This is a genomic window from Pseudomonas sp. FW305-3-2-15-E-TSA4 (genome assembly GCF_058787295.1).
Map to the genome: position 1 here is coordinate 111,602 of NZ_JBYSZP010000007.1, position 194,285 is coordinate 305,886.

Genomic DNA, 194,285 nt, shown 5'->3' on the forward strand with positions numbered 1-194,285 from the left:
AACCCACGCGTATGCGCGTTGCGATACTGGACGATGAACCCGCCGAACTGCGTCGGGTCGAGCAAACCCTGCAGCAGATGGCTGCGGAGGGAGACCAGCCTTGGTCGTTGCACAGCTTTGAACGGGGCGAGGACCTGTTGCGCCAATTGCGGCGGGACACCTTCGACCTGCTGATCCTCGACTGGCAACTACCCGACCTGTCCGGCCTGGCGCTGCTGCGCTGGACCCGCGAACACATGGAGGCGCCGCCCGCCGCGATCATGCTGACCAGCCGCGACGGCGAAAGCGATATCGTCCAGGCGCTGAACGCCGGTGCCGACGATTACGTCAGCAAACCGTTCCGCCCCAACGAGCTGAAAGCCCGAGTCGCCGCCGTACTGCGCCGGCACAGCCAGCAACGCAGTAACGCTGCCGAAGTCCTGAGCTTCAATGACCTGACCTTCGACGATGCCGAACTGAGCGTCACCCGCGAGGGCAAGGCAGTGGTCATGACGGAGCGTGAATACCGCCTGGCGCGCTGCCTGTTCAGTAACCTGGGTCGGCCATTGTCGCGGGAGTACCTGTACGAACGCTTCTGGCCCCACGAAGAAGTGGCGTCGTCACGGCCGCTGGATACGCACATCTATCGCCTGCGCAACAAGCTGGGGCTGACGGCGGATCGGGGTTGGCAGTTGCTGACGATTTATGGGTATGGGTATCGGTTGGAGAGTGTATCTGCGACACCTGCTGACAGCATGATGCAGTCGTAAGGTGAATCGACCAGTCAAACTGGTCGATATTTGACAGCCCGCGAGCGTCAGTTGACCAAAGGTGCACGCCAGTCATCTGAACCCGTCGTGCCGCAGATTTCATGCGTCCAGATGATTTTACGATACGTGAAATGTACGTCTTCCAACTGTGTGAAGTGCGCCATATTCATATCTTGGCAATTCGGCATTCTGGAATTCACTTCCACAATAACGGCGTCTACCAATTCAATACTGAAAAAATGTTCTTGTGTACCTGAAGCGGAAGTTCGATACCAGGCAATATGACAATTGTCCAAGACTTCGCCACTGGTCAAGGCGCTGAATATCAACGGGGATGCCTTGTCGAAAACCTTGGTAACCATGAGCGGCTTATGCACCCGCTGACCGGTGGGCTGGCCGGATTGAGGGTCACGTGGAATGATTATTTGATGGCTGAAAGCTTGTATCAAAATCTGATCTTCGTGCCCTTCCTGGTAGGTATTACCCACTGAATCTGCTGTAAAAGCTCCAGCACTGATTAAACCTTGTCGATTACCATTGATCGTCAAATACGCAGGTGTTGGCATAACTAAGTTCCCTGTTTGATTCTAGACACTGACAGTGCTTCACCTGTGCCGTAGGGCAGTTAGCGAAGCGGCTGTAAGATAAATAGAACCGATCCAGATATATGTAGGAAGAGTCTCTCCTATACGAAGGGATAGTCTTAAAATTTGCAGGATTTAATCCGACAAGAAAGAACCAAAAAAAAGCCAGCGCATAGCGCTGGCTTTTTTATTCGTGCGTTAGCGATGGGACGATGGATCAGAAATCCAGGTTCGAAACCGCCAGCGCATTGCTCTCGATGAAGTCACGGCGAGGTTCGACCGCATCACCCATCAGGGTGTTGAAGATCTGGTCTGCGCCAATGGCGTCTTCGATGGTGACTTTCAGCATGCGGCGCACGCTTGGGTCCATGGTGGTTTCCCACAGCTGATCCGGGTTCATTTCACCCAGACCTTTGTAGCGCTGGATGGTGTGGCGCTTGGTGCTTTCGGCCATCAGCCAGTCGAGGGCTTCCTTGAACTCGGTGACCGCTTTCTTGCGCTCGCCACGCTGGATGTACGCGCCTTCGTCGAGCAGAGTGCTCAGTTGAGCGCCGAGGGTGACGACGGTCTTGTAGTCGTTGCTGCCGAAGAAGTCGCGGTTGAAGGTGACGTAGTTCGACAGGCCGTGGGAGATCAGCTCGACCTCTGGCAACCAAACGCCACGTTCACGATCTTCACGCAGGCTGGCCTTGTAGACCAGGCCCGACTTCTCGACGGTGCGCAGACGCACTTCGTACTGAGCCAGCCAGTCCTGCATCTTGGCGTGGTCGCCGAGCATTTCCAGGCTCACGGCCGGCAGGTAGATGAAGTGTTCGGTCAGTTCCTGCGGGTACAGGCGCGACAGACGCTTGAGGGTCTTCATCACCATGCGGAAGTCGTTCACCAGACGCTCGAGTGCTTCACCGGAAATGCCCGGGGCCTCTTCGTTCAGGTGCAGGCTCGCATCTTCCAGGGCCGACTGCGTCATGTACTCTTCCATGGCGTCGTCGTCTTTGATGTATTGCTCTTGCTTGCCTTTCTTGACCTTGTACAGCGGCGGCTGGGCGATGTAGATGTAGCCGCGCTCGATCAGCTCCGGCAACTGACGGAAGAAGAAGGTCAGCAGCAGGGTACGGATGTGCGAACCGTCGACGTCAGCATCGGTCATGATGATGATGTTGTGATAGCGCAGCTTGTCGATGTTGTACTCTTCGCGACCGATACCGCAGCCGAGTGCAGTGATCAGCGTGCCCACTTCCTGGGACGAGATCATCTTGTCGAAGCGTGCTTTCTCGACGTTGAGGATCTTGCCCTTCAGCGGCAGGATCGCTTGGGTCTTGCGGTTACGTCCCTGCTTGGCAGAGCCGCCCGCGGAGTCACCTTCCACGAGGTACAGTTCGGACAGCGCAGGATCTTTTTCCTGGCAATCAGCGAGCTTGCCCGGCAGGCCGGCGATGTCCAGCGCGCCTTTGCGGCGGGTCATCTCACGGGCCTTGCGCGCCGCTTCACGGGCACGCGCCGCGTCGATCATCTTGCCGACGACCAGCTTGGCTTCGTTCGGGTTTTCCAGCAGGAAGTCGGAGAAGTACTTGCCCATCTCCTGCTCGACCGCGGTCTTCACTTCGGAAGACACCAGCTTGTCTTTGGTCTGCGAGCTGAACTTCGGATCCGGCACTTTTACCGAGATGATCGCGGTCAGGCCTTCACGGGCATCGTCACCGGTGGTCGCGACTTTGTGCTTCTTCGCCAGACCTTCCTGCTCGATATAGTTGTTCAGGTTACGCGTCAGTGCGGAACGGAAACCCACCAGGTGAGTACCGCCGTCGCGCTGCGGAATGTTGTTGGTGAAGCACAACAGGTTCTCGTTGAAGCTGTCGTTCCATTGCAGGGCGATTTCGACGCCGATGCCGTCTTCACGCTGGATGTTGAAGTGGAACACCTGGTTGACCGCAGTCTTGTTGGTGTTCAGATATTCAACGAACGCACGCAGGCCGCCTTCGTACTTGAACAGCTCTTCCTTGCCGCTGCGCTCATCCTTGAGGACGATGCCGACACCGGAGTTGAGGAACGATAGTTCACGAATGCGCTTGGCCAGAATGTCCCAGCTGAAGTGAATGTTCTTGAAGGTTTCGCTGGAAGCCTTGAAGTGGATCTGGGTACCGGTGGTTTCGCTGTCGCCAACGATCGCCATCGGCGCCTGAGGCACGCCGTGGACGTAGGTCTGTTCCCAGATCTTGCCGCTGCGGCGTACGGTCAATACCAGCTCTTCGGACAGGGCGTTTACGACCGACACACCTACACCGTGCAGACCGCCGGATACCTTGTAGGAGTTGTCGTCGAACTTACCGCCAGCGTGGAGGACGGTCATGATGACCTCGGCGGCGGAAACGCCTTCCTCTTTGTGCACGTCTACCGGGATGCCACGGCCGTTGTCTTTGACGGTGATGGACTCATCCGGGTGGATGATGATGCTGATGTCGTCGCAGTGGCCGGCGAGGGCTTCGTCGATCGAGTTGTCGACCACCTCGAACACCATGTGGTGCAGACCGCTGCCATCGTCGGTGTCACCAATGTACATACCGGGACGTTTGCGTACGGCATCCAGGCCTTTCAGCACTTTAATGCTCGTTGAGTCGTACGTATTTTCTTCGCTCAATGCCTTCACTCCCGATGGTCGTGGGTCTGGGTGATACGGCCCTGTTCCACGTGGAACAGAGCGACTGGCGTTTCCGTCTGCCAGCCTTCCCTCAATAATTCGTGATCTACACAGGTGATGAAAACCTGGCAGCGTAAGTCTTCCAGCAAGCGGCACAGCGCGCGACGGTGGCTCTCGTCCAGCTCGGACGGCAAGTCATCCACCAGATAAATACACTGGCCGCGTCGGGCCTGGCTCACCAGATGCCCCTGGGCAATTCGCAAGGCACAAACCACCAGCTTCTGCTGACCCCGGGACAAGATGTCCGCGGCATTGTGTGCGCCCAATCTAAGACGCAAGTCAGCCCTCTGTGGTCCGGCCTGGGTATGACCCATTTGCTGGTCCCGTTGCACGGAGCCAGCCAGTACGGCACTCAATTCCCGGTCCTTGTCCCAGCCTCGGTAATAGCTGAGCGTCAAACCTTCAAGCTCAACCAGTTCGCTCAAGGTTTGTTCAAAGACTGGTTTCAAGGCTTTGATGTAAGCGCGGCGGTATTCATCGATTTCAGCGCTGGCCTGGCACAGCTCCCTGTCCCAAACCGCTTGCGAAACGGCGTCAAGTGTACCATGCCGCAGCCAGGAGTTTCTCTGGCGCAAGGCCTTCTGCAAACGCTGCCAGGTCGCCATGAAACGCGGTTCGACGTGGAACACGCCCCAATCGAGAAACTGCCGGCGAATCTTCGGCGCACCTTCGAGCAGGCGGAAGCTGTCGGGGTTGATCAGTTGCAGCGGCAGGATCTCGGCCAGTTGCGCGGCACTGCGAGCGTTCTGCCCGTCGATGCGGATCTGGAACTCGCCCTGACGGTCGCGAGATATCCCCAACGCACTGTGGCCACCCTCGGCCAATTCGACCTGACCGAACACGGTGCAGGCGAGTTGCTCGTACTGGATGACCGGCAACAGCCGCGTGCTACGAAACGAACGGGCAAGCCCCAGCAGATGAATGGCTTCCAGAACACTGGTTTTGCCGCTGCCGTTGGCGCCGTAAAGAATGTTGATGCGGGGGGAGGGGGAGAAGGTCACCGGGTGCAAATTACGCACCGCGGTGACCGAAACACGACTTAAGGACATCCAGGATCAGCTGATTACAGACGCATCGGCATGACAACATAAGCCGAGTCGTCATTGTCGGACTCTTGCACCAGCGCACTGCTGTTGGAGTCGGACAGGATCAGGCGAACCTGTTCGGTGGTCATCACGCCCAGCACGTCGAGCAGGTAGCTCACGTTGAAGCCGATTTCCAGCGAACCGCCGTTGTATTCAACGCCCACTTCTTCTTCCGCTTCTTCCTGCTCCGGGTTGTTGGCCTGGATCTTCAACTGACCATTGGCCAGTTGCAGACGGATGCCGCGGTACTTCTCGTTGGACAGGATCGCAGTACGGCTGAACGCTTCACGCAGAGCCTGACGATCGCCCAGTACCAGCTTGTCGCCACCCTTCGGCAGAACGCGCTCATAGTCCGGGAACTTGCCGTCGACCAGCTTCGAGGTGAAGGTGAATTCGCCGGTGGTGGCGCGAATGTGGTGCTGACCCAGAACGATGCTGACGTTGCCATCCGGCTCGGTGAGCAGACGCGCCAGTTCCAGAATGCCTTTGCGTGGCACGATCACCTGGTGACGATCCGGCTGACCGATATCGGCCTGCATCGAGCACATGGCCAGACGGTGACCGTCGGTTGCCACGGCGCGGATCACACCGGCCGAGACTTCCAGCAGCATGCCGTTGAGGTAGTAGCGCACGTCCTGCTGGGCCATGGCGAAGCTGGTGCGTTCGATCAGGCGACGCAGTTTGCTCTGCTCAAGGCTGCAGGTCAGCGAACCCGGGCCTTCTTCAACCGTCGGGAAATCATTGGCGGGCAGGGTCGACAGGGTGAAACGGCTACGGCCGGCCTTCACGACCAGCTTCTGCTCGTCGACCTTGATGTCGATCAGCGCGTCGTTGGGCAGGCTCTTGCAGATGTCCATCAGCTTGCGCGCAGGCACGGTGATGGAGCCGGTTTCAGCCGGCTCTTCGAGTTGCACGCGACCGACCAGCTCGACTTCCAGATCGGTACCGGTCAGCGACAGTTGCTGGCCATCGACGACCAACAGCACGTTGGACAGTACCGGCAAGGTCTGTCGGCGCTCGACGACGCCTGCGACCAGTTGCAGGGGTTTCAACAGGGCTTCGCGTTGAATGGTGAAATGCATGGTCTAGTCCCTTGCCTTAATAAGCTGCGCTGGAGTTCATCAAGTGGTCAGTGTACGCAGCAGGTTCTTGTAGTCCTCGCGGATGTCCGCGTCGGATTCCTTAAGTTCGTTGATCTTGCGGCAGGCGTGCAACACCGTCGTGTGGTCGCGACCACCAAACACATCGCCGATTTCCGGCAGGCTGTGGTTGGTCAGCTCCTTGGACAGCGCCATGGCCACCTGACGCGGACGTGCCACCGAGCGCGAACGGCGCTTGGACAGCAGGTCGGAAATCTTGATCTTGTAGTACTCGGCGACAGTGCGCTGAATGTTATCCACAGAGACCAGTTTGTCCTGCAGTGCCAACAAGTCTTTCAGGGATTCGCGGATCAACTCGATGGTGATGTCGCGGCCCATGAAGTGCGAGTGGGCGATCACGCGTTTCAGCGCACCTTCCAGCTCACGGACGTTGGAACGAATTCGTTGGGCGATGAAGAAAGCCGCATCGTGAGGCAACTCGACTTTGGCCTGGTCGGCCTTCTTCATCAAGATCGCCACGCGGGTTTCCAGCTCCGGCGGTTCGACGGCAACCGTCAGGCCCCAACCGAAGCGGGATTTGAGGCGTTCTTCAAGGCCTTCGATTTCTTTCGGATAGCGGTCACTGGTAAGAATGACCTGCTGGCCACCTTCAAGCAGGGCGTTGAAGGTGTGGAAAAACTCTTCCTGGGAACGCTCTTTACGGGCGAAGAACTGAATATCGTCGATCAGCAGAGCGTCCACCGAACGGTAGAAACGCTTGAACTCGTTGATCGCGTTCAGTTGCAGCGCCTTGACCATGTCGGCGACGAAGCGCTCGGAATGCAGGTACACAACCTTGGCATTCGGGTTCTTCTTTAATAAATGGTTACCCACTGCGTGCATCAAGTGAGTTTTACCCAGGCCGACGCCGCCATAAAGGAACAGCGGGTTGTAACCGTGCTTGGGATTGTCCGCCACCTGCCAGGCGGCCGCGCGGGCGAGCTGGTTGGACTTGCCTTCGACGAAATTCTCGAAGGTGAAGGTGCGGTTCAGGTAACTGGTGTGCTTGAGCGCGCCTTCGACCTGAACGGTGCGCTGTTCGGCGCGAACCGGGGCCTGTTGCGAGGCCGCACCGGCCATCGGGTCAAAGCTGTCGCGGGACGGCTCTTCACTGACTTCCTCGGTTTTCTGCGTCGAGCGCTTGGCCGGAGCTGCACTTGGAGCGGGTGCTGGCGCACTGGCCGGCACGGTATTGGCCTGAGCCTGGGACACCTGCGCAGCGGCCAACGGTGCGTTCGGCGCGGCACGCGGTGCCGAGCTGCGTTTGCTGCCTATTAATAAGGAAAGCGCTGGCGCCATGCCGTTGCCGTGCTCATCCAGCAGTTCAAGGACGCGACCGAGGTACTTTTCGTTGACCCAGTCCAGCACAAAACGGTTCGGTGCGTAGACGCGCAACTCGTCGCCTTCGGCTTCGACCTGTAGTGGACGGATCCAGGTGTTGAATTGTTGGGCAGGCAGCTCCTCGCGCAAAAGCTCCACGCACTGCTGCCAAAGTTCCACTGACACGGATATCCCCTAAGTTGAAAGCCGGTGAGGCAAAAACAAGCGGCCATTGTAGCGGCGAGCCGTCCACTTATCCACATGCAGGTTGTGTGGTGACCATGATTAATCAATGCGATAAGCGGTAAAAAGGCGACCAACGGTGTGTGCATAAGCTCTGTGGATAACCGCCTCTGAGGGCACTGGACAACTGGGGGTGGAACTCGGTGGATAACCAGCCTGTGGATAACAGGCCATTCCACACACAGGTTATCCGACAGCGCAGCACAGGCTGAACACGGTTTTCCACTGTAGTTGTCATTCTCTGTACATTACGATTTACAAGGGCTGAAGATGGTTATCCACAGAAGACGGCTGCCCTAGCTTTTACAAGCTTTACAGAAAAGCTTTAAATAATTCCCTTCTTTATTTTTATGTCTGGCAAACAGGATTTCGCTTCCGGAAGCTCCAGAGATCTATTTATAAGGAAACGTTGGTTGGAAATTGACCTGAGGGCTTGCTTTCTCTAGAATCCCCGGTCTCTTAAAACGGGGGCCATTCCGGCCCGTTGTGGACGAACCAGGTAACACGACATGAAACGTACTTTCCAACCAAGCACTATCAAACGCGCTCGTACCCACGGTTTCCGTGCTCGCATGGCTACCAAGAACGGTCGCGCTGTCCTGTCGCGTCGTCGCGCCAAAGGTCGTGCGCGTCTGGCAGTTTGATAATCCGGTACTGGAGGTGAGTCAGGACTTCAGTCGGGAAAAGCGTCTGCTTACCCCCCGGCATTTCAAGGCAGTCTTTGACTCCCCTACCGGCAAGGTTCCGGGGAAAAATCTCCTGCTCCTTGCGCGCAACAACGATCTTGATCACCCCCGTCTCGGGCTGGTTATCGGGAAAAAGAGCGTAAAGCTCTCCGTTGAGCGCAATCGCCTCAAACGTCTGATGCGCGAATCGTTCCGTCTGCACCAGGATTCTCTGGTCGGCTGGGATATCGTTATCGTCGCGCGCAAAGGTTTGGGCGACGTAGAAAACCCCGAATTGATTCAGCATTTCGGCAAACTCTGGAAGCGTCTGGCCCGTAACAAGCCAGTTCCAGCAGTCAAAACCGAAACTGTAGGGGTAGACAGTCCAGATGCGTAAACTGGCACTCGTTCCGATCCAGTTTTATCGCTACGCCATTAGTCCTTTGATGGCCAGTCACTGTCGTTTCTACCCCAGTTGTTCTTGCTACGCGTATGAAGCCATCGAAAATCATGGCCTTCTGCGCGGTGGCTGGCTGGCCTTTCGTCGTTTAGGTCGCTGTCATCCGTGGAATTCCGGTGGTTATGACCCGGTTCCACCTATCCCTACCTCCCGTTCTTCTTCGATGGCCGAGTAATCATGGATATCAAACGCACGATCCTGATCGTCGCCCTGGCAATCGTGTCCTACGTTATGGTTCTTAAATGGAACCAGGACTATGGCCAGGCTGCCCTGCCGACTCAGAATGTTGCTTCCAGTACGACTGCATCCGGTTTGCCGGACACCGTTCCTGGCAATAACGCTTCCGCCAGTGACGATATTCCGCGTGCCGCAAGCGACACCAGCGCACCTGTGGAAACCCCGGTCGCTGCCAGCAAGGATCTGATCCAGGTCAAAACCGACGTGCTCGATCTGGCGATCGATCCCCAGGGCGGTGACGTTGCTCAACTGACTTTGCCACTGTATCCACGTCGTCAGGATCGTCCTGATGTACCGTTCCAGCTGTTCGACAACGGCGGCGAACGTACTTATCTGGCACAAAGCGGCCTGATCGGCACCAACGGTCCGGACGCAAGCCCGGCCGGTCGTCCGGTTTACGCCTCGGAGAAGAAAAGTTATCAACTGGCTGACGGTCAGGACCAATTGGTCGTCGACCTGAAGTTCAGCAAGGACGGCGTCAACTACATCAAGCGTTTCACCCTGAAACGCGGCCTGTATGACGTAACCGTGACCTACCTTGTGGATAACCAGAGCGCTCAGCCTTGGTCGGGTTCGATGTTCGCCCAACTGAAGCGCGACGCCAGTGCCGACCCTTCGTCGACCACTGCCACCGGCACCGCGACTTACCTGGGCGCTGCCCTGTGGACAAGTTCCGAGCCGTACAAGAAAGTGTCCATGAAAGACATGGACAAAGGTCAGCTCAAGGAAACCGTCACCGGTGGCTGGGTAGCCTGGCTGCAACACTACTTCGTGACTGCATGGGTTGCGCCGAAAGGCGAAAACAACATCGTTCAGACGCGTAAAGACAGCAAAGGCAACTACATCATCGGTTACACCGGTCCTTCGTTGACCGCCGCACCGGGTGCGAAAGTTGAAACCAGCGCCATTCTGTACGCCGGGCCGAAAAGCCAGGCCGTACTGAAACAGTTATCCCCAGGTCTGGAACTGACAGTCGACTACGGCATTCTGTGGTTCATCGCTCAGCCGATCTTCTGGTTGCTGCAACACATCCACGCGATCGTGGGTAACTGGGGCTGGTCGATCATCTTCCTGACCATGCTGATCAAAGGGATCTTCTTCCCGCTGTCGGCTGCCAGCTACAAATCCATGGCGCGCATGCGTGCCGTAGCACCGAAACTGGCTGCACTGAAAGAGCAACATGGCGATGACCGGCAGAAGATGTCGCAAGCCATGATGGAGCTGTACAAGAAAGAGAAGATCAATCCGCTGGGCGGTTGCTTGCCGATCCTCGTGCAGATGCCTGTTTTCCTTTCGCTGTACTGGGTTCTGCTGGAAAGCGTGGAAATGCGCCAGGCGCCGTTCATGCTTTGGATCACCGACCTGTCGATCAAGGATCCGTTCTTCATCCTGCCGATCATCATGGGTGCGACCATGTTCATTCAGCAGCGTCTGAACCCGACTCCACCGGATCCGATGCAGGCGAAGGTCATGAAAATGATGCCAATCATCTTCACCTTCTTCTTCCTGTGGTTCCCGGCTGGTCTGGTGCTGTACTGGGTTGTGAACAACTGCCTGTCGATTGCCCAACAGTGGTACATCACGCGTAAGATCGAAGCGGCGACGAAAAAAGCCGAGGCGTAACTTACTCTGTGGATAACACCACTCAAAACGCCCCCTAGTGGGGCGTTTTGCTATCTGCCACTTTTGTCTGGATTCCGGTTTATGAGCGTACCTCGTGAAACCATCGCTGCTGTCGCCACCGCTCAAGGTCGCGGCGGTGTCGGCATCGTCCGTATTTCCGGGCCGTTGGCCAGCGTTGCAGCCAAAGCCATCAGCGGCCGTGAACTGAAACCGCGTTACGCGCATTACGGTCCGTTTTTCAGTGCTGATCAGCAGGTGTTGGACGAAGGACTGGCCCTGTATTTCCCGGGACCAAACTCGTTCACTGGCGAAGATGTGCTGGAGTTGCAGGGGCACGGTGGCCCGATCGTCCTCGATATGCTGCTCAAGCGTTGCCTGGAACTGGGTTGCCGTCTGGCTCGTCCGGGTGAATTCAGCGAGCGCGCGTTCCTCAACGACAAACTCGACCTGGCTCAGGCCGAGGCGATCGCCGACCTGATCGAAGCCAGTTCGGCACAGGCTGCACGCAATGCCTTGCGCTCACTGCAAGGGGCGTTTTCCCAGCGTGTGCATAACCTCACCGAACAACTGATCGGCCTGCGCATCTACGTCGAAGCCGCCATCGACTTCCCGGAGGAGGAAATCGACTTCCTCGCCGATGGCCACGTGCTGAGCATGCTCGACAAGGTGCGTGAAGAGTTATCCACCGTGCTGCGTGAAGCCGGGCAGGGTGCCTTGTTGCGAGATGGCATGACGGTGGTGATCGCCGGTCGTCCAAATGCCGGCAAGTCCAGCCTGTTGAATGCCCTGGCTGGCCGCGAAGCCGCGATCGTGACCGAAATTGCCGGCACCACCCGGGATATCCTGCGCGAACATATCCACATCGACGGCATGCCGTTGCACGTGGTTGACACCGCAGGGCTGCGCGATACCGACGATCAGGTGGAAAAAATAGGCGTCGAGCGTGCGTTGAAAGCGATCACTGAAGCGGATCGGGTGTTGCTGGTAGTCGATGCCACCGCACCGGAAGCTGCAGATCCGTTTGCTCTGTGGCCGGAATTTCTCGAAACCCGTCCGGATCCGGCGAAAGTCACCTTGATTCGCAACAAGGCTGACCTGACGGGTGAAGCGATCTCTCTGGAAGTCAGCGACGATGGCCACGTGACCATCAGCCTCAGCGCCAAATCCGCTGGCGAAGGGCTGGAATTGCTGCGCGAACACCTCAAGGCCTGCATGGGCTATGAGCAAACCTCGGAAAGCAGCTTCAGTGCCCGTCGCCGTCATCTGGAGGCTCTGCGCCATGCCAGTGCAGCGCTGGAACATGGTCGCGCACAGCTGACGTTGGCCGGTGCCGGTGAGCTGCTGGCCGAGGATTTACGTCAGGCCCAGCACTCTCTGGGAGAAATCACCGGGGCATTCAGCTCCGATGACCTGCTTGGCCGGATCTTTTCCAGCTTCTGCATCGGTAAATGACCAAAGAGGCTGTGGACATATCCACAGCCTCTTTTCGTTTCACCAGTTGTAAGACACCGTACCGAGTAAGGTGCGATCTTCGCCCCAGTAGCAACGGCCAGCATCGTTGCATCCCGAGACATATTCCTTGTTGAACAGGTTCTTCGCATTCAGGTCGACGCTCCAGTGCGTGTCGATCTGATAACCGATGGCCGCATCCACCAATGTGACATCGCCGGCATCCAGCTTGCCGTATAGCGAAGGCGAGGTGTAGGCGAAGGCACTGTCGAAGTAACGCACGCCGCCACCCACGTACAAACCTTTCAAATCGCCATCAAGGAAACGGTACTTGGTCCAGGCCGACGCCTGATTACGTGGCACGCCGGTCATCTGGTGGCCTTTGACCAACGAGGTCGCCGCGTCTTTGGTAATCCGCGCGTCGGTGTAGGTGTACGCCGCAGTCACATTGAGGTTCTGGGTCAGATTGCTGTTGAGTTCCAGTTCCACGCCTTTGGAACGGCTTTCGCCGACCTGGCGGTAGGTCGACGTGGACGAGTCGAAGTAGGTGTCGTCCTTTTTACGCAGGTCATATACCGACGCGGTGAACGCGGTATCCCAGCCGATCGGTTCGTACTTGAGGCCCACTTCGTATTGGCTGCTGGTGATCGGATCGAGCGGTGTGCCGGCATTGGAAATCTGCTGTACCGGTACGAACGAGGTGGAATAGCTGACATACGGCGTCATGCCGTTATCGAACTGGTACATCACGCCGCCCTGGTAGGTGAACTTCTTGTCCTCGGAACTGATGTTACTGCCCTTGGCCACTTTGTCGCGGAAATCACTGTCGACCCAGTCCTGGCGCCCGCCGAGCAAGAACAACCAGTGGTCATATTTGCTCTGGATCTGGGCATAAACACCTTTCATCTGTTGTTCGAGCAGGGTGTTCTGCACCGCAATCGGTGTAGTCGGATCGCGCAAGTAAACCGGGTCGTAGATATCGATTGGCCCGACGATGCCAGCATTCCAGTCCTGATTGAACGAAGTGCGGTCGTAGCTGGCGCCGAACAGCACGGTGTTTTCCAGCTCGCCGACCTGGAATTTGCCTTCCAGTTGGTTATCCAGCGAATACACCATGGATTTGTTGAAGCGATCGTACGCGGTCATGTTCAGGCGCGTGCCGAAGCCTGCGTTATTGAGGTTGCCCGGCCACGTTTCATGGCGGGTGATCCGCGACTGCATGTAGCGCGAGTTCTGGCGGAACTGCCAGTCATCGTTGAAGGAATGGCTGAACTCATAACCGGTGCTCCAGGTTTCCCGTTCGAAGGTGTTCCAGTCCGGATCGCCAAGCATGGTGCCTTTGGATAGCTTGCCGTTGGGATTGCTCAGCAATGTGCCGGCCGCCGGCAGACCCAGTTCCATATTGGTGTGATCTTTCTGGTAGTTGGCCAGCAGGGTCAGGGTGTTGAAGTCGTCGAAATTCAGCGTCAGCGACGGGGCGATGTAAATGCGGTCATCCGGTACGTGATCGGTCTGGGTGTCGGACTTGCGTCCGAGCATCACCACTCGTCCCAACACATTGCCGCTGTCGTTGAGTGGCCCGGACACATCGATGCCAATCTGCCGGCGATTATTCGAGCCATAACCCAGTTGCACTTCGCCTCGTGGAGCTGCGGTCGGCCGCTTGCTCACCAGATTCACCAGGCCGCCCGGGGCGTTTTCCCCATAGAGCAAGGACGATGGTCCACGGAAAATTTCCACGCGCTCCAAACCGTAAGGTTCGGTGCTGGTGTCATAACGGTTGCCTTGCACGCGAAGTCCATCGCGCAACAGGCCGTAGCCGTAATCGGTGGCGTTGAAACCACGAATGAAAAACAGATCGCCGGCCAGGCTGTCGCCCGCTGCAAACGGTGGGGCGAAGATGCCGGGAACGTAGCCGAGTACCTCGGTGAGCGTCTGAGATTTCTGATCTTTCATGCGCTGTGCGGTGACGACTGACACAGAACGTGGTGTTTCCGACAACGGCGTGCTGGTTTTCGTACCGATCCGGCTGTTCTGCGCCCTATAGCCGACGTCGGCGGCGTAATCCAGATCCATCGGATTGGCCAATTGCCCGTTGATGTTGGTCGGGGCCAGCTCCAGCAAATCACCATTGGGCAGCGCCTGCAGAATGTAGCTACCCGGCGCTTGAGGTACGGCTTGCAAACCTGAGCCTTGCAGCAGTTGGGCGAATCCCTGTTCGACGGTGAAGTTGCCGTTCAGTCCGGTACTGCGTAAACGGTTGGTCTGCTGCGGCGAGAACGACAGAATCACGTTTGCAGTGGAGGCGAATTGGCTCAAAGCATTGTCCAGCGGGCCGGCAGCAATGGTGTAGCGCTGCGCGACCGTTGCCGCGAAGGCGTTATTGGTCATTGCCAGGCAGGACGCGGCACTGGTCATCAGTAGGCTGTAGGCAATGCAGTGGTGGGAAAAACGCTGACGGAACGTGGGAAGACGCATGTGTGGATAAGCCCTGAAGGTGGCGAAGAGCCGCGTTTATCGCGATTACCTGTAGGGCCGGGTCAGGACAAAAAAAGATAACCCTGCTTTCGATTTTTTTCCCCAGGAGATTTTCAATCAGACGCTATGGCTGATCGAGACCCAGTAACGGGTGAAGTAGCGGACGTTGATCGGTAACGAGGCCTGAAGATTGGCCAGCACGGCATCGGTGGAATCGAGCCGAAAGGTGCCGGATACGCGTAGATCCCGGGCACGACTATCGCAGTGCATAACACCGCTGCGATAACGCCCCAGCTCTTCGATTACCGCGCCCAGCCGCGCATCGAGCACAATCAGCTGGCCGTTGGTCCAGGCCACTGCCGAGGATTTAAAGGGGTAAAGGACCCCGATATGCCGACTATCGAAATCCGCACCTTCGCCTGCTTTCAGGATCATCGCGCTCGTTGATCGATCAGCGGGTTGCACGCTGACCCGATCTTCCAGTACGCCGACCCGCGTTGAGCCCGACAACTTATGCACAGAAAAACGGGTACCCAACGCTTGAATTCGGCCATCCGCGGTTTCGACCAAAAACGGCCGCTGATCGCCGAGCTTGCCGGTCTGAATGAGGATTTCACCCGAGCGCAAACGAATCAGCCGTTGCGTTGCGTCGAAAGATACATCGATGGCCGTATCGGTATTGAGCTGAATCTGGCTGCCATCGGCCAATGAGATGTTGCGACGCTGGCCAACGCCGGTTTTGTAATCAGCCCAGGCATTTCCAAGGGAGGTATGTTGTTGCGCGTTCCAGCCAAGGATCCCCGTCCCTGTCGCGAGCAGTAATAATTTCAGGATCTGGCGCCTTTGTTGGCCGGTATTCAGTGCGCGACGTTTCAAATCCAGAGGCAAAGTGCCGAGCTGACGCTGCAGTTGTTCCATCTGGTTCCAGGCCGCCAGATGCGCTGGATCGCTATCTATCCACAGCTGCCAGGCTTTTTGATCGGCGAGGGTCGGCGGATCGGCCTGAAACTGCACGTACCAACTGGCAGCCGCTTCGAAAACCTTGCGGTTCGGTGCAGTGGCCATCAACGCTGCGCCATGATCAGGGCACATTCGGTCAGGGCGCGGATCATGTGCTTCTTTACTGTGGTCAGGGAAACCTGCAACTGCGCAGCGATCTGTTGATAAGTCAAACCGTCGATCTGCGAAAGCATGAAGATCTTCTGGGTTCGCGCGCCCAGACCGGCCAAGGCTTTATCCACAGCGATCAGGGTTTCGATGATCAGCGCCTTGTCTTCTTCGCTGATGGCGGTGGCTTCTGGTCGAGCAGCCAAGGTCTGCAAGTAGGCAACTTCGATGGCCTGTCTTCGATAGCGATCAATGACGAGGCCGCGTGCAATGGTCGCCAGATAATCCCGCGGTTCGCGAATCTGCGACGCATTACGTGCCGCGAGGATCCGCACGAAAGTGTCATGCGCGACATCGGCAGCATCGCAGGCGTCGTGCAGTTTGCCCTTGAGCCATCCATACAGCCACGAATGATGTTGCTCGTAGATTTGCTCGATCGCAGCATGATGGGCGGGTAGGGACATGGGAGAAACTGACGAGTTAATGATAATGGCTATTATTAGCCTCTGTTACGTTCTCTCACAATAGCCCTGTCACATCCCACTATCGACTTCATGCTCGTCTCCGATCTCTCGGTGGCGTTTTACTGCGTCCTGAAAAAACCGTCTGGTTGAATTTCTGTGGATTAAGCCCTGTGAATAACTGCCACTGAGGTCAGTTGATAACAGGGCGTGAAAACTGGATATAACTGCCTCTGTGGATAACCACCCCATTCATCCACAGGCTTAAACCGGTTATCCAAGGGCCTCCTGAGGACCTGATAACAGGGTTTTGAAACTCTGTACACATTGAATAATAAGGCCTGTAGCAATCTATCCACAGAAAGGTCGGTCAGTAAGAATAAGCATTAAAACAAAGGTTTTATAAATTTCTCTCTTTTTTATTCTTTTAACCTCGAGTTCTCCACAGCTGGTTAAATTTTGTGCAAAGGGTTCTTTAGGGAGGGCGAAGTCCCTATACTTGTCGACCAGGTCCAGAAACCTGATCTCAAACTATTCCTGAATACCTACTTAAGCAGGCACGAGGTGCGTGGTGGATTTCCCTTCCCGTTTTGAAGTGATCGTCATCGGCGGCGGTCATGCCGGTACCGAGGCAGCACTGGCCTCAGCACGTATGGGGGCAAAAACCCTGTTGCTGACGCATAACGTGGAAACCCTCGGTGCCATGAGCTGCAACCCGGCCATCGGTGGCATTGGCAAAAGCCATTTGGTCAAGGAAATTGACGCCCTCGGCGGCGCGATGGCCATGGCTACCGATCTGGGCGGCATCCAGTTTCGCGTATTGAACAGCCGCAAAGGTCCGGCCGTACGAGCGACTCGTGCGCAAGCCGACCGTATTCTGTACAAGGCCGCTGTCCGCGAAATTCTGGAAAACCAACCGAACCTGTGGATATTTCAACAGGCCGCTGACGACCTGATCGTCGAGCAGGACCAGGTACGCGGTGTTGTCACGCAAATGGGTCTGCGGTTCTTCGCCGATTCCGTAGTGCTGACCACTGGTACGTTCCTCGGTGGACTTATCCACATCGGTTTGCAGAATTTCTCCGGCGGTCGTGCCGGTGACCCGCCGTCGATTGCCCTGGCACATCGTCTGCGTGAACTGCCGCTGCGTGTCGGTCGCCTGAAAACCGGTACGCCACCGCGCATCGATGGCAAATCTGTGGATTTCTCGGTCATGACCGAGCAACCGGGCGATACGCCGATCCCGGTCATGTCGTTCATGGGCAACAAGGAACAACATCCGCGCCAGGTCAGTTGCTGGATTACCCATACCAACGCCCGCACTCACGAAATCATCGCGGCGAACCTCGACCGTTCGCCGATGTATTCCGCTGCCGGCGAAATCGAGGGCATCGGTCCGCGCTACTGCCCGTCGATCGAAGACAAGATTCATCGCTTTGCCGACAAGGAAAGCCATCAGGTGTTCATCGAGCCGGAAGGCCTGACCACCCATGAGCTGTACCCGAACGGGATATCCACAAGCTTGCCGTTCGACGTGCAATTGCAGATCGTGCAATCGATCCGCGGCATGGAAAACGCGCACATCGTGCGTCCGGGTTATGCGATCGAGTACGACTACTTCGACCCGCGTGACCTGAAATACAGCCTGGAAACCAAAGTCATCGGCGGTCTGTTCTTCGCTGGTCAGATCAACGGCACCACCGGTTACGAAGAAGCTGGTGCGCAAGGTTTGCTCGCCGGGGCCAACGCCGCGCTGCGTGCCAAGGGCAAAGAAGCCTGGTGCCCGCGTCGCGATGAAGCGTACATCGGCGTGCTGGTCGACGACCTGATCACCCTCGGTACCCAAGAGCCGTACCGCATGTTCACTTCCCGTGCCGAGTACCGCCTGATTCTGCGCGAGGACAACGCCGACCTGCGTTTGACCGAAAAAGGTCGTGAACTGGGTCTGGTCGATGACGCGCGTTGGGCGGCCTTCTGCAAGAAACGCGAAAGCATCGAACTCGAAGAGCAGCGCCTGAAGAGCACCTGGGTTCGCCCGGGCACCCAGCAGGGCGATGCGATTGCGGAAAAATTCGGCACGCCGCTGACTCACGAATACAACTTGCTCAACCTCTTGAGCCGTCCGGAAATCGACTACGCTGGTCTGGTCGAAGTGACCGGGCAGGGCGCCGAAGATCCACAGGTCGCCGAACAGGTTGAAATCAAGACCAAATACGCCGGTTACATCGACCGTCAACAGGACGAAATCGCCCGTCTGCGCGCCAGTGAAGACACGAAACTGCCTGTGGATATCGATTACACCAACATTTCCGGTCTCTCCAAGGAGATTCAGAGCAAGCTCGGTGCGACGCGTCCGGAGACGCTCGGCCAGGCTTCGCGGATCCCGGGCGTGACCCCGGCAGCGATTTCGCTGTTGATGATTCATTTGAAAAAACGCGGCGCGGGCCGTCAGTTGGAGCAAAGCGCTTGAGTTCTAAGGTCACTTCGCAACACGCCGAAGAGTTATCCACAGGAGCCCGCGAGCTCGGTGTCAATCTCAACGCAGCCCAGCACGAATTGCTGCTGGGCTACCTGGCCCTGTTGATCAAATGGAACCAGGCCTACAACCTGACTGCAGTTCGCGATCCTGACGAAATGGTTTCGCGGCATTTGCTCGATAGCTTGAGCGTGATGTCGTTCATCGAAAACGGCCGCTGGCTCGATGTCGGCAGTGGCGGCGGCATGCCGGGGATCCCGTTGGCGATCCTGTATCCGCACTCGCAAGTGACCTGTCTGGACAGCAACGGCAAGAAAACCCGCTTCCTGACTCAGGTCAAACTCGAACTCAAACTGGATAACCTGCAAGTTATCCACAGTCGCGTCGAAGCCTTCCAGCCTGCCCAGCCATTCAACGGGATCATTTCCCGGGCTTTCAGCAGTATGGAGAACTTCACCAACTGGACTCGCCACCTCGGCGATGCCGACACGCGCTGGCTGGCAATGAAGGGCGTTCATCCGGCCGATGAGCTGGTAGCATTGCCGGCAGACTTCAAACTCGATAGCGAACACGCCCTGGCCGTACCCGGTTGCCAAGGCCAACGCCATCTGCTGATACTGCGCCGCACGGCATGATTGGGAACACAAGCAAGAATGGCTAAGGTATTCGCGATAGCGAACCAGAAGGGTGGTGTGGGCAAGACCACCACCTGCATCAACCTCGCAGCATCCCTGGTCGCGACCAAGCGCCGGGTGCTGTTGATCGATCTCGATCCACAGGGCAACGCCACCATGGGTAGCGGTGTGGATAAACATGGCCTGGAAAACTCGGTCTACGACCTGCTGATCGGCGAATGCGATCTGGCCCAGGCCATGCACTACTCCGAGCACGGCGGTTATCAACTGCTGCCGGCCAACCGCGACCTGACCGCGGCAGAAGTGGTGCTGCTGGAAATGCAGATGAAGGAAAGCCGTCTGCGCAGCGCGCTGGCGCCGATCCGTGAAAACTACGATTACATTTTGATCGACTGCCCGCCGTCGCTGTCGATGCTCACATTGAACGCACTGGTCGCCGCTGACGGGGTGATTATCCCCATGCAGTGCGAATACTTTGCGCTCGAAGGCTTGAGCGACCTTGTGGATAACATCAAGCGCATCGCCGAACTGCTGAACCCCAACCTCAAGGTCGAAGGTCTGCTGCGCACCATGTACGACCCGCGGCTGAGCCTGATGAACGATGTTTCGGCGCAGCTGAAGGAACACTTTGGCGAGCAGCTGTACGACACGGTGATCCCGCGCAACATCCGCCTGGCTGAAGCACCGAGCTACGGTATGCCGGCACTGGCCTACGACAAGCAATCGCGCGGCGCGCTGGCCTATTTGGCCCTGGCGGGCGAGATGGTTCGCCGTCAGCGCAAAAATTCACGCATCGCCGCTGCCCAGCCAACTTAAGGAATCCCCATGGCCGTCAAGAAACGAGGTCTCGGACGTGGACTGGATGCACTGCTGAGTGGTCCGACCGTCAGCGCGCTGGAAGAACAGGCGGCGCAGGCCGATACCCGTGAACTGCAACATCTGCCGCTGGACCTGCTGCAGCGTGGCAAATACCAGCCACGCCGCGACATGGACCCGCAGGCGCTGGAAGAGCTGGCGCAGTCGATCAAGGCGCAAGGCGTGATGCAGCCGATCGTGGTGCGCCCGATTGGCGGTGGCCGCTTCGAAATCATCGCCGGTGAACGCCGCTGGCGCGCCAGCCAGCAGGCCGGCCAGGAAACCATCCCGGCGATGGTCCGTGATGTGCCGGATGAAACCGCGATCGCCATTGCGCTGATCGAGAACATCCAGCGTGAAGACCTGAACCCGATTGAGGAAGCCGTCGCCTTGCAGCGTCTGCAGCAGGAATTCCAGCTCACTCAACAGCAGGTGGCCGAGGCTGTGGGTAAGTCCCGCGTGACTGTGGCTAACCTGTTGCGACTTATTGCACTGCCGGAAGTCATCAAGACCATGCTGTCCCACGGTGACCTGGAAATGGGTCATGCCCGTGCTTTGCTCGGTCTGCCGGACAATCAGCAGGTGGAAGGGGCGCGACATGTTGTCGCACGCGGCCTGACTGTGCGCCAAACCGAGGCACTGGTTCGCCAGTGGTTGAGTGGCAAACCGGAGCCTGTGGAAGCGGCCAAACCCGACCCGGATATCGCCCGGCTCGAACAGCGTCTGGCCGAGCGCCTAGGCTCTGCGGTGCAGATTCGCCACGGCAAGAAGGGAAAAGGTCAGCTGGTGATCGGTTACAACTCACTCGATGAGCTTCAAGGTGTGCTCGCACACATCCGCTGAAACATTTCCTCATGTAGCGCGCAGTCGGAAATCACTACCTGACAGTTGAATAGGGGCAGAACCGCCCCTATACTCTGCGCGCATTTTGTCGGCACAAATTATGCCAAGTTATTGAATTCTGGCAGCCGACCATTGGAGAGCAAATGTGATGGAAACCCGCAAGCCAAACCGCCTGCCGTTCCATCGCCTGGCGGTTTTTCCGGTGTTGATGGCTCAATTTGTCATTTTGCTCATTGCCGCTTTGGCGCTCTGGCAATGGCACGGAGTCGTTGCCGGATACTCGGGACTTTGCGGAGGCCTGATAGCCTTGCTGCCCAATGTTTATTTCGCTCACAAGGCATTTCGGTTTTCCGGCGCCCGAGCAGCCCAGTCCATCGTCCGGTCATTTTATGCCGGCGAGGCAGGCAAACTGATTTTGACGGCAGTGCTGTTTGCACTGGTGTTTGCAGGTGTGAAGCCATTGGCGCCGATCGCAGTATTCGGCGCTTTCGTGCTGACTCAGTCGGTCAGCTGGTTCGCTCCCCTGCTGATGAGAACAAGACTTTCGAGACCTTAGGGCGTTTGAGGCAACCATGGCAGAAACAACCGCTTCGGGCTATATCCAGCACCACTTGCAGAACCTGACCTTCGGTCAGCTACCTAACGGCGGCTGGGGCTTTGCCCATACCGCAGCAGAAGCCAAGGAAATGGGCTTCTGGGCTTTCCACGTCGATACCCTCGGCTGGTCGGTCGCGCTGGGTCTGATCTTCGTTTTCCTTTTCCGCATGGCGGCAAAGAAAGCAACATCGGGTCAGCCAGGTGCTTTGCAGAACTTCGTTGAAGTATTGGTCGAATTCGTCGATGGCAGCGTGAAAGACAGCTTCCATGGCCGTAGCCCGGTGATTGCACCGCTGGCACTGACCATATTCGTCTGGGTGTTCCTGATGAACGCCGTCGACCTGGTACCGGTCGACTGGATTCCTCAGCTGGCCATCCTGATCACCGGCGACCACCACATCCCGTTCCGTGCCGTGTCGACTACCGACCCGAACGCGACCCTGGGCATGGCGTTCTCGGTTTTCGCACTGATCATTTTCTATAGCATCAAGGTCAAGGGCATCGGCGGCTTCATCGGCGAACTGACCCTGCACCCGTTCGGCAGCAAGAACATCTTCGTTCAGGCCCTGCTGATCCCGGTGAACTTCCTGCTGGAATTCGTGACCCTGATCGCCAAGCCGATCTCTCTGGCCCTGCGTCTGTTCGGCAACATGTATGCCGGCGAGCTGGTGTTCATTCTGATCGCTGTGATGTTCGGCAGCGGCCTGCTCTGGCTGAGTGGCCTGGGCGTTGTTCTGCAGTGGGCGTGGGCTGTGTTCCACATCCTGATCATCACCCTGCAGGCGTTCATCTTCATGATGCTGACCATCGTCTACCTGTCGATGGCGCACGAAGAAAACCATTAAGAGCAGCCTCGGCTGATCTGATGTCCCTCCCGGTCAAACGGGAGGGGGCTCTTAACCGGGCCTCTGAAACGATTTGTTTTACCGCTTTAATCTAAAAAACCTAAACCATACGACGTAAAAGTCGGGAGGAAAGATGGAAACTGTAGTTGGTCTAACCGCTATCGCTGTTGCACTGTTGATCGGCCTGGGCGCACTGGGTACCGCAATTGGTTTCGGCCTGCTGGGCGGCAAGTTCCTGGAAGGCGCAGCGCGTCAGCCAGAAATGGTTCCAATGCTGCAAGTTAAAATGTTCATCGTTGCCGGTCTGCTCGACGCCGTAACCATGATCGGTGTTGGTATCGCTCTGTTCTTCACCTTTGCGAACCCGTTCGTTGGTCAGATCGCTGGCTAATTACCCGGATTCTTCCGAGTAATTTGGTGTGATGGACAACGTAACTGCGAGGTGTTGGCGTGAACATTAATGCGACCCTGATTGGCCAGTCCGTTGCGTTCCTGATTTTTGTACTGTTCTGCATGAAGTTCGTATGGCCTCCGGTCATCGCTGCTCTGCACGAACGTCAAAAGAAGATCGCTGATGGTCTGGACGCTGCCAGCCGTGCAGCTCGCGACCTGGAGTTGGCCCAAGAGAAAGCGGGTCAGCAACTGCGCGAAGCGAAAGCTCAGGCAGCTGAAATCATCGAGCAAGCCAAGAAACGCGGTAACCAGATCGTTGAAGAGGCTGTTGAAAAAGCCCGTATCGACGCTGACCGTGTGAAGGTTCAGGCTCAAGCCGAGATCGAACAGGAACTGAACAGTGTCAAAGACAAGCTGCGCGCCCAAGTGGGCTTGCTGGCTGTCGGCGGCGCCGAGAAGATCCTGGGTGCCACAATCGATCAAAACGCGCACGCAGAGCTGGTTAACCAACTGGCTGCTGAAATCTAAGCGAGGGCGATCATGGCAGAACTGACCACGTTGGCCCGACCTTACGCTAAGGCGGCCTTCGAGCACGCTCAGGCCCACCAGCAACTGGCCAATTGGTCAGCCATGCTCGGCCTGGCTGCAGCGGTGTCGCAAGACGACACCATGCAGCGCGTGCTCAAGGCCCCGCGACTGACGAGCGCAGAAAAGGCCGCCACGTTCATTGACGTGTGCGGCGACAAGTTTGATGCCAAGGCACAGAACTTCATCAATGTCGTTGCCGAAAACGACCGTCTCCCGCTTCTGCCGGAGATCGCCGCTCTGTTCGACCTGTACAAGGCCGAACAAGAGAAGTCGGTAGACGTTGAAGTGACCAGTGCTTTCGCATTGAACCAAGAACAGCAAGACAAACTCGCCAAGGTTCTCAGTGCACGACTCAACCGGGAAGTGCGCCTGCAAGTTGCGGAGGATGCTGCCCTTATAGGTGGTGTCGTTATCCGCGCCGGCGACCTGGTTATCGATGGCTCGATTCGCGGCAAAATCGCGAAACTTGCCGAAGCATTGAAATCTTGAGTTTGAAGGGGCAGCAGAGCAATGCAGCAACTCAATCCTTCCGAAATAAGTGAAATTATCAAGGGCCGCATCGACAAGCTCGATGTGACCTCCCAAGCCCGTAACGAAGGCACTGTCGTCAGCGTATCTGACGGCATCGTGCGGATTCACGGTCTGGCCGACGTCATGTACGGCGAGATGATCGAGTTTCCGGGCGGCGTCTACGGTATGGCCCTCAACCTGGAGCAAGACTCCGTAGGTGCCGTTGTACTGGGCGCATACACCAGTCTGGCTGAAGGCATGAGCGCCAAGTGCACCGGCCGCATCCTCGAAGTTCCGGTTGGTAAGGAACTGCTGGGTCGCGTAGTCGATGCACTGGGTAACCCTGTTGACGGCAAAGGTCCACTGGGCAACACCTTGACCGACGCGGTCGAGAAAGTTGCACCGGGCGTGATCTGGCGTAAGTCGGTAGACCAGCCTGTACAGACTGGCTACAAGGCTGTCGATGCCATGATCCCTGTCGGCCGTGGCCAGCGTGAGCTGATCATCGGTGACCGTCAGATCGGTAAAACCGCTCTGGCGATCGACGCGATCATCAACCAGAAAGACAGCGGCATTTTCTGCGTCTATGTAGCGATCGGTCAGAAGCAATCGACCATCGCCAACGTGGTTCGCAAGCTGGAAGAAAACGGCGCCCTGGCCAACACGATCATCGTGGCAGCCAGTGCTTCGGAATCTCCTGCGCTGCAATTCCTGGCACCGTACTCCGGTTGCACCATGGGTGAATTCTTCCGCGACCGCGGTGAAGACGCGCTGATCGTTTATGACGATCTGTCCAAACAAGCAGTGGCTTACCGCCAGATTTCCCTGCTGCTGCGCCGTCCACCAGGCCGTGAAGCTTACCCAGGCGACGTGTTCTATCTCCACTCCCGTCTGCTGGAGCGCGCATCCCGCGTTTCGGAAGAATACGTAGAGAAGTTCACCAACGGCGCAGTGACCGGCAAAACCGGTTCCCTGACCGCACTGCCGATCATCGAAACCCAGGCTGGCGACGTTTCCGCGTTCGTTCCGACCAACGTGATTTCCATCACCGACGGTCAGATCTTCCTGGAATCGGCCATGTTCAACTCGGGCATCCGCCCTGCAGTGAACGCCGGTGTTTCGGTATCCCGTGTGGGTGGTGCCGCTCAGACCAAGATCATCAAGAAGCTGTCCGGTGGTATCCGTACCGCTCTGGCTCAGTACCGTGAACTGGCGGCATTCGCCCAGTTCGCTTCTGACCTGGACGAAGCGACCCGTAAGCAACTTGAGCATGGTCAGCGCGTTACCGAGCTGATGAAGCAGAAGCAATACGCACCAATGTCGATCGCTGACATGGCGCTGTCGCTGTATGCCGCTGAGCGTGGGTTCCTGACTGACATTGAAATCGCCAAGATCGGCAGCTTCGAACAAGCGCTGATTGCTTTCTTCAACCGCGATCACGCCGATTTGATGGCCAAGATCAACGTTAAAGGTGACTTCAATGACGAAATCGACGCTGGCATGAAAGCCGGTATCGAGAAGTTCAAGGCCACCCAAACCTGGTAAGCCGCAGCGGGAGCCGCAAGGCTCCCGCTTGCTAACCTGATAGGTGTTACATGGCAGGCGCAAAAGAGATTCGCAGTAAGATTGCGAGCATCAAAAGCACGCAAAAAATTACCAGCGCCATGGAAAAAGTGGCGGTGAGCAAAATGCGCAAGGCACAAATGCGCATGGCAGCCAGCCGTCCTTATGCGGAGCGTATCCGCCAGGTAATTGGGCATCTGGCCAACGCCAACCCGGAATACCGCCACCCGTTCATGATCGACCGTGAAGTAAAGCGTGTTGGTTATGTCGTCGTGAGCAGTGACCGTGGTTTGTGCGGCGGCTTGAACACCAACCTGTTCAAGGCCCTGGTCAAGGACATGGCGGTAAACCGCGAAAACGGCGTCGAGATTGATCTGTGTGTAGTCGGTAGCAAGGGTGCGGCCTTTTTCCGCAACTTCGGCGGTAACGTCGTTGCAGCTATCAGCCACCTGGGTGAAGAGCCGTCGATCAATGATCTGATCGGCAGCGTCAAGGTGATGCTGGATGCCTACCTGGAGGGCCGTATCGATCGCCTGTCCGTGGTATCCAACAAGTTCATCAACACCATGACACAACAGCCTACCGTGGAGCAGTTGATTCCACTGGTGGCAACCCCGGATCAAGAACTCAAGCACCACTGGGACTACCTCTACGAACCAGACGCCAAAGAGCTGCTTGACGGCTTGATGGTGCGCTACGTGGAGTCGCAGGTGTACCAGGCGGTGGTCGAGAACAACGCAGCTGAACAAGCTGCGCGGATGATCGCGATGAAGAACGCTACCGACAACGCCGGTGATTTGATCAGCGATTTGCAGCTGATCTACAACAAGGCGCGTCAGGCTGCGATCACCCAAGAGATCTCGGAAATCGTCGGCGGCGCTGCCGCGGTTTAACGGTTCAAATATTCAGAGGATCCAGCTATGAGTAGCGGACGTATCGTTCAAATCATCGGCGCCGTTATCGACGTGGAATTTCCACGCGACAGCGTACCGAGCATCTACAACGCGCTGAAAGTAGTCAGCGCGGCCGAAACCACTCTGGAAGTTCAGCAACAGCTGGGCGACGGCGTGGTTCGTACCATTGCGATGGGTTCCACCGAGGGCTTGAAGCGCGGTCTGGAAGTTACCGATTCCGGCGCAGCCATCTCCGTACCGGTCGGTAAAGCGACTCTGGGCCGGATCATGGACGTTCTGGGTAACCCGATCGACGAAGCCGGTCCAATCGACACCGAAGAGCGCTGGGGCATTCACCGCGCAGCACCTTCGTTCGCTGAGCAAGCAGGCGGCAACGACCTGCTGGAAACCGGCATCAAGGTTATCGACCTGGTTTGCCCGTTCGCCAAAGGCGGTAAAGTCGGTCTGTTCGGTGGTGCCGGTGTAGGCAAAACCGTAAACATGATGGAACTGATCCGTAACATCGCCATCGAGCACAGCGGTTATTCCGTGTTCGCCGGTGTGGGTGAGCGTACTCGTGAGGGTAACGACTTCTACCACGAGATGAAGGACTCCAACGTTCTGGACAAAGTGGCACTGGTTTACGGTCAGATGAACGAGCCGCCGGGAAACCGTCTGCGCGTAGCCCTGACCGGCCTGACCATGGCCGAGAAGTTCCGTGACGAAGGTAACGACGTTCTGCTGTTCGTCGACAACATCTACCGTTACACCCTGGCCGGTACCGAAGTATCCGCACTGCTGGGCCGTATGCCTTCGGCAGTAGGTTACCAGCCGACCCTGGCTGAAGAGATGGGCGTTCTGCAAGAACGTATCACTTCGACCAAAGAAGGTTCGATCACCTCGATCCAGGCGGTATACGTACCTGCGGACGACTTGACCGACCCGTCGCCAGCGACCACCTTCGCCCACTTGGACGCCACCGTCGTTCTGTCCCGTGACATCGCTTCCCTGGGTATCTACCCAGCGGTAGATCCACTGGATTCGACTTCGCGCCAGCTGGATCCGAACGTAATCGGTCAGGACCACTACGACACCGCTCGCGGCGTTCAGTACGTTCTGCAACGTTACAAAGAGCTGAAAGACATCATCGCGATCCTGGGTATGGACGAGCTGTCGGAAGCCGACAAACAGTTGGTTAACCGTGCTCGTAAGATCCAACGCTTCTTGTCGCAGCCGTTCTTCGTGGCTGAAGTCTTCACCGGTGCTTCGGGTAAATACGTTTCCCTGAAAGACACCATTGCTGGCTTCAAAGGCATCCTCAACGGTGACTACGACCACCTGCCAGAACAAGCGTTCTACATGGTTGGCGGCATCGAAGAAGCGATCGAGAAAGCCAAGAAACTGTAATCCCGGCGCCCGGCAACGGGCGCTAATTTAGGTTGAGGCAATCAGATGGCTATGACAGTCCATTGCGATATCGTCAGCGCGGAAGGGGAAATCTTTTCCGGCCTGGTCGAGATGGTGATTGCGCACGGTGCACTGGGTGATCTTGGTATCGCTCTGGGTCACGCGCCGTTGATCACTAATCTGAAGCCAGGTCCGATCCGCCTGATCAAGCAAGGCGGGGAAGCCGAGGTGTTCTACATCTCCGGTGGTTTCCTCGAGGTTCAGCCGAACATGGTCAAGGTGCTTGCCGATACCGTGCAACGTGCCGCCGACCTGGATGAAGCTCAAGCCCAGGCAGCTCTCAAGGCTGCCGAAGCTGCTCTGCACGAGAAGAGCGCAGATTTCGACTACGGAGCTGCGTCCGCACGTCTGGCCGAGGCTGCAGCTCAGCTGCGCACCGTCCAGCAGATCCGCAAGAAGTTTGGCGGTTAATCCGTCAGCCACTTGTTGTGCGATTGATAAAAAAGGGTAGCCTCGGCTACCCTTTTTTATTTTCCGATTTTTACAACCCGGTCGCAGTTGCTGACCACCCAGGATTGGTAGCCAGTCATGTCTCTCGAAATCGTTATCCTCGCGGCCGGTCAAGGCACCCGTATGCGTTCGGCGTTGCCGAAAGTGCTGCACCCGGTAGCCGGCAATTCCATGCTTGGGCATGTTATCCACAGCGCACGGCAGCTCGATCCACAGCGCATTCATGTGGTGATCGGCCACGGTGCCGATGTGGTGCGTGAGCGTCTGGCGGCTGACGATTTGAATTTCGTGCTGCAGGACAAGCAATTGGGCACTGGTCATGCAACGGCTCAGGCTGTGCCGTTCATCAGCGCCGACACGGTGTTGATCCTCTATGGTGACGTGCCATTGATCGAGGTCGAAACCCTGCAGCGCCTGCTTAAACATGTCGTACCGGGGCAGATGGGCCTGTTGACCGTCGAGCTGGAAGATCCGACCGGTTACGGCCGCATCGTGCGTGATGCTGACGGCAAGGTCGCAGCCATCGTTGAGCACAAAGATGCCAGCGAAGCCCAGCGCGCAATCACCGAAGGCAACACCGGCATCCTCGCCGTCCCGGCCAATCGTCTGGCCGACTGGATGAGCCGCCTGTCGAACAACAATGCCCAGGGCGAGTACTACTTGACCGACGTGATCGAAATGGCGGTCAGCGATGGTTTGGTGGTGGCCACTGAACAACCGCACGACCCGATGGAAGTGCAGGGCGCCAATGATCGTAAGCAACTCTCCGAGCTGGAGCGGCATTACCAGTTGCGCGCCGGTCGCCGTCTGATGGCGCAAGGCGTGACCCTGCGTGACCCGGCGCGTTTCGATGTGCGTGGCGAAGTCACCGTCGGTCGTGATGTGCTGATCGACGTCAACGTGATTCTCGAAGGCAATGTTGTCATCGAAGACGACGTGGTGATCGGCCCGAACTGCGTGATCAAGGACAGCACCCTGCGCAAAGGCGTGGTGATCAAAGCCAACAGCCACATCGAAGGCGCGATTCTTGGCGAAAGCAGCGATGCCGGTCCGTTCGCCCGTCTGCGTCCAGGTACCGTTCTGGAAGCGCGCGCGCATGTGGGTAACTTTGTCGAACTGAAAAACGCGCGCATGGGCGAGGGCGCCAAGGCCGGGCATCTGACCTATCTGGGCGACGCGGAAATCGGCGCCCGCACCAACATTGGCGCGGGTACCATTACCTGCAATTACGATGGCGCCAACAAGTGGAAAACCGTGTTGGGCGAGGACGTGTTCATCGGCTCCAACAATTCGTTGGTGGCACCTGTGGATATCTCGTCCGGGGCAACCACCGCGGCTGGTTCGACCATCACCCAGAATGTGGATAACGCGCAGTTGGCCGTTGGTCGGGCGCGGCAGAAAAATATTGATGGCTGGAAGCGGCCGGAGAAGATCAAGAAAGGCTGAGTTATCCACAGCTGCACTTAATGCTTGAATCCAAATGTGGGAGCGGGCTTGCTCGCGAATGCGGTGTTTCAGTTTCACATTTCAGTGACTGACCTCCGCATTCGCGAGCAAGCCCGCTCCCATATTCGTCTGTGTCGTTTCTAAAATTTTCGATCTGTCGCTTGACGATTTATGGCCGATAGGTTTTGATTGCTTCCGTTATCTTTCGAATCGAAACTTAAACCGCCATGTCGAAACGCAACACACCCCAGCGCCGGCACAACATCCTCGCCTTGCTAAATGAGCAGGGCGAAGTCAGTGTGGATGAACTGGCCAAGCGCTTCGAAACTTCTGAAGTTACGATTCGCAAGGATCTGGCCGCACTGGAAAGCCATGGTCTGTTGCTGCGCCGTTACGGCGGGGCGATCACCATGCCGCAGGAACTGGTCGCGGAACCTGGCCAAAGCGTTTCGAAGTACAAACAGGCGATTGCCCGCGCCGCCGTCAAACGCATCCGCGAGCACGCCCGCATCATTATCGACAGCGGCAGCACCACTGCGGCGATGATTCCCGAGCTTGGCCAGCAGCCGGGTCTGGTGGTGATGACCAACTCCCTGCACGTGGCCAACGCCTTGAGCGAACTCGAACACGAGCCGGTGCTGCTGATGACCGGCGGCACCTGGGATCCGCATTCGGAGTCCTTCCAGGGCCAGGTCGCCGAGCAGGTACTACGCTCTTACGACTTCGACCAGTTGTTTATCGGCGCCGATGGCATCGATCTGGTGCGCGGTACCACCACATTCAACGAGTTGCTCGGTTTGAGCCGGGTGATGGCGGACGTGGCGCGGGAAGTGATCGTGATGGTCGAGGCCGACAAGATCGGTCGCAAGATTCCCAACCTGGAGCTGCCGTGGAGCAGCGTCCATACCCTCATTACCGATGATCGCCTGCCTGAAGATGCGCGCGATCAGATTCAGGCCCGCGGTATCAGCGTGATTTGCGCGGCTGTCAGTCAGGAGAAATAAGCATGTGTGGAATTGTCGGCGCAGTAGCTGAACGTAATATCACCGCCATCCTGCTTGAAGGCCTCAAGCGCCTTGAATACCGCGGCTATGACAGCGCCGGTGTGGCAGTTTTCACCAACGATGAAAAGCTCGAGCGCATGCGCCGTCCGGGCAAGGTCAGCGAGCTGGAAGCGGCGCTGGCCGCACAGCCGCTGGTCGGCCGTCTCGGTATCGCCCACACCCGTTGGGCGACCCACGGTGCACCGTGCGAGCGTAACGCGCACCCGCATTTCTCCGGTGATATCGCTGTGGTGCACAACGGCATCATCGAGAACCACGAAGCCCTGCGTGAGCAACTGAAAGCGCTGGGTTACGTGTTCACTTCGGACACCGACACCGAAGTCATCGCGCACCTGCTGAGCCACAAACTCAAGGATCAGCCTGACCTGACCGTCGCGCTCAAAGCCACCGTCAAGGAACTGCACGGCGCCTACGGTCTGGCGGTGATCAACGCACAACAGCCGGATCGTCTGGTTGCCGCACGCAGTGGCAGCCCGTTGGTGATCGGTCTGGGCCTGGGTGAGAACTTCCTCGCGTCCGACCAATTGGCCCTGCGTCAGGTCACTGACCGCTTCATGTACCTGGAAGAGGGCGATATCGCCGAAATTCGCCGCGATAACGTGCAGATCTGGGACGTCAACGGCAACGCCGTCGAGCGCCAGACCGTGCAGTACAGCGATGGTGCCGAAGCCGCTGACAAGGGCGAGTTCCGCCACTACATGCTCAAGGAAATCCATGAGCAACCATCCGTTGTCCAACGCACCCTCGAAGGCCGTCTGAGTCCGAATCAGGTGCTGGTGCAGGCCTTCGGTCCACAGGCTGCCGAACTGTTCGCCAAAGTGCGCAATGTGCAGATTGTCGCCTGCGGTACCAGCTACCACGCCGGTATGGTCGCGCGTTACTGGCTCGAAGAACTGGCCGGTATCCCGTGCCAGGTCGAAGTCGCCAGCGAATTCCGCTACCGCAAGGTGGTGGTGCAGCCGGATACCCTGTTCGTCACCATCTCGCAGTCCGGCGAAACCGCCGACACCCTGGCCGCGCTGCGCAACGCCAAAGAGCTGGGCTTCCTCGCCAGCCTGGCGATCTGCAACGTCGGCATCAGCTCGCTGGTGCGTGAATCCGACCTGACGCTGCTGACCCAGGCCGGTCGCGAAATCGGCGTAGCCTCGACCAAGGCGTTCACCACGCAACTGGTCGGCCTGTTGCTGCTGACCCTGTCGCTGGGTCAGGTACGCGGCACGCTCGGCAAAGGCGTTGAAGCCACGCTGGTGGAAGAGTTGCGTCGCCTGCCGACCCGTCTCGGCGAAGCGCTGGCGATGGACAGCACCGTGGAAAAAATCGCCGAACTGTTCGCCGAGAAGAATCACACCCTGTTCCTCGGCCGTGGCGCGCAGTTCCCGGTCGCAATGGAGGGCGCCTTGAAACTCAAGGAAATCTCCTACATCCACGCCGAAGCCTATCCGGCTGGGGAACTGAAGCACGGCCCTCTGGCGCTTGTGGATAACGACATGCCGGTGGTCACCGTGGCGCCGAACAACGAACTGCTGGAGAAGCTCAAGTCCAACCTGCAGGAAGTCCGTGCCCGTGGTGGTGAACTGATCGTATTCGCTGACGAGAAAGCCGGGATGACCAACGGCGAAGGCACCCACGTGGTGCAGATGCCGCACATCCACGACATCCTTTCGCCGATCTTGTACACCGTCCCGCTCCAGCTGCTGTCGTACTACGTCGCCGTGCTCAAGGGCACCGACGTCGACCAGCCGCGCAACCTGGCGAAGTCGGTGACGGTGGAATAAGTTATCCACAGCTGACATTGACCCGCAAAAATCGCAGCCTCGGCTGCGATTTTTGTATCTGAATCGAGGACATCCATGGACCGCTTCCAGGAAATGCAGATCTTCGCCACCGTGGCCCAGGAGCAGGGCTTCTCGGCGGCGGCGCGGCGTCTTGGCTTGTCCGCGGCCAGTGTCACCCGCGCCGTGGCGGCGCTGGAGCAGCGCATCGGTACACAGTTGCTGATTCGCACGACACGCACTGTGCACCTCAGCGAGGCCGGTCAGCGTTATCTGGAAGACTGTCGGAGAATTCTCGCCGAGGTGCAGGAAGCCGAGGATTCGGCGGCCGGCAGTCATGCCCAGCCGCGTGGGCAATTGACGGTGACCGCGCCGGTATTGTTCGGCGAGCTGTTTGTCACACCGCTGATGGCGGCTTATCTGACGCAATACCCGGATGTTTCGATCAATGCGCTGTTGGTCGATCGGGTGGTGAGCATGGTCGAGGAGGGCATCGATGTCGCGGTACGCATTGGTGAGTTACCGGACAGCAATCAGCACGCGATCCGGGTCGGCGAGGTGCGGCGGGTGATCTGTGGTTCGCCGGACTATCTGGCTCGACACGGCCGTCCCGCGCATCCGCATGCACTGGCCGGTGCACCGGTGGTGACGACGTCGGCCATCGGCCAGTTGCGCAACTGGCCGTTTGTGGATCAGGGCGAAGCGCTTAGCGTGCGACCCGAGCCTCGGCTGGTGGTCACCGCCAACCAGGCGGCGATTACTGCGGCCTGCCTGGGGTTGGGACTGACCCGGGTGTTGTCCTATCAGGTCGCCGGCAAGGTGGCCTGCGGTGAACTGGAAATTGTCCTCGCCGATTTCGAACTGCCGCCGCTGCCGATTCATGTGGTGTATCAGGGCGGGCGCAAGGCACCGGCTCGGGTGCGCAGTTTTGTCGACCACGCGGTGAAGGTGCTGCGAGAACATCCGGCGCTGCAGAACGCGGCGTTATTTCATCCAGTGAAATAATTGATTGTGATTGCTGGTGATTCTGTTGCTTTGAAGATGGGTGGAAGATGGCCTCCATCGGCGCTGCCATCCCGAACGGCGCCCTCTCCAGCGGAGTCGACCATGCAAGCGATCAAACTCTACAACTTCCCGCGTTCCGGCCACGCCCATCGGGTGGAGCTGATGTTGTCCCTGCTGCAACTGCCGACTGAACTGATCCTGGTCGATCTGGCCAAGGGCGAGCACAAGCAGGCGCCGTATCTGGCAATCAACAGTTTTGGCCAGGTGCCGGCGATTGACGACGGCGGTGTGGTGCTGGCCGACTCCAACGCGATTCTGGTGTATCTGGCGCTCAAGTACGGCAATGGCCGCTGGCTGCCGACCGATCCGGTCGCTGCAGCACGGGTGCAGCGCTGGTTGTCGGCCGCTGCAGGGCCGATTGCTTTCGGACCTGCTGCTGCACGATTGGTGACGGTGTTTGGCGCACAGTTGAATGCTGAAGAAGCGATTACCCGTGCGCACAACCTGCTCAAAGTGATGGAGGTGGAACTGGGCAAGACCACTTACCTGGCCGGCAGCGAACCCACCATCGCTGACGTGTCCGCCTACAGCTACATCGCCCATGCGCCGGAAGGCAACGTGTCGCTGGACGGCTACGCCAACGTGCGTGCCTGGCTGGCGCGTGTCGAAGCCTTGCCCGGTTTTGTCGGCATGCCGCGCACGGTCGCTGGTCTGCAAAAGACTGCCTGAGGTTCAGCCCTGATCTGATCGAGTTATCCACAATGCGCCGGCGGCGCGGGGAGAGGCGTGATGGAACGTTCACCGTGGCACGCTGGCGAGCAACAACTGCAGGCCCATGTCGGCGTTGCCGAGCGCATGGAGGCCTTCGGCCGAAAAGTGATTCGTGACTGGATGCCGGATCAGCACCGCGCATTTTATGAGCAGTTACCGTTCATGCTGTACGGCGCGGTCGATACCGACGGGCGTCCATGGGCCAGCGTGCTCGAAGGCGCGCCGGGGTTTGCTCATTCGCCTGATCCCGAGCACCTCCATTTCGCCAGCCAACCCGCTGCCGATGATCCGGCGCAATTGCGCAATGGCGAGCCGATCGGGTTGCTCGGCATTGAATTGCATACCCGCCGCCGCAATCGCCTCAACGGTCATGTCGACAATCTGACCGTGCAGGGTTTCGAGGTGAGCGTGGATCAGGCTTTCGGCAACTGTCCGCAATACATTCAACTGCGCCAGTTCCAGCGCGTGCCGCTGAGCGATCCGCAGACGCGGCCAGCGCAGCACGACGACGGTCTTGATGACGCAGCCAGAGCCATGATCGAAGGCGCCGATACCTTCTTTGTCGCCAGTTACGTCGATGTGGACGGACAACGTGCGGTGGATGTTTCCCATCGTGGCGGGCAGGCCGGGTTTGTCCGGGTTGAAGGTAATCGTCTGACCATCCCGGATTTTGCCGGCAACCTGCACTTCAACACGCTCGGCAACCTGCTGCTCAATCCCAAGGCCGGCCTGCTGTTCATCGACTTTTCCACAGGCGATGTGCTGCAACTGAGCGGGCGGACCGAAATCATCCTCGACGGGCCGCAGATCGAAGCGTTCCAAGGCGCCGAGCGCCTCTGGACATTCGAGGTAGAGAGACTGGTGCGGCGCCCGGCGGCACTGGCCCTGCGCTGGCGCTTCGACGGCATGTCGCCCACCAGTCTGCTGACCGGCACCTGGGCCCAGGCCGATGCACGCTTGCAGGCCAAAGCGCTGGGTGACCGCTGGCGGCCGCTGCGGGTGACCCGCATCGAAAGGGAGAGCCAGCACATCCGCTCGATCTATCTGCAACCAGACGATGGCGCAGGGATGCCGGTGTTTCAGGCTGGCCAGCATCTGCCGTTGCGTTTCACTCTGGATGGTGAAACGCATATTCGCACTTATAGCCTGTCGAGTGCGCCATCGGATGATTTCCTGCGCATCAGTGTGAAACGCGAGGGCCTGGTTTCAGGCCACTTGCACCAGCAGGTCCGGGTCGGCGATGTCCTTGAGGCACGGGCGCCACAGGGGCACTTCACGGTGGCGCCACTGGAACACCGGCCGCTGGTGCTGCTGGCGGCGGGGGTTGGCATCACGCCGTTGCTGTCGATGCTGCGTGAGGTGGTGTACCAAGGTCTGCGCACCCGGCGGATTCGGCCGACGTGGTTGCTGCAGAGTTCGCGCAGCCTGGCCGATCAGCCGTTTCGCGAGGAACTCGATCGCGTGCTGGAAAGTGCTGGCGATGCGGTACGGGTGATTCGCCTGCTCAGTCAGCCGGAGGCCGACGTGCATGAAGGCGAAGATTTCGACCGCCATGGGCGCATTGATCGGGCACTGCTGCGTGATCTGCTGGAGGTCGAGGATTACGACCAGATCGATTTTGCTGTCTGTGGGCCCGGCGCTTTTACCCAAAGTGTCTACGACAGTCTGCGCGAGCTGGACATTCGCGACGCGCGGATCCATGCCGAGACCTTCGGCCCGTCGACGCTCAAGCGCCAGCCGGACCCGGATGCGGTGGTCGTCGAGCAACCACCGGCCGCCATCACGTCAGTGCCGGTGATGTTCGAGCGTTCGGCCAAAGAGGCGCGCTGGCAGCCGGACGGCGGCAGTCTGCTGGAGCTCGCAGAAAGCCGTGGCCTGCGCCCCGAGTTCAGTTGCCGGGGAGGTTCGTGCGGCACCTGCAAGACACGTCTGGTCAGTGGCGCGGTGAATTATCCACAGCCCCCGGCAGACCTGCCGGAAGCGGGGCAGGTGCTGATTTGTTGCGCGGTGCCGGCGCAGAGCGAGCAATTGCTGGTGCTGGATCTCTAACGGCTCATTTGAAATCACTACACCCCCCCTGTGGGAGCGGGCTTGCTCGCGAAGGCGTCAGATCAGTCGACATCATTGTTTACTGAAAGACCGCTTTCGCGAGCAAGCCCGCTCCCACAGGGTGATGTGTTTCAGCAAAGGGTCAGGCGTAAGACAGGTCTTTCTCCTCCAGCAGCTCCTGATACAACTCGGTCCACTTGCGGCCCATCTCGTCGGCGGTAAACAACTGCCGGTAACGCGCCTCGGCCTTTATGCTCATGGCTGCTGCGCGCTCGGGGTTTTCCCAGAGGCTGCGCATTGCCTCGCGAAATGCCTGAGGGTTGCTCGGTGGCACCACCAGCCCGGTTTCGTTGTGGATGTTGATGTAGCTGGTGCCGGTACCGATTTCGCTGGAGATCATTGGTTTGCCGTACATCGCGCCTTCGAGCAGCGAAATGCCGAACGCTTCGGAACGCAGGTGCGACGGGAACACGATGGCGTAGCTCAGTTGCAGCAGGGCGACCTTGTCTTCATCGCCCAGGCGCCCGAGGAAGTGGATGTTACGCAGCCCCAGCGCAGCAGCCTGGGCGTGCAACTCCAGTTCCAGCGGCCCGGCACCGACGATCACCACGGGATAGTCCACGTCCTTCAAGGCGTCGAGCAGGATGTGCAGACCTTTGTAATAACGCATGACCCCGACGAACAGGAAAAACTTATCCCCAAGCTGCTGGCGCCAGCGATTCATCCGTTCGCTGTCGGCCTGTGGATAACCGGCCTTGTTCAAACCGTATGGAATCACCCGGGTCTTGTTCTGAAACTGCTGCAACACGTCGCTGGTGTGCAGGTAGTTCGGCGAGGCCGCGACAATCCGGTCGGCGCTGGCGAGGAAGCGGTTCATCAGCGGTCGGTAGAGTTTGAGCAGATGCTTCTGACGAATAATGTCCGAGTGGTAGGTCACCACGCTCGGTTTGTTCATGCCGCTGGCAAAGTGCACCAGGTCCATGAACGGCCACGGAAAGTGATAGTTGACCACATCGGCTTCGGCGGCCAGCTCGCGAAACTGTTTGAACACGCTCCAGGAAAACCCGGTGGAGGCGAACTGAATGTCGAGTCTGGCGCGATGCACTTCGTGTTGACCCAGTTGCACCACCGGCGGGGTCGGGTCGGCGCTGAGTGTCAGCACCTGGCCGTCGATACCGTGATGCGCACCGCTTTCGCACAGCTGAAATATCACCTGCTCGATACCGCCGACCGAGTCAGGCAAGTAGGTTTTGAAAAAATGAAGAACTCGCATTCAACCTCCCATGGCCTGGCGGTAAGCACCGGCCGTGGCCTGTGCGCAGCGCTGCCAGGAAAAAAGCCGCGCCCGCTGCAATCCGGCTTCTCGGCATGCTTGCCAATGCACCTGATCGTCGAGCAGACGGATCAGCGTGTCGCGCAAGCCGTCTGCATTGTCAGGTTCAATATAGTTGCCCGCGTCGCCCGCGACTTCCGGCATGGCCGAAGCGCGGGTGAGTAACACCGGCGTGCCGCTGGCCATCGCCTCCAACACCGGCAGGCCAAAGCCTTCGTATAACGAAGGAAAAATCAGCGCCCGGGCACCGGCCAACAGCTGGGCCAGGTGTTCATCGGGCAAGTAGCCGAGCAGGCACACATGCCCGCTTGCCAATGCCTGACGCAGTTCGGCGCTGAACTGTTCGCGCTGCCAGCCAGCCATGCCGACGATCAGCAGCGGAAAGCGTTGGCGCACGGCCTCCGGCAGCAAGGCATGGGCGCGCAGGGCCAGCCGCAGATTCTTGCGTGGCTCCAGCGTCCCGACACAGAGGAAATACTCCCGCGCCGTAACGGCATGGGCCTTGAGTACCGGGTCGATGGTGTGTGCGTCACGCGGATGAAAGCGCTCGGCTACGCCCAAGGGAGCGACCACGAAACGTTCAGCGGGCAGGCCGAAACAGCTTTGAGCTTCGTCGGCGATCGCTTGTGAATCGGTGAGGATCACTTGTGCCTGCCGTACGCCGGTAGCCAGTCGGCGCTCGATCTCTTGCAAACGTGCCGGCGGCTGAGTTTCGGGGTAATGCAGGTGCGTCAGGTCGTGCAGGGTAATCACGGTCGGGCCGTCGAAGGCCAGTGGCCACAGACTCGGTTCGTGATACAGATCGATGCCATGCGCGCGCGCCTGATCGAAACGCTTTTGTTCCAGCCAGCGCCGCGCCTGATAAGCCCCGGGGATCTGCCGCAGGAGTGGCGTCAGGCGCGAATAACCGGGCATCGCTGCCTCCGGCATGGCCGAACTCCAGCCCCAGCCGTGGAACAACTCAATTTCGATATCGGTATCGCTGCGCAACGCATTCACCAACTCGGCGACGTAGTGGCCGATGCCGGTGCGCGGTGCCTGCAGGATCCGGGCATTAAGGGCAATGCGCATGCGGCCTCGCTGGCGCCAATGGCGCTTGCACTGCATTGCGTACGGTGCGCTCGGCCAGTTGCGCACTCGCCTCGTGCCAGTCGATCCAGCGCCAGTCCGCCACATCGCGAGCAGCGGGGAATTGGCCACTCTGCAGGAACCGCATGATCAAGTCAGCGAGGCTTTGCGGATCCTGCAAATCGAAATAGGCCATGAATTCGCCGCCGATTTCGCGGAACACCGCAATGTCGCTGCCCATCGCCGGCAAGCCACGCTGCATGGCTTCCACCAGCGGCAGGCCAAAGCCTTCGACAAACGAAGGTAATACCAGCGCACTGGCGTGGGCGTAGGCATGTTCGAGGCTGGTGTCGCTCAAGTCGTTGAACATGAACAGGCGGCGATTCAGTTCGGGATGACTGCGCACCCGGGCGAGCAGGGCATCGCACTTCCAGCCGATGCGCCCGGCGATGCACAGACGCGCCGGGGAGCCGGCGGTCCAGGCCCGTTCGAAGGCATCGAGCAGGTATGCGTGGTTCTTGCGCGGCTCAATGGTACTGACCATCAGGAACAGCGGCTCCGGTGTATTGAACAGCTGTTGCAGGCGCGGTTCGACGGTTTCCCCGGCGCTGTGCAGATCCAGTTCGGAACCGAGGTGAAAATAATCGAACCAGCGTTTTTCGGCCTGTACCGTGCCGATCCGTTGCTGCAGTTCGGCGCGCACCTGATCGCGTACCGTGGCGGAAATGGCCAGGTAGCCGTCGGCCGTGCGGGTGATCCAGTCGAACCATTCACTGAAGACCTGCACCAGCCGCGTGTCGTAGAACTGCGGGTGGGTCAGCGGTATCAAGTCGTAGATGACCGCGACAATACCGACACCCTCGCGCTTGAGCTGTTCGGCGTGGGAGAAAAAGTCCGAGTGCCAGGACGAATCCAGCAGCACCAGTTGGTCTCCGGGCTGATGCTGCAAGGGGGCACAGCGTTTTGGCAGTTGCTGGCGGTTGATCCGCTCGATCAGCCGCAGGGGTACGCCAAATGCCGCGAAAGCGCTCAGCCGATAGCCGACGTACAACAGGCGTCGTGGGGTTTTTGCCTGCAGGCGGCTGTCGAGGCGCTGATGCCATTGCCAGAAACGGTGCGCAAGGCGTTCCAGTCGTTCGCCGAATGTCGCAATGGCGTTGAACAGCGGCGCGTCCAGCGGGGCCAGGCGCGTGACCCGATAGAGCCGGCCCCTCAGCGAAATGACCGGCAGGCACTCGACATCACCCACCCGCTCCGGCAATTGCTTGATGACGTTGCGCACCACGCGTTGAATACCGGAGTTGATCTTCGGGTGTTTGAAGACGTGGGTGCACTCGACCAAGAGGCGGGTCATGGCGCAGGCTCGGTCAGCGCTGCCTCGGTGTGAGGGGTGATCGTCGTCTTGGCATTGAGCCAGGAACAGCCGACGAAATCTTCCTGGCGGTTGTTGATCACGTGAAACACCAGACCGTAATCGCGCCATTCGAAGTTGCGGTCCAGATGCGAGTCCAGGCGCGACAGGCTCAACGATACCGAATAGTTGCCCTTGCCCAGCCCCATGACGAAGGCGAAGCGGTAAGTGAAGCGTTCGCCGGCGCGCAGATCGGTCAGGGCCTTGTTCAGGCGATGGGTGTTGATGCCATACATCATCTGGCCCAGACGATCCTTGAGGATGAAGCCGAGCACCAGCCGTTCAATGTCGCGGCGAACTTCGACCTGCACTTCCAGTACCACTGGCTGGCCGACCTCGGCAGCGTCGATGGCGCGATCGTGTTCGTCCAGCAGGCGCACACTCAGAATGCCTGCCTCGCCGGTGCCGGACACGGTCTGCACTTCGCCGCCGGCGAGCATTTCCTGACGCACGATCTGCCCTTCGCGTTCGGCCATCAGGGCGTTGTAATAGTCGAGCACCACTTCCGGCTTGTCGTACATGGCCATGTGGCCATCCTTGAGCAGGATCGCCGAATCGCAGATCGACTGGATGGCCGAGCGGTCGTGGGAGACGATCAGCAGGGTCGTGCCGGCCTTGCGGAAGCTGCGAATGCGTTCAAAGCTCTTGTGCTGAAAGTAGGCGTCGCCCACCGACAGGGCCTCGTCGACGATCAGAATGTCCGGACGCCGCGCGGTGGCGACGCTGAAGGCCAGGCGCATCTGCATGCCGCTGGAGTAGGTGCGCACGGGGTGGTCGATGGCTTCGCCGATTTCTGCGAAGTGTTCGATGTCAGGCATCAGCGCTTCGATTTCGCCAACCTGCAGGCCCAGCAACTGTCCGGCCATGATCGCGTTCTGGCGCCCGGTAAAGTCCGGGTGAAAACCCATGCCCAGCTCCAGCAATGCCGCTACGCGCCCTTCAATCTCGATTTTGCCGCAGGTGGGTTGAGTGGTACCGGTGATCATCTTCAGCAAAGTGCTTTTGCCCGCACCGTTGGCGCCGACGATACCCACGGCCTCGCCGGGGGCAATCTCGAAAGCGACATCCTGCAGCACCCAATGCTCGCGGTGGCGCACCGGGGAAAACGGGATCAGCCATTCCGCCAGACGGCTCCAGCGTGTCGGATACTGTTTATAAGCCTTGCCCAGGCCCGTTACGCGTATAAGTCCCATCAGAGTTCATCCACCATTTCACCGACGCGCTGGCGGAACAACCGCAGGGCGATCAGACACATCACCACCGCGACGATGAACACCGGTAAAAGCGAGTTCCAGACCGGCCATTGCCCATACAGGAACAGGTTCTGATAGCTGCCGATCAGGCTGGTCATCGGGTTGAGTTGCAGCAGCCGCTGGACCCACTCCGGGAGGATGGTGATCGGATACACGATCGGCGTCAGCCAGAACCAGAACTGCAGGCAAATGGCGAAGAGCTGGCCGACATCGCGAAAGAATACATTCAACACGCCGAGGATCATGCCCAGACCAGCGCAGAACAGCATCTGCAGCGCAATCAGGGGAATCAGCGCCAGGAGCGCCATACCGGGCCAACGCCCGCTGATCAATAGAAATCCAAGGAACAGTCCGATGATGATGGCGAAATTGATCGCCGCATTGCACAGCACGATCACCGGCAGGCAGATGCGGGGGAAGCTGATTTTCTTCAGCAGGTTGGCGTTATCCAGAAACATGGTCTGGCTGCGCAGGGTGATTTCCGAAAACATTCCCCAGGCGAGCAGCCCGGCGCAGAGATAGACACTGTAGGCCATGCTGTCATCCACACCCGGCAGGCGGGCGCGCATGATGTGAGAAAAGATCACGGTGTAGACGATGATCATCGACAGTGGATTGAACACGGGCCACAAGGCACCGAGCAGCGAATTGCGATAACGCGCTTGAAACTCTCGCTGTACGCTGCCGAGGATGAATCCTCGATAGCTGTAAAGCGAGCGGTACAGGGAAAGCAGCATCAAACCGTCCTGCCGTATTGGTCTTCGAAGCGCACGATATCGTCTTCACCCAGGTATTCGCCGCTTTGCACTTCGATGATCACCAGGTCGATCACGCCGGGGTTTTCCAGGCGATGGCGATGGCCGGCGGCAATGAACGTCGATTCGTTCTTGGCCACCAGGTGAGTGCCGGTACCGTTGTTGGTGACCTTGGCCATGCCTTCGACCACCACCCAGTGTTCGTTGCGGTGATGATGCATTTGCAGCGACAGCTTGCCGCCGGGCTTGACCACGATGCGCTTGATCTTGAAGCGCGGGCCTTCCTCGAGCACGGTGTAGGTGCCCCACGGACGGCTGACCGTGCGATGCAGGCGGTAGGCTTCGTGGGATTTGTCCTTGAGCTGTTTGGCAACGCGTCGCACATCCTGGGCGCGATCGGCATGGGCCACCAGCACCGCGTCGGCGGTGTCGACGATGATCAGGTTATCCACACCCACGGCGGCCACCAGCCGGCCTTCGCTCTGCACGAAGTTGTTGTGACTGTCGATGAACACCGCTTCGCCGCTGGCGCGATTGTTGTCGGCATCGGCCGGTACCAGCGCTGCCACGGCACCCCACGAACCGATGTCGCTCCAGTCGAAACCGGCGGGCACCACCACGACTTTCTCCGAGCGCTCCATCAAGGCGTAATCGATGGAGATGTCGGTGATTTCAGCAAACAGTGCCGGTGACAGTTCCTGTTGCAGGCAGCCGATGGTTTCCACCGCGGCGCTGGCCTGCATGCAGGCGCGGGTCTGTTCCAGCAGTTCTGGCGCGTGCAGTTGCAGCTCGTTGATCAGTGTCGCGGTGGTGAAGCAGAACATGCCCGAGTTCCACAGGAAGTTGCCGCTTTCCAGGTAATGGGTGGCGGTCTGCAGGTCAGGCTTTTCCACGAAACGCTGTACTTTCGCTGCGCCTTTGGCGTCCAGCGGTGCGCCGGTTTCGATGTAGCCGAAGCCGGTTTCCGGGGCGGTCGGCAGCACACCGAAGGTCACCAGATAACCGTCCTTCGCCAGATTGACCGCGTGTTCGACGGCGCTCTTGAGCGCTTGCTGATTAACGATCAAATGGTCGGCGGGCATCACCACCATGATTGCATCGTCGCCGTGCAGCGCCTGCAGCGACAGGGCGGCGGCGGCAATCGCCGGGGCGGTGTTGCGCCCGGTCGGCTCCAGCAGGAAGTGCCCGCGATGGCGCGACACATGGGCGGCGCAATAGTGATCCTTGCTCTGGAAGTAGTACTCGCGGTTGGTCACCGTGACGATGTCGCCCCAGCCGTCGAGCAGTGCTGCCGCCCGCTGGTAGGTCTTGCCGAGCAGCGACTGCCCGTCGGGCAGGGTCATGAACGGTTTGGGATGGCCCTCGCGGGACACCGGCCACAGACGCGTACCGGCACCGCCGGACAGAATCACGGGGATCAGCATGACCTACTCCTTGGCGACGCGTTTCATATCCGCATCCATCATCATGCGGATCAGGGTGTCCAGGTCGGTTTTCGGTTTCCAGCCCAGCACACGCTGCGCCTTGGCCGGGTTGCCGAGCAGCACTTCGACTTCGGCCGGGCGGAAGAACGCCGGGTCGATCTTCACGTAGTCGCGGTAGTTCAGGCCGACGTGATCGAAGGCGATGCGGCACATCTCGCGCACGGTGGTGGTGACGCCGGTGGCGACCACGAAATCGTCAGGCTTGTCCTGTTGCAGCATCAGCCACATGGCTTCGACGTAGTCACCGGCAAAACCCCAGTCGCGTTTGGCGTCGATGTTGCCCAGGGCCAGTTCCTGCTGCTTGCCCTGCTTGATGCGGGCCGCGGCGTCGGTGACCTTGCGGGTGACGAACTCGATGCCGCGCAGCGGCGACTCGTGGTTGAAGAGGATGCCGCTGCTGGCGTGCAGGTCGAAACTTTCGCGGTAGTTGACGGTGATCCAGTGACCGTAGAGTTTGGCCACGCCGTAGGGGCTGCGCGGGTAGAACGGGGTGTTCTCGTCCTGTTGTTCGGCCTGGATCAGACCGAACATTTCGCTGGTGGAGGCCTGATAGAAACGTGTGTGCGGGCTGAACTGGCGGATCGCTTCGAGCAAGTGGGTGACGCCCAGGCCATCGACGATGCCGGTGGTCACCGGCTGATTCCAGGAAGCGGCAACGAAGCTTTGTGCAGCGAGGTTGTAGACCTCGTCCGGCGCCGACTGAATGACTGCACGTTGTACCGAGCAGGCATCGGCCATGTCACCGTCCAGGTAGACGATGTCGCCTTCGACGCCCATCTCGCGCAAGCGCCAGCGCGAATCGCTGCTACGGCGTGCTACCAGGCCGTGAACCTTGTAACCCTTGTCGAGCAGCAACCTGGCCAGATATGCGCCGTCCTGGCCGGTGATCCCCGTGATCAGTGCACTTTTCATTGTTGTTTTACTCGCTGCTCCCAGTCGGACAGGATCGCCCGCAGGGATTGTTGTGTGGTGATTGCCGGTGCCCAGCCCGTGGTCTGGACCAGCTTTGCGTGACTGCCGCAAACGCGACGCTGATCGGCGCGCCGCATGCGTGCCGGATCCTGCACCAGTTGCACTTCGACCTGCGCCAGATCGCCCAACTGCTCGATCAGACTGCGGATGCTTTGTTCGCGGCCCGAGCAGATGTTGTAGACCTGCCCGGGTGTGCCTTTTTCCAGAAGGGCGAAATAAGCCGCGATCACATCGCCGACATCGAGGAAGTCGCGCGTGACGTCAATGTCGCCGACTTCCAGTCGTGCTGCCTGCAAGCCTTGCTTGATGCGGTTGATCTGGCGTGCGGCGCTGGCGATGACGAAGCTGTCTTTCTGTCCGGCGCCGATATGGTTGAACGGCCGCGCCACCAGCACCGGCCAGCCCTCACTCAGGCCCCATTGCAGGCTGAGAAACTCGGCCGAGAGCTTGCTCACCGCATAGGGGTTGCGCGGGCAGGGCGGTTGCAGTTCGGTGATGGGCAGGGCGCTCTCGTCGACTTGCCCATAGACGTCGCCGGAGCTGACATACAGGAAGGTCCCCCGAAATCCGCGGGCCTTGAGGGCCTGCAACAGATTGAGGGTACCCAGCAGATTGATCTCGAGCGTACGGGCCGGGTCACGGAAGGCTTCGGGAACGAAGGTCTGACCAGCGAGGTGAATCACCGCGTCGGGCAATTGTGGCCACAGGTCGACGAGGCTCGCCGCTGACGTGAGATCGTAGGGTGCGGTGGCAGGCAGCAGTTCCCACGTCGAGTCAGGCTGGGCCAGACGCGACTGGATATGTTGTCCCACGAACCCACTGAGGCCCGTGACAAACAGACGCTTTTTCAAACAGCGACCCCTTGGTCTTTAACATTCGCCACTTTCCCACAGGCTTTGAGGGGAAGTCTGTCAGGCCGCATGAAAAAGGCCGACAGGATGACAGGCGAAGTCGTTGTTGTAGTTGTTTGTTACCAATCTGTGCCAAATGCTTGGCAATTTCAACAGTGCAAACCGTGACTGGTCAGTTCTCGTCAGAGTAGACGGATTTATTCTCGCCGGGCGGTTCACGAATCCGCGACGGATGTGTTTAGAATGCCCCTCGTCGCGTTCAACAGGGGTTGTTCAGCCCCAGTCAGACCGACCACTAAAAACAAGAACAAAGACGGGCTGGAAGATGCAGGACGAGTGTCGGCATGCCGACCACGATTCAGCGCTTCGCCGTCATGGATTGAAGCAGCCGGGATGGCGGCTTCATCGTGGGATGCCATGAACTTCATTCTTTACTCGGACGTCAACGACCGTTCCATCAGCCAGAGTCTCGGACGTCCCGAATACAGTTACTACTTCGTGCTCAAGGCCTATCGCCCGGTGCTGGAAAGCCTTGGGCGGGTGCATGTGGTGTCCGCCATCACCGAGGTTGATCCGCTCTTTCGCCAATTGCGCGAGGTGGGCGAAGACAGCCTGTTTCTCTCCTTCACCCCGCCGCAAAATACGCCGACCGATCTTGAGTGTCCGACCCTGTGTGTGGTTGCCTGGGAGTTCGATTCGATCCCGGACGAGATCTGGGACAACGATCCGCGCCACGACTGGACGCAGATGCTGGCCCGACAAGGGCGGGTGATTACTCTGTCCAGCCATACTGCCCGGGCGATTCGCCGGGCGCTGGGCGAGGACTTTCCGGTACTGGTTTTGCCGACACCGTTGTGGGAGAACTTTGCGGCGATTCGTCAGCAGCAAGTTCCGGCGCCGGTCAATCCAGGCACGCCGCTGGCGATCAAGGGCTGCATTTTCGACAGCCGTACGCTGGCGCTCTCAGCCGATGACCTGCTGCCCAAACCACTGACCGCCGAGCAACTGGCCGCGATCGAGGCACAGCGACCTCCTCCGCTGACCTTCAAACGGCGCCTGGTCATCGCCCGGCACTACCTGCGCCAGTGGCGCCTGGATGCAGGCCGCGAACAGCAACAGCCGCGGGTGAAGTTTCTGCATCACTGGTATTGGGAGGGACTGCGTGATCTTTTCTCACGCAGGGCGCATGCCTGGCTGGAGCGACAGCTGCCGAGTATCGCCGGTCCACAGGCGGTGGCAGTGGTCGAACCGCCGCCGCTGGATCTGCCGGACACCACGTCGGTGGTCGACACCACGGTCGACGGTGTGGTCTACGTCACCGTGTTCAACCCCAAAGATGGCCGCAAGAACTGGCATCAACTGATCACCGCGTTTTGCTGGGCGTTTCGGGAAACGGCCGATGCGACGCTGGTGTTGAAAATCACCCAGAACGACCTCGCGTCTTACTACAGCGAATTAATGACGCTGTTGGCGCAGCTCTCACCCTTTGCCTGCAGGGTGGTGGTGTTGCACGGTTATCTGGATGACGCCCAGTACACCCGGCTTTACGCCGCTGCCAGTTACTACGTCAACGCCTCGCGCTGTGAGGGCCTGTGTCTGCCGTTGATGGAGTTCATGTCCAGTGGCAAACCGGTAATCGCCCCGGACCACACGGCCATGGAAGACTACATCGACGACAGCGTCGCCTTCGTGATCAAGTCCAGCGAAGAACCCGCCATCTGGCCGCAGGACTCACGGCTGATTTACCGCACCCTGCGCCACCGCCCGGATTGGGCTTCGCTGAAACAAGCCTACGAGGACAGCTACCGCATGGCCAAAGACCAGCCGGAGCGGTACCGGCAGATGTCGGCGGCAGCGGTCGAGCGCATGCATGACTACTGCGCTTTTGCCCCCGTGCAAACGCGCATGGCGGAATTTTTCGGGCTTGCACCGCATCCCGCCAATGCTGCGTCAGTGACGGAAAACGCCTCATGCTGATCATCATTCATTCGGAAACCAACCAGCACACCATTGCACAGAATCTGGGGCGCTCGGAGTACAGCTATTACTTCGTGCTCAAGGAATATCGCCCGGTACTCGAGCGTCTCGGACGCGTGGTGGAAGTGGCCGATCCGCTGACCGAAGTCGACGCGCTTTACGAGGAATGCCGGGCCAGTGGCGAGCCGTGCGTCTTCCTGTCGTTCTCGCCGCCCCATCGCACGCCGGTACACCTGATGTGTCCGACTTTGCCGGTGTTTGCGTGGGAGTTCAGCACCATCCCCAATGAGCCGTTTGCCGGTGAGCCGCGCAACGACTGGCGCACGGTGCTGCAGGCTTGCGGAGCGGCGATCACCCATTCCAGCTACACCGTCAACGCGGTGCGCGAGGCAATGGACAGCGATTACCCGATCGTCGCGGTGCCTGCGCCGGTATGGGATCGCTTTGCCGCCCGCGGTGCGCCGTTGCAGGGCCAGTCACCGAATGGACCGGTACGGTTGAAGATCAAGGGATTGGTGGCCGACAGTCGCAAACTTGACTTGAACGCATTCGCCCCCCGGCCTTTGCGCACGGGCAAGGGACTCGATTTCCATGCGCCGGTCAGGGAGCAGGAGTTGCTGCTCGACGGCGTGGTCTACACCTCAGTGTTCAATCCCGGCGATGGGCGCAAGAACTGGGAGGACATGCTCAGTGCATTCTGCGTCACGTTCCGCGAGGTCGAGGACGCAACGCTCGTGCTGAAACTGACGCACCACGATGTCGAAGAAGCGCTGAGCGACATCCTCCACCACCTGTACAAGAATCAGTCCTACCGCTGCCGGATCGTACTGATCTACGGCTACCTCGCGGACGCCGATTATGAGCGCCTGGTGCAGGCGACCCGTTATGTGGTCAACACGTCCTACGGCGAGGGCCAGTGCCTGCCGTTGATGGAATTCATGTCCTGCGGCAAACCGGCGGTGGCGCCGCGTACGACGGCAATGATCGATTACCTGAGTGCCGACAACGCCTTTCTGATCGACTCCACCGACGAGCTCACGGCCTGGCCGCATGACCCGCGCAAGGCCTTCCGCACCCTGCGTTATGTGACTAACTGGACGTCGTTGTGCACGGCCTATCGCGCCAGCTATGCGGTCGCCAAAGACGATCCGCAACGTTATGCACAGATGGCCGCTCAGGCGGTGAGCAGCCTGCAGGATTTCTGCAGTCAGGCAGTGGCCGAGCAGCGGTTGCAGGTGTTTCTGGGGCAGTTGTTCGAACGCCGGTTCGCCTCAGACCCCGAGATGCGCGGGGCATGAACAGCAAGCGGATCATGGACATCGAGGTACTGCGCGCGATCGCGGTGCTCGGTGTGCTGTTTCATCACCTGCAGGGCAGCCTGTTCACCGACACCGTGCCGCTGCTGCAAACAGTCCACCATTGGGCGCAGTCCTGGTGGGGCGTTGACCTGTTTTTTGCGATTTCCGGATTTGTCATCGCCCGCAGCCTGATCCCCGCTCTGCAAGGCTGCACGAGCCGTCGGCAGTGCTGGGAGCAGACACGCAATTTCTGGCTGCGCCGGGCCTTTCGTTTGTTGCCCTCGGCCTGGCTGTGGCTGGCGCTGATGTTGCTGGCCTGTGTCTTGCTCAATCGCTCAGGTGCGTTCGGCACGCTGCACGCCAATCTGCAGGCAACGCTGGCCGGGGTGTTGCAGTACGCCAATTTCCGTTTTGCCGACAGTTTCTTTCAGTACGAATACGGCAGCAGTTTCGTCTACTGGAGCCTGGCACTGGAGGAGCAGTTCTACTTGCTGTTCCCGCTGCTGATTGTCGTGTGTCGCCGACATCTGGGCTGGGTATTGCTGGCGCTGGTCGCGGTGCAACTGTTCACGTTGCGCACCCCCTTGCTGATGGTGGTGCGCACCGATGCCCTGGCCCTCGGCGTATTGCTGGCGATGTGGAGCGCGCAGCCGGGTTATTCCCGTTGGGAACCGAGGTTCCTGCGGCGGCCGTGGGCCGGCGTTTCGGTACTGATTGTGCTGGCGTTGCTGCTGAGTTACATGGCCACCGACCGCTTCACGTTCGCCTCTTACCGCATCGGCTCGATCGCCATGCTCAGCGCGCTGCTGGTGTGGATTGCCTCGTACAACCGCGATTACCTGCTGCCGCGCGGAAGGTTGCAACGGCTGATGGCGTGGATCGGCAGCCGTTCCTACGGCATCTACCTGATCCATATTCCGGCCTATCTGTTGGTCCGTGAATTGATCTTCCGCTTGCAGGACGCGGGGCTGCCCAGTCCGGCCGGGCACCCGATTCTCACGGTGCTGATCGCCGGCGGTCTGATCGCGCTGCTCAGCGAATTGAATTACCGATTCATCGAAATGCCGATGCGCAATCGCGGCGCCGCGCTGGTGCGCCGCCTCGGTACGTCGCGAACCGCCGTCCCATCCTCTGGAGCTACCTCATGCTGAGCCTTTTGAAGAAACTCACGGCAACGTCACCCGCACCGGTTGCTGTGCCATCTGCCGCCGACAAGGTTGATCCGTACATGCTCGGCCTGTACGACGCAAAGCTCAGTGGCTGGTTCAATCAAGAGACCGACGAGCTGTTCACAGGCTTTCGGGTGAGCGCCGATGACACGTTGCTCGATGTCGGCTGTGGCGACGGCGGTAATGTGCATTTCTGCGGCATGCGCGGGGCGAAGATCATCATTGCCGACATCGACGCGGCCAAAGTCGAGGCCACCCGCCAGCGTCTGAGCGATACCCCGGCACGCAGCGTCGAATGCCACGTGACCGACTGCAACCCGCTGCCGATTGCCGATGCCACCGCCACCCGCGTGGTTTCCACCGAAGTCATCGAGCATGTCGACGATCCGGCGCAATTTCTCGCCGAACTGGTACGGGTCGGCAAGCCGGGAGCGCTGTACCTGCTGAGCGTGCCGCATCCCAGCTCGGAAGATTTGCAGAAAGACATTGCCTCGCCGGATTATTTCCAGAAACCCAACCACATTCGCATCATCAGTGAAGAGCAGTTCAAGGCGATGGTCAGTGACGCCGGGCTGGAGATCATCAGCCACAGTCAGTACGGCTTTTACTGGTCGATGTGGATGCTGTTGTTCTGGGAAGCCAAGGTCGAATTCAGTAACCCCGATCACCCGTTGCTCGAGCATTGGGCCAATACCTGGCAAGCGGTGCTCGATTCGCCCCGTGGTGCACAGATCAAGCAGGCGCTGGACGCGGTGGTGGCGAAGAGTCAGGTGATCATTGCCCGCAAGCCCTGAGTGCTTTTGTGTAACCTTGCAGCCTGATGTCTCAGGGATCTGCAAGGTATGCGCGTTATCGTCGGGTTGTCGGCCATGCTGGCGGTGTTGTTGCTCTGTGCTTGTGAACGACAGGACGCAGCGCCACTCGATCAGCAACTCTACGTCTGGCAACGGCAATGGACGTCCGCCCATGAGCTCGCGCTGAAAGACAGCCGCAGCGACTTTTCGACCCTGCGCGTGTTGGCCTTGCAGGCATTCCCCAGTGACGGCTGGCATCGGGCGCGGATCGATGCGCCGTTGCTCAAGCACGATGGCCGGCTTCTGATCGCGGTGATTCGTCTCGACGGTCAGCTCAAAAGTCTGGATCAGTCGCAGGTCACGGCGCAGATTCTTCAGGTTGTCGCCGACTGGCAGGCGCAGGGGCTGACCCTGAGTGGCGTCGAGATCGATCATGATGCGGGTAATGCGCGTCTGCCGGAATACACCGAGTTCCTCACACATCTGCATTCCGCGTTGCCCGCATCGTTGCCGCTGAGCATCACCGCGCTGCCGGCGTGGCTCGGCAGTTCACAGCTGCCGGCGTTGTTGGCCACAGTCGACAGCAGCGTGCTGCAGGTGCACGCCGTCAGCGATCCGCGACGCGGCTTGTTCGACCCCGAGCAGGCTCGGCGCTGGGCCAGCGCCTGGGGCAAAATCAGCAGCAAATCGTTCTATCTGGCGCTGCCGGCCTATGGCGTGGCGCTGCTGCCGGATGCCGACGGTGCCCCGGTGGTGGAAAGCGAAGTACCGATCGAACGTGAAGGGCAACGCCGGGAACTGCTCGCCGATCCGTTGCAACTGAGCCGACTTGCAAAAGCGCTGCGCGAGGACCCGCCGGAACATCTGGCCGGGCTGATCTGGTTTCGCCTGCCGCTGGCCAATGATCGTCGGGCCTGGAGCCTGACCACGTTGCGCGCCGTGGCCCGCGGCGATGCGTTGAGCAGCCAACTCGGTCTGGCGTTCAGCGACCACGCTGGCCTGCAGGACATCGCCCTGCGCAATGTCGGAAACCTCGACAGTGCCTGGCCCGCACGGATCATCGTCAAGGCCAGCGCTTGCGAAGGCGCCGATGCGCTCGCCGGTTACTCGTTGCAACAGAGCGCGGATCTGCTTACCTTCACCCGCCTGCGCGACGGTCGTTTGCCGGCGGGTGGACAACGCGCCATCGGTTGGGCGCGCTGTGCATTTATTGATCAAGGAGGTTCGCATGTTGACCCGTAACTGGCCCCGCCATCTGCTCTGCCTGAGCCTCAGCCTGCCGCTGGGTTCGGCGTTGGCCTGCGGCCCGGACTTCCCGATGCGCCTGCTCGACAATCGCGGGCAAACCCTGGCCGATTTTCCGGAGGGCAACTTCAACTTCGAGATCAGCCGCCTCGGCAAGACCATTGCCGGGCTGAAGAACGTCACCGCTGCGACGCACAATCCCGACGACATGTACGGCGACGCAAGCGAGCCTGCTGCGCTGCGCGAAAAAGCCGAGCAGGTCGGTCTGAGCGCCGAACAACAGGCGCTGGTCAAGCAACTGCGTGGCCTGAGCGATGCGCGTCAGGTCGAGGCGCAGGGCGCCAGCCTGCCAGCGGAAATTCGCTTGTACGTGGCCGGCGCGGTGGCGTTTGCCACTGGCGATCATCCGCTGGCGATCGAATACTTCAACAAAGTGCTGGCACTGCCGGCCGATCAGCGCCCGCTGCGCAGCACCTGGGCGGCGTATTCCCTGGGCCGTGCCTGGTTTGCCACGAGTGCCGAGGCGGGCGATGTCATCGAAGTGCTGGAGGACGCACGTGGGGCCTTCCGTCAGGCTCGACAACTGAGCATCGATGGCTTCAGTGATCCGCTGGAACTCGGTGTGGCCAGCCTCGGTGAAGAGGCGCGGGTGCTGCGCAACGCCGGCGACTGGAACGGCGCCATCGAACTGTATGAAGCGCAGAACCTGCACGGTTCGGCCGTGGGTTACACCTCGCTGAAACAACTGATGAATGAGCTGGCCGAACTGCCCGAGCCGCAACTGGCCAAGTTGCTGGAGCGCAAAGCCGTGCAGCAACTGGTTACCGCTTCGTTGATCAGCCGCATGGGTTGGTCATTCGACGAGCAACCGCCGAATGAGAAGAAACTCATCAAGCTGCTGCAGGACAGCACCCGTGGCAGCCTGGAAAACGCCGATCGGCTGGCGGCGATGAACTATCAACAGGGTGATTACGCCAGCGCCAAGGCCTTCCTTGAAAACGCCGGTGACGGCGGATTGGCGTGGTGGCTGCGGGCCAAGCTGGCAGTGCGTGACGGCGATAAAAATGCCGCGGCTGCCGCCTATGCCAAAGCCGCGCAGGCGTTCCCGCAGAGCGAAGATTGGGGCTACCGGCGCACCCCTGACTGGGACTTCGAAACCGTCCAGCCGAAATGCCGGGTCGAGGGCGAAAGTGCGATTCTGGCGCTGCAACGTGGCGAATACCTGCAAGCGTTTGTGCAGTTGTATCGCAGCAACAGCATTTACTGGTTCGACGCGGCGACGGTGGCCGAGCGCGTGCTGACGGTCGATGAGCTCAAACGCTATGTCGATGACAACGTGCCGGCGCCCCCAGCGCTGACCCAGCAGCAGCGCGACAACTACGTGCCGCTGCCGGTCGCCGCCAGCCTGCGCAATCTGCTGGGGCGACGCTTGCTGCGTGAAGGGCATTACGAGGAAGCGGTCGGCTATTTCGACAATCCCGATCTGCAGCACAAGGCCCGTCTGTACGGCGAGCAACGGATGAAGGCTGACGCTGCGTGGTGGCCGAGCAAACGCGCCAGTGCCTTGTACAACGCGGCGTGGACCGCGCGTGAATGGGGCATGGACATTCTCGGCTACGAGATGGCGCCGGACTACGCCACGTTTGGCGGCAACTACAGCCTGGAAAACACCGAGCTGAAGGTCGGGCCGCTGGTGGCCGAGGCTGAAGTGCAGCGCCAGAAGGCTAGTGAAGCGCAGCCGGATGAGCGTTATCACTACCGTTTTGTCGCCACCGCGCTGGCCAGTCGGGCCGCGGATAATTTGCCGCACACCAGTCAGGCGTTTGCGGCGGTGTTGTGTAACGCTGCGGGTTTCAACAGCAGCCTGGAAGAGCAGAGCGCGCTGTATCGACGCTACGTCAATGAAGGCCCGTACGTGCCGTGGGCGGTGGACTTCGGTAATCAGTGCCCCTATCCGGATTTCGAAAACGCCGACAAGCGTTACGTCACCCAAGTGACCGACGCTGTGCGCAATTCGTTGCGTCCGTACAAGTGGCCGGTGGTCGGTGTCCTGCTGTTAATCAGTGCTGGCGTGCTGGTGTTGTTCAGTCGTCGGCGCAAGTCCCGCAAACCCTAGGCCTGCTGAATAAACGTCAGGCGTACGGCGAAGCCGATCAACAGGCTGCCGAACAGCCATTGCTGAACGCGTTGGGCGGTTGGACTGTGTTGCAGCCAACGGCCCAGCGCCGCGCCGGTCAGGGCATAGGCACTGTCGAACAGCAGCCCGATGCCCACCAGCAACCCGCCGAGGGTGGCAAACTGGGTCAGCACCGCTGCGCCGTCATTGACGATGAATTGCGGCAACAGCACCGAGCAGAACAGCAAGGCCTTGGGGTTGAGCAGATTGGTCAGCAGGCCACGGCGAATCGCCTCGCGCCATTGTCCTTGGGTGTCAGTTACGGCAGTCGTATTCAGGTTCGGCAGCAGGCTGCTGCGCAGGCATTGAATGCCGATCCACAGCAAGTACGCCGCACCGGCCAGGCGCACCAGATCAAACGTCCACGGCGCCGCCTTGAACAGCGCCGCCAGACCCAATGCCGCCAATGCCACGTGACAGCCCCGGGCGATCGCCAGGCCAACGGCGGTTGCCAGCGCCGCACCGCGACCCTGGCGGGCACCGGTTTGCAGCAACAGAATCATGTCCGGGCCGGGCAACAGGAAGACCACCGCCAATGCCAGAAAAAACAGCCAGAAACTCGTCATGTCGCAGCCCTTTCGTTATCGATTCGGTGAGCAAAGTCTATGGCGCAAGGGCGGGGCAGGTGCTTGCGAAGTCAGCTTCAAAAACCCTTGCGATTGGCATAACCTGCTTTCTTTTTGTGCCTTGACCAGCAGGATCTGCCAAACATGAAACTCGACGCTTTTGATCGCAAGATTCTCGCTGCCTTGCAGCGCAACGGACGGCTGAGCAATGTCGAGCTGGCGGACGAGATCGGCCTGTCGGCGTCACCTTGCTTGCGCCGGGTGCGGATGTTGGAGGAGGCTGGGGTGATTCGTGGCTACCAGGCCAACCTCGATCGCGATGAAGTGGGACTGGGGCTGACGGTGTTTGTCGGGGTCAAGGTCGAGCGCCACAACGATGAGCAGGCCGAAGCCTTTTACGCGGCAGTCACCGCCCTGCCGGAGGTGATCTCGGCGTTTCTGGTGTCGGGCGAATCGGACTTTCTGTTGCAGGTGGTGGTGCCGGACCTGCGCGCATACGACCGTTTTCTCAGCGGCTGCCTGCTGAAGCTGCCGGGGGTGAGTGACATTCGCAGCAACTTTGCGATTCACACGGTGAAGACGCCGGGGGCGTTGCCGTTGGGGCATCTGCCGCTGTAGAGCGGGTTGCTCCTTTCGCGAGCAGGCTCGCTTCCACATTGGAATGTGATCGAATGTGGGAGCGAGCCTGCTCGCGAAGAGGTTGGCGGTCGACGGTTACATCTGCGTCGCCATCCCCTCGACATTCATCGCCGCCTGACGCAGCGCCTCGGAGCGGGTCGGGTGCGGATGGCAAGTCAGCGCGATATCTTCGGCAGACGCACTGAACTCCATGGCCACGCAGTATTCACCGATCATTTCACTGACGCTCGGTCCGACCAGGTGCACGCCGAGGATCTCGTCCGTGCGTTCGTCGGCGAGGACTTTGGCGAAGCCTTCGGTCTCATGGTTGATCTTGGCCCGGCTGTTGGCGGTGAACGGGAATTTACCGACTTTATAGGTGCGCCCTTCAGCCTTGAGCTGCTCCTCGGTCTTGCCGACGCTGGCCAGCTCGGGCCGGGTGTAGATGACATTGGGGATCAGCCCGTAATTGACCTCGCCGGCCTTGCCGACGATCTGTTCCACGCAGGCCATCGCTTCGTCTTCGGCCTTGTGCGCAAGCATCGGGCCTGACGTCACGTCACCGATCACCCACACGCCGGTTGCCTCGGTGCGGTGCTGTCGGTTGGCGAGCATGCCGCGCTTGTCGGTGCTCAGGCCGACGTTCTCCAGGCCCAGGCCTTTGGTGTACGGGCGCCGGCCGATCGCGACCAGCACGTAGTCGGCTTCCAGCAATTCGGCGCTGCCACCGGCGGCGGGTTCGACGCTGAGCTGCACGCCATTGGCCGAAGTCGTGGCGCTGGTAACTTTGGAACTTAGCTTGAAGCTGATGCCTTGCTTGCTCAGCGCACGCTGCAGGGTTTTGCCGGCCTCGCCATCAACACCCGGGCAGATGCGGTCGAGGTATTCGACCACGGTCACCTGGGCGCCGAGGCGCCGCCAGACCGAACCCAGCTCCAGGCCGATCACCCCCGCGCCGATCACTACCAGATGCTTGGGCACTTCACTCAGCGACAGCGCGCCGGTGGAGTCGAGGATGCGCTTGTTGTCGATCTCGACGCCGGGCAGGGGCGTAGGCTCGGAGCCGGTGGCGATGATGATGTCCTTGGCGCTCAGCTCGGTCATGTTGCCTTGCTCGTCGGTCACCGTGACTTTGCCCGGGCCGTCGATGTGGCCCCAGCCCTTGATCCAGTCGACCTTGTTTCTGCGAAACAGAAACTCGATGCCTTTGGTCAGGCCGCTCACGCTTTCGTCTTTCTGTTTCATCATTTGCGCGAGGTTGAGCGCGGGTTTGACCTCGATGCCGAGGTTGGCGAATTCCGCACCCATGGCCGCGTCGTACAGCTCCGAAGCATGCAGCAAGGCCTTCGACGGCATACAACCGACGTTCAGGCAGGTGCCGCCGAGGGTGGCGCGGCCTTCCACGCAGGCTGCCTTCAGGCCCAGCTGGCCGGCGCGGATCGCTGCGTTATAACCACCGGGGCCGCCGCCCAGAATGACCACGTCGTAGTTGCTCATGCTGTTGCTCCTCGTTGGGGATGCGGATCGCTAAAAGTAGTCGGTCGATAAAATTACGAACGTAATATGTGCGTTTCCGGACATTTCGGTCAAGGCTTCAGGCAAGCGACAGGTTGCGCATCTTTAGATAAGCGAATTTGTGTACGAATATTTCACGCTTTTCGTTATATCGTAACGATAAGACCGGTGAATCAATGGCTTTGGGGTGATATGCAAGTCGATCTGAATGTCGATGGCACGCAAGTGACCGGGTTGCCGCGCTTTCAACAAGCGGCCGCGCAAGGGCGACGCTTGCGTCGTCTGGCCATCGGCCTCGGCGGATTGGCCGGGGCAGGGTGGCTGCTGGCGTTGTTTGTCGAGCTGTTTGCCGCGCAATCGATATGGCCGGTCTTGCTGGTGAATTTGGGTGCGGCGTTGCTGGTGCTGGTCGCCGGCCTGCAGTCGGCGTGGTGGTTGACGCAATGGCGTGCAGGGGTGATTGACCCGCCGATATCGGTGGCGCTGACCGAGGAGCTGGAGCCAGTAGCGCCAGATGGCTGGTACGAACGGCTGCTGGAGCGATTGAGTCAGCGTGGTCTGCACCTGCTCGGTCAGATTGGCGCGGCCACGTTGTGGCTGGGCGGCTGGTCAGTACTGGTGGTGCTCGCCGTCGGGCAGGTGTGGAATCTGGCATTGCCTGCCGCTGCGGTCGGGTTGTCGGCCACGGTGGGCGCGGCGCTGATGTTGTTGCTGGGTTTCGGCCTGCTGGTGCTGGAGCGGCAACTGGCTCAGGAGAGTCCGGCGCAATGGCCGGAAGCCGGGTCCCTCGCGCAACTGGCGCGAGTGGCGATCATCAGCCTGGTGCTGGGCGCGTTGTGCCTGCTGTTCGCCAGCGAGGCGTCGGTGTGGCCAGTACGGCTTGCGGTGTTGATCGGGATCTTGCCGGCATTCGTCGCGATCGAGTTGCTATTGCGCGCATTTCTATCGGTGTTCAGCCCTCGACGCGAGCAGCTCGAACCGACCCTGCTGGCGCGCAGTTTTGTTGCCGATATGCTGCGCTGGCCACCGCAGCCGTTGCTCGCCTTGCAGCATGAATTGCACAACCGGTTCGGCATCGATCTGCGCCAGATCTGGGCGTTCAGCTATATGCGCCGGGCCTTCCTGCCGGTGCTGGCGCTGGTCGCTGCGGTCGGCTGGTTACTGACCGGTATCCACGAAATCCCGCTGCAAGGGCGCGGTATCTACGAGCGCTTCGGCAAGCCGGTGCAAGTGTTCGGTCCGGGATTGCACGCCGGTCTGCCATGGCCATTGGGCCGTGTATTGAACGTCGAGAATGGCGTGGTGCATGAGTTGGCGACCAGCGTCGGCGACGCTCCCGCGCCAACCCAGGCTGAGCCTGCCGAAGGCCCGGCGCCGATGACCGCCAACCGCTTGTGGGATGCCAGCCACGTCAATGACAAATCCCAGGTGATCGCCAGCAGCCGTGGCGATCAGCAGAGCTTTCAGATCGTCAACATGGACGTGCGCTTCGTTTATCGCATTGGTCTGAGTGATCAGGATGCTTTGGCCGCGACTTACAACAATGCCGATGTGCCGACGCTGATTCGCAGCACCGCGAGCCGGATTCTGGTGCACGATTTTGCCTCGCGCACCCTCGACGGTTTGCTCGGCGCTGACCGGGTAGGGCTGGGCGAAGAAATCGGCCGCGCAGTGCAAGGTGATCTACAGAAACTCGACAGCGGTGTGGAGATTCTCGCCACCGTGGTCGAAGCGATTCACCCGCCAGCCGGTGCGGCTAATGCTTATCACAGCGTGCAAGCAGCACAGATCGGCGCGCAGGCGTTGATCTCCCGTGAACGCGGCGCTGCGGCAGAAGCCAGTAATCAGGCGCAGTTGCAGGCCAGCCTGGCCCGCGATCAGGCGAGTGCCAGCGCCCGTGAAATCAACGCCACCGCGCAGGCGGCGGATCTGAAATTCAAGGCTGAGCAGAAAGCCTATTCCAGCGCTGGCCAGGCGTTCGTGCTTGAGCAATATCTGAGTCAGCTCAGCCTGGGTCTGAACAAGGCCAAATTGTTGGTACTCGACCACCGTTTAGGCGGCAGCAGCAATGCGCCGACCATCGATTTGCGTACGTTTACGCTGCCGGCTGATCCGACGCCTACGCGCACCACCGCTCAACCAGGAGTTGCCCCTTGAGCCAGTCGCACACTCACGATTTGCATGACCACAGCGGCCACGATCATGGCCACGCCGGGCATCACCATCATCATGGGCATCATCACCATCACCACGGAGCGCCGGAAGAGGCGGGACCGTTCCCTTGGCGGCGCATGGGCTGGGCGGTGTTGCTGGTGGGGTTTGCCATCGCGGCGGCAAGCCTGGTTCAGGTGCGCTCGGGCGAGGCCACCGTCATCACCCGTTTCGGTAATCCGTCGCGGGTGCTGCTTGAGCCGGGTTTGAGCTGGCGCTGGCCGGGGCCGTTCGAAGCGGCGATCCCGGTGGATCTGCGCCTGCGTACCACCTCGAGTGGTTTGCAGGATGTCGGCACCCGCGACGGTTTGCGCATCATCGTTCAGGCCTACGTGGCGTGGCAGGTGCAGGGCGACCCGGACAATGTGCAGCGTTTCATGCGCGCGGTGCAGAACCAGCCGGACGAAGCGGCGCGGCAGATTCGCACCTTTGTCGGTTCGGCGCTGGAAACCACCGCCAGCAGTTTCGATCTGGCGGATCTGGTGAATACCGATGCCAGCAAAGTGCGTATCGCCGATTTCGAAGCGCAACTGCGTCAGCAGATCGACCAGCAACTGCTCGCCACCTACGGTGTGCGTGTGGTGCAGGTGGGCATCGAACGCCTGACCTTGCCTTCGGTCACGCTCACGGCCACGGTCGATCGGATGCGCGCCGAGCGTGAAACAATTGCCACCGAACGCACCGCCATCGGCAAGCGGGAAGCTGCACAAATTCGTTCTGCGGCCGAGCGCGATGCGCGAATTGTCCAGGCCGATGCCACGGTGAAAGCGGCAGAAATCGAAGCACAGTCGCGGGTCGAAGCCGCACAAATCTATGGTCGTGCGTACGCTGGCTCACCGCAGCTGTACAACCTGCTGCGCTCACTCGATACCCTTGGCACCATCGTTACGCCGGACACCAAGCTGATCCTGCGTACCGACGCCGCGCCATTCCGCGTTCTGGTAGACGGTCCGCCGAATGTTGAAAATAAATCCGGATCGCAGCCATGAGTGATGAAGTTCCACGTGGAACACATTCGTTGAGCAGTCCGTGGATCCAGGCCGGACGTCTGGCGTTTTTCGCCTTATATGCGGTGACGGTATTGGCAGCGTTGGCCTGGGCGTTTTCCAATGTGCGGCAGATTGATCCGCAAAATCGCGCGGTGGTCTTGCACTTTGGCGCACTGCAACGCGTCCAGAATGCCGGGCTGTTGCTGGCCTGGCCGCAGCCGTTCGAGCAGGTGGTTTTGCTGCCGGCGGCGGATCGGGTCATCGAGCGCCGAGTGGAAAACCTGCTGCGCAGCAGTGAGGCGATCAAGGCTAATCGTGTAGCAACCTTCGCCACGCCACTGAGCGATGCACTGGCCGGTTCCGGCTATCTGCTGACCGGCGACGCCGGCGTGGTGCAACTGGATGTGCGGGTGTTTTACAAAGTCAGCGATCCCTATGACTTCGTGCTGCAGGGTGATCATGTGCTGCCAGCACTGGATCGGCTGGTCACCCGCAGCGCTGTGGCCCTGACCGCTGCTCGGGATCTGGATACGATTCTGGTCGCTCGGCCGGAGTTGATCGGCGCCGACAATCAAGCGGCTGAACGTCGTGAGCGTCTGCGCGGTGATCTGGTGCAAGGCATCAACCAGCGTCTGGCTGAGTTGAAGGCGAGTGGGCAGGGCATCGGCATCGAAGTGGCGCGGGTCGACGTGCAGTCGAGTCTGCCGGATCCGGCCGTCAGCGCCTTCAATGCGGTATTGACCGCCAGTCAGCAAGCCGACAAAGCCGTCGCCAATGCACGCACCGAGGCGGAAAAACTCACCCAGACTGCGAACGAGCAAGCCGACCGCACGCTGCAAGTGGCCCATGCACAGGCAGGCGAACGCTTGGCCAAAGCCTCTGCCGACACTGCCACGGTCATGAGCCTGGCCAAGGCGCAACAACAAGGCACCGACCCGCAGATGCTCCTGCGGCTGTACCGCGAACGCATGCCGAAAATTCTTGGTCAGGCCGGTTCGGTGACCACGGTCGATCCGAAAGACGATTCCCGCCTGATCATTCAGGGAGCCAGTAAATGACTGCGACCACCGCTGCACCGAGCCTGTTGTCCTCGGCCGAACAGCGCCGCGCCGCGCGGCAATTGACCCTGGCGATGCTCGCCCTTGGCTTGCTCGGCCTCGGTCTGCTCTGGCGCTGGCTGTTACCGGAGCAAACCGGTGTCAGTCAGTTGCTGCTGGGTTTCGCTTCTCTATTGGTGGCGGTGCCGGTGATGCGCTCGGCGTGGTACAGCTTGCGTTATCCGAGCCTGCACGGCATCACCGATCAACTGATTGCTTTGGCGATGCTCGGTGCGTGGGCGACTGGCGATCTGCTGACCGCCGCGTTGCTGCCGATCATCATGATCTTCGGCCACGTGCTGGAAGAGCGCAGCGTGATCGGTTCGCAGGAAGCGATTCACGCTCTCGGCCAATTGACCCGCAGCCACGCCCGCAAGATTCAAGCGGACGGCTCGATCATTGAAGTCGACAACGGCACCCTCCAACCCGGTGACACGGTCGAGGTGCGCGCCGGGGATCGTGTGCCCGCGGATGGTCGGGTGTTGTTCGGCCAAGCCAGCCTCGACACGGCGTCGATTACCGGCGAGTCGGTGCCAGTGGAAACGGCAGTGGGCATGACGGTGTTTGGCGGCGCGATCAACCTCGATGGCTTGCTGCGCATTGAGGTGACCCGCACCGGTGATCAATCGACGCTGGGCAAAGTCATCGCGCTGATGCAGAACGCCGAGCGTTCGAAGCCGCCGATCACCCGTCTGCTTGAACGCTATGCTGGCAGCTACATGGTGCTGGTATTGCTGTTGGCGGCGGTGACGTGGTTTGTCACCCATGACGCGCAAGCGATGCTCGCGGTGCTGGTAGCCGCATGTCCTTGCGCCTTGGTGCTGTCGGCACCGGCCACAGCGATTGCCGGGGTTGCGGTGGCGGCGCGCCACGGCATTCTGATTCGCAGCTCGGCGTTCCTTGAGGAGTTGGCAGACCTCACATCACTGGTGGTCGACAAGACTGGCACGCTGACTTACGGCACCTTGCGTTTGCAATCGATCAGCAGCCCGCGTCTGGATCAGGCCTCGGTGATGGCGCTGGCCGCCAGTCTCGGTGCGGCCAGCAGTCATCCTGTCAGCCGGGCGTTGGCGGGGCTGGTGAGTCAAGAGCAGAGCCTGCCGCTAACAGAGATTCACGAGCGTCAGGGTCTTGGGGTGGTCGCCATGACCGCGCAGGGCGAGGCGGCGCTGGGGCGTCCCGAACTGTTCGCGCAACTGGGCATCGTCACTACCATCGTTCCCGAGCACGACGGGCCGATTGCCGGATTGGCACTGAACGGCGAATTTGTCGCCTGGCTGTTGCTGGCCGACAGCGTCAAACCAGAAGCGCGCTTTGCCCTCGCTGAATTGCGCGAACTGGGGCTGGGTCGCCAGTTGCTGTTGACCGGCGACCGCCAGAGTGTTGCGCAGACCCTGGCCCGCGAGGTCGGCCTGCCAGAGGTGGAAGCGCAGGCGCTGCCTGAGGACAAGCTCAACCGCGTGCTCAAGGAAATCGACAACGGTTTCCGGCCGATGGTGGTGGGTGACGGCATCAATGATTCGCTGGCGCTCAAGGCCGGGGTGGTGGGTGTGGCGATGGGCGCCGGCGGTGCCGACATCGCGCTGGCCTCGGCGGATATCGTGTTGATCGGCAGCGATCTGCGCCGTCTGGGCACCTGTGTGCGGTTGAGTCGTCAGTGCCGTCGAACCTTGCAGGTCAACGTGATCATCGGTCTGGGCTGGACCCTGGCGATCGTGGTGTTTGCGGCATTCGGCTGGCTCGGCGCGGCCGGAGCGATGATCGCCGCGCTGCTGCACAACCTCAGCACGCTGCTGGTGTTGGGCAATGCCGGACGGCTGCTGCGGTTTCAGGAGCCATTGCTCAAGCTCAAGGATGATCACTGAAGTGAGTTTCAGCGAACTGTGCGCCGAATAGGCAGTCATCTATGGAGAGGGCGCACACTTCACGCCGTTACCTGGGCTAAAGCAGTAGTGGGTGCATGACGGCATGCAGGAGCGCCTGGAACGATAGTCTCGGCTAATTAAATCGATAGCCTGCTATTTTTCAAGGATGGTCTACCCTCAGATCTGACGTCTGAAACAAGGGGGATTTTCCATGCTCGCGCAACTTCCACCGGCCTTACAGAATCTGCAGCTTCCGCTTCGCTTGCGACTCTGGGATGGCCATGAGTTCAACCTGGGGCCGACGCCCAGTGTCACCATTGTGGTCAAGGACCCGACGATGGTCACCCAGTTCACCCATCCGAGTCTCGACGCGCTGGGGGCGGCGTTTGTCGAAGGCAGGCTGGAACTGGAGGGCTCGATCAGCGAGGTCATCCGGGTCTGCGACGAATTGAGCAGCGCCTTGCTCGATGAAGACGAAAGCGCGCAGCCAGTGCGTGCGGTGCACGACAAGGAAACCGACGCCAAAGCCATTTCCTATCACTATGACCTGTCCAACGCGTTCTATCAGCTGTGGCTGGACAGCGACATGGCGTATTCCTGCGCGTATTTCGAAACCGGCAGCGAAACTCTGGAACAGGCACAGCAGGCCAAGTTCCGACATCTGTGTCGCAAACTGCGTTTGCAGCCCGGTGATTATCTGCTGGATGTCGGTTGCGGCTGGGGTGGTCTGGCGCGTTACGCCGCGCGTGAATTCGGCGCCAAAGTGTTCGGCATCACCTTGAGCAAGGAACAGCTGGAACTGGCCCGAGAGCGGGTCAAGGCCGAGGGCCTGGAAGATCAGGTTGAGCTGCAATTGCTCGACTACCGCGATCTGCCGCAGGACGGGCGTTTCGACAAGGTAGTCAGCGTCGGCATGTTCGAACACGTCGGTCACGCCAACCTCGCCGAGTACTGCAAGGTCCTGTTCGGTGCAGTGAAGGAGGGCGGTCTGGTGATGAATCACGGCATCACCGCCAAACACACCGATGGTCGTCCGGTAGGACGCGGCGCTGGCGACTTCATCGAGAAATACGTGTTCCCCAACGGCGAGCTGCCGCACCTGGCGATGATCTCGGCCGAGATCAGCGAAGCCGGACTGGAGATCGTCGACGTCGAAAGCCTGCGCCTGCATTACGCACGTACGCTGGATCACTGGAGCGAGCGTCTTGAGGACAACCTCGAAGCGGCCGGGAAACTGGTACCGGATCAGGCGTTGCGTATCTGGCGGCTGTATCTGGCTGGATGTGCCTACGCGTTCGCGCGTGGCTGGATCAACCTGCACCAGATTCTTGCGGTGAAGGCGCATCCGGATGGCAGCCATGAACTGCCCTGGACCCGCGACGACATTTATCACCCCTGAGGCCTGACGACCGTTCGCTCGTTCGAGCGAGCGGCCGGTTAAAGAATCGGTGAAATAAGCCGGGCGATCCGCATGCCGAGCTGTTGCAGGCGGTGGATCTCCCGGCTTTCTTCTTTGGCGACTTCATAAGCCTGCTCGAAGTCTTCGTTGAGCATCTGTTCCACGTGGGCGGCGAACTCGCTGTCGACGGTAAGCAGCATCACTTCGAAATTCAGCCGGAACGAGCGGTTGTCCAGATTGGCGCTGCCGATGGCGCTGATTTCGCTGTCGATCAACACCACTTTCTGATGCAGGAACCCCGGCTCGTAGCGGAATACCCGCACGCCGGCACGCACCGCTTCAAACGCATACAGGCTGGACGCGGCGTAGACGATGCGGTGATCAGGGCGTGAGGGCAGCAGCAGGCGCACGTCGACGCCGCGCAGCACCGCCAGGCGCAACGCGGCGAACACGGCTTCATCGGGAATGAAGTAGGGGCTGGTGATCCACACTCGTTCCGTCGCCGCGTGGATGGCTTCGACGAAGAACAGTGAACAGGTTTCGTAGGCATCCGCCGGGCCGCTCGCCAGCAATTGGCAGAGCACGCCATCTTCCGGGTAGACATCCGGCAGGATCAGCGGTGGCAACGTCCGTGCTGCCCAGAACCAGTCCTCGGCAAACGACTCCTGCATGCAGGCCACCACCGGCCCGCGCACCTGAACATGGGTATCGCGCCACGGCGCCAGGGGCGGTTTCGCGCCCATGTATTCATCGCCGACGTTATGCCCGCCGACGAAGCCGAGTACGCCATCGACCACGACGATTTTGCGGTGGTTGCGGAAATTCACCTGGAAGCGATTGAGCCAGCCGCTGCGTGTGGCGAAGGCTTTGACCTCGACACCGCCATCGCGCAGCGCCTGCACATAACTGTGGGGCAGGGCGTGGCTGCCGATCCGGTCGTAGAGCAGATGAATCGCCACGCCCTCAGCCGCTTTCTTCAGCAACAGATCGAGCAGGCGCTGACCGAGGCGGTCGTCATGGATGATGAAAAACTGTACCAGTACGGCTTCGCGCGCTTGATCGATGGCGTGGAAGATCGCCTCGAAGGTCGCGTGGCCATTCACCAGCAGTTGCACCTGGTTGTTCGCCAGGCACGGCATGCGTCCCAGTTTGGGCATGGCGCGCAGCGAGGCGTAGGCCTTCGAGGCGCGGGCGGTGAGGGCTTCTTCAACCCACGGGCGCCAGTTCAACTCGGAGATCGCCTGACGCATCTGTTCGTTGGCTTGACGCCGCGCCTTGATATAGCCGTCGAAGGTGCTGCGGCCGAAAACCAGATAAGGGATGAGGGTCAGGTAGGGAATGAAAATAAGCGACAATGCCCAGGCGATCGAGCCTTGGGCGGTGCGTACGGTCAGCACCGCATGGATGGCGGCGATCAAGCCGAGGCTATGTATCAGGGCGATCAGATAACCGAAAATGTGCGGTCCAAAATAATCCATGGGGCAGCCTTGCTCCTGAAGACTCAATGCGTAACAGACCATGTTCCGAGGCGAATGTCGCTATTTAATTGGTGCATGAACCGAAGCAATCGGCCGACGTCTAACGGCCACTACTGATCAGGAGTTTTTCGATGAACGTTCGTCTGCTGGGTTTGGCGCTGGGCCTGGGTTTGGCAATGCCGGTGGTTGCGCAGGCGCAAATGCTGCAGCCGGGGCTATGGGAAATGACCTCAAGCAACGTCAAGGTCGATGACCAGCCCATGGATGTGCAATCGATTCTTGGCCAGTTGCAAGGCCAGATGACCCCGCAACAGCGCGCGGCGCTGGAAAAGAACGGAATCAACATCGGCGGCAAGGGCATTCGTGCCTGCCTGACGCCGCAGCAAGTGGCGACCAACGATATTCCCTTGGCCGATCCGCAGTCGGGCTGCAAACAGCAGATCACCGAGCGCACCGGCAACCAGTGGAAATTCCGCTTCAGCTGCCCGAAAGCGCAAGGCACCGGGGTTGCCACGTTCCTCAGTGATCGTGAGTTCACCACGGTGGCCAACGGCACGTTCAACGCCATCGGGATCAACCAGAAGGGCAGCCTGGAAACCCGTGCGGTGTGGTTGGGTCAGGATTGCGGCACTGTGAAGCCAAGAGCTTAAAAGCTTCGCGAGCAAGCCCGCTCCCACAGGGGACAGCACAATCCTTGTGGGAGCGGGCTTGCTCGCGAAGGCGTCTTGGTTGTCACCGCATGAATCGCAGCGCCAGCCCCTGACATCCTTCGTTGATACGCTGCTCTCGCCAGGCAATCTGCCCCGACACCAACGTGGTATTCACCCGATAGCGAAAAGTCTTGTCAGCAAACGGCGTCCACCCGCATTGCGACAGAATCGGTTGCCGCGACACTTCAAGAGCCACAGGCTCAACCAGCACCAGATCCGCCCAATACCCCTCGCGCAAATAACCTCGATCCGGAATCGCAAACAGATCCGCCACCCGATGGCTGGTCTTCGCCACCAACGTGGTGATCGGCAGCACGCCATCGGCCACCAGCTCCAGCAGTGCCGGCAAAGCGTGTTGCACCAGCGGTAAACCGGACGGCGCATCGGCATACGGGCGCTGTTTTTCTGCCCAGGTATGTGGCGCGTGATCGCTGCCGATCACATCCAGTCGATTGCTCAACAAGGCCTGACGGAGCGCGTCTCGGTCGGCTTGTGTCTTGATCGCCGGGTTGCATTTGATCAGGTTGCCGAGGGCCGGATAGTCGCGGTCATCGAATAGCAGATGATGCAGGCAGACTTCGGCCGTGATGTGTTTCTGGGCGAGCGGCTTGTCCTCGAACAACTCGAGTTCGCGAGCGGTGGTCAGATGCAAAACGTGCAGGCGGGTGCCGTGACGTCTGGCCAGTTCCACTGCCAACGAAGAGGAGCGGTAGCAAGCCTCGGCATCGCGAATCAGTGCATGGATATTCGCGGGCAGGTGTTCGCCAAGACGTTCGCGCAGACGTGTTGCATTGGCCTCGATGCTCGGCGTGTGTTCGCAATGCGCCAGCAGTATCGTCGGCACTTCGGCGAATAAACGCTCAAGCGTTTTCGGATCGTCCACCAACATATTGCCGGTGGAGGCACCCATGAACACTTTGACCCCGGCCACTTCGCAGGGGTTGAGCGCGGCGACGGTGTCGAGGTTGTCCTGGCTCACGCCAAAGTGAAAGCCGTAGTTGGCCACGGAGTTAATTGCCGCCCGACGCTTTTTATCCGCCATCGCTTCGAGGGTGAGGGTGGGCGGCTGGGTGTTGGGCATGTCCATGAAACTGGTGATGCCGCCCGCCACCGCTGCGCGCGACTCGGTGTGGATGCAGCCCTTGGCCGGCGCCCCCGGCTCGCGAAAATGCACCTGGTCATCAATCATCCCCGGCAACAGCCATTGGCCATTGGCGTCGATTTCCACACGGGCATTTTCACCGTCGATGCTGCGCGCGATCTTGACGATGCGGCCATGGCTGACCAGCAGATCACCGTCGAACTCGCGTCCTTCATTGACCAGTCTGGCGTTGCGAATCAGCACGCTGCTCATGATTCAGAACTCGTTCTGCAAGGCTTTGTAGCCGCGTACCAGATCGACATTGGTGCGTGCCACGTCTTCGGAAAACTCCGAGGCGCTGACACTCACCGGCGGGAACTGCGAGAGGTCGGTATTGGGGCCGATGCGGGTGGTGGAGGGTACGTAGAACGCACCCGGCAAATCGCGGCCATCGACCACCGAGTTGTGCCGCACCACACAGCCGTCACCGACCACGCAATTGAACAGCACGCTGTTGAAGCCGATGAACACCCGGTCGCCGACTACGCACGGGCCGTGCACGATCGAGCGGTGAGCGATCGAGGTGAATTCGCCGATGGTCACCGCGGCGCCGGATTTGGAATGGATCACCACGCCGTCCTGGATGTTCGAATTGGCGCCGATGGTGATCGGCTCCATCGCACCTGAAGCGTCTACTTCATCGGCGCGGATCACTGCGTAGGGGCCGACGAAGACGTTCTCGCCAATGACCACCTTGCCGCAGATGATCGCGGTTTTGTCGACGTAGGCCGACTCGGCAATTTGCGGCAGATCGCCGGAAGGATTCTTGCGGATCATGGTTGGCTCAGCGCGTTGTAAAGAGTGTTGAGGTTGTATTCGAACAGTCCGGTAAAGGTGCTGGCCGGGCCACTGGCGGCGAGGGCATCGGAGTAAAGGGTGCCGCCGATGTGTGCGCCGCTTTCGTCGGCGATCTGCTTGAGCAGGCGCGCGTCCTTGATGTTTTCCATGAACACCGCTTTGACCTTGGCCTGACGGATTTGGGTAATCAGTGCGGCGACTTCGGCGGCTGACGGTTCACGCTCTGTGGACAGACCTTGCGGCGCCATGAAGTCGATGCCGTAGGCCTGCCCGAGATAACCGAAGGCATCGTGGCTGGTGACGATCTTGCGATTGCCCGGTGGCAGCGAGCCGAGCTTGGCCTTGGCTTCGGCGAGCAGGGCGTAGATCTGTTTCAGGTAGGTCTGGCTGTTGCGTTGGTAGTCGGCCTTGTTCGCCGGATCAGCGGCGATCAGCGCCTTGGTGATGTTGGCGATGTACAGTTCGGTATTGGCCAGGTTGTGCCAGGCGTGCGGGTCGGGAATGGTCTCGCCGTCTTCCACCAGCGAGCGTGGAATTACGCCATGACTGGCATTGATGACGGGGGCTTTGGTCTCGGTGCTGGTCACCAGGCGATCGAGCCATGGCTCGAAACCCAGGCCATTCTTGATAATCAGTTTGGCTTTGAGCAGCGCTTTGGCATCATCAGGCGTCGGTTCATAGGTGTGTGCGTCGGCGTCCGGGCCGACCATGTTGGTGATCTGGATATGCTCGCCACCCACCTGGTGAACCATGTCGGCGAGGATGCTGAAGCTGGTGACCACCGGCAATTTTTCCGCCGCCGATAACGACATCGACAGCAGCAAGCTGAACAACACGAGTAGAGCGCGCATCGGGAAACACCTCATTGGGATGTGAGCAAAGGCGGGCGGCGCAACAAGCCGTGCACCGGCCCGAACACCACGGACAGCAGATAACCGATACCCGCGACCAGCACGATCGCCGGACCGCTCGGCAGCGAGTAGTAGAACGAGATCAACAATCCGCACCACACCGAGAGGCAGCCGATAAGCGCCGAGATGGCAATCAGGCTCGGCAGGCGACGACTCCAGAACCGTGATGCGGCGGCGGGCAGCATCATCAGGCCGACCATCATCAAGGCGCCGATGGCCTGGAAACCGATTACCAGATTGAGCACCACCAAGGTCAGGAACACGCCGTGGGCGAGAGGGCCGAGGCGGCTGACGGTTTGCAGGAATAGAGGATCGAGGGTATCGAGCAGCAGCGGTTTGTAGATCAAGGCCATGGCGACCAGACTCAGTCCCGACACCCACAACATTCCATTGAGGGTCGGACCGTCGACGGCGAGCGCTGAGCCGAACAGCAAGTGCAGCAAGTCGAGGCGCTTGCCGGCGATGCCAAGAATCAGCACGCCGGTGGCGAGTGAGATCGGATAGATCGCCGCGAGGCTGGCGTCTTCGCGCAGACCGGTGCGACGGGTGATCCAGGCGGCGAGACCGGCCATGCCCAGGCCGGCGCCCAGACCACCGAAGGTCAACGCGGGCAGACTCAGACCGGCGAGCCAGAAGCCCAATGCCGCGCCGGGAAGGATACCGTGGGCAACGGCGTCACCGATCAGGCTCATGCGCCGCAGAATCAGGAACACACCGAGCGGCGCTGTGCTACAGGCCAATACCAGTCCGCCGAGCAGCGCTCGGCGCATGAACACGAACTCGCTGAACGGTTGCCAGAGGTGGGCGACGGTGAGCATCAGGCCACCTGCATATTGGGTGTTTGCTGGATCAGTTCGGCACTGGGTCCGAACAGGCATTCGCGGTTTTTGATCAGCAGTGTCTGCGGGATGTGTTGGCGGACGGCGGCGAGGTCATGGCAGACCATCAGCAGTGTTCGTCCTTCGGAGTGCCAGGCATGGATGTGTTGCCAGAGTAACTGCTGGCCCAGTTCATCGAGCGCGGCGTGGGGTTCGTCAAGGAGCAGCAATGGGGCGTCGGTCAGACTCAAGCGGGCGAGCAGGGCGCGCTGCAACTCGCCACCGGAAAGGGCCATCAGCGGACGTTTTTCCAATCCGCTCAAGTGCCAATTTTCCAGGGCGTTGACGAGTCGTTGTGCGCGCAGTTGCGTCGACAATCGACGCCCCCAGAAACCCGCGGCCACCAGCTCTTCGAGGCTGATGGGGAACTGTCGGTCGAGGTGTTGCTGTTGCGGCAGGAACGCCAAACCGCCCTGACGTGGAACACCCAGTGCGACCTTTCCCGATAACGGCTTTTGCAATCCGGCGATGACTTTCAACAGGCTGCTTTTACCGCAGCCGTTGGCGCCGATGATGGCGCTGAGGCTGCCGTGTTCCAGCGAGAGGGTCAGTGGCGAAGTCAGTGGTTGGCCGGGTGCGCCCCAACTCAGGGTGTGGCAACGGATCATTGGAATTCTCGATGCCAGTGGCTTTCGGCGACCGCGTCGTGGGCGTGCAGGCTTTCGGCGTGGATCACTCGCAGGTGGAATCCACTGACGCCGGGGGAGCGGCGCAGAGCCAGATTGAGTCGTCGCGCGGCGTCTTCGCAGAACATCAGGTTTTGCCCATTGGCCAACGCGAAGGCCTGCTCGTCGGCGCGTTTCACGGCGGTTTGCACGGCGGTGCCGAGCGCTGCTTCGGCGTCATTGATGATTGCGCTCAGCGGTAGCTCATCGATGAATCCGTCGAGATGCATATGCAATTGCGCGGTGCTGCGTTGGCTGTGCGGGGTGGCGACAATGCCTTGGCTTGATCCTAGCCAGGCCAAAACTTCGGCATGTTGCAGTGGCTTGTTGGCGAAATCATCGATGAATTGCTGCTGAATCAATTGTCGCGCCAGCGCTGCTGAGCAGGGGCAAGTTGAGGAGTAGGGCACCTCGATTTTCAGTTCCACGTGGAACACTTGGTTTTTCAGACTCGCTGAAATGCTCACTGGGTAGCTCTTCCAACCCGCTAGAGGGCTGACTAACGCGGGCCTTTTCAGCAGCACTTCGCAGTGGATTTTCAGGTAGGCGCTGTTGGATAAACCGTCATGGCTGACCAGAAATTCCTCGAGAACCTGGCGCAATAGGGAGGGAGAGAGGTCCTGCCGCTCAAGTGCCGCCAATGCGAGATATAGCCGCGACATGTGAATGCCGCGCGCCTCGCCATTATCGAGACTCACGCCTGCATCAGCTTTTGCGCTCAGACGTTGGCCTTGCAATAAAACAGGCAGAGCAATGCCGCACATTCCCACCCAATCAAGCGGTAACGCCTGCCGAGCGGCTTGAGTCGCAATATCCGGAAGTGTCAGCGAATTCATGTTCGGAACCATCGTGTTGATTGAATTAGATGTTACATTATAACAATTCAAATCACGATGCCTTTTTCATGAACAGGCTTTCATATGCACCGACGTCATCTGCTCAACCTGCTTGTGTCCAGCACGGCTTTGGCTTTTCCCTTCACCGTTTCGGCTACGCAAATTCGCAATGCACGCCTCTGGCGTTCGGATGACAAGCTCAGATTGGTGTTCGATCTGAGCGGTCCGGTGCGCTACAAAACCTTTTCGCTGAGCGCTCCAGAACGCTTGATCATCGACCTTTCCGGGGCGAGTTTGAGTAGCGATCTCAGTCAATTGAAGCTTGCCGATACTGCGATTCGTTCGATTCGAACAGGGCACTTTGGTCAAGGTGATACACGGATCGTTCTCGACCTGCACCATCCGGTGTTATTGAACAGCTTACTTTTGGCGCCTCAAGATGGCCAAGGGCACCGCTTGGTGCTTGATCTGGTAAACGCCAAACAGGCATCAAGTCCGGCAATGGTTCCACGTGAAACACCCTTGAATCAGGCTCACCCTAAGCGCGACATCATCGTTGTCGTTGATCCCGGGCACGGCGGGAAAGACCCAGGTGCGGTTGGCGCCAAGGGTGAGCGGGAAAAAGATGTGGTTCTTGCCATCGCTCAATTGCTCGCCAAACGCCTGAAAAGGGAGAAAGGCTTCGACGTCAAACTGGTGCGCAATGACGACTTCTTCGTGCCGCTGCGCAAGCGTGTGGACATCGCACGTCAGCACAAGGCCGACATGTTTATCTCAGTACATGCCGATGCGGCGCCACGTCTAACGGCGTCGGGAGCGTCGGTATATTGCCTGTCCGAAGGTGGTGCGACGTCAGCAACTGCACGCTTCATGGCACAGCGAGAGAACGGCGCGGATCTGCTGGGTGCGACCAGTCTGCTCAACCTCAAGGACAAGGATCCGATGCTTGCCGGCGTGATCCTCGACATGTCGATGAACGCCACCATCGCCGCCAGTCTGCAACTCGGCAGCACCGTTCTCGGCAGTCTGGCGGGCATCACCACGCTGCATCAGAAGCGCGTGGAACAGGCAGGATTTGCCGTCTTGAAGTCGCCGGATGTGCCGTCGATTCTGGTGGAAACCGGCTTCATTTCCAACGCCCGTGACAGCCAGCGCTTGGTCACGCCTCGACATCAGCAGGCCGTGGCGGATGGTTTATTCGAAGGGCTGCAGCGTTACTTCCAGAAGAATCCGCCAGTAGATAGCTACATCGCCTGGCAGCAGGAGCAGCAAGAAGCGCAGGTTTAGCAGCCGGTGATCCGACTGCAGGTGAACTTGGCGCTGCTGCCGCCAGAGCTGGAAAAGCGATTGATCGTCGTCCAGCCAACGCGACGGGTGTAGCCAACCCAGGCTTCGCCGTCAGAGGTGAGCCCGGTGAAGAACGTCAGCTGGCCGAAACGACTGTTGGTCTGTGCCCAGTAGCGATTGCCGTGCTTTTCAAAGCCACGCAGGTAAATCGTGCTGCCCACCGTGTTTACGCTGTAGGTATTGCCCTGCGCATCGATGCAGGCCAGCAGATTGGCGCTGCGTGTGCAGTTGGCGGGCGGGGGAATTTTCCCCCAGGCATTGGCCATCGACAGCAATACGAGACTCAGCAGCGAGCATTTCAGGGCAATTTTCATCTCGGTATCCGATGGGCAGTTTGCGTGCAGCTTCCAGCGCTTTATCGGTTTGGGCAAGAGCGGGGCTGGCTTATTTATATTGTTATACTATAACATAAATTTGAATTGAGCCTGAGCTCGCCAATTGCAAGCGTCTGCTTCTGCCAAAGCGCTGTTTTGAAGCCCAAGAACGCGGTGCGCTACGCCAAAACACGCCAAAACACGCCAAAACGCACATCGGCCACAACCTGATGAGGATTATCCAATGTCATCTCCACTTCCCGTGACCGTTCTATCGGGCTTTCTCGGCGCCGGAAAAAGTACACTTTTGAATTACGTACTACGTAATCGACAAGGCTTGCGCGTTGCGGTCATCGTTAACGATATGAGCGAAATCAACATTGATGGCAGCGAAGTCCAGCGCGATGTCAGCCTTAACCGTGCGGAAGAAAAACTGGTGGAGATGAGCAACGGTTGTATCTGCTGTACGTTACGCGAGGACCTGCTCGAAGAAGTCAGCAAACTCGCCCGCGAAGGTAGATTCGATTACTTGCTCATCGAATCTACCGGTATTTCCGAGCCGCTACCGGTCGCCGAAACGTTCACCTTTCGTGACGAGCAGGGCCAGAGCCTCGGCGATGTCGCGCGGCTCGACACCATGGTCACGGTAGTCGACGGTGTGAATTTCCTCCTCGACTATCAGGCTGCCGAAAGCCTCGCGTCCCGAGGCGAGACCCTGGGAGATGAAGATGAACGCTCGATCACCGATCTGCTGATCGAACAAATCGAGTTCGCCGATGTACTGCTGATCAGCAAGATCGACCTCATCAGCCGCCAGGAGCGGGAAGAGCTGATGGCCATCCTCAAACGCCTCAACGCCGAGGCGGAGATCATCCCGATGGTGATGGGCGAGGTGCAGCTGGAGAAGATCCTCAACACCGGGCGTTTCGATTTCGAGAAAGCCGCTCAGGCCCCAGGCTGGTTGCAGGAATTGCGCGGTGAGCACGTGCCGGAAACCACGGAATACGGCATCGCCTCGACAGCCTACCGCGCACGCCGTCCGTTCCATCCGCAGCGCTTTTTCGACTTCATCGATCGCCCATGGCCGAACGGCAAACTGCTGCGCTCCAAAGGCTTCTTCTGGCTCGCCAGCAAACCCAGCGACGCGGGCAGTTGGTCGCAGGCCGGTGGTTTGATGCGCCATGGTTTCGCCGGTCGCTGGTGGCGTTTCGTGCCGAAAAACCAATGGCCGCAGGATCAGGAAAGTACCGCAGCGATCATGGAGAACTGGACACCGAGCGTTGGAGATTGTCGTCAGGAGCTGGTATTCATCGGCCAGAACATCGACTTCGTACAGCTCAAGTCGGAGCTCGACGCCTGCCTGCTGACTGATGAAGAAATGGCCATTGGCGCAGATGGTTGGCGCAGGCTGCCGGACCCGTTCGGCCCTTGGCACGAAGAGGCCGCCTGATGCTTGCGCTCAAACTGCAGCAAAACCGGGCGCGCCATCAGCATCAGGGGGTAACGCCGAAAACGCTGACGCGAATCCTTGAAGACGACGTCAATCTCGCGGTCTGGCAGCGCCAACTGCCGCTGCACATCGCCGATTTCGCAGAGTTGCTGCTCTCGCTCAACGAGCCTTTGGCGGAATCGCTGTGCATCGAATTGCCGAATGAAGACGCCGACCCTGATCTGCAAGGACTGGCCGCCGGGTTCCGTGATCTGCAAGGCTACGAGGGCTTCATCGCGGACCTGCAATGGCTGGTGAGTGCCTTCGCCTGTCTGCTGGGCGCTCGCCGCATCGGTTTGCGCCTGCAGGTGTTGGACAAAGCCATGTGCCCACGCTTCCATGTCGATCATGTGCCGGTGCGCTTGATTACAACCTACGGCGGGATCGGCAGTCAGTGGCTCAAGGAAGGCGTGATGGATCGCGAGCAATTGGGCCAGGCAAACGCCGAACCACGGGACATCGCGAACATCCAGCAACTGCAGAGCGGTGACGTGGCGTTATTGAAAGGCGAGAAGTGGCACGGCAATGAAGGCTATGGCTTGATTCATCGCTCCCCGCAACCGGCGCCGGGTGAGCGACGTCTGCTGCTCACCCTCGACTGGCTCGGCTGACGGCTCAAGGCTTGAGCCACTTGCCCTGGCTCTGGCCTTCGCAGTACGGCTGCAAATACGCCGCGTCGGAGGCGACGCCGTAATAGTGGATATCCTGGCGATAGGGCATATTGGCGACTTGCGCGTTGCTGCACACGCCGAACGCGCCGCTCGGGCATTGATCGACGTACTGCACCTCGACTTTCTGCCCGGCCAGGGTCGGTTGGCAGAAGCCGTCGCTGAACAGCTTCTCGGGAATATTGCGGTTCTGCTGGCAGACTTTGACGTCGAGCCGCTCGCCCTGGCTGTGCACCACGCAAGCCTGGGCCCATGCTTCGCTCGACAGCAGCGTCAACAGCAACGACCATCCCATCCAACGCATGTCCAATCCCCTCAGAAAACGCCCAGTCATGTTGCAGAACATTCCTACCCATGTCATCGCCGGCCCTTTGGGCGCTGGCAAGACCAGCCTGATTCGCCAGCTCATGGCCCAACGGTCGGACGGTGAACGCTGGGCGGTGCTGATCAACGAGTTCGGTCAGATCGGCCTCGATGCCGCGTTGCTGACCCGCGACGCCGATGGTATCGCACTGGGCGAAGTCGCCGGAGGGTGTCTGTGTTGCGTGAATGGTGCGCCGTTTCAAATCGGCCTCGGCCGTTTGCTGCGCAAAGCCAGGCCGGATCGGCTGTTCATCGAGCCGTCCGGGCTGGGCCATCCGGCGCAGTTGCTCAAGCAGTTAAGCGAAGCGCCGTGGTTGGGTGTACTGGCGCTGCAGCCCTGTGTGTTAGTGCTGGATGCCCAGGCGCTGGCCGCCGGGAAAGCCTTGCCGACCGCTCAGCAGGAGGCTTTGGCCAGCGCCGGCCTGCTGTTGCTGAACAAGGCAGAAAGTCTGGATGAGGCTGCACGGCAGACCATCGTCGAGCGTTTGCCGGCAGTCAAAATGATCTGGACGCAGCAGGCGCAACTGCCGTTGAGCGAGTTGCCGGGTGTGGCTGCGCAAGCGGGGGCTGCGGTGGATAACCTTGTTGTGCCCGAGGGATCGGGACCGATTCCGGCGATCTGGAGCGACCCGGCATCGCCGATCTGCCTGAGTCAGGCACAGGAGGGCGGTTGGAGCATCGGCTGGCGTTGGCACCCTGGACAGACGTTCGATACGCAACGTCTGAGCCAATGGCTGCAGAGCCTGGACTGGCGGCGGGCCAAACTGGTTATCCACAGCGCCGGGGGCTGGGTATCGGCCAATGCCGTGGATAACGCCGAACTGGATTGGCAACCCAGCGAGTGGCGACGGGATTCACGTATAGAGCTGATCTTTGCCGATGCACAACGTATCGATGCTTTGCAGTCAGGCCTGACGCAATGCCGGGTGCAGGCGGGTTAGCTCAAGGCTTCCACTTGTTGTGTTCCTGACGCCACTGGCTCAGTTCGATCACTTCGGCCCGTGGACGAGTCACCTCGACCACCGGCGGAGTGTCGTCGAACGGTGCCGGGTAGGGCGCCAGTTCGATCTGTGCGCTGTGCGCGCCAAACTGGGTAATGGTGCCGTTGTGCCGGGTTTCGCCGGTCACGGTGAACTCGAAGTTATAGACCCGGGCCAGGCGCCGCCGCCCGCTGGCATCCTTGATCAAACCGATTTTTTTCAACGCGACGTTACCGTCCAGCAGTTCGACGCCGACGTTGATGCAATGCTGCTTGACCCGCTCCAGCGCCCGCTCGCGCAAGCCGTGGTTGTGCCATAGCCATGCGCCGGCTGCGGCGAACAGCATCAGCACGAAGATGTTTTCGAGGGTCAGCATCAACAGGAAACTCCAAAAGATAAGCTCAGCTTAACTGCGTCGCCGGTCTGTCGTACAGGCTGTGTTTCATCGCATACTGCGCGGCTTGAATTTCAATCGTTTTACGGAATAACCCGAATGAAACGTACGCCTCATCTGCTCGCCATTCAGTCCCATGTGGTCTTCGGCCACGCCGGCAACAGCGCCGCCGTGTTTCCGATGCAGCGGGTCGGGGTGAATGTCTGGCCGCTCAACACCGTGCAGTTTTCCAATCACACCCAGTACGGGCAGTGGGCCGGTGAAGTGCTGGCGCCGCACCAGATCCCCGAACTGGTCGAAGGCATTGCCGCCATTGGCGAGCTGGGCAACTGCGACGCCGTGCTTTCCGGTTATCTGGGCAGCGCGGCGCAGGGCCGGGCGATTCTCAGTGGCGTCGAGTGCATCAAGTCGGTCAATCCGAAGGCGTTGTACCTGTGCGACCCGGTGATGGGCCATCCGGAGAAGGGCTGCAGTGTGCCGGCCGAAGTCAGCGATTTCCTGCTGGAGGAAGCCGCTGCGGTGGCGGACATCATGTGCCCGAACCAACTGGAGCTGGACAGCTTCTCCGGGCGCAAGCCGCAGTCGCTGTTCGATTGTCTGGCGATGGCTCGGGCATTGCTGGCACGTGGGCCGAAAGCGGTGCTGGTCAAGCATCTGGATTATCCGGGCAAGCCGGCGGACGGTTTCGAGATGTTGTTGGTGACCGCAGACGAAAGCTGGCACCTGCGCCGTCCGCTGCTGGCGTTTCCGCGTCAGCCAGTGGGTGTCGGCGATCTGACGTCTGGGCTGTTCCTCGCGCGGGTACTGCTCGGCGACAGTCTGGTGGCGGCGTTTGAGTTCACCGCAGCGGCGGTGCATGAGGTGCTGCTGGAAACCCAGGCGTGTGCCAGTTACGAGCTGCAACTGGTGCGAGCGCAGGACCGGATTGCGCATCCGCGGGTGAAGTTCGAGGCGACGGCGATCAGTCTGTAAGACCGCATTACGTCCATTCGCGAGCAAGCCCGCTCCCACGTTCGACTGCATTCCCATGGGAGGACTGCGATTCAATGTGGGAGCGGGCTTGCTCGCGAAGGCGATCTGTAAAGCGACATCATTCCAAAGGGCTGATCAGGCGTCGCCCTTGATCTCCTGATAACGCTTTTCCAGCTCCTGGCGAATTTGCCGACGCTGCTGGGCCTGCATATAACGACGCTTGTCTTCGCTGTTCTGCGGTTGCAGCGGCGGCACGGCGGCCGGTTTGCGCTGGTCATCCACCGCAACCATGGTGAAGAAGCAGCTGTTGGTGTGGCGCACCGAGCGCTCGCGGATGTTCTCGGTCACCACTTTGATGCCGACTTCCATCGAGGTGTTGCCGGTGTAGTTGACCGACGCGAGGAAGGTCACCAGTTCGCCGACATGGATCGGCTCGCGGAAAATCACCTGATCCACCGACAGCGTTACCACGTAGCGGCCGGCATAGCGGCTCGCACAGGCGTAGGCCACTTCGTCGAGGTATTTGAGCAGGGTACCGCCGTGGACATTGCCAGAGAAGTTGGCCATGTCGGGGGTCATCAATACCGTCATCGACAGTTGGGCGTTTCCGGGTTCCATAACGTTCTCACGGATCAAGGCTGGATGGCTGGACGCACCTCTGCGGGTGCCTGGTGGCTTTTTCAAAAGCACCGTTATCGGGACGCCAGACGACTGGCTGCCGTCACGCCGCGACCGATCTGTTTCCTTATATTGCACCGCCTTCCAGCCGGAAGTCGCGGTGTTAACCTGCAAAAGGCCCTGCCCAAGGGCAATTCCTACACGAAAAGCGGATTTTTACCCAACTCGCTCAGACCTTTCTGAAGTCTGACGGCGGGTCACGTCATACAAGGAGCCCACACCATGCATGCCATCAGCTTTATTCAGGACCTGGCAGTGATCATGTTGGTCGCAGGTGTGGTCACCGTGCTGTTTCACCGCTTCAAGCAGCCGGTGGTGCTCGGCTACATCGTCGCCGGTTTCATCATCGGCCCGCACACACCGCCGTTCGGCCTGATCCACGACGAAGAAACCATCAAGACCCTCGCCGAGCTGGGGGTGATTTTCCTGATGTTCTGCCTCGGGCTGGAATTCAGCCTGCGCAAGTTGTTCAAGGTTGGCGCCACGGCGTTTATCGCGGCATTCCTCGAAATTGTCCTGATGATCTGGATCGGCTACGAGATCGGTCGCTGGTTCGACTGGAACACCATGGACTCGCTGTTCCTCGGCGCAATCCTCGCCATCTCCTCAACCACCATCATCGTCAAGGCGCTCAACGACCTGAAGATGAAGAACGAGCGCTTTGCGCAACTGATCTTCGGCGTACTGATCGTCGAGGACATCCTCGGCATTGGCATCATCGCCTTGCTGTCGAGCATCGCAGTCAGCGGCACGGTCAGCTCCGGCGAAGTGTTCTCCACGGTCGGCAAACTGTCGCTGTTCATGATCGTCGCGCTGGTGGTCGGCATTTTGCTGGTACCGCGTCTGCTGGCGTATGTCGCCAAATTCGAAAGCAACGAGATGCTGCTGATTACCGTGCTGGGTTTGTGTTTCGGTTTCTGCCTGCTGGTGGTCAAGCTTGAATACAGCATGGTGCTCGGCGCCTTCCTGATCGGCGCGATCATGGCCGAGTCGCGGCAGCTGCTGAAGATCGAACGGCTGATCGAGCCGGTTCGCGACCTGTTCAGTGCAATCTTCTTCGTCGCCATCGGCCTGATGCTCGATCCTATGATCCTGCTGCAATACGCGTGGCCGATTGCAGTCATTACCGTGGCGGTGGTGCTCGGCAAGATGTTGTCCTGTGGCCTCGGGGCATTTATCGCCGGCAATGACGGACGCACCTCACTGCGTGTGGGGATGGGGCTGTCACAGATTGGCGAATTTTCCTTCATCATCGCCGCGCTCGGGATGACGCTGCAGGTCACCAGCAACTTCCTTTATCCCGTTGCGGTGGCGGTGTCGGTGATCACCACGCTGCTGACGCCGTATCTGATCCGTGCGGCCGATCCGCTGTCGATCAAGCTCTCGGCGGCAGTGCCCAAGCGTCTGGGCCGGGTGTTCGGCATGTATGGCGAATGGCTGCGCAGCATTCAACCGCAAGGCGAGGGCGCGATGCTGGCGGCGATGATCCGGCGGATCCTGTTGCAGGTCGGGGTCAATCTGGCGCTGGTGATCGCGATTTTCTTCAGCGGCGCGTTCTTTGCCGGACGGCTGTCGGTGTGGATGCAGGACTGGATCGCTGATCCGAGCTGGCAGAAGGCGTTGATCTGGGGCGGGGCACTGTTGCTGTCGCTGCCGTTCCTGATTGCGGCGTATCGCAAGCTCAAGGCGCTGTCGATGCTGCTGGCGGAGATGGGCGTGAAGCCGGAGATGGCTGGGCGGCACACGCAGCGAGTGCGTCGGGTGATCTCCGAAGTGATCCCGATCCTCTCGCTGCTGGTGATCTTCCTGCTGTTGGCAGCCTTGTCGGCCAGTATTCTGCCGACCAACAAGTTGCTGGTGCTGGTCGCCGTAGTCGCGGCCGCCGTGGCGGCGCTGCTCTGGCGCTGGTTCATCCGCGTGCACACGCGGATGCAGGTGGCCCTGCTGGAAACCCTCGACAACCACAAGGAGTCGTCGGGGCACTGACCGACCCGGGCGTCTGGCGAATCAGCTTTCCAGCCAGACGTCCCGCGCCCAGTGCCACACCGATTCCCATGACTCTTCGGTGATCAGCTCTTCTTCGCCGGACCACAGCACCACGGTGCCGTCTTCTTCGACGCAGTAGTAGTTGTCGCCGTCCTGGCAGATCGGGATCAGGTCGCGCGGTACGCCAGCATCCCAGGCGTTGGCCGCGACATCCGGCAGGTAAGTGTGTGATTGCGGGTCGGTGACGGTCACCGGCTCGAGACTGCCGTACACCACGTCACTGACGGTCAGCAGAAACTCTTTGAAGACGAACGGGATGTTGATGAAGAGTTCTTCTTCGATTTCCACCAATTGGTCTTCGTCGGGCAACTCCAGGGGAACCGGTACGGGTTCGTTGGCTTCGCGCAGTTGTTCGATGATTTCTTCCACGTCCGGGATCCTCTTGCTTGAATGGCGCGGTTTATATGGGCCGGTTTATACAGTAGCTCGCTATAGATGCAACCGTGAAATAGAAAACCCCGGCCGAGGCCGGGGTTTTTATTACCACATGCGTAACGCGATGGGGATCAGCCGTTCTGGCGGATACCGGCCACCAGCCAAGGCTGGTTTTCGCCCTGTGGACGTTCCATGTTCCAGCTTTCGCTGAACACTTCGCCCTGGTCGAAACGCGAGGTCTTCGACACACCGCTGAAGGTCAGGGTGGCGATGGTCTTGTCGGCACGATCATCCACGCCGTCCAGCTGTACCTGCAAGTTGTCGATGTAGGTCGACTGGAAGCCGTCGCCCAGGTCCGCACGCTCACGCTTGAGGAAGTCGAGCATTTGCGGGGTCACGAACTCGGCGATCTTGTCCATTTCGTTGGCGTCCCAGTGCTGCTGCAGCGACTGGAAGTGGCTGCGCGCGGCGGCAAGGAAATTCTGCTCGTTGAACCAGGCCGGTGCGTTGATCACCGGACGAGCGGCAACCGGCGCGGCCGAACCACCGAAGATCGAACCCATGGCGGCAGGCTTCTGCTCGAACACTTCACGCTGCATCGGCGCGCCGGCCGGAGCCAGGTGCTCCTGCTGCTTGCGTCGACGAGCGGCGATGAAGCGGAAGATCACGAACGCGATCACGGCCATGATCAGGATGTCGAAGATCTGCATGCCCTGGAAGCCGCCGCCCATGAACATGGACGCCAGCAGGCCGCCGGCGGCGATACCGGCCAGAGGGCCGAGCCATTTCGAAGCGCCACCGGCCTTGGCCGCGGCACCGGCAGCGCCGGCTGCACCAGCGGTCGCTGCTGCGCCGCCCATGCCTGGGGAAGAAGGAGCCATCTGGCTGGTCTGGTGCGTCGGCGCAGCGCCGGCGCTTTTGCCACCACCAAAGCGCTTGGCGTTGGCGTCGAGGCTCATCGTCAGGCCGATGCACAACGCCATGGCGATGCTAAGAAAACGTTTCATAAAGGGAATTCCCGTTTGTGGAGACACGCGCGCCATGTTGCACAGCTGAAGTGTTACTGGCTAGCGAGAGAGTGTTTCGGGCTTTTGCCTGACAGCTTAGGTTCAGCTCCATCGAAGCAATAAGGCCATGTACTTTTGTCTGTAGGAAAATTGGATAGGTTCAGCGGGAAACCTGCTTATCGACGCAACGCCAGCATTACCACACCGGCGGTGATCAGGCCGATGCCGCCCCATTGGCGCAGGTCGAGTTTCTCGCCCAGCAGGATCACGCCGAGCACCGCCACTAGTACCACGCTGAGCTTGTCCACTGGCGCGACCAGCGAAGCCGGGCCGACTTTCAGCGCGCGGAAGTAACACAGCCACGATGCGCCGGTACCCAGGCCAGATAACAGCAGGAACAAGTAGCTCTTGGCGGAAATTGATCCCAATGACTGATATTGGCCCGTCGCGTACAAAATCAAGGCCAGGCTGACCAGGACCACGATGGTGCGCAGCAGGGTGGCGAAGTCGGAATTGACGTTTTCGATGCCGATCTTGGCGAAGATCGCCGTCAGCGCGGCGAAAGTTGCCGAGAGCAGGGCCCAGAATGTCCAGGAAGAGAAGAAGCCTGAGCCCATGGAAATATCCTTAAAGATGAGCCGACACAAAGCCTTGTAGGAGTGAGCCTGCTCGCGATGAGGGCGTGTCAGACAATAAATATATTGAATGATAAATCGCTATCGCGAGCAGGCTCACTCCTACAAAAAGCAGTCGAGCAAGGCGTTAAATAGCTTCCAGCTTGGCGTATCCCAGCATCAGCCACTTGCTGCCTTCGCTGAAGTTCACCTGCACCCGCGCCTGCGCGCCGGAACCTTCGAAGTTGAGGATCACGCCGTCGCCGAAGATCGAATGTCGTACCGCCTGACCGAGGCTGAAGCCGGTTTCCGGGATCTCGCTACCGCTGAACAGGTTGCTGCCGCTCATCGACTGGTTGCCGCCGAACGGTCGGCTGACACTGTTCGACAGGCGCACTTCCTGAATCAGCCCCTTCGGCACTTCACGGACGAAACGCGAGACCTTGTTGTAGGTTTCGCTGCCGTACAGGCGCCGGGTTTCAGCATAGGTCATCACCAGATTCTGCATGGCACGGGTGATGCCCACATAGGCCAGGCGGCGCTCTTCTTCAAGGCGACCCGGTTCTTCCAGGCTCATCTTGTGCGGGAACAGGCCTTCTTCCATGCCCACCAGGAACACGTAAGGGAATTCCAGGCCCTTGGCGCTGTGCAGGGTCATCAGCTGAATGCTGTCTTCGTGCTCGTCGGCTTGAGTGTCGCCGGCTTCCAGCGACGCGTGGCCTAGGAATGCCGCCAGTGGCGTCAGCTCTTCGTCTTCTTCGGTGGTTTCGAAGTTGCGCGCGGCGCTGACCAGTTCCTCAAGGTTTTCCACCCGGGCCTGGCCTTTCTCGCCTTTTTCCGCTTCGTGATAGGCGATCAGCCCCGATTGCTCGATGACGGTCTGGGTCATCAAGTGCAGTGGCATCTCCATGCACTTGGCGGCAAGGTTCTCGATCAGCTCGATAAACGCACCCAAGGCGCCGGCAGCGCGACCGGTCAGGCCTTTATTGGCGACCAGTTGGCGCATCGCTTCCCACATTGATACATCGCTGTGGCGAGCATGGTCGCGGATCGCCTCGACGGTTTTTTCGCCAATGCCGCGGGCCGGGACGTTGATCACTCGCTCCAGCGCCGCGTCGTTACCACGGCCTTCGAGCAAGCGCAGGTAGGCCATGGCGTTCTTGATTTCCGCGCGCTCGAAGAAGCGCTGGCCGCCATAGATGCGGTACGGAATGCGCTCGCGCAGCAAGGCTTCTTCGAGAACGCGCGATTGGGCGTTGGAGCGGTAGAGAATCGCGATATCGCTCCGAGCCAGGCCGGTTTTCAGCGCGCTTTCGATGGTTTCGACAACGTAGCGTGCTTCGTCGTGTTCGTTGAACGCGGCGTACAGGTTGATCGCTTCACCATCGCCACCGTCGGTCCACAGCTCTTTGCCGAGACGTCCGGTGTTGTTGGCGATCAGGGCGTTGGCCGCCTTGAGGATGCCGGCGGTGGAGCGGTAGTTCTGCTCCAGACGAATGGTCACCGAATCCGGGAAGTCGGACGAGTACTGATGAATGTTCTCGATTTTCGCCCCGCGCCAGCCGTAGATCGACTGGTCGTCGTCGCCGACCACCATCAGGCTGTCGCCGCCCTTGCCGAGCAGGCGCAACCAGGCGTACTGCACGGCGTTGGTGTCCTGGAATTCGTCGACGAGGATGTGGCGGAAGCGCTTCTGATAGTGCGCCAGCAGACCCGGGTGATCGCGCCACAGGTCGAGGGCGCGCAGCAGCAGTTCGGAGAAGTCGATGACGCCGGCGCGCTGGCAGGCCGCCTCGTAAGCTTCGTAAATGCCGCGCATGGTCGCCAGGTACAAGTCGCCGCTGGCCTGAATGTGTTGCGGACGCAGACCTTCGTCTTTCTGCCCGTTGATGAACCACTGGGCCTGACGGGCCGGCCAGCGTTGTTCGTCCAGCCCCAGCTCGCGGATCACCCGCTTGACCAGCCGCTGCTGGTCGTCGCTGTCGAGAATCTGGAAAGTCTGGCTCAACCCGGCTTCCTGCCAGTGCGCCCGCAGCAAGCGGTGCGCCAGGCCGTGGAAGGTGCCGACCCACATGCCGGCCGGGTTGATACCCAGCAACTGCTCGATGCGATGACGCATCTCGGCAGCGGCCTTGTTGGTGAAGGTCACCGACAGAATGGAGTGGGGCGAGGCGTTTTCGACCTGGATCAACCAGGCGATACGGTGCACCAGCACTCGGGTTTTACCGGAACCGGCACCGGCCAGGACCAACTGACGGCCAACGGGGGCTGCTACGGCCTGGCGTTGGGCATCGTTGAGGGAGTTCAGCAGAAGGGAGAGATCATCGCGCATCGGGGCATTCTAGGGTGCGCCGCAGGCCCGGGCAAACCGAGCTTTGCATTAGCCGATGAAAGTGCCGCCGATGACGACCGGTCGGTCACTGGCTACAGGCTTCGGCCCGCCTCACTCTGCGGGTTTTGCCAGTGATCGGACGGCGGAAAGTTTCCGGCAAATTATGATCTGGAGCAGTTTGGCAACGGGGTTGGCTTGTGTATGCTCCGTCCACGTTTCGGGCCCATGCTCACTCTTATAAGAACAACAACATTGCACAAGACCCTCAGCTCAGACCTGTCGGGCCCCTCTGTGGAACCCCGGGTCATCCGCAAGCATTACGCCGTCGAAATGGCGGTCGAACGCACGCGCCTGCTGTATCAGGGCTCGCTGCTGCCGACGATGTTCATGTTACTCAATGGTCTGGTCTGCGCCGCTTTGCTCTGGAGCCCGCAGCGCTATTTCGTGGTCAGCATCTGGCTGGTCTGGTTGTTGTCGCTGGTGGCGCTGCGGGTGATTCAGGTCGCGGCGTTCGATTCGGCGATCCCTGACCGCCAGGCCCAGCCGATCTGGTTCCGCATGTTCCTGCTCGGCTCGACCATGACCGGTCTGACCCTGGCCGGTGCCGGCATCGCCCTGGTGCCCGCCGACAACTTCATGCAGCAAGCCTGGGTGTTCGGCCTGATCGGTGCCGCGACGTTATCGGCCAGCGTTGCCTACGCCGTCAGCCTGCCGGCGTTTCTGTCTTTTACCTTGCCGTGCCTGTTGCCGGCGATCGGCTACCTGTTCTGGGGCGGAGATGAGCAGGCGCGCGGTTGGGGCTGGCTCGGGCTGATTCTGCTCGGTTCGCTGAGCGTGGTCGCCTGGCAGGTCAATCGGCTGATTGATCGTGGCTTGCTGCGACGGTTTCAGAATCAGCACCTGATCGAACACCTGCAGCAAGCGCAGAACCGCAGCGAGCAGCTCAATCAGGCGCTGGCCAAGGAGATCGAACAGCGGCGCTGTGCCGAGGGCCAATTGCGTGAAGCACAGATCGAGCTGGAAGACCGCGTGGCCCAGCGCAGCCGCGAGCTGGACATAGCCAATCAGGCGTTGAGCAAAAGCGAAGCCCGGCTGGCCCTGGCGTTGAAGGCCAGTGAGCTGGGGCTGTGGGACTGGAACCTGCAAACCGACGAAGTCCACCACACGCAGATCCAGGAGCTGTTCGGCCTCGCGCCGGAGTACGTCACGGCGATCTTGCGCGACCTCAAGCCACGCCTGCATCCCGAGGACGTGCCGTCGCTCAAGCAGGCGCTGATCGAGCACCTGAAGGGCCGCACCGAGGACTATCAGATCGAATACCGCGTGCGTCACGGCGACGGCCATTGGGTGTGGATCGAGGATCGCGGCCGCGCCGTGGAGCGCAGTGACAGTGGGCGGGTGATCCGCATGGTTGGCACCCGGCGCGACATCAGCGCGAGCAAAAGCCTCGAAGAACAGCAGCGACTGGCGGCCACGGTGTTCGAAGCAGCCAGTGAAGGCATCGTCATTCTCGACCCGAACTATGCCTTGATCGCGATCAATCAGGCGTTCAGCCGCGTCACCGGTTATGACATCGAAGACATGCTCGGGCGCAACGTCGTCGAACTGCCATGCAGTCGTGATGCGCGGCGGCACTACGTCTCGATCCGCCACGCGTTGGAGCAGCACGGCAGTTGGCAGGGCGAACTGGTGGAAACCCGCAAGAACGGCGAGCTGTATCCGCAGTGGCTGCAACTCAACGCGGTGCGCGACAGTCGAGGAAATGTCAGCCATATCGTCGGCTTCTTCGCCGATCTGTCGGCGCGGCGCGAATCCGAGGAGCGCATGCGCTTCCTGACGCACTACGATGAGCTGACCGGGCTGGCCAACCGCTCGCTGTTCCGCGAACGCCTGCACGAAGCCCATCAGCGCGTGCGTCAGGGCGGGCGCCGCAGTCTGGCGCTGCTGCACATCAATCTCGATCGCTTCAAGCTGCTCAACGACAGCCTCGGCCACGAGGTGGCGGATCAGCTGTTGCAGAAAATGGCTCGACGCCTGGTCAACGCCTTGCCGGAGGCCGACACCATTGCCCGACTATCCGGTGATGAATTTGCCGTGCTGTTCGATGCCTACGGCAACCTGTCGAGCCTGGCGCGGGTCGCGACGCGGCTGTCGAGCAAGCTGCGTCTGCCGCTGACGGTCGAAGGGCATGAACTGGTGGTCAGTGCCTCGATGGGCATCAGCATGCTGCCGGACAACGCCCGGGAAATCTCTGCGCTGGTCAGTCAGTCGAACATGGCCATGCAACACGCCAAGCATCTGGGCGGCAACAATTTCCAGTTCTACACCGACAGCCTGCAGGCCAGTACCCTTGAGCGCCTGCAACTGGAAAACCAGCTGCGCAAAGCCATCGAAGACAAGCAGCTCAAGGTGTTCTACCAGCCGAAGCTGTGCCTGCAAACCGGGCGCCTGAATGCGGCGGAAGCGCTGGTGCGCTGGGATCATCCAAGCATGGGCCGGGTGCCGCCGGGGGACTTCATTGGTTTGGCCGAGGAAACCGGACTGATCGGCCCGATCGGCGAATTCGTGCTGCGCCAGGCCTGCTGGCAGGCGTGCGAGTGGCAGCGTCAGGGGCTGGAGCCGATTCGGGTATCGGTGAACCTGTCGGTGCATCAACTGCGTCAGGGCAAACTGGTCAGCCTGGTGCGCCAGGTGCTGGAAGAAACCGGGCTGGCGCCGCATTACCTCGAACTGGAACTTACCGAAAGCCAGTTGCTCGACAGCGTCGAACACATCATCGCGACCTTCCAGCAGTTGCGTGATCTGGGGGTGAAGCTGGCGATCGATGACTTCGGCACCGGCTATTCGTCGCTGAGTTATCTGAAACGGATTCCGGTGGATTACGTGAAGATCGATCAGGCATTCATTCGCGGGCTGGGGCAGGGCAGTGAGGATTCCGCGATCACCCGGGCGATCATTGCCATGGCGCACGGGCTGTCGTTGAAAGTGGTGGCTGAAGGCGTCGAGCGGCAGGAACAGCTGGAATTTTTACGTGCTGAACGCTGCGACGAAGTGCAGGGGTATCTGATCAGTCGCCCAGTGGAGGCTGAGCGTCTGGCCGGGCTTTTGCGCGAACAGGGAAATCCGCTTTAAGGGCTACATGCACTCCATCGCGCCTGATATGGGGACATGGAGTTACGCATTGAGCAGGCAAAAAGCCAATTCATGTAGTATAACTACAAGCGTGCTACATCCTTGCCCATAAGAAGAGTCCAGCCCCTTGAATCTGCTGCAACACATCGCCCAGTCACGTCACCTGTTACGCAAGTCGGAGCTCAAGGTCGCCGACCACGTGCTGCTTGACCCTGCGGCCGTGATGCACAGTTCCATGGCCGACCTGGCCCACAGCGTCGGCATCAGCGAGCCGACCATTGTGCGTTTCTGCCGGGCCATTGGCTGCTCCGGGTTTCAGGATCTCAAGCTGAAACTGGCGCAAAGCCTGGCCGCTGGTGCCAGCTTCGGTCAGTTCGCGATCCATGAGGACGACTCGGTCGCCGACTACAGCCTGAAAATTTTCGACACTACCCTGCACACTCTGATGGAGGTTCGCGAGAAGCTCGATCCGGTGGAATTGCAGCGTGCGGTGACGTTGATGTCCCAGGCCCAGCGTGTCGAGTTCTATGGCTTTGGTGCGTCAGGCGCGGTGGCGGCGGATGCGCAGCACAAGTTCTTCCGTTTGCTGCTGACCGCGGCGGCGTATTCCGACCCGCACATGCAGGCGATGTCGGCGGTGACGTTGAAGCCGACCGACGTGGCGATCTGCATTTCCCAGTCCGGGCGCTCCAAGGATCTGCTGATCACCGCCAACCTGGTGCGCGAGAGCGGCGCGTCGCTGATCACCCTGTGCCCGAGCCAGACACCGCTGGCTGAGCTGTCGACCGTCAACCTGGCGATCGATGTGCACGAAGACACCGAAATCTATACACCGCTGACCTCGCGAATCGCGCATCTGGTGGTAATCGACGTGCTGGCGATGGGCGTGGCTATGGCGCGCGGGCCGAGCCTGGTCAATCACCTTAAGAGCGTGAAGCGCAGTCTGCGCAGCTTGCGGCTTTCCCCCAAGGCCGTGAAAGCCCTGGATGACTGAAGTCATCTAAGGTCGTTCCGACCTTAATCGCGAGCAGGCTCGCTCCCACATTTGATCTCGGTGTGACACAAAATTTGTGCTCACAGAAGATCCACTGTGGGAGCGAGCCTGCTCGCGAAGGCGTCCTCAATAGCACCGCACTTTTCAAAAGTTTCATCGCACTGTCATCCCCGCGCAGCCAAACCGTCATCCCTCCCGCCTATCGTGAAACTCCCGTACTCGCCTTGGGAGACTCGAAATGGCTCAGCCCTACGAAGAACGCAACAGCGCCGCGAAAACCCGTCGTCAGCAGGAAGACCAGCGCCGCATGGAATTCCGTCGCGCGATCGAAGATCGCTTCGAACTCCGTCAGCTTCAGGCTGAAATCGGTGGTTTTCCCGAGGAACTCGAACTTAATCACTGGCAGGCAGCGCCCGCAGCTTCCCGTCGAAGCGTTCAACCAGCGCGCTGATCTGCACCCGTTCGCTGCGGATAAACGCCAGGAAGGCGTGCGCCACCGGTGACAGGCGTTTGGCCTTGGCTTGCACCAGGCACCAGCTGCGAAACAGCGGCAACTCTTCGACCGGCAGCTCGACCAGGCCGCCGGTCGCCAGCTCCAGGTTCAGGGCGTGGCGCGTCAACAGCGCCAGGCCCAGACCCGCCACCACGCATTCGCGCTGGGCTTCGGCCGAGGCCACTTCCTGAGTCTGGGTGAAGTGCACGCGTTTCTCCTTGAAATACTCTTCACAGGCCAGTCGCGTGCCCGAACCGGGTTCGCGGATCAGCAGTGTGTAAGGCTCAAGATCCTGCAGGCGCAGCGGCCCCATGTGTGCCAGCGGATGGTCCGGACGCGCGACAGCGACAATCGGATTATTGAGAAACGGCAGGAACTCCAGGCCCATGTCCTGCGGCACCATCGACATGATCACCAGATCATCGCGGTTGTCGGAGAGGCGGCGGATCACTTGGCCACGGTTAACCACCGTCAGTTGCAGATTCACTTCCGGATGCTGGCGCTTGAACGCGGCGAACAGATGCGGCACGAAGTATTTAGCGCTGGATTCCACCGCCAGTTTCAGTTGCCCCTGCAGCGAGCCCTGCATGTCCGACAGCTGCATGTCGAGGTTTTCCAGGCGCCCGAAGATGTCCCGGCTGGCACGCTGCAGGGCTTCGGCGGCCTCGGTCATGTAGAGTTTTTTGCCGACATAATCGAATAATGGTTGCCCGATCAGCTCTTCCAGCTGACGAATCTGTAGGCTGACGGCCGGTTGTGTCAGAGACATTTCATCGGCTGCGCGGCTGTAGGAACGTAAATCACACACTTCGTTGAAAATCTGCAATTGGCGTAATGTCATACGCATCAAGGACTTACGCATTTCTTATGGGCTCTGACGGCAGGCTGATGATTTAACTATAAGTCTTTGCTTATGCCTGACCCAATTTTTATTCATTTTTGTTAATCCCTTGTGAGGGCTAGTGTGGGGCTGCGACTAAATTGAAACATTTAGTCACGCGTCGACCTGGGTCTAGCAGGTCGTGGTGCCACCGGCTCAAGGGAATTTCCAAGTGATAAAAAAGATCCTGATCGCCAACCGTGGTGAGATTGCCGTAAGAATCGTGCGAGCCTGCGCCGAGATGGGCATTCGCTCGGTTGCGATTTTTTCCGACGCCGACCGGCATGCCTTGCATGTGAAGCGTGCGGACGAAGCCCACAGCATCGGTGCCGAGCCACTGGCCGGTTACCTCAACCCGCGCAAGCTGGTGAATCTGGCGGTGGAAACCGGTTGCGATGCCTTGCATCCCGGTTACGGCTTTCTCTCGGAAAATGCCGAGTTGGCAGACATCTGCGCCGAACGCGGAATCAAATTCATTGGCCCGTCGGCGGAAGTCATTCGCCGCATGGGCGACAAGACCGAAGCCCGGCGCAGCATGATCAAGGCCGGCGTACCGGTCACCCCGGGCACCGAAGGCAACGTGTCGGGCATCGAAGAAGCCCTGACCGAGGGCGACCGCATCGGTTACCCGGTGATGCTCAAGGCCACCTCCGGTGGTGGCGGGCGCGGCATTCGTCGCTGCAACAGCCGCGAAGAACTCGAGCAGAATTTCCCTCGGGTGATTTCCGAAGCGACCAAGGCTTTCGGTTCGGCGGAAGTGTTCCTGGAAAAATGCATCGTCAATCCCAAGCACATCGAAGCGCAGATCCTCGGCGACAGCTTCGGCAATGTGGTGCACCTGTTCGAGCGTGACTGCTCGATTCAGCGCCGCAACCAGAAGCTGATCGAGATTGCCCCGAGCCCGCAACTGACCCCGGAACAGCGCGCCTACATCGGCGACCTGTCGGTGCGTGCGGCCAAGGCTGTGGGCTACGAGAATGCCGGCACCGTGGAGTTCCTGCTCGCCGAGGGCGAGGTGTACTTCATGGAGATGAACACCCGGGTGCAGGTGGAACACACCATCACCGAAGAAATCACCGGGATCGATATCGTCCGCGAACAGATCCGCATCGCCTCCGGCCTGCCGCTGTCGGTGAAGCAGGAAGACATTCAGCATCGTGGTTTCGCGTTGCAGTTCCGCATCAACGCTGAGGATCCGAAGAACAACTTCCTGCCGAGCTTCGGCAAGATCACCCGCTACTACGCCCCCGGCGGCCCCGGCGTGCGTACCGACACGGCGATCTACACCGGCTACACCATTCCGCCGTTCTACGACTCGATGTGCCTGAAACTGGTGGTCTGGGCGTTGACCTGGGAAGAGGCGATGGACCGGGGCCTGCGCGCCCTCGACGACATGCGTCTGCAAGGCGTGAAGACCACCGCCGCGTACTACCAGGAAATCCTGCGCAACCCGGAATTCCGTAGCGGCCAGTTCAATACCAGCTTCGTGGAAAGCCACCCTGAACTGACAAACTACTCGATCAAGCGCAAACCCGAAGAGCTGGCCCTGGCCATCGCCGCCGCCATCGCCGCCCACGCAGGCCTGTGAGGAATACAACAATGTCCAAGAAAATTTTCGTAACCGACACCATCCTGCGCGACGCTCACCAATCGCTGCTCGCCACCCGCATGCGCACCGAAGACATGCTGCCAATCTGCGACAAGCTCGATAAGGTCGGCTACTGGTCGCTGGAGTGCTGGGGCGGTGCGACGTTCGACGCCTGCGTGCGCTTTCTGAAAGAAGACCCGTGGGAGCGTCTGCGCCAACTGCGCGCCGCGCTGCCCAACACCCGTCTGCAAATGCTTCTGCGCGGGCAGAACCTGCTGGGCTACCGCCACTACAGCGACGACGTGGTCAAAGCTTTCGTTGCCAAGGCAGCGGTCAACGGCATCGACGTGTTCCGCATCTTCGACGCAATGAACGACGTGCGTAACCTGCGCGTAGCGATCGAAGCGGTGAAGGCTGCCGGCAAACACGCTCAGGGCACCATCGCCTATACCACCAGCCCGGTGCACACCATCGACGCGTTTGTGGCGCAAGCCAAGCAGATGGAAGCCATGGGTTGCGACTCGGTGGCGATCAAGGACATGGCCGGTCTGCTGACACCGTACGCCACCGGCGAACTGGTTCGCGCACTGAAAGCCGAGCAGTCGCTGCCAGTGTTCATCCACTCGCATGACACGGCTGGTCTGGCGGCGATGTGCCAATTGAAAGCCATCGAAAATGGTGCCGATCACATTGATACCGCGATCTCCAGCTTCGCCTCGGGCACCAGCCATCCGGGCACCGAGTCGATGGTTGCTGCGCTCAAAGGCACCGAGTACGACACCGGTCTGAACCTGGAGCTGCTGCAGGAAATCGGTCTGTACTTCTACGCCGTGCGCAAAAAGTACCACCAGTTCGAAAGCGAGTTCACCGCAGTCGATACCCGCGTGCAAGTCAACCAGGTACCGGGCGGGATGATCTCCAACCTCGCCAACCAGCTGAAAGAGCAGGGCGCACTGAACCGCATGGCCGAAGTGCTGGCGGAAATCCCGCGGGTGCGTGAAGACCTTGGTTTCCCGCCGCTGGTGACTCCGACTTCGCAGATCGTTGGTACCCAGGCGTTCTTCAACGTGCTGGCCGGCGAGCGTTACAAGACCATCACCAACGAAGTGAAGCTGTACCTGCAGGGCGGTTACGGCAAGGCGCCGGGCGTGGTTAACGAAAAACTGCGTCGTCAGGCCATCGGCAGCGAAGAGGTGATCGACGTACGTCCGGCCGATCTGCTCAAGCCGGAGATGACCAAGCTGCGTGCCGACATTGGCGCACTGGCCAAGTCTGAAGAAGACGTGCTGACTTTCGCCATGTTCCCGGACATCGGCCGCAAATTCCTCGAAGAGCGTGCCGCCGGCACCCTCGTTCCGGAAGTGCTGTTGCCGATCCCTGAGGCCGGCGGTGTGGCGAAAGCCGGTGGCGAAGGCGTACCGACCGAGTTTGTCATCGACGTCCACGGCGAAACCTACCGCGTCGACATCACCGGTGTCGGCGTGAAGGCCGAAGGCAAGCGTCACTTCTACCTGTCCATCGACGGCATGCCGGAAGAAGTGGTGTTCGAACCGCTCAACGAATTTGTCGGCGGTGGCAGCAGCAAACGCAAACAAGCATCGGCACCGGGCCACGTCAGCACCACCATGCCGGGCAACATCGTCGATGTGCTGGTCAAGGAAGGCGACACCGTCAAGGCCGGTCAGGCGGTGCTGATCACCGAAGCGATGAAGATGGAAACCGAAGTTCAGGCAGCGATTGCCGGCAAGGTCACCGCCATCCATGTGGCCAAGGGCGACCGGGTGAATCCTGGCGAAATCCTGATCGAGATCGAAGGCTGAGATAACTGCCGCGATTCAACGTTTTAAACCTCGGGGGGGCATGTGCTCCCCTTTTTTTTCGCCTGCAATATGCCGTTCTCTGTAGGAGCTGCCGAAGGCTCGGGCCTGCGGCAGCTACACGTCGCTTTGTGTCAGAACGCCATGCGCCACTGGCCCATCACGCCGTAACTGCGGCTGTCGCTACCGGCCTCGCCAGTGAGCCCAACGCCCAGAGTGTTACGGGCGGACAGGGTCAGATCCAGACCGGCGTCCAGCGTGAAGCTGTTGCGATCCATCTCGGCCCCGGCGACTTCAAAGCTTCTGCCACCCTTGACCAGTTGCTGGCGCGTTTCGTTATCGAGCTCGCCGTAGGTATGTTTCACGCTGGCGCTGAGACGTGGCGTCAACTGCATGCCGTTGGCCAGGTGACTGGTTTTCGCCAGGCGCAGGCCGACGGTGCTGCTCGGGTTCGCCCGGGTCTGCCCCTGAACCTTGAGCGCCGCATCGCCACCTTTCTCGGTGTAACCATCACGCTGATAGCGTTGATAACCGACACTGGCGAACGGTTCGAAGCTGACGTTGCCACGTCCCAGGTTGTAGCCGACTTCGGCAAACACCTGCTGGGTGCTGGCGTCATAGCTGCTCTTGAGGCGATCACTGAAACCATTGAAGGCAACGCGACGTTTGCCACTGCCGTCATGACTGCCGTACGCGGCGCCCAGGCGCAGGGCGAACGGGCCGTCCTGACGCAGCGCGTAGGCGCCGAGGTGCCAGCTGTCGAGATCGCCGTCAAACTGTTGGGCATCGAGCCGGGTTTGCGCTTTCGCCCCCATCAGGCCGACATGCCATTGCTCGTCGATTCGCCAGTCGGCCCCCATGATCAGACCTTGAGTGGAATGCTTCAGGACACTGTCGGCGTCCCGGTCGACCTTGCCGCCATGTCCCAGAGCTTGCAGCCAGACCCGTCCATTGCCTTCGTCGGAAGCAGCCAGACGTGGTGCATTCCCTGAGCTCCGCGCTCCATTGGCGCTGTCCAGTTGATGCATGGCCGAAAGCATGCTGGCGCTGAGCGGATTGACGCTGCTCAGTGTGGCTTTGGCGAGGTTGGCGTTGCTGCCGGCGGCGAGTTGTTCGAGAGCCACGCTGGCCGTTGGCTTGCTGGCGCCGAGCAGGGCCGTGACGGCAGTATTTTGAGGTGTGGCCGCGCCCATGGCTGTGCTTGGTTGGCGAGATACCGCAGGTTCTTGAGGTTGCTGAGGTTGCTGAGGGGTGGAGGGTGTCTCGTCAATGCTTTGCGCGAGCGCCTGACTATTCTGCGTGGTCGCAAGGTTTTCGAGCGGCACATCGTTACGGGCATAGAGCAAGCCCACTCGTTGTGTTTCGTAGTGCAGCGTCGGGGTCATGTATGCCAGATCGTTTTCAACGGTGCCGAACTGTCCCTCAATCTTTCCCGCTTCCAGAACGGTGTGCTGACTGCTTTGCGGGTAGTCGCCGGCGGTGACGAGTTTCAGGGTGGCGTCACCCAAATGAGCAGTTCCCTTGACGATCACGGTCGGACTGTTACCGGAGGCATCCACGGCATAGGCCAGCACGGCAGAACGGGTCAGGCGCAGATCTCCCGCGACCTTGGGGGCGCCGTAGACATCGTCGACGGTCATGCGTCCGTACACGTTCAAATGATTAACCGCACCATTCCCGGCTATATGGCCGTTTTCCTGAACCTCCACCATGCCGTCAATCAGGCCCTGGTTGGTGAGGTCGCCGCCAGACGCGACAGTGGCGCCGCCATTGATCGCCCCTTTGTTGATCAAGATGCCCTCGGTCACTGCCGAGCCCAGAATTTGCCCTTCATTGACCAGCAGAGCCTTCGGATGAACCAGTACACCGAGGCTGAAATCACCCGGTCCGCTGCGGGTCCAGCTCCCGCGCCTGACCTCCAGCCCACTGAAGTTACGGGTTTCACCCAGCACGCCTTTCCTGTTCGCGTCGAGTTGCAGCAGGTTATCGCCCCCGCCACCGTCGACCAGGCCGGCGAAGCTGCCTCGAGATTGCACGGTGACAAGGTCATTGCGCGCATCGAGCGTCAGCGCCACACCCTCCTGTGCCGGATAGGCTTTGCTGACCTTCAGCTGGACGGTTTCCGGATGATTAGCGAAAGCGGTGATCGCTGATTTGAATGTTTCAGGGGAGGCGACAGAGATGCCTTGAGTGTCGGGCGGTGCGTCCTGAGCCATGGACAGATCGACACATCCCATGGCTAAAGCAATGGCTAGTGTCAGGTGTTTTGGTCGAAAGTGGAATTGAACGGGCATCGAGTTCAGCCTCTCGTGGAAGGAGGCAAAACTCTAAGTTGGAGCCGGCAGGCGCCGATGTCAGCCGGATCGCTCGGTGCTGCGGGCTGCGTCTGTTTGATCTTCGGAAAAGAGCGGCTCGACAAAAATTGGCGGATTACGTCGTGCCGTCGCGTTGTCTTTTCCTACAAATTGAATTGCCATTAGCCGCTTGTAATGATCAGAAACTCATCTGCCACTGCCGATCAACCCATGGTTGCGACTGTTGCTGCCAATCTCGCCGCTGCAGGGCGAGAAAGGCATGGATGGGGGGGCCTTTTGTTATTAGCGAGCCGTCCGTATATCGAGGGGTTCTTACAGAATGAAGTCGGAGGTGACCTGCATTATTTTGCGTTCAGATGATCTTAAGCTCAGTCGTATCTGCATTTTGTTGCATATTGCAACGCCCCATCATCCGTCGAAATGCACTATATTGCATCTACGGGCAATAAATCCCCTGTTTAAATGCAATTAAATGCAGGTGTTGAGACATGTACGACCTGACATTACAGATATTCAGTGCTGGAAAATGGCACGACGCAATGATTCTAAGGTTCGACAATCCTGAAAAGGGGTTCGAAAGTCGCTGCAGTTTCGGCTACGAGACGCCATACCTTGTCGAAAATATTGAAGCCACAGGCTCTCCGTTTTCCAAGGCCGTCAGTGCGTTGTATCCATTGGACTGGGAAGGGCGACGCTCCAGTACGCCCGCATTTGTCTATGACATTGCCCCCGCAGGGGCGGCCAAAAGATTTCTACTTGCGCGTCTGGGGCAGGAGAAACCGGCGCATATCGGTGCCGATCTGTATCTGCTCGGCCAGAGCACTCCAGCCCCCATTGGCAATATGCGCATAAAAGAGTCGGCCGAGGCTGTCGATGAGCGTGAGCCCATCGGATTCAAGCGTGAGGATGTTGTTCACCGCGACAGTCGCTTTCTGGAATATGCCTATGAGCAAGGCGCGGCAATTGGTGGTGCTACAGGGGCAGGCGGTGAAGCACCGAAGCTATTGTTGGCTGAAAACAAGGCCGGCCTTTTGTACCCCGATGCGGTATTGGGCGATCAAGAGGTCAGGCAGCATTGGTTTATAAAATTTGCCAGAAACAAAGGAAGTCTGGTCGATCAAGATATCCTGCGCAGCGAGTTCCATTACTACAAGGCGCTTCAGAAACTCGGCATTGAAACGATCGCGGTAGAAGGTTTGGCATTAGAAGAAGCGAGTAAGCCGAGCTTGTGGATGCAGCGCTTTGATCGAGAAGTAACGAACGGTGAAGTCAGTCGTTTTGCTGTCGAGTCGATTTACTCGCTGGCTGAAGTAACGGCGCCGGGAAGTGCAATGAACCATATGGATGTCATCCGCATGCTCGCCGGGCTCTGGCGAAAAGCAGGGCAGGCCAGTCAGATCCCCGCACTGGTGACGGATTACTTACGTCGGGATCTGATCAACAAGATCCTCGGTAACTCGGATAACCATGGTCGTAACACCGCGATAATTCGCCAGGAAAGCTCGTTTCGTCTGGCGCCGATCTATGACTTGGCCCCGATGGTCATGGATGACGAGGGTGTGACCCGGACAACCAAATGGCCAAAAGATCTGGAGAGGGCGGGAGAGGTCGATTGGCGGGGAGTGTGCCGCGTATTGGCTGATATCACCGATCCCAAAGACCCTTTGGCAGGCTTGACCGACGCATCAGATCCTTTCGAACGCTTGCGTGAAGATGCCCAGCGTCTGGCGGCGCTCCCCGACATATTGACGGCGAGCGGTTTGCCCGACAGAACGATGAGCCACCCGGGAATCCATCTGAAAAATCTGGAGCAACGTTTGAAAGAGTGGGATCTGAAATGAGCATGACGGTAGCCGAGCGCACGGTGCTCATCGAAAACATTCAAGACGCGCTGGCCCAAGGGACACTGGAAATCGGTGAAGCGGTTCGTCGTCTACGTGTGGAAGTGACCGGTCTGCATCAAACCCAGTTTGCCAGGATGTGCAAAATATCGGTTCGCACGCTGGTGCATATCGAGCATGGCGAGGGCAATCAGACATTGAAATCGTTGAATGCGGTGTTTCGTCCGTTTGGACTGAAAATGGGCGTGGTGCGGATCCGAAGAGAGATCAATTAAAGCCCGACGCTGGCGCAAGGTGCTGATTACCCTAGCTACGCCGCACATAAGCCTTGCCGTAATGCCGCTCCATCCGCGCCTGAATCAACTCCAGCCCAATCGACATCAGCCAGTAAATGATCGCCGCCGTGGTCAGCATCTCGATATAGCGGTAGCTTGAGCGGCCGTAGGACTGCGCCAGAAACATCACTTCCCAGACGCCCATCACCGAGATCAGTGACGAGTCCTTGAGCATCGAGATGAACTGGTTGGTGGTCGGCGGGATGATCGTGCGCATCGCCTGGGGCAGGGTGATGCGCCAGAAGATCACGCTCTCGCGCATGCCCAGCGCCAGCGAAGCTTCGCGTTGGCCATAGGGCACGCCGAGGATACCGGCGCGGAAAATTTCGCTGAGGTAGGCGCCGTAGTTAAGTGACAGGGCAATGATCCCGGCTACCACTGCGCCGGGTACGACACCCAGTTGCGGCAGGCCGAGGTAGATCAACAGGATCTGGATCAGCAGCGGCGTGCCGCGAAAGAACGAGGTGTAGAAACTGGCGATCCCGAACGCCACGGCGCTTTTCGACAGGCGCGCCAGAGCGGTGACGAAGCCCAGCAAGGACGAGGCGACGATTGCGCAGGCGCAGAGAAACAGGGTCAGTGCCGCACCCTGCAGAAAGCCGTTGGGCGCCAGGTGCACGCCGAGCAGATTCGGCAGCTTGTCGAGGATGATCGAGAGCTTCAGATCGAAGCTGAGGAAAAACCCGGCGAACAGGCTGAACATCGCCGCCCAGGTCAGGTACAGGCGCGTGCGGAAACCGAACAGCCGTTGCAGGCGCGATTCAGCCACCGGTTGCGGCGGCTGTGGAGGTGTCGGGAAGGCAGTCATTGGCTGATATCGGCGCCGATCCATTTCTGCGACAGCTTGCTCAGCGTGCCGTCCTGGTTGAGTTGCGCAAACACCTCGCGCACTTTGGCGTCCCACTCGGCGTCACCCTTTTCGATGGCCACCGAGTTCGGCTCCGAGTACAGCGGCGCGCCCGCCAGTTTGAAACGCTGGTCCTGATTCAGGCGCGGCTGCGCGGTCACCAGGTTGGTGAGGATGGCGTCCAGGCGCACACCGGCGCCCAGACCCAGATCCTGGAAGGCGACGTTGTCGGTATCGTACGGAGCGATCTGCACATCCTCGAACGGGTACTCCAGGCGCGTGTCTTCGGCGCCTTCGATGACCAGATTCTTGTTCAGATAGCTTTCGTAGCTGGAGGCGCTGGTCAGGCCGACTTTCTTGCCGCTCAAGTCTTTGGCGCCGTGGATGCGATCGTCCTTGGCGTTGACCACGATCACGGCGGGCGAGGCGTAGTACTCGACCGGGAAATCGAACACTTCGGCGCGCGCCTTGCTCGGGGTCATGGAGCAGATGCAGATGTCATAGCGCCCGCTCCAGCGGCCGGCAGCGATCACGTCCCAGGATGGCGTTTCGAGGCGCAGCTTGACCCCCAGTTTGTCGGCGACGGCTTTGGCGACGTCCACGTCGAAGCCGTCGAGCTGATTCTGCTCATTGAGAAACGAGAAGGGTGGGTAGCTTTCCATCAGCACGCCGACCAGTTGTTTTTTCTGTTCGACGCGATCGAGTGTGGCGCCGCCGAAGGCTTGAGTGGACGCGGCCAGAATCGTCAGGCCCAAGGCCAGTAGCGGTTGAAGTTTCACAGTCGACACCTGAAAAAAAGGGGTTGTTATTAACCGAATGGTGCGTATTAAATAGTTATAAGAACTACTCTGGTAGTGAGTAATTTTCATAAGCATATGAGCGAAAAGCATATGGGCACAGCAAGCACGGTAATTCTCGATGGCGGCATGGGCCGTGAGTTGCAACGCGCCGGGGCGCCGTTTCGGCAGCCCGAGTGGTCGGCGCTGGCCCTGATCGAAGCGCCGCAGGCGGTCGAAGCGGTGCACGCCGCCTACATCGCCAGCGGCGCCAATGTGATCACCAGCAACAGTTATGCGGTGGTGCCGTTTCATATTGGCGAGGCGCGGTTTGCCGCTGAAGGTCAGGCACTGGCGGCGTTGGCCGGAGAACTGGCACAGCGTGCGGTGCGGGCATCGGGCAAAGCGGTGCGAGTGGCCGGTTCGTTGCCGCCGCTGTTCGGCTCCTATCGCCCGGATCTGTTCGAAGCGGCGCGGGTGAACGAATTGCTGACGCCACTGGTGACCGGCCTGGCGCCACATGTCGACCTGTGGCTCGCGGAAACCCAAAGCTCGATCATCGAGGCGCGTTCCATCCGCGCCGGTCTGCCGCAGGACGGCAAGCCGTTCTGGCTGTCATTTACCCTGAAGGACGAAGACACGGACGAGGTGCCGCGTCTGCGTTCCGGCGAACCGGTGGCCGAAGCAGCGGCGGTGGCGGCGGAGTTGGGCGTGGAGACGCTGCTGTTCAACTGCAGCCAGCCGGAAGTGATCGGCGCGGCGATTGATGCGGCGCGCGATACCTTTGAGCGTTTGGGTGTGCAGATTCACATCGGCGCGTATGCCAATGCGTTTCCACCGCAACCGAAAGAGGCGACGGCCAACGACGGCCTCGATCCGCTGCGCGACGATCTGGATCCTCCGGGCTATCTGCACTGGGCGAGGGATTGGCAGCAGCGTGGTGCCAGTCACCTGGGCGGTTGCTGCGGGATCGGGCCGGAACACATTGCGGTGCTGGCGCAGAAACTGGTGTAAATAAACATCAAAAGATCGCAGCCTTCGGCAGCTCCTACATGGGATTGACGTTCACCCTGTAGGAGCTGCCGCAGGCTGCGATCTTTCGCTTTGACGATTTAACTACGGCACTCGACCAAACCTTTCACCTGCCCGGTCGGCGTCTGGTTGGCATCGCTCAACCACTGCTCGAACCCTGCCGCAATCGCCGGCCACTCCGAATCCACAATCGAATACCACGCGGTATCGCGGTTCTGGCCCTTGACCACCATGTGCTGGCGGAACACGCCTTCGAAGCTGAAGCCCAGGCGTTCGGCGGCGTATTTGGAGCGTGCGTTGCCGTTGTTGCACTTCCACTCCAGGCGACGATAGCCCTGTTCGAAGGCGTATTTGGCCAACAGGTAAACCGCTTCGGTACTCTTTGGTGAACGTTGCATCGGCGCACCGAAGGTGACGTGGCCGATCTCGATGCGCCCCTGCGCCGGGACGATCGACATCAGGCTCAGAATGCCTTGCACCTCGCCCGTGACGCGGTCGATCACGCTGAAGAAATACGGATCGCTGCTGGCCGCGTGGTTGTTCAACCAGTCATTGAAAACGCTGCGCTCGGGGAACGGCCCATACGGCAAGTAATCCCACAGCTTCGGGTCGGCGCCGGGGCCTTCGAGGGCGTTGAACAGATCATCGGCGTGGCGCGCCGGGTCGAGTCGCTCCAGGCGGATGAAGCGGCCTTCGAGCAAGGTCGCGGTGGGGGCGGGGACGCCTTTCCAGTCGGCAAGTGAAGTGGTCATGTACGCGGCTCCTTAAATGGCTTTGCGAAACTGGATGAATCCCGGGCGCTCGGCGATGCGCTCGTAGAGCTGGATCGCGGTGGCATTGGTTTCGTGGGTCAACCAATGCACTTTGCAGCAACCGTCGGCCCTGGCGGTGGCGTAGACGTGTTCGATCAGCAAGCGACCGACGCCGGTGCCACGGGTCTCCGGCGCCACCAGCAGATCCTGCAGGTAGCAGGAGTTTTCGATGCTCCAATTGGAGCGGTGATAGATGAAATGCACCATGCCCACTGCTTTACCGTCGGCCCAGGCGAGAGCGGCGTGGGTCGGCTCGCTCGGGTCGAGGAAACGCTGCCAGGTGCTGTGCGTGACGGCGTCCGGCAACTCGCTGTTGTAGAAGCGCAGGTAGGCCTGCCACAACGGCAGCCAGGCGGCGTGATCACCGGCAGTCACCGGGCGGATCTGGATCTGACTCATGCTGATTTCCTTAACGCATCAAGTGGGCGAGGGTTCGGTCCGCAATGTCGGGGCTGGCAGCCAGGCCTTCGCGCACGCCGGCAATGTCTTCGGCGCTGCGGTTCTGGCTGAGCTTGCGCTTGCCTTCAAGGCGGTCAATGGGAATGGCGAAACCGACGATGGCCTTGAGCATGCCGTCGATATAGTCGGCCGGCGCGTCGTCGACCTTCCACGGTTGCACGCGACCGGCTTCATGGCGATCGGTCAGGGTGCTGACGATGTCGAGCAGGCGCCCGCCGTCGCTGAAGGTTTCGGCGTGGCCATAGGCGTGCACGGCGACGTAATTCCAGGTCGGCACGACTTTGCCGTGCTCGGCCTTGCTCGGGTAAAACCCCGGACTGACGTAGGCGTCGGGGCCGGCAAATATCAGCATCGCTTCAGCGCCGTCGCGCAGGTCTTTCCATTGCGGATTGGCTTTGGCCAGGTGCCCGTACAGCGTGCCGTTCGGACCCTGTTCGCGGTGCAGCAGCACTGGCACGTGGCTGGCTTGCAGGCCGTTTTCACCGTGGCTCACCAGAATCGCGAGGCGAGTGGCGAGGATCAGTTCGTGCAGTTGCGACAGTTCGTCGATGGCAAAGGCGCGGGGCGTGTACATGGAGAGGTTTTCCTTGGCGAATGCCTGCATCCTAGGCAGGCTATTGGTCTGTTGTAAGAGCCATTGATGACCAATTTCATAGGTCCATTGTCATGCCCGAATCGCCCACGCTGTCCATGCCGTTTAATCCGGCCGGTATCGAGCTCGACCGCCGTCAGGGTTTGAGCCGCCAGCTCTATCAGGCGCTACGTCTGCGCGTGCTGGACGGGCGTCTGGCCAGTGGCACGCGGCTGCCGGCCAGCCGTGATCTGGCGGCGGCATTGGCGATTTCCCGCAACAGCGTGGTGCGCGCCTACGATCAGTTGTACGCCGAAGGCTTCATCGAGGGCCGCGTCGGGGACGGCACGTATGTGGCGCAATTGCCGCAAAGCGCATTGCCCACAAAAAAACTATCCACAAAAGTATCCACAGGGTTTTCAACAAGCTTACCCACAGCCTTATCCACAAATTGGCTGGATTTACCTGTGGTTCCATCCAGTAAAGTTATCCACAGCGATGCATTGCGGCGGGTTGAAAACAATCATCTGGCCCTGCCACCCAGTGGTCCGCCGCGTGCTTTTCGGGTCGGCGTTCCAGCCTTCGATCTGTTCCCGTTTGACGTCTGGGCCAAGCTGAACGCGGCTTTCTGGCGCAAGCCGGATTTGCAGCAGTTGTGTTATGGCGATCCGGCGGGCGATGCGCGGTTGCGCGGGATGATCGCGGCCTATTTGCGCAGCTCACGGGGCATGCAGTGCACGGCTGAGCAAATTGTGATCACCAGTGGCGCACAGCAGGGCATAAGCCTTTGTGCACAGTTGCTGGTAGCGCCGGGCGACGGCGTAGCGATTGAAAATCCCGGGTATCGAGCGGCCGGTCATGCCTTCGCCGTGGCCGGTGCCCGGTTGCACGGGGTGGCGGTGGACAGCGAGGGAATCGACTGTCAGCAACTGGCAGGACTGACCGATTGCCGCCTTATCTATGTCACGCCATCCCACCAGTACCCCACAGGGGTGGTAATGAGTCTGGCCCGCCGCCTCGAATTGCTGGCCTGGGCCGAGCGCACGCAGGGCTGGATCGTCGAGGATGATTACGATGGCGAGTATCGTTACAGCGGCGCGCCGCTGGCGCCTTTGGCCGCTCTCGATCGACAGGGGCGAGTGCTGTATGTCGGCACGTTCGGCAAGGTCGCGTTCCCGGCGTTGCGCCTGGGGTATCTGGTGTTGCCGCCGGGGTTGGTGGAGGCATTTGCGCAAAGGCGTGCGGTGGATGTGCGTCACTCCGAAGTCAGTACCCAGGCGGTGATGGCCGAGTTCATGGCCGCCGGGCATTTCCAGCGGCACATCCGACGCATGCGCCGCGCGGCGCTGAGCCGACGCAATGTCCTGCTCGGTGGCTGGCCGCAGAAAATTCCGGGCGTCGGCCAGTTGCCCGGCGTTGCCGCCGGGCTGCACCTGACCGTGCCGGTCGCCAGTGTGGCGCGTGAAAGCCAACTGATCGAACTGGCGCGTAGCGTTGACGTCGAGATCAATGGTCTGAGCAGCTATTGGCTGCCTGATTCCACGACCCCGGTCGACCAGCGCGCCGGACTGGTGCTGGGCTTTGCCGCGGTGCCTGAGCGCGCAATCGAAGCGGCGCTCGAGCGTTTGCGAACCGTGTGGCACACCCTCTGAAGCGGGCGCGGATCGACGCGCCCGACGGCGGTATCACGGTTGTGCTTCGAGTTGCAGGAACAGGCTCGGATCGCCAATCCGGCGCAGCACGTAATCGATTGGCGTCAGACTTGTCAGAGCCTGTCGACGTTCTGCGCTGAGGGTCTTCAAATGCGCATCGGCGATTTTCAGGTGCGCCGCGGTGAATTGTTCCGGCGCGGCTTCGGGCGAGTCGTAGTGAAAATGCGCGAGCCATAACGGCTGATCATGCTGGGTGCTGTCGAGTATCTGATACTCCTGAAAATAATCCTGGCGCTTTTTGGTCTTGATCCGGCCCTGGACGTTCCTGACGATCCGTACCTGATGATTGTCCAGCAACCATTGCAAATAGGCTTGTCGAGGTTGGCGGTCCTTGAGCAGACTGGCGCGCACGGCGATGCCTTGAGCACGTAACCGGATCGCGGCGCTGTTGAGTTCCGCACTCAAGTTGCCCACCGGCAACCGCGTGCCTCCAGAGGCGACAATGCGTGCCTGCGCCTGTTCGACGCTGGCAGCAATCTGTTCCAGTCGCCGAGCCTGCTGATCGAACAGATCCTGCATGTCTGCCGGTATGCGGTTGGGCCTCAGAGCGTCACGCCGGGTCCGGTCAATGAACGCCTGCACTCGCTCATTCTGGTTCAGGGCATCGGCAATGAACTCGATGTCGCCCACCTGCGTCGTCGGGGAGGCGGTGGGTCTGACGGGAAGCATTTCTTCCAGAGGTGATTCGCTGGCGGCTGCGGGCCTGGCGGGCGCAGGGTCACGAGGCCGGCTTTTGGTGACCTTGCCAACCGGTCGGGACGGTCCTGCGACAGAGGGGCCCGGTGTGGCCGGCGTGCTGCGGGCTCCGGTTTCCGGCAGCAGTTCGCTCAGTTGCTCCTGCGCCAGTTGTCTGAATTCGCCGAGCAAGCTTCTTAGCCGCGTCAGTTCTGCCGCAACCACCATGCCCGGATATTCGCCTGGCAAGTCCCCCAGACGCTGATCGGCATCGACATAGACATCAATCAGTCGGCTCAGACGATCAATGCGCAGCGCAGTGCTGTCGCCGTTGTCGGGTTTCCTGATCAGGGCGGCATGGCGGTGTGTGGCGGTGGCGGCTTCGATTATCAGCCAACCGGTGGCTTCCCGCGCCGCTTCGGTGGCTGTTTCCTGCATGCACAACTCGTGAGACATGCCGATGGCATTGGACTTCAGGTCCCACTGGTTAAACGCCGGGAGCAGTTGGCGCAAGCGTTGTGCGGTGGTCATGCCTGCACTGCCGATGGTGTCGAGGGTTTCCAAGGAGGTACGGGACAGCTGCAGGCGGGCGATCATGTCCTGGCTCAACGCCAGAGCCTGGTGCAGTTCCTCGTTGTAACTTTGCAGCGCTTGCGGTGTATCGATGACCGTGTGTTGAGCCAATTTACGGGTCAATACTGCGTAAGCGTTGCGTTTGAGAACGAACCAGAGGCTGAGGTTTTTTTGCAGCAAAGTGGTCATGCGCTGCAATTCGACGAAATAGCCATCGCTCCCCCCTTTGAGGCGCCATTGGCCGAGTATTTTCAAGGCCTCGTCGTAATCCCCGATCAGCTTTTCGACGTGTTCAAGGTAACGCCGGGTCGCCTCTTCGTGGGCTTGTCCGGAGGCGCCAAGCATGGCTGACTGGGCTTGTTCCAGAGCAGCGTTGCCGACGGCTTCCTGATTTCTGAATGCTTCCAGAGCCGTACCGAGCTGGTTCCTCTGGGTTTCCTTTTCCTTGCGCTGGGCCTTGAGCTGACTTTGCAGGCTGGTGCCCCCGGCGCCACCGCGCAGACGCAGTCGGGTATCCACGAACCATTGGCCTTGCTGGTTGTGAATCAGCAGCGGACCGGTTTTTGACGGTGTCTGCGGATCAACGATTTGCACCTGCTGGTCATCGTTTTCAATCACGCGGAACCAGCGATCGCCCGCCTGCGCATAGGTGCTGGTAGCGAGGCGATACAGGGTCGCCTTGCCGCGCAGCAGGGTTTCCACGGCGGCTGCCGTGAGGTCGGGAGCCGGCACGGCCAGAGTATTCAGAAACGTTGCCAAGGCACCGGGCGAACGCCGGGGCACCGAGCCGTAGGCTTCAAGCGAGGAGTAATGGCTGGCCGGGAGTTGGTCCTTCAGCAGCGTGGTGACGTGTGTAACCGTGGGCGGGACAGGCGCTTGTGCAGGGGCGGTCTGGATCCGGGGCAGTCCTTCGCTTTCGATATCGCTTGCGCCTTCGCTGCGCAACGCTGTGCGGGGGCCGGTTGTGCGTTGGGTGGCCGCATGATGGGCCAGGATCATGCCCAGGTTCAGCAACATATCGGCAACCGCGCTCCACTGGGCGTGGGTATCGCCACGGTTGTGGGCATCCACGACCTGATCGATTTCGCTGATGCTTTGCCAGACCCAGATCGCCGCGCCTGCCGGGCCGCAGAGAAAGTTCGCGGCAACGTTGAACAACGCCCACCCGCTGTCTCGCAGCAAGGCCCAGCGGCGTTGCGCATTGGACAACGACTGTCGGTCGGCGAGTTCGGCCATCGCCAGTGCATGGGTCTTGAACAGCACCGGGAACACGTCGCCAGTCAGCGCCGTGGAGGCAAGCCCGACCGGCCCGGCCCACTTGACGCTGGTCCAGGGCTCGGCGAGCAATTGCGCGCCCAGCCACGGACTGGGCAGACCGATGGGGAAGGTGTATTGGGCATATTTGAAGCTGGTTTGGGAATCCGCCAGCCACGCCAGCACCGAATCTCTCAGTTCGCCTGGCTGATGGACGGCGTACAGCAGGTTTTGCGTTGAAGGGAATTGCAGCAATGGCTGCTCAAGCAACGGACGATACAGCAGGCATGGCCCGGCTCCAGGCAGACGCGGAGCAATGATGAACATGTTGGTGACAACATCGCCAACAGTCTCCCCGGCATGGATAAACGTCAGCGGACGAATGACCACAGTGTGTGGATGACCGGGTATCGGTTTGAGCCACTCCTGGACACAGCGATACCCCTGCTCATCCACGCCGCCGAGGCGACGCAGCTTGGATTCCAGTGCAATCAGCGGCAGCAGTGCGTGCAACTGGCGGATGTAAAAGCGCTGCTGCAGGGGGGCCTGCTGCGGATCGTTGATCAGTCTGTCCCTGATCAAGCCGGGGTATACCTCACCCATGTCGATCTTGTTTGCCATCTTCGTCAGGTAGGCGACAGTCAGCCACTGCGGCAGCGCTTGTGGCGGGTCGAATTGCAGAGTCGCCAGATACGGCGTGCGGTTTTGCAAGGCGTACTCGCCCAGGGTTTCGACATGGGTGTCATGCGGATCGGGCAGTGTCACGCCTCCCGATTCGAAGCTGTTGGTGATGCGGATTTGCAATTTGTCCAAAGGCAGCCCGGCCGCCGATGGCTGATCGGCAATGATCGCCTCACGCATGCAATTGCGTGCATAGGTATCGATCGGCGGGATTGGCAACAGCGCCTTGTCTGCCTGCCGGTACAACTGGCCCAGCGCATTGATCGATTGGCTGTATTGATCGAGCTCGGAAGCCGAAGCGTCGAGCAACCAGTCGGGTATCGAATCATCGAGGTCGATGAGGGTGTTTTTCTGCGGTTCGCTGGCTTGCTCGATCAGGGGCAGAAGGGAGGAGCCGTCCTCGCTTTCCTCGTCGAGACTTTGTCGGGTGATTGCCCGGATGGCATCGAGCTGGTTGGCAATCAGGACCCACGCCATGTGGTCGAAAAAATTGCCCTCGGGTTCGAACAACTGCCACTGCAGATTCTGTCCGGCCGGCAACAGTTCGATACGCTGCGGCAGTGATTCACCCAGTTGCTGCAGAGAGTCGAATGTCTCGTAACCATCTTCCACGGTGTACATCATGACCAGATCGCGCAGGCCATAGCGTCCGAAAATCACCACGGCGCCGCCCAGAATCAGGTGCCGGGCAGCGCCTTGAGCATCGACCGAGTCGATGTCGATCAGGCACACCCGGATGTCCGACAGTGTTATGTCGTGACGCTGGCGCTCCTGTTTGTCCGGGCGCCGCGAAATCGCCCGGGCGACCAGGCACTGTTCATCGTCCCAGCCCTCGGCGTTATGGACGTTCAGGGCTTCGCGCAGGGCATCGGAGAGTTCTTGCCAGCGCGGCAACTGGCGTCGGGTGCTGTTCCAGTAATCCAGCTGTCGCTCGGCGAAGGCAACAAACAACAGGGGCGCATAATCGTTGAGCAGATCGGCAATGGCCTCGATATCGACATCCATATGCACCACTGGCGTGGCCTGGTGGTTCAAGGTCAGAAAGTGTTCACCCTCGAGATAGTTGGCGCTGGAGCCGTTGAAAAATTGCCGGACGAGTGCCTCTGTCAGTGATTCAAATCGGGTCGGCAGGGCCACTCGTTCCGCGTTCAGCCATTGCCATTGTGGCGTGCCGATCATGGCCTGCTCGGGATCGATCTTGCGTTGTGGATACAGCGCTTCGAGCGCCTGACGCAGCACTGCGCTGGCGACTTCATCGACTGTGGGTCCGCGACTGGTCTGATGGACGATCTGGCTCTTTTGCAGCAATGCATGGGTTTCGGTGTTCGCTGAATGCTCAGTCATTGTCATTGTCATTGTCATTGTCCTTTTTGACGTTTGGGGCTTATGAGAAAAACAGCGAACGCGCCAGCTGCGGGCTGATCGCGCTGCGATAGATAGCGATGATTTGCGGGTTGCTGGTGGCTGAGTCCAGGTCGAAGGCGCCGGCCATCCGCCGTTGCTCCTGCAGTTTCAAATGGGCGGCGGTGAAGGCGTCGGCCGGTGCATCGGGGCTGTTGTAATGGAAGTGCGCGTACCACAACGTCTTGCCGGTGCGCCGCTCGCGAATTTCGTACTCCTGCAGATAATCCCTGCGCGGGCCTTTGAGGCGACGCCGGGCACCGCCAGACACAATGTCGATCTCATCCTTGTGCAATAACCATTCGACCCGGGCGGCAGTTGGCGGTTGTTGCTTGGTCATCTCGACCCGTATCCGGTAGCCCTCGGCGTACAGGCGTTCACCCGCCTGGTTCAATTGGGCGATCAGGGCTGGCGGCTCCTCGGTGCTGTTCGCCCGCAGCCGGGCCTGTTCAAGGCTTTTCGCGCTTTCGTCGAGCTGTTCGGCCTTGCGCTGGAACTGCTCTTCGATCTCGACCGGAATCCGACCAGGTTTTTTGGCATGGGCTTCGGTTTGCCGGATGAAGCTTTCTACGCCATCGAGCAGCGCCTGGCCCTGGCTGATCTGGGTGGCGAGATCCGCTACCGGAGCAGGCGGGCGGCGCCGTCCGGGCTGAATGCGTTCGACCCAGACACCGGGCGTTTTCTCGTGAAAAGTGGCGATGACGTTCCCGGTCATGGGCGCTTTCACGTCCAGCAGGACTGGTTGCCCGGGCGCCGAGGAACGCAACTCGCCGACCACTGTGCCCTTGAAGCGGGTTTTGATAATCCTTTTACGTGAGGCTGGCGCTGGCCTTGAAGGACCGGGCCGAGGCTCCACCGGCCGGTGTTCGAGGAGCAATTGCGCCAGGTGCTCTTCGGTCTGGTGCTGAAACTCGTTGATTCGTTTACGCGTGTGGCTGAAGGGCTCGTCGAGCAACACATCCTTGTGGTTGAGGGCGAAATCCTCGAACGACTGATCGATGGCGACGAACTGTTCGAGCATGCCGTTGAGGCCTTCGATCCGCTCGTTGGCCCCCAGGCTGGTCTGGTCGAGCAGCAGTTCCTGGGAGGTCTGAATAACCAGGTTGGTTGTGTCGAGCAGGCGTACCAGATCGCCTTGCGCCTGAGTCAGCGCTGGCGAAGCCTGATCTTTCAGGCAGATGTCGCGAGCCAGCGACACCTGAAGTGCCTTGAGATCATTGAGACTGAACACAGGCAGCTTTGCGCGATAGGTATTGGCGACTTCAGCGGCACGTTTGCCCAGTCGGCTCAACTCCTGAAAACGTGACTGGGCAAACTCGATCTTGCTGATCATGTCCTCGGTCAAATCGTACATTCTGCGGTAGGTGACGGGGTCACCGGTGCCTGCAGCCGTTTCCTCGGCCTCGAGCAGCACCAGGGTTTCCTTGAGGGTTCTGGCGAAGAGGGGGTCACGTTGAGTGAGCCATGTCTGGTTGAAGAACAACTGGGTACCGAGCATCTCGGTCATGGCGGTGCGGAAATGGGGTACGGTCTCAAGCAGGTTCAGCGATTTCAGCTGGTCGATGGGCGCCGCGTATTCCTCGGTGCGGCGTTCAAGTGCTGCAAGAAACGTGGTCTGCTGCGCCACCAGAGTGTCATCGCTGGCCGTGGTCATGGCGGTGTGGGCGGCTGTCAGCTCTGCGCGGGCCTGCTCGCGCGTGTTATCGAACTCGGTCAGTTGTTTCTTGAGTTCGGCGATGCGTTCATTGTTTTCCCGTCTTTTGGCCTTGCGCCGACTCGACAGACCACCGCCGCGCAGACGCAGGCGAGTGTCGACGAACCACTCGCCCCGTCGATTGCGGATCAACCCGGGGCCCTGATGTCCGGGCTGTCGCTGCGAATTGATGATCGAGACCTCACCGGTGTCGGCGACCGCCACTTCGAACCAGCGCTCACCCACGGGTGCGTAGTACCCGTTGGCATGCCGATAGAGGTGACGATAAAGGCCGGCGTCGCTGCCGGTCGGGGTGAGCGCTTCGGGGCGCGTAACGGCAAACCGATCCAGGGTTTGGGTCAGGCTCAGGGCGGTGTCGGTCATCAGCGAAGTCTGGTGTTGCGCCGGATACTCACCGATCACATCAGGGCGTTGCACGATGCTTACCGGCGTTGGTGGTGCCGGCTCCCTGGGCTCGGTTTCGACGGTCACCGGCTTCTTTTCAGTGATGTCCCGAGGCGTCGCGTTACGGGTGCTGGCGTGATGGGCGAGCACCATGGCCAGGGTCAGCAACAGATCGGTCATCGCGGTTTTCTGCTGCCCGGTGTCGCCTGTGGCAGCGGCATCGAAGGTTTGTTGCAGATCGTCCAGCACTTGCCAGATCCAGGCGGCCGTACCGACGGTTCGACCGAAAAACGGCAGTGCGGCGCTGAGGATCATCCAGCCCGCATGCTTGAAGCTCTCCCAGCGACTTTCGCTATTGGACACCGATTGCCGATTCGCCAGTTCGACCATTGCACTGACGTTGGCCTTGAACAGAAAAGCCAGGTAATTGGTAGCGATGACTGCTGTTCCCAAGGTCAGCGTGCCGCTCATCTGCAAGGAAGTCAGTGGATCGGCGAGCAGTTGTGAGAGCGACCATACCGAGGGTCGATCATCGCTGAATACGTAATTGGCATAGTTGGCGCGCGCACTGTCCGGCAACCAGGCGAGGACCGCCTGACGCAATGTCGGTGAATGCTTGATGGCGTACACCAGGTTGGCCGGCGACGGGTACTGGAGCAAGGCATGATCGGACAGCGGCCGGTAGAGCAGGCAGGGGCCCTTGTCCATCTGTCGGGGGCCGATCACGAACATGTTGGCCACTTCATCGGTGGTTGTCCCCGGGCGCCACGCGGGATTGAAGGCCAGCGGCCGAATGACGATCTCCTGACCGTCCACCCGGCGATTGTCATCCAGCAATTGAACCACGGCCGCGACATAGCGATAGCCTGCCTCGTCGACCCCGCCCTGCGCGCGAATCTTCTGCTGCAACGCCAGTAACGGCAATTCGACACGCAGCCGGCTGGTGAACAGGTTCTGCCTTCGCAGGCTTTCCAGCGGGTCATCGCGCAGTTTTTGCCTGATCAGCGCAGGATAGGTCTGGCCGATATCGACACTGACGATCAACCTCTCCAGATAATCAGCCGTCATCCATGCCGGCACCGCAGTGCTGCCGATACTGCTCACGGTCTTGTTGCCCAGCGGCAAGGCAATCAGGTTCTGCAACGCCAGATCGACCAGGCTGAAGGTGCTGCGTTCGGGCTCCAGCAACGGTGTGAAACTGCCCCACACCACCACGCTGTCGACCACGATGCGAATCTCGGCCAGATTCAGTTCAGTGGCTTCGGGATGCTCCTTGAGCAGGGCCGCCTGCAGTTGCTCCAGCGCGAACTCGCGAATCGGTTTGATGCCGTCGTCAAAGGACTGCTCGGCGTTCTGACTTTGCACCTGCGCCAGATCCATCAGATGACGGCTGTAGGCAGTCAGGTCGCTGGGCGAGGCGTCGACCATCCACTCTGGCAACGCTTGCTCGACCAGGTTGAAGCGTGAAGACGACTGCTTGTCCGTGGGATCGAGTTCGTTGGTGGCGCGGCTGACGTGGGGCGTCAGGTTGGTTGTCGCCGGTTCGTTTGCCAGCTCGCCAATCGCGTCGGCCTGCAGGGCGATCAGATTGCACGCCAGATGATCGAAGTAGTCACCGTCAGGTTCGATCAGCCGCCATTGCAGGGTTGCAGGCGGCGGTCCGTCCGTCTGGGTCTGCAGTGAGGCACCCAGTTCCTGCAGGGTATCGAAGGCCTGGAAACCACGAGTGATGGTGTGGGTGAGAATCAGCGTGCGGCTGCCGAGCGTGCCGATCAGTACGGCCATATCGAGGACGTGCAGGTGAGTGGAAGTGCCATCGCGCGTGGTGTCCAGATCGATCAGGCAGGCGCGGGACTGATAGCGATCATCGGTACTGCGGGCAGTTTTTTGCGGATGGTCGAAAAGACTCCGGGCCATGGCGCGCTGGTCGTCGTCCCACGCCGGGTTCGTCCCGACGTTCCACAGTTCGCGCAGGGACCTGGACAATCCCTGCCAGCGCGGGGCGGAGGCGCGGGTGAACTGGTTCCAGTAATCGACCTGTTGTTCCTCGAAGGCAACAAACAGCAGCGGCGCCAGTTCATTGAGCAGCCTGGCGATAGCCTCGATGTTGACGGGCAGTTGTACCGGTGTCTCGTGCGCAGGATGCAAGGTGAGGTAGTGCTCGCCATCCAGGTAGGTCACTGGCTTGTTGGCGACGCCATGACGCACCAGCGCATCGGTCAGCGATTCGAAGTGTCGCGGCCCGGGGACGACACGCTGGTCACGCAAGGTCCAGCCAGGTGTCACCACCATTGCCAGTCGCGGGTCGATCTGTAACTTGGGGTATAGCGTCTTCAGTGCCGGTTGCAGGGCGCGGGTGGCGACTTCCCTGATTGAGGGGCCGGCGATCAGTTGGGTGAGCAGGGCGTCTTGATCATCCGGCAGCTTGTGGTCGGCGGGAGAGTTGAGGGTTTCTGGCATGGTCACATCCTTGGTCAGAACAGCAGGCACCGCGAAAGTGGCGGCGGGCGATGCGTTGCAAGGTAGTGACGGGCCGAGCACCGAAGGTGGTAGATAGATATCGCAGGCAAAAAAAGACCCGCACGGCGGCGGGTCTTGTCGTCAGCGTCGGCTCAGGTACCGGACTTGATCTTGGTCCAGGCCCGGGTGCGTGCCCGCTCGGCATCCCGCGGCAGCGGTTGCAGGGTGTAAAGCGTGCCCATCGCCGCATCGGTCGGGTACAGGTTGGGGTTGTTGCGGATCGCCGGATCGACCAGTTGGGTGGCGTCCTTGTTCGGGTTCGGATACCCGACGAAGTCGCTGACCGGCGCGATCACCGCCGGTTGCAGCAGGTAGTTGATGAAGGTGTAGGCATCCTCGGTGTTCTTCGCGCCCTTGGGAATGGCGAGCATGTCGAACCAGATCGGTGCGCCTTCCTTGGGCAGGCGCATGTCGACCACTACACCGTTCTTCGCCTCTTTGGCGCGGTTGGCCGCTTGCGAGAAGCTGCCGGAATAACCGACCGCGACGCAGATGTCACCGTTGGCGATGTCGGCCATGTACTTGGACGAATGGAAGTAGGTCACGTACGGCCGGATCTTCATCAGCAGCGCTTCGGCCTTGGCATAGTCCGCCGGATTTTTGCTGTTGGGGTCCAGACCCAGGTGTTGCAGGGCCAGCGGCAGAATCTCCGACGGCGAGTCGAGCAGGGCAACGCCGCACTGCTTGAGCTTGCTGAGGTTGTCCTCCTTGAAGATCAGGTCCCAGCTGTCCACCGGCGCGTTATCCCCCAGCGCGGCTTTGACCTTGGCCGGATTGAAGCCGATCAGGATCGTGCCGTACATGTACGGCACGGCAAATTTGTTGCCCGGGTCGTTGGCTTCGATCAGCTTCATCAGTTTCGGATCGAGGTGATTCCAGTTCGGCAGCTTGCTGCGATCCAGCGGCTGGAACACCCCGGCCTCGATCTGCTTGGCGAGGAACACGTTTGACGGCACCACCACGTCATAGCCGGAGTTGCCGGTCAGCAGTTTGGCTTCCAGCGCTTCATTGGTGTCGAAGATGTCGTAGACCAGTCTGGTCTGGGTGTTCTGTGCCTTGAAATCTTCCAGCGCCTTGGGCGTGATGTAGTCGAACCAGTTGTAGACGCGCAGGGTACGTTCTTCGGCGTGGGCGCCGACGCTGAGCAGCGCGGCGCACAGGGCTGGCGCAATGCAGTGCTTGAGTCGGTTCATTGTTCAAAACCTTCCAGCACGTTCACCGCGTTGATGCCGATTTCTTCCACCGCGTAACCCCCTTCCATGACGAACAGGGTTGGTTTGCCGAGGGCGGCGATGCGTTTGCCCATGGCCAGGTAATCCGGGCTGTCGAGCTTGAACTGCGAGATCGGATCGTCCTTGAAGGTGTCGACGCCCAGCGACACGACGATGACGTCGGCGCCATAGCTGTCGATCTCGTTGCAGGCCTGTTCCAGTGCCGCGCTCCACACATCCCAGCCGGAGCCGGCCGCTAGCGGATAGTTGAAGTTGAAGCCTTCACCGGCGCCTCCGCCACGTTCATCTTCGTAGCCGAGGAAGAATGGAAACTCGGCTTCCGGGTGGCCGTGGATCGAGGTGAACAGCACGTCGCTGCGCTCATAGAAAATCGACTGGGTGCCGTTGCCGTGGTGATAGTCGACGTCGAGGATCGCGACCTTCTTGTGGCCGGCATCGATGAATGCCTGAGCGGCAATGGCGGCGTTGTTCAGGTAGCAATAACCGCCCATCAAGTCGCTGGCGGCGTGGTGTCCCGGTGGTCGGCACAGGGCGAAGGCACTGTGTGCACCGCGCTGGATTTCCGCCTGGGCAGTCAGCGCCACTTGCGCTGCACTGTAGGCTGCTTGCCAGGTGCCGGCGGTGATCGGCGCGCCGCCGTCGAAGCTGTAGTAGCCGAGCTGGCCGTGCAGGCTGGTCGGTTTGATCTGCCGCAGAGTGCGGGCGGGCCAGGTGTAGGGCAGCAAGTCGCCGTCGGTGTTGAATTCGGTCCAGCGTGCCCACGCACCTTTGAAGAAGTCGAGGTAATCGCGGCTGTGGATGCGCGCGATCGGTTCGAGGCCAAAATCCGTTGGCGCTTCTACCGGGCCGAGGTTCTGGTGTTGTACCCGTTGCAGCACGTGGTCGGCGCGCGACGGCATTTCGAAACACGGCTTGAGCTGGCCGTCGATGAGTTCGCAGCGGCCGTGGTGCAGGTGGTGATCGTCCGAGTAGATCGTCAGCATTTGTTGTTCTCCGCAGGGGGCTGATTCGGTTGCCCCCAGTGTTGCGGCGCGCGGCGAATCGGAGAACGGCAGGAAAGGCCAAAAGGGGATCGATATGGCCAAAAACTCTGACCGCAATTCGCCCCTCTTTTCAGTACAGCCTTGCTTAGATTCAGGCATGAAATGCGTCCCGGTGGGGGCGGGCTTGCTCGCGAATACGGTATGTCAGATAAATTGATCGCGATTGACACTGCGCATTCGCGAGCAAGCCCGCTCCCACATTGGAACATCAATGAGGGCGAAACTGGCTCGGCGCGACACCGCTCCAGCGCACGAACGCATGGCGGAAACTCGCGGTCTCGCTGAAACCCAGGGTCTCGGCGATGCGGTAGATCGGCAGTTGATCCTCACACAGCATCTGCTTGGCGCGCTCGAAGCGCAGTTCGTCGAGCAGTTCCTGATAACTGCTGCCCATGTCCTTGAGATGCCGGCGCAAGGTGCGCGGCGAGCACTTCATTTGCTGGGCCAGCCCCTCCAGCCCCGGTGCTGCATTGAGCTGGGCACTGAGCAACTGGCGAATCCGCCCCAGCCACGCCTGCCGCCCGGTGAACTCGATGTTCTGTTTGCGGCAGCGGTCGGCCATGGCCTGGTGGGTGATGCTGTCGGCCAATGGCAGCGGCTGATCGAGCCAGCGCCGGTCAAAGGCGAAAGCATTGTCCTTGGCGCCGAAGTGCAGCGGGCTGTTGAAGTGCTCAGCGTAGCTGTCGCGGTAATCCGGTGCGGCATGTTCAAAGCGTGTCGCCAGTAGCGGCAGCGGATGCCCAAGCAAATCGTCGCAGATGACCTTCAATGACACCAGGCAGAACTCCGCGTTGAACACCGCCATCGACGGGCTCTCGCGGTAATCGGCGGCGACGAACCAGACCCGCTCGCCGTCGTCTTCCAGGCTCAGTTCGAAAAGTGTTCCCAGCAGCGCCGGATAGCGAATCGCCAGGCGCAAAGCGTCACCTAAGGTGGCACTGGTGAGCAGGGCGTAACCGAGGATGCCGTAGCAGGAAACGTGCATCCGTCGGCCCAGTTCCAGGCCGATGTCATGCTTGAGCGCGACCGCATTGGCGCAGACCTGCATTTCCTGATTGGTGGTGATGCGCGTGTCGGCACGGGCCAGATCCGCCGCACTGATGCCGCTGCCGGCCAGCAGCGCGTCGCTCGACAGGCCTTCGGCCTTGAAGGTGTTGAGCACCAGTGAGACGGCGTTGAGCGTGGTGAGGTGGGAGTGGAGCATAAGATCTTCCAGCCTTGGAGGTACTGGAAACGGCAGCAAGTTATATGCCGGGTGAAGATCAAACGGTGTGAGGGCTGTTGTGGCGAGGGAGCTTGCTCCCGCTGGGGCGCGTAGCGGCCCCAAAACACTGCGACTGCTGCGCAGTCGAGCGGGAGCAAGCTCCCTCGCCACAAGGGCTCACTCCTGCAAGGGTTCGGGTGGTGTCAGATCAGTTCGCCACACAGGTCGAGTTCGATCAGACGCCGCACTTCGGCGTTGTCCAGACCCGCACCGAGCAAGCCGTGCAGCTTGCCGAACGCCGCTTCTCGGGTCATGCCGCCACCGGACAACACGCCAACGCCGCGCAAACGGCTGCCGGCTTCATACACATCCAGCTCGACCCCGCCTTCATGGCACTGCGTGACCGCAACCACCACCACACCGTTGTCCCGTGCGCGGCCGAGGCTGGCAAGGAACTCGGGATTGTCGCTCGGTCCGGTGCCGCTGCCGTAGCACTCCAGCACCAGACCTTTGATACCGCTGGCCAGCAGGCCATCAACCACCTCGGCGCCGATGCCGGGGAACAGTGGCAGCACAGCAACCTTGGCCAGTTGTTTCGGCTGGTTGTAGTTCAGTGCGGCCGGAATCGACGGCGCTTTCACCCCGCCGCCCTGACGCTCCAGGCGCTTGAACGGATGCCGGCCGAAGCTGCGCACTTTCGCGCAACGGGTCGGCGCCAGCAGCTCGCCATGGAAATACAGGTGCACGCCCGGCGCCAGACCCTGACCCAGAGCAACGAGCGCGCCACCGAGGTTTTCCCAGGCATCGCTGTCGGTGACGCCGGCCGGCAGCATCGAGCCGGTGAAACACACCCGGGCATGCAGGCCGAGCAACTGGAAACTCATCGCCGCAGCGCTGTAGGCCAGGGTGTCGGTGCCATGCAGGATCAGCACGCTGTCGCAGCCTTGCACGTCCACCGCATCGACCACCGCTTCGCGCAGTTGCTGCCAGTAGGCCGGGGTCATGTTGGCGCTGTCGATCAGCGGCGACATTTCCCGGAAGCGCCACTGCGGCACAACGAGTTCAGGCTGGCTGTGCAGGTAGTCGCGCATCCGCGCTTCGAAACCGGACGCCGGGGCCAGACCGTTGGCACTGGCCTGCATGCCGATGGTGCCACCGGTGTAGAGCACCATGACGTTTTGGGCGGCGGGAAAGGAATTGGCAATCATCTGAGGGTCTCCACAAGAGATGACATTGTAGGAGTGAGCCTGCTCGCGATAGCGGTTCATCATTCAACATTGATGTTGGCTGAAAGACAGCTATCGCGAGCAGGCTCGCTCCTACAAGTTATTGCATCACAATAACTGACGGGCGCAGGGGATGCGCCCGTCATTCACCTGTCAGCGTTGCGCTGCAGGCACGCCTTGCGGCTCGGCTGCGGTCTTGTCGGCAGCTGGCGCCTCGGTCGGCCAGGCCTTCAGGTCCAGATCCAGATCGGCAAATTTGCTGGAGTCGAACACCGGCTGCTTGATGCCCGCACGGCGCTGTTCGTCGTAGTCGCGCATCACGCGCATGCCGACCTTGAACAGCATGGCCAGGGCCATCAGGTTGACGAAGGCCAGGCAGGTCATGGTGATGTCGGCGAAGGCGAACACGGTCGACAGATCCTGCATCGAACCCCATACCACCAGCGCCAGGACCAGACCGCGGAAAACCATCAGCAAGGCGCGGTTGCGGCTGAGGAACTGCAGGCTGTTTTCGCCCAGGTAGTAGTTGTAGAGGATGCAGGTGAAGACGAACAGCGACAGCGCGACGCTGACGAAGATGCGGCCCCAGTCACCGACCACGGCGGCCAGCGAGTTCTGGGTCAGGACGATGCCGTCACCTTCGAAGCCCGGGGTGTAGAAGCCCGACAACAGGATCAGCAGCGCGGTGCAGGTGCAGATCACGAAGGTGTCGAGGAACACGCTGAAGGCCTGAACCACGCCCTGGGCGCCCGGGTGTTTCACCGAGGCCACGGCGGCGACGTTCGGCGCACTGCCCAGGCCCGCTTCGTTGGCGAACACGCCACGCTTCACGCCCATGACGATGGCGCTGCCGAGCAGGCCGCCGAAGGCCGGGTCGAGACCGAAGGCGCTCTTGAAGATGGTTTCCAGCATCGCTGGCACGTGTTCGATCTGGGTGCCGATCACGTACAGGGTCACGCCGATGTACGCCAGGGTCTTGACCGGTACCAGCAGATCGGACACTGCAGCGATGCGCTTGATGCCGCCGATGAAGGTGATGGCCAGCAGCACCGCCAGGACGATCCCGGTGTGGCTTGGGTCGAAGGCGAAGGCGTTCTGCAGCGAGTGGGTCACGGTGTAGGACTGCAGGCCGATGAAGGCGAAGCCGTAGGTGACCAGCAGCAGGACCGAGAACACCACTGCCATGCCTTTCAACTTCAGGCCGTGCTGGATGTAGTAGGCCGGGCCGCCACGGTACAGACCGTCGCCATCGGCGCGCTTGTAGACCTGCGCCAGGGTGCATTCGAAGAAGCTGCTGGACATGCCGACCAGTGCGGTCACCCACATCCAGAACACCGCACCCGGACCACCGAGGGTCACGGCGATGCCGACACCGGCGATGTTGCCTGCACCGACGCGGCCGGCAAGGCTGAGCATCAGGGCCTGGAACGAGCTGAGTTGCCCGCCGCTGCTTTTCAGGCTGTCGCGGAACACCGCGAACATGTGGAAGAAGTGCCGCAATTGAACGAAACGCGAGCGAATCGTGAAGTAGCTACCGAGCCCGACAATGAGCACGATCAGTACTTTCCCTGAGAGGAAGTCGTTGATGACTTCGAGCATGGATTTTTCCTCGCTGTTTTTTGTGTAAGCAAATGCTGGATGTTCAGAAACATCGCGTTACACCGGTTTGCGCGCGGCACGACAGGTGAGGCGAAGGTTTCGTCCCGGATCCATTTCGCGGGTTTGTTATTAGTTCGGGTTTCGCATGGGTTATGGCCTCGTTACCGACGACCGCTCACGCGAAGAGGGGCGGCACTATACCGATCAGTGCGGCGCCCGTCTGCACGCTCGTGGTGCAAGCGACGAAACGAAGCGTTGAAACACCCGGCGTTACCGGCGCCGGGCTTGTGCGGGAACTGCTCTTCTGTTGATGCAAACCCTGTGGTGAGGGGATTTATCCCCCCTCATCACAATGACTCACCTCTACATTGTTCAGTCCCCAGACATACGGGTCTCAGGATCAGAAAGTTAAAAAAAAGGGCTTGGGGACAAATCCCCAAGCCCTCAAAAGGTGAGAGGTGTCTAGTCCCTCGACCTGGTGAGCGGTGCTACAAATAACGCGTCGGCTCAGGCTTTGAGCGGAACCAGACGCGGGGCAATCATGTTTTCCGGGCGCAGGATGTCGGCGAGCATGGCTTCGTCGAGCAGACCTTCTTCGCGCACCAGTTCCAGCACGCCGCGGCCGCTTTCAAGGGCGATACGGGCGATGCGGGTGGCGTTTTTGTAGCCGATGTACGGGTTCAGTGCGGTGACCAGACCGATCGAGTGCTCGACCAGTTCGCGGCAGCGCGCTTCGTTGGCGGTGATGCCGACGATGCAGTGCTCGCGCAGCATGTCCATGGCGCGTTGCAGCAGACGGATCGAGTCGAGGATCTTGAACGCGATCAGCGGCTCCATCACGTTCAGCTGCAGTTGGCCGCCTTCGGCTGCCATGGTCAGCGCCAGATCGTTACCGATGACCTGGAAGGCCACCTGGTTAACGGCTTCCGGAATCACCGGGTTGACCTTGCCGGGCATGATCGAGCTGCCTGGCTGACGCGCTGGCAGGTTGATCTCGTTGATGCCGGTGCGTGGACCGCTGGACAGCAGGCGCAGGTCGTTGCAGATTTTCGACAGCTTGACCGCGGTGCGCTTGAGCATGCCGGAGAACAGCACGAAGGCGCCCATGTCGGAGGTGGCTTCGATCAGGTCGGCGGCGGGCACCAGCGGTTGACCGCTGATCAGCGCCAGACGCTGAACGGCCAGCGCCTGATAGCGCGGGTCGGCGTTGATGCCGGTGCCGATCGCGGTACCGCCCAGGTTCACTTCAGTCAGCAGTTCCGGGGCCAGCGTCTTCAGACGGGCCAGGTCTTCGCCCATGGTGGTGGCGAAAGCACGGAATTCTTGACCCAAAGTCATCGGTACGGCGTCTTGCAGCTGGGTACGGCCCATTTTCAGGACGTGATCGAATTCTTTGCCCTTGGCCGCGAAGGCCTGAATCAGGCTGTCGAGGCTGGCCAGCAGCGCGTCGTGACCCAGCAGCAGACCCAGGCGGATCGCGGTCGGGTAGGCGTCGTTGGTCGACTGCGCCATGTTGACGTCGTCGTTCGGGTGCAGGTACTGGTACTCGCCTTTCTGGTGACCCATTGCTTCGAGCGCAATGTTGGCGATCACTTCGTTGGCGTTCATGTTGGTGGACGTACCGGCGCCACCTTGAATCATGTCGACCACGAACTCTTCGTGGAAATCACCGCGGATCAATCGGGCACAGGCTTCGCTGATGGCAGCGTGCTTGGCTTCGCTCAGATGACCCAACTCACGGTTGGCGTCAGCGGCGGCCTGTTTGACCATCGCCAGACCCACAACCAGTTTCGGGTAATGCGAAATCGGAACGCCGGAGAGACGGAAGTTGTTCACCGCTCGCAGGGTCTGGATGCCGTAATACGCTTGAGCCGGTACTTCGAGGGCGCCAAGCAGGTCGTTTTCTGTGCGGAAAGATGCAGCGGAGGACATGATAGAAATCATCTCGATATGGACCCGGTCTGTGCCGGAACGCTGCGAATGCTAGGCTTGTGGGATTTTTTGGGCCAATGCTGTTAAACACTGGCCTATGCACATTCGGCATAATGCCCGTGTGACGCCGCCTGCGCGGCAGACGTGTGACCTGTTTTGGTGCGTGTCCGGGAGGGCGTGATGAATCTGGAAAGCAAATGGCTCGAGGACTTCAGTGCCCTGGCCGCCACTCGCAGCTTCTCGCAGGCGGCCGAACGGCGCTTCGTGACCCAGCCTGCATTCAGTCGGCGGATCCGCAGCCTGGAGGCGGCGCTTGGGCTGACGCTGGTCAACCGCTCGCGCACGCCGATCGAGCTGACGGCAGCGGGACAGCTGTTTCTGGTGACCGCGCGCACCGTGGTCGAACAGCTCGGCGAAGTGCTGCGCCATCTGCATCACCTGGAAGGCGGGCAGGGCGAAGTGATGCAAGTCGCCGCCGCCCACTCTTTGGCGCTGGGCTTCTTCCCGCGCTGGATTGCGCAACTGCGCAACGAAGGGCTGAACATCGCCACGCGATTGGTGGCAACCAACGTCGGCGACGCGGTGCATGCATTGCGCGAAGGCGGCTGCGACCTGATGCTGGCGTTCTACGACCCGGACGCGGCGATGCAGATGGACCCGGAAATCTTCCCGTCGCTGCACCTGGGCCAGACCGAAATGCTCCCGGTGTGCGCAGCCGATGCCGATGGCAAACCGCTGTTCGATCTGGAAGGCGAGGCCAGTGTGCCGCTGTTGGCGTACAGCGCCGGGGCGTTTCTCGGGCGTTCGGTGAATGGATTATTGCGCCAGCGCCAGCTGCGTTTCACCACCATCTATGAAACCGCCATGGCCGACAGCCTCAAGAGCATGGCCCTGGAGGGGCTCGGCATCGCCTGGGTGCCGCAGTTGAGTGTGCGGGCAGAGCTGGCTCGCGGCGAACTGGTGGTCTGCGGCGGCCCGCAATGGCACGTGCCGCTGGAGATTCGCCTGTATCGCTGCGCACTGGTGCGCAAGGCCAACGTGCGGTTGCTGTGGCGCAAGCTTGAAGGCGGCGCTGCACAGGCTTCCTGAGCCACCGCAGATCCAATTGTGGGAGCGGGCTTGCTCGCGAATACGGTGTGTCAGTCGAGATTCATGTATCTGACCTGACGCCTTCGCGAGCAAGCCCGCTCCCACAGGGCGGATTTGCGGTGTTCTGTCGCTGACCTTCAAGTCAATAAAACCGGGCCTCTGGCTGATTTGACAGATGGTCGTTTCGGGGGCTGTTTATTGCTTTCTTTGCGGTATACTGCGCGGCCTTCGGCCGGTACGTCCGGCCATTTTTCGTACAATCAAGCCACGCAATCCTGCGTGGCTTGTTGTTTTTGACGCGCCTGCGGGCGCCCAGAGAGAAGAGGCGCGACGATGAGTGCACTGGTTGGCGTGATCATGGGCTCCAAGTCCGATTGGTCCACCCTTAGCCACACCGCCGATATGCTGGAAAAGCTCGGCATCCCGTACGAGGTCAAGGTGGTTTCTGCTCACCGCACCCCGGATCTGCTGTTCCAGTACGCCGAAGAGGCTGAGGGCCGTGGCATCGAGGTGATCATCGCCGGTGCCGGTGGCGCAGCCCACTTGCCAGGCATGTGTGCGGCCAAGACCCACCTGCCTGTACTGGGCGTTCCGGTGCAGTCGTCGATGCTCTCGGGTGTCGATTCGCTGCTGTCGATCGTGCAGATGCCGGCGGGCATTCCGGTTGCCACCCTGGCTATCGGCAAGGCCGGCGCGATCAACGCCGCGCTGCTCTCGGCGAGCATCCTTGGTGCCAAGCATCCACAGTTCCACGCGGTACTGAAAACCTTCCGTGCCGAGCAGACAGACAGCGTCCTGGACAATCCAGACCCACGTATTGCCTGAGGTTGTTGAGATGAAGATCGGTGTAATCGGTGGCGGCCAGTTGGGCCGCATGTTGGCGCTGGCGGGTACTCCGCTGGGCATGAACTTCGCTTTCCTCGACCCGGCGCCGGACGCTTGCGCCGCAGCACTGGGCGAACACCTGCGGGCCGATTACGGCGATCAGGATCACCTGCGCCAACTGGCCGATGAAGTCGACCTGGTGACGTTCGAGTTCGAAAGCGTCCCGGCGGAAACCGTGGCGTTTCTCTCCCAATTCGTCCCGGTCTATCCGAGCGCCGAAGCCCTGCGCATCGCTCGCGACCGCTGGTTCGAGAAGAGCATGTTCAAGGAGCTGGGCATCCCGACCCCGGCCTTCGCCGACATTCAATCGCAAGCCGACCTGGACGCCGCCGTGGCTGCCATCGGTCTGCCGGCCGTGCTGAAAACCCGCACCCTGGGTTACGACGGCAAGGGTCAGAAAGTCCTGCGCAAGCCGGAAGACGTGGTCGGTACATTCGCCGAGCTGGGCAGCGTGGCCTGCCTGCTGGAAGGCTTCGTGCCGTTCACCGGCGAAGTTTCGCTGATCGCCGTGCGTGCCCGTGATGGTGAAACGAAGTTCTATCCGCTGGTACACAACACCCACGACAGCGGCATCCTCAAGCTGTCGGTGGCCAGCACCGATCACCCGCTGCAGGCGTTGGCCGAAGACTACTCCAGCCGTGTGCTCAAGCAGCTGGATTACGTCGGTGTGATGGCGTTCGAGTTCTTTGAAGTCGACGGTGGCCTCAAGGCCAACGAAATCGCCCCGCGTGTGCACAATTCCGGGCACTGGACCACCGAAGGCGCCGAGTGCAGTCAGTTCGAAAACCACCTGCGCGCCGTTGCCGGCCTGCCGCTGGGTTCGACGGCCAAGGTCGGCGAGAGCGCCATGCTCAACTTCATCGGCGTGGTTCCGCCGGTTGAGAAAGTCATCGCCATCGAAGACTGCCATCTGCATCACTACGGCAAAGCCTTCAAGGCCGGGCGCAAGGTCGGTCACGCCAACCTGCGCTGCGCCGACATGGCCACGCTGCAGGCACAGATCGTCAAGGTCGAAGCGCTTATCGCCGAGTAACCACAGTTTCATCTGGCAACGGCGGAACCTTCGGGAGCCGCCGTTCTCTCATGGCAGGATGCCAAAGTCTGACTAGGCTTTGGCATATCTACCATTCAGAGTCAGAGGGAAATGCCATGGGAATTATCGGAACCATCTTTATCGGCTTGATCGTCGGCCTGCTGGCACGCTTCCTCAAACCGGGCGATGACAGCATGGGCTGGATCATGACCATCCTGCTCGGTATCGGCGGTTCGCTGGCGGCCACTTACGGCGGCCAGGCCCTGGGTATCTATCAGGCAGGTCAGGGCGCAGGCTTCATCGGTGCACTGGTCGGCGCGATCGTGCTGCTGGTGATCTACGGCCTGATCAAAAAGAACTGATCCAAGCGACCAAGTCCTCTCTGCCAACGCGGCAGGGAGGGCTAGAATGCTCGGCGATTCAACGTCCTTCCTTTATCCGAGCATCTTTTACCGAGCACCTCCATGCGCCGTCTTCTGTTGACTCTTCTTTTGCTGGGCAGCGGTCTGGCCCACGCCGGCGAACTGCCGGAAACCGACTGGCTGGAACTGATGCCCAAGTCGGACCAGAAAGCCCTCGAGGCCATGCCCGAAATCGACCACAACTCCCCGGAAGCCACCGGCACCTTCACCGAGAAGGGCGGGATGAAACAGGCTAAAGGCCTGCCGGCGGTGATGTATTCGACCAAGACCGTGGCGTCGATGAACGACAAGCACATCCGCATCGGTGGCTACCCAGTGCCGCTGGAATCCGACGCCAAGGGCCGCAGCACGCTGTTCTTCCTCGTGCCGTATCCGGGCGCCTGCATCCACGTGCCGCCGCCACCACCGAATCAACTGGTGCTGGTGCGTTATCCCAAAGGTTTGAAGCTGGATGACATCTACACGCCGCTGTGGGTGACCGGCACGCTGAAGATCGAGAAGGTCAGCAATGACCTGGCCGATGCGGCGTATGCGCTGGAAGCTGACAAAGTGCGGGTGGTGCAGGAGTCTGATCTCTAACATCTGAACAATTGTAGCGAGGGGATTTGTCCCCGATGGGTTGCGAAGCGACCCCCGCTTTGAATCAAGGGCAGGGGCCTGCTCCGCAGGCCATCGGGGATAAATCCCCTCACCACAAAGGCTTTCACCCACATTGATATTGCGGTGTTGGTTAGAGCGGTTTGCTGCCGATGCTGACGCCCATCGTATGGCTCGCACCCGACGCCAGGTTCACCACATCATCCATCACATTCGCCGTCTCGATGCACAGCATGCGCTGCCAGCCATCGTTGTCCATGTCGGTCAGCGCTGCCGCGCGGTCGATCCACGGGTTCCAGATCACGGCGGTGCGTGAGCCAGTGGCGGTCAGCACGATGCGTCGTTCCCAGGTCGGGTCGACGATGCTCAACTGCGGCGGGGCGTCGAGGTAGATGCGATCGGTTTCGCCGGCAAAATAAAGGTCACCCTTCTGGGCGTTGGTCTTCCAGTTGTCCAAGGTCTCGATGTAATCCAGACCGTCCACACCGTCGACCTGCACGTTGCGAACATCGCTGACCGCGAAATAAGTGTGCAGCGCCTGGCTGATGCTGACGGTTTCGACACCTCGGTTGTGGCTGGTCAGGCTGATGTGCAACTGATCATTCAGATGCAGGGTCAGGGTCAGATCGACCTGATGCGGCCAGCCCGGCAGGCCACCTTCGGGGTAGGGCAGCCTGAATTCAACCTTGACGCCGTCAGCCTCTGATTCGATGCCGCCCAGCTCCCAATCCATCGCCCGTACCAGACCGTGCGCGGGTGCCGGTTGCTCACCGGTGTACATGGCCTGCACGCTCTGCGGGTTGCGTTCGAACTTGCCGAACCAAGGCCAGCACACCGGCACACCGGCGCGGATGCTCTTGCCGGTCTTGAACACAGCCTTGTCGTTCAGCCAGATGATCGGCGGCTGGCCGTCAATCTGATAACTGAGGATGTGCGCGCCTTGCTGGGCCACCAGCACTTCGGCCTGACCGTGGCGGATGCGCCAGCAGTTCAGTTCATCCAGTTTCACCGCTTCAACGTTGGGCGTGTTCATGGGGCAACTCTCGATCAGACACTTGGAACGACTATCGACCGCAAACCGCGGCGATGTTTAACGCGCGCGTGGTGGCACCGAGCGGGTGCGACCGCTGCCGTCGATGGCGACGAAGACGAATACCGCCTCGGTCACTTTACGCCACTCGCTGGACAGCGGATCGTCGCTCCACACTTCGACCATCATCTGGATCGAGCTGCGGCCGATTTCCAGGGTCTGGGTATAAAAGGACAATTGCGCGCCCACCGCGACCGGCACCAGGAAGGCCATGCGGTCGATGGCGACAGTGGCTACGCGACCACCGGCCACGCGGCTGGCCATTGCGGTACCCGCCAGATCCATCTGCGCCACCAGCCAGCCGCCGAAAATATCGCCAAAGCCGTTGGTTTCGCGCGGGAGTGCGGTAATTTGCAAGGCCAGGTCGCCTTGCGGGATCGGATCTTCTTGTTCGAGCTCTATCATGCCGGGGGTGCCTCTGACCCGTGACTCTTCGTTGGTATTGCTGGTGGTAGCCGTCTTCAGGAAAAACGATTCAGCACCGAACATACTGCGTTCGTCACGTTTTCCATAGGCGCCTAAAGGGGAAACTCTGCGAAACCGGCTGATCCCGTTCAAAGGCCGGGCCAACGACGTTTTCGCACAGCAACCCCCTACAAACCGGAGCAAGGTTGCGAGTATATCGGTCGGTAGACTCCGCGACGACCATCGGGTTCTGATTTCGACCGTCAAATACGCGCCTCTATGTGCTTTTTCGAACAATTTGCTATGGTGCCGAACCTGCCCAAGCCACAGCCAGCGTTGTTGTGGCGGTAGATCCGCCTATAAGAGAAGCCCTTGCCATGACCACAGCGCCTTCGAGCCTCGCGCAGCCCGAGCAACCTGCACGCCCCCTGACCCGCAATGACTACAAGACTCTGTCGCTATCGGCCCTGGGCGGTGCGCTGGAGTTTTACGACTTCATCATCTTCGTGTTCTTCGCCACTGTGGTCGGCAAGCTGTTCTTCCCGGCCGACATGCCCGAATGGCTGCGCCTGATGCAGACCTTCGGCATTTTCGCCGCCGGTTACCTTGCGCGGCCGCTGGGCGGCATCGTCATGGCGCACTTCGGCGACCTGCTGGGGCGCAAGAAGATGTTCACCCTGAGCATTTTCATGATGGCCGTGCCGACCCTGATCATGGGCCTGCTGCCGACCTACGCGCAGATCGGTATGTGGGCGCCGATCCTGCTGTTGTTGATGCGAGTTATCCAGGGCGCGGCGATTGGCGGGGAAGTGCCGGGGGCGTGGGTCTTCGTTTCCGAACACGTGCCGCAAAAGCACATCGGCTACGCCTGCGGGACGCTGACCAGCGGTTTGACCGCCGGCATCTTGCTCGGCTCGCTGGTCGCCACGGCAATCAACAGCATTTATACACCGGGGGAAGTCGCGGATTACGCCTGGCGGATCCCGTTCCTGCTCGGCGGCGTATTCGGCCTGTTCTCGGTCTATCTGCGCCGCTGGCTGCACGAAACTCCGGTGTTCGCCGAGCTGCAACTGCGCAAGGCGCTGGCCGAAGAAGTACCGCTGCGTGCGGTGCTGCGTGACCATCGCGGGGCGATTGCGGTCTCGATGCTGCTGACCTGGCTGCTGTCCGCCGGGATTGTCGTGGTGATCCTGATGACCCCGACCGTGCTGCAGACGGTCTATCACTTCTCAGCGACAGTGGCGCTGCAATCCAACAGCCTGGCGATCGTGTTCCTCAGCGTCGGTTGCATCATCTCCGGTGCCCTGGCGGATCGGTTTGGCGCCGGCCGGGTGTTTGTCTTCGGTTCCCTGGGCTTGCTGATCAGCTCCTGGACCTTCTATCACAGCCTCGGCGATCACCCGAACTGGCTGTTCCCGCTATATGCCCTGACCGGCCTGCTGGTCGGCACCATCGGTGCGGTGCCATACGTGATGGTCAAGGCATTCCCGCCGGTGGTGCGCTTCAGCGGATTGTCGTTCTCGTACAACGTGGCGTATGCGATCTTCGGTGGCCTGACGCCGATGGTGGTCAGCCTGCTGCTTAAAGAGAGTGCGATGGGCCCGGCTTACTATGTGGCGGTGCTGTGCGCGATGGGGATTCTGGTGGGGGCGTGGCTCTGGAAAAAGGGGCGCTGATCCGGAATTTCCTCCAGCAGTACCGGCTCCTTCGCGAGCAGGCTCGCTCCCACATTGGAATGCATTTCAACTGTGGGAGCGAGCCTGCTCGCGAATGAGGGCGACTCGAATCATTCAGTAAAACCCGGATGCTGGCCTTTCATCCAATTGTCATATTTCAGCCATAGAGTGTTCACACGGCCTGCTGATACTTGGCCCCGACTTAACACACCCTATCTGCTAGGAGTAAGGCATGAAACTGAAGCGTTTGATGGCGGCAATGACTTTTGTCGCTGCTGGCGTTGCGACTGCCAACGCGGTTGCCGCTGTTGACCCTGCTATCCCGAGCTACACCAAAACCACTGGTGTGTCGGGCAACCTGTCCAGCGTCGGCTCCGATACCCTGGCTAACCTCATGACCCTGTGGGCTGAGAACTACAAGAAAGAATACCCGAACGTAAACATCCAGATTCAGGCCGCTGGCTCCGCCACCGCGCCACCTGCGCTGACTGAAGGCACCTCCAACCTCGGCCCGATGAGCCGCAAGATGAAGGACACCGAACTGGCGGCCTTCGAACAGAAATACGGCTACAAGCCAACCGCTATCCCGGTGGCCGTGGACGCCCTGGCGGTGTTCGTGCACAAGGACAACCCGATCCAGCACCTGACCATGGAACAGGTTGACGCGATCTTCTCGTCCACCCGTCTGTGCGGCGCCAAAGCCGACGTGAAAACCTGGGGCGACCTGGGTGTGACCGGCGACCTGGCCAACAAGCCAGTGCAACTGTTCGGTCGTAACTCGGTATCCGGCACTTACGGCTACTTCAAGGAAGAAGCCCTGTGCAAAGGCGACTACAAGCCTAACGTCAACGAGCAACCAGGTTCGGCGTCGGTCGTGCAGTCGATCAGCTCCTCGCTGAACGGCATCGGTTACTCGGGCATCGGCTACAAGACTGCCAGCGTGAAGACCGTTGCTCTGTCGAAGAAAGGCAGCACTGACTTCATCGAAGACACCGAAGAAAACGCCCTGAACGGCAAGTACCCGCTGTCGCGCTTCCTCTACGTTTACGTGAACAAGGCCCCGAACAAGCCTCTGGCCCCGCTGGAAGCCGAGTTCGTGAAACTGGTTCTGTCCAAACAGGGCCAGGAAGTTGTGGTGAAAGACGGCTACATCCCACTGCCGGCCAAGGTTGCTGCAAAAGCACTGGCTGACCTGGGTCTGCAGGAAGGCGGCGCTGAAGTCGCAAAAAAGTAACAAACTGAGTCCGTAGTAAATACCCTTCGGACTCCACTGTGGGAGCGGGCTTGCTCGCGAAGAGGCCTTCAGATTCGGCATCTTCGTTGACTGAATAAGCGCTTTCGCGAGCAAGCCCGCTCCCACAGAATCTTCGAATTCTCTGATCCTCCTCCAGTACCCGCTGGCGGTGGATTTGCTGCGTCACTGCACTGTCATCTTTCTGTCATACAGGATCGCTAGGGTGAGCGCATGAATGATCTGGCCAATTCCCCAATGACTACGACTTCCCCTCCCAAGCGCATTGATTTCAATACGCCTGAGCTGCAACGCAAGCGCCGCATTCGCGCGCTCAAGGATCGCTTCACCCGCTGGTACGTCCTCGTTGGCGGTCTGGCGGTGCTGGCAGCCATCACCCTGATCTTCTTCTTCCTCGCCTACGTCGTTGCACCGTTGTTCCAGGGTGCCAGCCTGACCGCGAAAGATGCCATTACCCCAGCCTGGATGCAGGACGCCGGCAAGCCGCTGATGATTTCGCTCGAAGAGCAGAATCAGGTGGCGATGCGCGTTTCCGACAAGGGCCAGGCGCTGTTCTTTGACATCGACAGTGGCGCTGAATTGAAGCGCGTCGATCTGCCTGTGCCAGCTGGCACCACCGTGACCTCCATTGGCGAAGACCAGCCAGGTCATCCGCTGGTAGCCGTGGGTCTGTCCAACGGTCAGGCGCTGGTGTTCCGTCACACCTATAAAGTCAGCTACCCCGATGGCAAGAAAACCATCACTCCGGCCATCGAATACCCGTATGGCGAAGCGCCGATCGCGGTGAACGAGAGCGGCGGGGCGCTGGAGCACGTCAGCCTCAACGCCACCGATTCGACGCTGATGCTGGTCGGCTCGACCGGTTCGCAACTCAATGTGCTGGCGCTGACCAGCGAAGAAAACATGATGACCGGCGAAGTCAGCAACGAGCAGAAGCGTATCGAGCTGCCGCAGATGACTGAACCGGTGAAAAACATCTTCGTCGACCCGCGCCAGCAATGGCTGTACGTGGTCAACGGGCGTGCCCAGGCCGACGTGTTCAGCCTGCGCGACAAGAGCCTCAACGGTCGCTACAAACTGCTGGAAAACGCTGACGCCGAAGTCACCGCGAGCACGCAACTGGTGGGCGGCATCTCGCTGATCATCGGTGATTCCAAGGGTGGTCTGGCCCAGTGGTTCATGGCTCGCGATACCGATGGCGAGCTGCGCCTGAAGCAGATCCGCACCTTCCAGATGGGCACCACGCCGATTGTTGAAATTACCGCCGAAGAGCGTCGCAAGGGCTTCGTGGCCCTCGATGCCAGCGGCAAGCTCGGCGTGTTCCACAGCACCGCGCACCGCACCCTGCTGGTCGAGCCGGTGGCCGAAGGCCAGGGCCTGTTCGGTCTGTCGCCGCGCGCCAACCGGGTGATCGTCGAGGCCGGCGGCAAGCTGCAACCGCTGCTGCTCGACAACCCGCACCCGGAAGTGTCGTGGAGCGCGTTGTGGAGCAAGGTCTGGTACGAGAACTACGACGAGCCTAAATACGTCTGGCAATCGACCGCCGCCAACACCGATTTCGAACCGAAACTGAGCCTGTCGCCACTGACCTTCGGCACCCTGAAGGCGGCGTTCTACGCCATGCTGCTGGCTGCGCCGCTGGCGGTTGCCGCAGCGATCTACACCGCCTACTTCATGGCCCCGGGCATGCGCCGCAAGGTCAAACCGGTGATCGAGCTGATGGAAGCGATGCCGACGGTGATCCTCGGGTTCTTCGCCGGTCTGTTCCTCGCGCCGTATGTAGAAGGGCATCTGCCGGGCATCTTCAGCCTGCTGATGCTGTTGCCGATCGGCATTCTGGTCGCCGGTTTTACCTTCAGTCGTCTGCCTGAGTCGATCCGCCTGAAAGTCCCGGACGGCTGGGAAAGTGCGCTGCTGATTCCGGTGATCCTGTTTGTCGGTTGGCTGTCGCTGTACATGAGTCCGTACATGGAGAACTGGTTCTTCGGCGGTGACATGCGCATGTGGATCTCCCACGACCTGGGCATCACCTACGACCAGCGCAACGCTCTGGTGGTCGGTCTGGCGATGGGTTTTGCGGTGATCCCGAACATCTACTCGATTGCCGAAGACGCCGTGTTCAGTGTGCCGCGCGGCCTGACCCTCGGTTCCCTGGCGCTCGGTGCCACGCCGTGGCAGACCATGACCCGCGTGGTGATCCTCACCGCCAGCCCGGGCATCTTCTCCGCACTGATGATCGGCATGGGCCGTGCGGTCGGCGAAACCATGATCGTGCTGATGGCCACGGGTAATACCCCGGTCATGGAAATGAACCTGTTCGAAGGCCTGCGCACCCTGGCCGCCAACGTCGCGGTGGAAATGCCCGAGTCGGAAGTCGGCGGCAGCCACTACCGCGTGCTGTTCCTCTCGGCGCTGGTGCTGCTGTTGTTCACCTTCGTCATGAACACCCTGGCAGAACTGATTCGTCAGCGTCTGCGCAAGAAATACTCGTCGCTTTAAGAAAGGTAGAAGTCTGTGAAACAGAACTCCCTGAATGGATGGTTCAAGAGCGGCGCCCCGGGCGTCTGGATCAGCGGTGGCGCGGTGTCCATCGCGGTCATCATGACCATTGGCCTGCTGGCGGTGATTGCCGTGCGCGGTCTGGGTCACTTCTGGCCGGCGGACCTGATCCACGCCAGCTACGACGTACCGGGCCAGGCCAATCACCTGGTCATTGGCGAAGTGGTACAGAAAGAAGAAGTGCCGCGCGCACGCCTGAAGAGCGCCGGCCTGCCGGTGCCTGATCAGGGCCCGGAATTCATGACCCGCGAGCTGATCAAGGTCGGCAACCGTGACCTGAACGGCAACGACTTCACCTGGGTGGTCGGCGAATGGCTGACCAAGCAGACCACGCCGCCGGAACTGATGGCGATCGAGCGTCGCGAGTGGGGCAACTTCTACGGCTACCTGGTCAACGTCAAACAGGACGGCAAGGTGATCGCCGAAGGCGAAGCGGCCTGGCCTGAGCTGCAAGCGCGGATCAACCGTGTGAACGGCCTTGCTGCACAACTCAAATCGCTGGAAAAGACCGACATCGGTGCGATCAACGCAGGGCTCGAGCGCATCCGTCTGCACGGGCGCAAACTGGAACTCGACGGCAAGCTCGACGCCACCGCGCAAGCGGACATGGACGCCGAGCGTGCCGAGCTGAACGCGCGTTATCAGGACATCGAAGCGCGTCTGAGCGATCTGCATGCGCAGTTCAACCGCGACGCGTTGACTGCTCGCGATGCCAACGGCAAAGAGATCGAAATCAGCCTGGGCAAAGTGGTTCACGCCTATCAGCCGAATGCCATGGGCACGATGACCAAGATCGGTTTCTACTTCAGCAAGGTCTGGGAATTCCTTTCCGACGATCCGCGTGAAGCGAACACCGAAGGCGGGATCTTCCCGGCGATTTTCGGCACGGTGATGATGACTTTGATCATGGCGATGATCGTCACCCCGTTCGGCGTGCTGGCGGCGGTCTACCTGCGTGAGTACGCCAAGCAGAACGCCCTGACCCGGATCATCCGCATCGCCGTGAACAACCTCGCCGGCGTTCCGGCGATCGTCTACGGCGTGTTCGGTCTGGGCTTCTTCGTTTACGTGCTGGGTGGTTCGGTCGACCGATTGTTCTTCCCCGAAGCACTGCCGGCGCCGACGTTCGGTACTCCGGGTCTGCTCTGGGCCTCGCTGACCCTGGCGCTGCTGGCGGTGCCGGTGGTGATCGTGGCGACCGAGGAAGGTCTGGCGCGTATCCCGCGCACCGTCCGTGAAGGCTCGCTGGCGCTGGGCGCGACCAAGGCGGAAACGTTGTGGAAGATCGTCCTGCCAATGGCCAGCCCGGCAATGATGACCGGCATGATCCTCGCCGTGGCCCGCGCCGCCGGTGAAGTGGCGCCGCTGATGCTGGTGGGTGTGGTGAAACTGGCGCCGTCGCTGCCGGTGGACGGCAACTACCCGTACCTGCACCTGGACCAGAAGATCATGCACTTGGGCTTCCACATCTACGACGTCGGCTTCCAGAGCCCGAACGTCGAAGCGGCACGACCGCTGGTGTACGCCACGGCGCTGCTGCTGGTGCTGGTGATCGCCACGTTGAACCTGTCGGCGGTGTGGATCCGTAACCACCTGCGCGAAAAATACAAAGCGCTGGATAGCTGATTTTGCAGCACTGATTTCTATGTGGGAGCGAGCCTGCTCGCGAAGGCATCACCGCGGTTTCATAGACGAACCGCAGCGCCTGAATCGCCAGCAGGCTGGCTCCCACAAAAACCGAACCGAATTTGTTAGCACAGGGAGCCTCCCATGCAGCACGAAACACATACCCACGGCATCAACATGTCGGCCCTGGGTCGCGACAAGCAGAGCCTGAGCCTTGAGCAGGAAACCGTGGCCATCGAAGTCCCGGGCCTGAGCCTGTTCTACGGCGAGAAGCAGGCGCTGTTCGACGTCAGCATGAACATTCCGAAACAGCGCGTGACCGCGTTCATCGGCCCGTCCGGCTGCGGCAAGTCCACGCTGCTGCGTACTTTCAACCGCATGAACGATCTGGTTGACGGTTGCCGTGTCGAAGGTGCGATCAACCTGTACGGCAACAACATCTACCGCAAAGGTGAAGACGTTGCCGAGCTGCGTCGCCGCGTCGGCATGGTGTTCCAGAAGCCCAACCCGTTCCCCAAGACCATCTACGAAAACGTGGTCTACGGGCTGCGCATCCAGGGCATCAACAAGAAGCGCATTCTCGACGAAGCGGTCGAGTGGGCATTGAAAGGCGCGGCACTGTGGGACGAAGTCAAAGACCGTCTGCACGACTCGGCACTCGGCCTGTCCGGTGGTCAGCAGCAGCGTCTGGTGATCGCGCGCACCATCGCCGTTGAACCGGAAGTGTTGCTGCTCGACGAACCGTGCTCGGCCCTCGATCCGATCTCGACCCTGAAAGTCGAAGAGCTGATCTACGAGCTGAAGTCCAAGTTCACCATCGTCATCGTGACCCACAACATGCAGCAGGCCGCGCGGGTTTCCGACTACACGGCGTTCATGTACATGGGCAAACTGGTGGAATTCGGCGACACCGATACCCTGTTCACCAATCCGGCGAAGAAACAGACCGAAGACTACATCACCGGTCGTTACGGCTGACAGTTGCGGTTATTCACAGAATTGACGCTGCGGCCCACCGCACCTTACCGGACGCTCCAAGGACGCCACCATGATTAGTAAAGAAGGCCTTACCCACCACATCTCCGCGCAGTTCAACGCCGAGCTTGAGGAAGTGCGCAGCCACCTCCTGGCCATGGGCGGGCTGGTCGAGAAGCAGGTCAACGACGCGGTCACCGCGCTGATTGAGGCCGATTCCGGTCTGGCCCAGCAGGTGCGCGAGATCGACGACCAGATCAACCAGATGGAACGCAACATCGACGAAGAATGCCTGCGCATTCTCGCCCGTCGTCAGCCGGCGGCGTCCGACCTGCGGCTGATCATCAGCATCTCCAAGTCGGTGATCGATCTGGAGCGCATCGGCGACGAAGCGACCAAGATCGCCCGTCGCGCCATTCAGCTGTGCGAAGAAGGTGAAGCGCCGCGCGGTTACGTCGAGGTCCGTCACATCGGCGATCAGGTGCGCAACATGGTTCGCGATGCGCTGGACGCGTTTGCCCGCTTCGATGCCGATCTGGCGCTGTCGGTGGCGCAGTACGACAAGGTCATCGACCGCGAATACAAGACCGCCCTGCGCGAGCTGGCGACCTACATGATGGAAGACCCGCGCTCTATCTCGCGGGTTCTGAGCATCATCTGGGTGCTGCGTTCGCTGGAACGCATCGGCGATCATGCGCGCAACATCTCGGAACTGGTGATCTACCTGGTGCGCGGCACCGATGTGCGCCACCTGGGCCTCAAACGCATGAAAGAAGAAGTTGAAGGTACAAGCGGCGAAACCGCTAATGTTCCGGGCAATGCTGACGATAAGTAAGATTGCCTGAGAAAAGCGCCCGGCCCTTTGGCCGGGCGTTTTTGTTTAGGGCGCCTGAATCAGGAAATCGAATTAAAAAGCAGCACCCGCGAACGAAAAGTCCCGGCGTGACTGAAGATTGTTGGCGATGTGCCATCAGTAAAAGCGGTATGCTTGCCGGGATTTTTATAGGGGTGTTGGATGAGCAAGATCAGTGTGTTGGTCGTGGACGATGCTTCGTTCATTCGTGACCTGGTGAAAAAGTGCCTGCGTAATTACTTCCCGGGGATCCGCACCGAGGACGCCGTCAACGGCAAAAAGGCCCAGGCCATGCTGGCCAGGGAAGCGTTTGACCTGGTGCTGTGCGACTGGGAAATGCCGGAAATGTCCGGCCTCGAGCTGCTGACCTGGTGCCGCGAGCAGGACAATCTCAAGACCATGCCGTTCGTCATGGTCACCAGCCGTGGCGATAAAGAGAACGTGGTGCAGGCGATCCAGGCCGGGGTTTCCGGCTACGTCAGCAAGCCGTTCACCAACGAACAACTGCTGACCAAGGTCAAGCAGGCGCTGAACAAGGTTGGCAAGCTCGACACCCTGATGAACAGTGCGCCGACCAAGATGAACTCGGCGTTCGGCAACGATTCCCTGAGCGCATTGACCGGCGGCAAGCCTGCCGTGGTCGGTGCTGCGCCGGCGGCCGCTGCTGCGGTCAATCCGTTTGCCAAACCGGCTGTTGTCGCGCCAACGCCAGCTGCTGCGCCGTCGCGCGGTTTGCTCAACAGCCCGCCGGTGCAGGCCCCGGCTGCCTCGAAAGCGCCAGTCGGTGGTCGTGGCCAGGGCCAGTTGCGCCTGCCAAGTGGCACCCAGCAATGCGTGATCAAGGCCCTGAGCATCAAGGAAGCGCTGCTGGTAGTGAAACGCACTGACACCCTGCCGCAGATCCTCGACAGCGCCGTGCTCGACCTGGAGCAGGGCGACAACGCCGAAATCGCCCGCCTCAACGGCTACCTGCACGCCATCGTTGCCCACGAGCAGAAAGCCGACAGCGACTGGCTGCAACTGACTTTCCGTTTCGTCGACCAGGATGCGCAGAAGCTCGATTACATCTCCCGCCTGATCGCCCGCGGCACGGCGCAGAAGCACTTCGTTCCGGGCGCTTGATCCTCGTCGCCTGACACACCGCCTTCGCGAGCAAGCCCGCTCTCACCTTGAAATGCATTTCATAGGTGGGAGCGAGCCTGCTCGCGAAGGGGCCATCACTTACGACATCGATTTCCCAGACCGCCCAATTTGAAACATCTGTCGACTAGCCTGGTCTGCTTCACCTGCTAGGCTCATTTCCAGGCCTTCCTTCGACAGACTCTTTGCCCATGCTCGCGCGCCTGCTGTTTTTCTGTGGTCTTTTCCTGGCCTCCACCTCGACTGTGGCCATGACCATCTACAAATCCACCGATGCCAACGGTGTGGTCTCGTACAGCGACCGGCCGAGCAAAGGCTCGCAGGTGTTCGTGTTTCAGGACCGCATGGTCGAGCACCTCGAACGTCAGGTGTACCTCGACATCAAGAAGCAGAAGGGCAGCGACGTGGTGTTCGTGCGCAACGATCTGTATGCGCCGGTCGAGATTGCGCTGGCGTTTACCGGCCTGAGCAATGTGCGTGGCGCTCCGGCGCAGACGATTCGCCGGGTGCTGCCGGCGCGCAGCAATACGCGGTTGGCGTTGCTGACGGCGATCAGCCGGGGTCAGCCGCTGGTGTATTCGCCGCAATTCCAGTACTCGCTGGGTGACCCCGCAGGCGCTGCGCAGAGCTATCGCTATCCGTTGCCGTGGCGGGGCGGGCCGTTCCGTCTCAGTCAGGGTGCCAACGGCCAGTACAGCCACTATGGGCCGAAGAACCGGTATGCGATGGACATCGCCATGCCGGTGGGGACACCGATCATTGCCGCACGGGCCGGGGTGGTGGTGAAAACCGAAAATTCACAGAGCGGGCGCGGCAACGATGCCTCCGGCAATTTCGTCCGGGTGCTGCACGACGACGGCACGATGGGTGTGTACCTGCATCTCAAGCAAGGTTCGGTGAGCGTACACGAGGGGCAGCGGGTGACGGTTGGCAGCCCGCTGGCGCTGTCCGGCAATACCGGCAACAGCAGCGGCCCGCACCTGCACTTTGTGGTGCAGCGCAATACCGGGCAGGGGCTGGTGTCGATTCCGTATCAGTTCAATCAACCACTGGGGGCGTTGCCCAACTTTGCGTTGGGCAAACAGTGATGTGTTGTATCTGTTGGCCCCTTCGCGAGCAGGCTCGCTCCCACCCTGGAATGCATTTCAACTGTGGGAGCGAGCCTGCTCGCGAAGGAATCGGCGCGGTGCCCGATCAGCCCATCAATCCAGCATCAACACCTTCGCCAGCACAATCTTCGGCCCTTTCATCTTCTTGATGATGATCCGCAGGCCTTCGACTTCCAGCACTTCTTCCTCTTCCGGCACTCGTTTCAGGGTCTCGTAGACCAGACCGGCGAGGGTTTCGGCTTCGATGTGATCCAGGTCGATTCCGAGCAGGCGTTCAACCTTGAACAGCGGCGTATCACCACGCACCAGCAGCTTGCCCGGCTGATACGCGAGGATCCCGCGCTCGGCCTTGCGGTGTTCGTCCTGGATGTCGCCGACCAGCACTTCCAGTACGTCTTCCATGGTCAGGTAGCCGATGATGTTGCCGTCGGCCTCTTCGACCACGGCGAAGTGCGAGCCGCCCTTGCGGAACTGCTCCAGCAGCTGCGACAGCGGCATGTGCCGCGATACGCGCTCCAGCGGGCGGGTCAGTTCAGCCAGGTTGAACGACTCCGGAATGTGGTCCAGCGCCGCCAGCTCCAGCAGCAGGTCCTTGATGTGCAGCAGGCCGACGAACTCCTGACGTTCGCTGTCGTATACCGGATACCGGCTGAACTTGTGGCGACGGAACATCGCGAGGATTTCTTTCAGCGGCGCGTTGAATTCCAGGGTGATCAGGTCTTCGCGGGAGTTGGCCCAGTCGACCACTTCCAGTTCGCCCATCTCCACCGCCGAGGCCAGCACGCGCATGCCTTGGTCGCTCGGGTCCTGACCACGGCTGGAGTGCAGGATCAGTTTCAGTTCTTCGCGGCTGTAATGGTGTTCGTGGTGCGGGCCGGGCTCGCCTTGGCCGGCGATCCGCAGAATCGCGTTGGCGCTGGCGTTGAGCAGGTAGATCGCCGGGTACATCGCCCAGTAGAACAGGTACAGCGGCACCGCCGTCCACAGCGACAGCAGCTCGGGTTTGCGGATCGCCCACGACTTGGGCGCCAGCTCACCGACCACGATGTGCAGGTAGGAAATGATGAAGAACGCGGTGAAGAACGAAATGCCTTTGACCACTTCCGGCGACTGCACGCCGACCGCGCTCAGCAGCGGTTCAAGAATGTGCGCGAATGCCGGCTCACCGACCCAGCCCAGACCGAGGGAGGCGAGGGTGATACCGAGCTGACACGCCGAGAGGTACGCATCGAGCTGACTGTGTACGGTGCGCAGGATATGCCCGCGCCAGCCGTTCTTGTCGGCGATGGCCTCGACCCGGGTCGAGCGCAGTTTGACCATGGCGAATTCCGCCGCAACGAAGAAGCCGTTGAGCAAAACCAGGATCAGAGCGAAAAGAATCATGCCGAAATCGGCGAAAATCGTAGCGAGGGACAAGCCAGGGGAAGGGTCCATGATGGAGTTTTGCAGGTTCCGTGTGATTCGTAAGAGAGAAGAAATCGCGCCTGAAAGGCAGACGCAAGTCAGTCAATGTAGCGGCTGACATGGCGATTGCCTAGTGGCGCGTGCTGGCCGGTATCACTCGGCGGCACTGATGGCCCGTGCCTGGGCCACCTGGGCCGGGGCGAAATGGCAGGTGAACGTGCTGCCATGACCGGGCACGCTGCTGATCTCCATCCGCGCGCGGTGGCGCAGCAACACGTGTTTGACGATCGCCAGGCCCAGCCCGGTGCCGCCAGTGTTGGAGTTGCGGCTGGAGTCGACGCGGTAGAAGCGTTCGGTCAGGCGCGGCAGGTGCTTGCTGTCGATGCCGATCCCGGAATCCTGCACGCTCAGGTGCGCGCCTTGCTCGTCACCCCACCAGCGAATGCGGATATTGCCTTCGGCCGGGGTGTATTTCACCGCGTTGAACACCAGGTTGGAGAAGGCGCTGCGCAGTTCCGCCTCGCTGCCCTTGAGCAGGATGCGCGCATCGGCTTCGAGAGTGATTTTCTGGTTCTTCTGCCCGGACAACTGCTGGGCGTCGCTCTTGATTGACTGCAGCAGGGCGTCGATCTGCACTGGCTGGTTGTCCGACGGGTAATCGGTGGCTTCCAGTTTCGCTAACAGCAGCAGGTCGTTGAGCAGCGTCTGCATGCGCCCGCCCTGTTGCTGCATCTGTTGCAGCGCGCGGCTCCAGCGCGGGTTCACTTCCTCGACATTGTCGAGCAGGGTTTCCAGGTAGCCGCAGATCACCGTCAGCGGCGTGCGCAGTTCGTGGGAGACGTTGGCGATGAAGTCTTTGCGCATCTGTTCCAGCTGATGGATACGCGTGACATCGCGCACCAGCATCAAGTGCTCGTTGTTGCCGTAGCGCGTCAGGTACAGCTGAATGCGCACGCGATCATTGGTCGGCGAAGGGATTTCCAGCGGTTCGGCGTAGCTTTCCTGCTCGAAGTACTCCTTGAAGCGCGGATGCCGTACCAGGTTGGTCACCGGTTGGCCGCTGTCCTGCGGGGTCTTGAGGCCGAGCAGGGTTTCGGCGGCGCGGTTCCACCATTCCAGGTTGCCGTCGCTGTCGAGCATGATCACCGCGTCTTTGAGCGCGGCGGTGGACTCCTGCACCCGGTCGATCACCGCTTGCAGGCGCCCGCGCACCCGTTGGTCGCGGCGTTGCAGGTGGTAGATGCTGTCGAACACCTCGCCCCACAGGCCATAGCCGTCGGGCGGTGCTTCATCGGGTTGGTGCAGGCGCAGCCATTCGTGCAGACGCAACAGTTGCTTGAGCGTCCAGGCCAGGTAAATGCCCAGGCCGGCAGCGAGGCTCCAGCCGTAATAGCCGGTGATCAGGCCGATCACCAGACACGCTGTGACCAGCAACAGCATGTGGCGAATCAGGGTGCCATGCCAGTTTTGATTCACGGAAAATACGGTCCTTGTCAGCGAGTCTGGCGGTCGGATCAGGCCTTGGTGGAAAACCGGTAGCCGGTGCCGCGCACGGTTTGTACCAGATTTTCGTAAGCGTCGCCGAGGGCCTTGCGCAGGCGGCGGATGTGCACGTCGACGGTGCGCTCTTCAACATAGACGTTGCCGCCCCAGACCTGATCCAGCAACTGCCCGCGCGTGTAGGCGCGTTCCTGGTGGGTCATGAAGAATTGCAGCAGACGGTATTCGGTCGGGCCCATCTCGGCCGGACGGCCGTCGATGGTCACGCGATGGCTGATCGGGTCGAGCAGCAGGCCGCCGACTTCGATTGGCGCTTCGCCATCGGTCGGGCCGGCGCGGCGCAGCACAGCCTTGAGGCGTGCGACCAGTTCGCGTGGAGAAAACGGTTTGGTGATGTAGTCGTCGGCGCCGACTTCAAGACCCTGGATCTTGTTGTCCTCTTCGCCCTTGGCGGTGAGCATGATGATCGGGATGTCCCCGGTCAGCTCGTCGCGCTTGAGACGGCGGGCCAGTTCGATGCCGGAGGTGCCAGGCAGCATCCAGTCGAGCAGGATCAGGTCCGGTTTGCGGTCAACAATGATGGCGTGTGCCTGCTGCGAGTTCTCCGCCTCGAGGCAGTCATAGCCGGCCATTTCCAACGCAACGGCGATCATTTCGCGAATGGGCGCTTCGTCGTCGACGATCAGAATGCTCCTGCCAACCATGCCTTAATCCTCTTGTCATTTAACTGTCTTGCGCCGCATTAGATAACGGAATTATTGCAGTCGTGTGACAGTATTTTAGTCGCCCGGCGGTTGGCGTGATCCTGGACTAAGCTCTAAGTCCGAATCCTGACAACCACAAAAGAAGGTTTCCATGACTCAAATGACTGCTTCTTTCAAAGCTCTGCTGATGGCTGCTGCCGTTGCTTTACCGACCATGGCGTTTGCTGCTGAGCCAGCGATGGAGAAGGACGGCATGTTTACCGATCACAAGGGCATGACCCTGTATACCTTTGCCAAAGACTCTGCGGGCAAGTCCATGTGCAACGACAAATGCGCGGCGAACTGGCCACCACTAATGGCTACGGCCGGCGACAAGTCCATGGGCGACTGGACCGTGATCAAGCGTGACGATGGCAAGATGCAATGGGCCTACGAGGGCAAACCGCTGTACACCTTCGTCATGGACAAGAAGGCTGGTGACATGACCGGTGAAGGCAAGATGGACGGCGCCTGGCACGTCGCCAAGGCCAAGTAAACGCAAATCCCCTGTGGGAGCGGGCTTGCTCGCGAAAGCGGTGTGTCAGTTGACGAAGAGGCCAACTGACACGACGCCTTCGCGAGCAAGCCCGCTCCCACAGGTTTTGTGGATCAACGCAGTGCGTAATCCAGCACGATCCCGACAAAAATCGCCAGCCCGGCCCAGTGGTTGTGCAGAAACGCCTTGAAGCAACGCATGCGGTCGCGATCACGGGTGTACCAGAACTCCCACGCATAGCATCCAGCGGCCACCAACAGGCCGAGATGGAACCACGTCCCCAGCTCGAACTTCGAGCCTGCCAGCAGCAGGCAACCCAGCGACAATGCCTGCAAGCTCAGGATGATCACCCGATCCGCCTCGCCGAACAGAATCGCCGTGGATTTCACGCCGATCTTCAGGTCGTCGTCACGATCAGTCATCGCGTAATAGGTGTCGTAACCCACCGTCCACAGCAGGTTGGCAATCCACAGCAGCCACGCGGCGGCGGGCAGTTCACCGGTTTCAGCGGTGAACGCCATCGGCATGCCCCACGAGAACGCCGCGCCGAGCACCACTTGCGGGTAATAGGTGTAGCGCTTCATGAACGGGTAGGTGAACGCCAGCGCCAGACCGCCCAGCGACAGCCAGATGGTCGGCGCATTGGTGCACAGCACCAGCAGGAAACTCACGCCCATCAGCAGCGCGAAGAACACCAGCGCCTCTTTCGAATTGATCTTGCCGCTGGCCAGCGGTCGTTGCGCGGTGCGTTTAACGTGGCCGTCGACCTTGCGATCGGCCCAGTCGTTGATCACACAGCCACCGGCGCGGGTCAGCACCACACCGAGGACGAAAATCACAATGTTGGCCAGCGACGGCGAGCCCTTACCGGCAATCCATAGCGCCCACAGGGTCGGCCACAGCAGCAAGTAAATGCCGATCGGCTTGTCCATGCGCGTCAGCTGAATGAAATCCCAGGCGCGCGGGTTCAAGCGGTTCAGGGACTTGAGCAGGCTCTGGTACATCAGCAGTTCTCCGGATGGGTGCGGGCGGCGCTCCACAACGTCGGCAGGAAAATCTCCGCCACCAGCACACTCAAGGCGCCACGGTCGAAGCGCGAGCGGCGGCCCCACAGTTCGGGCGCGCGACAGGCTGGCGGCAGCCAGTCCTGCGGGTAGTGACAGACCTCGATGGCGCGGCGCTGGAAGGCGTGGTCGCAAAACAGCAGTTCGCCCAGCGAGCGGCTGCCCAGTTCGTCCATGTGCAAGCCGTCGCCTTGCAGAGCGGCGCGGGAGGCCACGCTGCGGGCGAACACCCAGGCCTCGCCGTGACCGCGCAGATACACCTCGCGCACCCAGCCTTCGCTGCCTTCGGCCAGCTCCAGCGCCGCGCATTCGTCGCGGCGCAGGGTGTCCCAGCCTTCGAACAGCGGCGTGACGCTGAAGCCGTCATTCGACAGCCGCGTCAGGCGGCGGGTCAGCGAGCCTTCGTCGAACAACCAGTTCAGGGTCAACGAATCGGGAAGGGGCGTCAGTCGGCTTTGAGTCAGCCAGAGCGGGGCCGGGGAGGCATTTGAATGTTGCACAATGAGTCATTATTGGCCGCAAATGAGGCGGCGAGCTTAACATGGCGTGCTGCGAATTTGATGGATCCGGGGCGCCGTTGCGCCGAACAGGCTTGCATCTGCCCGGCACCCTCAGTACAAAACGCCCTGAGCCGGATGGCAGCGCAACCACCATCGACCGTCCGCGCCGACAAAAGCCTGAAACCTGAGGAAGTACCTGAATGAAAAAGTGGCAATGCATCGTCTGCGGCCTGATCTACAACGAAGCCGACGGTTGGCCGGATGACGGCATCGCGCCGGGCACCCTGTGGCAGGACGTGCCGGAAGACTGGCTGTGCCCGGACTGCGGCGTCGGCAAGTCGGACTTCGAAATGATCGAAATCAACTAAGCACAAACAAGGAGTAAGGCATGAACGCACCTGTCGTAATCGTCGGCACCGGGCTTGCGGGTTACAACCTGGCCCGCGAGTTTCGCAAACTCGATGGCGAAACCCCGCTGCTGCTGATTACCGCCGATGACGGGCGCTCTTACTCCAAACCGATGCTCTCCACCGGTTTCGGCAAGAACAAGGATGCCGATGGCCTGAGCATGGCCGAACCCGGCGCGATGGCCGAGCAATTGAAGGCCGAAGTGCGTACCCACACGCGCATTAGCGGCATCGACGCTGGCCACAAGCGCCTGTGGATCGGCGAAGAAGCGGTGTACTACCGCGACCTGATCCTCGCTTGGGGCGCGGAAACCGTGCGTGTGCCGATCGAAGGTGATGGCGCCGATCGGGTGTTCCCGATCAACGATCTCGAAGATTACGCGCGCTTTCGTGCAGCCGCTGCGGGCAAGCGCCGCGTATTGTTGCTAGGCGCCGGGCTGATCGGCTGTGAATTCGCCAACGATCTGATCCTCGGCGGCTACGAGGTGCAACTGGTGGCACCCTGCGAGCAAGTGATGCCGATGCTGCTGCACCCGGCCGCTGCAGCAGCCGTGCAGGCCGGGCTGGAAAGCCTGGGCGCGCGTTTCCACCTTGGCCCGGTGCTGACTCGCCTGCAGAAGGTCGCTGACGGTCTGGAGGCGCATCTGTCCGACGGTCAGGTGATTGCCTGCGATGTGGTGGTGTCGGCCATCGGCCTGCGCCCGCGCATCGATCTGGCCGCGGCGGCCGGGGTGCAGGTCAATCGCGGTGTCGTAGTCGACCGGTATCTGAAGACGTCCCACGCCAATATTTACGCCCTGGGCGACTGTGCCGAGGTCGATGGGCTGAATTTGTTGTACGTGATGCCCCTCATGAGCTGTGCGCGTGCGCTGGCACAAACCCTGGCCGGCAATCCGACGGCCGTAACTTACGGCGCGATGCCGATCACGGTGAAAACCCCGGTATGCCCGTTGGTCGTTTCGCCACCGCCACGGGGCAGCGAAGGCGTCTGGACTGTCGAAGGGCAGGGCGCCGACATCAAGGCCCTGTGCCGCAGCGCCGATGGTCAGTTGCTCGGTTACGCGCTGACCGGTGCGGCGGTGATGGAAAAACTCGCCCTGAACAAACAGCTTCCGGCCCTGCTGGCGTAAATACCGGTCGTTCTGTCGGAATCACCCCGCTTTTGCCCCTACAAAGGTCGCGGGGAGACTGGCGCCGCCGGTATCCGCGTGCCATTCTCACTCCCGTCTGCCGCAGAGTAGAGCCTGCGGCGCCTTGGGCGCTGTTCCAACGAGAACAGCACGGACATAACAACAAAAAACCGTCAAAGGGGCTTCACTAATGCGTAAACCAGAACTCGCCGCTGCAATCGCTGAAAAAGCGGATCTGACCAAAGAACAGGCCAACCGCGTTCTCAACGCCGTCCTCGAAGAAATCACCGGCGCTCTGCACCGCAAGGACAGCGTCACGCTGGTGGGCTTCGGCACCTTCCTGCAACGCCACCGCGGCGCCCGCACCGGCAAGAACCCGCAAACCGGTGAACCGGTGAAAATCAAGGCCAGCAACACCGTGGCATTCAAGCCAGGCAAGTCGTTGAAAGACAGCGTCAATCCTTAAATTGCGGCGAACTCCCTGAGTAGCGGGGAGAACTGCAATAAAAAATGGGCACACCGATTGCGGTCGGGTGCCCATTTTTTGTGGTTGAAAATCGGCTTGTTAACGCCGGAAGCAGGCCTTGCCGTTGCCGAAATCCACGGCCAGGCAGTTCGGCTCGATCGCCAGTTGCAGATCCTGGAACAGGCCGGACAAATCGCTGTTCGACGCCGGTTTGGTATTGCTTTTCAGCGTCACGGTGTGGTTTTCCACCTGCCAGGTGCCCTTGGCAAACCCGTCAGCGCTGCCATACGCCACGCCCGCGTCAAACGTGCCGTCCTTGCGCAGCAGCAGCTCGGCGCCCATCTCCATTGCACCAGTCAGATAGTAATGACCGTCCAGTGGCGGGGTGTCCGCTGACGCTTGAGTTGTTGGCAACCAAATAAGTGCTGCGAAAAATATGGCTTTCAATTCCATGAGGTAAAGCTCCTTGGCGGCTCCGGGCTCGGGAGCCGAATGAGATGCAGGCTTCGGACCGTGGCTCAACAGTCAGCCGGTCTGGTTGACATTACCGGTCGAAAAGAATTTACCAAGGCAAGCTGGCAACGTGGGAAATAAAACGATGTAAGAATTATCCCTGACATTTGTCAGAGTATTTTCGGCGTGGAAGTGTTGCGTAAGTGGTGGAAATGACTGTTGGATCGCACTTCGATAATTATTGAGTTGGCACTGAAGTACAGCATTCACGAGATGAATAAAGTTTCAGAAAAATGAATTGCCATCAAATTGATGGCACTTTTGTTGTTGCGCGTTGTCCCCGCTGAATTGTTTGTAATTCCAGCGGGTTCTCGGAAAAATCCTACTTCTATTTTTTTCGAGAGTTGTCATGCTGGCCCCCGTGTAATAGGACGGATGTTCGACGCGATTCGCGCAGGCGGGATCGGGCCGCTCTGGATCAAGGGTTCTGAGGGCGCAGGGCAAATGTTCACAATATAAATCGCCATCAGGGATTCCCCTGCCACATATAGGGCGATCTCCTACACGGTCCAATGAACACTTCGTCTTGTTGTTTAACCAGATGCTTGCTAGTGGCCATCATAGTGATTACGATGCGCCCACTTGAAAGAGCACATCTCAATTGGATGAGTCGCTTCACTGCTCTTCGATACTGTCCCGCGCCGCGGCAACTCCAATAGGCGCATGACTGTAATCCTAATTAAAGGCCATGGATGTCCTACTCAAGCAAACTTTCCGCCCATTACCTCGAACTCGCAAAAGTCTCTGTTTCCAAAGAGAATTTCGCGGGCGAAGACGTTCGTTTTTCGAGCGAATTCGAGGCGCTGGAAAGCGAGCTGGCCAAAGCCTCGTCGATGCACGAAAGCGGGCAGATCGACTGGCTGAAAATCCGTGAAAACAGCGAAAATCTGCTGCGTACCCAATCCAAGGATTTACGCGTCGGCGCCTGGCTGACCTGGTCGTTGTACCAGCGTGAATCCTTCCCCGGGCTGCTGGCCGGCCTCGGTCTGCTGCACCATCTGTCGGAAAACCACTGGGCCGACGTTCACCCGCTCAAACCGCGCACCCGTGCCGCTGCCATCGGCTGGCTGGTGCCGCGCCTGGAGCAGGTGCTCACTGAAAACATCGCGATCAAGGAACAGCTGCCGATGTTCCGGCAACTGTCCGAGCATCTGGCCGGCCTCGATGCCGCATGCACCGAGCACTTGGGCGATGACGCACCGCTGCTGCTGCCGCTCTCGCGTCGCTTGAAAACCATGATCCAGCGTGCCGCCGACAATCAGCCGGCCCCCGGTGTGGTGGGCGCAGCGGTGGCGCAGGTCAAGCAGGCCGCGAGCCAGTTGCTGACCCCCGGCGCACCGATCGACAACGAAAAAGACGCCTACAAGGCTTTGCGCGCGCAGCAGGAAAGCGCGCGTCCGTTGTGTGCCTGGTGGCTCAAGCAGAAGGCCACCGACTTGCGCGCCCTGCGCCTGAACCGCACTTTGCTCTGGCTGCCGATCGACGCGGTGCCCGAACGCAACGCCGAGCAGATCACCGTGCTACGCGGCCTGCCGGTGGACAAACTCAAGCAGTACCAGGATCGCTTCGATCAGGGCAAATACGCCGACCTGCTGGTGGAACTGGAGGCGAGCCTGGCGAAGGCGCCGTTCTGGTTCGATGGCCAGCGGATGGTCTGGGAATGTCTCCAGAACCTCAACGCCGAGATGGCAATGCGCGAAGTGGAAATCCACTTCGCGCTTTTGGTTCAGCGCCTGCCCGGCATCATCGAATGTCGTTTCCATGACGGCGCGCCGTTTGCCGATCCGTCCACCCGGGCGTGGATCGCCGGCAATGTCATGCCGCACCTGCAAAGCGCCAGCGCGCCGCGCAAGGTCGAAACCGACGATGTCGAAACCCAGCCCGCCTGGGAAAAGGCCCTGCAGGACGTGCTGCCGCTGCTGCGCAAGGAAGGCCTCAAGCCTGCCGTGCAGACGCTCAAGCAAGGACTGCAATCGGCCCACGGCGGACGCGAGCGGTTCTTCTGGCAGTTCGCCCTCGCGCGGCTGTGCTTCATGGCCAAGAAGTACGAACTGGCCAAGAACCAGCTCGAAACCCTCGATCAGACATTACAGGACTCAGGCCTGCACGCCTGGGAGCCCGATCTTGCATTGGAAGTGCTGCACCTGCTGCACAGTTGCTGCGAGTTGTTGCCGCAGAACCATGCAGTGCGTGAACGCAAGGAAGAGATTTATCGCAGGCTGTGCCACCTCGATCTCGAAGTGGTACTCGAATAGGCCCCAGGGCCACAACCGCAAGGAGAAAAGCCATGGCCAAAGAAGGCTCGGTAGCCCCCAAGGAACGCATCAACGTCACCTTCAAACCCGCCACCGGCGGTGCTCAGGAAGAGATTGAACTGCCGCTGAAGCTGCTGGCAATCGGTGACTACACCCACCGCAAGGACGATCGCAAAATCGAAGATCGCAAGCCGATCAGCATCGACAAGATGACCTTCGACGAAGTGTTGGCCAAGCAAGAGCTGGGTCTGACGCTGAGCGTGCCGAACCGTCTGCAGGAAGATGGCGAGGCCGACGAGCTGGCTGTGCAATTGCGCGTCAATTCGATGAAGGACTTCAACCCGGCCAGCCTGGTCGAGCAAGTGCCTGAGCTGAAAAAACTGATGGAACTGCGCGATGCGCTGGTGGCCCTCAAAGGCCCGCTGGGTAACGCACCTGCGTTCCGTAAAGCGATCGAAGGCGTGCTCGCCGACGACGAATCCCGCGGTCGCGTACTCGGTGAGCTGGGCCTGAACGCCGCAGCCCCGGACGCCTGAGACTCCAGCCAAGGAAGCCAACACAATGAGCACTAGCGCAGCACAAGAGAAGAGCGCCGAAAGCGGCGAGTACAGCATTCTCGACAGCATCATCGCCGAAACCCGTCTGACTCCGGACGACGAAGCCTACGACATCGCCAAGCGTGGCGTGTCGGCGTTCATCGAAGAACTGCTCAAGCCGCAGAACAACGGTGAGCCGGTCAAGAAGGCCATGGTTGACCGCATGATCGCCGAGATCGATGCCAAGCTCAGCCGTCAGATGGACGAGATCCTGCACCACCCGGACTTCCAGGCACTGGAATCGTCGTGGCGTGGCCTGCAGTTGCTGGTCGACCGCACCAACTTCCGCGAAAACATCAAGATCGAAATCCTCAACGTCTCCAAAGAAGACCTGCTGGACGATTTTGAAGACTCGCCGGAAGTCATGCAGTCGGGCCTGTACAAGCACATCTACACTGCTGAATACGGCCAGTTCGGTGGTCAGCCGGTGGGCGCGATCATCGCCAACTACTTCATGTCCCCAAGCTCGCCGGACGTGAAACTGATGCAGTACGTGGCCAGCGTTTCCTGCATGTCCCACGCGCCATTCATCGCCGCCGCCGGCCCGAAATTCTTCGGTCTGGAAAGCTTCACCGGCCTGCCGGATCTGAAGGATCTGAAAGACCACTTCGAAGGCCCGCAATTCGCCAAATGGCAGAGCTTCCGTACTTCGGAAGACTCCCGCTACGTCGGCCTGACCGTGCCGCGTTTCCTGCTGCGTAACCCGTACGATCCGGAAGAAAACCCGGTGAAATCGTTCGTGTACAAGGAAACCGTTGCCAACAGCCACGAGCACTACCTGTGGGGCAACACCGCGTTCGCGTTCGGCACCAAGCTGACCGACAGCTTCGCCAAATTCCGCTGGTGCCCGAACATCATCGGCCCACAGAGCGGTGGCGCGGTTGAAGATCTGCCGTTGCACCACTTCGAAAGCATGGGCGAAATCGAAACCAAGATCCCTACCGAGGTTCTGGTCTCCGACCGTCGTGAATACGAACTGGCCGAGGAAGGCTTCATCTCCCTGACCATGCGCAAAGGCTCCGACAACGCGGCGTTCTTCTCCGCCAGCTCGGTGCAGAAGCCGAAGTTCTTCGGCATCAGCGCAGAAGGCAAGGCGGCAGAGCTGAACTACAAGCTCGGCACCCAACTGCCGTACATGATGATCGTCAACCGCCTGGCTCACTACTTGAAAGTGCTGCAGCGCGAGCAACTCGGTTCGTGGAAAGAGCGTACCGACCTCGAGCTGGAACTGAACAAGTGGATCCGCCAGTACGTCGCCGACCAGGAAAACCCGAGCGCCGAAGTCCGTGGCCGTCGTCCGCTGCGTGCTGCGCAAGTGATCGTCAGCGACGTTGAAGGCGAGCCGGGCTGGTACCGCGTCAGCTTGAACGTGCGTCCGCACTTCAAGTACATGGGTGCCGATTTCACCCTGTCGCTGGTTGGCAAGCTGGACAAAGAGTAAGAGCGACTCATGGACGGATACGGCAGCCTGTTCGAGCGCCTCAACGGCGACGCGCAACTACGCAAGGGCAACAGCCTTGAGGCTTGTGCCATGGCGTCAGTGGCTGCCCACCTGGCCAAAATGCTCAGCACCCGGGCCGGCAGCGTGCAAACGCTGGCCGACTACGGGTTGCCCGATCTCAATGACATGCGTCTGAGCCTGCACGACTCCCTGAGTCAGGCCCGTCTGGCCATCGAAAACTTCATCGAAGCCTACGAGCCGCGCCTGAGCAACGTGCGTGTCATTTCCCTGCCGCGTGACCACGACCAGCTACGGCTGGCCTTCAGCATCGAAGGCCTGCTGGAAGTCGAGGGTTTCAAGCGTCAGGTCAGTTTTTCCGCGCGCCTGGATGGCAGCGGTCAAGTGAAGGTCACCTAAGGAGATTCCCGATGTCTGGCAAACCCGCAGCACGCGTATCCGACCCCACCGCTTGCCCACTTCCTGGCCACGGTACCAACCCGATCGCCGCCGGTTCCGGCGACGTGTTCTTCGACGGCCTCGCGGCCGCCCGCCAAGGCGATGCCTCGGCGTGTGGTGGTGCGTTGGTTGGCGATCTGGCGACCACGGTTTTGATCAATGGCAAACCTGCCGCCACCGTAGGTTCAGTCGGGGCCCATGGTAACAAGGTCACTGCCGGCTCCGGGACGGTAATCATCGGGAATTCGCATACGCCTGCACCGTTCGTTCCACCGATTCCGTTGAGTATTTTTGGGTTCAATGTTCGTGTTCAGCTCTTGGACGCTGCTTCCGGGGCACCACTCAAAAACGTCTCCTATGTAGCGACACTAGAGGATGGGACGCAGGTGCAGGGAGTGACAGACGAGGTGGGTTTTTCGAAGCCCTTGGGTCAAAAGGCTCAATCACAAAGCGTTCAGTTCGCTGCTAAGCCGAACTGGCTTTTGCGAGGAGAGTGAGATGGGTCAAGCGGCTCAAGTCTCAACCGTAGTAACGACGCCTGCAGCTGATGTGGCGCCGGTTCAAATCTATTTGGTGGGTGACGACGACTACGTTATTCCAGTTGTTTTTCCAGACTACAAAATCCACATCGACGGCTATCAGACGACGTTTTTCGGTAAAAAAATAGAGATACCCGGTGGCAAAGCTCCCTACCTCGGACATGCGGGCGTTCTCGTAATTAACGGAAAAACGGGTCAGTCAAAATATTATGAATATGGTCGTTATCCCGGGCCTGGACCGGCAGGGCGGGTACGCGTTGGTCGAATTCCTGACGTGGTACTGAAAGGTGGCTCGATTACTGAATCGTCCCTCAAGAAAACCCTCAGACACATCGCCATCGAGCACGGCCAATCCGGAAATATCACCGGGGTTGTTTTGAGAGGACATGTCTACGACCAAGCGCTTACTTGGCTCAAAGCGAAAGAGGCGGAAAACTCGAACGCCAAACGGCAAGAATATGATCTCGGAAATCATAACTGTGTGACGTTTGCGACGGATTTGGCAGAGGCGGTTGGTTTCTCGATTCCTTTTCGTACGCGGGTTGTCGTCCCAAGTGCCTACATGGCCCAATTTCAATTCAGTGAACCAGATCTGGACTACATCTTCTCAACCGACACTTTGGAGATTAGCAAGTGAAGGTATTGAAGTGGACTTTCGTTTCCATATTTGCGCTGACGCTCTTTTTGGGAATCGCAGCCTACTCATTGCTTGAGCGTTCTGACGGAAAGGTGCCGACCTTGAAAAATCATCCTAATGCTCATTGGAGCGGGGCGCAGGATGGAGGAGTTTTTTTTGAAATCACTAAATCAGATCCTCCAGCCTATTACGTTGAGATTCGTTATGAGAGTGGGGACATCTGGGCTGAGGGTTGGATAAAGCACGGCCTTAAAGAGGGCCGTAAGTTAACCAGCCAGGACCTACTTGGTTACGACGGTGGTGACGTTGTTTATTTACAGGATGGAACAGTTCTGGAACTGAATGCGGCAGCGGTCAAATGATGTGGCTGAATATGATCCGGATGACAGGCAACTATCAGTTGAACATCCACGATGCCGCGGGCAACAAGACCCTTGACTCCGCTCAGTTGAAACAACGCCTGGCTGCGGTCAAGAAGGTCACTGAAGGCACGCAACGGGAATGGACGATCCGTGAGGTTTCGATCTGCCCATGAAACTGTCAGGGATCATCTGCATGTTGGGCTGGACAGGGTCTTTCGCATTTCTGGTCTCGTTGCCTGCCAGCGCTGTTCAGCGGGTCTATCGCAATGACGTGTACCTGTTGAACACCTGCGCAGTTGCGCTGGAGCTGATGCGGCAGGCATTGCCTGCGATTGCTTCGCAGGACTTGGTTTCGAAGATGAGGGGTTGCCCGTGATTGGTGTATCGAACGAGATGCCCATCCTCAGTCGCGCGCAGCTGAGTTTCTTCATGGGCGCCTTGTGGACGCCATTCTTGGCCATGCTGGCGTTCTCATCTTATGGCCTGTGGATTGGCGAATTTTCGACATTCGATTCGTCCGAGACTCACTGGGAGTATCTGTTGTGTTTCGGCTTGCCCGGGCTGCTGTTGTTTGCTCTGTGGGTATCGCGGACTGCGAAGCGCCGCAATGAGCAGCAGGCGCTGCGAATGGTCTGGCTGGCGCCGTTGAAGTTCATACCTTTCTACGCGGTGCCCTGGATGCTTTATGGCTTGTGCAGTCTGATCGCCGGGCCGTTCGACAGTGCATTCATGGCTTACGGCTGGATTCTGCTCGTGCCGTATCTCCTGATCGCCGGCTATTTCTGTGCGGGCGTGACGGTTGCGCTCTACAGGATATTTTTTTGATGAGTTCCACTACCAGGCAGGTAACCCGTGTCCTTTAACCACTACTACCAAAGCGAACTCACCGCACTGCGCCAGTTGGGCCGCCGTTTCGCCGAGCGTAGTCCGGCGCTGGCGCCGTTCCTGGGGCAGGCCGGGCGGGATCCGGATGTGGAGCGGTTGCTGGAAGGTTTTGCGTTCCTCACCGGGCGTCTGCGGCAGAAGCTCGATGATGAGCTGCCGGAGCTCAGCCATTCGCTGATGCAACTGCTGTGGCCGAACTACATGCGCCCGCTGCCGGCGTTCAGCATTCTGCAGTTCGATCCGCTGAAGCGGTCGGGGCCGGCGCTGGTGGTCGAGCGCGATACGCCGATCGAAAGCAAGCCGATCGAAGACGTGCGTTGCCGCTTCCGCACCTGCTACCCGACCGAAGTCTTGCCGCTGGATCTGGCCGCGCTGAACTACTCGGTGAAGGGCGACGGCTCGCTGCTCAGCCTGCGTCTGGAAATGAGCGCTGACGGTCACCTCGGTGAACTGGAGCTGAGCAAACTGCGCTTGCACTTCGCCGGCGAGCGCTACATCAGCCAGATGCTGTATCTGAGCCTGCTGCGCAACCTGGAAGGCATCGAACTGATCCCGCTCGACGGCGCCGGCAAGCCAATCGATGGCGTGGCGGGCAAGCCGATGGCGTTCAAGATTCCGGGTGACCGGGTCAAGCCAGTGGGCTTTGCCGAAGAAGAAGCGTTGATCCCGTATCCGCTGAACACCTTCCGTGGCTATCGCTATCTGCAGGAATACTTCGCCTTCCAGGACAAGTTCCTGTTCGTCGACGTCAACGGTCTGGACATTCTCAAGGCGCTGCCGGAAGACACGCTCAAGCAGATGCGCGGCCTGGAGTTGCGTTTCGATATCCGCAAGAGCGGGATCATGCGTATGCGTCCGACCCTGGATAACGTGAAGCTGTTCTGCACGCCGATTGCCAACCTGTTCGCCCACGACGCCCTGCCGATCCGCCTCGATGGCAAACAGGATGAATACCTGCTGCTGCCGGCGGAATACGATCTGGAAAACTGCGGCGTGTTTTCGGTGGAAACCGTCACCGGCTGGAAGCCCGGCGGCCTCGGTTATCAAGAGTACGTGCCGTTCGAATCGTTCGAGCATGACCCGAGTTTCGACGTGCCCAACAGCCGTCCGCATTACAGCATCCGCCAGCGTTCGTCCTTGCTGCACGACGGCCTCGACACCTACCTGAGCTTCGGCATCCGCCACACCGAAGCCCACGAAACCCTGTCGATCGAGTTGATCTGCACCAACCAGAACCTGCCGCGCAAGCTCAAGCTCGGCGACATCTGCATGGCCTGCGAAGAGACGCCGGAGTTCCTGAGTTTCCGCAACATCACCCCGGCCACGTCGAGCTTCGCGCCACCGCTGAACCGTGACTTCCTGTGGAAGCTGATCAGCAACATGTCGCTCAACTATCTGTCGCTGGCCGACGTCAACGCGTTGAAGGTGATTCTCGAAACCTACGACCTGCCGCGCTACTACGACCAGCACGCGGAGAAGGTCAGCAAACGCCTGCTCGGCGGCCTCAAGCACATCAAGCACCACCACGTCGATCGGCTGCACCGTGGCTTGCCGGTGCGCGGTCTGCGCACCGAACTGACCATCGACCCGGAAGGGTATATCGGCGAAGGCGATCTGTTCGTTTTCGCCTCGGTTCTTAACGAGTTTTTCGCGCTTTACGCCAGTCTCAATTCGTACCACGAGCTGCGGGTAAAAAGCACACAGGGAGAGGTGTACCAATGGACACCACGTATGGGCCTGCAGCCCCTGCTTTAAGCGGGCTGACCAAGGTAATACGCGAGTACTCGCTGTTTCAGGCCGTGCTGCTGGTGATCGACCGGCTGCGCGAGGCGCACCCGTACCTGAGCGAAGACGATCTGTACGATCAAGTGGAGTTCCAGGCCAACCCGAGCCTGGGCTTTCCGCGCAGCGACGTCGATCGCGTGGAGTTTTTCGAAGAGCACGGGCAGATGCGCGCGCGCATGCGTTTCAACCTGATCGGGCTGGTCGGCTCCGGTTCGCCGCTGCCGGCGTTCTACGGCGAGCAGGCTCTGGGCGACAGCGAGGACGGCAACCCGACGCGCAACTTCCTCGACCTGTTCCACCATCGCCTGCAACGACTGATGCTGCCGATCTGGCGCAAGTACCGCTATCGCGCCAGCTTCCAGAGCGGCGCGATCGACCCGTTCTCCTCGCAGCTGTTCGCGCTGATCGGTCTGGGTGGCGACGAGATCCGCAAGGCCAAAGAGCTGAACTGGAAACGCCTGCTGCCGTACCTCGGTTTGCTCAGCTTGCGCGCGCACTCGGCGGCGCTGATCGAAGCCGTGCTGCGTTACTACTTCAAGCACGAGGACCTGGTTATCGAGCAGTGCATCGAGCGTCGCGTGGAGATCCTCGACGAGCAGCGCAACCGCCTCGGACGCGCCAACAGCCTGCTCGGTGAAGACTTGGTGCTGGGCGAGCGGGTGCGCGACCGCAGCGGCAAATTCCGCATTCACATCACCGAACTCGACTGGGAGCGATTCCACGAATTCCTGCCGATCGGTTTCGGTTACCAGCCGCTGTGCGCGCTGGTGCGGTTCACCTTGCGTGACCCGCTCGATTACGACATTCGCCTGGTGCTGCGCCCGGAAGAAATCCGCGAACTGCGCATTGGTGAGAAGAACGACTGTCGCCTGGGTTGGACCAGTTGGCTGGGCTGCGAAAAAGCAGACGGCGTGGTCACCCTGGGCAGCAAAATTCATTAAGGACGTGAGCCATGATCAACGTAGACCTGCAACAACTCATCCAGGCGCTGGACGCCGAAACCCGTCGTGATCTGGAGCGTTCGGCCGAACGTTGCGTGGCTCGTGGCGGCAGCAAGATCCTCGTCGAAGACTTGCTGTTGGGCCTGCTGGAGCGTCCGAACGGCTTGCTGTCGCGCGCCTTGCAGGATGCGGATGTCGATGCCGGTGAACTGAGCGCCGCACTGCAATCTCGCGTTGAACACAGCGCCTCGCGCAACCCGGTGTTCGCCCCGGAACTGGTGCAGTGGCTGCAAGACGCGCTGCTGGTGGCCAACCTCGAACTGGGCCAGACCCAGGTCGAAGACGCCGCGCTGATCCTTGCGCTGCTGCGCAACCCGATGCGCTATGCCGGCAGCCGTTACCAGCCGCTGCTCGCCAAGTTGAACATCGATCGCCTGAAGGAATTTGCCCTGTCGCAACAGGAGCAACCGGCGGCCAACGGCAAGCCGGCAGCGCAGGGCGAATCGCTGTTGCAGCGCTTCACCCACAACCTGACCCAACAAGCGCGCGACGGCAAACTCGACCCGGTGCTGTGCCGCGATGGCGCGATTCGGCAGATGGTCGACATCCTCGCCCGTCGGCGCAAGAACAACCCGATCGTGGTCGGTGAAGCCGGCGTCGGTAAAACCGCCATCGTCGAAGGCCTGGCCTCGCGCATCGCGGCTGGTGAAGTGCCGCAGGTGCTCAAGGACGTTGAACTGCTGTCGCTGGACATGGGCCTGCTGCAGGCTGGCGCCAGCGTCAAAGGTGAGTTCGAGCGTCGCCTCAAAGGCGTGATCGACGAAGTCAAAGCCTCGCCGAAACCGATCATCCTGTTCATCGACGAAGCCCACACCCTGATCGGCGCTGGTGGCAACGCCGGCGGTTCCGACGCGGCCAACCTGCTGAAACCGGCGCTGGCCCGTGGTGAACTGCGCACCATCGCCGCTACCACTTGGGCCGAGTACAAGAAATATTTCGAGAAGGATCCGGCGCTGGCTCGGCGTTTCCAACCGGTGCAGTTGCACGAACCGACCGTCAGCGAAGCGGTGACAATTCTCCGTGGTCTGGCGCAGGTCTACGAGAAGAGCCACGGCATCTACCTGCGGGATGACGCGGTGGTCTCGGCGGCGGAATTGTCCGCGCGCTATCTGGCCGGTCGCCAACTGCCGGACAAAGCCGTCGATGTCCTCGACACCGCATGCGCCCGCGTGCGCATCAGCCTCGCCGCTGCCCCGGAAAGCCTCGAACGCCTGCGTGGCGAACTGGCCGAAGGTGGCCGTCAGCGTCAGGCCCTGCGTCGCGATGCCGAGGCCGGTCTGCTGATCGACCACGAAGCATTGGACGCACTGGAAGCGAGGCTGGACGAAGCCGAAAGCGAAATGGTCGCGCTGGAAACCCTGTGGACTGAACAAAAGCAGTTGGCCGAGCGCCTGCTGGAACTGCGTCAGCAACTGGCCAAGGCCCGCGAAGCTGCCGCTGTCGAGCCGACCGTCAGCGTTGAAGAAGACGCCGAAGGCACGGTGATCGAAACCATCGCCGCCGAGGTCGAGGAAGGCCAGAGCGTTGAAGCGCTGGAAGCCGAACTGCACCAGACCCACAGCGCTCTGACCGCTGCTCAAGTCAAAGAGCGTCTGGTCAGCTTCGAAGTCTGCCCGCGTCTGGTGGCCGAAGTGATCAGCGCCTGGACCGGCGTGCCGCTGGCGCAACTGGCCCGCGAGCACAACGCCAAGGTCGCCAGTTTCGCCACCGACCTGCGCACGCGCATCCGTGGTCAGGAACAAGCCGTGCACGCACTGGATCGCTCGATGCGCGCCACTGCCGCCGGCCTGAACAAGCCTGACGCACCGGTCGGCGTGTTCCTGCTGGTCGGCCCGAGCGGCGTCGGCAAGACCGAAACCGCGCTGGCCCTGGCTGACCTGCTGTACGGCGGCGACCGTTTCATCACCACCATCAACATGTCCGAATTCCAGGAGAAGCACACCGTCTCGCGTCTGATCGGTGCGCCACCGGGCTACGTCGGTTACGGCGAGGGCGGCATGCTCACCGAAGCGGTGCGCCAGAAGCCGTACTCGGTGGTGCTGCTCGATGAAGTCGAAAAGGCTGATCCGGACGTGCTCAACCTGTTCTACCAAATCTTCGACAAGGGCGTGGCCAACGACGGCGAAGGTCGCGAAATAGACTTCCGCAACACTTTGATCCTGATGACCTCGAACCTCGGTAGCGACAAGATCAGCGACCTCTGCGAAGACGGCGCCCGCCCGACCGCCGAGCTGCTCGAAGAGACCATTCGCCCGGTGCTGAGCAAACACTTCAAACCTGCGCTGCTGGCGCGGATGAAAGTGGTGCCGTATTACCCGGTGGGCGGTCCGGTGTTGCGCGAGCTGATCGAGATCAAACTCGGTCGTCTCGGCGAGCGCCTCAACCGCCGTCAGCTGGATTTCAGCTGGTGCCAGAACCTCGTCGATCACCTGTCCGAACGCTGCACGCAAAGCGAAAGCGGTGCGCGCCTGATCGATCATCTGCTCGATCAGCACGTACTGCCGCTGGTGGCTGATCGCTTGCTTGATGCGATGGCCACCGGTGAAAGCCTCAAGCGTGTGCATGCCACGCTCGACGGCAACGCCAGCGTGACGTGCGAGTTCGCCTGAGGTGGGTGTGATGTTCACTCAAGTGCCGCAGCCACTGGTCTATGCCGAAGCCTTGCTGGCGCAGTTCGCCAGCCTGTCGCGCGCGGCGGACGGTGCTGCGCTGCTGGGTGACTTCGTGCGCGGGTTGGCCGAGCTGAGCGGTTGCGAATTGACCCAGCTGTACCTGCTCGACGCCACCCACACCTGCCTGGGGATGAACGCCGAATGCCTCGACGGCGCGCTGCAACCGCGCGCCGCCACCAGCCTGCCGGCGGACTACAACGGTGAGCAGCTGCTGCAGTTTGCCCTGTGCCAGAACCGCGTGGTCTGCCTCGACGATCTGGGTGCCAGCCTGCACGAAACCAGCTTTCTGCCGGCCACCGCTGGTGCCTGGCAATCGCTGCTGTGCGTGCCGCTGGTCAATCAGCAGAAGGCGGTTGAAGGCCTGCTGCTGTGCGCCAGTCGTCGTCACGTCGACCTGCAAGGCTTTGCCGATTCCCTTGGCCAGCTCGGCTCGTTCGTCCTCGGTCAGTTGCACTTGCTGCAGCGTCTGCGCCAGCCGCCGGCAGAATCGGCCACGGTGGCGCGCAGTGTGCCGAGCATCAGCGGCTATGGCCTGATCGGCAAAAGCGCCGCCATGCGCCAGACCCACTCGTTGATCAGCAAAGTCCTGCACAGCCCGTACACCGTGCTGCTGCGCGGCGAGACCGGCACCGGCAAGGAAGTCGTCGCCCGCGCGATTCACGATTGCGGCCCGCGTCGCTCTCAGGCGTTCATCGTGCAGAACTGCGCAGCAGTCCCGGAAAACCTGCTGGAAAGCGAGCTGTTCGGCTATCGCAAAGGCGCCTTCACCGGCGCTGACCGTGACCGCGCGGGGCTGTTCGATGCGGCCAACGGCGGCACGCTGTTGCTCGACGAGATCGGCGACATGCCGCTGTCGCTGCAAGCGAAGATTCTGCGGGTGTTGCAGGAGGGCGAGATTCGCCCGCTGGGTTCCAACGACACGCACAAGATCGATGTGCGCATCATCGCCGCGACGCACCGCGATCTGTCGACGCTGGTCAGCGAAGGCAAATTCCGCGAGGACTTGTATTACCGCCTCGCGCAGTTCCCGATCGAGCTGCCGGCCCTGCGCCAGCGCGAAGGCGACATCCTCGAGCTTGCTCAGCACTTCGCCGAGAAGACCTGCGCGTATTTGCAGCGTGATCCGGTGCGCTGGTCGAGCGCGGCGTTGGAACACCTGTCCGGTTACACCTTCCCCGGCAACGTGCGCGAACTCAAGGCACTGGTCGAACGCGCGGTGCTGTTGTGCGAGGGCGGCGAATTGCTGGCCGAGCATTTCTCCCTGCGCATGGAGCCGATGCCCGAAGACCACAGCGGCCTGAATCTGCGTGAACGCCTGGAAAAGGTCGAACGCACGCTGTTGCTCGATTGCCTGCGCAAGAACGACGGCAACCAAACCCTCGCCGCCCGCGAACTGGGCCTGCCACGCCGCACACTGCTCTACCGCCTCGGGCGGTTGAATATCAACCTGGGTGATTTCGATGGTTGATCTGAACCTGGCTCTTGCCATTTGCAAAACTCCTGTCTTGAAGGACTTCTCTGTGGCGAGGGGATTTATCCCCGATCGGCTGCGAAGCAGTCGTAATCCAGCAAACGCGGTTCTCCTGAAAGAACCGGTAATCAGGTTTCGGGGCTGCTTCGCAGCCCATCGGGGACAAGTCCCCTCGCCACAAATTGCTCACTTGCGACAAGAGGTACTTTTACCTCGATGGTCTGGCTCAAGGCCTCGATGTAGAGCCTTCGAGGCCACTCAAAGAATTAATTTCAGCGCCGCCCGCAAGGGTCGGCGCTTTGTGCTTTGTCTACCCCTGGAGACCCTCTGATGTCTGTTCGTCACTGGCACGCTGTCCTGCTGACCCTCGTCGTTCTATGCGGCCTAGGCGGCTGTAGCGGCAATTACAAATTCAACGACAACGACTATCGCCCGTTGGGTGATCCGCAAGCGGTCAATCGCGGCAAGTGACCGCAAGGAGCATCAAACATGGAACTGGTTTTCGAAATGCTGAACACCAAGCAGTTCGTGCCCACCGAGTTGTGCCAGAAGACCTTCAAACAGGCCGGCGGCGTGATCGGGCGGGGCGAGGACTGCGACTGGATCATTCCTGACCGCAAGCGGCATCTGTCCAATCACCACGCGATTGTCAGCTACCGCGAAGGCACGTTTTTCCTCACCGACACCAGCAGCAACGGCGTCCAGGACGGCGGCAGCGGCGCACGCCTGCACAAGGGCGAACCGGTGCGCATCGAGCACGGCAGCACCTACGTGCTCGGTGACTTCGAGATTCGTGCGCGGCTGGTGCGTGACCCGGCGACCTTCGACGGTGAGGTCGGCCGTCCGCGTGCCGCCGGCAGCATCATTCCGGACGACGCCTTCCTCGATCTTGATCCGCTGAACGCGATCGAACAGCAAGAGCGCGTCTATTCGGAAATCGACGAACTGTTGGCGCCGACGGCCAAGCCCGAGGACTCCCGTCAGCGTGCCGACTACGCGCGCATCGACATGGAAAGCCTGATGGTGCCCGAGCTGATCGCCCCGGTTGAGCCCGAGCCTGCTCCGGCCCCGAAGGTCGTCGAGCGGCAGAGCGAGGGTTTCTGGGAGCATTTCGGCGCAGCGCTGGGCGTGGATGTCAAAGGCCTCGATCACGACGCCCGCGAAGCCCTGGCGCTGAACGCCGCGCGTCTGCTACGGCAGAGCATTGGCGGTTTGCAGCAGAGCCTGCGCACCCGTTCGGAGTTGAAAAACGAACTGCGTCTGGCCCAGACCACCGTGCAAGGCACCAACAAGAACCCGCTGAAATTCGCCGTCGATCCGAGCGAAGCGCTGGAGATTCTGTTGCAGCCGCACAAGCCAGGGCACCTGCCGGCCGAGCAGGCGATCTCCCGTGCATTCCGCGATCTGCAAGCGCATCAGGTCGCGCTGCTCACCGCCAGCCGCGCCGCCGTGCGCGGCACGCTGGAGCACTTCTCGCCAGAGCAGTTGACCCTGCGTTTCGAGCGCGACAACAAGCCGTTGATCGCCACCTCGGGCGGGCGCTGGAGAGCGTTCGGCCGCTACCACCAGGCCCTGCGTCAGGACGATGACTGGAGCGAGCGTCTGCTGGCCCGCGATTTCGCCCAAGCCTACGAAGAACAGATCCGCCTGATCTCCACCCTCCACACCGACCACCAAGGATGATGCGCATGTCTCGCCGCTCGACCGCTTTTTTCAAGACGCTGACTGCGCTCACCGTGCTGGTGCTGCTCGCCGGTTGCTCGTCGCTGTCGCCGTACTCGAAAGTGACCAAGATCAATCTGAAGCTGACCGGCAGCGATCAGCTCAACCCGGACCTCAACGGCCGTCCTTCGCCGATCGTCGTGCGCCTGTTCGAACTCAAGCACCCGGTGACCTTCGAGAACGCTGATTTCTTCAGCCTCTACGAACGCGCCAAGGAATCCCTCAATCCGGATCTGGTGGCCAGCGAAGAACTCGAACTGCGCCCGGGTGAAACCGTGGAAATGAAACTCAGCGTGGAGGAGGGCAGCCGCTACGTCGGCGTTCTCGCCGCCTACCGTGATCTGCCGGAAACCAAGTGGCGCTACACCGTGCAGGTCACCCCGCTGGAGCTGACCGAGGCCGATCTCACCCTCGATCAGGCCGGTATCCGCAACACCCATGAAGCGCTCGCCAAGGCGGATGACTGAACATGAATACCCATAAAGTCATTTGGCAGGAAGGCATGTTGCTGCGGCCGCAGCACTTCCAGCACAACGATCGCTACTACGATCACCAGATGAAAACCCGCACCCAGTTGCTGGGTGGCTACACCTGGGGTTTCCTCAATCTGGAGATCGACCTGCAGTTCCTCAACATGGGCAAACTGGTGATCAGTGCCGCGTCGGGGATCCTGCCGGACGGCAGCCTGTTCGAACTCGGCGGCAACACCGAGCCGCTGGCGCTGGACGTACCGCCGAACACCGGCAACACGCCGATTTACCTGGCGCTGCCGTTGGTCACCGGTAACCACATCGAGGCGCGCCGTCCGGAGCAGTCCGACGTGCTCGCGCGTTACACCGCGTACGACGCCGAAGTGGCCGACTCCAACGCCGGCGACGATTCCGCCAGTCAGGTCAGCTGTGGTCGCCCGGATTTCAAACTGTTGCTCGGCGAGCAGCAGAGCGATCAGGCCTACGTGAAGTTGAAGATCTGCGACGTGCTCGACACCACGCCGGACGGCGTGATCAGCCTCGACCCGGATTTCGTGCCGACCTACATCCAGGCCCACGCGTCCAGCTATCTGCTGTCGTGCCTCAAAGAAGTCATCAGCATGCTCAACCACCGTGGCGACACGATCGCCGAGCGGATCCGCTCCAACGGCAAGGTCGGCGGCGCGGAAGTCGGTGACTTCATGATGCTGCAACTGATCAACCGTACCGAACTGCTGCTGCGCCACTACCTCGGTCTGGAGCAGGTACACCCGGAAGAGTTGTACCGCACGCTGCTGACCATGCTTGGCGATCTGGCGACCTTCTCCAGCGACAGCAAGCGCCCGCGTCTGGACAGCCGCTATTCCCACGCCGATCAGGGTGCAAGCTTCCGCAAACTGATGGAAGCGATTCGTCAGGTGCTGTCGATGGTGCTCGAACAGCACGCTATCGAACTGATCCTGCAAGCGCGTCAGTACGGCATCATCGTGTCGCCGTTGCACGACCACAAACTGCTCGGCTCGGCGTCGTTCGTGTTGGCGGCAAGTGCCAACTGCGACTCCGAAGAACTGCGCCACCGCTTGCCGGCGCACCTCAAGGTCGGCCCGGTGGAGCGTATCCGCCAACTGGTCAACCTGCACTTGCCGGGGATCAAGGTCAAACCGTTGCCGGTGGCCCCGCGGCAGATCGCGTTCCACTCGAACAAAACCTACTTCATCCTCGAACTCAGTTCCGAAGACCTGGCGCAACTCGAGCGCTCCGGCGGCTTCGCGTTCCACGTGTCCGGCGAATTCGCCGAGCTTGAACTGAAATTCTGGGCCATCAGGAACTGACCGCCATGATCAAGGAAACGGATTACAACCAGGACGACAAAACCGTCCTGCTCGATCGTCAGGGCCACGGACCGGCAGCCAGTCCGCTGACCGACTTCGCCGCGCCGCCGCGCTTCGAGCAACTGGAAGAACGGATGATCTACGCCGCGCGCCTGCGCCCGGCGGAGGCGTTCAACATCAGCCTGAATTCGCTGGTGGCGGCGTCGTCCGAACTGCTCTCGGAAGTGGTGCGCCTCAAGCACAGCGAAACCCGCGAAGACCTCTACGCGCTCAACGAGCGCTTGACCGCCGGGCTCAAACTGTTCGAAGTGCGCGCCCTGCACAACGGCGCCGAAAGCAGCCAGGTGATGGCCGCGCGTTACGTGCTCTGCACCGTGGTCGACGAAGCTGTGGTGACCACGCCGTGGGGCAACGAAAGCGAGTGGTCGCAGATGAGCCTGCTCAGCAGCTTCCATAACGAGACGTTCGGTGGCGAGAAGTTCTTCCAGCTGCTCGATCGGCTGTCGAAGAACCCGGTCAAGCACCTGCCGATGCTTGAGCTGATGTACCTGTGCCTGTCCCTCGGTTTCGAGGGCAAGTACCGCGTGCAGGCCCGTGGCATGCTTGAGCTTGAAGGCATCCGCGACGCCCTGTACCGGCAGATCCGTCAGTTGCGTGGCGACGTGCCGCGCGAGTTGTCGCCGCACTGGGAAGGCCTCAACGACCAGCGCCGCAACCTGGTGCGCATCGTGCCGGCGTGGATGGTGGTGCTGTTCACGCTGGTCTGCCTGGTGGTGATGTATTCGGGCTTCGCCTGGGTCCTGGGCGAGCAGCGCGACACCGTTCTGCAACCTTATCAGCCGCTTGATCCGGCCGCGGTGCAACCGCAGTCGCAGCCGTAAACAGGGACGTGTGATGAAAAAGTTTTTCAAGAAAGTCGGCGCCTTCCTGCGCCAGACCTGGGTCTGGACTCTGCTGCTGGTGCTGTTCGTGGCGCTGCTGGTGTGGTTCGTCGGCCCGTTGTTGGCGGTGGATGACTACAAGTTCTGGGAAAGCGCGACCTCGCGTCTGCTGACCATCGCCGTGTTGTTCCTGATCTGGGGCCTGACCATGGTCTTCGTCAGCTGGCGCGCGGGCATCCGCAAGAAAGCCGTCGAAGAAACCGAAGATGGCCAGGATCGCATCCGTCGTGACGAGCTGATCGAAGAAGAGCAGAAAGAGTTGAAGGCGCGCTTCAAGGACGCGCTGAAAACCCTGAAGACTTCGAGCCTGTATCGCGGCCGCAGCGAACGCTGGCGCAACGATTTGCCGTGGTATCTGCTGATCGGTCCGCAGGCCTCCGGCAAGACCAGCCTGCTGGACTTCTCCGGGCTGGAATTCCCGATCAACAAGATCGACCGCAAGCTGACCCGCGACACCCTCGGCACCCGTCATTGCGACTGGTACTTCGCCGATCACGGTGTGCTGATCGACACCGCCGGGCGCTACACCACCCAGCCGGACGCGGAAGTCGACGGCAATGCCTGGACCACCTTGCTCGAACTGCTGCGCAAGCGTCGTCGCGGGCGTCCGTTGAACGGTGTGCTGGTGACCATTCCGGTGGAATCGCTGATCGGTGGCAGCGAGCAGGACATCGACACCCTGGCGCGCCAGGTGCGCGGTCGTCTGCAAGACGTCTATCAGAAACTGCACGTCGATGTGCCGGTGTATCTGGTACTGAGCAAGGCGGACAAGCTGCTCGGTTTCGACGAGTTCTTCGATCAACTGACCCGCGAAGAAAGCGATCAGGTGCTGGGTACCAGTTTCCGCAAGGATCAGGTCGGCACCGACGTCGCGGTACTGCGCGGCGAATTCGAAGAGCTGCTGCGGCGCTTGAACAATCAGGTGATCATGCGCATGCACTCCGAGCGCGATACCCAGCGCCGTGGCCGCATCCTCGACTTCCCGCATCAACTGGGGCAGATCGGCGAGCGCCTGTGCCTGTTCGTCGACATGGCGTTCACTGGCAACCGGTATCAGCGCGCGTCGCTGCTGCGGGGTTTCTACCTGACCAGTGCTCCGCACCTGACGCAGGAAATGGACGCGACCACCGCCGGCATCGGCGCCAACCTCGGCATGAATGCCGGTGTGCTGCCAACCCTGCGCAGTGGCCGTTCGCGCTTCATCCATCATCTGTTCAGTCGGGTGATTTTCCCCGAGTCGGATCTGGCCGGCCTCGACAAGCGTGAGCGCAGCCGCATCCATTGGGGTCAGCGTGCGTTGTACGTTGGCGCACTGGCGGCATTGGCGCTGTTCGGCATGCTCTGGGCCGGTGGTTTCTCGGCCAACTATGAGCGTCTGGAAAACCTGCGCACGCTGGCGCAGAACTGGACCCAGCAGCGTTCGGCGCTGACCCCGCGTGATGATGCGATGGGCGTGCTGAAAACCCTCGATACCAGCTACGCCGCGACTCAGGTGTTCCCGAAGAAAGGCGACGTCTCGTACCACGAGCGTGGCGGCCTGTATCAGGGCGAAGACGTCAATCCGGTGGTCAAGCAAGCCTACGAGCACGAGCTCGAAGCGCAATTGCTGCCACGGGTCGCGACGATGCTCGAAGGGCAGATTCGCGCCAATATGAAGGACCGCGACAAGCTGCTCAACAGCCTGCGTGCGTACCTGATGCTGAACATGAAAGACCGTCGTGACGCCGTGTGGCTCAAGGACTGGGTCGCCACTGACTGGTCGCAGCGCTACACCGGCAACACCGCGGTGCAGAATGGTCTGAACACCCACCTTGAGCGCCTGCTGAAGCAGCCGTTCATCTACCCGCTGAACGATCAACTGGTGACTCAGGCACGTCAGGTGCTGCGCGCCGAATCGCTGGCCACCGTGGTCTACCGCATGCTCCGCGAGCAAGCGCGCAACCTGCCGGAATACCGTTTCAGCCAACACCTCGGCCCGCAGGGTTCGCTGTTCATCGGCACCGAATACGTGATCCCGGGGTTCTACACCCAACAGGGTTATCAGCAGTATTTCTCGGTGCAGGGTTCGGCGCTGGTCACCGACATCCTGCGTGACAACTGGGTGCTGGGCGAAGGTGCGGGCATCAGCGACATGGACTTGCGTCGCCTGATGGTCGAGCTGGAGCAGCTGTATTTCCGCGACTACGCCAACTACTGGAGCGAGGCCGTTGGCCAGGTGGCCTTGCCGCCGATCAGCGACGCCGGTGAAGGCGCCGAGCAACTGGCGGGCCTGACTTCGGCCAACTCGCCGGTGCTGGCATTGCTCACGGAAGTGCGCGAGAACACGCGCTTCCCGGCTGCTGCCGATCCGGTGGACGAAGCCGGTGATGCCGCCGATGCACTGGCAGGGCAGAAGGGCAAACTGGGCAAGGTCGGCAAACTGGCGTCTGCCGTGGCGGACAAGGCTTCGGCGATGGCCGTGGCGAAAAGCCTGCCGGACACCGCGAAGAAGTCGCTGCAACGCCGCTTCGAGCCGCTGCACCGTTTGCTCGATGACAACAACGGCCCGGCCGCAGACCTGACCCCGGCCATCAGCGCGCTCAACGACCTGCAACTGCAACTGTCCGGTCTGGCCCGCTCCAGCACGCCGGAACAAGCCGCGTTCGAAATGGCGAAAACCCGCATGAGCGGCCAGCGTGATGCGCTGACCAACCTGCGTGCAGCCTCGGGTCGCCTGCCGCGTCCGCTGAGCGTGTGGTTCAATGTGCTGGCCGAAGACTCGTGGCGCCTGGTGCTCAACGATGCTTACCAATACCTGAACGGCCGTTATCAGAACGAGCTGTACAGCGTGTATGGCAAAACCATCAGTAAGCGTTATCCGTTCAGCGCCAGCAGCACCAGCGACGTAGCGATCAGCGATTTCCGCGAGTTCTTCCGCGCTCAAGGCACCGTCGATCGCTTCTTCGACAGCTACATGCGTCCGTTCGTCAGCGGTGATCCGGGCAACTACCGGATGCGCAGCGTCGACGGTCACAGCCTGCCGGTATCGAAGATGTACCTCGACCAGATGGCAGCAGCCCTGACTATTCGCCAGAGCTTCTTCTCGATCAACCCGGCCGAGCCGACCGTGCAGTTCAAACTGGAGCCGTACACCCTCGATCCGGCGGTGAGCCGTTCCGAGTTCAAGTTCGGCGACAAGACCATGGAGTACCGCCACGGTCCGATCCTGCCAATGACGTTCAAGTGGCCGACCGACGCTGAAGACGGTCGCACCAGCCTGGTGATGGACAAGATGGCCGGGCGTCCGATCGGTATTGAGAAGAACTCCGGCCCATGGTCGCTGTTCCGTCTGTTCGACCTGATGCAGACCGAGTACCTGACCGGTCGCGACGTGCTGGTGCTGAAAGCCGACGTGGGTGGCCTGCGCGCCAACTACCTGCTGACCAGCCAGCGCACGCCGAACCCGTTCGACATGGGCGTGCTGCGTACCTTCCGTATGCCGGTGCAGCTCTGATGCTGGTGGCCAGTCCCTGGCGCAGCGCGGCGCGTACCGACCCGGGCAAGGTGCGGGCGCGCAACGAAGATGCCTTCCTCGACTCGCCACAGCAGGGGCTGTGGGTGGTCGCGGACGGCATGGGCGGTCATCAGGGTGGCGACATCGCCAGCCAGTTGATCGTCGCCAGCCTGGCTGAACTGCCGCAACACGAGGACTTCGACGAACGCCTCAAAGCCATCCGCCAGTGCCTGCACTGGCTGAACCGGCGCTTGGGGCAAGAGTTGACGGTCACCGCCGGACGCCACGACAGCATCATGGGCAGCACCGTTGTGGCGCTGCTGGTGGAAGGCAACCGCGCGGCCTGCATCTGGGCCGGCGACAGCCGTTGTTACATGTGGCGCGGGCAGCGGCTGTATCAGCTGTCCAAGGATCATTCGCTGCAGCAGCAACTGATCGACGAGCAACAGATGAGCGTCGAACAGGCGGCAGCGCACCCGGCGGCTCAGGCGTTGACCCGAGCCGTCGGTGCGGCCGAACAACTGACCCTGGATGTCCTCGAACTCGAGGTCTATCCGGGCGATGCGTTTTTGCTGTGCAGCGATGGTTTGTATCAGGGCCTGAGCAGCGATGCCCTCGGCAACGCCCTCAGCCTCAGCGCGCCGCATGTGGCGCTGGAACGTCTGTTCGACGGCGCCCTGCGTGGCGCCGCCCGGGACAACCTGACTGCCGTGGTGATCCGCCAATGACTGAAATCGAATCCTCAGTCGATGACTTGCTGATGAGCGAAGAGCAGGCCAGCAACCTGACCTACTTCGCCTTCGCCAAGGCAAACAACGCCGAGCCGCTGCTGGCGCCGACCAAGGCCAGCATCGGTGCATTGCCGGACGTACTCGCCGGCCGCTACCACCTCGAGCGTCTGCTCGGGGCGGGCGGCATGGGCGCGGTCTATCGGGCACGGGATCTGCTGCACGAGCAGTTCGGCGATCCCGACCCTTACATTGCGCTGAAAATCCTCAGCGAAGAATTTGCCGAATCGCCGGACGCCAGTGCCTTGCTTTACAGCGAGTTCGCCCTGACCCGACGCCTGCGCCACGACAACGTCGTGCGTGCGCACACTTTTGAAGTCGATACCGACTGCCAGCGGGCCTTCATCACCATGGAATACATGCGTGGCCTGACCCTGGACAAATTGCTCTGCGAGCGGCCTCTCGGCCTGCCGTGGAAAGAAACGCGCGACATCGCGTTGCCGCTGCTCGACACGCTGGCCTACGCCCACCGTCGCGGCGTGCTGCACGGTGACATGAAACCGAGCAATGTCATGCTCAGCGAAGACGGCCTGCGCCTGTTCGACTTCGGTCTCGGCCAGGCAGACGAGGGCGTGTTGCCCGGCCTGCCGCACCTGAGCCGCGAGCGCTTCAACGCCTGGACCCCGGGCTACGCCGCCCCCGAACTGCTTGAGGGCCAACCGTTGTCGGCCAGCGCGGACGTGTACGGCGTGGCTTGCGTGATCTATGAACTGGCGAGCGGCAAACACCCGTTCCGCCGCTTGCCCTCGACCCAGGCCCGCGACGAGCACCTGGAGCGCGAGCTGCAAGCTCCGGCGAACTTACCGAAACACGGCTGGCCAGCGCTGCGAACGGCGCTGAGCTTCAATGCGGCAGAACGCACCATCACTGCCGATCAATTGCGTGACGCCTTGGGCGCCACTTCGTCCTGGCTGCAACGGTTGCGACTTCGGGCGTAACGGACGACATTCGAACAGGGAGCGCTTTATGTTCAACCCAGCTAACGAAACCCACTTCAGCCTCAAGGTCGAAGACTACGTGGGCGACCTGCAAGTGCTGTCGTTCACCGGCACTGAAGGCATCAGCCAGCCGTTTCGTTTCGACCTCGAACTGGTCAGCGAAAACCCCGATCTGGATCTGGAAAAGCTCCTGCACAAGCAGGCGTTTCTCGCGTTCGATCCACAGGGCTCGGGCATCCACGGCCAGATCTACCGCGTGGCCCAAGGCGATGCCGGCAAGCGCCTGACCCGCTACAAGGTCTCGCTGGTGCCGCAACTGCAATACCTGCATCACCGCACCAACCAGCGCATCTACCAGCAGATGTCGGCGCCGAAAATCATCGCGCTGATCCTCGACGAACACGGGATCAAGGGCAACGCCTACAGCTTCCAGCTGAGCCAGCCGTGCCCGGATCGCGACTACTGCGTGCAGTACGACGAAACCGATCTGCACTTCGTCCAGCGCCTTTGCGAAGAGGAGGGTATTCACTACCACTTCCAGCACAGCGACAAGGCCCACCTGCTGGTGTTCGGTGATGACCAGACCGTGTTCCCCGACCTCGGCCAGCCGACCGCCTACATACAGGGCAGTGGCATGGTCGCCGAAGAACCGGTGATCAAGGGCTTCAAGCTGCGCCTGGAAACCCGCACCAGCCGCACCACGCGCCGCGACTACGACTTCGAAAAACCGCGCCTGCAGATGGAAGCGGCTTACAAGCCGGATGGCGAGAGCACTGAACCGGATCTGGAAGACTACGACTACCCGGGCCGCTTCATCGACCGTGCGCGCGGCAAGTTCCTCAGCCAGCGCGCCCTCGAACGCCACCGCGCCGACTACCGCCAGGCCGAGGGTCGCGGCGACCAGACCAAACTGGTCAGCGGCTACTTCATGGCCCTGTCCGACCACCCGCGTAGCGAGTGGAACGACCTGTGGCTGCTCACCGAAATCTTCCACGAAGGCAAACAGCCGCAAGTCCTCGAAGAAGGCGTGACCAGCGACACCACCGACAATAAGGACGACTTCCACCAGGGCTACCGCAACACCTTCCTCGCCACCCCGTGGGACGTGTTCTACCGGCCGGCCCTCGAACACCCGAAACCGCGCGTGCTCGGCAGCCAGACCGCCATGGTCACCGGCCCCAAAGGGGAAGAAATCCACTGCGACCAATACGGCCGCATCAAAGTGCAATTCCACTGGGACCGCGAAGGCCTCGCCGACGACAAAACCAGCTGCTGGCTGCGCGTCTCCAGCTCCTGGGCCGGCGACCGCTACGGCGCCATCAGCATTCCGCGCGTCGGCATGGAAGTCCTCGTCACCTTCCTCGAAGGCGACCCCGACCAACCCCTCGTCACCGGCTGCCTGTACCACAAGGAAAACCCGGTGCCATACGCTCTGCCGGCCAACAAAACCCGCAGCGTCTTCAAAACCCTCAGCTCCCCGGGCGGCGGCGGTTATAACGAACTGCGCATCGAAGACAAAAAAGGCGCGGAGCAGATCTACATCCACGCCCAGCGTGATTGGGACGAAAACATCGAGCACGACCAGAAAATCCGCGTCGGCAATGAACGTCACGACACCGTGGTTAAGAACACCTACACCGAGCTGAAGGCCGAAGAACACCGCACGACGATTTCCGACCGCAAGGTTGAAGCGAAGCTGGATGATCACCTCACGGTTGGGCAGAACCAGCATGTGAAGCTGGGGACTGCGCAGCTGACCAGCGTGGGGAAAGAGATTCACCTTAAGGCTGGGGACAAGATTGTTATCGAGGCGGGGACAGAGCTGACGATTCTCGGGGGTGGGAGCTTTATCAAGCTGGATGGCGGTGGGGTGACGGTGGTTGGGCCGGTGGTGAAGATTAATGCGGGTGGGTCGCCGGGGAGTGGGACTGGCATCGGGATTAAGCCGCCGGTGCTGCCGGGGGCGGCAGATAAGGATAAGGCGGGGAGTTTGATGGATCAGGCGTTGGGGAATGCGGTGCCTGAGAAGGTTAAGCCGAAGGCTTTTTTTGTGTTTTCTGAGTGATCGACATGAATGGTTTTTTGAAGAAGAGCAATGGCGTCGCGATGGCGGTTTCCACCGCGTCGCTGTTGAGCCTGTTTCATGGCAGCGCTTATGCGGATGAATGCCCGTCGGAAGATTTTTCCCAGTTTCTTCCGGCATTCTCAACCAATGCTGAAACCCAGCAGCGTTTGACTGCGATGACGATCAAGTCGCTGGTTTTGAAACCCGAAGGAGAGGGGGGGACTCTTCAGCCGCAAACGACAGAGATCAGCAGTTCCACATTGGCGTTTCCGCTGATGGCACCTTTAGCCACAGACAAGACAGACGGGGTTGAAGTCGAAACAATCGACGACAGTCACGTCAACGTTGTGGACAAGCGAGCTGGTAACAGCAACATCAAGATTTTCAATTTTTCTCGTCAGGCATGCTGGGTACTCGAGGGCGTCGAGAACTGGTCGATCAATGATAAAGACCTTGTTGAAGCGACCACGCCGACCCTGAGTACCGCCGAGAACTTTTGCTATCAGCGTGCGCGAAGTTACGGGCGCCTTGGTGGCCTGGACAAATACTCCCTGACGGGAGAACTCTTTGAAGCAGCATTGGAAAACTACCTGTGTGCAGCAGCTTCCGGCGATCCTCAGGCAAGTCTCAGTGCTGCCAGTCTGAGTCTTTCTGGAATGGCATCTCAATTGGAAACAGAGAAAGTCGAAGCCCTGTTCAAGGCCGCCGCTACTACTCTGGCAAGCGGAGCTTCTGCATTGTCCACTTTCTATTGTTATGGCAATGACACCGACCCCGAGGGTCCTTGTCAGCATCCTGAAGAAGCAGAAAGGGAATTGATTCGCGCCGCATCGATGGGCTCTTCCGATGCTCAAAATAAACTGGGTGATACGTTCGAGACCGGAAGATTGGTAACCAAGGATGCCTCCAGAGCACTGGATTGCTATCGCTTGGCCGCCAGTAAAGGAAATGCCATCGCCCTGAGTAATTTAACCAGATTGAAATCGCAAACCGCTGACGCCACAGAAACCAGCCATTGCTATTGATTTGCAGGATGCAGAAATGACAGAACCATTAGATTTAACGGGTAATTACGAAAACCGTGGCTACGTGTACAAGATGGGTGGCGATGGCATAAAAACAAATGCGGCCGGTAATAAGTTGATCGACTGCTCGCACATGGTTAATTTGTTGCTGACCGGGGCTGGCTACAAAATCCCGTATCAAGATACGCGAGTAATGGTTGATTCCTCGTACTACACGACCGTTGTTCCGCCAGACGTCAAGAAAGGTGATATCGCTCTTTGGATTAATGAAGATCCGCTGGGTGGTGGGGACAAGTTATTTCATACCGGCATTGTTGTTGACGTTAATCCCACCGGTACCGCAGGAAAGTTCTTCGGCGCGCAGACGAGGAAAGGGCCATCATTTACTTATTTTGGCACTAAAGATCCGGCCTTCTACTGGCCTATTCCTACAAAGTTTCTCAGGGCTAAAGAAGAGTTTCGAACAGGTGAAGCTTCGTCCCCCGCACCAGTTCCTGCACCAAAACAGAATAGCCCTGCACCAATAATGACTTTTCAGTTTCCAATTCGAAAGGCGGATGGGAGTCAATATGAGAGCTCGGACGAAATCTATTCGGTGCTTGAAAAAGAAGTATCAGGAAACTATTTGCTGGGTGGGCATAGTTTTTGGCATGGTGGCATCCATGTAAGTGAGCTGAGTGCGCCACAATGCACCGACGTCCAACCTGTTCGGTGTATTGCTGACGGCGTTGTAGTTGCCTATCGTTTGAATGAAGACTACGTAAAATCAGTATTTGAGCAAGATGGCGCAAGTACCGAATTGCGTTATTCAAGTTCGTTTTGCTTGGTGAGGCATGATTATAAGTTTCCTGGTAGGCCTGTTGAAAAAGGTGGTGTGATTTCAGAAGATGTAATGACTTTTTTCAGTCTTTATATGCATCTGCTGCCTTTTGCGCAATACCCATCAGAGTCTAAAACTGAGAGGTTGAGACCTGTATATTGGCAGGGTAAGGTTCGAGCTACAGTCACCGCGAAAGGCCTGCAATTGCGTAATCCGCCAGAGTCACAAGTTAACGGTGCAAAAGCAGGTAGCCCAATAAGTTCAGAAATGGTTTTGTGTACTTCTAGTGTTATCGAGTTTGACAGTGAAAAAGTTCTGAATTTAGATGTGAGAGGTAAGCTGCTGAAAATGGCTGAGTGCACTTTTGTACCTAGTAGCTCAGGCGCTCCTACTGGATTGAAAAAAGGTGGATCTGTTCCATCTACATTTTGGGCTTGTGTGGAGAATGATAAGTCAAATCATCTTGTTGATTGGGCGCCAGTTATACCTGTTAATTATGATCGCGTGGTTCTTACTAATATTGCAATCAAAGCTGGCGACCCGATTGGTTACCTGGGTTTGAATGAGGTGTTGGCGGGGCCAAGTGGCGGGAAAATAAGTAAGCGTCAGGTCCATCTTGAAGTCTTCAGTAGTGATGATATCGCTAGCCTTATAAAAAATCCGAAAGGGTTAACAGGCGGTAATCAGCATCTCGTTCTTGAAAGTGGCACCGTACTATATGAAAAAACTGACGCGGATGGAAAAATCTCTTTTTCTCCAAAGCAGCCACCTCTTGGGGAAAAAATAATTGTAGCTTTGAGTAAGGTGAAAGTTACAAAAGATTCAAGCGGAAAAGAATGGTTTGGGCTTTCAGTAAAGGGGGAGACTACTTCGCTTGAAGGTTTCTTGCCAAAAGAGAGTGCCACGGTAATCAGTCAACATGATTGGGAAAGGCTAGGATTCAGCATTGTCAAAGAGAATAACGAAAGTGCTGATGGTTTTCTCGATGTTGATGCGATGCCGGATTTCTTTAAGAAGATTTACTCGGAAATCGACAGCAAGGGTGTGGCGGACGGTAATGTTACTGTTGAAGAGTTGCAGTCGGCGCTCCGAGACGCAGAACTACGGAGTCGCTGGACCAAACTTATTGCCTATCATCCTACGGAGTGGCAGGCAAAATCATCTGAACCGAAGTGGGCACGCTTAAAAAAAATCCTTTTAGAATCCCCAACTGTACTAAAACTCGAACAAGAAAGAATAGATAAGCTCGTTTTTTGGGACGAAATGGCAGGGGCAATGCAAATTGCTTTGCCGAAATCCATTTATCACTTTCACCCAATAGCATTTATCGATAACTTGAAGAAAATTCATGTTATGACCATTGAGGAGGCGCGGATTCGGGCTTTCCTGAGAATGCTCAAGATTGGTGAAGGAACGATCGGGCTCGAAGGTTATGAGCATCTGTTTGGCGGAGAATCCTTTATTAAGGATTATGGAAAAACGTTTGCAGATCATCCTCGTCTTCTTATGGAAAAGACGGTTAAGAAAACCGGTCAAGTTATCTCTTCTACTGCTGCCGGCGCCTATCAGGTCATGAGATATGTTTGGGATGACCCAGGTATCATTAAGCTGCGGGAAGAGCACGGTATTACAGATTTTACACCTGCAATGCAAGACAGATACTGCGTTGTTATTCTGAAATATCGTCGAGATGCACTTCCAGAGATCATGAGAGGGGATATAAAGGCAGCTATTAAAAAATGTAATAAAGAGTGGGCGAGTCTTCCAGGGTCTCCTTATGGTCAGCCTACCGTGAAGCTGGAGGATGTCGTTGCAGAGTATAATAATATGGTAAGTCAAGAGTTGGCTGGTGAAAGTGATCTGCCGATGAAGGTCGGCTTTATTGCAGACTTGATGGAGTAATGTGGTGAATTTCAATAAAAAATATCTTGTTGGTGTCGCAGCATTTTTTTGTGCCTCGGCAATGGCTGCTTCTGCTCAAAATTCCAGCTTGCCTGAAAAAATAGATATCTTGGAATGTGATGGATCGAAGGTGGAGCTTGTATCTATTTGTCAAAATGACACCGTCGCAAAGTCGGAGGATCACAGTGGCCTCCCAGTATGTACAGATCAGATAATCAAGATAAATGGACAAGAGAACCGTCGGAAGGTTGATAAAATATCACAGGTGACCAGCAGCGGATCGAATGTGAAGATACTTTCTAATGTGGTCGTTTCGATGGCTTGTGTTAAAGGGAGCAAGGGAAGCTTAATTTCCATCGGCGGTTACGGCGGCTGTGGTGCGTGCCCTGAGTGGCATGGTTATTATTCGTTGGATGGAAAGTTGGTGAATTACGTTTATAGTAATTCGTTTCGCTCTTTTGGATCGTTAGGGTCGCGTGACGATTTAATTAATAAGTATGGTGTTAGTAAGAAAGATTTGGTGGATGAAAGTTCTTTTGCAAAAAAAATAACCTACCCCGGCCTTTGAAGCTTTGGGGGAGTCAGGGGAGGACTACTGAAAGGTGTCTCTCCCTGTGGTGACGTATATTAGGTGTGCAGATGAAAACTATGAATTGAATTTAGCATCGGTGGGTGCAAGTGGAATTATTGCGAGTTTATGCAATTGAAAAATATCATGCTATTGCTGATTTTCCTGATGTGGACGATCCCGGCGTTAGCCGAAACCACCACGTTCAGTCCAACCAAAGGCGTCGACGCGACGCTGGTTCTCGAAGGCTCCAAGCTGAACATCGCGGTTAAAAGCGAAACGCACAGCGAGTCGCGAACAATCGATTTTGAAGCCGAAAACGAACTCCACATACAGTTCGACGATTTCAATTTCGACGACGCCCAGGATTTCGCGGTCTGGCAACTCGATGACGGCATGGGCACTTACCACTACTACCTGGTGTTCATTTACCAAGTCAAAACTGGCACCTTCGAAGAGTTGCAGCCGGACTGCGGCGATGGCTTCGTTAACTTGCGCGTCGACAAAAAACGCGAAGCGTTGCTCAGCACCTACTGGGAAATGAACATACCCAAGCAATGCATCACCCGAATCACCAAACGCAAAGCCTGAATGACTCAAGGATGAACACAGTGAAACGTTTTGTTTTTACCCTGCTGGCCACTCTGCTGCTGCCGGTTTCAGCAGTCTACGCGCAGGATGACTGCAGTCATGTCACCTCAAGCCTGGAAATGGTGCCCTGCTCGGAGGCGGCGAAGAAGGCTGCCGATGCGCAGTTGAACGTTAGCTACAAGCAGTTGATGGCGCGACTTGAATCTGACTATCGAGCAGATCCGGCGTTGGGTGCAGAGTACGCGGCGAAGGTCAAAGAGTCGCAACGTGCGTGGCTGAAATTACGCGATGCGAACTGCCCTTTGGAAGCATTCGAGATCGAGACGGGGATGCCTGCGCATGTGTTCGCTGTTAACTCGTGCATCGCCAGAATGAGCCGCGAGCGCTCGGCGTATCTGGACAAGATTGTGCCGGCACAGTCGGCGCAGTTATCCGAAAAAGTCAGCGCCAGTAATGCTTGCCCATCCGAGGATTTCTTACCCTTCCTGGCAGTGTTTTCTGCCGATATCGAAGCACAGCGCCGGCTCACCGCGTTTACCGTCAAGTCGATGGTGTTAAAGCCAAAAGCCGAGCCGGGACGTTTCGAGCCTGTGACCACGGGCGAGAAGGGCGCCGGATTGGCCTATCCGTTGATGGCATCTATTGAATCTCGCAAAACGCCGGGTGTTGTGATTTGGGAATACGACGACAGCCACTCAACTGTTGTGGATCGACGCGCCGGCTGGAGCAACGTCAAAGTCTTCAATTTTTCCCGTCAGGCGTGCTGGGTGCTTGAAGGCGTTGAAGACTGGTCTATTCGCGAGAAAGACCTGCTCGCGGCGAGTACGCCGACTATGAGCAAGGAAGAAAGTCTCTGTTTCCAGCGTGCCGAGGCGTTCGAAGCATTGGGTGCACCGGAAGACCAGCCTCGCACCGTTGAGTTGTATGAGGCCACGCTGGAAAACTTGTTATGTGCAGCACACTCCGGAGACCCACTTGCCAGTTATAAAGCCGCTATTTTGAGCCTCTCGGGCATGGCGCCGCAGGTGCCAACGGATACTTTGGAGTCACTATTCAAAGCAGCGGCCACGACTTTGCCGAACGGTGCGATGGGACTTTCCGAGTTTTACTGCGATGTCAACGAACTAACATCCGACGGTCCCTGCAAAAATCCTGCGCTTGCAGAGCAAGCACTGATGGGCGCCGTAAAAATGGGCAATGCCAACGCGATCAGCAAGTTGGGATCTACCTTCGCTAGCGGCGAATGGGGTACCAAAGATCCATCTCGAGCCATGGCCTGTTACCAAATGGCCCTCGCGAAGGGTAGTGATGGCGCCCGTTTCGGTTTGGAACACTTGAAGAAAAACTCCTCCACACCAATCCAACCCAGCTACTGCTACTGACAACCCCCGAAACCCCACGCATTTCCTTTAAACTCCCCACCCCCAAGGAATGCGCTCAGGACACGGAATGCCAGCCCCCTCGATCTCCCTTCGCCCCGCGTTAGTACTCTGGCTATACGCCGCCTCAATCGTGCACATTCTCGCCGGCCTCACCCTGACCTGGGCCGAGCATTCCGGATTACTTGACGGCTATCTGCACACCCTGGAACTCGCATTCTGGGGCGCCGATGCGGTACCTGCGGCCGGCCACGAACAACAAGTCTGGTGGCTCGCGCTTTTCGGCGCGACGCTGCAAAGCTATTCGCTGTACATGCTCGCTCTGGTGCACTTGGGCAATCGCTTGAAAGCCCCGGCAGTCTGGGGTTGGTTGATCGCGGGCATCCTGTTATGGGCGCCGCAGGACATGTGGCTTTCAGCGCAACAACAGGTCTGGTCGCACCTGTGGCTCGATGGTTTTGCGTTGCTGGTGTTGTTGCCGCCGCTGGTTTGGCTATATCGCCATGACCGCCGAAAATCCCCTTCAGTAAAGACTCCGAGCACATCCAACCCGTTTGTTGGCAGCGCTTTCAAGCGCGTACTGATCACCGGCGGCACAGGGTTTATAGGTGAAGCTTTAGTCCACCAGTTACTCGACGCCGGTCATTCAATTAGCGTTCTAACGCGTGATCCGTTGAGCGCCGCCACCTTGTTCAACGGCCGCGTCCGCTGTGTGTATTCCCTCGGCGAACTCAGCCACGACGAAACCTTCGACGTAGTGATCAATCTCGCCGGCGCACCCGTCGCCGGCCCACGCTGGAGTCCCAAGCGTCAGGCGCAACTACTCGCCAGCCGAGTCGGCACCACCGAAGCGTTGATGACTTGGTTGAAGAACACCGAGCACAAACCAGCACTGTGGATTCAAGCCTCGGCCATCGGTTTCTACGGCGTGCGCGATGCCAGCGAAAACCTCGACGAACACGCCAGCAAGGGCGACGGTTTCATGGCCGAACTCTGCGCGCGTTGGGAAGCCGCCGCGCAACCGGCCACTGAGTTTGGCGTGCGTCAGGTGGTGCTACGCCTCGGCGTGGTCTTCGGCCCGGGCGGCGCGTTGACGCCGTTGCTGCTGCCGTTCCGCTTGGGCTTCGGCGGGCGCATGGGCGATGGTCGGCAGATCATGAGTTGGGTGCATCGCGATGATGTGCTTCAGGTGATCGCAAGGGCTTTCAATGACGACAGTCTGCGCGGCACCTACAACATGGTGGCGCCGGAAACGGTCAGTCAGGCAGCGTTCGCCGAGCAGGCCGGCAAGGTCCTCAAGCGTCCGGTGTGGTTCCACATTCCAGCCGCGCCAGTACGTGCGCTGGCAGGGGAGATGGCGCAGTTGTTTTTTGACGGTCAGCGCGTGGTGCCGCAGCGTTTGACCGAGGCCGGCTACACATTCCGTTATCCAACCCTCGACGCCGCTCTACGCGATCTGACCTGAGGATCGTCCATGAGCAAGCCCTTGATGTACCTGCTGGCCGGCAACGGCAGCGCTGCCGATTGGTGGGACGACGCGCTGCCACACTTTCAGCGCTACGACTTGGTGCCGCTGGAGTTGCCGGGTTTCGGCGCTAATCCGCAGCCACCCTGCGAGGATCTGGCGGACTACGCGCAGACTTTGCTGGCGATGACGGAACAGGGCAGCGCGATCATGGCGGTCGGGGTCAATGCGTTGCTGGTGTTGCATGCGTTGCAACGTCGGCCGGGGCACTTTTCCCGCAGCGTTTTGTTGGCGCCGGTCGGTGCGTTTCTGTGGCAGCGGCGGTTGCCTGCACTGATGTCGCCGCTGCCGATTCGCAAGACCATTCACTGGTTGCTCTCGAACAAACCGACGCTGTTCGCGCGCAAGTTTTCCAACCAGACTTGGACGCCCGAGCAGTACCAACGCATGGGCGCGGGCTATGCGCGCTGCCGTGCGTTCGTTCCGCATTGGGATCTGATTCGTGCCGACACTGCGCTGCCGCTGCTGGAGTGGATCACCGATCCGGTCGAGCTGGTCTGGGGCGATCAGGACGCTGTGCTCGGCATCGAGCAAGCGGCGGCGTGGTCGACGATTCTCGCTCGCGCTGATCTGACTATCAGCCTCAAACCCGGTTGGGGTCATTACCCATGGATCGACTCGCCCGCGCAGTTCGCACAGTGGCTGGAGTCGGGCGAGCGCGGGTTTGTCGCGCACACCAAGGGCGGGCGTTTGCGCCTGGCTGAACTGGCGCGGCAAGCGGTGCCGGCGGCGCTGACGCTCAACGATTGCAATGATCCGCGTCTGCCAGCATTTCTCGCTGCCCAACCCGACGTGACCTGGGCGGTGCGCTCCTCCAGTTATGGCGAGGATCAGGCCGATTCGGCAAATGCCGGTTTGAGCACAACCTATCTGCGCGAGCCGACCGCCAATGTGCCCAAACGCATCGCCGAATTGACTGCTGAAGGTGTCGAGGAAGTGGTGGTCCAGCGCTTCATCACCCCGGTATTGTCCGGGATCGCTTTCGTGCGACATCTCTCGGTAGAACTCGAATGGGTTGAAGGTCATCTCGAATCGCTGGCCGACGGTCACGTCAGCCCCTCACGAGCAACGCTTTCGCGACTAGGTGATGCGTGGCGCAGCGGCACGTTCATGCCGTCCCACGGCTTGACCGAAGACCGGCTCTGGCGCTTTCTGCAAGACGTGTTGCGCGTGTTCCACTACGTGCCCGGCGACGTCGAATGGGCCTGGGACGGCTCGCAACTCTGGCTCCTGCAATACCGGCCGATCAGCGATTACGGCTGGCGCCGGCACCTGACCGCCGCCAACATTGCGGAGATTCTGCCGCCGCAACCGAGCGTGCTGGTCGAGTACGCCCAGCGCCGCGCGGCAACGAGTATTCCGGCGATCATGGCGCGTTGGGATGCGCGGGTGCTGCAGGACAACGAGCCGTTCACTGCTGTGTTCGGCGGCGCGTCCTACATCAACAATGATCTGTTTCTCGCCCGACTTGCCGACTGGGGCATCAGCGCCAGCAACTACGCGGGTGAAGTCGGTGGCGCGACCCCGCATCTGCCGTGGCAACTGCTCAAAATGCTGCGTTCGTTGCCGCTGTTTTTGCGTATGCAACGCAAGGCTCGGAGCCATTTGCTGAACCTTGAAAACGGTTTGCAGCGCTTCGATCTGGAGCTGGCCGAACTGGTCGCGCAAAGTGCCAACGGCCAGCAATTGGCAGACTGGTTCACCCGGTTCTACGTGTTCGTGGTGCAAGGCAATCTGTGCATCGCCACGGCGCTGGCCAGCAGTGGCGGCGACTGGCTGGGCCGCCCGCCGACCGCGTACGACAATCTGGAAAACAGTCCTCATCGACTGCCGTGGGAAACCGACCCAGCCACCCCGCGACCCGCGTCGAGCGAACTGCCGCTACAGCCATTCCCGCAATGGTCCGGGCTGATCCGCCTCGCGCATTCGACCGGCCTGCCGGGCCTGCGCGGCTACTACCTGCAAGTACGCGAGTGGTATCGCGACAACCTGATGCGCATCTTCTTCCGTCTTCACCACGCCATGCCCATGGCGGATCGCGAACATTGGTTCGCGCCGCATCCCGACGTGCGCACCCGCGACGGCAGCTTCTGGCAGGACGGTCGCGAAGGTGCGGAGCAGGCGACCGGGTTCATGATTTATCCGGGACAAGTGCAAGGCATTCTCGGCGAGGACATCTTGTTGGAGGACACCCTCGATCCGGGGCGGCATGCGCACTATCAAGCAGCACGAGCGGTGATTGCGCGTATGGGCGGGCGGTTGTCCCATGGCTCGACGTTGTTGCGGGAATTGCGCAAGCCGTCGGCGGTAATGCCGCAGGTGGACCCTGCGTGGGTGGGGTGTGAGGTGTTGTATCGAGATGGTGAGTTGCAATTGATCAATTCGAAGGATAGGAAGTGAAAACACTATTGTTGCGTATGAACTGGCTGTCACTGGTAGCGGGCAGTCTCTTGGCAATTTCAACCGCCATGGCATTCGCTGCCGACCCAACTTTCAAGGATTACACCGTCACACCAGTTTTCACCGGCCCCAACCATAAGCTGGTGCCGCAAGAAAACAGCAGCCCAATGATGGACCAAGCGCGGGCACAAGCCCTGCAAGGCAAGGTCAACTTCGCCGGCCATTACATCCTGCACAGACTCGGTTGTGGCGGAAGTGCCATTTGCGGTGAGGTGCTGGACGCCCAGACCGGTGAGGTGGTTGGCGGTCTGCCGAATGCTTACGACGGCGGCACGTTCGGCATGGTTTACCAGCCCGACAGCCGCTTGATCATCGTCTCCGGCATCACGCTCGACGGCGAAGAAGATGCGCAGGGAAATGCGTTGGAAAGTGGTAACCGGGACCGTTACTACGAATTTGTGAACAATGAATTTCGGCTGCTGAGCATGACCGACGTGGAATCGTCGCCGATGGATGAGGAGTGAGTGGATGAACCGTCCTCTCGCGGGCAGCCTTAAGTGGTTGATGATTGTCATGAGCCTGTCAGCTTCAGCCAATGCCTTGTCTGAAAATATTCAGATTGTGGGGGTTGGCGAGCATTTAGTGACGCTGAAGGACAAGACATGGGGCAGGCCTGCTCCAGAGTCGGCGGTCGCCTCGTTTACCGCCAATGGAAAAACGTTTCCCCTCTACGTACCCGAGGTGGGCACTGAAACGCATCAGGTCTGGCTAAGCCCTGACAAGAAAACATTGCTCCTCCTTCAGACTCTGTATGGCGTTGTCATTGGCCAAGAGGGTGAAGAAATCTCCACAGAGGAAACTGGTTGCGGGGTCATTTCAATGGAGACCGGTTGTGTGCTCAGTCAGCACGTAGCCAGGTTTTGCGACGGCAAGTGGGAGGGCAATCGGTGGATTTCTGGGGAAGAGGATGCGCCTGACCTCGTCATGCAGACGCCGTCTCCAAAGGACTTATTGAAGCAGGTCTCAAATATTGAGATGCCGCAATCTCGCGTGGAAGAACTCGCATTCAATCTTCGCACTATAAGTCCAGAGTCCTATATGGCTTGTCACCCACCGGCGCGCAATGTTCAAGCTTTTAACGACTTGGCTTTCTACTTGGCCGAGGGCGGTAACGATAAGCTGGCGCTGAAGTTTTATCGCGGCGTTGAAGCCGTTGGTAAACGCACGGTACTGATGTTGAACATTGCCGACTCGCTCTGGCGCCTTGATCGCAAAGATGAAGCGCAGCGCTATTACATCCAGTACCGCGACGCGATGAGTGCCGACGGCAGGGCGCAGAAAATACCTCGACGCGTAGTTGAGCGATCCGCAATTCAGGGAATGAAAAACTGAACATGTTTGTGCGTTTTATCGCGTTGTCCTTTGGATGCCTGTTTGCCTCTTTTGCGATGCCGAGGACGACTGCAAAGAAATCACCGTTAGCGCCCAGGTCGATCGGTGTGTGGAGGCAGCCCGCAAGGAAGCCGACACGCAACTCAATGCCAGCTACAAGAAACTGCTGGGACGGTTTGAGGCTCAACAGCGGCGCGACCCTGAGCAGGGTAAGGCGCTGGTCGCCATGGCCAGAGAATCCCAGCGCGCCTGGATCAAGCTACGCGACACCACATGCCCGCTTGAAGCCACGGAAATCGAGCCTGGGGTGGCAGCGCATGTCACGACTATCAACAACTGCGTGGCCAGAATGAGTCTGGAACGTGCGGCTTATCTGGACACGATCGTCGCTGATGAGCCGGGTAATGTGGTCGATCTCAACAAAGTGTCCAGAACCGACGCCCATCGATTTGGGGATGTCGTCGCGCGCTATGTCAGCACCTTTGGCAGCCCTTGCCTGACAGTCCAGATATTGGCGCCCAATGGCGGTTGGAGAGTGCTGTCCTCCAAGCGGTTCTGCAGTCTCGAAGGCAAGGCATTTTGGACGGACTATGCCGATGCCGGGTTTGAGGATCATGCGTTTGCCGAAGATGGGTTGCACGTGACGCTCAGTTTGACGGAGCTTCGTGGACTTGGAGAGAGGCGCCTTGCCTGTGTGATTCCGATTCAGAATGAGCAAATCAAAGAACTGAAATGCGGTTCGTTTGAGCCCGGTGCTTAAACGGGCAAGATCTATTGGGCGTATTTGGACATCATTTGATTGAATCAAGGATTGAAGAAAGTGAAACGCGTATTGCAGAGCGTTCTCTGCGCTCTAACTTGTTGTGTCGCTGTACCGGGTTCTCCCGCGCTTGCTGCGCCCCAAGTTCTCAAGGAAATCCCGGCAAACTTATTAGGCGATGAATCTCGGCAAAACGTCTTTGTGCTGGCGGGCGAAGCGGACGAGGTCTCCAACCGGTTGTTGATTGCGCCGGTACAGGCACGTGATGAGAACATCTTGCTCGATACGTCGAAGGCGCTGCCTCTGATCAAGAGTCAGTACTCGTCTGCGCTTCAGGGTGTCTTCAGCGTCCATGTACTCAAAGGTCGCCCTGGCGTCATGACTGTCATTGATCCGCAGGCTGAGGAAGCTGTCGTCAAGCAGCCGTTCGTTGAGGCTGGGGATTACATAGCGCTGGTAACCAGTGAGGAAGACAACGCGGTTTATAACTTCAACCTGTTGTTCGCCTTCAATAGAAGCTCGAAGCAGTTTGAGCTGAAAGCTCTGCTAGAAGTGGCGAATAACGACTCATGTGATCGATCGCTCGTCAGCGTAGTGGAGTTGCCGGTGCAGACATTGGGCCCAATCACTCTCGCTTCTTTCGATGGGCGTGAAGTGCTGCAGAAGTTGCAGGTTGCTCGTGTTGGTCGTATTGAGGGTGTTAAGAAATTGATGACCGTCGATTCGGCTGATCTTCTGGATATGGCGCTGGCAGCCTATAGAAAGGGTGATGAGTTTTCCCTCAAGGATACGATGAGCTACGTGTTGATGGGCGGTGGCTCGCATGACACTTGTCCCCCCGATAGCTATATCGTCGCAAAGTACTACTACCCGCAGCGTCCCGGCTGGTCCAACGACTTAGGTTTTTTACTCGGCGAAGCGGGTTACTACGCAGAGTCCATTGAGCTGTTGAATGCGGTGATTGCACACAACCCAGCGCGGACGGTGGCTTACCTGAATCTCGCAGATAGCTATTGGGCTATGAACGATAAAGAGCGAGCGGTATCGGCGTACAAGCAATATGCGTCGCGTATGTCGGACGCGGGAAAGGCTTTGAAAATTCCTGCTCGGGTAGCTGAGCGCAGTGGCGGAGTATCCGGGTCATGATCAAACTCAAGGCGCTCTGTAGGCCGGTCGCGGGTGTTTTTTTTGCTGCTTTGCTGATTCCTGCGCATGCCCAGGAAGTCTGTAATCCCGACAGTTTTTCCAATCCCGATTTGATCATTTGTGGTCAGCAGACTTTCGAGAAAGTCGATGCAGTGTTGAATGAGCAATATAAGAAAGTTTTGGTCAGTTTGGCGCCTGCTGACAAGAATCAGCTGACCGATGTGCAGAAGAAATGGGTGCGTTTCAAAGAGTCGTTTTGCGAGGATACCTATCAGTCGGCTTTGCCCGGTGCAGAGGCACCCATCGAAAGGCTCGCGTGTCTCGTGCAAACAACCAATGCCCGGTTGGGAGAGTTGATTGCTCTGCAGACGGGCTTACCGCTAGATGGCTTTTACAAGGCGGCATCTGCGATTGCGGGGAAGGATCATGAGAGAGACTTAGCGGCCGCCATTGAGCGACTGGGAGGGGATGAGTTCGATGATCCGCTTTGGAAGCAATATGCGGATGGGCACTGCGAAATGAGCGAGCGTTTGTTCCGTGAGGATTTCGCGAATTGCAGCGTGCGGATGCGCTTTCAGTTACCTCTGAACCGTTGAAGGAATGATCGGTTTGAAATCAATCCGGATGTTATCTGTTGCGTTGTCATTCCTCTTTCCTCTTGTGGCTCACAGCGAGGTCAAAACGGAGATCTATTGCTTCCGTTCACAAGAGGGTAAGAGCAGCAATTTTGAATTGCGGACGTATCACGACTCGAGCGCCAAATGGCAAGTTGCGAGCGTTAGGTACAGTAAGTCGAAAGAGGCGCTTACTCTCGTCTATGGAGGCTCGGAAGAAGAGTTTCCGAACCCTAATCGGCCCCCCGAAATCACGACGAAGTGGGAGGAGGTGTCGGGAGGCCTTGTGACTGGTGATTATGTAATGGCGAGCCAGGATCCCTTCGTTTACGGAATCGTTTACACAAACCGTAAGTCCGGAAAGAAGTACATATTCGAACACGATAGCAACATGAATGCTTTGCCTGAAACAGGCTGTCAGTGGTGACTCACGTACTTGAGAAAGGGGACTTAAAGTCCCCTTTTTTCATCCGCAAATCCCGCTACGACTTGGCCGCCAGGTTCCGCACTTCAATATGGTCGAGCGTCCCTTCCACCATCAATCGCACCCCGTCCGCCATTCTGCTCAGGGCCAGTGCTACTGAGCGGCGGGAGCCGTGGAGGTCGTCGGCGAGGTCGCAGGCGATGGCGCTGATGGACAGGAGGTCTTCGGAGGCGTTGGCCATCAGGGCTTCGGCGTCGGTGCCGGGGGTGAGGCTGAAGAGGCCAGTTTCGCGTTTGGGTTGGGATTCGGTGCGCGGTTTGAAGTGGTGGTCGAGGGCGCGTTCGGCGGCTTCGTGGAATTTCTTGGATTCCAGCGATTCGTAGGGCGATATGTCTGGGGTTTCGGGGGGATTGGGTGTTGGTTTGATCATTCGGTCTTACTCCAGTTTCAGGAGCCGACACCGTTTCGCTCGCACTTCGAAAGTGGTGGCAGCTGTGCATAGGTGTGCAAGACCGGTGGAGTCACCCGGCAGACCCGAAGGCCTCCCATACACAGCAGCCATAACGATCCGCGAGCATAGGAAAACGCTCGGCGAATTGCCATAACCAATGTGGACTCTCACCGGACTTGCACGTCCGTATCACCAATTCGTGGTGACCTATTGAGGCTATCGATGAACCATCATCCTGCCTAGTTCACGCACAACACCACGCCTTGCAGGAAATTTCCCATAGGTTTGCAGGCTGGAAGGTCAAAAGATCGCAGCCTTCGGCAGCTCCTACAGGGATGTGTTTCAACAGGTGTAGGACGGTGGGTGCAGAAGTGTGACTTGGCGGTCATCGTGCGGGAAATGGGCTGCATCATCTTCCAATAGCGGCCGATAGTGGCGTTATCGTCTGAATCCCTTACACTGCCCCGGCCGTTCATTTTCCTTTTGAGGCTGTGCGCATGAAATTTCGTTTTCTACTGTGGATGCTGGGTCTGTTGATGGGTAAGGCCAGCCGGACAAATCCTGCGTTCCAGCAGCAGTTGGGTGACAAGGATCTGGTGTTTCAGCTGCAGACGCTGGACGGGAAAGTGGCGCGGCATTTCGTGGTGAAGGATCAGCGCATTACCAGCAAGTCTGGGGTGGTGGCGGAGCCGGCGTTTGCGATTGCGTTCAAGGATGCGGGTTATGCCTTTGCCACGATGCAGGCGAAGAACAAGCAGCTGGCGTTTATGCAGGGGATTCAGGACAAGTCGATCCAGCTGAAGGGGAATCCGGCGCTGGTGATGTGGTTTCAGGGATTGATGAAGTATTTGAAGCCGAGGAAGGCGAAGCCTAAGGCTTGAGTGGAAGGGCTTGAGTGGAAGGGCTTGAGTAGAAGGGCTTGAGTAGAAGAGCTTGAGAAGATGGGCTGTCGTGGCGAGGGGATTTATCCCCGATGGGCTGCGCAGCGGCCCCAAAACCTGAGACCTCGATATAACTGACACACACTGTTGGCTGGGTTTGCGACTGCTGCGCAGCCGGCCGGGGATAAATCCCCTCACCACAGGGTTTCGCTGAGCCAGTTGGATCGTGGTGAATTCTTCGCGAGCAGGCTCGCTCCCACAGGGGTTGTGTAAACCTTGGGGGAGCGGGCCTGTTTTGGTTCAGGCCTGGCTGAACTGCGAGGCCAGTTCGCGCAGCAGGACTTCGGCTTCGAGGACTTTACTGACCACGTCATTTGCCTTGTCGCGGGTCAGGCCGACGCGTTCGAGCAGGGCGTCGGGGATGTCTTCGTCGGGGCCGGAGCCGATGCCGCGGCTGCGCAGCAGGCGCACGGCCAGGCAGACGAGGTTCGGGTATTCGGCGTAGGCGCCGTCGTAGCTTGGGTCGTGCTGGAAGCGCAGGGCAGTGGCCAGTTCATCGGGCATGTCCCAGTAGCGCATTAGCCACGAGCCGATCTGTTCGCGGCTGATGCCCAGCAGGTGCTGCTCGATGTAGCTGTGGCACAGGTGCGGGTTGACCTCCAGGTGGCGGCAGATCAGCGAGAAGTGCGGCGGGAACACGTGGGCCAGCAGCAGGTAACCGAAGTTGTGCAGCAGACCGGCGAGGTAGGTCAGGCCGGCTTCCGGGCGCTGGGCGCGCGGCATGGCGCGGGTCAGGCCTTCGATGACGGCGGCGGTGTAGATCGATTGCTGCCAGTACGGCGTGGTGTGTTGCGGGTGGTCTTTCGGCAGGCTCAGGGTCTTGCCGAGGGCCAGGCCCAGGGCGAGGTTGATCACCAGATCGAAACCGAGCACGCGAACGATCGCGTCTTCCACCGAGCGGATCTTGCCCGGCGAGGCGTAGTACGGCGACGCCGCCCAGCTCACCACTTGTGCAGCCAGCGCCGGGTCGGTTTCGACCACGCCGGTGATGTCGTCGATGGTGGCGTTGGGGTCGACGCGCAATTTGATGATTTTTTGCGCCGTCTCGGCCAGCGGCGGAATCTCGATGGTCGCTTCCAGACGCTGCTGAATCCGGCGTGCAGTGAACGCTTGCACTGCCTGGGTGATTTCCTCGCGGTCATCGTCCGGGCGGTCGAGGTTCGGGCGGATGCTGCTCAGGGCTTCGCCGAAGTTGGCGGCGCTGGCCTTGGTCAGCATGGTCTTGAAGGCTTCGCTGGTGATCTCCAGCAGCACGCCCGGCTCGCCGGAGTTGATCAGCAGCTTCGGCTCGCGCAGCAGGCTTTCTTCGTAGAGGCACGGCGAACTGGTCAGCGCCGGCAGGCCTGGCAGCAGGCTCAGGCTGTGTTTGCCGAGCATCTTTTCCAGGCGCTCGGTGGACACGGCGGTCAGGCGTCGTCCAGTGAGTTCGGCGAGGCGATTGAGGTCGAGCAACTGGCTCTGCGGAAACAGCACCATCAGCGCGCCGACGGCATCGTCCAGCAACACGGCTTGTACCTTGCGCGAAGCGTTGAGGCCGTGGTGGTCGAGCACTTCTTCGTAGGCGATCCCCAGCTTGCCGAGCAGCAGCCGAATTACAGACGGCGCGTGCGGAAGTTCAGGGGCGAGAGCTGCGTCAGTCATGGTCTGTATCCGTTTTTGAAACAATGGCAGGAGTATAACCAGCTCTGTAGGAACGATCCTGCACAAACTGCGACGGTGCTCACACTTGGCCGTATTGCTGCCCGTGGCGCAACCAACGGTCGAGCAATGGGCTGACGTGAGTCGGCCAGCGTTCCAGCAGCGCTTGCGCGGCATCGCGCACGGCGGGCAGCAAGTCTGCGTCGCGCATCAGGTCGGCGACCTTGAATTGCAGCAGGCCGGTCTGACGGGTGCCGAGCATTTCGCCGGGGCCGCGCAGTTCGAGGTCTTTTTCAGCGATGACGAAACCGTCGTTAGTCTCGCGCATGATGCCCAGGCGCTGGCGGCCTATCTGCGACAGCGGCGGATGGTAGAGCAGCACGCAATGGCTGACCGCGCTGCCCCGGCCGACGCGGCCGCGCAATTGGTGCAACTGCGCGAGGCCGAGGCGCTCAGGGTTTTCGATGATCATCAGGCTGGCGTTGGGCACGTCGACGCCGACTTCGATCACGGTGGTGGCGACCAGCAGTTGCAGGTTACCGGCCTTGAATTCGGCCATGACCGCCGCTTTTTCGGCGGGCTTCATGCGCCCGTGGATCAGCCCGACTTTCAGCTCGCCGAGGGCGGCGGTGAGGTCTTCGAACGTGGTTTCGGCGGCCTGACAGGTCAGCTCTTCCGACTCTTCGATCAGCGTGCACACCCAATAGGCCTGACGCCCTTCGGCGCAGGCGCTGCGCACCCGTTCGATGACTTCGACGCGGCGGGTGTCGGTGACCAGCACGGTGTTAACCGGGGTGCGACCGGGCGGCAGTTCGTCGAGGATTGAGGTGTCGAGGTCGGCGTAGGCGCTCATCGCCAGCGTGCGCGGGATCGGCGTGGCGGTCATGATCAGTTGGTGCGGACACATGCGCCCGCCGACGCCTTTCTGCCGCAGCGCCAGACGCTGCTGCACGCCAAAGCGGTGTTGTTCGTCGATGATCACCAGCGCCAGATTCTTGAACTGCACTTCATCCTGAAACAGCGCGTGAGTGCCGACCACCATCGGCGTGCCGCTGGCGATTTGTTCCAGCGCGGTGACGCGATTCTTGCCCTTGAGCTTGCCGGCCAGCCACGCGACGTCGATGCCCAGCGGTTCGAGCCAGCGCTTGAAGGTGATGAAGTGTTGCTCGGCGAGGATCTCGGTCGGCGCCATCAGTGCGACCTGATAACCGGCCTCCAGCGCTTGCAGCGCCGCGAGGGCGGCAACCACGGTTTTGCCCGCACCAACGTCGCCCTGAATCAGCCGCAGCATCGGTTCGTGCTGGCTGAGGTCGTAGGCGATTTCGTTGCCGACGCGTTGCTGGGCGCCGGTCGGGTTGAAACCGAGGTTGGCCAGGTATTTCGGCGGCAGCTTTTTCGCCTTCGGCATCGCTGGCGCGCGCAGGGAACGCATGCTCTCGCGCAGACGTTGTTGCGACAGTTGATGGGTCAGCAGCTCTTCGAAGGCCAGCCGATGCTGGGCCCAGTGATGACCGAGGGCCAGCTCATCGACATCGGCATCGGCGGGCGGGTTGTGCAGGTAGCGGATCGCGTCGGCCAACGGCGCCAGTTGGTAGTCGCGGGCCAGTTCGGTCGGCAGCCAGTCGGGCAGGGTGTTCGGCTTGAGCAGCGTCAGGGTCTGCATGCACAACTGGCGCAGGCGCTGTTGGGTCAGGCCTTCGGTGAGCGGGTAGACCGGGGTCAGGGTTTCATCCACGGGCGGCGGTTCGTCACCGGTGATGGCGCGGTATTCCGGGTGGTAGATTTCCAGCCCCGAGGCGCCGGGGCGCACTTCGCCGTAGCAGCGAATCCGTGTGCCGCGCTTGAGGCCTTCTTTCTGCGCGTTGCTGAAATGGTAGAAGCGCAGACTCAGTCCGCCGGTGCCGTCCTGCATGCGCACGACGAGGCTGCGACGCCGGCCCATGACCACGTCGGCACCGCTGACGGTGCCTTCGACCACGGCGTCCTGGCCCGGGCGCAAGTGGCCGATCGGCACCACGCGGGTGCGATCCTGATAACGCAGCGGCAGGTGAAACAGCACGTCCTGGAGATTCTCCAGGCCGACCTTGGCCAGTTTCTCGGCCATGGCTTCGCCGACACCCTTGAGTGCCGTCACCGACACTTGCGACAGCTCGGTCATGACCCTGGCTTAACCGGCCGTGACCGGTGCGGCGGGCTTGGCCACCGAGCACAGGCGAACAGAGTCGGCGAGGATCTCGATGGCTTTCGGCCGCGGGAAGCTCGCGCGCCAGGCAATCGCCACGGTGCGGAATGGCACCGGCGCCGACAGCGGGCGTACTTCGATCACGCCCGGGGCGTAGTGATGGCTGTCGACAGCCGACAACGGCAGGATCGAGATCCCCAGGCCGGAGGCGACCATGTGGCGGATGGTCTCCAGCGAGCTGGATTCCACTGTGGTGTGCTTGGCGCCATCGTTGCCCTTGGTCAGGGTCGGGCAGGCCTCAAGCACCTGATCGCGGAAGCAGTGGCCTTCGCCGAGCAGGAGCAGGCTCTTGTCGTTGAGCAGGCCCGGGTCGATGGATTCTTTTTGCGTCCACGGGTGCTGGGCTGGCATCAAGACGTAGAACGGCTCGTCGTACAGCGGCAGGGTCAGCACGTCGGCTTCGTTGAACGGCAGGGCGATGATGATCGCGTCGAGTTCGCCGTTGCGCAGTTTGTCGCGCAGCACGTGGGTGAAGTTTTCTTCGATGTACAACGGCATCTGCGGGGCGACCCGGTGCAGTTGTGGAATCAGGTGCGGGAACAGGTACGGCCCGACGGTGTAGATCGCGCCGACTTTCAGCGGGGCGGTCAGCTGGTTCTTGCCGGCCTGGGCCAGTTCACGGATGCCTTGGGCCTGCTCCAGGACTTTCTGCGCCTGGGCGACAATGCCTTCGCCGACCGGAGTCAGGCGAACGGCGCTTTTACTGCGCTCGAAAATCAGCACACCGAGTTCGTCTTCAAGTTTTTTCACGCCCACCGACAGGGTCGGCTGACTGACGTGGCAACGCTCGGCGGCGTGGCCGAAGTGCTGCTCTTGGGCGAGGGTAACGATGTAGCGTAATTCTGTGAGGGTCATAGCAAGCGTCCATGAAGTTGCGGGCCAAGCATAACGGCTGCAATCGATAGACGCACGTTATCAGACTGAGTGAGGAATGCGACACCGGGCAATGTGAGTTTGCCGTTGCCAGATAGGCAAAAGGCACCTTTCGGTGCCTTTTCGATCTCACTGTCGACCCTGTGGGAGCGGGCTTGCTCGCGAAAGCGTCGTGTCAGTCGACATCCATGTATCTGACACACCGCATTCG

164 protein-coding genes and 1 pseudogene are annotated in these 194,285 nt (G+C 60.0%); 105 read left to right on the forward strand and 60 right to left on the reverse strand.

What is annotated here, in order from left to right; all coding sequences use genetic code 11:
* Window positions 1-11: 11 nt before the first annotated feature.
* Entirely contained in the window at window positions 12-749 is a 738-nt protein-coding gene (locus AC3WMV_RS11660; protein ID WP_103367976.1) for a response regulator transcription factor, read from the forward strand.
* A 47-nt stretch (window positions 750-796) separates the two neighbouring features.
* On the opposite strand, the gene AC3WMV_RS11665 is transcribed toward AC3WMV_RS11660, so the two are convergent.
* From AC3WMV_RS11665 to dnaA, 5 genes are all read right to left on the reverse strand, one after another.
* Window positions 797-1,315 (reverse strand): Hcp family type VI secretion system effector, encoded by a 519-nt coding sequence (locus AC3WMV_RS11665; protein WP_027610282.1) that lies wholly within the window; start codon window positions 1,313-1,315, stop codon window positions 797-799.
* Window positions 1,316-1,550: 235 nt separating this feature from the next.
* Window positions 1,551-3,968, reverse strand: coding sequence for a DNA topoisomerase (ATP-hydrolyzing) subunit B (gyrB, locus tag AC3WMV_RS11670; RefSeq protein ID WP_007960764.1), 2,418 nt, complete (start codon window positions 3,966-3,968; stop codon window positions 1,551-1,553).
* Between the two features lie 5 nt (window positions 3,969-3,973).
* The gene (recF, locus tag AC3WMV_RS11675; RefSeq protein ID WP_003220208.1) at window positions 3,974-5,077 is read right to left on the reverse strand and encodes a DNA replication/repair protein RecF; all 1,104 of its coding nucleotides are present in this window, start codon (window positions 5,075-5,077) and stop codon (window positions 3,974-3,976) included.
* 14 nt (window positions 5,078-5,091) lie between these two features.
* Window positions 5,092-6,195 carry a DNA polymerase III subunit beta gene (dnaN, locus tag AC3WMV_RS11680; protein ID WP_003220202.1) on the reverse strand — a complete coding sequence of 368 codons (1,104 nt, stop codon included), beginning with the start codon at window positions 6,193-6,195 and terminating at the stop codon, window positions 5,092-5,094.
* A 39-nt stretch (window positions 6,196-6,234) separates the two neighbouring features.
* The gene (gene dnaA / locus AC3WMV_RS11685; RefSeq protein ID WP_095139791.1) at window positions 6,235-7,758 is read right to left on the reverse strand and encodes a chromosomal replication initiator protein DnaA; all 1,524 of its coding nucleotides are present in this window, start codon (window positions 7,756-7,758) and stop codon (window positions 6,235-6,237) included.
* A gap of 566 nt (window positions 7,759-8,324) precedes the next feature.
* Here dnaA and rpmH point away from each other — a divergent pair.
* The 5 genes from rpmH (at window position 8,325) to mnmE (ending at window position 12,252) form a co-directional block, all read left to right on the forward strand.
* On the forward strand, window positions 8,325-8,459 hold the full coding sequence (rpmH, locus tag AC3WMV_RS11690) for a 50S ribosomal protein L34 (RefSeq protein WP_003213577.1): 135 nt from the start codon (window positions 8,325-8,327) through the stop codon (window positions 8,457-8,459).
* A 16-nt stretch (window positions 8,460-8,475) separates the two neighbouring features.
* A complete protein-coding gene (gene rnpA, locus AC3WMV_RS11695; RefSeq protein WP_011336726.1) occupies window positions 8,476-8,877 on the forward strand; it encodes a ribonuclease P protein component in 402 nt (133 codons plus the stop codon).
* Entirely contained in the window at window positions 8,870-9,115 is a 246-nt protein-coding gene (gene yidD / locus AC3WMV_RS11700) for a membrane protein insertion efficiency factor YidD (RefSeq protein ID WP_103367975.1), read from the forward strand. Before rnpA ends, yidD begins: the two co-directional genes overlap by 8 nt.
* A 2-nt stretch (window positions 9,116-9,117) precedes the next feature.
* A complete protein-coding gene (yidC, locus tag AC3WMV_RS11705) occupies window positions 9,118-10,800 on the forward strand; it encodes a membrane protein insertase YidC (RefSeq protein ID WP_027610285.1) in 1,683 nt (560 codons plus the stop codon).
* 81 nt (window positions 10,801-10,881) lie between these two features.
* On the forward strand, window positions 10,882-12,252 hold the full coding sequence (gene mnmE / locus AC3WMV_RS11710) for a tRNA uridine-5-carboxymethylaminomethyl(34) synthesis GTPase MnmE (protein ID WP_103367974.1): 1,371 nt from the start codon (window positions 10,882-10,884) through the stop codon (window positions 12,250-12,252).
* Between the two features lie 39 nt (window positions 12,253-12,291).
* Here the strand turns inward: mnmE and AC3WMV_RS11715 are convergent, their stop codons facing one another.
* The 3 genes from AC3WMV_RS11715 to AC3WMV_RS11725 all read right to left on the reverse strand — a co-directional run bounded on the left by AC3WMV_RS11715 (window position 12,292) and on the right by AC3WMV_RS11725 (window position 16,298).
* Window positions 12,292-14,727: a TonB-dependent siderophore receptor gene (locus AC3WMV_RS11715; RefSeq protein WP_103367973.1), complete on the reverse strand. Its 2,436-nt coding sequence runs from the start codon at window positions 14,725-14,727 to the stop codon at window positions 12,292-12,294.
* 117 nt (window positions 14,728-14,844) lie between these two features.
* Window positions 14,845-15,792: a FecR domain-containing protein gene (locus AC3WMV_RS11720; protein ID WP_103367972.1), complete on the reverse strand. Its 948-nt coding sequence runs from the start codon at window positions 15,790-15,792 to the stop codon at window positions 14,845-14,847.
* A complete protein-coding gene (locus AC3WMV_RS11725) occupies window positions 15,792-16,298 on the reverse strand; it encodes a sigma-70 family RNA polymerase sigma factor (protein ID WP_097090232.1) in 507 nt (168 codons plus the stop codon). The genes AC3WMV_RS11720 and AC3WMV_RS11725 overlap by 1 nt, the downstream gene beginning before the upstream one ends.
* Window positions 16,299-16,866: 568 nt before the next feature.
* On the opposite strand from AC3WMV_RS11725, the gene mnmG reads away from it, so the two are divergent.
* The 19 genes from mnmG to AC3WMV_RS11820 all read left to right on the forward strand — a co-directional run bounded on the left by mnmG (window position 16,867) and on the right by AC3WMV_RS11820 (window position 36,517).
* Entirely contained in the window at window positions 16,867-18,765 is a 1,899-nt protein-coding gene (gene mnmG / locus AC3WMV_RS11730) for a tRNA uridine-5-carboxymethylaminomethyl(34) synthesis enzyme MnmG (protein ID WP_007960775.1), read from the forward strand.
* Window positions 18,762-19,406, forward strand: coding sequence for a 16S rRNA (guanine(527)-N(7))-methyltransferase RsmG (gene rsmG / locus AC3WMV_RS11735; protein ID WP_103367971.1), 645 nt, complete (start codon window positions 18,762-18,764; stop codon window positions 19,404-19,406). Before mnmG ends, rsmG begins: the two co-directional genes overlap by 4 nt.
* Before the next feature lie 18 nt (window positions 19,407-19,424).
* Window positions 19,425-20,222, forward strand: coding sequence for a ParA family protein (locus AC3WMV_RS11740; protein ID WP_003229787.1), 798 nt, complete (start codon window positions 19,425-19,427; stop codon window positions 20,220-20,222).
* A gap of 9 nt (window positions 20,223-20,231) precedes the next feature.
* Window positions 20,232-21,104, forward strand: coding sequence for a ParB/RepB/Spo0J family partition protein (locus AC3WMV_RS11745; protein WP_007960777.1), 873 nt, complete (start codon window positions 20,232-20,234; stop codon window positions 21,102-21,104).
* A 148-nt stretch (window positions 21,105-21,252) separates the two neighbouring features.
* Entirely contained in the window at window positions 21,253-21,660 is a 408-nt protein-coding gene (locus AC3WMV_RS11750) for a F0F1 ATP synthase subunit I (protein WP_003229783.1), read from the forward strand.
* A 16-nt stretch (window positions 21,661-21,676) separates the two neighbouring features.
* Window positions 21,677-22,546 (forward strand): F0F1 ATP synthase subunit A, encoded by an 870-nt coding sequence (atpB, locus tag AC3WMV_RS11755; protein ID WP_007960779.1) that lies wholly within the window; start codon window positions 21,677-21,679, stop codon window positions 22,544-22,546.
* Window positions 22,547-22,679: 133 nt separating this feature from the next.
* Window positions 22,680-22,937: a F0F1 ATP synthase subunit C gene (atpE, locus tag AC3WMV_RS11760; RefSeq protein ID WP_003097235.1), complete on the forward strand. Its 258-nt coding sequence runs from the start codon at window positions 22,680-22,682 to the stop codon at window positions 22,935-22,937.
* Window positions 22,938-22,996: 59 nt separating this feature from the next.
* On the forward strand, window positions 22,997-23,467 hold the full coding sequence (locus tag AC3WMV_RS11765) for a F0F1 ATP synthase subunit B (protein WP_011336718.1): 471 nt from the start codon (window positions 22,997-22,999) through the stop codon (window positions 23,465-23,467).
* Window positions 23,468-23,479: 12 nt separating this feature from the next.
* The gene (locus AC3WMV_RS11770; protein ID WP_007911956.1) at window positions 23,480-24,016 is read left to right on the forward strand and encodes a F0F1 ATP synthase subunit delta; all 537 of its coding nucleotides are present in this window, start codon (window positions 23,480-23,482) and stop codon (window positions 24,014-24,016) included.
* Between the two features lie 21 nt (window positions 24,017-24,037).
* A complete protein-coding gene (gene atpA, locus AC3WMV_RS11775; RefSeq protein ID WP_047596971.1) occupies window positions 24,038-25,582 on the forward strand; it encodes a F0F1 ATP synthase subunit alpha in 1,545 nt (514 codons plus the stop codon).
* A gap of 50 nt (window positions 25,583-25,632) precedes the next feature.
* Window positions 25,633-26,493 (forward strand): F0F1 ATP synthase subunit gamma, encoded by an 861-nt coding sequence (gene atpG / locus AC3WMV_RS11780; protein ID WP_010565870.1) that lies wholly within the window; start codon window positions 25,633-25,635, stop codon window positions 26,491-26,493.
* A gap of 27 nt (window positions 26,494-26,520) precedes the next feature.
* Window positions 26,521-27,900 carry a F0F1 ATP synthase subunit beta gene (gene atpD / locus AC3WMV_RS11785; RefSeq protein WP_027610292.1) on the forward strand — a complete coding sequence of 460 codons (1,380 nt, stop codon included), beginning with the start codon at window positions 26,521-26,523 and terminating at the stop codon, window positions 27,898-27,900.
* A gap of 45 nt (window positions 27,901-27,945) precedes the next feature.
* Window positions 27,946-28,371 (forward strand): F0F1 ATP synthase subunit epsilon, encoded by a 426-nt coding sequence (locus tag AC3WMV_RS11790; protein WP_007954164.1) that lies wholly within the window; start codon window positions 27,946-27,948, stop codon window positions 28,369-28,371.
* A gap of 117 nt (window positions 28,372-28,488) precedes the next feature.
* Entirely contained in the window at window positions 28,489-29,856 is a 1,368-nt protein-coding gene (gene glmU, locus AC3WMV_RS11795) for a bifunctional UDP-N-acetylglucosamine diphosphorylase/glucosamine-1-phosphate N-acetyltransferase GlmU (RefSeq protein WP_103367970.1), read from the forward strand.
* 227 nt (window positions 29,857-30,083) lie between these two features.
* Complete coding sequence (locus tag AC3WMV_RS11800; protein WP_027610294.1) at window positions 30,084-30,860, forward strand: DeoR/GlpR family DNA-binding transcription regulator; 777 nt, start codon at window positions 30,084-30,086, stop codon at window positions 30,858-30,860.
* Between the two features lie 2 nt (window positions 30,861-30,862).
* A complete protein-coding gene (glmS, locus tag AC3WMV_RS11805) occupies window positions 30,863-32,695 on the forward strand; it encodes a glutamine--fructose-6-phosphate transaminase (isomerizing) (protein WP_096795460.1) in 1,833 nt (610 codons plus the stop codon).
* A gap of 75 nt (window positions 32,696-32,770) precedes the next feature.
* The gene (locus AC3WMV_RS11810) at window positions 32,771-33,697 is read left to right on the forward strand and encodes a LysR family transcriptional regulator (protein ID WP_103367969.1); all 927 of its coding nucleotides are present in this window, start codon (window positions 32,771-32,773) and stop codon (window positions 33,695-33,697) included.
* Between the two features lie 102 nt (window positions 33,698-33,799).
* On the forward strand, window positions 33,800-34,426 hold the full coding sequence (locus tag AC3WMV_RS11815) for a glutathione S-transferase family protein (protein ID WP_103367968.1): 627 nt from the start codon (window positions 33,800-33,802) through the stop codon (window positions 34,424-34,426).
* Window positions 34,427-34,486: 60 nt separating this feature from the next.
* Window positions 34,487-36,517 carry a pyridoxamine 5'-phosphate oxidase family protein gene (locus AC3WMV_RS11820; RefSeq protein ID WP_096795457.1) on the forward strand — a complete coding sequence of 677 codons (2,031 nt, stop codon included), beginning with the start codon at window positions 34,487-34,489 and terminating at the stop codon, window positions 36,515-36,517.
* Window positions 36,518-36,659: 142 nt separating this feature from the next.
* Here the strand turns inward: AC3WMV_RS11820 and AC3WMV_RS11825 are convergent, their stop codons facing one another.
* Genes AC3WMV_RS11825 through AC3WMV_RS11860 form a run of 8 tightly spaced genes read right to left on the reverse strand, consistent with a single transcriptional unit; the run spans window position 36,660 to window position 45,644 of the window.
* The gene (locus AC3WMV_RS11825) at window positions 36,660-37,790 is read right to left on the reverse strand and encodes a glycosyltransferase family 4 protein (RefSeq protein ID WP_103367966.1); all 1,131 of its coding nucleotides are present in this window, start codon (window positions 37,788-37,790) and stop codon (window positions 36,660-36,662) included.
* Window positions 37,791-38,921, reverse strand: coding sequence for a glycosyltransferase family 4 protein (locus AC3WMV_RS11830; protein WP_103367965.1), 1,131 nt, complete (start codon window positions 38,919-38,921; stop codon window positions 37,791-37,793). It lies immediately after the preceding gene.
* Entirely contained in the window at window positions 38,905-40,272 is a 1,368-nt protein-coding gene (locus tag AC3WMV_RS11835; protein WP_103367964.1) for a glycosyltransferase family 4 protein, read from the reverse strand. The genes AC3WMV_RS11830 and AC3WMV_RS11835 overlap by 17 nt, the downstream gene beginning before the upstream one ends.
* Entirely contained in the window at window positions 40,269-41,522 is a 1,254-nt protein-coding gene (locus AC3WMV_RS11840; RefSeq protein WP_103367963.1) for an ABC transporter ATP-binding protein, read from the reverse strand. The genes AC3WMV_RS11835 and AC3WMV_RS11840 overlap by 4 nt, the downstream gene beginning before the upstream one ends.
* The gene (locus AC3WMV_RS11845; RefSeq protein WP_027610305.1) at window positions 41,522-42,319 is read right to left on the reverse strand and encodes an ABC transporter permease; all 798 of its coding nucleotides are present in this window, start codon (window positions 42,317-42,319) and stop codon (window positions 41,522-41,524) included. The genes AC3WMV_RS11840 and AC3WMV_RS11845 overlap by 1 nt, the downstream gene beginning before the upstream one ends.
* Window positions 42,319-43,761, reverse strand: a complete 1,443-nt coding sequence (locus AC3WMV_RS11850; RefSeq protein ID WP_103367962.1) for a mannose-1-phosphate guanylyltransferase/mannose-6-phosphate isomerase — start codon at window positions 43,759-43,761, stop codon at window positions 42,319-42,321. Before AC3WMV_RS11850 ends, AC3WMV_RS11845 begins: the two co-directional genes overlap by 1 nt.
* Window positions 43,762-43,764: 3 nt before the next feature.
* Window positions 43,765-44,733 (reverse strand): GDP-mannose 4,6-dehydratase, encoded by a 969-nt coding sequence (gene gmd, locus AC3WMV_RS11855; RefSeq protein ID WP_027610307.1) that lies wholly within the window; start codon window positions 44,731-44,733, stop codon window positions 43,765-43,767.
* Window positions 44,730-45,644 carry a GDP-mannose 4,6-dehydratase gene (locus tag AC3WMV_RS11860; protein ID WP_027610308.1) on the reverse strand — a complete coding sequence of 305 codons (915 nt, stop codon included), beginning with the start codon at window positions 45,642-45,644 and terminating at the stop codon, window positions 44,730-44,732. Before AC3WMV_RS11860 ends, gmd begins: the two co-directional genes overlap by 4 nt.
* Window positions 45,645-46,061: 417 nt before the next feature.
* Between AC3WMV_RS11860 and AC3WMV_RS11865 the strand changes: the two genes are divergently transcribed.
* From AC3WMV_RS11865 to AC3WMV_RS11890, 6 genes are read left to right on the forward strand one after another with little or no spacing between them, the layout of a single operon-like run.
* Window positions 46,062-47,621, forward strand: a complete 1,560-nt coding sequence (locus AC3WMV_RS11865) for a glycosyltransferase (protein ID WP_256584946.1) — start codon at window positions 46,062-46,064, stop codon at window positions 47,619-47,621.
* Window positions 47,615-48,919: a glycosyltransferase gene (locus tag AC3WMV_RS11870; protein WP_103367960.1), complete on the forward strand. Its 1,305-nt coding sequence runs from the start codon at window positions 47,615-47,617 to the stop codon at window positions 48,917-48,919. The genes AC3WMV_RS11865 and AC3WMV_RS11870 overlap by 7 nt, the downstream gene beginning before the upstream one ends.
* Entirely contained in the window at window positions 48,916-50,070 is a 1,155-nt protein-coding gene (locus AC3WMV_RS11875) for an acyltransferase family protein (protein ID WP_103367959.1), read from the forward strand. Before AC3WMV_RS11870 ends, AC3WMV_RS11875 begins: the two co-directional genes overlap by 4 nt.
* Window positions 50,064-50,882, forward strand: a complete 819-nt coding sequence (locus AC3WMV_RS11880; RefSeq protein ID WP_027610312.1) for a class I SAM-dependent methyltransferase — start codon at window positions 50,064-50,066, stop codon at window positions 50,880-50,882. Before AC3WMV_RS11875 ends, AC3WMV_RS11880 begins: the two co-directional genes overlap by 7 nt.
* Window positions 50,883-50,930: 48 nt before the next feature.
* A complete protein-coding gene (locus AC3WMV_RS11885; RefSeq protein WP_103367958.1) occupies window positions 50,931-52,124 on the forward strand; it encodes a DUF3142 domain-containing protein in 1,194 nt (397 codons plus the stop codon).
* On the forward strand, window positions 52,111-54,243 hold the full coding sequence (locus AC3WMV_RS11890; RefSeq protein ID WP_103367957.1) for a hypothetical protein: 2,133 nt from the start codon (window positions 52,111-52,113) through the stop codon (window positions 54,241-54,243). Before AC3WMV_RS11885 ends, AC3WMV_RS11890 begins: the two co-directional genes overlap by 14 nt.
* Here AC3WMV_RS11890 and AC3WMV_RS11895 read toward each other — a convergent pair.
* The gene (locus AC3WMV_RS11895; RefSeq protein ID WP_103367956.1) at window positions 54,240-54,869 is read right to left on the reverse strand and encodes a LysE family translocator; all 630 of its coding nucleotides are present in this window, start codon (window positions 54,867-54,869) and stop codon (window positions 54,240-54,242) included. The genes AC3WMV_RS11890 and AC3WMV_RS11895 overlap by 4 nt on opposite strands.
* Window positions 54,870-55,013: 144 nt before the next feature.
* On the opposite strand from AC3WMV_RS11895, the gene AC3WMV_RS11900 reads away from it, so the two are divergent.
* Window positions 55,014-55,487 (forward strand): Lrp/AsnC family transcriptional regulator, encoded by a 474-nt coding sequence (locus AC3WMV_RS11900; RefSeq protein WP_007960832.1) that lies wholly within the window; start codon window positions 55,014-55,016, stop codon window positions 55,485-55,487.
* A gap of 96 nt (window positions 55,488-55,583) precedes the next feature.
* On the opposite strand, the gene lpdA is transcribed toward AC3WMV_RS11900, so the two are convergent.
* Window positions 55,584-56,984, reverse strand: coding sequence for a dihydrolipoyl dehydrogenase (gene lpdA / locus AC3WMV_RS11905; RefSeq protein WP_103367955.1), 1,401 nt, complete (start codon window positions 56,982-56,984; stop codon window positions 55,584-55,586).
* Between the two features lie 210 nt (window positions 56,985-57,194).
* Here lpdA and hflK (AC3WMV_RS11910) point away from each other — a divergent pair, with 210 nt between their 5' ends.
* The 5 genes from hflK (AC3WMV_RS11910) (at window position 57,195) to cfaB (ending at window position 64,563) form a co-directional block, all read left to right on the forward strand.
* Complete coding sequence (hflK, locus tag AC3WMV_RS11910; protein WP_103367954.1) at window positions 57,195-59,159, forward strand: protease modulator HflK; 1,965 nt, start codon at window positions 57,195-57,197, stop codon at window positions 59,157-59,159.
* Window positions 59,156-60,202: a protease modulator HflC gene (gene hflC / locus AC3WMV_RS11915; protein WP_103367953.1), complete on the forward strand. Its 1,047-nt coding sequence runs from the start codon at window positions 59,156-59,158 to the stop codon at window positions 60,200-60,202. The genes hflK (AC3WMV_RS11910) and hflC overlap by 4 nt, the downstream gene beginning before the upstream one ends.
* Window positions 60,199-61,260, forward strand: a complete 1,062-nt coding sequence (gene hflK, locus AC3WMV_RS11920) for a protease modulator HflK (RefSeq protein ID WP_103367952.1) — start codon at window positions 60,199-60,201, stop codon at window positions 61,258-61,260. Before hflC ends, hflK (AC3WMV_RS11920) begins: the two co-directional genes overlap by 4 nt.
* Window positions 61,257-63,164: a heavy metal translocating P-type ATPase gene (locus AC3WMV_RS11925; RefSeq protein WP_103367951.1), complete on the forward strand. Its 1,908-nt coding sequence runs from the start codon at window positions 61,257-61,259 to the stop codon at window positions 63,162-63,164. The genes hflK (AC3WMV_RS11920) and AC3WMV_RS11925 overlap by 4 nt, the downstream gene beginning before the upstream one ends.
* Before the next feature lie 211 nt (window positions 63,165-63,375).
* Window positions 63,376-64,563: a C17 cyclopropane fatty acid synthase CfaB gene (gene cfaB / locus AC3WMV_RS11930; protein ID WP_027610322.1), complete on the forward strand. Its 1,188-nt coding sequence runs from the start codon at window positions 63,376-63,378 to the stop codon at window positions 64,561-64,563.
* Window positions 64,564-64,601: 38 nt separating this feature from the next.
* Here cfaB and cls read toward each other — a convergent pair whose 3' ends face one another.
* On the reverse strand, window positions 64,602-66,041 hold the full coding sequence (cls, locus tag AC3WMV_RS11935) for a cardiolipin synthase (RefSeq protein ID WP_103367950.1): 1,440 nt from the start codon (window positions 66,039-66,041) through the stop codon (window positions 64,602-64,604).
* A gap of 131 nt (window positions 66,042-66,172) precedes the next feature.
* Here cls and AC3WMV_RS11940 point away from each other — a divergent pair, with 131 nt between their 5' ends.
* Window positions 66,173-66,691: a DUF3617 domain-containing protein gene (locus tag AC3WMV_RS11940; protein WP_027610324.1), complete on the forward strand. Its 519-nt coding sequence runs from the start codon at window positions 66,173-66,175 to the stop codon at window positions 66,689-66,691.
* 82 nt (window positions 66,692-66,773) lie between these two features.
* On the opposite strand, the gene AC3WMV_RS11945 is transcribed toward AC3WMV_RS11940, so the two are convergent.
* Genes AC3WMV_RS11945 through folE2 form a run of 6 tightly spaced genes read right to left on the reverse strand, consistent with a single transcriptional unit; the run spans window position 66,774 to window position 71,980 of the window.
* The gene (locus AC3WMV_RS11945) at window positions 66,774-68,105 is read right to left on the reverse strand and encodes a dihydroorotase (protein WP_103369755.1); all 1,332 of its coding nucleotides are present in this window, start codon (window positions 68,103-68,105) and stop codon (window positions 66,774-66,776) included.
* Window positions 68,106-68,108: 3 nt separating this feature from the next.
* Entirely contained in the window at window positions 68,109-68,669 is a 561-nt protein-coding gene (locus AC3WMV_RS11950) for a gamma carbonic anhydrase family protein (protein ID WP_097090254.1), read from the reverse strand.
* Window positions 68,666-69,541, reverse strand: coding sequence for a metal ABC transporter substrate-binding protein (locus AC3WMV_RS11955; protein WP_097090255.1), 876 nt, complete (start codon window positions 69,539-69,541; stop codon window positions 68,666-68,668). The genes AC3WMV_RS11950 and AC3WMV_RS11955 overlap by 4 nt, the downstream gene beginning before the upstream one ends.
* A gap of 11 nt (window positions 69,542-69,552) precedes the next feature.
* Window positions 69,553-70,419 carry a metal ABC transporter permease gene (locus AC3WMV_RS11960; RefSeq protein WP_103369756.1) on the reverse strand — a complete coding sequence of 289 codons (867 nt, stop codon included), beginning with the start codon at window positions 70,417-70,419 and terminating at the stop codon, window positions 69,553-69,555.
* The gene (locus tag AC3WMV_RS11965) at window positions 70,419-71,087 is read right to left on the reverse strand and encodes a metal ABC transporter ATP-binding protein (RefSeq protein WP_103369757.1); all 669 of its coding nucleotides are present in this window, start codon (window positions 71,085-71,087) and stop codon (window positions 70,419-70,421) included. The genes AC3WMV_RS11960 and AC3WMV_RS11965 overlap by 1 nt, the downstream gene beginning before the upstream one ends.
* On the reverse strand, window positions 71,084-71,980 hold the full coding sequence (folE2, locus tag AC3WMV_RS11970) for a GTP cyclohydrolase FolE2 (RefSeq protein ID WP_103369758.1): 897 nt from the start codon (window positions 71,978-71,980) through the stop codon (window positions 71,084-71,086). The genes AC3WMV_RS11965 and folE2 overlap by 4 nt, the downstream gene beginning before the upstream one ends.
* A gap of 84 nt (window positions 71,981-72,064) precedes the next feature.
* Here folE2 and AC3WMV_RS11975 point away from each other — a divergent pair, with 84 nt between their 5' ends.
* Window positions 72,065-73,267 carry an N-acetylmuramoyl-L-alanine amidase gene (locus AC3WMV_RS11975; protein ID WP_103369759.1) on the forward strand — a complete coding sequence of 401 codons (1,203 nt, stop codon included), beginning with the start codon at window positions 72,065-72,067 and terminating at the stop codon, window positions 73,265-73,267.
* Here AC3WMV_RS11975 and AC3WMV_RS11980 read toward each other — a convergent pair.
* A complete protein-coding gene (locus AC3WMV_RS11980; protein WP_103369760.1) occupies window positions 73,264-73,641 on the reverse strand; it encodes a glutamine synthetase in 378 nt (125 codons plus the stop codon). The two genes, AC3WMV_RS11975 and AC3WMV_RS11980, sit on opposite strands and share 4 nt — an antisense overlap.
* A gap of 244 nt (window positions 73,642-73,885) precedes the next feature.
* Here AC3WMV_RS11980 and zigA point away from each other — a divergent pair, with 244 nt between their 5' ends.
* Together zigA and AC3WMV_RS11990 are read left to right on the forward strand one after the other, a co-directional pair.
* Window positions 73,886-75,091 carry a zinc metallochaperone GTPase ZigA gene (gene zigA / locus AC3WMV_RS11985; RefSeq protein ID WP_103369761.1) on the forward strand — a complete coding sequence of 402 codons (1,206 nt, stop codon included), beginning with the start codon at window positions 73,886-73,888 and terminating at the stop codon, window positions 75,089-75,091.
* On the forward strand, window positions 75,091-75,741 hold the full coding sequence (locus AC3WMV_RS11990) for a DUF1826 domain-containing protein (protein WP_027610334.1): 651 nt from the start codon (window positions 75,091-75,093) through the stop codon (window positions 75,739-75,741). The genes zigA and AC3WMV_RS11990 overlap by 1 nt, the downstream gene beginning before the upstream one ends.
* Window positions 75,742-75,745: 4 nt before the next feature.
* On the opposite strand, the gene AC3WMV_RS11995 is transcribed toward AC3WMV_RS11990, so the two are convergent.
* Window positions 75,746-76,102, reverse strand: a complete 357-nt coding sequence (locus AC3WMV_RS11995; protein WP_027610335.1) for a hypothetical protein — start codon at window positions 76,100-76,102, stop codon at window positions 75,746-75,748.
* Window positions 76,103-76,130: 28 nt separating this feature from the next.
* On the opposite strand from AC3WMV_RS11995, the gene AC3WMV_RS12000 reads away from it, so the two are divergent.
* Window positions 76,131-77,102: a CobW family GTP-binding protein gene (locus tag AC3WMV_RS12000; RefSeq protein WP_103369762.1), complete on the forward strand. Its 972-nt coding sequence runs from the start codon at window positions 76,131-76,133 to the stop codon at window positions 77,100-77,102.
* A 1-nt stretch (window position 77,103) separates the two neighbouring features.
* Here AC3WMV_RS12000 and AC3WMV_RS12005 read toward each other — a convergent pair whose 3' ends face one another.
* The gene (locus AC3WMV_RS12005; RefSeq protein WP_025112628.1) at window positions 77,104-77,517 is read right to left on the reverse strand and encodes a DUF3301 domain-containing protein; all 414 of its coding nucleotides are present in this window, start codon (window positions 77,515-77,517) and stop codon (window positions 77,104-77,106) included.
* Between the two features lie 117 nt (window positions 77,518-77,634).
* Here AC3WMV_RS12005 and pdxY point away from each other — a divergent pair, with 117 nt between their 5' ends.
* A complete protein-coding gene (gene pdxY / locus AC3WMV_RS12010; protein ID WP_103369763.1) occupies window positions 77,635-78,507 on the forward strand; it encodes a pyridoxal kinase PdxY in 873 nt (290 codons plus the stop codon).
* Window positions 78,508-78,642: 135 nt separating this feature from the next.
* Here the strand turns inward: pdxY and AC3WMV_RS12015 are convergent, their stop codons facing one another.
* Window positions 78,643-79,125 carry an acyl-CoA thioesterase gene (locus AC3WMV_RS12015; protein WP_003229693.1) on the reverse strand — a complete coding sequence of 161 codons (483 nt, stop codon included), beginning with the start codon at window positions 79,123-79,125 and terminating at the stop codon, window positions 78,643-78,645.
* Between the two features lie 282 nt (window positions 79,126-79,407).
* On the opposite strand from AC3WMV_RS12015, the gene AC3WMV_RS12020 reads away from it, so the two are divergent.
* The gene (locus AC3WMV_RS12020; protein ID WP_007960872.1) at window positions 79,408-81,171 is read left to right on the forward strand and encodes a cation:proton antiporter; all 1,764 of its coding nucleotides are present in this window, start codon (window positions 79,408-79,410) and stop codon (window positions 81,169-81,171) included.
* A 21-nt stretch (window positions 81,172-81,192) separates the two neighbouring features.
* On the opposite strand, the gene AC3WMV_RS12025 is transcribed toward AC3WMV_RS12020, so the two are convergent.
* From AC3WMV_RS12025 to uvrD, 4 genes are all read right to left on the reverse strand, one after another.
* Complete coding sequence (locus AC3WMV_RS12025; protein WP_024164487.1) at window positions 81,193-81,600, reverse strand: SMI1/KNR4 family protein; 408 nt, start codon at window positions 81,598-81,600, stop codon at window positions 81,193-81,195.
* A gap of 137 nt (window positions 81,601-81,737) precedes the next feature.
* Window positions 81,738-82,613, reverse strand: a complete 876-nt coding sequence (locus AC3WMV_RS12030; protein WP_007962237.1) for a Tim44 domain-containing protein — start codon at window positions 82,611-82,613, stop codon at window positions 81,738-81,740.
* 176 nt (window positions 82,614-82,789) lie between these two features.
* Window positions 82,790-83,230, reverse strand: a complete 441-nt coding sequence (locus AC3WMV_RS12035; protein WP_027610340.1) for an EamA family transporter — start codon at window positions 83,228-83,230, stop codon at window positions 82,790-82,792.
* A gap of 145 nt (window positions 83,231-83,375) precedes the next feature.
* On the reverse strand, window positions 83,376-85,559 hold the full coding sequence (uvrD, locus tag AC3WMV_RS12040) for a DNA helicase II (protein WP_095137765.1): 2,184 nt from the start codon (window positions 85,557-85,559) through the stop codon (window positions 83,376-83,378).
* A 201-nt stretch (window positions 85,560-85,760) separates the two neighbouring features.
* Between uvrD and AC3WMV_RS12045 the strand changes: the two genes are divergently transcribed.
* The 3 genes from AC3WMV_RS12045 (at window position 85,761) to AC3WMV_RS12055 (ending at window position 90,136) form a co-directional block, all read left to right on the forward strand.
* Window positions 85,761-88,691: a GGDEF domain-containing phosphodiesterase gene (locus AC3WMV_RS12045; protein ID WP_178085250.1), complete on the forward strand. Its 2,931-nt coding sequence runs from the start codon at window positions 85,761-85,763 to the stop codon at window positions 88,689-88,691.
* Window positions 88,692-88,818: 127 nt separating this feature from the next.
* Window positions 88,819-89,685 carry a transcriptional regulator HexR gene (gene hexR, locus AC3WMV_RS12050; protein ID WP_007962240.1) on the forward strand — a complete coding sequence of 289 codons (867 nt, stop codon included), beginning with the start codon at window positions 88,819-88,821 and terminating at the stop codon, window positions 89,683-89,685.
* A 238-nt stretch (window positions 89,686-89,923) separates the two neighbouring features.
* Window positions 89,924-90,136 carry a PA3496 family putative envelope integrity protein gene (locus AC3WMV_RS12055; RefSeq protein ID WP_095137820.1) on the forward strand — a complete coding sequence of 71 codons (213 nt, stop codon included), beginning with the start codon at window positions 89,924-89,926 and terminating at the stop codon, window positions 90,134-90,136.
* On the opposite strand, the gene AC3WMV_RS12060 is transcribed toward AC3WMV_RS12055, so the two are convergent.
* Window positions 90,078-91,040, reverse strand: coding sequence for a LysR family transcriptional regulator (locus tag AC3WMV_RS12060; RefSeq protein ID WP_097089426.1), 963 nt, complete (start codon window positions 91,038-91,040; stop codon window positions 90,078-90,080). The genes AC3WMV_RS12055 and AC3WMV_RS12060 overlap by 59 nt on opposite strands.
* A 190-nt stretch (window positions 91,041-91,230) precedes the next feature.
* On the opposite strand from AC3WMV_RS12060, the gene AC3WMV_RS12065 reads away from it, so the two are divergent.
* Both AC3WMV_RS12065 and oadA read left to right on the forward strand, forming a co-directional pair.
* Complete coding sequence (locus AC3WMV_RS12065; RefSeq protein WP_027610345.1) at window positions 91,231-92,646, forward strand: acetyl-CoA carboxylase biotin carboxylase subunit; 1,416 nt, start codon at window positions 91,231-91,233, stop codon at window positions 92,644-92,646.
* Window positions 92,647-92,657: 11 nt separating this feature from the next.
* Entirely contained in the window at window positions 92,658-94,466 is a 1,809-nt protein-coding gene (gene oadA / locus AC3WMV_RS12070) for a sodium-extruding oxaloacetate decarboxylase subunit alpha (protein ID WP_007962245.1), read from the forward strand.
* A gap of 131 nt (window positions 94,467-94,597) precedes the next feature.
* Here the strand turns inward: oadA and AC3WMV_RS12075 are convergent, their stop codons facing one another.
* Complete coding sequence (locus AC3WMV_RS12075; RefSeq protein ID WP_103368504.1) at window positions 94,598-96,757, reverse strand: autotransporter outer membrane beta-barrel domain-containing protein; 2,160 nt, start codon at window positions 96,755-96,757, stop codon at window positions 94,598-94,600.
* Window positions 96,758-97,266: 509 nt separating this feature from the next.
* Between AC3WMV_RS12075 and AC3WMV_RS12080 the strand changes: the two genes are divergently transcribed.
* Together AC3WMV_RS12080 and AC3WMV_RS12085 are read left to right on the forward strand one after the other, a co-directional pair.
* Window positions 97,267-98,619, forward strand: a complete 1,353-nt coding sequence (locus tag AC3WMV_RS12080) for a HipA domain-containing protein (protein ID WP_103368505.1) — start codon at window positions 97,267-97,269, stop codon at window positions 98,617-98,619.
* Window positions 98,616-98,894 (forward strand): helix-turn-helix domain-containing protein, encoded by a 279-nt coding sequence (locus AC3WMV_RS12085; RefSeq protein ID WP_103368506.1) that lies wholly within the window; start codon window positions 98,616-98,618, stop codon window positions 98,892-98,894. The genes AC3WMV_RS12080 and AC3WMV_RS12085 overlap by 4 nt, the downstream gene beginning before the upstream one ends.
* Window positions 98,895-98,925: 31 nt before the next feature.
* Here AC3WMV_RS12085 and AC3WMV_RS12090 read toward each other — a convergent pair whose 3' ends face one another.
* Complete coding sequence (locus AC3WMV_RS12090; protein WP_003229672.1) at window positions 98,926-99,762, reverse strand: amino acid ABC transporter permease; 837 nt, start codon at window positions 99,760-99,762, stop codon at window positions 98,926-98,928.
* Complete coding sequence (locus tag AC3WMV_RS12095) at window positions 99,759-100,580, reverse strand: ABC transporter substrate-binding protein (protein ID WP_103368507.1); 822 nt, start codon at window positions 100,578-100,580, stop codon at window positions 99,759-99,761. The genes AC3WMV_RS12090 and AC3WMV_RS12095 overlap by 4 nt, the downstream gene beginning before the upstream one ends.
* A 111-nt stretch (window positions 100,581-100,691) precedes the next feature.
* On the opposite strand from AC3WMV_RS12095, the gene AC3WMV_RS12100 reads away from it, so the two are divergent.
* On the forward strand, window positions 100,692-101,591 hold the full coding sequence (locus tag AC3WMV_RS12100) for a homocysteine S-methyltransferase family protein (RefSeq protein ID WP_103368508.1): 900 nt from the start codon (window positions 100,692-100,694) through the stop codon (window positions 101,589-101,591).
* Window positions 101,592-101,689: 98 nt separating this feature from the next.
* Here AC3WMV_RS12100 and AC3WMV_RS12105 read toward each other — a convergent pair whose 3' ends face one another.
* The 3 genes from AC3WMV_RS12105 to AC3WMV_RS12115 are packed head-to-tail and all read right to left on the reverse strand — an operon-like array spanning window position 101,690 to window position 103,454.
* Window positions 101,690-102,361: a GNAT family N-acetyltransferase gene (locus AC3WMV_RS12105; protein ID WP_103368509.1), complete on the reverse strand. Its 672-nt coding sequence runs from the start codon at window positions 102,359-102,361 to the stop codon at window positions 101,690-101,692.
* A gap of 12 nt (window positions 102,362-102,373) precedes the next feature.
* A complete protein-coding gene (locus tag AC3WMV_RS12110; RefSeq protein WP_095137754.1) occupies window positions 102,374-102,820 on the reverse strand; it encodes a GNAT family N-acetyltransferase in 447 nt (148 codons plus the stop codon).
* Between the two features lie 10 nt (window positions 102,821-102,830).
* Window positions 102,831-103,454, reverse strand: a complete 624-nt coding sequence (locus AC3WMV_RS12115) for an FMN-binding negative transcriptional regulator (protein WP_103368510.1) — start codon at window positions 103,452-103,454, stop codon at window positions 102,831-102,833.
* Between the two features lie 92 nt (window positions 103,455-103,546).
* Here AC3WMV_RS12115 and pdxR point away from each other — a divergent pair, with 92 nt between their 5' ends.
* Window positions 103,547-105,103, forward strand: coding sequence for a MocR-like pyridoxine biosynthesis transcription factor PdxR (gene pdxR / locus AC3WMV_RS12120; RefSeq protein WP_097089437.1), 1,557 nt, complete (start codon window positions 103,547-103,549; stop codon window positions 105,101-105,103).
* A gap of 33 nt (window positions 105,104-105,136) precedes the next feature.
* On the opposite strand, the gene AC3WMV_RS12125 is transcribed toward pdxR, so the two are convergent.
* The 8 genes from AC3WMV_RS12125 to aspA all read right to left on the reverse strand — a co-directional run bounded on the left by AC3WMV_RS12125 (window position 105,137) and on the right by aspA (window position 122,601).
* Entirely contained in the window at window positions 105,137-109,690 is a 4,554-nt protein-coding gene (locus AC3WMV_RS12125; protein ID WP_103368511.1) for a hypothetical protein, read from the reverse strand.
* A gap of 40 nt (window positions 109,691-109,730) precedes the next feature.
* Window positions 109,731-114,305, reverse strand: coding sequence for a hypothetical protein (locus AC3WMV_RS12130; protein ID WP_103368512.1), 4,575 nt, complete (start codon window positions 114,303-114,305; stop codon window positions 109,731-109,733).
* Between the two features lie 152 nt (window positions 114,306-114,457).
* Window positions 114,458-115,558, reverse strand: a complete 1,101-nt coding sequence (locus tag AC3WMV_RS12135) for a polyamine ABC transporter substrate-binding protein (RefSeq protein ID WP_103368513.1) — start codon at window positions 115,556-115,558, stop codon at window positions 114,458-114,460.
* On the reverse strand, window positions 115,555-116,580 hold the full coding sequence (locus AC3WMV_RS12140; protein WP_103368514.1) for a histone deacetylase family protein: 1,026 nt from the start codon (window positions 116,578-116,580) through the stop codon (window positions 115,555-115,557). Before AC3WMV_RS12140 ends, AC3WMV_RS12135 begins: the two co-directional genes overlap by 4 nt.
* A gap of 268 nt (window positions 116,581-116,848) precedes the next feature.
* Window positions 116,849-117,844 (reverse strand): AraC family transcriptional regulator, encoded by a 996-nt coding sequence (locus AC3WMV_RS12145; RefSeq protein WP_103368515.1) that lies wholly within the window; start codon window positions 117,842-117,844, stop codon window positions 116,849-116,851.
* 203 nt (window positions 117,845-118,047) lie between these two features.
* Window positions 118,048-119,052 carry an asparaginase gene (locus tag AC3WMV_RS12150; protein WP_103368516.1) on the reverse strand — a complete coding sequence of 335 codons (1,005 nt, stop codon included), beginning with the start codon at window positions 119,050-119,052 and terminating at the stop codon, window positions 118,048-118,050.
* Between the two features lie 171 nt (window positions 119,053-119,223).
* Window positions 119,224-120,669, reverse strand: a complete 1,446-nt coding sequence (locus AC3WMV_RS12155; RefSeq protein WP_027610363.1) for an alanine/glycine:cation symporter family protein — start codon at window positions 120,667-120,669, stop codon at window positions 119,224-119,226.
* A gap of 507 nt (window positions 120,670-121,176) precedes the next feature.
* Window positions 121,177-122,601 (reverse strand): aspartate ammonia-lyase, encoded by a 1,425-nt coding sequence (gene aspA / locus AC3WMV_RS12160; protein ID WP_027610364.1) that lies wholly within the window; start codon window positions 122,599-122,601, stop codon window positions 121,177-121,179.
* Window positions 122,602-122,781: 180 nt separating this feature from the next.
* Between aspA and AC3WMV_RS12165 the strand changes: the two genes are divergently transcribed.
* The 5 genes from AC3WMV_RS12165 to AC3WMV_RS12185 all read left to right on the forward strand — a co-directional run bounded on the left by AC3WMV_RS12165 (window position 122,782) and on the right by AC3WMV_RS12185 (window position 126,609).
* On the forward strand, window positions 122,782-123,690 hold the full coding sequence (locus AC3WMV_RS12165; RefSeq protein ID WP_007962273.1) for a LysR substrate-binding domain-containing protein: 909 nt from the start codon (window positions 122,782-122,784) through the stop codon (window positions 123,688-123,690).
* A 333-nt stretch (window positions 123,691-124,023) separates the two neighbouring features.
* Entirely contained in the window at window positions 124,024-124,515 is a 492-nt protein-coding gene (gene purE / locus AC3WMV_RS12170) for a 5-(carboxyamino)imidazole ribonucleotide mutase (RefSeq protein ID WP_003229641.1), read from the forward strand.
* A 10-nt stretch (window positions 124,516-124,525) separates the two neighbouring features.
* A complete protein-coding gene (locus AC3WMV_RS12175; protein WP_103368517.1) occupies window positions 124,526-125,608 on the forward strand; it encodes a 5-(carboxyamino)imidazole ribonucleotide synthase in 1,083 nt (360 codons plus the stop codon).
* A gap of 116 nt (window positions 125,609-125,724) precedes the next feature.
* Window positions 125,725-125,970, forward strand: coding sequence for a GlsB/YeaQ/YmgE family stress response membrane protein (locus tag AC3WMV_RS12180; protein ID WP_003229635.1), 246 nt, complete (start codon window positions 125,725-125,727; stop codon window positions 125,968-125,970).
* Window positions 125,971-126,072: 102 nt separating this feature from the next.
* Complete coding sequence (locus AC3WMV_RS12185) at window positions 126,073-126,609, forward strand: DUF3299 domain-containing protein (protein ID WP_027610367.1); 537 nt, start codon at window positions 126,073-126,075, stop codon at window positions 126,607-126,609.
* Between the two features lie 151 nt (window positions 126,610-126,760).
* On the opposite strand, the gene AC3WMV_RS12190 is transcribed toward AC3WMV_RS12185, so the two are convergent.
* Together AC3WMV_RS12190 and AC3WMV_RS12195 are read right to left on the reverse strand one after the other, a co-directional pair.
* Complete coding sequence (locus tag AC3WMV_RS12190; protein WP_103368518.1) at window positions 126,761-127,660, reverse strand: D-hexose-6-phosphate mutarotase; 900 nt, start codon at window positions 127,658-127,660, stop codon at window positions 126,761-126,763.
* A 57-nt stretch (window positions 127,661-127,717) separates the two neighbouring features.
* Window positions 127,718-128,122 (reverse strand): acyl-CoA thioesterase, encoded by a 405-nt coding sequence (locus AC3WMV_RS12195; RefSeq protein ID WP_003229628.1) that lies wholly within the window; start codon window positions 128,120-128,122, stop codon window positions 127,718-127,720.
* 377 nt (window positions 128,123-128,499) lie between these two features.
* Between AC3WMV_RS12195 and AC3WMV_RS12200 the strand changes: the two genes are divergently transcribed.
* From AC3WMV_RS12200 to AC3WMV_RS12235, 8 genes are all read left to right on the forward strand, one after another.
* The gene (locus AC3WMV_RS12200; protein WP_103368519.1) at window positions 128,500-129,798 is read left to right on the forward strand and encodes an MFS transporter; all 1,299 of its coding nucleotides are present in this window, start codon (window positions 128,500-128,502) and stop codon (window positions 129,796-129,798) included.
* A gap of 232 nt (window positions 129,799-130,030) precedes the next feature.
* The gene (locus AC3WMV_RS12205) at window positions 130,031-131,032 is read left to right on the forward strand and encodes a phosphate ABC transporter substrate-binding protein PstS (RefSeq protein WP_011336616.1); all 1,002 of its coding nucleotides are present in this window, start codon (window positions 130,031-130,033) and stop codon (window positions 131,030-131,032) included.
* A 483-nt stretch (window positions 131,033-131,515) separates the two neighbouring features.
* Entirely contained in the window at window positions 131,516-133,549 is a 2,034-nt protein-coding gene (locus AC3WMV_RS12210; RefSeq protein WP_178085252.1) for an ABC transporter permease subunit, read from the forward strand.
* 15 nt (window positions 133,550-133,564) lie between these two features.
* Window positions 133,565-135,235 carry a phosphate ABC transporter permease PstA gene (pstA, locus tag AC3WMV_RS12215; protein WP_007962288.1) on the forward strand — a complete coding sequence of 557 codons (1,671 nt, stop codon included), beginning with the start codon at window positions 133,565-133,567 and terminating at the stop codon, window positions 135,233-135,235.
* A gap of 144 nt (window positions 135,236-135,379) precedes the next feature.
* On the forward strand, window positions 135,380-136,213 hold the full coding sequence (gene pstB, locus AC3WMV_RS12220) for a phosphate ABC transporter ATP-binding protein PstB (RefSeq protein WP_007962289.1): 834 nt from the start codon (window positions 135,380-135,382) through the stop codon (window positions 136,211-136,213).
* Between the two features lie 70 nt (window positions 136,214-136,283).
* The gene (phoU, locus tag AC3WMV_RS12225) at window positions 136,284-137,045 is read left to right on the forward strand and encodes a phosphate signaling complex protein PhoU (RefSeq protein WP_003229617.1); all 762 of its coding nucleotides are present in this window, start codon (window positions 136,284-136,286) and stop codon (window positions 137,043-137,045) included.
* A 180-nt stretch (window positions 137,046-137,225) separates the two neighbouring features.
* Window positions 137,226-138,185, forward strand: a complete 960-nt coding sequence (locus AC3WMV_RS12230) for a response regulator (protein ID WP_027610371.1) — start codon at window positions 137,226-137,228, stop codon at window positions 138,183-138,185.
* Between the two features lie 209 nt (window positions 138,186-138,394).
* On the forward strand, window positions 138,395-139,291 hold the full coding sequence (locus AC3WMV_RS12235) for a peptidoglycan DD-metalloendopeptidase family protein (RefSeq protein WP_103368521.1): 897 nt from the start codon (window positions 138,395-138,397) through the stop codon (window positions 139,289-139,291).
* Between the two features lie 114 nt (window positions 139,292-139,405).
* Here the strand turns inward: AC3WMV_RS12235 and AC3WMV_RS12240 are convergent, their stop codons facing one another.
* From AC3WMV_RS12240 to phoB, 3 genes are all read right to left on the reverse strand, one after another.
* The gene (locus AC3WMV_RS12240; protein ID WP_003229612.1) at window positions 139,406-140,746 is read right to left on the reverse strand and encodes a hemolysin family protein; all 1,341 of its coding nucleotides are present in this window, start codon (window positions 140,744-140,746) and stop codon (window positions 139,406-139,408) included.
* Window positions 140,747-140,869: 123 nt separating this feature from the next.
* Window positions 140,870-142,156 (reverse strand): phosphate regulon sensor histidine kinase PhoR, encoded by a 1,287-nt coding sequence (gene phoR, locus AC3WMV_RS12245; RefSeq protein ID WP_207199136.1) that lies wholly within the window; start codon window positions 142,154-142,156, stop codon window positions 140,870-140,872.
* A gap of 74 nt (window positions 142,157-142,230) precedes the next feature.
* Entirely contained in the window at window positions 142,231-142,920 is a 690-nt protein-coding gene (gene phoB, locus AC3WMV_RS12250) for a phosphate regulon transcriptional regulator PhoB (protein WP_003229608.1), read from the reverse strand.
* 151 nt (window positions 142,921-143,071) lie between these two features.
* On the opposite strand from phoB, the gene AC3WMV_RS12255 reads away from it, so the two are divergent.
* Window positions 143,072-143,455, forward strand: coding sequence for a COG4315 family predicted lipoprotein (locus tag AC3WMV_RS12255; RefSeq protein ID WP_027610374.1), 384 nt, complete (start codon window positions 143,072-143,074; stop codon window positions 143,453-143,455).
* Window positions 143,456-143,568: 113 nt separating this feature from the next.
* Here the strand turns inward: AC3WMV_RS12255 and ubiA are convergent, their stop codons facing one another.
* Both ubiA and AC3WMV_RS12265 read right to left on the reverse strand, forming a co-directional pair.
* Complete coding sequence (gene ubiA, locus AC3WMV_RS12260) at window positions 143,569-144,459, reverse strand: 4-hydroxybenzoate octaprenyltransferase (RefSeq protein WP_103368522.1); 891 nt, start codon at window positions 144,457-144,459, stop codon at window positions 143,569-143,571.
* Complete coding sequence (locus AC3WMV_RS12265) at window positions 144,459-145,019, reverse strand: chorismate--pyruvate lyase family protein (protein ID WP_103368523.1); 561 nt, start codon at window positions 145,017-145,019, stop codon at window positions 144,459-144,461. The genes ubiA and AC3WMV_RS12265 overlap by 1 nt, the downstream gene beginning before the upstream one ends.
* A 200-nt stretch (window positions 145,020-145,219) precedes the next feature.
* On the opposite strand from AC3WMV_RS12265, the gene AC3WMV_RS12270 reads away from it, so the two are divergent.
* From AC3WMV_RS12270 to AC3WMV_RS12280, 3 genes are all read left to right on the forward strand, one after another.
* Window positions 145,220-145,387: a rubredoxin gene (locus AC3WMV_RS12270; RefSeq protein WP_003229600.1), complete on the forward strand. Its 168-nt coding sequence runs from the start codon at window positions 145,220-145,222 to the stop codon at window positions 145,385-145,387.
* Window positions 145,388-145,407: 20 nt separating this feature from the next.
* Window positions 145,408-146,556, forward strand: a complete 1,149-nt coding sequence (locus tag AC3WMV_RS12275; RefSeq protein WP_103368524.1) for an NAD(P)/FAD-dependent oxidoreductase — start codon at window positions 145,408-145,410, stop codon at window positions 146,554-146,556.
* Window positions 146,557-146,746: 190 nt separating this feature from the next.
* Window positions 146,747-147,022: an HU family DNA-binding protein gene (locus tag AC3WMV_RS12280; RefSeq protein ID WP_003213368.1), complete on the forward strand. Its 276-nt coding sequence runs from the start codon at window positions 146,747-146,749 to the stop codon at window positions 147,020-147,022.
* Between the two features lie 99 nt (window positions 147,023-147,121).
* On the opposite strand, the gene AC3WMV_RS12285 is transcribed toward AC3WMV_RS12280, so the two are convergent.
* Window positions 147,122-147,475, reverse strand: coding sequence for a hypothetical protein (locus AC3WMV_RS12285; RefSeq protein ID WP_103368525.1), 354 nt, complete (start codon window positions 147,473-147,475; stop codon window positions 147,122-147,124).
* A 752-nt stretch (window positions 147,476-148,227) separates the two neighbouring features.
* Here AC3WMV_RS12285 and tssA point away from each other — a divergent pair.
* The 34 genes and pseudogenes from tssA (at window position 148,228) to AC3WMV_RS12455 (ending at window position 187,487) form a co-directional block, all read left to right on the forward strand.
* On the forward strand, window positions 148,228-149,790 hold the full coding sequence (gene tssA / locus AC3WMV_RS12290; protein ID WP_103368526.1) for a type VI secretion system protein TssA: 1,563 nt from the start codon (window positions 148,228-148,230) through the stop codon (window positions 149,788-149,790).
* Between the two features lie 32 nt (window positions 149,791-149,822).
* Complete coding sequence (gene tssB, locus AC3WMV_RS12295) at window positions 149,823-150,326, forward strand: type VI secretion system contractile sheath small subunit (RefSeq protein ID WP_003229587.1); 504 nt, start codon at window positions 149,823-149,825, stop codon at window positions 150,324-150,326.
* A gap of 25 nt (window positions 150,327-150,351) precedes the next feature.
* Complete coding sequence (gene tssC / locus AC3WMV_RS12300; protein ID WP_003229584.1) at window positions 150,352-151,827, forward strand: type VI secretion system contractile sheath large subunit; 1,476 nt, start codon at window positions 150,352-150,354, stop codon at window positions 151,825-151,827.
* Between the two features lie 9 nt (window positions 151,828-151,836).
* Entirely contained in the window at window positions 151,837-152,244 is a 408-nt protein-coding gene (gene tssE / locus AC3WMV_RS12305; protein WP_007920274.1) for a type VI secretion system baseplate subunit TssE, read from the forward strand.
* 11 nt (window positions 152,245-152,255) lie between these two features.
* The gene (locus tag AC3WMV_RS12310) at window positions 152,256-152,780 is read left to right on the forward strand and encodes a PAAR domain-containing protein (RefSeq protein WP_097089463.1); all 525 of its coding nucleotides are present in this window, start codon (window positions 152,256-152,258) and stop codon (window positions 152,778-152,780) included.
* A 1-nt stretch (window position 152,781) separates the two neighbouring features.
* Entirely contained in the window at window positions 152,782-153,459 is a 678-nt protein-coding gene (locus AC3WMV_RS12315) for a DUF6695 family protein (protein ID WP_103368527.1), read from the forward strand.
* A complete protein-coding gene (locus AC3WMV_RS12320) occupies window positions 153,456-153,821 on the forward strand; it encodes a hypothetical protein (protein WP_097089467.1) in 366 nt (121 codons plus the stop codon). Before AC3WMV_RS12315 ends, AC3WMV_RS12320 begins: the two co-directional genes overlap by 4 nt.
* A gap of 11 nt (window positions 153,822-153,832) precedes the next feature.
* The gene (locus AC3WMV_RS12325; protein WP_177409024.1) at window positions 153,833-153,994 is read left to right on the forward strand and encodes a hypothetical protein; all 162 of its coding nucleotides are present in this window, start codon (window positions 153,833-153,835) and stop codon (window positions 153,992-153,994) included.
* A gap of 220 nt (window positions 153,995-154,214) precedes the next feature.
* Window positions 154,215-154,646 (forward strand): hypothetical protein, encoded by a 432-nt coding sequence (locus AC3WMV_RS12330; protein WP_177409027.1) that lies wholly within the window; start codon window positions 154,215-154,217, stop codon window positions 154,644-154,646.
* Between the two features lie 27 nt (window positions 154,647-154,673).
* Window positions 154,674-156,461, forward strand: a complete 1,788-nt coding sequence (gene tssF / locus AC3WMV_RS12335) for a type VI secretion system baseplate subunit TssF (protein WP_007962320.1) — start codon at window positions 154,674-154,676, stop codon at window positions 156,459-156,461.
* Entirely contained in the window at window positions 156,425-157,432 is a 1,008-nt protein-coding gene (tssG, locus tag AC3WMV_RS12340) for a type VI secretion system baseplate subunit TssG (protein WP_041071592.1), read from the forward strand. Before tssF ends, tssG begins: the two co-directional genes overlap by 37 nt.
* Window positions 157,433-157,443: 11 nt before the next feature.
* The gene (tssH, locus tag AC3WMV_RS12345; protein WP_103368528.1) at window positions 157,444-160,101 is read left to right on the forward strand and encodes a type VI secretion system ATPase TssH; all 2,658 of its coding nucleotides are present in this window, start codon (window positions 157,444-157,446) and stop codon (window positions 160,099-160,101) included.
* A gap of 10 nt (window positions 160,102-160,111) precedes the next feature.
* Window positions 160,112-161,632: a sigma-54 interaction domain-containing protein gene (locus AC3WMV_RS12350; protein ID WP_096795408.1), complete on the forward strand. Its 1,521-nt coding sequence runs from the start codon at window positions 160,112-160,114 to the stop codon at window positions 161,630-161,632.
* A 333-nt stretch (window positions 161,633-161,965) separates the two neighbouring features.
* Complete coding sequence (locus tag AC3WMV_RS12355; RefSeq protein ID WP_003229566.1) at window positions 161,966-162,106, forward strand: hypothetical protein; 141 nt, start codon at window positions 161,966-161,968, stop codon at window positions 162,104-162,106.
* A gap of 18 nt (window positions 162,107-162,124) precedes the next feature.
* Window positions 162,125-163,318: a type VI secretion system-associated FHA domain protein TagH gene (gene tagH, locus AC3WMV_RS12360; protein ID WP_096795407.1), complete on the forward strand. Its 1,194-nt coding sequence runs from the start codon at window positions 162,125-162,127 to the stop codon at window positions 163,316-163,318.
* 5 nt (window positions 163,319-163,323) lie between these two features.
* Window positions 163,324-163,824: a type VI secretion system lipoprotein TssJ gene (gene tssJ / locus AC3WMV_RS12365; RefSeq protein WP_007962325.1), complete on the forward strand. Its 501-nt coding sequence runs from the start codon at window positions 163,324-163,326 to the stop codon at window positions 163,822-163,824.
* A gap of 2 nt (window positions 163,825-163,826) precedes the next feature.
* Complete coding sequence (tssK, locus tag AC3WMV_RS12370) at window positions 163,827-165,158, forward strand: type VI secretion system baseplate subunit TssK (RefSeq protein WP_007962327.1); 1,332 nt, start codon at window positions 163,827-163,829, stop codon at window positions 165,156-165,158.
* Window positions 165,159-165,163: 5 nt separating this feature from the next.
* Entirely contained in the window at window positions 165,164-166,039 is an 876-nt protein-coding gene (icmH, locus tag AC3WMV_RS12375) for a type IVB secretion system protein IcmH/DotU (RefSeq protein WP_003229559.1), read from the forward strand.
* A 13-nt stretch (window positions 166,040-166,052) separates the two neighbouring features.
* Entirely contained in the window at window positions 166,053-169,592 is a 3,540-nt protein-coding gene (gene tssM / locus AC3WMV_RS12380; protein ID WP_027610388.1) for a type VI secretion system membrane subunit TssM, read from the forward strand.
* Window positions 169,592-170,320: a PP2C family protein-serine/threonine phosphatase gene (locus tag AC3WMV_RS12385; RefSeq protein WP_027610389.1), complete on the forward strand. Its 729-nt coding sequence runs from the start codon at window positions 169,592-169,594 to the stop codon at window positions 170,318-170,320. Before tssM ends, AC3WMV_RS12385 begins: the two co-directional genes overlap by 1 nt.
* The gene (locus tag AC3WMV_RS12390) at window positions 170,317-171,318 is read left to right on the forward strand and encodes a serine/threonine-protein kinase (RefSeq protein ID WP_027610390.1); all 1,002 of its coding nucleotides are present in this window, start codon (window positions 170,317-170,319) and stop codon (window positions 171,316-171,318) included. Before AC3WMV_RS12385 ends, AC3WMV_RS12390 begins: the two co-directional genes overlap by 4 nt.
* A gap of 28 nt (window positions 171,319-171,346) precedes the next feature.
* Complete coding sequence (locus tag AC3WMV_RS12395; RefSeq protein WP_103368530.1) at window positions 171,347-173,383, forward strand: type VI secretion system Vgr family protein; 2,037 nt, start codon at window positions 171,347-171,349, stop codon at window positions 173,381-173,383.
* 5 nt (window positions 173,384-173,388) lie between these two features.
* Window positions 173,389-174,408, forward strand: a complete 1,020-nt coding sequence (locus AC3WMV_RS12400; protein WP_178085251.1) for a tetratricopeptide repeat protein — start codon at window positions 173,389-173,391, stop codon at window positions 174,406-174,408.
* A gap of 16 nt (window positions 174,409-174,424) precedes the next feature.
* Window positions 174,425-177,130, forward strand: coding sequence for a glycoside hydrolase family 24 protein (locus AC3WMV_RS12405; protein WP_146038498.1), 2,706 nt, complete (start codon window positions 174,425-174,427; stop codon window positions 177,128-177,130).
* Window positions 177,131-177,134: 4 nt separating this feature from the next.
* A complete protein-coding gene (locus AC3WMV_RS12410; protein WP_256584950.1) occupies window positions 177,135-177,698 on the forward strand; it encodes a hypothetical protein in 564 nt (187 codons plus the stop codon).
* A 147-nt stretch (window positions 177,699-177,845) separates the two neighbouring features.
* A complete protein-coding gene (locus tag AC3WMV_RS12415; protein ID WP_310650495.1) occupies window positions 177,846-178,289 on the forward strand; it encodes an XAC2610-related protein in 444 nt (147 codons plus the stop codon).
* Window positions 178,290-178,309: 20 nt separating this feature from the next.
* Window positions 178,310-179,671, forward strand: a complete 1,362-nt coding sequence (locus AC3WMV_RS12420; RefSeq protein WP_103368536.1) for a lysozyme inhibitor LprI family protein — start codon at window positions 178,310-178,312, stop codon at window positions 179,669-179,671.
* Between the two features lie 67 nt (window positions 179,672-179,738).
* The gene (locus AC3WMV_RS12425; protein WP_103369788.1) at window positions 179,739-181,133 is read left to right on the forward strand and encodes a TIGR01777 family oxidoreductase; all 1,395 of its coding nucleotides are present in this window, start codon (window positions 179,739-179,741) and stop codon (window positions 181,131-181,133) included.
* A 9-nt stretch (window positions 181,134-181,142) separates the two neighbouring features.
* The gene (locus AC3WMV_RS12430; RefSeq protein ID WP_103369789.1) at window positions 181,143-183,593 is read left to right on the forward strand and encodes a PEP-utilizing enzyme; all 2,451 of its coding nucleotides are present in this window, start codon (window positions 181,143-181,145) and stop codon (window positions 183,591-183,593) included.
* Between the two features lie 68 nt (window positions 183,594-183,661).
* Entirely contained in the window at window positions 183,662-184,117 is a 456-nt protein-coding gene (locus tag AC3WMV_RS12435; protein WP_409077733.1) for a hypothetical protein, read from the forward strand.
* Between the two features lie 4 nt (window positions 184,118-184,121).
* Entirely contained in the window at window positions 184,122-184,985 is an 864-nt protein-coding gene (locus AC3WMV_RS12440; protein WP_103369791.1) for a tetratricopeptide repeat protein, read from the forward strand.
* Window positions 184,986-184,987: 2 nt separating this feature from the next.
* Window positions 184,988-185,745, forward strand: a pseudogene (locus AC3WMV_RS12445) (lysozyme inhibitor LprI family protein).
* A gap of 60 nt (window positions 185,746-185,805) precedes the next feature.
* Window positions 185,806-186,891 carry a tetratricopeptide repeat protein gene (locus AC3WMV_RS12450; protein ID WP_103369792.1) on the forward strand — a complete coding sequence of 362 codons (1,086 nt, stop codon included), beginning with the start codon at window positions 185,806-185,808 and terminating at the stop codon, window positions 186,889-186,891.
* A complete protein-coding gene (locus AC3WMV_RS12455; protein WP_103369793.1) occupies window positions 186,888-187,487 on the forward strand; it encodes a lysozyme inhibitor LprI family protein in 600 nt (199 codons plus the stop codon). The genes AC3WMV_RS12450 and AC3WMV_RS12455 overlap by 4 nt, the downstream gene beginning before the upstream one ends.
* A gap of 500 nt (window positions 187,488-187,987) precedes the next feature.
* On the opposite strand, the gene AC3WMV_RS12460 is transcribed toward AC3WMV_RS12455, so the two are convergent.
* Entirely contained in the window at window positions 187,988-188,359 is a 372-nt protein-coding gene (locus AC3WMV_RS12460) for a DUF6124 family protein (protein WP_027610398.1), read from the reverse strand.
* 518 nt (window positions 188,360-188,877) lie between these two features.
* Here AC3WMV_RS12460 and AC3WMV_RS12465 point away from each other — a divergent pair.
* Window positions 188,878-189,261, forward strand: coding sequence for a helicase (locus AC3WMV_RS12465; protein ID WP_103369794.1), 384 nt, complete (start codon window positions 188,878-188,880; stop codon window positions 189,259-189,261).
* A 300-nt stretch (window positions 189,262-189,561) separates the two neighbouring features.
* Here AC3WMV_RS12465 and AC3WMV_RS12470 read toward each other — a convergent pair whose 3' ends face one another.
* The 3 genes from AC3WMV_RS12470 to AC3WMV_RS12480 all read right to left on the reverse strand — a co-directional run bounded on the left by AC3WMV_RS12470 (window position 189,562) and on the right by AC3WMV_RS12480 (window position 194,056).
* Window positions 189,562-190,962, reverse strand: coding sequence for an aminoacyl-tRNA deacylase and HDOD domain-containing protein (locus AC3WMV_RS12470; protein WP_007962347.1), 1,401 nt, complete (start codon window positions 190,960-190,962; stop codon window positions 189,562-189,564).
* 79 nt (window positions 190,963-191,041) lie between these two features.
* The gene (gene recG, locus AC3WMV_RS12475) at window positions 191,042-193,117 is read right to left on the reverse strand and encodes an ATP-dependent DNA helicase RecG (protein WP_103369795.1); all 2,076 of its coding nucleotides are present in this window, start codon (window positions 193,115-193,117) and stop codon (window positions 191,042-191,044) included.
* A 9-nt stretch (window positions 193,118-193,126) separates the two neighbouring features.
* Window positions 193,127-194,056: a hydrogen peroxide-inducible genes activator gene (locus AC3WMV_RS12480; RefSeq protein WP_007962352.1), complete on the reverse strand. Its 930-nt coding sequence runs from the start codon at window positions 194,054-194,056 to the stop codon at window positions 193,127-193,129.
* Window positions 194,057-194,285: the final 229 nt, after the last annotated feature.

What these genes read in the sequence shown, in the direction of transcription:
- AC3WMV_RS11660 (WP_103367976.1), top strand. Translation starts at nt 12, where the DNA reads ATGCGCGTTGCGATACTGGACGATGAACCCGCCGAACTGCGTCGGGTC.
- AC3WMV_RS11665 (WP_027610282.1), bottom strand. Translation starts at nt 1,315, where the DNA reads ATGCCAACACCTGCGTATTTGACGATCAATGGTAATCGACAAGGTTTA.
- recF (WP_003220208.1), bottom strand. Translation starts at nt 5,077, where the DNA reads ATGTCCTTAAGTCGTGTTTCGGTCACCGCGGTGCGTAATTTGCACCCG.
- dnaN (WP_003220202.1), bottom strand. Translation starts at nt 6,195, where the DNA reads ATGCATTTCACCATTCAACGCGAAGCCCTGTTGAAACCCCTGCAACTG.
- rpmH (WP_003213577.1), top strand. Translation starts at nt 8,325, where the DNA reads ATGAAACGTACTTTCCAACCAAGCACTATCAAACGCGCTCGTACCCAC.
- yidD (WP_103367975.1), top strand. Translation starts at nt 8,870, where the DNA reads ATGCGTAAACTGGCACTCGTTCCGATCCAGTTTTATCGCTACGCCATT.
- yidC (WP_027610285.1), top strand. Translation starts at nt 9,118, where the DNA reads ATGGATATCAAACGCACGATCCTGATCGTCGCCCTGGCAATCGTGTCC.
- mnmE (WP_103367974.1), top strand. Translation starts at nt 10,882, where the DNA reads ATGAGCGTACCTCGTGAAACCATCGCTGCTGTCGCCACCGCTCAAGGT.
- AC3WMV_RS11715 (WP_103367973.1), bottom strand. Translation starts at nt 14,727, where the DNA reads ATGCGTCTTCCCACGTTCCGTCAGCGTTTTTCCCACCACTGCATTGCC.
- AC3WMV_RS11720 (WP_103367972.1), bottom strand. Translation starts at nt 15,792, where the DNA reads ATGGCCACTGCACCGAACCGCAAGGTTTTCGAAGCGGCTGCCAGTTGG.
- AC3WMV_RS11725 (WP_097090232.1), bottom strand. Translation starts at nt 16,298, where the DNA reads ATGTCCCTACCCGCCCATCATGCTGCGATCGAGCAAATCTACGAGCAA.
- AC3WMV_RS11740 (WP_003229787.1), top strand. Translation starts at nt 19,425, where the DNA reads ATGGCTAAGGTATTCGCGATAGCGAACCAGAAGGGTGGTGTGGGCAAG.
- AC3WMV_RS11745 (WP_007960777.1), top strand. Translation starts at nt 20,232, where the DNA reads ATGGCCGTCAAGAAACGAGGTCTCGGACGTGGACTGGATGCACTGCTG.
- AC3WMV_RS11750 (WP_003229783.1), top strand. Translation starts at nt 21,253, where the DNA reads ATGGAAACCCGCAAGCCAAACCGCCTGCCGTTCCATCGCCTGGCGGTT.
- atpB (WP_007960779.1), top strand. Translation starts at nt 21,677, where the DNA reads ATGGCAGAAACAACCGCTTCGGGCTATATCCAGCACCACTTGCAGAAC.
- atpE (WP_003097235.1), top strand. Translation starts at nt 22,680, where the DNA reads ATGGAAACTGTAGTTGGTCTAACCGCTATCGCTGTTGCACTGTTGATC.
- AC3WMV_RS11770 (WP_007911956.1), top strand. Translation starts at nt 23,480, where the DNA reads ATGGCAGAACTGACCACGTTGGCCCGACCTTACGCTAAGGCGGCCTTC.
- atpA (WP_047596971.1), top strand. Translation starts at nt 24,038, where the DNA reads ATGCAGCAACTCAATCCTTCCGAAATAAGTGAAATTATCAAGGGCCGC.
- atpG (WP_010565870.1), top strand. Translation starts at nt 25,633, where the DNA reads ATGGCAGGCGCAAAAGAGATTCGCAGTAAGATTGCGAGCATCAAAAGC.
- atpD (WP_027610292.1), top strand. Translation starts at nt 26,521, where the DNA reads ATGAGTAGCGGACGTATCGTTCAAATCATCGGCGCCGTTATCGACGTG.
- AC3WMV_RS11790 (WP_007954164.1), top strand. Translation starts at nt 27,946, where the DNA reads ATGGCTATGACAGTCCATTGCGATATCGTCAGCGCGGAAGGGGAAATC.
- glmU (WP_103367970.1), top strand. Translation starts at nt 28,489, where the DNA reads ATGTCTCTCGAAATCGTTATCCTCGCGGCCGGTCAAGGCACCCGTATG.
- AC3WMV_RS11800 (WP_027610294.1), top strand. Translation starts at nt 30,084, where the DNA reads ATGTCGAAACGCAACACACCCCAGCGCCGGCACAACATCCTCGCCTTG.
- glmS (WP_096795460.1), top strand. Translation starts at nt 30,863, where the DNA reads ATGTGTGGAATTGTCGGCGCAGTAGCTGAACGTAATATCACCGCCATC.
- AC3WMV_RS11810 (WP_103367969.1), top strand. Translation starts at nt 32,771, where the DNA reads ATGGACCGCTTCCAGGAAATGCAGATCTTCGCCACCGTGGCCCAGGAG.
- AC3WMV_RS11815 (WP_103367968.1), top strand. Translation starts at nt 33,800, where the DNA reads ATGCAAGCGATCAAACTCTACAACTTCCCGCGTTCCGGCCACGCCCAT.
- AC3WMV_RS11820 (WP_096795457.1), top strand. Translation starts at nt 34,487, where the DNA reads ATGGAACGTTCACCGTGGCACGCTGGCGAGCAACAACTGCAGGCCCAT.
- AC3WMV_RS11825 (WP_103367966.1), bottom strand. Translation starts at nt 37,790, where the DNA reads ATGCGAGTTCTTCATTTTTTCAAAACCTACTTGCCTGACTCGGTCGGC.
- AC3WMV_RS11830 (WP_103367965.1), bottom strand. Translation starts at nt 38,921, where the DNA reads ATGCGCATTGCCCTTAATGCCCGGATCCTGCAGGCACCGCGCACCGGC.
- AC3WMV_RS11835 (WP_103367964.1), bottom strand. Translation starts at nt 40,272, where the DNA reads ATGACCCGCCTCTTGGTCGAGTGCACCCACGTCTTCAAACACCCGAAG.
- AC3WMV_RS11840 (WP_103367963.1), bottom strand. Translation starts at nt 41,522, where the DNA reads ATGGGACTTATACGCGTAACGGGCCTGGGCAAGGCTTATAAACAGTAT.
- AC3WMV_RS11845 (WP_027610305.1), bottom strand. Translation starts at nt 42,319, where the DNA reads ATGCTGCTTTCCCTGTACCGCTCGCTTTACAGCTATCGAGGATTCATC.
- AC3WMV_RS11850 (WP_103367962.1), bottom strand. Translation starts at nt 43,761, where the DNA reads ATGCTGATCCCCGTGATTCTGTCCGGCGGTGCCGGTACGCGTCTGTGG.
- gmd (WP_027610307.1), bottom strand. Translation starts at nt 44,733, where the DNA reads ATGAAAAGTGCACTGATCACGGGGATCACCGGCCAGGACGGCGCATAT.
- AC3WMV_RS11865 (WP_256584946.1), top strand. Translation starts at nt 46,062, where the DNA reads ATGAACTTCATTCTTTACTCGGACGTCAACGACCGTTCCATCAGCCAG.
- AC3WMV_RS11870 (WP_103367960.1), top strand. Translation starts at nt 47,615, where the DNA reads ATGCTGATCATCATTCATTCGGAAACCAACCAGCACACCATTGCACAG.
- AC3WMV_RS11875 (WP_103367959.1), top strand. Translation starts at nt 48,916, where the DNA reads ATGAACAGCAAGCGGATCATGGACATCGAGGTACTGCGCGCGATCGCG.
- AC3WMV_RS11880 (WP_027610312.1), top strand. Translation starts at nt 50,064, where the DNA reads ATGCTGAGCCTTTTGAAGAAACTCACGGCAACGTCACCCGCACCGGTT.
- AC3WMV_RS11885 (WP_103367958.1), top strand. Translation starts at nt 50,931, where the DNA reads ATGCGCGTTATCGTCGGGTTGTCGGCCATGCTGGCGGTGTTGTTGCTC.
- AC3WMV_RS11890 (WP_103367957.1), top strand. Translation starts at nt 52,111, where the DNA reads ATGTTGACCCGTAACTGGCCCCGCCATCTGCTCTGCCTGAGCCTCAGC.
- AC3WMV_RS11895 (WP_103367956.1), bottom strand. Translation starts at nt 54,869, where the DNA reads ATGACGAGTTTCTGGCTGTTTTTTCTGGCATTGGCGGTGGTCTTCCTG.
- AC3WMV_RS11900 (WP_007960832.1), top strand. Translation starts at nt 55,014, where the DNA reads ATGAAACTCGACGCTTTTGATCGCAAGATTCTCGCTGCCTTGCAGCGC.
- lpdA (WP_103367955.1), bottom strand. Translation starts at nt 56,984, where the DNA reads ATGAGCAACTACGACGTGGTCATTCTGGGCGGCGGCCCCGGTGGTTAT.
- hflK (WP_103367954.1), top strand. Translation starts at nt 57,195, where the DNA reads ATGCAAGTCGATCTGAATGTCGATGGCACGCAAGTGACCGGGTTGCCG.
- hflK (WP_103367952.1), top strand. Translation starts at nt 60,199, where the DNA reads ATGAGTGATGAAGTTCCACGTGGAACACATTCGTTGAGCAGTCCGTGG.
- AC3WMV_RS11925 (WP_103367951.1), top strand. Translation starts at nt 61,257, where the DNA reads ATGACTGCGACCACCGCTGCACCGAGCCTGTTGTCCTCGGCCGAACAG.
- cfaB (WP_027610322.1), top strand. Translation starts at nt 63,376, where the DNA reads ATGCTCGCGCAACTTCCACCGGCCTTACAGAATCTGCAGCTTCCGCTT.
- cls (WP_103367950.1), bottom strand. Translation starts at nt 66,041, where the DNA reads ATGGATTATTTTGGACCGCACATTTTCGGTTATCTGATCGCCCTGATA.
- AC3WMV_RS11940 (WP_027610324.1), top strand. Translation starts at nt 66,173, where the DNA reads ATGAACGTTCGTCTGCTGGGTTTGGCGCTGGGCCTGGGTTTGGCAATG.
- AC3WMV_RS11945 (WP_103369755.1), bottom strand. Translation starts at nt 68,105, where the DNA reads ATGAGCAGCGTGCTGATTCGCAACGCCAGACTGGTCAATGAAGGACGC.
- AC3WMV_RS11950 (WP_097090254.1), bottom strand. Translation starts at nt 68,669, where the DNA reads ATGATCCGCAAGAATCCTTCCGGCGATCTGCCGCAAATTGCCGAGTCG.
- AC3WMV_RS11955 (WP_097090255.1), bottom strand. Translation starts at nt 69,541, where the DNA reads ATGCGCGCTCTACTCGTGTTGTTCAGCTTGCTGCTGTCGATGTCGTTA.
- AC3WMV_RS11960 (WP_103369756.1), bottom strand. Translation starts at nt 70,419, where the DNA reads ATGCTCACCGTCGCCCACCTCTGGCAACCGTTCAGCGAGTTCGTGTTC.
- AC3WMV_RS11965 (WP_103369757.1), bottom strand. Translation starts at nt 71,087, where the DNA reads ATGATCCGTTGCCACACCCTGAGTTGGGGCGCACCCGGCCAACCACTG.
- folE2 (WP_103369758.1), bottom strand. Translation starts at nt 71,980, where the DNA reads ATGAATTCGCTGACACTTCCGGATATTGCGACTCAAGCCGCTCGGCAG.
- AC3WMV_RS11975 (WP_103369759.1), top strand. Translation starts at nt 72,065, where the DNA reads ATGCACCGACGTCATCTGCTCAACCTGCTTGTGTCCAGCACGGCTTTG.
- AC3WMV_RS11980 (WP_103369760.1), bottom strand. Translation starts at nt 73,641, where the DNA reads ATGAAAATTGCCCTGAAATGCTCGCTGCTGAGTCTCGTATTGCTGTCG.
- zigA (WP_103369761.1), top strand. Translation starts at nt 73,886, where the DNA reads ATGTCATCTCCACTTCCCGTGACCGTTCTATCGGGCTTTCTCGGCGCC.
- AC3WMV_RS11990 (WP_027610334.1), top strand. Translation starts at nt 75,091, where the DNA reads ATGCTTGCGCTCAAACTGCAGCAAAACCGGGCGCGCCATCAGCATCAG.
- AC3WMV_RS11995 (WP_027610335.1), bottom strand. Translation starts at nt 76,102, where the DNA reads ATGCGTTGGATGGGATGGTCGTTGCTGTTGACGCTGCTGTCGAGCGAA.
- AC3WMV_RS12000 (WP_103369762.1), top strand. Translation starts at nt 76,131, where the DNA reads ATGTTGCAGAACATTCCTACCCATGTCATCGCCGGCCCTTTGGGCGCT.
- AC3WMV_RS12005 (WP_025112628.1), bottom strand. Translation starts at nt 77,517, where the DNA reads ATGCTGACCCTCGAAAACATCTTCGTGCTGATGCTGTTCGCCGCAGCC.
- pdxY (WP_103369763.1), top strand. Translation starts at nt 77,635, where the DNA reads ATGAAACGTACGCCTCATCTGCTCGCCATTCAGTCCCATGTGGTCTTC.
- AC3WMV_RS12015 (WP_003229693.1), bottom strand. Translation starts at nt 79,125, where the DNA reads ATGGAACCCGGAAACGCCCAACTGTCGATGACGGTATTGATGACCCCC.
- AC3WMV_RS12020 (WP_007960872.1), top strand. Translation starts at nt 79,408, where the DNA reads ATGCATGCCATCAGCTTTATTCAGGACCTGGCAGTGATCATGTTGGTC.
- AC3WMV_RS12030 (WP_007962237.1), bottom strand. Translation starts at nt 82,613, where the DNA reads ATGAAACGTTTTCTTAGCATCGCCATGGCGTTGTGCATCGGCCTGACG.
- AC3WMV_RS12035 (WP_027610340.1), bottom strand. Translation starts at nt 83,230, where the DNA reads ATGGGCTCAGGCTTCTTCTCTTCCTGGACATTCTGGGCCCTGCTCTCG.
- uvrD (WP_095137765.1), bottom strand. Translation starts at nt 85,559, where the DNA reads ATGCGCGATGATCTCTCCCTTCTGCTGAACTCCCTCAACGATGCCCAA.
- AC3WMV_RS12045 (WP_178085250.1), top strand. Translation starts at nt 85,761, where the DNA reads ATGCTCCGTCCACGTTTCGGGCCCATGCTCACTCTTATAAGAACAACA.
- AC3WMV_RS12055 (WP_095137820.1), top strand. Translation starts at nt 89,924, where the DNA reads ATGGCTCAGCCCTACGAAGAACGCAACAGCGCCGCGAAAACCCGTCGT.
- AC3WMV_RS12060 (WP_097089426.1), bottom strand. Translation starts at nt 91,040, where the DNA reads ATGCGTAAGTCCTTGATGCGTATGACATTACGCCAATTGCAGATTTTC.
- oadA (WP_007962245.1), top strand. Translation starts at nt 92,658, where the DNA reads ATGTCCAAGAAAATTTTCGTAACCGACACCATCCTGCGCGACGCTCAC.
- AC3WMV_RS12075 (WP_103368504.1), bottom strand. Translation starts at nt 96,757, where the DNA reads ATGCCCGTTCAATTCCACTTTCGACCAAAACACCTGACACTAGCCATT.
- AC3WMV_RS12080 (WP_103368505.1), top strand. Translation starts at nt 97,267, where the DNA reads ATGTACGACCTGACATTACAGATATTCAGTGCTGGAAAATGGCACGAC.
- AC3WMV_RS12085 (WP_103368506.1), top strand. Translation starts at nt 98,616, where the DNA reads ATGAGCATGACGGTAGCCGAGCGCACGGTGCTCATCGAAAACATTCAA.
- AC3WMV_RS12090 (WP_003229672.1), bottom strand. Translation starts at nt 99,762, where the DNA reads ATGACTGCCTTCCCGACACCTCCACAGCCGCCGCAACCGGTGGCTGAA.
- AC3WMV_RS12100 (WP_103368508.1), top strand. Translation starts at nt 100,692, where the DNA reads ATGGGCACAGCAAGCACGGTAATTCTCGATGGCGGCATGGGCCGTGAG.
- AC3WMV_RS12105 (WP_103368509.1), bottom strand. Translation starts at nt 102,361, where the DNA reads ATGACCACTTCACTTGCCGACTGGAAAGGCGTCCCCGCCCCCACCGCG.
- AC3WMV_RS12110 (WP_095137754.1), bottom strand. Translation starts at nt 102,820, where the DNA reads ATGAGTCAGATCCAGATCCGCCCGGTGACTGCCGGTGATCACGCCGCC.
- AC3WMV_RS12115 (WP_103368510.1), bottom strand. Translation starts at nt 103,454, where the DNA reads ATGTACACGCCCCGCGCCTTTGCCATCGACGAACTGTCGCAACTGCAC.
- pdxR (WP_097089437.1), top strand. Translation starts at nt 103,547, where the DNA reads ATGCCCGAATCGCCCACGCTGTCCATGCCGTTTAATCCGGCCGGTATC.
- AC3WMV_RS12125 (WP_103368511.1), bottom strand. Translation starts at nt 109,690, where the DNA reads ATGACTGAGCATTCAGCGAACACCGAAACCCATGCATTGCTGCAAAAG.
- AC3WMV_RS12130 (WP_103368512.1), bottom strand. Translation starts at nt 114,305, where the DNA reads ATGCCAGAAACCCTCAACTCTCCCGCCGACCACAAGCTGCCGGATGAT.
- AC3WMV_RS12135 (WP_103368513.1), bottom strand. Translation starts at nt 115,558, where the DNA reads ATGAACCGACTCAAGCACTGCATTGCGCCAGCCCTGTGCGCCGCGCTG.
- AC3WMV_RS12140 (WP_103368514.1), bottom strand. Translation starts at nt 116,580, where the DNA reads ATGCTGACGATCTACTCGGACGATCACCACCTGCACCACGGCCGCTGC.
- AC3WMV_RS12145 (WP_103368515.1), bottom strand. Translation starts at nt 117,844, where the DNA reads ATGCTCCACTCCCACCTCACCACGCTCAACGCCGTCTCACTGGTGCTC.
- AC3WMV_RS12150 (WP_103368516.1), bottom strand. Translation starts at nt 119,052, where the DNA reads ATGATTGCCAATTCCTTTCCCGCCGCCCAAAACGTCATGGTGCTCTAC.
- AC3WMV_RS12155 (WP_027610363.1), bottom strand. Translation starts at nt 120,669, where the DNA reads ATGCTCGAAGTCATCAACGACTTCCTCTCAGGGAAAGTACTGATCGTG.
- aspA (WP_027610364.1), bottom strand. Translation starts at nt 122,601, where the DNA reads ATGTCCTCCGCTGCATCTTTCCGCACAGAAAACGACCTGCTTGGCGCC.
- AC3WMV_RS12165 (WP_007962273.1), top strand. Translation starts at nt 122,782, where the DNA reads ATGAATCTGGAAAGCAAATGGCTCGAGGACTTCAGTGCCCTGGCCGCC.
- purE (WP_003229641.1), top strand. Translation starts at nt 124,024, where the DNA reads ATGAGTGCACTGGTTGGCGTGATCATGGGCTCCAAGTCCGATTGGTCC.
- AC3WMV_RS12175 (WP_103368517.1), top strand. Translation starts at nt 124,526, where the DNA reads ATGAAGATCGGTGTAATCGGTGGCGGCCAGTTGGGCCGCATGTTGGCG.
- AC3WMV_RS12180 (WP_003229635.1), top strand. Translation starts at nt 125,725, where the DNA reads ATGGGAATTATCGGAACCATCTTTATCGGCTTGATCGTCGGCCTGCTG.
- AC3WMV_RS12185 (WP_027610367.1), top strand. Translation starts at nt 126,073, where the DNA reads ATGCGCCGTCTTCTGTTGACTCTTCTTTTGCTGGGCAGCGGTCTGGCC.
- AC3WMV_RS12190 (WP_103368518.1), bottom strand. Translation starts at nt 127,660, where the DNA reads ATGAACACGCCCAACGTTGAAGCGGTGAAACTGGATGAACTGAACTGC.
- AC3WMV_RS12195 (WP_003229628.1), bottom strand. Translation starts at nt 128,122, where the DNA reads ATGATAGAGCTCGAACAAGAAGATCCGATCCCGCAAGGCGACCTGGCC.
- AC3WMV_RS12200 (WP_103368519.1), top strand. Translation starts at nt 128,500, where the DNA reads ATGACCACAGCGCCTTCGAGCCTCGCGCAGCCCGAGCAACCTGCACGC.
- AC3WMV_RS12205 (WP_011336616.1), top strand. Translation starts at nt 130,031, where the DNA reads ATGAAACTGAAGCGTTTGATGGCGGCAATGACTTTTGTCGCTGCTGGC.
- AC3WMV_RS12210 (WP_178085252.1), top strand. Translation starts at nt 131,516, where the DNA reads ATGCAGGACGCCGGCAAGCCGCTGATGATTTCGCTCGAAGAGCAGAAT.
- pstB (WP_007962289.1), top strand. Translation starts at nt 135,380, where the DNA reads ATGCAGCACGAAACACATACCCACGGCATCAACATGTCGGCCCTGGGT.
- phoU (WP_003229617.1), top strand. Translation starts at nt 136,284, where the DNA reads ATGATTAGTAAAGAAGGCCTTACCCACCACATCTCCGCGCAGTTCAAC.
- AC3WMV_RS12230 (WP_027610371.1), top strand. Translation starts at nt 137,226, where the DNA reads ATGAGCAAGATCAGTGTGTTGGTCGTGGACGATGCTTCGTTCATTCGT.
- AC3WMV_RS12235 (WP_103368521.1), top strand. Translation starts at nt 138,395, where the DNA reads ATGCTCGCGCGCCTGCTGTTTTTCTGTGGTCTTTTCCTGGCCTCCACC.
- AC3WMV_RS12240 (WP_003229612.1), bottom strand. Translation starts at nt 140,746, where the DNA reads ATGGACCCTTCCCCTGGCTTGTCCCTCGCTACGATTTTCGCCGATTTC.
- phoR (WP_207199136.1), bottom strand. Translation starts at nt 142,156, where the DNA reads ATGCTGTTGCTGGTCACAGCGTGTCTGGTGATCGGCCTGATCACCGGC.
- phoB (WP_003229608.1), bottom strand. Translation starts at nt 142,920, where the DNA reads ATGGTTGGCAGGAGCATTCTGATCGTCGACGACGAAGCGCCCATTCGC.
- AC3WMV_RS12255 (WP_027610374.1), top strand. Translation starts at nt 143,072, where the DNA reads ATGACTCAAATGACTGCTTCTTTCAAAGCTCTGCTGATGGCTGCTGCC.
- ubiA (WP_103368522.1), bottom strand. Translation starts at nt 144,459, where the DNA reads ATGTACCAGAGCCTGCTCAAGTCCCTGAACCGCTTGAACCCGCGCGCC.
- AC3WMV_RS12270 (WP_003229600.1), top strand. Translation starts at nt 145,220, where the DNA reads ATGAAAAAGTGGCAATGCATCGTCTGCGGCCTGATCTACAACGAAGCC.
- AC3WMV_RS12275 (WP_103368524.1), top strand. Translation starts at nt 145,408, where the DNA reads ATGAACGCACCTGTCGTAATCGTCGGCACCGGGCTTGCGGGTTACAAC.
- AC3WMV_RS12280 (WP_003213368.1), top strand. Translation starts at nt 146,747, where the DNA reads ATGCGTAAACCAGAACTCGCCGCTGCAATCGCTGAAAAAGCGGATCTG.
- AC3WMV_RS12285 (WP_103368525.1), bottom strand. Translation starts at nt 147,475, where the DNA reads ATGGAATTGAAAGCCATATTTTTCGCAGCACTTATTTGGTTGCCAACA.
- tssA (WP_103368526.1), top strand. Translation starts at nt 148,228, where the DNA reads ATGTCCTACTCAAGCAAACTTTCCGCCCATTACCTCGAACTCGCAAAA.
- tssB (WP_003229587.1), top strand. Translation starts at nt 149,823, where the DNA reads ATGGCCAAAGAAGGCTCGGTAGCCCCCAAGGAACGCATCAACGTCACC.
- tssC (WP_003229584.1), top strand. Translation starts at nt 150,352, where the DNA reads ATGAGCACTAGCGCAGCACAAGAGAAGAGCGCCGAAAGCGGCGAGTAC.
- tssE (WP_007920274.1), top strand. Translation starts at nt 151,837, where the DNA reads ATGGACGGATACGGCAGCCTGTTCGAGCGCCTCAACGGCGACGCGCAA.
- AC3WMV_RS12310 (WP_097089463.1), top strand. Translation starts at nt 152,256, where the DNA reads ATGTCTGGCAAACCCGCAGCACGCGTATCCGACCCCACCGCTTGCCCA.
- AC3WMV_RS12315 (WP_103368527.1), top strand. Translation starts at nt 152,782, where the DNA reads ATGGGTCAAGCGGCTCAAGTCTCAACCGTAGTAACGACGCCTGCAGCT.
- AC3WMV_RS12325 (WP_177409024.1), top strand. Translation starts at nt 153,833, where the DNA reads ATGATCCGGATGACAGGCAACTATCAGTTGAACATCCACGATGCCGCG.
- AC3WMV_RS12330 (WP_177409027.1), top strand. Translation starts at nt 154,215, where the DNA reads ATGCCCATCCTCAGTCGCGCGCAGCTGAGTTTCTTCATGGGCGCCTTG.
- tssG (WP_041071592.1), top strand. Translation starts at nt 156,425, where the DNA reads ATGGACACCACGTATGGGCCTGCAGCCCCTGCTTTAAGCGGGCTGACC.
- tssH (WP_103368528.1), top strand. Translation starts at nt 157,444, where the DNA reads ATGATCAACGTAGACCTGCAACAACTCATCCAGGCGCTGGACGCCGAA.
- AC3WMV_RS12350 (WP_096795408.1), top strand. Translation starts at nt 160,112, where the DNA reads ATGTTCACTCAAGTGCCGCAGCCACTGGTCTATGCCGAAGCCTTGCTG.
- AC3WMV_RS12355 (WP_003229566.1), top strand. Translation starts at nt 161,966, where the DNA reads ATGTCTGTTCGTCACTGGCACGCTGTCCTGCTGACCCTCGTCGTTCTA.
- tagH (WP_096795407.1), top strand. Translation starts at nt 162,125, where the DNA reads ATGGAACTGGTTTTCGAAATGCTGAACACCAAGCAGTTCGTGCCCACC.
- tssJ (WP_007962325.1), top strand. Translation starts at nt 163,324, where the DNA reads ATGTCTCGCCGCTCGACCGCTTTTTTCAAGACGCTGACTGCGCTCACC.
- tssK (WP_007962327.1), top strand. Translation starts at nt 163,827, where the DNA reads ATGAATACCCATAAAGTCATTTGGCAGGAAGGCATGTTGCTGCGGCCG.
- icmH (WP_003229559.1), top strand. Translation starts at nt 165,164, where the DNA reads ATGATCAAGGAAACGGATTACAACCAGGACGACAAAACCGTCCTGCTC.
- tssM (WP_027610388.1), top strand. Translation starts at nt 166,053, where the DNA reads ATGAAAAAGTTTTTCAAGAAAGTCGGCGCCTTCCTGCGCCAGACCTGG.
- AC3WMV_RS12385 (WP_027610389.1), top strand. Translation starts at nt 169,592, where the DNA reads ATGCTGGTGGCCAGTCCCTGGCGCAGCGCGGCGCGTACCGACCCGGGC.
- AC3WMV_RS12390 (WP_027610390.1), top strand. Translation starts at nt 170,317, where the DNA reads ATGACTGAAATCGAATCCTCAGTCGATGACTTGCTGATGAGCGAAGAG.
- AC3WMV_RS12395 (WP_103368530.1), top strand. Translation starts at nt 171,347, where the DNA reads ATGTTCAACCCAGCTAACGAAACCCACTTCAGCCTCAAGGTCGAAGAC.
- AC3WMV_RS12400 (WP_178085251.1), top strand. Translation starts at nt 173,389, where the DNA reads ATGAATGGTTTTTTGAAGAAGAGCAATGGCGTCGCGATGGCGGTTTCC.
- AC3WMV_RS12405 (WP_146038498.1), top strand. Translation starts at nt 174,425, where the DNA reads ATGACAGAACCATTAGATTTAACGGGTAATTACGAAAACCGTGGCTAC.
- AC3WMV_RS12415 (WP_310650495.1), top strand. Translation starts at nt 177,846, where the DNA reads ATGCTATTGCTGATTTTCCTGATGTGGACGATCCCGGCGTTAGCCGAA.
- AC3WMV_RS12425 (WP_103369788.1), top strand. Translation starts at nt 179,739, where the DNA reads ATGCCAGCCCCCTCGATCTCCCTTCGCCCCGCGTTAGTACTCTGGCTA.
- AC3WMV_RS12430 (WP_103369789.1), top strand. Translation starts at nt 181,143, where the DNA reads ATGAGCAAGCCCTTGATGTACCTGCTGGCCGGCAACGGCAGCGCTGCC.
- AC3WMV_RS12435 (WP_409077733.1), top strand. Translation starts at nt 183,662, where the DNA reads ATGGCATTCGCTGCCGACCCAACTTTCAAGGATTACACCGTCACACCA.
- AC3WMV_RS12440 (WP_103369791.1), top strand. Translation starts at nt 184,122, where the DNA reads ATGAACCGTCCTCTCGCGGGCAGCCTTAAGTGGTTGATGATTGTCATG.
- AC3WMV_RS12455 (WP_103369793.1), top strand. Translation starts at nt 186,888, where the DNA reads ATGATCAAACTCAAGGCGCTCTGTAGGCCGGTCGCGGGTGTTTTTTTT.
- AC3WMV_RS12460 (WP_027610398.1), bottom strand. Translation starts at nt 188,359, where the DNA reads ATGATCAAACCAACACCCAATCCCCCCGAAACCCCAGACATATCGCCC.
- AC3WMV_RS12465 (WP_103369794.1), top strand. Translation starts at nt 188,878, where the DNA reads ATGAAATTTCGTTTTCTACTGTGGATGCTGGGTCTGTTGATGGGTAAG.
- AC3WMV_RS12470 (WP_007962347.1), bottom strand. Translation starts at nt 190,962, where the DNA reads ATGACTGACGCAGCTCTCGCCCCTGAACTTCCGCACGCGCCGTCTGTA.
- recG (WP_103369795.1), bottom strand. Translation starts at nt 193,117, where the DNA reads ATGACCGAGCTGTCGCAAGTGTCGGTGACGGCACTCAAGGGTGTCGGC.
- AC3WMV_RS12480 (WP_007962352.1), bottom strand. Translation starts at nt 194,056, where the DNA reads ATGACCCTCACAGAATTACGCTACATCGTTACCCTCGCCCAAGAGCAG.